At 43.5% G+C, this 230686-nt stretch carries 205 protein-coding genes, 13 tRNA genes, 1 other RNA gene and 10 pseudogenes (2 of these 229 cut by a window edge); 114 read left to right on the forward strand and 115 right to left on the reverse strand.

The features are described 5' to 3' along the window. From F891_RS10560 to F891_RS17480, 3 genes and pseudogenes are all read right to left on the reverse strand, one after another. Positions 1-96: the 5' end (the start) of a carotenoid oxygenase family protein gene (locus F891_RS10560; protein WP_004731707.1), read on the reverse strand. It extends 1368 nt beyond the left edge of the window; 96 of the gene's 1464 nt are visible here — the first part of the coding sequence; the start codon lies at positions 94-96; the stop codon falls past the left edge of the window. 132 nt (positions 97-228) lie between these two features. Then, positions 229-546 carry a YqfO family protein gene (locus tag F891_RS10565; RefSeq protein WP_004731710.1) on the reverse strand — a complete coding sequence of 106 codons (318 nt, stop codon included), beginning with the start codon at positions 544-546 and terminating at the stop codon, positions 229-231. A 17-nt stretch (positions 547-563) separates the two neighbouring features. Next, positions 564-1445 (reverse strand): annotated as a pseudogene (locus tag F891_RS17480) (LysR family transcriptional regulator). A 170-nt stretch (positions 1446-1615) separates the two neighbouring features. Here F891_RS17480 and F891_RS10580 point away from each other — a divergent pair. Continuing rightward, positions 1616-3358, forward strand: a complete 1743-nt coding sequence (locus tag F891_RS10580; protein ID WP_004731715.1) for an FAD-dependent oxidoreductase — start codon at positions 1616-1618, stop codon at positions 3356-3358. A gap of 649 nt (positions 3359-4007) precedes the next feature. After that, on the forward strand, positions 4008-4481 hold the full coding sequence (locus F891_RS10585) for a hemerythrin domain-containing protein (RefSeq protein ID WP_004731716.1): 474 nt from the start codon (positions 4008-4010) through the stop codon (positions 4479-4481). 48 nt (positions 4482-4529) lie between these two features. On the opposite strand, the gene F891_RS10590 is transcribed toward F891_RS10585, so the two are convergent. The 4 genes from F891_RS10590 to purL all read right to left on the reverse strand — a co-directional run bounded on the left by F891_RS10590 (position 4530) and on the right by purL (position 10886). Then, positions 4530-5681 carry an IS4-like element ISAbe18 family transposase gene (locus F891_RS10590; protein WP_005261588.1) on the reverse strand — a complete coding sequence of 384 codons (1152 nt, stop codon included), beginning with the start codon at positions 5679-5681 and terminating at the stop codon, positions 4530-4532. Between the two features lie 114 nt (positions 5682-5795). Continuing rightward, positions 5796-6242, reverse strand: a complete 447-nt coding sequence (locus F891_RS18320) for an abortive infection family protein (RefSeq protein WP_004731718.1) — start codon at positions 6240-6242, stop codon at positions 5796-5798. A 372-nt stretch (positions 6243-6614) separates the two neighbouring features. Next, positions 6615-6740, reverse strand: a complete 126-nt coding sequence (locus tag F891_RS18430; RefSeq protein ID WP_004731719.1) for a KGW motif small protein — start codon at positions 6738-6740, stop codon at positions 6615-6617. A gap of 312 nt (positions 6741-7052) precedes the next feature. Next, entirely contained in the window at positions 7053-10886 is a 3834-nt protein-coding gene (gene purL, locus F891_RS10600) for a phosphoribosylformylglycinamidine synthase (RefSeq protein WP_004731721.1), read from the reverse strand. A 1302-nt stretch (positions 10887-12188) separates the two neighbouring features. On the opposite strand from purL, the gene F891_RS10605 reads away from it, so the two are divergent. From F891_RS10605 to pal, 12 genes and pseudogenes are all read left to right on the forward strand, one after another. After that, positions 12189-13826 (forward strand): sodium:solute symporter family transporter, encoded by a 1638-nt coding sequence (locus F891_RS10605; RefSeq protein ID WP_004731722.1) that lies wholly within the window; start codon positions 12189-12191, stop codon positions 13824-13826. An 11-nt stretch (positions 13827-13837) separates the two neighbouring features. After that, entirely contained in the window at positions 13838-13969 is a 132-nt protein-coding gene (locus F891_RS18170; RefSeq protein ID WP_004645659.1) for a putative transporter small subunit, read from the forward strand. A gap of 196 nt (positions 13970-14165) precedes the next feature. Continuing rightward, a complete protein-coding gene (locus F891_RS10610; protein ID WP_004731723.1) occupies positions 14166-15506 on the forward strand; it encodes a deoxyguanosinetriphosphate triphosphohydrolase in 1341 nt (446 codons plus the stop codon). Between the two features lie 117 nt (positions 15507-15623). After that, positions 15624-16226, forward strand: coding sequence for a Holliday junction branch migration protein RuvA (gene ruvA / locus F891_RS10615; protein ID WP_004731726.1), 603 nt, complete (start codon positions 15624-15626; stop codon positions 16224-16226). A gap of 235 nt (positions 16227-16461) precedes the next feature. Continuing rightward, positions 16462-17469 carry a Holliday junction branch migration DNA helicase RuvB gene (gene ruvB / locus F891_RS10620; protein ID WP_004731729.1) on the forward strand — a complete coding sequence of 336 codons (1008 nt, stop codon included), beginning with the start codon at positions 16462-16464 and terminating at the stop codon, positions 17467-17469. A 92-nt stretch (positions 17470-17561) separates the two neighbouring features. After that, positions 17562-18185, forward strand: a pseudogene (locus tag F891_RS10625) (M20/M25/M40 family metallo-hydrolase); the annotation flags it as partial. Positions 18186-18451: 266 nt separating this feature from the next. Then, complete coding sequence (ybgC, locus tag F891_RS10630; RefSeq protein WP_004731733.1) at positions 18452-18859, forward strand: tol-pal system-associated acyl-CoA thioesterase; 408 nt, start codon at positions 18452-18454, stop codon at positions 18857-18859. 26 nt (positions 18860-18885) lie between these two features. Continuing rightward, complete coding sequence (gene tolQ / locus F891_RS10635) at positions 18886-19584, forward strand: protein TolQ (RefSeq protein ID WP_004279111.1); 699 nt, start codon at positions 18886-18888, stop codon at positions 19582-19584. Beyond that, the gene (gene tolR / locus F891_RS10640; RefSeq protein WP_004731735.1) at positions 19584-20033 is read left to right on the forward strand and encodes a protein TolR; all 450 of its coding nucleotides are present in this window, start codon (positions 19584-19586) and stop codon (positions 20031-20033) included. Before tolQ ends, tolR begins: the two co-directional genes overlap by 1 nt. A gap of 3 nt (positions 20034-20036) precedes the next feature. Continuing rightward, positions 20037-21314 carry a cell envelope integrity protein TolA gene (gene tolA / locus F891_RS10645; protein ID WP_004731736.1) on the forward strand — a complete coding sequence of 426 codons (1278 nt, stop codon included), beginning with the start codon at positions 20037-20039 and terminating at the stop codon, positions 21312-21314. Between the two features lie 204 nt (positions 21315-21518). After that, entirely contained in the window at positions 21519-22802 is a 1284-nt protein-coding gene (gene tolB / locus F891_RS10650) for a Tol-Pal system beta propeller repeat protein TolB (protein WP_171064287.1), read from the forward strand. A 54-nt stretch (positions 22803-22856) separates the two neighbouring features. Continuing rightward, positions 22857-23429 carry a peptidoglycan-associated lipoprotein Pal gene (gene pal, locus F891_RS10655; protein WP_004279115.1) on the forward strand — a complete coding sequence of 191 codons (573 nt, stop codon included), beginning with the start codon at positions 22857-22859 and terminating at the stop codon, positions 23427-23429. Positions 23430-23508: 79 nt separating this feature from the next. Here pal and F891_RS10660 read toward each other — a convergent pair whose 3' ends face one another. Further along, positions 23509-23694: an NF038105 family protein gene (locus F891_RS10660; protein WP_004645674.1), complete on the reverse strand. Its 186-nt coding sequence runs from the start codon at positions 23692-23694 to the stop codon at positions 23509-23511. Positions 23695-23874: 180 nt separating this feature from the next. Here F891_RS10660 and F891_RS10665 point away from each other — a divergent pair, with 180 nt between their 5' ends. From F891_RS10665 to F891_RS10690, 6 genes are all read left to right on the forward strand, one after another. Continuing rightward, positions 23875-24849, forward strand: a complete 975-nt coding sequence (locus F891_RS10665; RefSeq protein ID WP_004731742.1) for a class 1 fructose-bisphosphatase — start codon at positions 23875-23877, stop codon at positions 24847-24849. Between the two features lie 51 nt (positions 24850-24900). Continuing rightward, a complete protein-coding gene (locus F891_RS10670) occupies positions 24901-25677 on the forward strand; it encodes a TrmH family RNA methyltransferase (protein ID WP_004279118.1) in 777 nt (258 codons plus the stop codon). 167 nt (positions 25678-25844) lie between these two features. After that, positions 25845-26459, forward strand: a complete 615-nt coding sequence (locus F891_RS10675) for an RNA polymerase sigma factor (protein WP_004645678.1) — start codon at positions 25845-25847, stop codon at positions 26457-26459. Continuing rightward, on the forward strand, positions 26456-26773 hold the full coding sequence (locus F891_RS10680) for a hypothetical protein (protein ID WP_004645680.1): 318 nt from the start codon (positions 26456-26458) through the stop codon (positions 26771-26773). The genes F891_RS10675 and F891_RS10680 overlap by 4 nt, the downstream gene beginning before the upstream one ends. Then, complete coding sequence (locus tag F891_RS10685) at positions 26763-27173, forward strand: DUF3106 domain-containing protein (RefSeq protein WP_004731745.1); 411 nt, start codon at positions 26763-26765, stop codon at positions 27171-27173. The genes F891_RS10680 and F891_RS10685 overlap by 11 nt, the downstream gene beginning before the upstream one ends. Before the next feature lie 104 nt (positions 27174-27277). Then, the gene (locus F891_RS10690; protein ID WP_005104965.1) at positions 27278-28582 is read left to right on the forward strand and encodes an IS4 family transposase; all 1305 of its coding nucleotides are present in this window, start codon (positions 27278-27280) and stop codon (positions 28580-28582) included. Positions 28583-28632: 50 nt separating this feature from the next. On the opposite strand, the pseudogene F891_RS10695 reads toward F891_RS10690, so the two are convergent. Continuing rightward, positions 28633-29727, reverse strand: a pseudogene (locus F891_RS10695) (CSLREA domain-containing protein); the annotation flags it as partial. 59 nt (positions 29728-29786) lie between these two features. On the opposite strand from F891_RS10695, the gene F891_RS10700 reads away from it, so the two are divergent. Together F891_RS10700 and F891_RS10705 are read left to right on the forward strand one after the other, a co-directional pair. Continuing rightward, positions 29787-30242 (forward strand): helix-turn-helix domain-containing protein, encoded by a 456-nt coding sequence (locus tag F891_RS10700; RefSeq protein ID WP_004647755.1) that lies wholly within the window; start codon positions 29787-29789, stop codon positions 30240-30242. A 16-nt stretch (positions 30243-30258) separates the two neighbouring features. Continuing rightward, positions 30259-30798, forward strand: coding sequence for an IS630 family transposase (locus F891_RS10705; RefSeq protein ID WP_225554437.1), 540 nt, complete (start codon positions 30259-30261; stop codon positions 30796-30798). Between the two features lie 9 nt (positions 30799-30807). Here F891_RS10705 and F891_RS10710 read toward each other — a convergent pair. The 4 genes and pseudogenes from F891_RS10710 to cxpE all read right to left on the reverse strand — a co-directional run. Next, positions 30808-32124 (reverse strand): annotated as a pseudogene (locus F891_RS10710) (CSLREA domain-containing protein); the annotation flags it as partial. A 9-nt stretch (positions 32125-32133) separates the two neighbouring features. Further along, on the reverse strand, positions 32134-33933 hold the full coding sequence (gene rbtA / locus F891_RS10715; RefSeq protein WP_005263486.1) for a rhombotarget A: 1800 nt from the start codon (positions 33931-33933) through the stop codon (positions 32134-32136). 120 nt (positions 33934-34053) lie between these two features. Then, the gene (gene hda, locus F891_RS10720) at positions 34054-34758 is read right to left on the reverse strand and encodes a DnaA regulatory inactivator Hda (RefSeq protein ID WP_005103862.1); all 705 of its coding nucleotides are present in this window, start codon (positions 34756-34758) and stop codon (positions 34054-34056) included. A gap of 14 nt (positions 34759-34772) precedes the next feature. Next, positions 34773-35993 carry a chloramphenicol efflux transporter CxpE gene (gene cxpE, locus F891_RS10725; protein ID WP_005263489.1) on the reverse strand — a complete coding sequence of 407 codons (1221 nt, stop codon included), beginning with the start codon at positions 35991-35993 and terminating at the stop codon, positions 34773-34775. A 135-nt stretch (positions 35994-36128) separates the two neighbouring features. Between cxpE and purM the strand changes: the two genes are divergently transcribed. Next, entirely contained in the window at positions 36129-37199 is a 1071-nt protein-coding gene (gene purM / locus F891_RS10730) for a phosphoribosylformylglycinamidine cyclo-ligase (protein WP_005263492.1), read from the forward strand. A 6-nt stretch (positions 37200-37205) separates the two neighbouring features. Next, complete coding sequence (gene purN, locus F891_RS10735; RefSeq protein ID WP_004279130.1) at positions 37206-37835, forward strand: phosphoribosylglycinamide formyltransferase; 630 nt, start codon at positions 37206-37208, stop codon at positions 37833-37835. A gap of 65 nt (positions 37836-37900) precedes the next feature. On the opposite strand, the gene F891_RS10740 is transcribed toward purN, so the two are convergent. Both F891_RS10740 and sppA read right to left on the reverse strand, forming a co-directional pair. Then, positions 37901-38704, reverse strand: coding sequence for an alpha/beta fold hydrolase (locus tag F891_RS10740; protein ID WP_005263494.1), 804 nt, complete (start codon positions 38702-38704; stop codon positions 37901-37903). After that, on the reverse strand, positions 38701-39723 hold the full coding sequence (sppA, locus tag F891_RS10745; RefSeq protein WP_005263496.1) for a signal peptide peptidase SppA: 1023 nt from the start codon (positions 39721-39723) through the stop codon (positions 38701-38703). Before sppA ends, F891_RS10740 begins: the two co-directional genes overlap by 4 nt. Before the next feature lie 125 nt (positions 39724-39848). On the opposite strand from sppA, the gene F891_RS10750 reads away from it, so the two are divergent. Then, positions 39849-40823 (forward strand): lysophospholipid acyltransferase family protein, encoded by a 975-nt coding sequence (locus tag F891_RS10750; protein WP_005263498.1) that lies wholly within the window; start codon positions 39849-39851, stop codon positions 40821-40823. On the opposite strand, the gene F891_RS10755 is transcribed toward F891_RS10750, so the two are convergent. The 3 genes from F891_RS10755 to F891_RS10765 all read right to left on the reverse strand — a co-directional run bounded on the left by F891_RS10755 (position 40812) and on the right by F891_RS10765 (position 45272). Beyond that, positions 40812-43274 carry a DNA internalization-related competence protein ComEC/Rec2 gene (locus F891_RS10755; RefSeq protein WP_004731763.1) on the reverse strand — a complete coding sequence of 821 codons (2463 nt, stop codon included), beginning with the start codon at positions 43272-43274 and terminating at the stop codon, positions 40812-40814. The genes F891_RS10750 and F891_RS10755 overlap by 12 nt on opposite strands. A gap of 86 nt (positions 43275-43360) precedes the next feature. Beyond that, positions 43361-44044 carry a lipoprotein-releasing ABC transporter ATP-binding protein LolD gene (lolD, locus tag F891_RS10760; protein WP_004731766.1) on the reverse strand — a complete coding sequence of 228 codons (684 nt, stop codon included), beginning with the start codon at positions 44042-44044 and terminating at the stop codon, positions 43361-43363. After that, positions 44037-45272, reverse strand: coding sequence for a lipoprotein-releasing ABC transporter permease subunit (locus F891_RS10765; RefSeq protein WP_004731768.1), 1236 nt, complete (start codon positions 45270-45272; stop codon positions 44037-44039). Before F891_RS10765 ends, lolD begins: the two co-directional genes overlap by 8 nt. 26 nt (positions 45273-45298) lie before the next feature. Here F891_RS10765 and F891_RS10770 point away from each other — a divergent pair, with 26 nt between their 5' ends. Beyond that, positions 45299-45862, forward strand: a complete 564-nt coding sequence (locus F891_RS10770; protein ID WP_004731770.1) for a PilZ domain-containing protein — start codon at positions 45299-45301, stop codon at positions 45860-45862. A gap of 9 nt (positions 45863-45871) precedes the next feature. Here the strand turns inward: F891_RS10770 and F891_RS10775 are convergent, their stop codons facing one another. Beyond that, the gene (locus F891_RS10775) at positions 45872-46786 is read right to left on the reverse strand and encodes a DMT family transporter (RefSeq protein ID WP_004731772.1); all 915 of its coding nucleotides are present in this window, start codon (positions 46784-46786) and stop codon (positions 45872-45874) included. Between the two features lie 21 nt (positions 46787-46807). After that, positions 46808-47293 carry a YaiI/YqxD family protein gene (locus F891_RS10780; protein ID WP_171054293.1) on the reverse strand — a complete coding sequence of 162 codons (486 nt, stop codon included), beginning with the start codon at positions 47291-47293 and terminating at the stop codon, positions 46808-46810. A gap of 249 nt (positions 47294-47542) precedes the next feature. Here F891_RS10780 and F891_RS10785 point away from each other — a divergent pair, with 249 nt between their 5' ends. Beyond that, positions 47543-48475, forward strand: a complete 933-nt coding sequence (locus F891_RS10785) for a hypothetical protein (RefSeq protein ID WP_004731774.1) — start codon at positions 47543-47545, stop codon at positions 48473-48475. 143 nt (positions 48476-48618) lie between these two features. Continuing rightward, entirely contained in the window at positions 48619-49365 is a 747-nt protein-coding gene (locus tag F891_RS10790) for an IS5-like element ISAba31 family transposase (RefSeq protein WP_004731777.1), read from the forward strand. A 380-nt stretch (positions 49366-49745) separates the two neighbouring features. Here F891_RS10790 and F891_RS18435 read toward each other — a convergent pair whose 3' ends face one another. Next, positions 49746-49877 (reverse strand): hypothetical protein, encoded by a 132-nt coding sequence (locus F891_RS18435; RefSeq protein WP_017397656.1) that lies wholly within the window; start codon positions 49875-49877, stop codon positions 49746-49748. 41 nt (positions 49878-49918) lie between these two features. Continuing rightward, on the reverse strand, positions 49919-50998 hold the full coding sequence (gene serC, locus F891_RS10795) for a 3-phosphoserine/phosphohydroxythreonine transaminase (protein ID WP_004731779.1): 1080 nt from the start codon (positions 50996-50998) through the stop codon (positions 49919-49921). 360 nt (positions 50999-51358) lie between these two features. Between serC and F891_RS10800 the strand changes: the two genes are divergently transcribed. From F891_RS10800 to F891_RS10815, 4 genes are read left to right on the forward strand one after another with little or no spacing between them, the layout of a single operon-like run. After that, positions 51359-52819 carry a TolC family protein gene (locus F891_RS10800; protein WP_005263500.1) on the forward strand — a complete coding sequence of 487 codons (1461 nt, stop codon included), beginning with the start codon at positions 51359-51361 and terminating at the stop codon, positions 52817-52819. An 11-nt stretch (positions 52820-52830) separates the two neighbouring features. Further along, a complete protein-coding gene (locus F891_RS10805) occupies positions 52831-53961 on the forward strand; it encodes an HlyD family secretion protein (protein WP_005263501.1) in 1131 nt (376 codons plus the stop codon). Further along, entirely contained in the window at positions 53961-55091 is a 1131-nt protein-coding gene (locus F891_RS10810; protein WP_005100756.1) for an ABC transporter permease, read from the forward strand. The genes F891_RS10805 and F891_RS10810 overlap by 1 nt, the downstream gene beginning before the upstream one ends. Next, positions 55088-56188: an ABC transporter permease gene (locus F891_RS10815; protein WP_005263502.1), complete on the forward strand. Its 1101-nt coding sequence runs from the start codon at positions 55088-55090 to the stop codon at positions 56186-56188. Before F891_RS10810 ends, F891_RS10815 begins: the two co-directional genes overlap by 4 nt. Before the next feature lie 27 nt (positions 56189-56215). Here F891_RS10815 and F891_RS10820 read toward each other — a convergent pair whose 3' ends face one another. From F891_RS10820 to F891_RS17850, 3 genes and pseudogenes are all read right to left on the reverse strand, one after another. Next, positions 56216-56641: a hypothetical protein gene (locus tag F891_RS10820; protein ID WP_004731792.1), complete on the reverse strand. Its 426-nt coding sequence runs from the start codon at positions 56639-56641 to the stop codon at positions 56216-56218. A gap of 68 nt (positions 56642-56709) precedes the next feature. After that, complete coding sequence (gene gyrA, locus F891_RS10825; RefSeq protein ID WP_004731794.1) at positions 56710-59691, reverse strand: DNA gyrase subunit A; 2982 nt, start codon at positions 59689-59691, stop codon at positions 56710-56712. Between the two features lie 320 nt (positions 59692-60011). Next, a pseudogene (locus tag F891_RS17850) lies at positions 60012-60233 on the reverse strand (hypothetical protein); the annotation flags it as partial. A gap of 72 nt (positions 60234-60305) precedes the next feature. Here F891_RS17850 and F891_RS17490 point away from each other — a divergent pair. After that, positions 60306-61396 (forward strand): IS4-like element ISAba1 family transposase gene (locus F891_RS17490; RefSeq protein ID WP_085940413.1). Its coding sequence is split into 2 segments (ribosomal slippage): positions 60306-60846 and positions 60846-61396, totalling 1092 coding nucleotides; the frame shifts between segments, so codons are not numbered across the junction. A gap of 17 nt (positions 61397-61413) precedes the next feature. Here F891_RS17490 and F891_RS10840 read toward each other — a convergent pair. The 4 genes and pseudogenes from F891_RS10840 to F891_RS10855 form a co-directional block, all read right to left on the reverse strand. Then, positions 61414-61860: pseudogene (locus F891_RS10840) on the reverse strand (hypothetical protein); the annotation flags it as partial. Between the two features lie 176 nt (positions 61861-62036). After that, positions 62037-62969, reverse strand: coding sequence for an FAD-binding protein (locus F891_RS10845; protein WP_005263505.1), 933 nt, complete (start codon positions 62967-62969; stop codon positions 62037-62039). Positions 62970-62987: 18 nt separating this feature from the next. Beyond that, positions 62988-63740, reverse strand: a complete 753-nt coding sequence (locus tag F891_RS10850) for an electron transfer flavoprotein subunit beta/FixA family protein (protein ID WP_004731799.1) — start codon at positions 63738-63740, stop codon at positions 62988-62990. A 523-nt stretch (positions 63741-64263) separates the two neighbouring features. Then, a complete protein-coding gene (locus F891_RS10855; RefSeq protein WP_004731800.1) occupies positions 64264-64869 on the reverse strand; it encodes a LysE family translocator in 606 nt (201 codons plus the stop codon). Between the two features lie 112 nt (positions 64870-64981). On the opposite strand from F891_RS10855, the gene F891_RS10860 reads away from it, so the two are divergent. Then, positions 64982-65476, forward strand: coding sequence for an Lrp/AsnC family transcriptional regulator (locus F891_RS10860; protein ID WP_034439461.1), 495 nt, complete (start codon positions 64982-64984; stop codon positions 65474-65476). Positions 65477-65684: 208 nt separating this feature from the next. On the opposite strand, the gene F891_RS10865 is transcribed toward F891_RS10860, so the two are convergent. The 7 genes from F891_RS10865 to F891_RS17495 form a co-directional block, all read right to left on the reverse strand. After that, positions 65685-66068, reverse strand: coding sequence for a hypothetical protein (locus tag F891_RS10865; protein WP_004731804.1), 384 nt, complete (start codon positions 66066-66068; stop codon positions 65685-65687). Positions 66069-66298: 230 nt separating this feature from the next. After that, positions 66299-67234, reverse strand: coding sequence for a site-specific tyrosine recombinase/integron integrase (gene xerA / locus F891_RS10870; protein ID WP_004731806.1), 936 nt, complete (start codon positions 67232-67234; stop codon positions 66299-66301). A gap of 163 nt (positions 67235-67397) precedes the next feature. Continuing rightward, positions 67398-68243, reverse strand: a complete 846-nt coding sequence (dapF, locus tag F891_RS10875; protein ID WP_004731808.1) for a diaminopimelate epimerase — start codon at positions 68241-68243, stop codon at positions 67398-67400. 12 nt (positions 68244-68255) lie between these two features. Next, a complete protein-coding gene (gene lysA, locus F891_RS10880) occupies positions 68256-69500 on the reverse strand; it encodes a diaminopimelate decarboxylase (protein WP_004731810.1) in 1245 nt (414 codons plus the stop codon). A gap of 24 nt (positions 69501-69524) precedes the next feature. Continuing rightward, a complete protein-coding gene (gene lptM, locus F891_RS10885) occupies positions 69525-69758 on the reverse strand; it encodes an LPS translocon maturation chaperone LptM (protein WP_004731812.1) in 234 nt (77 codons plus the stop codon). A 132-nt stretch (positions 69759-69890) separates the two neighbouring features. Next, entirely contained in the window at positions 69891-71294 is a 1404-nt protein-coding gene (locus F891_RS10890; protein ID WP_004731814.1) for an amino acid permease, read from the reverse strand. A 348-nt stretch (positions 71295-71642) separates the two neighbouring features. Continuing rightward, positions 71643-72733, reverse strand: a protein-coding gene (locus F891_RS17495; RefSeq protein WP_085940413.1) for an IS4-like element ISAba1 family transposase whose coding sequence is annotated in 2 segments (ribosomal slippage) — positions 71643-72193 and positions 72193-72733 — 1092 coding nt in all. Because the reading frame shifts where the segments join, the coding sequence is not laid out codon by codon here. A gap of 90 nt (positions 72734-72823) precedes the next feature. Between F891_RS17495 and F891_RS10905 the strand changes: the two genes are divergently transcribed. Continuing rightward, entirely contained in the window at positions 72824-74149 is a 1326-nt protein-coding gene (locus tag F891_RS10905) for an alanine/glycine:cation symporter family protein (protein WP_005263511.1), read from the forward strand. A 98-nt stretch (positions 74150-74247) separates the two neighbouring features. Here F891_RS10905 and F891_RS10910 read toward each other — a convergent pair whose 3' ends face one another. After that, positions 74248-74652 (reverse strand): hypothetical protein, encoded by a 405-nt coding sequence (locus F891_RS10910; protein ID WP_004645721.1) that lies wholly within the window; start codon positions 74650-74652, stop codon positions 74248-74250. Positions 74653-74826: 174 nt separating this feature from the next. Here F891_RS10910 and radA point away from each other — a divergent pair, with 174 nt between their 5' ends. From radA to F891_RS10975, 13 genes are all read left to right on the forward strand, one after another. Next, positions 74827-76218 (forward strand): DNA repair protein RadA, encoded by a 1392-nt coding sequence (radA, locus tag F891_RS10915; protein ID WP_004731817.1) that lies wholly within the window; start codon positions 74827-74829, stop codon positions 76216-76218. Positions 76219-76336: 118 nt separating this feature from the next. Continuing rightward, a complete protein-coding gene (locus F891_RS10920) occupies positions 76337-77341 on the forward strand; it encodes a Tim44 domain-containing protein (protein ID WP_005263514.1) in 1005 nt (334 codons plus the stop codon). 223 nt (positions 77342-77564) lie between these two features. Then, on the forward strand, positions 77565-77921 hold the full coding sequence (locus F891_RS10925) for a hypothetical protein (RefSeq protein WP_034439465.1): 357 nt from the start codon (positions 77565-77567) through the stop codon (positions 77919-77921). A 1-nt stretch (position 77922) separates the two neighbouring features. Beyond that, on the forward strand, positions 77923-79656 hold the full coding sequence (locus tag F891_RS10930; protein WP_004731824.1) for a PepSY-associated TM helix domain-containing protein: 1734 nt from the start codon (positions 77923-77925) through the stop codon (positions 79654-79656). Further along, positions 79653-79991, forward strand: coding sequence for a DUF3325 domain-containing protein (locus tag F891_RS10935; RefSeq protein ID WP_004731826.1), 339 nt, complete (start codon positions 79653-79655; stop codon positions 79989-79991). Before F891_RS10930 ends, F891_RS10935 begins: the two co-directional genes overlap by 4 nt. A gap of 98 nt (positions 79992-80089) precedes the next feature. Continuing rightward, complete coding sequence (locus tag F891_RS10940) at positions 80090-80614, forward strand: tetratricopeptide repeat protein (protein WP_004731828.1); 525 nt, start codon at positions 80090-80092, stop codon at positions 80612-80614. A gap of 92 nt (positions 80615-80706) precedes the next feature. Next, positions 80707-82011 (forward strand): IS4 family transposase, encoded by a 1305-nt coding sequence (locus tag F891_RS10945; protein ID WP_004282307.1) that lies wholly within the window; start codon positions 80707-80709, stop codon positions 82009-82011. A 381-nt stretch (positions 82012-82392) separates the two neighbouring features. Next, positions 82393-83775 carry an adenosylhomocysteinase gene (gene ahcY / locus F891_RS10950; RefSeq protein ID WP_004731830.1) on the forward strand — a complete coding sequence of 461 codons (1383 nt, stop codon included), beginning with the start codon at positions 82393-82395 and terminating at the stop codon, positions 83773-83775. Between the two features lie 182 nt (positions 83776-83957). Beyond that, positions 83958-84794 carry a methylenetetrahydrofolate reductase [NAD(P)H] gene (gene metF, locus F891_RS10955; protein WP_004731833.1) on the forward strand — a complete coding sequence of 279 codons (837 nt, stop codon included), beginning with the start codon at positions 83958-83960 and terminating at the stop codon, positions 84792-84794. Positions 84795-84831: 37 nt separating this feature from the next. Then, entirely contained in the window at positions 84832-85542 is a 711-nt protein-coding gene (locus F891_RS10960) for a 16S rRNA (uracil(1498)-N(3))-methyltransferase (protein WP_004731835.1), read from the forward strand. Positions 85543-85719: 177 nt separating this feature from the next. Next, positions 85720-88596 (forward strand): putative bifunctional diguanylate cyclase/phosphodiesterase, encoded by a 2877-nt coding sequence (locus tag F891_RS10965; protein WP_004731837.1) that lies wholly within the window; start codon positions 85720-85722, stop codon positions 88594-88596. Between the two features lie 140 nt (positions 88597-88736). Continuing rightward, complete coding sequence (locus tag F891_RS10970; RefSeq protein ID WP_004280528.1) at positions 88737-91016, forward strand: NADP-dependent malic enzyme; 2280 nt, start codon at positions 88737-88739, stop codon at positions 91014-91016. 94 nt (positions 91017-91110) lie between these two features. Next, entirely contained in the window at positions 91111-92346 is a 1236-nt protein-coding gene (locus F891_RS10975) for a multifunctional CCA addition/repair protein (RefSeq protein WP_004280529.1), read from the forward strand. 83 nt (positions 92347-92429) lie between these two features. On the opposite strand, the gene epmA is transcribed toward F891_RS10975, so the two are convergent. From epmA to greB, 4 genes are all read right to left on the reverse strand, one after another. Further along, positions 92430-93404, reverse strand: coding sequence for an EF-P lysine aminoacylase EpmA (epmA, locus tag F891_RS10980; RefSeq protein ID WP_004731841.1), 975 nt, complete (start codon positions 93402-93404; stop codon positions 92430-92432). Then, positions 93401-94468, reverse strand: coding sequence for a 4-phosphoerythronate dehydrogenase (locus tag F891_RS10985; protein ID WP_004731842.1), 1068 nt, complete (start codon positions 94466-94468; stop codon positions 93401-93403). The genes epmA and F891_RS10985 overlap by 4 nt, the downstream gene beginning before the upstream one ends. Positions 94469-94648: 180 nt before the next feature. Beyond that, positions 94649-94738 (reverse strand) — tRNA-Ser (locus F891_RS10990). Between the two features lie 88 nt (positions 94739-94826). Beyond that, entirely contained in the window at positions 94827-95321 is a 495-nt protein-coding gene (greB, locus tag F891_RS10995; protein ID WP_004280533.1) for a transcription elongation factor GreB, read from the reverse strand. Positions 95322-95683: 362 nt separating this feature from the next. On the opposite strand from greB, the gene F891_RS11000 reads away from it, so the two are divergent. Next, positions 95684-96799: an MltF family protein gene (locus tag F891_RS11000; RefSeq protein WP_004280534.1), complete on the forward strand. Its 1116-nt coding sequence runs from the start codon at positions 95684-95686 to the stop codon at positions 96797-96799. A gap of 93 nt (positions 96800-96892) precedes the next feature. Here F891_RS11000 and F891_RS11005 read toward each other — a convergent pair whose 3' ends face one another. Together F891_RS11005 and ttcA are read right to left on the reverse strand one after the other, a co-directional pair. Next, positions 96893-97279 carry an SCP2 sterol-binding domain-containing protein gene (locus tag F891_RS11005; protein WP_004280536.1) on the reverse strand — a complete coding sequence of 129 codons (387 nt, stop codon included), beginning with the start codon at positions 97277-97279 and terminating at the stop codon, positions 96893-96895. Between the two features lie 206 nt (positions 97280-97485). Further along, entirely contained in the window at positions 97486-98412 is a 927-nt protein-coding gene (ttcA, locus tag F891_RS11010) for a tRNA 2-thiocytidine(32) synthetase TtcA (protein ID WP_004280538.1), read from the reverse strand. A gap of 499 nt (positions 98413-98911) precedes the next feature. Between ttcA and F891_RS11015 the strand changes: the two genes are divergently transcribed. Then, positions 98912-99784 carry a lytic transglycosylase domain-containing protein gene (locus F891_RS11015; protein WP_005263523.1) on the forward strand — a complete coding sequence of 291 codons (873 nt, stop codon included), beginning with the start codon at positions 98912-98914 and terminating at the stop codon, positions 99782-99784. A 176-nt stretch (positions 99785-99960) separates the two neighbouring features. After that, positions 99961-100866: a protease HtpX gene (htpX, locus tag F891_RS11020; protein WP_005263532.1), complete on the forward strand. Its 906-nt coding sequence runs from the start codon at positions 99961-99963 to the stop codon at positions 100864-100866. 80 nt (positions 100867-100946) lie between these two features. On the opposite strand, the gene F891_RS11025 is transcribed toward htpX, so the two are convergent. From F891_RS11025 to F891_RS11045, 5 genes and pseudogenes are all read right to left on the reverse strand, one after another. After that, the gene (locus F891_RS11025; RefSeq protein ID WP_004280542.1) at positions 100947-101528 is read right to left on the reverse strand and encodes a DUF4112 domain-containing protein; all 582 of its coding nucleotides are present in this window, start codon (positions 101526-101528) and stop codon (positions 100947-100949) included. 74 nt (positions 101529-101602) lie between these two features. Then, a complete protein-coding gene (gene mgtE / locus F891_RS11030; RefSeq protein ID WP_004280544.1) occupies positions 101603-102943 on the reverse strand; it encodes a magnesium transporter in 1341 nt (446 codons plus the stop codon). A 162-nt stretch (positions 102944-103105) separates the two neighbouring features. After that, positions 103106-106234: pseudogene (locus F891_RS11035) on the reverse strand (efflux RND transporter permease subunit). A gap of 172 nt (positions 106235-106406) precedes the next feature. Then, complete coding sequence (locus F891_RS11040; RefSeq protein WP_005263537.1) at positions 106407-109502, reverse strand: multidrug efflux RND transporter permease subunit; 3096 nt, start codon at positions 109500-109502, stop codon at positions 106407-106409. A gap of 257 nt (positions 109503-109759) precedes the next feature. Next, on the reverse strand, positions 109760-111361 hold the full coding sequence (locus F891_RS11045) for an isocitrate lyase (protein WP_004280550.1): 1602 nt from the start codon (positions 111359-111361) through the stop codon (positions 109760-109762). A gap of 661 nt (positions 111362-112022) precedes the next feature. Between F891_RS11045 and F891_RS11050 the strand changes: the two genes are divergently transcribed. From F891_RS11050 to F891_RS11060, 3 genes are all read left to right on the forward strand, one after another. After that, positions 112023-113012 (forward strand): LysR family transcriptional regulator, encoded by a 990-nt coding sequence (locus F891_RS11050; RefSeq protein ID WP_004280551.1) that lies wholly within the window; start codon positions 112023-112025, stop codon positions 113010-113012. Positions 113013-113139: 127 nt separating this feature from the next. Then, a complete protein-coding gene (locus F891_RS11055; protein ID WP_004280552.1) occupies positions 113140-114462 on the forward strand; it encodes a polyamine export protein PaeA in 1323 nt (440 codons plus the stop codon). A 62-nt stretch (positions 114463-114524) separates the two neighbouring features. Next, complete coding sequence (locus tag F891_RS11060; RefSeq protein ID WP_004731860.1) at positions 114525-114803, forward strand: hypothetical protein; 279 nt, start codon at positions 114525-114527, stop codon at positions 114801-114803. A 41-nt stretch (positions 114804-114844) separates the two neighbouring features. Here F891_RS11060 and F891_RS11065 read toward each other — a convergent pair whose 3' ends face one another. Further along, positions 114845-115351, reverse strand: coding sequence for a hypothetical protein (locus F891_RS11065; RefSeq protein ID WP_004280554.1), 507 nt, complete (start codon positions 115349-115351; stop codon positions 114845-114847). A 174-nt stretch (positions 115352-115525) separates the two neighbouring features. Here F891_RS11065 and F891_RS11070 point away from each other — a divergent pair, with 174 nt between their 5' ends. The 3 genes from F891_RS11070 to F891_RS11080 all read left to right on the forward strand — a co-directional run bounded on the left by F891_RS11070 (position 115526) and on the right by F891_RS11080 (position 117288). Then, a complete protein-coding gene (locus F891_RS11070; protein ID WP_004645749.1) occupies positions 115526-116254 on the forward strand; it encodes a hypothetical protein in 729 nt (242 codons plus the stop codon). Positions 116255-116424: 170 nt separating this feature from the next. After that, a tRNA-Leu gene (locus F891_RS11075) sits at positions 116425-116510 on the forward strand. 91 nt (positions 116511-116601) lie between these two features. Then, positions 116602-117288: a hypothetical protein gene (locus F891_RS11080; protein WP_004280558.1), complete on the forward strand. Its 687-nt coding sequence runs from the start codon at positions 116602-116604 to the stop codon at positions 117286-117288. Positions 117289-117318: 30 nt separating this feature from the next. Here the strand turns inward: F891_RS11080 and F891_RS11085 are convergent, their stop codons facing one another. The 5 genes from F891_RS11085 to rlmE all read right to left on the reverse strand — a co-directional run bounded on the left by F891_RS11085 (position 117319) and on the right by rlmE (position 122065). Continuing rightward, the gene (locus F891_RS11085; RefSeq protein WP_004280560.1) at positions 117319-117633 is read right to left on the reverse strand and encodes a DUF5713 family protein; all 315 of its coding nucleotides are present in this window, start codon (positions 117631-117633) and stop codon (positions 117319-117321) included. Positions 117634-117741: 108 nt separating this feature from the next. After that, positions 117742-118593 (reverse strand): dihydropteroate synthase, encoded by an 852-nt coding sequence (folP, locus tag F891_RS11090; protein WP_004280562.1) that lies wholly within the window; start codon positions 118591-118593, stop codon positions 117742-117744. Positions 118594-118671: 78 nt separating this feature from the next. Further along, positions 118672-119286, reverse strand: a complete 615-nt coding sequence (locus F891_RS11095) for a GNAT family N-acetyltransferase (RefSeq protein ID WP_004280563.1) — start codon at positions 119284-119286, stop codon at positions 118672-118674. Between the two features lie 106 nt (positions 119287-119392). After that, positions 119393-121282, reverse strand: a complete 1890-nt coding sequence (gene ftsH / locus F891_RS11100) for an ATP-dependent zinc metalloprotease FtsH (protein ID WP_004280565.1) — start codon at positions 121280-121282, stop codon at positions 119393-119395. A gap of 132 nt (positions 121283-121414) precedes the next feature. Then, the gene (gene rlmE / locus F891_RS11105; protein WP_004280568.1) at positions 121415-122065 is read right to left on the reverse strand and encodes a 23S rRNA (uridine(2552)-2'-O)-methyltransferase RlmE; all 651 of its coding nucleotides are present in this window, start codon (positions 122063-122065) and stop codon (positions 121415-121417) included. Between the two features lie 195 nt (positions 122066-122260). On the opposite strand from rlmE, the gene yhbY reads away from it, so the two are divergent. Then, positions 122261-122584 carry a ribosome assembly RNA-binding protein YhbY gene (gene yhbY, locus F891_RS11110; RefSeq protein WP_004280569.1) on the forward strand — a complete coding sequence of 108 codons (324 nt, stop codon included), beginning with the start codon at positions 122261-122263 and terminating at the stop codon, positions 122582-122584. Between the two features lie 11 nt (positions 122585-122595). Then, a complete protein-coding gene (locus tag F891_RS11115; RefSeq protein WP_004280571.1) occupies positions 122596-123135 on the forward strand; it encodes a DOMON-like domain-containing protein in 540 nt (179 codons plus the stop codon). A 148-nt stretch (positions 123136-123283) separates the two neighbouring features. Here the strand turns inward: F891_RS11115 and F891_RS11120 are convergent, their stop codons facing one another. Continuing rightward, the gene (locus tag F891_RS11120) at positions 123284-123505 is read right to left on the reverse strand and encodes a hypothetical protein (RefSeq protein WP_004280572.1); all 222 of its coding nucleotides are present in this window, start codon (positions 123503-123505) and stop codon (positions 123284-123286) included. Between the two features lie 101 nt (positions 123506-123606). After that, positions 123607-124095, reverse strand: coding sequence for a hypothetical protein (locus F891_RS11125; protein WP_004280573.1), 489 nt, complete (start codon positions 124093-124095; stop codon positions 123607-123609). A gap of 308 nt (positions 124096-124403) precedes the next feature. On the opposite strand from F891_RS11125, the gene carA reads away from it, so the two are divergent. The 3 genes from carA (at position 124404) to greA (ending at position 129355) form a co-directional block, all read left to right on the forward strand. After that, positions 124404-125543 carry a glutamine-hydrolyzing carbamoyl-phosphate synthase small subunit gene (carA, locus tag F891_RS11130; RefSeq protein ID WP_004280574.1) on the forward strand — a complete coding sequence of 380 codons (1140 nt, stop codon included), beginning with the start codon at positions 124404-124406 and terminating at the stop codon, positions 125541-125543. 13 nt (positions 125544-125556) lie between these two features. Further along, positions 125557-128787: a carbamoyl-phosphate synthase large subunit gene (gene carB, locus F891_RS11135; RefSeq protein WP_004280576.1), complete on the forward strand. Its 3231-nt coding sequence runs from the start codon at positions 125557-125559 to the stop codon at positions 128785-128787. A 91-nt stretch (positions 128788-128878) separates the two neighbouring features. Next, a complete protein-coding gene (gene greA, locus F891_RS11140) occupies positions 128879-129355 on the forward strand; it encodes a transcription elongation factor GreA (RefSeq protein ID WP_004280577.1) in 477 nt (158 codons plus the stop codon). Positions 129356-129427: 72 nt separating this feature from the next. Here greA and F891_RS11145 read toward each other — a convergent pair whose 3' ends face one another. Next, complete coding sequence (locus F891_RS11145) at positions 129428-130021, reverse strand: TetR/AcrR family transcriptional regulator (protein ID WP_004280578.1); 594 nt, start codon at positions 130019-130021, stop codon at positions 129428-129430. Positions 130022-130157: 136 nt separating this feature from the next. On the opposite strand from F891_RS11145, the gene F891_RS11150 reads away from it, so the two are divergent. The 3 genes and pseudogenes from F891_RS11150 (at position 130158) to F891_RS11160 (ending at position 132199) form a co-directional block, all read left to right on the forward strand. Then, the gene (locus F891_RS11150) at positions 130158-130562 is read left to right on the forward strand and encodes a RidA family protein (RefSeq protein ID WP_004280579.1); all 405 of its coding nucleotides are present in this window, start codon (positions 130158-130160) and stop codon (positions 130560-130562) included. A gap of 101 nt (positions 130563-130663) precedes the next feature. Further along, a pseudogene (locus F891_RS11155) lies at positions 130664-131289 on the forward strand (CatB-related O-acetyltransferase). Between the two features lie 37 nt (positions 131290-131326). Beyond that, a complete protein-coding gene (locus F891_RS11160; RefSeq protein WP_004280583.1) occupies positions 131327-132199 on the forward strand; it encodes a hypothetical protein in 873 nt (290 codons plus the stop codon). A gap of 37 nt (positions 132200-132236) precedes the next feature. Here F891_RS11160 and F891_RS11165 read toward each other — a convergent pair. The 4 genes from F891_RS11165 to coaD all read right to left on the reverse strand — a co-directional run bounded on the left by F891_RS11165 (position 132237) and on the right by coaD (position 133546). Continuing rightward, positions 132237-132313: transfer RNA gene (locus tag F891_RS11165), tRNA-Met, on the reverse strand. 72 nt (positions 132314-132385) lie between these two features. Beyond that, positions 132386-132763: RNase P RNA component class A (rnpB, locus tag F891_RS17095), an RNA gene on the reverse strand. A gap of 26 nt (positions 132764-132789) precedes the next feature. Then, positions 132790-133053 (reverse strand): YfhL family 4Fe-4S dicluster ferredoxin, encoded by a 264-nt coding sequence (locus tag F891_RS11170; protein WP_004280584.1) that lies wholly within the window; start codon positions 133051-133053, stop codon positions 132790-132792. 1 nt (position 133054) lies between these two features. Beyond that, complete coding sequence (coaD, locus tag F891_RS11175) at positions 133055-133546, reverse strand: pantetheine-phosphate adenylyltransferase (protein ID WP_004280585.1); 492 nt, start codon at positions 133544-133546, stop codon at positions 133055-133057. A gap of 139 nt (positions 133547-133685) precedes the next feature. Here coaD and smpB point away from each other — a divergent pair, with 139 nt between their 5' ends. Then, on the forward strand, positions 133686-134165 hold the full coding sequence (gene smpB / locus F891_RS11180; protein ID WP_004280586.1) for an SsrA-binding protein SmpB: 480 nt from the start codon (positions 133686-133688) through the stop codon (positions 134163-134165). 55 nt (positions 134166-134220) lie between these two features. On the opposite strand, the gene F891_RS11185 is transcribed toward smpB, so the two are convergent. Genes F891_RS11185 through rluD form a run of 3 tightly spaced genes read right to left on the reverse strand, consistent with a single transcriptional unit; the run spans position 134221 to position 136652 of the window. After that, positions 134221-134781 (reverse strand): flavodoxin family protein, encoded by a 561-nt coding sequence (locus F891_RS11185; RefSeq protein WP_004280587.1) that lies wholly within the window; start codon positions 134779-134781, stop codon positions 134221-134223. A gap of 40 nt (positions 134782-134821) precedes the next feature. Then, the gene (pgeF, locus tag F891_RS11190) at positions 134822-135562 is read right to left on the reverse strand and encodes a peptidoglycan editing factor PgeF (RefSeq protein ID WP_004280589.1); all 741 of its coding nucleotides are present in this window, start codon (positions 135560-135562) and stop codon (positions 134822-134824) included. A 37-nt stretch (positions 135563-135599) separates the two neighbouring features. Next, positions 135600-136652 (reverse strand): 23S rRNA pseudouridine(1911/1915/1917) synthase RluD, encoded by a 1053-nt coding sequence (gene rluD / locus F891_RS11195; RefSeq protein ID WP_004280590.1) that lies wholly within the window; start codon positions 136650-136652, stop codon positions 135600-135602. A 71-nt stretch (positions 136653-136723) separates the two neighbouring features. On the opposite strand from rluD, the gene F891_RS11200 reads away from it, so the two are divergent. Further along, positions 136724-137689, forward strand: a complete 966-nt coding sequence (locus tag F891_RS11200) for an outer membrane protein assembly factor BamD (RefSeq protein ID WP_004280592.1) — start codon at positions 136724-136726, stop codon at positions 137687-137689. A gap of 225 nt (positions 137690-137914) precedes the next feature. Continuing rightward, positions 137915-139837 carry a DNA primase gene (locus F891_RS11205; protein WP_004280593.1) on the forward strand — a complete coding sequence of 641 codons (1923 nt, stop codon included), beginning with the start codon at positions 137915-137917 and terminating at the stop codon, positions 139835-139837. Positions 139838-139976: 139 nt separating this feature from the next. Here F891_RS11205 and hemA read toward each other — a convergent pair whose 3' ends face one another. Next, a complete protein-coding gene (gene hemA / locus F891_RS11210; protein WP_004731878.1) occupies positions 139977-141266 on the reverse strand; it encodes a glutamyl-tRNA reductase in 1290 nt (429 codons plus the stop codon). 79 nt (positions 141267-141345) lie between these two features. On the opposite strand from hemA, the gene F891_RS11215 reads away from it, so the two are divergent. The 11 genes from F891_RS11215 to panD all read left to right on the forward strand — a co-directional run bounded on the left by F891_RS11215 (position 141346) and on the right by panD (position 147441). Next, positions 141346-143058, forward strand: coding sequence for a tetratricopeptide repeat protein (locus F891_RS11215; protein ID WP_004280596.1), 1713 nt, complete (start codon positions 141346-141348; stop codon positions 143056-143058). A gap of 7 nt (positions 143059-143065) precedes the next feature. Then, on the forward strand, positions 143066-143644 hold the full coding sequence (gene lolB, locus F891_RS11220) for a lipoprotein insertase outer membrane protein LolB (protein WP_004280598.1): 579 nt from the start codon (positions 143066-143068) through the stop codon (positions 143642-143644). 21 nt (positions 143645-143665) lie between these two features. Further along, the gene (gene ispE / locus F891_RS11225; protein ID WP_034439600.1) at positions 143666-144493 is read left to right on the forward strand and encodes a 4-(cytidine 5'-diphospho)-2-C-methyl-D-erythritol kinase; all 828 of its coding nucleotides are present in this window, start codon (positions 143666-143668) and stop codon (positions 144491-144493) included. A 2-nt stretch (positions 144494-144495) separates the two neighbouring features. Beyond that, positions 144496-144570: transfer RNA gene (locus tag F891_RS11230), tRNA-Gln, on the forward strand. A gap of 26 nt (positions 144571-144596) precedes the next feature. Further along, positions 144597-144671 (forward strand) — tRNA-Gln (locus tag F891_RS11235). Between the two features lie 18 nt (positions 144672-144689). After that, positions 144690-144764, forward strand: a tRNA-Gln gene (locus F891_RS11240). 92 nt (positions 144765-144856) lie between these two features. After that, a tRNA-Gln gene (locus F891_RS11245) sits at positions 144857-144931 on the forward strand. Between the two features lie 36 nt (positions 144932-144967). Continuing rightward, on the forward strand, positions 144968-145921 hold the full coding sequence (locus F891_RS11250) for a ribose-phosphate pyrophosphokinase (protein ID WP_004280601.1): 954 nt from the start codon (positions 144968-144970) through the stop codon (positions 145919-145921). A gap of 98 nt (positions 145922-146019) precedes the next feature. Next, positions 146020-146316 (forward strand): 50S ribosomal protein L25, encoded by a 297-nt coding sequence (rplY, locus tag F891_RS11255; RefSeq protein ID WP_004645781.1) that lies wholly within the window; start codon positions 146020-146022, stop codon positions 146314-146316. 18 nt (positions 146317-146334) lie between these two features. Continuing rightward, positions 146335-146916 (forward strand): aminoacyl-tRNA hydrolase, encoded by a 582-nt coding sequence (gene pth, locus F891_RS11260; protein WP_004645783.1) that lies wholly within the window; start codon positions 146335-146337, stop codon positions 146914-146916. 144 nt (positions 146917-147060) lie between these two features. Next, positions 147061-147441, forward strand: a complete 381-nt coding sequence (gene panD / locus F891_RS11265) for an aspartate 1-decarboxylase (protein ID WP_004280606.1) — start codon at positions 147061-147063, stop codon at positions 147439-147441. 68 nt (positions 147442-147509) lie between these two features. Here panD and F891_RS11270 read toward each other — a convergent pair whose 3' ends face one another. From F891_RS11270 to F891_RS11285, 4 genes are all read right to left on the reverse strand, one after another. Further along, positions 147510-148076 (reverse strand): GDYXXLXY domain-containing protein, encoded by a 567-nt coding sequence (locus tag F891_RS11270; RefSeq protein ID WP_034439601.1) that lies wholly within the window; start codon positions 148074-148076, stop codon positions 147510-147512. Continuing rightward, positions 148076-149881: a DUF2157 domain-containing protein gene (locus F891_RS11275; RefSeq protein WP_004731888.1), complete on the reverse strand. Its 1806-nt coding sequence runs from the start codon at positions 149879-149881 to the stop codon at positions 148076-148078. The genes F891_RS11270 and F891_RS11275 overlap by 1 nt, the downstream gene beginning before the upstream one ends. Positions 149882-149971: 90 nt before the next feature. Next, positions 149972-150583 carry a LysE family translocator gene (locus tag F891_RS11280; RefSeq protein ID WP_004280611.1) on the reverse strand — a complete coding sequence of 204 codons (612 nt, stop codon included), beginning with the start codon at positions 150581-150583 and terminating at the stop codon, positions 149972-149974. 45 nt (positions 150584-150628) lie between these two features. Beyond that, the gene (locus F891_RS11285) at positions 150629-151114 is read right to left on the reverse strand and encodes a DUF1289 domain-containing protein (RefSeq protein WP_005252584.1); all 486 of its coding nucleotides are present in this window, start codon (positions 151112-151114) and stop codon (positions 150629-150631) included. Between the two features lie 189 nt (positions 151115-151303). Between F891_RS11285 and F891_RS11290 the strand changes: the two genes are divergently transcribed. The 4 genes from F891_RS11290 to F891_RS11305 all read left to right on the forward strand — a co-directional run bounded on the left by F891_RS11290 (position 151304) and on the right by F891_RS11305 (position 153880). Continuing rightward, complete coding sequence (locus F891_RS11290) at positions 151304-152236, forward strand: oxygen-dependent tRNA uridine(34) hydroxylase TrhO (protein ID WP_004645789.1); 933 nt, start codon at positions 151304-151306, stop codon at positions 152234-152236. A gap of 206 nt (positions 152237-152442) precedes the next feature. Further along, complete coding sequence (locus F891_RS11295) at positions 152443-152721, forward strand: hypothetical protein (RefSeq protein ID WP_004280617.1); 279 nt, start codon at positions 152443-152445, stop codon at positions 152719-152721. An 87-nt stretch (positions 152722-152808) separates the two neighbouring features. After that, positions 152809-153426, forward strand: a complete 618-nt coding sequence (locus tag F891_RS11300) for a DedA family protein (RefSeq protein ID WP_004731893.1) — start codon at positions 152809-152811, stop codon at positions 153424-153426. Positions 153427-153454: 28 nt separating this feature from the next. Continuing rightward, the gene (locus tag F891_RS11305) at positions 153455-153880 is read left to right on the forward strand and encodes an ABZJ_00895 family protein (RefSeq protein WP_004731895.1); all 426 of its coding nucleotides are present in this window, start codon (positions 153455-153457) and stop codon (positions 153878-153880) included. A gap of 71 nt (positions 153881-153951) precedes the next feature. Here F891_RS11305 and F891_RS11310 read toward each other — a convergent pair whose 3' ends face one another. Both F891_RS11310 and F891_RS11315 read right to left on the reverse strand, forming a co-directional pair. Next, entirely contained in the window at positions 153952-154476 is a 525-nt protein-coding gene (locus F891_RS11310) for a YecA/YgfB family protein (RefSeq protein WP_004280621.1), read from the reverse strand. Positions 154477-154547: 71 nt separating this feature from the next. Then, complete coding sequence (locus F891_RS11315) at positions 154548-154754, reverse strand: PA3496 family putative envelope integrity protein (protein ID WP_004280622.1); 207 nt, start codon at positions 154752-154754, stop codon at positions 154548-154550. Between the two features lie 351 nt (positions 154755-155105). On the opposite strand from F891_RS11315, the gene rpoD reads away from it, so the two are divergent. The 6 genes from rpoD (at position 155106) to F891_RS11345 (ending at position 161703) form a co-directional block, all read left to right on the forward strand. Next, positions 155106-157040 (forward strand): RNA polymerase sigma factor RpoD, encoded by a 1935-nt coding sequence (gene rpoD / locus F891_RS11320; protein ID WP_224215688.1) that lies wholly within the window; start codon positions 155106-155108, stop codon positions 157038-157040. A gap of 113 nt (positions 157041-157153) precedes the next feature. Continuing rightward, positions 157154-157441 (forward strand): YbeD family protein, encoded by a 288-nt coding sequence (locus F891_RS11325; RefSeq protein WP_004280625.1) that lies wholly within the window; start codon positions 157154-157156, stop codon positions 157439-157441. Between the two features lie 150 nt (positions 157442-157591). Further along, positions 157592-158251, forward strand: a complete 660-nt coding sequence (gene lipB, locus F891_RS11330) for a lipoyl(octanoyl) transferase LipB (RefSeq protein ID WP_004731898.1) — start codon at positions 157592-157594, stop codon at positions 158249-158251. Positions 158252-158325: 74 nt separating this feature from the next. Continuing rightward, the gene (locus tag F891_RS11335) at positions 158326-158859 is read left to right on the forward strand and encodes a hypothetical protein (RefSeq protein WP_004280628.1); all 534 of its coding nucleotides are present in this window, start codon (positions 158326-158328) and stop codon (positions 158857-158859) included. Between the two features lies 1 nt (position 158860). Further along, a complete protein-coding gene (locus F891_RS11340; protein ID WP_004280629.1) occupies positions 158861-160045 on the forward strand; it encodes an iron-containing alcohol dehydrogenase in 1185 nt (394 codons plus the stop codon). A gap of 266 nt (positions 160046-160311) precedes the next feature. Then, the gene (locus tag F891_RS11345; RefSeq protein ID WP_004731900.1) at positions 160312-161703 is read left to right on the forward strand and encodes an APC family permease; all 1392 of its coding nucleotides are present in this window, start codon (positions 160312-160314) and stop codon (positions 161701-161703) included. A 68-nt stretch (positions 161704-161771) separates the two neighbouring features. Here F891_RS11345 and F891_RS11350 read toward each other — a convergent pair whose 3' ends face one another. The 8 genes from F891_RS11350 to rplU form a co-directional block, all read right to left on the reverse strand. Further along, on the reverse strand, positions 161772-162254 hold the full coding sequence (locus tag F891_RS11350; protein WP_004731902.1) for a hypothetical protein: 483 nt from the start codon (positions 162252-162254) through the stop codon (positions 161772-161774). Between the two features lie 89 nt (positions 162255-162343). Then, on the reverse strand, positions 162344-162820 hold the full coding sequence (locus F891_RS11355; RefSeq protein WP_004731903.1) for a tRNA (cytidine(34)-2'-O)-methyltransferase: 477 nt from the start codon (positions 162818-162820) through the stop codon (positions 162344-162346). A gap of 70 nt (positions 162821-162890) precedes the next feature. Beyond that, positions 162891-164273 carry a siroheme synthase CysG gene (gene cysG, locus F891_RS11360; protein ID WP_004731906.1) on the reverse strand — a complete coding sequence of 461 codons (1383 nt, stop codon included), beginning with the start codon at positions 164271-164273 and terminating at the stop codon, positions 162891-162893. A gap of 73 nt (positions 164274-164346) precedes the next feature. Beyond that, positions 164347-165618, reverse strand: coding sequence for a serine--tRNA ligase (gene serS, locus F891_RS11365; RefSeq protein WP_004731908.1), 1272 nt, complete (start codon positions 165616-165618; stop codon positions 164347-164349). A gap of 112 nt (positions 165619-165730) precedes the next feature. Further along, positions 165731-166480 carry an RsiV family protein gene (locus F891_RS11370; protein WP_004731910.1) on the reverse strand — a complete coding sequence of 250 codons (750 nt, stop codon included), beginning with the start codon at positions 166478-166480 and terminating at the stop codon, positions 165731-165733. A 169-nt stretch (positions 166481-166649) separates the two neighbouring features. Further along, a complete protein-coding gene (gene lolA / locus F891_RS11375) occupies positions 166650-167345 on the reverse strand; it encodes an outer membrane lipoprotein periplasmic chaperone LolA (protein WP_004280638.1) in 696 nt (231 codons plus the stop codon). Positions 167346-167591: 246 nt separating this feature from the next. After that, positions 167592-167846, reverse strand: coding sequence for a 50S ribosomal protein L27 (gene rpmA, locus F891_RS11380; RefSeq protein WP_004280639.1), 255 nt, complete (start codon positions 167844-167846; stop codon positions 167592-167594). Positions 167847-167865: 19 nt separating this feature from the next. Continuing rightward, positions 167866-168177: a 50S ribosomal protein L21 gene (gene rplU, locus F891_RS11385; protein WP_004280640.1), complete on the reverse strand. Its 312-nt coding sequence runs from the start codon at positions 168175-168177 to the stop codon at positions 167866-167868. A gap of 445 nt (positions 168178-168622) precedes the next feature. On the opposite strand from rplU, the gene sdsA reads away from it, so the two are divergent. The 9 genes from sdsA to F891_RS11430 all read left to right on the forward strand — a co-directional run bounded on the left by sdsA (position 168623) and on the right by F891_RS11430 (position 180164). Beyond that, positions 168623-169600 (forward strand): All-trans-nonaprenyl-diphosphate synthase, encoded by a 978-nt coding sequence (sdsA, locus tag F891_RS11390; protein ID WP_004280641.1) that lies wholly within the window; start codon positions 168623-168625, stop codon positions 169598-169600. A 15-nt stretch (positions 169601-169615) separates the two neighbouring features. After that, positions 169616-171664 carry a site-specific recombinase gene (locus F891_RS11395; protein WP_034439474.1) on the forward strand — a complete coding sequence of 683 codons (2049 nt, stop codon included), beginning with the start codon at positions 169616-169618 and terminating at the stop codon, positions 171662-171664. A 151-nt stretch (positions 171665-171815) separates the two neighbouring features. After that, the gene (locus F891_RS11400; protein ID WP_004731914.1) at positions 171816-172418 is read left to right on the forward strand and encodes a phosphatase PAP2 family protein; all 603 of its coding nucleotides are present in this window, start codon (positions 171816-171818) and stop codon (positions 172416-172418) included. A gap of 36 nt (positions 172419-172454) precedes the next feature. Continuing rightward, complete coding sequence (locus F891_RS11405; RefSeq protein ID WP_004731916.1) at positions 172455-173717, forward strand: efflux RND transporter periplasmic adaptor subunit; 1263 nt, start codon at positions 172455-172457, stop codon at positions 173715-173717. A gap of 13 nt (positions 173718-173730) precedes the next feature. Next, a complete protein-coding gene (locus tag F891_RS11410) occupies positions 173731-176907 on the forward strand; it encodes an efflux RND transporter permease subunit (RefSeq protein WP_005263559.1) in 3177 nt (1058 codons plus the stop codon). Further along, positions 176907-178373, forward strand: a complete 1467-nt coding sequence (adeK, locus tag F891_RS11415) for a multidrug efflux RND transporter AdeIJK outer membrane channel subunit AdeK (protein ID WP_005252608.1) — start codon at positions 176907-176909, stop codon at positions 178371-178373. Before F891_RS11410 ends, adeK begins: the two co-directional genes overlap by 1 nt. 108 nt (positions 178374-178481) lie before the next feature. After that, a complete protein-coding gene (locus tag F891_RS11420; protein ID WP_005104015.1) occupies positions 178482-178838 on the forward strand; it encodes a YbjQ family protein in 357 nt (118 codons plus the stop codon). A 3-nt stretch (positions 178839-178841) separates the two neighbouring features. Then, positions 178842-179291 (forward strand): YbjQ family protein, encoded by a 450-nt coding sequence (locus F891_RS11425; RefSeq protein ID WP_004731922.1) that lies wholly within the window; start codon positions 178842-178844, stop codon positions 179289-179291. 198 nt (positions 179292-179489) lie between these two features. After that, entirely contained in the window at positions 179490-180164 is a 675-nt protein-coding gene (locus F891_RS11430) for a DUF1345 domain-containing protein (protein WP_005252612.1), read from the forward strand. Between the two features lie 121 nt (positions 180165-180285). On the opposite strand, the gene F891_RS11435 is transcribed toward F891_RS11430, so the two are convergent. The 3 genes from F891_RS11435 to F891_RS11445 form a co-directional block, all read right to left on the reverse strand. Next, the gene (locus tag F891_RS11435) at positions 180286-180783 is read right to left on the reverse strand and encodes a DUF2505 family protein (protein WP_004280652.1); all 498 of its coding nucleotides are present in this window, start codon (positions 180781-180783) and stop codon (positions 180286-180288) included. A gap of 149 nt (positions 180784-180932) precedes the next feature. After that, a complete protein-coding gene (locus F891_RS11440; RefSeq protein ID WP_005252614.1) occupies positions 180933-181208 on the reverse strand; it encodes a hypothetical protein in 276 nt (91 codons plus the stop codon). A 259-nt stretch (positions 181209-181467) separates the two neighbouring features. Then, positions 181468-181953, reverse strand: coding sequence for a hypothetical protein (locus F891_RS11445; RefSeq protein WP_004645804.1), 486 nt, complete (start codon positions 181951-181953; stop codon positions 181468-181470). A 371-nt stretch (positions 181954-182324) separates the two neighbouring features. Here F891_RS11445 and F891_RS11450 point away from each other — a divergent pair, with 371 nt between their 5' ends. Continuing rightward, positions 182325-182792 carry a GNAT family N-acetyltransferase gene (locus tag F891_RS11450; RefSeq protein ID WP_005263560.1) on the forward strand — a complete coding sequence of 156 codons (468 nt, stop codon included), beginning with the start codon at positions 182325-182327 and terminating at the stop codon, positions 182790-182792. Here F891_RS11450 and F891_RS11455 read toward each other — a convergent pair. Further along, entirely contained in the window at positions 182789-184450 is a 1662-nt protein-coding gene (locus F891_RS11455) for a sensor domain-containing diguanylate cyclase (protein ID WP_228129161.1), read from the reverse strand. The genes F891_RS11450 and F891_RS11455 overlap by 4 nt on opposite strands. A gap of 88 nt (positions 184451-184538) precedes the next feature. Between F891_RS11455 and F891_RS11460 the strand changes: the two genes are divergently transcribed. Further along, positions 184539-184934, forward strand: a complete 396-nt coding sequence (locus F891_RS11460) for a RepB family plasmid replication initiator protein (RefSeq protein WP_004782596.1) — start codon at positions 184539-184541, stop codon at positions 184932-184934. 366 nt (positions 184935-185300) lie between these two features. Here the strand turns inward: F891_RS11460 and F891_RS11465 are convergent, their stop codons facing one another. The 7 genes and pseudogenes from F891_RS11465 to F891_RS11490 form a co-directional block, all read right to left on the reverse strand. Beyond that, the gene (locus F891_RS11465; RefSeq protein ID WP_224213984.1) at positions 185301-186101 is read right to left on the reverse strand and encodes an acetoacetate decarboxylase family protein; all 801 of its coding nucleotides are present in this window, start codon (positions 186099-186101) and stop codon (positions 185301-185303) included. A gap of 168 nt (positions 186102-186269) precedes the next feature. Further along, positions 186270-187022: an IS5 family transposase gene (locus tag F891_RS11470; protein ID WP_004782589.1), complete on the reverse strand. Its 753-nt coding sequence runs from the start codon at positions 187020-187022 to the stop codon at positions 186270-186272. A 92-nt stretch (positions 187023-187114) separates the two neighbouring features. Beyond that, positions 187115-187306 (reverse strand): annotated as a pseudogene (locus F891_RS18175) (histidine kinase); the annotation flags it as partial. Positions 187307-187547: 241 nt separating this feature from the next. Beyond that, a complete protein-coding gene (locus F891_RS11475; RefSeq protein ID WP_004280661.1) occupies positions 187548-187886 on the reverse strand; it encodes an FKBP-type peptidyl-prolyl cis-trans isomerase in 339 nt (112 codons plus the stop codon). Between the two features lie 86 nt (positions 187887-187972). After that, on the reverse strand, positions 187973-188596 hold the full coding sequence (locus F891_RS11480) for an MgtC/SapB family protein (RefSeq protein WP_005106283.1): 624 nt from the start codon (positions 188594-188596) through the stop codon (positions 187973-187975). A gap of 85 nt (positions 188597-188681) precedes the next feature. After that, positions 188682-189212, reverse strand: a complete 531-nt coding sequence (locus tag F891_RS11485) for a YaeQ family protein (protein WP_026055736.1) — start codon at positions 189210-189212, stop codon at positions 188682-188684. Between the two features lie 101 nt (positions 189213-189313). Next, positions 189314-190321, reverse strand: a complete 1008-nt coding sequence (locus F891_RS11490) for a CobW family GTP-binding protein (protein ID WP_005104027.1) — start codon at positions 190319-190321, stop codon at positions 189314-189316. A gap of 391 nt (positions 190322-190712) precedes the next feature. Between F891_RS11490 and F891_RS11495 the strand changes: the two genes are divergently transcribed. Beyond that, positions 190713-190946, forward strand: a complete 234-nt coding sequence (locus tag F891_RS11495; protein ID WP_005104028.1) for a hypothetical protein — start codon at positions 190713-190715, stop codon at positions 190944-190946. Between the two features lie 352 nt (positions 190947-191298). Then, a complete protein-coding gene (locus tag F891_RS11500; RefSeq protein WP_005104029.1) occupies positions 191299-192903 on the forward strand; it encodes a bifunctional 3-(3-hydroxy-phenyl)propionate/3-hydroxycinnamic acid hydroxylase in 1605 nt (534 codons plus the stop codon). 81 nt (positions 192904-192984) lie between these two features. Here the strand turns inward: F891_RS11500 and F891_RS11505 are convergent, their stop codons facing one another. From F891_RS11505 to F891_RS11530, 7 genes are all read right to left on the reverse strand, one after another. Then, positions 192985-193599, reverse strand: a complete 615-nt coding sequence (locus F891_RS11505) for a glutathione S-transferase family protein (RefSeq protein ID WP_005104031.1) — start codon at positions 193597-193599, stop codon at positions 192985-192987. A 131-nt stretch (positions 193600-193730) separates the two neighbouring features. Continuing rightward, positions 193731-194624: a LysR substrate-binding domain-containing protein gene (locus tag F891_RS11510; protein ID WP_005104032.1), complete on the reverse strand. Its 894-nt coding sequence runs from the start codon at positions 194622-194624 to the stop codon at positions 193731-193733. A gap of 1 nt (position 194625) precedes the next feature. Further along, positions 194626-195825, reverse strand: a complete 1200-nt coding sequence (locus F891_RS11515) for an MFS transporter (protein WP_005263562.1) — start codon at positions 195823-195825, stop codon at positions 194626-194628. A gap of 40 nt (positions 195826-195865) precedes the next feature. Then, positions 195866-196429: a TetR/AcrR family transcriptional regulator gene (locus F891_RS11520; RefSeq protein WP_005106275.1), complete on the reverse strand. Its 564-nt coding sequence runs from the start codon at positions 196427-196429 to the stop codon at positions 195866-195868. 150 nt (positions 196430-196579) lie between these two features. Beyond that, positions 196580-197101, reverse strand: a complete 522-nt coding sequence (locus F891_RS11525; protein ID WP_004280680.1) for an acyl-CoA thioesterase — start codon at positions 197099-197101, stop codon at positions 196580-196582. A gap of 287 nt (positions 197102-197388) precedes the next feature. Continuing rightward, the gene (locus F891_RS18105) at positions 197389-197565 is read right to left on the reverse strand and encodes a hypothetical protein (RefSeq protein ID WP_005263564.1); all 177 of its coding nucleotides are present in this window, start codon (positions 197563-197565) and stop codon (positions 197389-197391) included. 339 nt (positions 197566-197904) lie between these two features. Next, positions 197905-198909 (reverse strand): patatin-like phospholipase family protein, encoded by a 1005-nt coding sequence (locus F891_RS11530; protein WP_004645821.1) that lies wholly within the window; start codon positions 198907-198909, stop codon positions 197905-197907. Positions 198910-199033: 124 nt separating this feature from the next. On the opposite strand from F891_RS11530, the gene chrA reads away from it, so the two are divergent. Further along, positions 199034-200239 (forward strand): chromate efflux transporter, encoded by a 1206-nt coding sequence (gene chrA / locus F891_RS11535; protein WP_005252631.1) that lies wholly within the window; start codon positions 199034-199036, stop codon positions 200237-200239. 55 nt (positions 200240-200294) lie between these two features. On the opposite strand, the gene F891_RS11540 is transcribed toward chrA, so the two are convergent. Beyond that, positions 200295-201770 (reverse strand): alanine/glycine:cation symporter family protein, encoded by a 1476-nt coding sequence (locus F891_RS11540; protein ID WP_005252633.1) that lies wholly within the window; start codon positions 201768-201770, stop codon positions 200295-200297. Between the two features lie 45 nt (positions 201771-201815). Further along, positions 201816-203054, reverse strand: coding sequence for a sodium/glutamate symporter (gltS, locus tag F891_RS11545; RefSeq protein WP_005104038.1), 1239 nt, complete (start codon positions 203052-203054; stop codon positions 201816-201818). 902 nt (positions 203055-203956) lie between these two features. Between gltS and F891_RS11550 the strand changes: the two genes are divergently transcribed. Next, positions 203957-204664: a nitroreductase gene (locus F891_RS11550; RefSeq protein ID WP_005104039.1), complete on the forward strand. Its 708-nt coding sequence runs from the start codon at positions 203957-203959 to the stop codon at positions 204662-204664. 76 nt (positions 204665-204740) lie between these two features. Here F891_RS11550 and F891_RS11555 read toward each other — a convergent pair whose 3' ends face one another. Further along, positions 204741-205958 (reverse strand): multidrug effflux MFS transporter, encoded by a 1218-nt coding sequence (locus F891_RS11555; RefSeq protein ID WP_005104040.1) that lies wholly within the window; start codon positions 205956-205958, stop codon positions 204741-204743. A gap of 138 nt (positions 205959-206096) precedes the next feature. Here F891_RS11555 and yccS point away from each other — a divergent pair, with 138 nt between their 5' ends. The 4 genes from yccS (at position 206097) to F891_RS11575 (ending at position 212562) form a co-directional block, all read left to right on the forward strand. Continuing rightward, on the forward strand, positions 206097-208271 hold the full coding sequence (gene yccS / locus F891_RS11560; protein WP_005104042.1) for a YccS family putative transporter: 2175 nt from the start codon (positions 206097-206099) through the stop codon (positions 208269-208271). A gap of 85 nt (positions 208272-208356) precedes the next feature. Beyond that, positions 208357-208917 carry a YcxB family protein gene (locus tag F891_RS11565; protein WP_004280696.1) on the forward strand — a complete coding sequence of 187 codons (561 nt, stop codon included), beginning with the start codon at positions 208357-208359 and terminating at the stop codon, positions 208915-208917. Between the two features lie 169 nt (positions 208918-209086). Further along, positions 209087-211669: a PepSY domain-containing protein gene (locus tag F891_RS11570; protein WP_004280698.1), complete on the forward strand. Its 2583-nt coding sequence runs from the start codon at positions 209087-209089 to the stop codon at positions 211667-211669. Positions 211670-211767: 98 nt separating this feature from the next. Beyond that, a complete protein-coding gene (locus F891_RS11575) occupies positions 211768-212562 on the forward strand; it encodes a YdcF family protein (RefSeq protein ID WP_005104046.1) in 795 nt (264 codons plus the stop codon). A 25-nt stretch (positions 212563-212587) separates the two neighbouring features. Here F891_RS11575 and F891_RS11580 read toward each other — a convergent pair whose 3' ends face one another. The 9 genes and pseudogenes from F891_RS11580 to F891_RS11620 form a co-directional block, all read right to left on the reverse strand. Next, a complete protein-coding gene (locus tag F891_RS11580; RefSeq protein ID WP_005104048.1) occupies positions 212588-213049 on the reverse strand; it encodes a DUF2750 domain-containing protein in 462 nt (153 codons plus the stop codon). A gap of 72 nt (positions 213050-213121) precedes the next feature. Then, positions 213122-213197: transfer RNA gene (locus tag F891_RS11585), tRNA-Val, on the reverse strand. A gap of 69 nt (positions 213198-213266) precedes the next feature. Beyond that, positions 213267-213343: transfer RNA gene (locus F891_RS11590), tRNA-Asp, on the reverse strand. A gap of 12 nt (positions 213344-213355) precedes the next feature. Then, positions 213356-213431 (reverse strand) — tRNA-Val (locus tag F891_RS11595). 21 nt (positions 213432-213452) lie between these two features. Continuing rightward, a tRNA-Asp gene (locus F891_RS11600) sits at positions 213453-213529 on the reverse strand. A gap of 48 nt (positions 213530-213577) precedes the next feature. Then, positions 213578-213654 (reverse strand) — tRNA-Asp (locus F891_RS11605). Between the two features lie 28 nt (positions 213655-213682). Then, positions 213683-213758 (reverse strand) — tRNA-Val (locus tag F891_RS11610). Between the two features lie 499 nt (positions 213759-214257). Next, a complete protein-coding gene (gene elsL, locus F891_RS11615) occupies positions 214258-214791 on the reverse strand; it encodes a cell wall-recycling L,D-carboxypeptidase ElsL (protein WP_004280701.1) in 534 nt (177 codons plus the stop codon). A gap of 125 nt (positions 214792-214916) precedes the next feature. Next, positions 214917-215270: pseudogene (locus tag F891_RS11620) on the reverse strand (YbaN family protein); the annotation flags it as partial. 87 nt (positions 215271-215357) lie between these two features. On the opposite strand from F891_RS11620, the gene F891_RS11625 reads away from it, so the two are divergent. From F891_RS11625 to dapE, 3 genes are all read left to right on the forward strand, one after another. Further along, on the forward strand, positions 215358-216233 hold the full coding sequence (locus F891_RS11625; protein ID WP_004280703.1) for a DUF1853 family protein: 876 nt from the start codon (positions 215358-215360) through the stop codon (positions 216231-216233). 112 nt (positions 216234-216345) lie between these two features. Next, a complete protein-coding gene (locus F891_RS11630; protein WP_004280704.1) occupies positions 216346-216498 on the forward strand; it encodes an entericidin A/B family lipoprotein in 153 nt (50 codons plus the stop codon). Between the two features lie 121 nt (positions 216499-216619). Beyond that, on the forward strand, positions 216620-217756 hold the full coding sequence (gene dapE / locus F891_RS11635; RefSeq protein ID WP_004280705.1) for a succinyl-diaminopimelate desuccinylase: 1137 nt from the start codon (positions 216620-216622) through the stop codon (positions 217754-217756). Positions 217757-217821: 65 nt separating this feature from the next. Here dapE and F891_RS11640 read toward each other — a convergent pair whose 3' ends face one another. The 6 genes from F891_RS11640 to pilG form a co-directional block, all read right to left on the reverse strand. Then, positions 217822-218280 carry a hypothetical protein gene (locus F891_RS11640; RefSeq protein WP_004280706.1) on the reverse strand — a complete coding sequence of 153 codons (459 nt, stop codon included), beginning with the start codon at positions 218278-218280 and terminating at the stop codon, positions 217822-217824. A 3-nt stretch (positions 218281-218283) separates the two neighbouring features. Further along, positions 218284-222726 (reverse strand): hybrid sensor histidine kinase/response regulator, encoded by a 4443-nt coding sequence (locus F891_RS11645; protein ID WP_005104052.1) that lies wholly within the window; start codon positions 222724-222726, stop codon positions 218284-218286. A 167-nt stretch (positions 222727-222893) separates the two neighbouring features. Beyond that, a complete protein-coding gene (locus F891_RS11650) occupies positions 222894-224966 on the reverse strand; it encodes a methyl-accepting chemotaxis protein (RefSeq protein ID WP_004645841.1) in 2073 nt (690 codons plus the stop codon). A gap of 46 nt (positions 224967-225012) precedes the next feature. Then, positions 225013-225549, reverse strand: a complete 537-nt coding sequence (locus F891_RS11655) for a chemotaxis protein CheW (protein WP_004280709.1) — start codon at positions 225547-225549, stop codon at positions 225013-225015. A 5-nt stretch (positions 225550-225554) separates the two neighbouring features. Next, on the reverse strand, positions 225555-225923 hold the full coding sequence (locus F891_RS11660; protein ID WP_004280710.1) for a response regulator: 369 nt from the start codon (positions 225921-225923) through the stop codon (positions 225555-225557). Between the two features lie 25 nt (positions 225924-225948). Then, positions 225949-226332, reverse strand: a complete 384-nt coding sequence (gene pilG, locus F891_RS11665) for a twitching motility response regulator PilG (protein WP_004280711.1) — start codon at positions 226330-226332, stop codon at positions 225949-225951. 286 nt (positions 226333-226618) lie between these two features. Between pilG and F891_RS11670 the strand changes: the two genes are divergently transcribed. The 3 genes in view from F891_RS11670 to F891_RS11680 are tightly spaced (at most 51 nt apart) and all read left to right on the forward strand, a layout consistent with a single transcriptional unit that may run on beyond the window. Then, on the forward strand, positions 226619-227266 hold the full coding sequence (locus tag F891_RS11670; protein ID WP_005106249.1) for a hypothetical protein: 648 nt from the start codon (positions 226619-226621) through the stop codon (positions 227264-227266). A gap of 51 nt (positions 227267-227317) precedes the next feature. Further along, the gene (locus tag F891_RS11675) at positions 227318-228445 is read left to right on the forward strand and encodes an efflux RND transporter periplasmic adaptor subunit (RefSeq protein WP_005263565.1); all 1128 of its coding nucleotides are present in this window, start codon (positions 227318-227320) and stop codon (positions 228443-228445) included. A gap of 24 nt (positions 228446-228469) precedes the next feature. Further along, positions 228470-230686 carry the 5' portion of an efflux RND transporter permease subunit gene (locus F891_RS11680; protein ID WP_005263566.1) on the forward strand. It continues 891 nt past the right edge of the window, so the window shows 2217 of its 3108 coding nt (coding positions 1-2217); it begins with the start codon at positions 228470-228472; its stop codon lies off the right edge, out of view.

Consider the following 230686-nt stretch of genomic DNA (forward strand, 5'->3'; position numbering starts at 1 on the left):
ATATGGAATGCGCTGATGCAGGATTTCTGTACCGTACTGGATAGATTTACTGAGGGTATTCTTAAGCGCACTGCTCAGCGGTTTTGGCCACGGCATTGTTATTTTCCTTATTATATTTTTTCTTTGGATTATTCTGGAAGAAATGATAATAACAAAAGCAGGTCGGCTGGTTTCTGAATCTAGATTAACGGCGCGCTAAGTTAAACGCGCCGCAGCAGAGTATCAATTTTAGACTTTGATATCCAGAAGCTGAATAAATTCAAAGGCTGGCTCTTCATAAGGATGACTTTCTTTCAGCGCCTTGGCCACTTCGACTGCCTTTTCATCCGGCACCAGAATTTCTACCCGCCATTCTTGTACCTGTTCCAGTTTACCCACTTCACCAATATGAGGATCTGCACCTTCCTGCGGCTTAAACTGTCCGGTTCCTAAAACCTGCCAGGCACAATTCGTATACTCACCAATACCGCCCGCTCCTGCTGCAAATATCGCATTCTTAGTGTCTTCCAGATTTTCATCCGGCACGTAATAAATCAGCTTTAACATATATTCCTTCCTGAAATTCAGTTACTTGTCGTATTGTTAAGCGCTTGGGTAATCATCTTCAATGCAGGATTTTGGGAATTCTTGTTAAATGTTGCATACAAGCCCAGTTTTGGCAGTGCCTGATCAGTCTGGACAATTTTTACATGCTCATTCAAAAGACGCAGTAAATATTCGGGCGCAAAACTAAAGCCCATTCCCATATTGGTCAGATTGATGTGTTGCAAGACATTGGTCACCCACAACAGCTGTTCATGTTCGAGTTGATCAATGCAGAGCAGTTTATCCAGCTTCTCATAAAATACGGGCGAAGCATTCTGCTCGCACATAATCATATTGTGATTTTTCAGTTCCTGTAATTTCAGGATTCGATCTGTAGGATGTAAATGCTGAGCGGCAACCAGATAAATTTGCTCGGTTAATAAATGAATATTCTCAAAATCTGGATGGTCCAGATGAAAGCGGGTAATACATCAATCCAGTTCAGCATTTTTTAGCCGCTGAATCTGTTCCATACAGGTCAGGCTATGCAGATGGATTTTTAAGTCCGGCATGGTTTTTTTAAGCTGGGCCAGAATCTGTGGCATCACTTTGATTTCTGCAACATTCAGAAAGCCAATATGAATCTGGTTATTTTTCTGCTGTGCGACCTGGCGTGCTGCTGCCACTGCCAACTCGGCATTTTCCAGTGCTTTTTCGGCATAGATCTGAAAAGCTCGCCCTTCATCGGTGAGTTTGACCTTTCTGGATGAACGATCAAACAGCATGACGCCTACTTCCTGCTCCAGATCCTTAATTTGCTGGCTTAATGACGGCTGAGCGGTAAACAGTTTTTCGGCAGCCTTGGTAAAACTTTGTTGCTGCGCCACAGTAATAAAATAGCGTAAATGTCGAAGTTCCATAGCCTGCCCGGTTTCTGATCAGGTCAGCATCTTAAGATTATGACCCACGTATTGCAAATAAGAATAGGTCGATAGTTTATATGAATATCGCTATATCAACAGATCCTGTTTTACTAGACTGCCTGATTATATAGATAGCTTGTTCTTCACCTATACACATGGAGTCTTGTATGACACAACACTATGACACTGATGTTCTGATCATTGGTACTGGTCCTGCAGGTTCAACATTAGGTTTGGCTTTGGCGAATTATGGTATCAAGGTACAACTGTTTACCCAGTTTAGCTGGCTGGCCAATAGTCCACGTGCCCATATTACCAATCAGCGTGCCATGGAAGTATTACGTGATTTAGGTATTGAAGAACAGGTTAAAGAGATTGCAACACCATGGGAACAGATGGGTGAAAGCCTGATTACCACCAGTCTGGTCGGCGAAGAAATCGCCCGTTTAAGTGCATGGGGTACCGGTGATGAACGTCATGGTGACTATATCCAAGGCAGTCCATGTCCTTTAGTTGATTTGATCCAACCCAAAATGGAAGCTTTACTGGTGAAAAATGCCGGTGAACGTGGTGCAATTTATAACTTCAATACTGAATACCTGTCACATGTGCAGGACGAAGATGGCGTGACTGCTACTTTCCTGAACCGCATTACCAATACTGAATTTAGCTTAAGAGCAAAATATCTGGTGGGTATGGATGGTGCTAAATCTCATGTATTGGAACAGCTCGGCTTGCCACTGGAAGGCGTGATGGCACGTGCCGGTACCGTCTATGTGACCTTTAAAGCTGATCTTTCTCAATACGTTCAACATCGTCCTGCGATTCTGCAATGGATCGTGAATCCTGAAGCCAGCTTTGGCGATCTCGGTATGGGATTGTTACGTGCGATTACTCCTTGGAATGAATGGATTATGGGCTGGGGCTTTGACATTTCCAAAGGCGAGCCACAGGTGACTGAAGAACAGGTACATGCACGCCTGAATGCCTTTGTCGGTGCGAAAGTTGAAGAAGTCGAAATCCAGAAATTGTCGTACTGGTATGTGAACCAGACCTGGGCAACTGAATATTCTAAAGGTCGCGTATTCTGCGGTGGTGATGCGGTACACCGTCATCCACCATCGAGTGGCCTAGGTTCAAATACCTGCATGCAGGATGCCTTTAACCTAGGCTGGAAACTAGCATACGCGGTAAAAGGCTGGGCTGCACCTTCCCTGCTGGATTCCTATACGACTGAGCGTGCACCGGTCGGCAAGCAAATTGTGGCGCGAGCGAATCAATCACGTTTTGATTATAAATACCTGAAAGAAGTCTTTGGTTTTGACAATGGTGTGACTACACAAAAACAAATGCTGGAACGTATTTTTTCGGAAGATGAGCAAGGTGCTGAAATCCGCAAAAAGCTGTTTGAAGCTTTGGAAATTAAAAACTTCGAATTTAATGCACAAGGTGTAGAGCTGAACCAACGATATAGCTCCAATGCAGTGATTAGCGAATCTGAGCCTGAAAGATTTGAGCGAGATCAACAGCTTTATTTACAGGCAACGACTCGCCCGGGTGCTAAAGTTCCGCATACCTGGCTGATCAATACCAAAGGTCAAAAGCAGTCGACTTTAGATATTACCGGTAAAGGTCGTTTTACCCTGCTCACAGGTTTATCTGGCAAAGGCTGGAAACAGGCTGTTGAAGTACTGAACTTACCTTATCTAGATGTGATTCAGATCGGTTCTCGTGACTACCGTGATGTGTATGGCACTTGGAACAGCAAATCTGAAATCCATGAATCTGGCGCAGTGCTGGTTCGTCCGGATGGTTATGTGGCTTGGCGTTATCAGGACAGTACCAATGAGGCTTTTGATTATGAAAATACGCTAAAAGCAGTACTCAAACAGGTTCAGCTAGTTATTTAATGAATAAGTTTTGAAAAGACCACCTTCGGGTGGTTTTTTATGCTTTTAAAATAATGACATATACTGACTCTCAGCTTTTCTTGAAGCCACTTTGTTCTAAAATTTCTTTCCTAAACTCCCTGATTGATTAAAACTTATTTAATCGCAACGATTCCTTCCAATACCAATGCACATATACAATTGATTTTGTGATAAATTTCACATTAATACAGTGTAATTTACCTCATTCAGGTTCAGTCATACTGTTCTGCCTTGTATAGCTAGGACACATTCATTTTGCTGATCTGTGGTTCAAATTCTCCCGCACTCAGCCAGCAAGATAATGTTCGTTGTGAAGTAAGCACATGTCATGGCAAATCTCTCCCAGATATTCGACGGCTTTAGGAATGGTCGAAAACTTAACTTCAACTTTTGATCCTCTCATTGATACCGCGAATGCAATGCCAATGACATTCCGGCCTGAAACACTTAAACGCAAAAATTTTATGTTTTCAAATCAAAAGAATGGATGATCTTGATTTGAAAATAAAATCTAAATTCAGGATTTCCCCCAATGTTATTTAATTGGTTAAAATAGTTATTTTCATCACTTTTCAATGGATTTAACCCATCCAAAGCGGACAATCCACAAAATGAAACGGCGCTAGATTTGGGTAATCGTCACTCGATTGATACCACCTCTAAACATGATGATGTGGGTATTCCTTTTTATCCGAATCTGATTAAACATTTGGAACTAGATCACCAACAAATTCTGAGTCTGTACGGCAACATTGGCAATTCTTTATATCTACAGGAATATAATTTACTGTCTGATCAATTAGCTCAATTTAAACAAGATTTTAAAGCGCATTTAGATGCTGAAAATATCAAGTTTTATGGTTACTTGGAACAAGGCTTAAAAGAACAAAGCCAGGCATTTTTATCTCTACGTCAGTTTAGAAAGGAAATGCGTGTCATTGAGCGGACTGTGATTAAGTTTATAGATCACTGGATGGATTTTGGGGTAAACCGTGCATCTGCTGCTGAATTTAAAGAAGAATATGAAGCGATTGGTTCTGCATTGGTGCAACGTATTGAGCGTGAAGAAAAAGAGCTCTGTACCATGTATAGCCGTGTTTAAGTAAATATAAAAAAGGCTATCCTAGGGTCATTGCTGTCCCACAATTTTTCACAAGAGGAAGCTCATTTGAGCTTCCTCTTGTTTTATGGGTATTTTATCGGGTGAAAATAAAGCTTTTAAAGTTCTTCTTTCAAACAAATTCACTTGAATTATTCTGAGTAAACGTTGAACTGTCCAACCTGTTTTTCCTAAATGTTGAGCGAAACTCACCAATAAATAGGCGATCATCGCAATCCAGATTTGTGTCTGAATTGCGTTCCTGCTGCGGCCTAGAAACGCTTTTAATTTGAGATTCTGCTTAATCGCCTTAAAGAACAGCTCAACTTTCCAACGATCTTTATAAATCGCCGCAATGGTGGAGGCGGCTAAATGAAAGTTATTGCTGAGAAAGCTAAAGTGCTTGCCACTTTGCTGATCTCTATATTCAATTCTTCTTAACACTGGGGCTTTTCTTTTTAGGGCATGTGCGCTATTCAGCTGAATGGTTTCATCTTTTAGAATACCTTTGGATTCAAGCACTGGATGTTGCTGGATCACCTGATACACAGATTTAGGCCTAAAACGTGTGACAAATCCAATGTTTTGAGCAGTCAGATTTGCATACCATTGGTAATCGACATAGCCTTTATCAAAAACTACAATGCTGCCAGCAGGAAACTGGAATTTACGGCCTTGTACCATGTCATTTTCTTTGCCATTTTCAACTGCAACAAACTCAGGAATATCATTGCTGTGATTCAATCCTATGCTGAGTTTCATGCTGGCTTTTGAGTTGTGAACTTTGGCCCATTCACATAAGGAAAGCGACAGGTCAATATGACTGGCATCCAAGGAATACAAGGGATTCTTAAAGCGAAATTTATGAGCTACTTTTGAGTGTTCATAGTATTTAAGCAACTTGTAAAATAGCTGTTGATACAAGGCAGCAGGCTGCTGCTCATTGATTCGTGCCAGCGTGCTTCGGGGAATAGACTTTGCTCCGAGATGACTTAGCTTTTCCTGTTGGCACTCCAAATTGGATTGAATATCTCTCAGACTTTGCCTACAAGAGAATTGAGACATCAATATGGCAATAAACTGATCCCACCGGGAAGCCGCTCTAAATTTCTGTCCAACATGGTGTACTTTAGCAAGTTGTTCAAAATCCTGTCGCACAACAGGTTTAATTAGCTCATGAAATACGGTATTCTGATGTGACAAAACCTGAATCCTAGTCGTTAAAGTGTTTGTTTGCACTCATATTTTAACTGTTAGGACTCAGGTTTTTTTATTTAAAGCAAACTATGGGACAGCAGTGATCCTAGGGTAGTCTTTTTATATCTTTTCTTTTTTTATTTCCCAAGTAGAAAATAAAAATCCTGCCATGGTTCCTGCTAAATTCACAGCCAATTCAGCATGTCTTGAAGCAGGTTTAAAATTAACCTTACCTTGTCCATGAGCATCACCGACTTTATTTCTCAATGCGCCGATACCTTCAACAATCGCACTACAACCACCTAGAATTTGTTTGAAAACTTGTTCTGTATGCTGTGATTGTGACAAACTTAATTCTTTACTAACTACCCTATATAATTGATTAATGTCTAGATTATTTCCATAATCAATTTCTAACTCATCAAGAATATGTTTACACGTTGACTCTAAAAGAGTTCGAGCAAGTGTGATTGCACCTTGTGGATCATCTATTCTACGTTCAAGTGCTTTATCCCACGTTGTCTGAATATAATTAGAGTCTAATTTTAGAATAGTATCCTTAATCACCTTATCCAAAGGTGCAATATTTGATTTTTCAAAAAACTCAAATGAGGCTGAAACTCCGTATATATAAAAGTTCTTCTATCACTGTAATTATCAGATTTCAACTTTATAAATTGCCAAAATTGATCAAGATTTCTAGAGGTTTTTACCATAGAAGGTAAATAGTTTTGGCTTGTTGAATTAAGCATATCATTTCTTAATTGCTGATATTGTTTATCATCACTTTCTTGATGCTTATGTGTTGCTCTTGCAAGCAAAATATTTTGGATTAATTCTAATTTTTCAACTTAATCCATGGCTTTTATAAAGTTGTCATCATTCTTTTTATTGTATGGATAAAAACCACCTTAACGGTGGTTTTTTAAAATCTGATGATCAAGAACCCTGCAGCAAATAACTACCGACCAAAAACAGCATCTGTAAACCAACCACAAAACCAAATAACCACCAACCTTTCTGACGCATTGCTGCCTTATCCATGATTCTTAGTATCTTAGCCATGTCATCACCTCATCTTTGAGAATTGATACTGAACCGATCTATTCCATCTTTCTTTTATAGTGCAATAAAGTTGTGCATAAAATATACCATAGCACTTTATATACAATATGAAAGCAAAATCTAAACCAAGTCCGTAAGGAGAAGGAAAATTAAAAAATCAAAATCCTTAAAAAACAAAAAGCCACCCAAAGGTGGCAATTGATGAAGATAGTCTAAACAAAAGCTGAAGGATTTTCCAGTTTTGCAGCTATTCCAGTAATTTCTGCAATAAAAAAGGGCTGCTTGCGCAACCCTTTTTCAAGCTAAAGTGAATTAACCAATAAATTTACGTGCATTACGGAACATACGTAACCAAGCACCATCCTGATCCCAGTCTTCTGGTTTCCATGAATGCTGGATCGCGCGGAAGTTACGTTCAGGGTGCGGCATCATAATCGTTGCACGGCCATCCTGAGACGTTACACCGGTAATACCTTCTGGTGAACCGTTCGGGTTCAATGGATATTGTTCAGTTGCATTGCCATGGCTATCTACATAACGTAGAACAACCTGATTCGATGCATTCAATGCAGCAAAGTTTTCCGCCGTTGCAACTGCACGACCTTCACCATGCGCCACAGCGATTGGCAGAATCGAACCTTGCATGTCTTGTAACAATACTGAATTCGATTTTTCTACACGAACGTTCACTGCGCGCGCTTCAAATACTTCAGACGTATTGCGATGGAAACGTGGCCAAGCATCCGCACCCGGAATTAATGGGGCCAATTGAGACAACATTTGACAGCCGTTACAGATACCCAGCGAGAAGGTTTCTTGACGGTTAAAGAATTTCTCAAACTGGTCACGTAATTTAGCATTGAACAATACGGATTTCGCCCAGCCGCCGCCAGCGCCCATCACGTCACCATACGAGAAGCCACCACACGTCACCAGACCTTCAAAATCATCCAGGCTGATACGACCTGCCAGCAAGTCACTCATATGTACGTCAACGGTATTAAAGCCCACTTTGTCAAATGCTGCCGCCATTTCGATATGACCATTGACACCCTGCTCACGTAGAATTGCCATATTTGGACGACGCAAGTTAATGAATGGTACTTCAATCGCTTCATTCAAGTCGAATGTTGGTTGGGCGATAATACCTTTGTGCGCTTTATCGGTAATTAAAGCAAATTCCTGATCCGCAGTTTGTACGTTGTCACGCAGGCGCTGGATTTGATGAGAAACTTCAGTCCATGCCACTTGCAGATCAGCACGTTCAAGTACCAGACCATTTACAGACAATTGGTCAGAATTATTTACAGTACCCACCACTGCAATTGCATCTTTAAGCGTAGATGCTGCAACTTCAGCTTGTAGATCTTCCCAGTCTGCTTTGGCAATTTGCAGAACTGCACCGATTTCTTCAGCGAACAATGAAGCAACAGATTGATCTTCAAGTGCGACACCAAGACGTGAAGCGAACATCATTTCTGCAACAGTTGCCAATAAACCACCATCACCGATGTCATGATACGCTTTGATTAAGCCACGGTTGTTCCAGTCTTGAACCAATGCGAAAAATGCTTTGAAGTCATCGAAACTGTCGACATCAGGCGTCACTGAACCGATTGCTTTATACACCTGCGCCAGAATCGAACCACCTAGACGGAACTGACCTTTAGACAGATCAATACGAACCAGTACAGATTCAAGATCTTTTAATTCAGGAGTCAATGTTTGACGTACATCAGTCACTGGTGCAAATGCAGTGATCACACCTGACATTGGAGAAGTCACAGACTTGTCTTCACCTTCGTCATTCCAGGTGGTACGCATAGACAATGAGTCTTTACCGACCGGAATCGCGATACCGAGTGCAGGACACATTTCCATACCGATAGCTTTCACGCCTTCGAACAATGCCTGGTCTTCGCCAGGTTGACCCGCAGCAGCCATCCAGTTTGCAGACAATTTGATGTCGCTGATTTTTTCAATCTTCGCAGACATGATGTTAGAGATCGATTCAGCCACAGATAAACGTGCTGATGCAGCAGGATTCAACAACGCTACTGGAGGACGTTCACCCATTGCCATTGCTTCACCGGTGTAACCGACAAGACTTGTAGTTGTTACTGCAGCATCCGCGACAGGAACCTGCCAGCGACCCACCATCTGGTCACGCGCGACCATACCGGTAATCGAACGGTCACCAATACTGATCAGGAATGATTTAGAAGCCACTGTCGGGTTTTTCAGAACGCGATAAATCGCATCTTTTAAATCCGTAACTTTAGCCGCGTCAAAATCATCGCCTTTACGTTCAATCGTTTCATAGGAACGGCTCATACGCGGAGTACCGCCAAGCATCACCTGCATTGGCATATCCACCGGTTTGTTGCCGAACAATGGATCTTCAACGGTTAAGTGACGTGCTTCAGTCGCCTCACCCAGTACTGCAAACGGACAACGTTCACGCGCACAGATTGACTCAAATAATTCTAAAGAAGATGGACGAATCGCCAATACATAACGTTCTTGCGCTTCGTTTGACCAGATCTCCATTGGCGACATGCCAGGTTCTAAAGATGGAATCTTACGAAGATCTAGCACCGCACCCAATTCGTGATCATTCACCAGTTCAGGCATGGCATTTGATACACCACCCGCACCGACATCATGTACCGACACGATTGGGTTGTGGTCTTCCATGCGCCAGCAAGTATCGATCACTTCTTGGCAACGGCGTTCCATTTCCGGGTTTTCACGTTGTACTGAGGCAAAATCAAGGTTCTCGCCCAATTTGCCGCTATCTACAGAAGATGCAGCACCCCCGCCAAGACCGATCAGCATGGCTGGACCACCGAGCACGATCAATAAGTCACCCGGTAAGATCGGATCTTTTTCAACGTGATCTGGACGGATATTTCCGTAACCACCAGCGATCATGATTGGCTTATGGAAACCTTTAACATCGCCATTGACGTTTTGTTCAAAAGTACGGAAGTAACCATTTAAAGCTGGACGACCAAATTCGTTATTGAACGCAGCACCACCCAATGGGCCTTCAATCATGATTTGTAACGGCGATGCCATACGCGATGGTTTGCCGTAGTTTTCTTCCCAAGGCTGTTCAAAGCCCGGAATATTCAGGTTAGATACGGTGAAGCCGGTTAAACCTGCTTTAGGCTTACCACCACGACCGGTCGCACCTTCGTCACGGATTTCACCGCCTGAACCTGTCGCTGCACCGGCAAATGGTGCAATCGCAGTTGGATGGTTGTGGGTTTCCACTTTCATCAGGATATGCGCGGCCTGGCTCTTGTATTTATAAACTTGATGACCATTGTCTTCTTGGGTTGGATAAAAACGCTGGGTATCCGAACCAACAATCACCGAAGCGTTGTCTTTATAAGCCGACAATACGTCTGTTGGTGATTCTTTATAGGTGTTCTTGATCATCTGGAACAATGACAATGGCTGAACTTCACCATCAATCGTCCATTCTGAACCGAAGATTTTATGACGACAATGCTCAGAGTTGGCTTGAGCAAACATCATCAGTTCGATGTCATTTGGATTACGGCCTAGCTTGATGAAAGCTTCAGTCAGGTAATCAATTTCATCCATTGATAATGCAAAACCAAACTCGTTGTTGGCTTTTACAAGTGCTTCTTTACCTTCACCCAGAATATCAATCGAGTTCAGTGGTTTTGGCGCAGTTTCCACAAATAATACCGCAGCATCTTCAATCGCATTGAATACGCTTTCGGTCATACGGTCGTGAAGTACTTGCAATGCTTCTTTAGAAAGCTCTTTTACGCCCTTCAAAGTAAATAAAACGCCGCGTTCAAGTCGATGAACCGGCGTATTACAGTTTTTGAAAATGTCCGTCGCTTTAGAGGACCAAGGAGAGATGGTTCCGACGCGCGGTGTGACTAAAATCTGGATTTCATCACTTGCAGCCTGGTGCAATTCAAAAGATTGACCATCGTTGAGAAGCTGTAAAGCTGATTGCTGTTGTTGCTCGCTGAGCGCTTGGTCAAAGAGGTAGACCCATTGACTTTCAATTGATTGAACAGAACTAATTGACGTCAAACGCGATAATAGTTGAGTTTTCTTAAAAGAAGAATGTGCGGGTGCACCGGCAACGATAAACATGCTGATTTTGGCTCCACGGGATGGTCTGAACAACCATGCCACAATGTGACTTGAGAGAGCGCATATTCTACTGTGAAATAAGGAAATCGGCTAGATGCCAAATCAGAAAACTACGTCTGAAATATCCTGGACTTTTAAAATATTTCGTTTATTTTCAGTCAGGAAAATTGAATGTAGTCGCACAGGTTATCACATTTTTTTAAAGAAAAATCAAAACCGCTTCAGAATAATTTTATATGTAAAAATTGTATTATTTTTCAACAACAATCAGTGCAAACTCAAATTCAGGTTTTATTGTCATGACCTGCCAAAACTCCGATTTAGGCCAAAATGAAATACTTGATTACAAGATTTCATGAAGTCGTATTTTTTGAGACTGTTTTTAATTCTTTTGAGTGACTCCTAACTTTGACTTCTAAGATTAGAAAACTGGTTAAAAGTCTTCTGCCGTTCTGCAATACAAGGAACAGTTCTCCGCTCATCTCCTCCATTACAGCACCAGAGGCAAATTACTCTGCCATATAAATGAGTAATTAATAATGAGTGGCATTTTAATTTGACATAGTCTTCAGAATAAAAACCGGACATCTATTCTCATCTTCCAAAAGAATAAAAATAAAATTCCTTATTTTGATCCTTTTATTTTTTCATATTTGATGTTTATCTTCTCAGATCATAATTAAGCGGAATTTACTCATCTAAAAGACCAAAAATCATATCCATAAAATTACTCCACCATATCTAATATTTTGAAATTTCATCACTTATTCATTAGTTCTATTATGCGTAAAAAGCACAATATAAATAGCAAAACACCACTCGTATTTATAAGAAAATTCACCAGGAATTATGAGGCTCATATAAAAAAATAATGAAGAAATGATTAATAATAAAATTTTGTTACTTTTTTATTTAATCCTTATTACCATGTTTTATTTAACTTGAAAATTTAAAATAAATATTTGTAATTAATAGAAAAATATCAAAAATTTTCTTTTTTATTCAACTAACAGAGCTACAGACTCACATATCTATATCAGCTAAAAATCTTACCAAATAGACACTTCATCAGTAAATTTGATGATTTTATGTTAAGCTCTAACCGAATTGCTGAGGAAATGTCCAAATTCTGAACCTAGCAATGGTTTTTCCTTTCTGCTGTAGAGATGAATATAAATTCTATATTCGGACACTAACTTTTTGATGTTCTATAGCTTCACTGCTCTGTCTATTTTAGAGCCTTAATCTGTCACCAATGATTTAATTTTCAAAAACAAAAGGTGACCCGCTTAAGGAGTATGTATGTTTCAATTCACTAGTACAGCAACTGTACTATTGATGGTGCTTTTCTATGGCATCACCTTTCTACTATCGTTACGTATTAAACAGAAAAATGAGAATGTTGATGGCTACATGGTCTCGAATGGCTCCATCGGATTTGGAATGTCTGCGGCCAGTATGACCGCCACCTGGATCTGGGCCGCCTCGTTTTATGCAGCAGCTTCATCCGGATATACATACGGCGTTTCCGGTGCCCTCCACTATGGTTTGTGGGGTGCGCTGATGATTTTATTTATCTATCCCTTTGGCAAGCGCTTTCGTGAACTGGCGCCTAATGCCCACACCTTGGCAGAAATTATGCATGCCCGGCATGGCAACCAAAGCCAGATGATTCTGGCAGGTTCCAATATTGTGGGCAGCGTGATCAGCCTGATGGTGAACTTTACCGCCGCTGGGGCACTGGTTGAGATTTTATCTCCTTTAAGCTTTATCCATGGCGTGCTGATTACCGGTATCGGTGTGCTGTCCTATACCCTCTGGTCGGGCTTCCGTTCTTCGGTGTTTACCGATTTTGGTCAACTGGTGGCGATGATTGTCGCGGCTGTGATCATTATTCCAACCTTGTTCTTCACCTTAGGTGGACCTTCCCTGTTTCAAAGCGGGATTCATAACCTGCAACCAGAACAGCTGGATTTTTTCTCTAAAACAGCCTTTCTGGAACAAGGTGCACCGTTTTTTGTTGCCGTATTGGCCTACGCGATTGGTAATCAGACCATTGCCCAGCGCCTGTTTGCAGTCCGTGAAGATCTGATTAAGCCAAGCTTTATTACTGCAACGATTGGTTATGCTGCAATTGTTATTGGTCTAGGCATGCTTGGATTATTGGCGTTATTTGCAGGTATTCAGCCCATTGATGGCAACCTGAATAACCTGATTCCGCAAATGGCAGCGACTTATCTTTCTCCATTTATGGTCGCGCTTTTATTCATCATGGTGATTGGAGCCCTGTCTTCTACCGCTGACTCGGATCTGTCTGCCCTGTCTGCGATTGTCATGACGGACATTTATGGCAAACAGATTGCGAAAAACAGCCCTGATCCAAAGAAAATGCTATTCATTGGCCGTATGACCATGATCGTTGCCACCATGCTTGGAATTGTGATTGCCACCTTAAAGTTTGACATTTTGTCGATGCTGATTTTTGTGGGTGCGCTTTGGGGCTCTATTGTATTCCCGGTGATTGTTAGTCTGTATTGGGACAAGGTGAATGCCCGGGCCTTTAACTGGTCAGTGGGCCTCGCATTTTTCAGCTTTCTGATAGTACGTTTTGAATGGCTTCCGATTCAGGGATTGATCGCACTTGGCTTTGAACTCGTTGCGACCCTGGGGATTGGTGTGGTGCTGGGTCTGATGACCTTTGGTTTCTTTGGCAAGAAAGTGGGTCTGGTCGTTGGCATATTGGCCAGTATTGGCTTCATGCCATGGACCATCGGCTTCTTGCGTGAATACGGCACCTTGTTAAGCTCACTGACAGCGTATGGCAGTAGTGCGCTGGTATGTACTGTGTTGACGCTACTCTACAGCAAAGAAAAATTTGATTTTAAGCAAATCAACAAGATGGTGATTGAATTTCACCAGCTATCTGAGAAAAGTAAATAAGGAGATTTCAGATGACAAGTCAATTATTGACCCTATATGTACTTTTTTGGCCATTGGTGGCAAGCCTGGTCTTGTTCACGATTTGCCTGAATGTCTATAAAGACACACAACAAGCCAAAAAAAATGGCGAAGAGCTAATCTGATTCTTCGCCTTAAACAAAAAGCAGGCCATTGAGTCTGCTTTTTTATTGTTCATTTGATGATTTCGATTTTTAATTCTTAGTTTTTTCCAGCTGACTGAAATAACAATATGCAGCAAGACAATTCATGTCGCACTGCCCTAGTCCCCGAACCAGTTTTTTGGCATGATGCAAATAGTGGATCACTGAATAATGATAAATGACTCAAATGCGTTGGTTAGAACTGCTTTCGACAGTTCGGATTGGTAGTAAAAAGCAGAGCACTGAACTGGCACGCAGCCCGTTTCATAAAGATTATGACCGTATTATTTTTTCGCAAAGCTTCCGGCAGTTAAACCGCAAAACCCAGGTCCATCCACTGACCCAGCACGATGGCATTCATACCCGTTTGACCCATTCGCTGGAAGTCTCCTGTATTGGCCGTTCACTGGGTATGCTGGCTGCCGAGAAAATCAAAGATAATTTACCTGCCTGGATTTCTCCGGCTGATGTTGGTGCCATCATTCAGGCTGCCTGTCTGGCGCATGATATTGGCAACCCGCCTTTTGGTCATGCCGGTGAATACGCCATTCGGGAATGGTTTGACGATGCATCACATACCGACTTTTTAAAAGATTTGAGTCCTGAACAGGAAGCCGATGTACGCCAGTTTGAAGGCAATGCCCAAGGCCTGCGCCTGCTGACCAAGATTGATTACCATCCTTATGATGGCGGCATGCGCCTGACTTATGCCACGCTTGGTGCCTATCTTAAATATCCGTGGCTCTCTGAGGCCATTGACCCCACTGGTAACACCCCCGCCAGCCGGCGTCCAAAATTTGGTTGTTACCAGTCTGAAAAAGAGATTTTGCAGGAAATTTCTGAACAGCTAGGATTAATCCGGCTTGGTGAATATCATTATTGTCGTCATCCGCTGACCTATCTCTTAGAAGCTGCGGATGATATCTGTTATGCCCTGATTGATCTGGAAGATGGTATTAGCCTGAATATGCTCAGTTATGCCGAAGTCGAGCCAGTTTTCCTGAACTTGCTGGGTGAATATGGCACGCCTGAAGAAATCAATCTGCCTAATACCACCTGGCAACAAAAAATTGCCGCCTTACGTGGCCGGGTCATGAAACGTCTGGTAGATGAAGTCACCACAGCCTTTGCCCGACATCAGCAGGAAATTCTAATGGGCCAACTGCAAGGCTCATTGCTGGGTTATTGCAGTGCCGACATTGAGATTGGCATTAACCGGGCCAAAGAACTGGCGCGAGACAAGATCTTCGAACATCCGCAAAAAGCCGGTCTGGAAATTATCGCGCATCAAAGTTTACAAACGATTCTGGATGCCTTTATTCCACTGACCACGCCGCACAAAACTTTAAGCTTTAAAGAACAGCGTTTAATGGCCATTTTAAAACGTTCGGGTGCGCAGTTTAGTGCTGATCATTATGACAACATTATGCAGGTGCTGGATATTGTCTCCAAGTTTTCTGATCATCAGGCCTATAATCTGGCGCAGGAACTGCATGGCAATAAAGCCGGGTTACTCTAATGCGAACGAACGCTTGATGATAATCTCAGCAAAATCACTGGATTTGAATGATAGAGTTTTGCCTTTATCGAAAATGCTGACTACTATGCCTGTATTAAATTTGAGTATGTATAAAAAATGATTGGATGCCTGATTGGGGAAGTGCTGGCGCTGGAAGCACCGACTGTTTTATTAAATGTGAACGGCGTAGGTTATGAGATTGATACCCCTTTAACCACTTTCTGCCAGTTGCAAAAAGGTCAGAAAATTACTCTGTGGACCCATCTGGCTGTTCGTGAAGATGCCCAGTTACTTTATGGCTTTATCAATGCGCAGGAAAAAACCATTTTCCGTACCTTATTAAAGGTGAACGGCGTTGGTCCGAAAATGGCGCTTGGTATTCTTTCCACTTTAAGTGTGGAAATGCTGATCCACACCGTTGAACATGAAGATATCAACACTCTGGTCAAAGTTCCGGGGGTAGGTAAAAAGACTGCTGAACGCCTGATGATTGAATTACGTGACCGCTTTAAAGCCATGGCTTCAGGTGCTGCACCAAGCAATTCAACTGCACCACAAATTCAGTTTATGGGTAATTCAGCCGTGGCTGAAGCGGAAGCTGCATTACAGTCCTTGGGCTATAAACCTGCTGAGGCACAAAAACTGGTGAATGCTGCCAAAGGTGAATTTACCGAAGCCAGTGATATCATCCGCGCTGCATTAAAGTCGATGAATAAATAATAGCAATCAGATATTGAATATAAAATTTATGCCAGTATCAGAATCTACCTGGCGACATGGATGTCGCCTGTTAAACTGTGCTATCAGGACGTAGCATCAGTTTAACAAATGGGTTTTGTTACTTTTGCCCAGTCAAAAGTAAGAGCATGCCGACTCAATGGCATAGAAATTCCAAGAGCATTTTGAGGCTATGACTTTATTCACCTCAAATAAACCATAGAGATTAACTCAAAAGATGCAAGACCGTCTCATCAGTGGTTCTGAAAAACCCGAAGATCATTTCGATCGTGCCATCCGCCCGACTTCCCTCGATGACTACATCGGTCAACCAGTGGTCCGCGAGCAAATGGAAATTTTCATTGGCGCAGCACGTGGCCGTGAAGAAGCCCTCGATCACACCCTGATTTTTGGCCCGCCAGGTCTGGGTAAAACGACATTGGCCAATATTATTGCCCGAGAAATGGGTGGTAATCTCAAGTCAACTTCTGGCCCGGTACTGGAACGTGCCGGCGACTTAGCCGCGATGCTAACGAATCTGGAAGAAGGCGATGTCCTGTTTATTGACGAAATTCACCGCCTTTCCCCCGTGATTGAAGAAATCCTGTATCCAGCGATGGAAGACTATCAGCTCGACATCATGATTGGTGAAGGCCCTGCTGCCCGTTCGATTAAACTGGATTTACCACCATTTACCTTGGTAGCTGCAACTACACGTGCAGGTCTACTCACCTCTCCGCTGCGTGACCGTTTCGGAATCGTGCAACGTCTAGAGTTTTATTCGGTTGAAGATTTAACCCACATTGTCAAACGTTCAGCCAATCTGATGGATGTACCTATGACGGGAGATGGCGCAAAAGAAATTGCCCGTCGCTCACGAGGTACGCCACGTATTGCCAACCGTTTATTGCGTCGTGTTCGTGATTACGCTCAGGTCAAAGGTACGGGTGAAATCAATCAGGATATGGCTCAACGTGCTTTGGACATGCTCAAAGTCGATAAAGATGGTTTAGACACACTCGATCGCCGTTATTTATCTATGCTTCTTGAGCGTTTTGATGGTGGTCCTGCCGGTGTTGAAGCTTTGGCTGCTGCCATGGCGGAAGATTCAGGCACTTTAGAAGATGTGATTGAACCTTACCTGATTCAGCAAGGTTATGTGATGCGTACTGCGCGTGGTCGTATTGCAACCAATATGGCGTATTTGCAGTTTGGGATGATGCCGCCTGAGCCAAAGGATAAATGATTAAAAGCAGCTTAAGCTGCTTTTTTATTTTGAAATATTATGTTTTTCATTAAAATTTAAGCTTTTTTTATAACGGTTTCAAGCTCTAAACATGGGCAGATAAAGATCTGATTTATGCCTCTGCCCAGATAGTGACCAACTTACAAATTCTGATCAGCCCTAAAGCTGATCTGACCAAAGGTATGGGCGCAGTCAATATTGGTAGCATCCAGAGCGGCTCCATCGGTAACGTCATTCCAGATCAGGTCAATATGATTGGAACCATCCGTTCCAATAGTGAAAATGTAGGTCAGAGCATTTTAAAAGACTTGCCGAAAATGCTGGAACACAATGCCACAGCCAATGAGGTTAAGGTGAAAGTCGAAATTGCACCTTATGCACCAGTAACCACCAATGATAAAACCTTGACTGAATTGATGCGTCCAACCTTGGCGAACGTGCATGGTGAAGATAAATTGCATGTTTTAGACAACAATGCCAGCGCCAGTGAAGACTTTGCTTATTATGGCCAGCTCATGCCATCGCTCTTCGTGTTTGTCGGTGCCACACCAGCAGATCAGGATCCGGCAAAAGCCGCACCGAACCACAACCCGAATTTCATTGTCGATGATGCGACCTTGAAAACCGGGGTCGAAAGCCATGTCCGTTTTATTCTGGACTATCCAAAAGTGGCCGAGCAGGTTCAGGCCAACTGGAAACAGAAAAATAAAGGCTAATCTTCTATTACTAAAATGCGCAGCTCAATAGACTCGCGCATTTTAGTATCTGCTGCTGTTTTATAAATGAGCTGTTAAGCGCTCAGTACTTCATCTTAGTGACTTCTCTCCAGATTTGACACCTTGTGCCATTGGTCTCAAGACTCACAATGCTAAACTTTGAACCGCTAAATTGCTTGACTGTTGGCAGGAATCCGGCAAACTCTAATCCCTTTCCTGCATCTAAAAACAAGCAAAAATTTCGAAAATCTGCATGGAACAAAACTATGGCGAATCATTTTGAATTCAATATCCGCGTATATATTGAAGATACTGATCTAGGTGGTATTGTCTACCATGCTAACCACATTCGCTATATGGAACGTACCCGTACCGAATGGCTGCGTGCTGCCGGAGTCAGTCATTACTGGCAACAGGCAGAATATAATTTTGTGGTACACAAAATTAATGTCAAATATATGCGCCCCATCCTGATGGATGATTTAATTACTGTTACTGCACGTGTGATTTCATGTAAAGCTTCATCATTTGTATTGCAACAAAATATTTATCGTGGTGAAATCATGCTTGCATCGGGTGAGGTTGAGTTGGCATGTATCAGTGCAGAGATGCGACCACGTCGACTCCCGGATGAAATACGCGAACTAATTCAAAAAGAATTGGAACAAGACTAAAAAATTTATTGGCACACGTAACAACTATGGCGACTCAGTTAGAATCATCTCTTCAAGTTTCAGATCTTATTTTACAAGCAAGCCCTGTCGTACAACTGGTGATGCTTTCTCTTCTGTTAGCCTCAATATATAGCTGGTATCTGATTGCCAGACTCTATATGAGTTATAAAAAAGCCCAGGCCGATGATGAACATTTCCAGAAAATCTTCTGGTCTGGCGCTGAACTGAATACCCTGTATAACAATGCCCAGCTCAATTCTAAACGCACTGGCCTTGAAGATATTTTCTATCAGGGTCTGGGTGAGTTCCTGAAACTGAAAAAACGCCATGCACCGACTGCCCAGTCCATTGAAGGAACAGAGCGTATTCTGCGTGTCGGCCTGAGCCGTGATCAAGGTCATCTGGAGCAAGGACTCGGTGCTTTGGCCAGTATTGGTTCGGTTGCACCTTATGTTGGTCTGTTCGGTACCGTCTGGGGCATCATGAACGCTTTTATTGGCCTGGCAGATGTCGATCAGGTGACGCTGGCGACGGTTGCACCTGGTATTGCTGAAGCCCTGATTGCAACTGCCATTGGCCTGTTCGCAGCTATTCCAGCGGTGTTGGCCTTTAACCATTTCACGGCCAAAGGTGAAACCGTTTACTCTGATCGTGCCCTGTTTGCCGAAGAAATGGTGGCACTGCTACAACGTCAGTCCGTGGGCATAACTCAGGACAAAGACTAATGGCGATTCAAGGTTCAGGACGCTTTCAGCGTATTAAAAAGCCACTGAAAAGTGACATGAATGTCGTACCTTATATTGATGTGATGCTGGTGCTTCTGGTGATCTTTATGGTCACCGCTCCGATGATTACCAGTGGTATCAAGGTTGACTTGCCTCAGGCCAACGGATTACCGATCGAATCCAAGGATGCCCCGACCATTGTCACACTGAAAGAAGATGGTTCATATTATCTAGAATATAAAAATCAGGCGACTGGTCCGGTCACACTGGAAGAATTGACGCGTACTCTGGTTGATGCCCAAACCCAGGCACAAAATGAAAACAAGGTGCTCAATGTCGTGATCAATGGCCATAATACCCGTCCATATGGCGATGTCATGGCCTTGATGTCCAGCCTGCAGGATGCTGGCCTTTCTCAAGTCGGTTTACTGACCAAACCCCTAGAATAAAGTATGAAAAATTATCAGAAACCGCCCTTTCAAAAAAAAGCAATTGCGATTGGATTTACGCTCGGCATCCATGCAGTGGCTTTGGTGAGCTTACTTTATCTGGGCATGAGTAATCCCCCTAAACCGCCAAAACAGATCAAAACCGTTCTGATCAAGCCAGAAGACCTTAAACCGGTGACTCGCGAAGAAACCGAATTTGAGGAAACTGCACATGAAAATGTCGCAGAAGAAATTACCCAGACTGCTGAACCCAGTATAGAACCTGCTCCAGTGGTTCCAACGACGGCGCCTGCCACACCTCCTGCTCCACCTACACCTAAAGTCGATACACAAAAAGCCCAGCAGGAACTGAAAGCGGCAGAGGCAGCACAAGCCAAGGCTGCGCAGCAAGCAGCGGAAGCAGCAAAACGTGCCCAAGCCGCTGAACAGGCCAAACAAGCAGCAGCCAAAGCCAAAGCGGATGCAGCGCAAAAATCAAAGGCGGAAGCCGAAGCTGCACGTCAAGCTGAACTAAATGCACAGCGCAAAGCCGATGCTGCTCAAAAAGCCAAACTGGAAGCACAGAAAAAAGCTGACTTAGCTGCCAAGCAAAAAGCGGATGCTGCCACAAAAGCCAAAGCAGAGGCTGATGCCAAACGTAAGGCTGAAGCTGCTGCTAAAGCAAAGGCAGATGCGGCAGCAAAAGCCAATAATGATGCAGCGGCGAAACGTAAAGCAGACGCTGATGCGAAAGCTAAAGCAGACGCGGCAGCCAAGGCTAAAAATGATGCAGAGGCGAAACGCAAAGCGGACGCTGATGCGAAAGCTAAAGCCGATGCAGCGGCTAAAGCAAAAGCCGACGCTGATGCCAAACGCAAGGCAGATGCCGATGCTAAGGCCAAATCTGATGCAGATGCCAAGCGCAAAGCAGATGCCGAAGCAAAAGCCAGAGCTGATGCAGATGCAGATACCAAAGCTTCAGCCGCGAAACAGGCTGCTGAAGAAGCTGCACAGAAAAAAGCGGAATCAAAACGGATTGCATCCACTGCGAAGCGCGATTTTGAAAACAAAATCAAACGCGCCTGGGATACACCAGTCGGATCATCAGGCCAGCGTGCCACTGCACGTGTAACCCTGAATGATAATGGCGGTGTGGTCTCGGTCATTGTGAATTCAAGTGATTCAGACATGAAAGCCAGTGTAGAAGCTGCAGTCCGTGCTGCAGCACCTTATCCAATGCCATCCGATCCAGATGCACGCCGTGAAGCACGAAGCTTTACTTCAACCTTTACTGCGCAATAAAAACGGAGCCATCACATAAATAATGTTGTGATGGCTTTTATTTTTTAAGCTAAACTTCACTTTAAATTGATTAAATAATATTCACTTTTCACAGTGTCATAACAGTTTGGTCATAAATTCATGGTTTTATTCTATTAAATCCATGCGATGATGTAGCCCAAGCACCTATACAATAAATCCGTTGATTTGAGTAAATAACGAATGATGGAAAAGACTCGCAAACATCTACTCTGCCTCGCAATCATTAGCGCTTTAAGCCCTGTATTGGCAACCCAGTCCTATGCCCAATTGCATCTGGAAATTACCAAGGCACCTGAGGCAGCACCTAAAATTGCCGTTGTACCTTTCAGTCAGGATCAGAGCATTTATCCTATTGTGGAAAATGACCTGAATCGTTCTGGCCGCTTTACCAGTGCTTCAAAAAACCTGCCTGCAACAGCAACATTGAATAATCCGAATGCAGAAGCTTGGGCATCAGCTGGTGTTCCCTATGTGGTCACCGGTTCATCCAAGGCCACAGCCGATGGTTCTTTCGAAATCCAGTATCAGCTCTATGATGTCGAAAAAAAACAATATCTATTAAATGAATTGCTAACTGTTCCAGCCTCACGCACCCGTCAGGCAGCGCATATGATCAGTGATGCCATCTATCAGGCATTGACCGGCATTCCAGGTGACTTTAGCGGACGTATTGCCTATGTACTGCGTAATCCTGCTACCCCAGAACAACGCTATACCTTGCAGATTGCCGACACCGATGGCGAACAGCCAAAGACTATTTTGACCTCACGTGATCCAATTCTTTCTCCAGCATGGACACCAGACGCCAAAAAAATCGCTTATGTGTCCTTTGAAACTAAACGCCCGGCGATTTATGTACAGGATCTGGCGACCGGACAACGTGAAAAACTGGCCAGCTTCCGCGGTTTGAATGGCGCGCCGAGCTTCTCTCCAGATGGCAAGAGCATGCTGTTTACTGCTTCTATGCACGGTAATCCGGAAATCTACCAGATGAATCTGGAAACGCGTCAGCTACAACGTATGACCAATGACAGTGCCATTGATACTGAAGCACGTTATTCGCCAGATGGAAAATCTTTTATTTTCACTTCTGACCGTGGTGGTTCTCCACAAATTTATCGCCATGATCTTGAATCAAGTAGCAATAAACGCCTGACCTTCCGTGGTGCATTCAATGCGCGTGGTACGCTAAGCGCAGATGGTAAAAAACTTGCATTAGTTCATCGCCCAAGCGGCAGTAACTATCGAGTTGCGGTTCAGGACATGACCTCTGGTGTGAACAACATTTTGACACCAACAACGCTGGACGAATCGCCAAGCTTCTCGCCAAATGGCCAGATGGTGGTCTATGCCACCCGTGAAGGTGCACGCGGACTCTTGTCGATCATGTCGCTGGATGGCCGCTTCCGTATGAATTTGCCAAGTGAAACGGGCGAAGTCCGTGAACCGGCTTGGGCACCAAAATAAGATTTTTATATTGATAAACCCTTTACCCCATAATCAAACTTCATGGAGATGAAGATGAACAAAGTAAAATTATTTGCCTTGCCACTTTTAGCAGCAGCTGTTGTCATGACAGGTTGTGCGAGCCGTAAGCCTGCCGCTGAAGTTCAAACGGGCGGTTTAGATACGACCGGTACAACAACTGTGAATACTCAAGGCTTGAGTGAAGATGCAGCACTGAATGCACAAAACATGGCAGGCGCTTCTGCAAAAGGCGTTACTGCAGAAAATAAAGCATTCTTGGCAAAACGCGTGGTGCATTTTGACTATGACAGTACTGAACTCAGCAATGAAGATCTAAATACGCTGCAAGCCCATGCGCAATTCCTGATGGCCAATGCCAATTCACGTGTAGCACTCACCGGCCATACCGATGAACGCGGTACCCGTGAATACAACATGGCACTTGGCGAGCGTCGTGCCAAAGCAGTAGAAAGCTTCTTGGTGACGACTGGTGTTAATCCTGGTCAACTAGAAGCAGTTAGCTATGGCAAGGAAATGCCAATCAATGCGGGCCATGACGAAAATGCCTGGAAAGAAAACCGCCGTGTAGAAATTAATTATGAAGCGGTACCACCATTGTTGAAATAACTTTCATTCATGATGGTTTCATCAAATAAAAAGCACTCAATCATGAGTGCTTTTTATTTGCTTCAATGAAAGAATCGGTCTACTTGGGAAGCTGATCTTGTTCAGCCGGATGCATCGATTCGATCAGGTCATGTTTATTGAATTGTTTGTACTCTGGTTTTGCTTCATAATCCCGCCAGGCTTCTTTCATCTTGTCTTCAGAGATATCATCTAAAGTAATGCCTTCGCTTGGCGTTGGAGTCGCATCAAACTTCAATGTTGTCATATCTGTGCTCCTATTCTCAATTTTCCTTTGTCTTCAACATAGCACTTTCCGCAGGAGTTGCAAGGGCAAAATCGATACAAATAATCCAGTTTAATTTTTCTTTTAGTACGTTCTCATCTAAAATATAGCCGCATATCGTTTTGATCATTTTTTCCCGATTTAAGTTTTGGAGTTTCCCCTATGTCATACCGCACTTTATCCCAGTTTTTACAACAACAAAGCGGGAATCTCACACCTGAACTTGCACAAGTTATTGAAACGATTGCAAACACTTGCAAAGACATTGATCAATTACTGCAAAAAGGTGCTTTAGCGGGTGTATTGGGAAGTGCACAGCATGAAAACGTTCAAGGCGAAGAGCAAAAGAAGCTGGATGTCATTTCTAATGACTATTTGATTGATGCCTTGCAGCAACATCCAAATGTGGGTGGTTTGGCCTCAGAAGAACTGGATGAATTCACCCCTGCACAAGAAAATGGTCAATTTCTGGTATTGTTCGATCCATTAGACGGTTCAAGCAATATCGACATCAATATGTGTGTTGGTACCATTTTTTCGATTCTTCCTGCAAAAAATGCCGTGACTCAGGCAGAAGACTTTATGCAAGCCGGTGTTCATCAGGTAGCTGCAGGTTATGTGCTTTATGGTCCATCGACCATGTTGGCATTGACCGTCGGCGCAGGCGTAGTGTTCTTTACCTATGACCCTGAGACTCAAGAATTCCTACTGACTTCTGAAGCAATTCAGGTAGCTGCAGATACTAAAGAATATGCGATCAATGCGTCGAATCAACGTCATTGGGAAGCACCAGTACAGCGTTATATCGATGAATTGTTAGCAGGCAAAACCGGTCCTCGTGAAAAAGACTTCAATATGCGTTGGGTTGCTTGTATGGTGGGCGACATTCACCGTATTCTTTGCCGTAGCGGTATCTTCATGTATCCATATGACCTTAAAGATCCGGCTAAAGCTGGCCGTCTGCGTTTAATGTATGAAGCTAACCCAATGAGCATGCTCATGGAACAGGCTGACGGTGCATCAACTACAGGTCGTGTGCGTATTCTTGAGATCGAACCGACAGATCTACATCAACGTGTGCCAGTGATCATTGGTTCTAAAAACGAAGTTGATCTTGTGACCAGCTACCACAACTAATTTTTATAGCGGTAGTCGATATTGAATCGGCTGCCGTGGATTATATCTCCCATGCCAACTTTTTTTCTTGATTCAAAAGACAATCCAAAGATTAAACACTTACGTGGTTTAATCGAACAAAATACTTATCGTAAAAAACAAGGTCAAACGGTTTTAGAAGGCACGCATCTGTCTCTTGCCTGGCTACATGAAAACCGTAAAATTGATTCGATTTTCACCACTGAACATGCACTTTCACATCCTGATTTCGAGAAAATTCTTGCAAAATACACAGGTATGGTCTTTGTTCTGAGCGAGTCTTTATACAAAGATTTAAGCACCTTAGGAACATCTTTAGCCTGTTTAGCTGTGGTCACTCTACCGACAGCAAATTATGCATTGGATTTTAAAGCAGACACTTTGATTTTGGAAAATGTACAGGATCCGGGTAATGTAGGCACCCTGCTTCGCTCTGCTGCTGCTGCCGGTATTGAACAGATTGTATGTACCAAAGGGTCTGCATCGCTCTGGTCTCCACGCGTATTACGTGCCGGTATGGGTGCACATTTCACGCTGCAAACCTTTGAAAATATTGCGCTTGAACAAATTCTTGAGCAATTTCAAATCCCTGTCTATGTAACCAGCTCACACCGTGCTGAAAGCCTGTATTCAAAAGACTTACGTAAACCTTGCGTGTGGATTCTGGGTAATGAAGGCCAAGGCGTGTCTGATTATGCGATGCAACATGCTGAAGCCGTTAGCATTCCGCAACCTGGAGGTCAGGAATCACTGAATGTCGCAATTGCCGGTTCGATCTGTTTCTTTGAAATGGTACGTCAACGTATCTAATTAGGGATTTAGGTTACAGTGTTTTAATACGGCCCTGCCCGTGTATAAAATAGATTAAACTACAAAAATAATAAACTTAATTGTCAACCAAACCAGGATTCCCAACGTTATGTGATTATGAACTTGGGAATAATGGTGGGTGTCCAATGACAGGATTTTCCATCTCTATGGATTTAGCACCAAAACAGTTGCAAACACACGATGTAAGTATTCTGAAGAGTACGGCTGAAGCACGTCTGAAGAATTTTATGCAGGATGTGACTGGGCGTGCCTTGGTGATGATGGAAAGTGCGACTCAAGGTCATCATGGTATTGCTATGGATCTGGTTCAGGAAGCTTTCATTTCCTTACACAAATCCTATGCAGAAAAAAGCACTGAAGAATGGTATCCCCTGTTTTATACCATTCTCAACAACAAGTTACAGGACTGGCGTCGTAAAGAGTCACGGCGTGGTCAAATGTTTTCATTTTTCAAAAAAGTCAGTCTCGATGATGACGAAATTGAATTTGATGATGTCGTCGATGAATCAACACCAACGCCTCTGGACTTTCTCGATCAGGCAGTCACTGCTGAAGAAATCCAGGAAGCGATTGCAAAATTGCCTGTGCGTCAGCAGCAGGCATTTATGCTCAGAGCCTGGGAAGGATTTGATACGCATACCACCGCACAAATTATGAACTGCACAGAAGGCAGTGTAAAAACCCATTATCACCGTGCTATCCAAGGCTTACGTGCCTCTTTAGCACATTTAAATCCATATCTGGGAGGGTCATCCGAATGAATCAAGATGATTTCTTAAAACAAGTAACTTCCAAACTTGATGGACTGGCACAACAACATAAAGACAAACCTGTTGTTATGCACCATGTTCTTGAAGAAATTCAGGATTCAAAACACTCACGCTTTGCATTTCTAAAAATGTCAGGTTTTGCTTTGGCAGCTGCGATTGCAGGCGTTGTGGTATTACCGAATCTTTCGGACCATAACGAACCGCAAACTCAAATGGTGTCAGTCCCAAAACTGTCTCCGCAAATGCTTGAAGATTTAGAAATGTTAATGGTTTTAGGTGAGGACAAAGTTCCACATGGCAGCTAAAAAATTGGTGATTGCTTTTTGTGCATTCAGTTTTCTGCAAACCAGCTTTGCAGGATTTGAACGTTTTTGGCTATTTTCCAAAGATGCGAATACCCAAGTAACTGATACTTGGGATAGTCTTTCTGATTCTGAACAATTGGCACTGATTAAACGTTACCAATCTCTAAAAGAAATCCCCGAACAACAACGTGTTAGCTTACAGCAGCGTATGGACTGGTTTACTCAACTCCCTAATGCGGAAAAACAAAGAATGCGTGAGACTTGGCAAATGATGAGCAGTCAGGAACGCAAAGAACTGGGCACACGTATGCAAAAAGCGTCTCCTGAGCAACGCCTTGCCATTCGCGAAGAATACATTCTCAAATATCAGCAAGTGACTCAGCAGCCTAACTCGCATTAAAAACTTAATATAAAAAAGCCTCCATATGGATAATGCCAGTCAGTTAAGCAGACATTAGAAAAATGTAGTAAAAATGAGTGTATGCCAATACGCTCATTTTTTTTATGACTTTATCTGAAAATTTAGATTGCACCCTTCAACATTCTTTGCCTTCACTCAGCCATTTCAGTGAACTCATTGATTTAAACTGGATTAAAGAAAGCCTACATCAAACAGGTAAGGCTTCTATCAGGAGAAGAAAATTACCTGCCGAACATGTGGTATGGCTGGTAATTGGGCTTGCCCTATTTCGAGATCAACCGATCGGGTATGTCGTAGAGCAACTAAAACTTGTGTTTGGTACAACAGAATATTGTGTCCCCAGTGCAGCAGTGCAAGCACGACAACGTTTAGGACGAGAGCCCTTGAATACCTTGTTTTCTCTACTCAGCCAAGCCTGGTTTGAAGAATCCCAACAGCAATACTCAAACTTTCATGGCCTTAGTGTATGTGCTGTTGACGGGGTGGTTTGGTCTATGCCTTATACAGACGAGAATTTTGAACACTTTGGCTCATCTAAGGGTAAAACCGCTGCAGCCCCTTATCCACAAGTGAGAGCAACCTGCCTGGTAAATACCAGCACCCATGAAATCATTGATGCCCAAATAGGTAGCATGGATCAGGGTGAACTTACACTGGCAAATCGATTATGTCCTCCATCGCATAGTATTACCTTGTTTGATCGAGCCTATTTCTCTGCTGATTTCTTGATTGACTGGCAAACACGAGTAGAAGCCAGTCATTGGTTAATGAGAGCAAAAGATAATTTACGCTATGAGATCATTAAACGTAATTCCCCGCATGACTTTCAAATCAAAATGCCTCTTTCAGCTAGAGCCAGGAAGCTAAATCCATCATTAGGAGAATATTGGGAAGCGCGTTTGATTGAAGTTGAGCAGGCAGGGAAAATTAGACGTTATATCACTTCATTAATGGATTCAAAGGCATATCCACTGATAGGCTTGGCGAAGCTTTATGCCCAGCGCTGGGAAATAGAAATGTGTTACCGAGAAATCAAAAGTGATTTACAGGAAGGTAAGCATTTGAGGAGCAAGCAACCTGATTTAATTTATCAAGAATTATGGGGGGTCTTCATTGCCTATAATATTCTAAGAAGACAAATGAAACATATGGCTCAACGTGCAAAAGTCAGTCCTTTGAGAATCAGCTTTCATATTGCCTCTATCAGCATCCTGAATATATTAAGATTTGATTCTTTAGACTCCGCAGGGAATTTACCTAAACATCTAGAAAGTTTACTGGAGAAATCGAGGAGGTATGTTTTGCCTGAGAGAAGGGTTAGAAGTTGCCCACGAGTTGTGAAAGGAAAACCGCAGAAATACCCAAGAAAATGCCAGTCAATTTCTTAACTGACTGGCATTACTCCATATGGAGGCTTTTTTGATGTTTCAATCATATTTTATTTTCTTAAGCGTCGATAACCTGCAAGCCCTAATAATCCTAGTAGCCCCCACATTCCAATTGCCCCACCACCACTTGAGGACGTATTCGTATTTTTAACTGTATTACGTAACAAGATTGTCGCTTTTTCTGACATTTTTTCATCAGCATCAAAAATCGCATAATCCATGCTGTAATTTGCCTGGCTTAAATTATTTTTTACACTAAATGTCAGCTGTCCACCATAACAGGTCTGATTTTGGTAGGTATCAGGACAGGCCCCTTGTCGCTCTGCCTTCAGTGAAACTCCCGCAGGCAGCTTAACAATATGAATCGGGATCTCTTTTCCATCTTTATCTTGATAAAAAGCCGACTTTCCTGATGGTAGAGGCCCATCCCCATCATCACTATCATTTTCAAGCGGATTTACCATCACTGTAAGATTATTCTCTGGACTAAGCCGATATTCATCATCTTTTGCAATTGGTGCAATGTTGTTAAAAGCTGCTCTTAAGAGGCCAGCACTGCTTACACCTGTAGCCTGGTCTTTAAGTGTATAACTACAGAACTCCATATCAACCGAACTGGTCTGCTTACCATCAGTGCGATACATCATGATCCGGTTTAAATCAGGTTTCCACTCACATTTAAGATTTGGATCATTGGGATTTCCTTCCACAGTGGTCGAATTACCAGTACCAATTAACTTACCAACACCTAAAGTTTTTACACTGACCTCATAATTTTCTGAATTTAAGGCTTTAATTTGAATCTTATCATTGGTTAGAGTTTCTTGAGGCATAGCCAAGATAAAAGGATTAATATAGATTGCACGATATTTCTGATATTGCTTGGTATATTTAAGCAAATCCTGATAACTTTTCAATTCTTCCTTTAAACCAGGAAGCTCATTTTCTGGAGTATTTTTATCAGCAATGATTTCTTCGAGATCATCTATATTCTCCTGATAAAAGTCATTGAGTTCTACCAAACTCTTATTTTGCAAGTCCGTAATATCGGCTGCAGTCAAACGTCGGATTTCAACTGAGCCGATCTCGCAAGTATTTTTTGCACTTGGATCAAATGTTAATGTGGATCCAATCACACGATCAATAAGTTGACAAAAATAACTAATGATGCGAAAAGGTTTTTTTAGTTAACAGATGTTCACACATGCCTAGAATTGTTTCTGTACCACTTAGTTTAGAACAGCGAGAACGACTCATTTTTCTGGTCAAGCATGCAAAACATTGGCGTGAAAGGCAACGTGCCCAAACTATTCTCTGGCTTTCCGAAGGTAAAAGTGTTGCGGAAGTTGCCACTCTACAAGAACGTATCCCAGAAACCATAAGGCTACAACGCCGACGTTGGGAATTGTATGAGTTTGAATCGATTAAAGAAGGTCATCGCTCAGGTCGACCCAATACATTGATCTCAGACTATCAGGCGAAAATCCTAGATTGGGTCAATACAAGTCCACTCAATGCAGAACAAATCCGAGTCAAACTACATGAAGAATACGAAGTGTCCGTGTCTGTTGAAACCATTCGTAAGTTTTTACGGGATTCAGGTATGGTCTTCAAGCGTACCCGTCATAGCTTGAAAAAAAAGAGATCCGATTGCATTTGAACAAGCAACACAGCAGATTGAAGAATTACGAGAGCAAGCGGCACGTGGTGAAATTATATTAGGTTATGTTGATGAAACAGGATTTTCATCTACACCTGATAACCGCTATGCGTGGACAAAGATAGGTGATGTTCATGCGGTTGATGCAATAAGATTAAAACGAGTTAATGTCATGGGGTGTTTGCTTTCAACGGGGAAACTGGTGACTAGTTGTTTACAAGAGTCAGTGACAAGCACTTGGTTTTATGCCTATTTAACTGGAATAGCTCAACAAGTAAAACAGACGTATAACCTTCCATTGGTTCTTATTGTTGATAATGCCTCGATTCATAGAAGTAAAAAGATGGCTGATTACAGAGAGCTACTTAAAACTAACTTTTCGACGAATCTGTATTTTATTCCAGCTTATAGCCCTGAGTTAAATCGAATCGAGATGGTATGGAAGCAGATGAAATATTATTGGCGAGATTTTCAAGTCATGACAGCTGACAAAATAGAGCAATGGGTGGAGAAAGTATCAAACCAATTCGGAAAAGAATACATGTTTACTTTTTAATGACAACTTACCACGCTGGTCTTGTTCAATACAGCCACTCACTCCGATATCTACCAAATCCGTTGCGGTCTGATTATCACGCGGGTAATATAACCCTAAATAGCGATTATCAATAGCAGGCTCAATATAATTTGTTAATAAACTGCTGATTATATTGTTAGAGACATCAAGATTATTTGAAGTAGTATCTTCGTCTAATTCTGGCAATACGCAACGTGATGGCCCAGTCGTTTGAATTGCATTTCGAATTGTAGAAAATTCAACACGTTGTGCCTTGGTCGGATTCCCCTGATTTAAGGCATATTCACAAGACAGGCCTTGGTTAAAGGCTAAAATATTGAAATTAAAATACCTAAACCCGGTATTGTCATAAAATAAAGTAGATTGGGCTGTATTTTCAACAATAGTATTACTTAATGCAGTTAAACTGGAGAATTTACTGAGCGGACGATTAACTTCATTCGTCATACGCACAATATGTCCTGTGGTACTGGCAGTATTCTTCGCAATAGTAGAGTTAACAATTTCTACTGTGGCATAGCCACAAAAATCAATAATACTGTTAGCAGTGTCTGAACCATTTTTAACAATACTACTGGAATTAATTTTCACATTGGTTTGAGTTGTACCTAAATTTCCCTGACAATCCATCGCCAGAACACTACCATATGAACTCGCCTGATTTTTTTGAATCAAAGAATCCTGAATGACAATATTCCTTTCCGTATTCATTGCTACACTATAAATCGCACCACCTTCTGCAGCTGCTCGGGAATTTACTATTTCACTGGTATTAATACTTAAAGGCCCTGCTACATAAAAAGTACCGCCATTACCTTTATCCAAGGTATTTATTGCTGCATAGCCATCCTTTAAGATCAGATGATGAATTTCCAGACTGGATTGACTGGCCATACTATTAAATAATCTGGTTTTCCCCTGGCCCGAAATAGTACTTTTTAAAGCCTCCCGGGTTGGATATAACAGCGTAATCGGACTACGACTAGCATAATTAAGCGGAGTTTTCCCATAAATTTTGAGCGCTGACTCTACGATCAGCTCTTTATCTAATTTGTACTCGCCTGCTTCAAGCTGAATCACATCTGCAGCTGAACCATCCAATCGAAGCGTACGTCCTACATTACATCCGCCATAAGATTTATCCAGTTTTGCAGTTTTAATGGCTTCTCGCAAAGAACAGGCATTATTATTCTCGCCATCTTCATCAGCAAAAGTAGTCACATATATCGTTTTATCTTCGGCTGCCATCAAACTCATGGCAGATAAAATCATGGCCGCAAGCAGTCCTTTTTTATAATTTTTCATGATTTTTCCTTAATCTTTTAATCCACGGCGTAAACCTATTAATCCGAGTAAAATCAGTAATCCACCACACCCCCATGAGCCGCCTGAAGTTTTGACTGCTTTGTCTTCCATTTCATTTTTTGGCTCCTGAACAATTTGAGTAGTAATAGTCAAATAAGGTTTACTTTTATTAAATCGTGTAGATGAGGTCACCACTTGTAGTTCGAAAATATCTGCTCCATGCCAGGTAGAATCGGGGGTATAAACGACATTGCCATGAATATCGATGATTGTTTTACCCTTGGAAGCTGTTTTGGTTTGTACCACTTTCAAACAGCCATCTTGCCAAGGCTCACCCGTCGGATTATGACCAACAATGGCATTACACTGTTCTTTTGGAATTAAATCACTATCTCCCAGATAAGATTCAATTGAAAACTTGGCAATTTCACCCTTTAACAGATCTTGTCCCACTAGACTGCCTGAAATTGGTATTGTGATTTCAACAGCACCTCGATCACAAAACAGATTATCCATCAAACGGTTGATCCCACGCTGATCTGCCGCCTCACATGCTACTGTTGGATTTGCTAAACTCAATCCTGTGCCTCTATTCACAATCGGTGATTCACTCACAAGGATATAGTTCAACAAAATTCGTGGGCGCATATAACCGAGAAATTGTCCTTTAGGAACGCTATATGGACAAAGTATGGCATTATTATTTTCTTGTAGGGTCTGACAAATACCTTCACTTTTATCTGAGGATTCAGCAAAAAGTCGTGTACCATTCCAGAACTGGTTCGGCGCGACGGCATCCCCTACACCACACGAGGCTGTCAGCAGATTATTTTGAGACACAGACTTATCACCAGTGATAATTTGGCAATCCTGTGTACCATTTCTTAAAATAATACTATTCGCTACATAAGCTCTTCCATACGGTGCATGGATATTTAAAGCAGTATTTTCATTGTCAACTATGGTGAGATTATTCAATCCCATCCCGTCCAGGACATTAATAAATACACCCTTATTTTTTAGTATCGTACTACTTAATACCTCCCCACTAATACCTTGATCTTTACTGGAGTCAGCAAACTGTCCCGCGCTATAAATATTGGTCGCGGAATTATCCAGTGTCTGATTATTTTTAAGTACACTTTGATAAATGAGGAAAGCAGGTAGCTCGCTATACAGGATCCCGCCTCGTTGGGCTTTATTATTTTCGATCAGACTATTTTTAATTTGTGCACGGCTTGTTAAGTTCTGACCAAACTTGCCAGCATTATAAATTGCCCCACCCAAGTTGGCAGCAGCATTAAATAGACGGTTATATTCTAGAATTAGCTGACCTTTATTATAAATTAGGCCACCTTGTTCAGCACAACTGGTTTTACCACAGCCTTCAAGATCCAGTTCTTTCAAATTTAACTGAACCAATGTATCTGTACTGTTGATCCGGAAAAGGTTATCAGTACCTTTCATTTGAATATGAGCATTATGCAAGCCTAATGCTTTTTCATCCGTACTGAATTCGCCATCACTTTCTGCGACCGCACGGATGGTAAGAGATTTTTTAATCGCGATATGCTGGTTCAACACATAGGTATTTTTTTCTTTTAAAATAATGGTACTGGATGAGTTCTCCCCACCACACCCCATAAAACCTGATTTAGCTAAGCCACGGTTAACATACTCAACAGCTTCTCGAAGTGAACATTCCTTGTCATCTTTTTCAATATCTTCTGTAGTGGTTACAATAATATCTGCACTATACGACTGCCCCGCTATACATAGCAAAGCTATGCCTATGCTCTTCTTGAGCATAACCTTCTCCTTAATTTTTATTTCTTTCTTTTTCTTCTAAAGTTGCAGAATCCTTGCAACAGCGAATTATTTTGCCTTACTGTGTCATAGACTGAGTAATTACTCAAGAATTTTTATATTTTACCGATATTCGTCAATCAAGGCATATATCTGCCGCAGATTAGCATTGCTGACTTTCAATTTTTCCCCTTTAAGCAATTGAATAATCTGCTCTAATCTTTGAAGCAGCACTGAAGTTTGATGTGGCCCATGGCTTAGTAAATAGTCAAAGATTTGAGGGTCTAAATGGATCCCACGACGATCGAGTACCGAGGAAACCAGCGCATAGCGATCAGCATACAAACTGCCACTCGGAACACGGGTACTGACCGCCTGCGTGAGACGGGATTGTAAATCTGGCAATTCGAGTTTGAGTTCGATAGGTGCAAAACGTGACGAAAACACCAACTGCCCACCACCTTCATTATTATAATTAATCAAGTGAAATACTGCGCGTTGCCAATGGGGTACGCCACTAATCGCTTCGATATCATCAAGTGCTACCAGATCAAAACGATCTAGAGAAGTAATCGCCTCAGTCGGTGCATCTAAAAGCTCAAGCAAAGATACCTGAATTGCAGATTTACCTACTTCCAGATAAGAGTCACAGATGGCAGACAACAAATGACTTTTACCTGTACCGGCTCCCCCATAGACATAAAAGCGGTTGATCAGGCCTGCATGTAATTGACGGACAGCATCAATGACATGCCCCCAACCCGGCCCTGAAAAATCACTGATTCGGGCATCGAGCTGAGGTTCTATATCTAACTGCAATTGACGCATACGATTTTTTGGCCTTATGAGTCTTTACGATGTGGATCGTGAATTTTACTTGAGTTCTCCTCTGCTTGCAGCGGTTTTTTCTGTGGCTTTTTCATTTCAATATCAACATCTAAGTCTGCTGTTTCAATATTGATTGAACCGGTAGATGCATCTTGTATGATAACAGCCCGATCACCATAAAATGGCGTATGTTCATAATACTCACGGATATGCCGCAGTAGTACCACAATCACGGCTGCCACCGGCAAAGCAATCAGCATGCCCAAGAATCCGGCCAGTTGCGCACCTGCCAGAACTGCAAATACTACAGCTACAGGGGAAAGACCGATTTTATCACCCAACAGGAATGGTTGTAGAATATAGCCTTCGACTGCCTGCCCGACCATAAAGACAATCCCGACCAATACCAGTTGCCACCAGTCGATTCCAAACTGGAAGAAGGTTGCAATGACTGCAGCGATAATTCCAACCGCAAAACCAAGATACGGAATGATACTGCACAATCCGGCAACCATCCCGATAATCAAGCCAATCTCTAGGCCAATGAGTTGCAGTCCCACTGCATAAACCACGCCCAGCAGAACCATGACCAGGAACTGACCTTTGACAAAGGCACCTAAGACACTATGACATTCACTCACAATAGTTAAGGTTGTTTTTTCATAAGGACGGGGAATTAGACGGCGTAAGCTATCCAACATACGATCCCAATCCAGCAAGAAATAAAAGGCAATAATCGGAATCAGGACAATCGTGCCGCCAATCTGGATAAAGTTTAGGCCAGACTGTGCCAGTTTTAGCAGCATTGCCTGAATACTGTCAGCACTATAATTGGTCTGGACATAGTCCATTACGACTGAGGAAATCTGATCGGTATCGATTTCCATCGGGACCAGATTAAAGCTATCGGAAAGCCAAGGTAAGAACGTGTAATTGATCCAGTGAATCCCGGCCGGAATGCTATCACGCGCATACATCAGCTGCTGCCAGACCAGTGGCACTAGATACCACATCACCAAGGTGACCACGACCCCAATCCCGATAAATACAATACTGATCGAGAGCCATCGAGCCAGCCCAATGCGGTGCAAAACATCGACCAAGGGGCTAAATAAATAAGCAATTAGAAAAGCTGCCACAAAAGGAACCACAACTGGTTTAAGCAGATATAAAACCCAAAGCATCAATGCTATACCAGCAAGTATAAGAATGCGCCGTAAGGTACGATCGACCATAGAATCTTGCCTTTTCTCTATTAATCATTCTAAAAATTAAAATATTTTAATAAAGATAGCATTTTAGGCCACAAATACCATAAGAGTTTTACATATTCAGGTTATAATCGCACCCGCGAATGCGGAGACTTCATTATGAGCAACTCAACTTCTACCCCAAACACTGGTTTAAGCTACAAAGATGCAGGTGTCGACATTGAGGCGGGCGACGCGTTAGTCGATCGTATCAAATCTGTCGCTAAGCGTACTTCACGTCCTGAAGTCATGGGCGGTCTAGGTGGCTTTGGTGCACTTTGTAAAATTCCTAAAGGTTATGAAGAACCTGTTCTCGTATCTGGCACAGATGGTGTTGGTACAAAATTACGTCTGGCACTGAATTTGAACCGTCATGACACAATTGGTCAAGACCTGGTTGCAATGTGTGTGAATGACCTTCTTGTTTGTGGTGCTGAACCACTGTTCTTCCTCGACTACTACGCAACTGGTCACTTAAATGTTGATGTTGCTGCAAATGTAGTCACAGGTATTGGCGCTGGTTGTGAACTTGCTGGCTGTGCATTAGTTGGCGGTGAAACTGCCGAAATGCCAGGCATGTATGAAGGCGAAGATTACGATCTTGCAGGTTTCTGTGTCGGTGTTGTTGAGCAAAGCAAAATTATTGATGGCTCTAAAGTCAAAGCGGGTGACGTTTTAATTGGTGTAGCTTCTTCAGGTGCACACTCAAACGGCTACTCACTGCTTCGTAAAATCTTAGACGTGAAAAACGTTGATCTGAATCAAATCGTCGATGGCCGCCCACTTGCAGATGTTGCAATGGAACCAACACGCATTTATGTAAAACCAATTCTTGAACTGTTAAAACACGTTGATGTCCATGCGATGGCACACATCACCGGTGGTGGTTTACCAGGTAACTTACCTCGCGTACTTCCAAACGGTGCTCAAGCGTTGGTAAATGAATCTTCTTGGGAATGGCCTGAGCTATTCAAACTTCTACAACGTGAAGGCGGCGTAGAACAATTTGAAATGTATCGTACTTTCAACTGTGGAGTCGGCATGGTGCTGGTTGTTGATGCAGCTGATGCAGACAAAACTGTTGAATTACTCAACCAGCTTGGCGAAAAAGCATGGGCGATGGGTCAGATTCAAGACAATACTGAATCAGTTGCAGATGCAGACGAAAAAATTCGTGTGATCTTTGCGTAATTTCGCATGATTAAAATTGCTGTACTTGTTTCAGGTAGTGGATCAAATCTGCAAGCCTTGATTGATGCCAATCTTTCAGGGCAAATTGTGGGCGTGATTTCCAACAAACCTGAAGCCTTTGCTTTAACGCGTGCACAACAGGCAGGCATTCAGACTGCAGTTATTGAACACAAGCAATATCCAAACCGTGAAGCTTTTGATGATGTCATGCATCAACAGCTTTTGGACTGGGATGTGGATCTGGTGGTACTTGCCGGCTTTATGCGAATTTTAAGTGAAAAATTTGTGAAAGCCTGGGAAGGAAAAATGTTAAATATTCACCCTTCCCTGTTGCCTTATTATAAAGGCATGCATACGCATCAGCGTGTACTCAATACCGGTGATGTTCTGCACGGTTGTACGGTGCATTATGTTACGGCTGAACTGGATGCAGGCCAAGCGCTTGCCCAAGGTGTTCTCAAGGTTTCTCATCATGATACGGTAGAAAGTTTGGCAACACGTGTGCATAGCCTCGAGCATGTGATCTATCCACAAGTCGTAGAATGGATTTGTAGCGGAACGATTCAACATACTAAAGATGGTGTGTTATATCGAAATGAGAAAATGCAAGCGCCTGTTCAATTCTGCAAGTTCTAAAAAAATTTAGATATAAAAAAACGCATCCTCGGATGCGTTTTTTTATTTCCAATATATTCAATAATTCAAGCAGACTGTTGCTGAATCAGCTGTTTGACCAAGCCAGCTACTTGATCAGGTTGTTCCAATGGGAACATATGTCCACCATCCACCACGGTAAAAGGAATACCAAATTTCTTTTGCACTTGCTGCGGGAACTTGCGGGCCAGAAATGGACCTTTCTTAGCCACAACTAAATGCACAGGAATTTTGGGTTTTGCCTGAGGCAACCACCATAGTGACGGATTGGTTCTAAAGACTGCGACCTCATCCATTTTAGGAATAGTGAGTTCTACCCCACCCCGGATGGGATCATCCTGCAAGGCATGGTCAATATAAGCTTGGAAGCAATCTGCATCAAAATCCTGATAAAAACCTTTAGGGCGCAGCAATTCAGCGGCTTGTTCACGTGAATCCCAATGGTCACGACGGCGTTTCGACAAACCTGCCGGAGACATTTTATCCAATGCTTTTAAACGAAAAGTCTTGGCGATATGCAAGGCAAAGGCTTCTTTGCCCATAATCATTGGCGGGTCCAGCATAATTATTTGTGAAAACAGTTCCGGGCGCTGTAAAGCGGCCTGAAACGTTAATACAGAGCCCAACGAATGTCCCAAACCAATCACGGGTCGGCCTTGAGATTGGCGTACAATACTGTCGATCACTTGCCGGGTCAGGCTTTTCCAATGGTTATCAACCGGATAACGCTTATTCGGCCCTAAAAGCGGCACATAGATAATATCGTAATCATCTTGCAATTCATCAAACAGCTTTTGATAGACTTTAGATGGCACGCCATTGGCGTGCGCGAAATGAATCAGTGGTTTCATTGCAGTGTCGTGCTATTTTCTGACTGAAGCTTCTGTGCAACTGAAGAAGCAATTCCATCCCCAATCGATGAACCCATACGACCCAAGACTGATTCAAATGGACTATATTCAATGGTGTAATTCAACACTTTTTCAGTTTTCAGTTCGCGTTTCAAGGTATTTAAGCTACCGATACGATCCGCAATACCTAATTTCACCGCCTGATCACCGGTCCAGAACAAGCCAGAGAAAATAGCAGGATCATTGGATTTCAATTTATTGCCACGTCCTTGTTTAACTGCATTAATAAAGTGACCATGCACATTATCCAGCACACCCTGTACGTGGGCTTTTTGCGCAGGATCAACCGGCTGAGTCATAGACAGCAAAGCTTTATTTTCACCTGAAGTCATGGTGCGATCTTCAACGCCTAACTTTTGCAATAGATTAGTCACACCATAATTCGGCATGATTACCCCAATTGAACCAACCAGACTCGATGGATTGACAATAATTTCATCCGCGGCTGAAGCAATATAATAAGCACCTGAAGCCCCCGTATCGCCAATCACGGCATACAGTTTTTTCCCAGGATGCTGTTTTTTCAGATACTGAATTTCCTGCCAGATCTCATCCGACTGTACCGGTGAACCGCCAGGTGAGTTGATATTTAGTACCACTGCTTTGCTTTGTTTATTTTCAAAGGCTTTTTTCAATGATTTGATGGTATTGCTACTGTTGACACTCTGCTTGTCGGCTGCAATCGTACCCACAATATCCACGACTGCAATATGAGAACCCGCACCAGCGCTGGCATCTGACGAGACTGAACTACAGCTCTTGCCCAATGCCAGAATAACCACAAGCAGATAAGCAAAAGTCAGGAATTTAAAGAAAATTCCCCAACGGCGCGCACGGCGCTGTTCTTCTACCGAAGCTAAAACTGCTTTTTCAAGCAATTTCCATTCCGGACCAGTCGGTTGAACTGGCTGTTGCGTATTTTGTATTTGATTTTCAGGTTTTGGTGGCCAATCGGACATAAATAATCCAATAAATTGATTTATATTGAATCCATTATATACACTGAATCGGGTAATTCTGTCTAAACAAAACGTTTTCGCCTATAATAAATTTTGTTCTCTTTTTTTGTACTTAGACGAAATCAATGACGAAACAGGGCTCACGGAATTCAGCTTACGGATTACTCAAATACATTAGCCGCCAACCGCTTCCGGTTTCTCGCTGGATGGCCCGTATTCTGGCCTTTATTGTGAACAGTTTTAAAGTCACTAAAACTTCGGAAGTCATTCGTCTCAACCTTGAAATCAGTCTTTCAGAACTGTCTAATCAGGAACGTGAACAGATTAACCGTGCTGCGGTTCGCAATGAATTAATGTCATATTTCGAGTTCTTTACTATTTGGGGCTCAAGCAATCAGAAAAATCTTAAACGCGTTCATCGCGTTATTGGCGAAGATCTACTTCATGATGCCATTGCACAAAATAAAGGCCTCGTGTTAATCGTGCCGCATTTTGGTACCTGGGAAATTATGAATGCCTATATTGCCCAGTTCACTTCAATGACCATTATGTATAAACCTGTGAAAAATCAGGCTGCAGATCAATTTGTACGGGCTGCCCGTAGCCGGGAACAGGCGCATCTGGTACCGACCGATGAATCTGGCGTTCGTCAGATTTTTAAGGCCTTAAAACAAGGCGGCACTACGGTCATCCTGCCGGATCATACCCCGAATATCGGTGGTGAATATATTCCCTATTTCGGCGTGCCTTTGGCCACGAGTAATTTGAGTGCTAAACTGATTCAAAAGACCAAAGCGCGTGCCCTGTTTTTATATGCCTTGCGTAATACTGATGATGGATTCGATATCTTTATCGAAACGGTTGATGAAAAAATTTATAGTGGCAATGCCAATCAAGGCACGCAAGTCATTATCAATAGTATTGAAAATTTAATTCGTCGCCATCCGGAACATTATCACTGGAGTTATAAACGTTTTAATGCGCATCAAGACTTAGGAAATCTCTATAAACTTGAACATGAACAAGCCCTGAACAAAGTAAATGCGTTGAGAACACAAGAACTACATGAAGTTTCGCCCATATTGGAATCAGTCACTTAAAGGCTGACGATACAACCACTGCCATCCATGTCGTTCGGCAGAAAGCACCAGTTTTGAGCCTTGTTGCTGGAAGTGCACACTCCCCTGTTCTGCCGTGGTCAATAATGGAATATTAAGAGCTTTTAACCGTTGCTGCGTCAGTTGGCTCGGGTGGCCATAACGGTTAAATTTCCCAGCCGAGGCAATCGTCAATTTAGGCCGCAAAACTTCTAAAAATTGATAGGCTGAACTGTGCTGACTGCCATGATGCCCGAGTATCAGCACATCGACCTGAAGTTCGGGATAGTCTTGGAGCAGCTGATATTCAGTTTCCCAACCCGCATCCCCCATCAGTAAAAAGTTTTGATACGGTCCGGCATTTTTAACTTGCAGATATATCACACAAGAGCGGTCGTTTTTATTGAAGTTTGGCGTATTTAACTGCTGCTGCCGAGGTGCCAGAATTTTAAAGTTAATCGTCTCAGACCATTGCCATTGCTGTCCTGCATAACAAAACTGAAAACTTGAAGAAGCAGCTGTTTCAGGCATCTGATTGGATGACACTTGCTTGATGTTTAATTGATCTTTAATGCTGAAATAAGCACCGCTATGATCCTGATCCAGATGAGTCAAAATTAGTCGATCCAGTTCTCCAACACCTTGCACAGATAGAAACGGCATAATCACTTGCCGGCCAATACTGAATTTTTCTTCATTATAATAACCACCCATGTCAATCATCATGCTGTGTTGCCCGTCACGAATGAAGATGGCCTGTCCCTGCCCGACATCCAGAACAGACAGCTGAAATGCATGCTGATTAAGTTGAGGAATGCACAGCGGTACACAGGCAATTGCTGTCCAGCTTTTGGGCACTAAGCCACGCGGCAAAAAGACAATTAACAAGCCCAAAATACATAGAGCAATCATCCAGACATTCATGGCTACCGGAATCAGTTGTGGCGCAAACAGCCGATCAAGCAGATTCAGAAATGCCAGCAGCATATGAATAAAAATATCATTGAGCTGAAACAGCAGACTCGAAAGTGGTTCAGAGATGAAAAATAATAAAGCCGCCAGAATATCTACGGGAACTATCAGCAGGCCAATCCACGGGATAGCCACCAGGTTACTTAGCGGCGTAATCCAGGCGATCTGCTTAAAGAACAGCATCATTAAGGGAAACAGGGCCAGAAAAATTTTCCACTGCGACTCCACTAAAACTTTCATTGCAAAATACAGCCATTGTAATGCTGTTTGTATTGTTTGATGCGGTTGCTGCTGAATGGTTTGATAGATTCGCAGCAAGACAAAACAGGCTCCATAAGACAGCCAGAATGCGGCCGATAAAATACTAAAAGAATCAAATAACAACAATAAGGCAGCACTTAAAATCAACAGTTTTAATGGCTGCACACTTTGCCTGAGCAACAGCGTAAAAGTCACAATCACACAAATCAGTAAAGTGCGTAACGCCGGAATTTCAAAACCGACGAAGGCACAATACAGCAGTACACATAATAAAAAAGGCAGACTCAAAAAATACTGCCTTGGCCATTTCAGATAAATCTGCGGTGTGTACCTTGAAATCAGATATTGCAACGTACCACAGACAATAAAGGCAAAGATCAGGACATGCGGTCCGGAAATCGCCAGTAAATGACTCATGCCAAAACGCTGGAATTTCTGCTCAGTTGCTTGATCCAAAAAACTTTCATCACCGCTTAATAAAGCCAGTAACAAGCCTTTCTGCTGTACCGGCTGTCTGGCCACAAACTCTCTTAAAGCCAGTCGCTGTTGCTCTACCCAAAGCAAAAATCGCTGATCCAACTTTTGTTGCTGGCGTAGATATTTGCCATGACCTAGTGCATAGAGTTGTTGCGGTTGCAACTCCTGAATGCTTTTGATCCGGAAACCGGCCATAACATTTTGCTGCAATGCCCACTTTTCTGCATCAAAAGCACCCGGTGTCGCATAACTATGGTTAGGTCGAATCTGGCCTTGTAATAAATAATAGTGTTCCAGTTCAAGAGTCTGCTGTTTGGTTTCATCATTTACTAAACTGGATGTGACAGGATCTGAAACTGGCAGAAAACCCATCCATTTGACTGTAGTGCCATCAGGGTTAAGCACATGCAGGGCTTGCTGGATATTCTGATCGCCCAGTTTATTCAGCTCTTTGATATAGACCACGATTTCTTTTTCAGAGACCGCGTGCTCTCGTTTGGATAAACGTTCAGCCAATTGCAGATTGGCATAAGCATGACCTAAAAATAGTCCCAAAAGCAGGCTTGATCCAGTGATCAACAAGCTTCGCAGTGGTGTATTCAAGATGAGCTTTAATTTATGGCAACACAGATACCACAACAGCGCAACGATCAAAACTGCCGTTCCGCTCAGTTGAACAGACAGGAAACTTTTCCCCATACACGCAAGGCCTAAAATCCAGCCAATACATAGCCACTGCAACATTGAATCTTATTCTGTCTTGTTATTATTTTGCCCAATAATAAAGCCCACCGGAGTGAGCTTCAATCAAATGCGAATATTCTCGTTATTTATGGTTCAATCCAGAGACCATCCTGCATATGTAAAATCCGATCTGCTGCATGGGCTAGCTGTTCATCATGCGTCACAATCAGCATCGCCATATTGAACTCACGTTGCAATTCGGTCAGCAGTTCAAAAATCTTTGCTGCAGTCTTGCGGTCTAGATTTCCGGTCGGTTCATCGGCCATCATCAGTTTAGGTTTACCGACCACTGCACGCGCCAAAGCTACACGCTGACGCTCACCTCCGGATAATTCACCCGGCTTGTGAGTCAGACGATGCGAAAGCCCAACACGTTCCAGCAAATATTCGGCCTGCTGTTTGGCTTCCTTAAACTTCATGTTGTCGCGTAACATCAGCGGCATGGCCACATTTTCCAGTGCCGTAAATTCTGGCAACAGGTGATGAAACTGATAAACAAAGCCCAAATGCTCATTCCGCACATAACCGCGTTCTGCTTCAGACAAGGTATCAAAACGGCGGCCATTCACCATGACCTGACCTGACGTCGGGCGATCCAATCCACCCAAAACATGTAATAAGGTACTTTTGCCTGAACCACTTGAACCTACAATCGAAACAAACTCACCTGCTTTTACCTGTAGCGACAAGCCGCGAATCACATCGACAGTGGATTTACCATCGGTAAAGGACTTGTGAATATTTTGGGCATCTAAAATCAGATTACTCATAACGCAATGCCTCTGCCGGTTGAATTTTTGCTGCACGTAAAGCCGGATAAATCGTCGCGACAAAACTAAGTGCCAGTGACAAGCCTACAATCACCAGAACATCTTGCCAGCGCAGATACGAAGGTAAGTAGTTAATAAAATAGGCATCAAACATATTCAGACCTAAAGTATTGTTCAGCCACCCAATAAAGCTACTGATACTGGTTGCCGCAATAATTCCGAGGATAGCTCCTGCGCAAGTTCCAATGACCCCAATCACGGTGCCTTGTACCATAAAAATTTTGGTAATGGTGGCAGGTGAAGCACCCAAAGTTCGTAAAATAGCAATGTCCGATTTTTTATCCGTCACCACCATCACCAGTGAAGACACAATATTAAATGCCGCGACTAGAACGATCAGGAATAAAAGCAGGCTGACCATGGCTTTTTCCATCTGAATCGCGCTGAACAGATTACCATGGGTATACGTCCAGTCCGAAGCATAGAAATTCGCCGGTAAATCACGCACAATTTCCTGAGACACTTGTGGTGCCAGGAAAATATCATCCAGTTTCATCCGCACACCCTGCGCACCATCCGGTAGACGCAGTAAAGTTGACGCATCATTTAAAGCGATATAACCCATCATTGAGTCGACTTCAGCACCAATACTGAAAATTCCCACGACTTTAAAACGCTTAAAACGTGGGACGACACCGGCGGGTGAAGGGGTGGCTTCTGGCAGAACCAGGGTAATATTGTCGTTTAAACCTACACCCATGGCATCGGTCATTTGCTTGCCCAAAACAATACCGAATTCACCTTTTTTAAGGCTGTCGATACTGCCCTCAACCATATGGTTTTGTATGATCGAAACTTTTTTCTCATACTCGGGTTCAATCCCGCTGACCATGATGCCAGCGACCTGACCCTGTGCGGTCAGCATACCTTGTAATTGAGTAAAAGGTGCAACCCCCTGGACATGTTCATGCTGCTCAATCTGCTTTGCAAGTTCAGGCCAATTTGTTAAAATTTGCGTCGAGGAAACAGTCGCTTGAGGTATCATTCCCAAGACACGATTTTTCAACTCTCGGTCAAAACCATTCATCACAGACAAGACTGTAATGAGGACTGCCACACCGAGTGTAAGGCCGATCATTGAGACCAACGCGATAAAAGAAATGAAGTGGTTACTACGCCGTGCGCGAGTATATTTCAACCCTATATACAGCGAGATTGGTTTGAACATAACCATCTAGTCCGAGGTAATAAATTATGGAAAATGTACAGCATCCAAACGGATTTGCGGAAAGACGCGTCATGTCTCGAATCGATGCTGCCTTACGAATTAATTATCAGATTATTTCCGATGATGTTGCCTTGAATGATCCTTACGATCCTAACTTCGTGTTGCCCCGCTATTTTCTACTACTTGCAGAACTAGATCAATTTGATCATGCGGTTAACTACGAATTAGAACAATTATCTGAAAAAGATCAACAAATTGCTCGAATCTTATCCTTATTCAACCAAAAATTAAACCTTATTACCGGTTCTTTGTATGACGCAATTGTACAAAGCATGTTACCTGTACCGGAACAGGTGAACTTTTCAGAAACCGGTTTTAGCTTCTTTAATGAGCGTCCTATCGCTGAAGGCACTTATCTGCACGTGACTTTGAGTCATCCGGAAAATTTCTTCCATATTGCAGCAACCGCTCAGGTGGCCTACAGTCGCGAAGAAGAAAATGGTAAATATCGGACAGGTGCGTATTTTATTACCATGCATCCACAAGATCGTGTCAAACTGGGTGAATGTGTCAAAGCCGACTTTGCTTAAATCGCTGACTTAGTGGTGCTGGTTTGTTGATGGCAGGCGGGCAGCATAGCTGGCTTTAATTTCTCTGGAAAAATATAACAATAAACCCGCCAGCAAAATGCCGACACTAACAACTGCTGCACCGGATAGTTTTTCATCATTGAGAAGTACGCCGACAAATAAGGCCAGCATCGGTGTCAGCACTGTGGTCAAAGACAAGGTCGTCGCCTTGATTTTCTGCACCAGTTTAAAATAACAGAACATGGCAATCAGTGAAGCCATCACCACAGCATATCCCAGTCCGATCAGTGATTTCGCCTGTGGCATCTGGGTAGGCGCAAATTGCCAGATAAAAGGCAGCATGGCACAGGCCATGAGGGCTGAAACCGCGATCGAACCAGCCGCTTGTGCCATGGGCTGCAAAGGTGCATTGACCTTTTTCACCCAGAACATTGACACACAATAAATAAACACGCTGAGTAACATCAGGCCGATGCCCACGGGCTGAATATGCTGATCTTTGCCACCCACACAAATAATCCCCAGTCCCAGCAGTGCAATTGCCATGCCGCACCACTGTGAAGGATAGAGTTTGAGTTGAAAAACGAAACGGCCAATCAGGCCGGTAATAATCGGGGCCAGTCCGAACATCAGGGCAATAATGCCTGAACTCAGATAATCCGTGGCCAGATAAGTGAAAATCTGTGAGCCGATAAAACTACATGCACCTGCCAGGTAACTGTGCATGGATAATTTATCTAAGGGAAAACGGGTTTTAAACAGCCACAACAAGGTAAATGCAAAAGGTAAAGCCAAAAAGAAACGCAATGCCAAAGCCCAGAGCGGATGCAAATCCGTCACACTCCAGACAATAGCTAGCGGTGTCGTTGCCCAGATAAAAACCAATAAAAGATAGGTGGCAATCATATTGGTTTGTGTGGGCATGCGAGTCACTCTGAATAAGGCTTAAAGCGCGGAAGTTTTACGTTTTTGTTTTTGGATGGTCTGATCGAGTGCGCTGGAAAATTCGCGTTTATCCCGTTCTGAAATCGGGGGTGGCCCACCCGTTTGCACGCCAGCTCCGCGTAAGCTGTCCATAAAATCGCGCAGGTGTAAGCGCGCTTTGACATTGGCCGTAGTATAAATTTCACCACGGGGATGAATCGCAATTCCGCCTTTTTCAATCACTTCCGCAGCCAAGGGAATATCTTGGGTCATGACAATATCATGCTCTTTCATACGCAGAATAATTTCTTTATCTGCAGCATCCGCCCCACTCATCACCTGAATTGAATTAATTCTGACCGAAGGTGTAATACCTACCGGCTGATTGGCAACAAAAGTGACTTCCAGCTGATAGCGATCCGAAGCACGAATAATCACATCTCGCAGCATACGGGGCAATGCATCGGCATCGACCCAAAGTTTGAATGGCAACACAGGGCTTCCCATTAAGGTATAAATCATGGTTATTCTAGCAAATTGCAGTGATCAGGTTGATGATTAAATCGCTCCATTTTCATTGCATCCGCTTTCTGTATTTTAAAAAGTATGTGCCCGGTAAAACTGGCGTGATTCACACGAGAAAAAAATTGACTTCATTTGACTGGCATTTTAATTTTAAAATTCATTCGATTGACTTGAAAAATCGCAATGACCCTCGATTAACTATAAATACATCATCCAAGATCAATTGTGCATATGAAAAATCAGAATAGCCCAGAGATCATCACCATTGATGATCAAAATTTCGGTAGTCATGTCGAACACTGGACCTTGCTCACCGACAATCCGGGCACAGATGTACCACAGTGGTTAGGCAAAGCTCTTGATGAACCAATCATGCCGATGGGCCTTTGTACACAAGAATGTGATATGGATGCAGAGACTTGGCTGATTCAGGGACCGAGTAAAGCTGCGGTACAGTTGAGTCAGGTGATTGCCGTCGAAAACAACAAACCTCAAGCGGTAAAAACTGCATTTCCGTGCTTTGACAGTCCTTATCAGGTGAAAGCCACGATTGACCGGATTATTAGCTGTAAATCCAATACTCAGGCTGTATTGCGCCTGAATCTGGGTGCTAACAATATTATTTACGCTTTCGATAGCCTGTATAGCGTCAATCATCCGCATTATGAAAAAGACCAGTCCTATGTGGTGAATCTGAATGGCTGGGCCTATGAACTTGAAGCGGTCGCAGATCATGAGCATCTGGTGGTTGATGATCCGGCTTCGATCAAGCACCACCGTGCCTTGAATGATATTCTGGCTGCCAATAATGGTGTAGCACCGGATAATTTGCAGGAACAGATTGATGCCTGGCAGCCGCAGTGCGAAGAAGATAAAGAACCTGTAACCGTAGATTTTTCTAAAATGGTAGCTTATCTATACGGCGAAACCATGGGTCAGGAAGATGAAGCCTGGTTCCAGGGCAATATTGTCGGTAAAACGACTATGCAGTTTATGGGTCAGGACTATACCCTTTATGATGTCACCCTCATTCATGATGAAGGCCAGCCTGCGACCTTGATCCGGATTGCAACGCGGAATGACCAGTACAGAGACTTCCAGATTGGCCAGTATATTCGTGGCAACTTGTGGATTCAGGCCAATATTTATAGAAAAGCGGCCTAAGTTCAAACAGAAAAAGAAGATATTCATTTTGATGGGTATCTTCTTTTAATCCATTTATATCCTTAGGGTGTGTTGACACTTTTAGCTTAAAAAAATAGCGAAGTAGTAAAATCAAATCGCCAAACCCAATTTTACTATTCGCTATGCCTCGTACCATGCTGACAGATCAACACTGGCAAAAGTTGAAAGTTATTCTGCGTAATTTATCCATTCACCACAACTCAAATTTACGCAATTTTATTGAAGCTATTCTCTATAGAATTAGAACAGGCTGTCCGTGGCGAGATATTCCTTGTTGTTTTGGTCATTCAAACTCTATTTTCAAACGTTTTAATCGTTGGTCAAGCAGCGGTAAGTTACTTAGATTATTCAAATTACTAGCCTCATGCCCCGATATGGAGTGGATTTTTATTGATGGCTCTCATGTACGTGCTCATCAACATTCTGCCGGTATAGCGAATCAATCTATTTCTAAAAGTGTAGGAGGAAACTCCTCAAAAATACATTTGATTGTTGATGCACATGGCAATCCTATTGATTTCATGATTACCGATGGAACCACACATGATGTTAAAGTTGCACCTGATTTAATATCAACATTAGATTTAAAAGAGACAAAAGTGGTATGTGCAGATAAAGGCTATGATTCAGAACCACTGCGTGAACAGATCAGGAAAACAGGGACTAAAGCGAATATACCAAAGAAAACAAATAGCCAATCGAACAATGACCATATGGACTGTTATTTATATAAAATCAGGCATTTAGTTGAAAATATGTTTTGTAGATTAAAGCAATTTAGAGGAATAGCTACTCGATATGACAAGCTCAAAAGAAATTATCAAAGTTCTGTTGCTTTAGCCTGTATATTTTTATGGCTACCTTTATAGGGTTAATTATGAACAGTAAATGTCAACAGACCCTATTTGTCATTTTAATTTTTGATTATTTTTTATACATATTTTCTGGCTTAATAATCTATTTAAATTCATTAAAAACCGAGTTATCCACATTTTTAAATTCAAATAAATTCATTTTAAATATTTAAAATAACCCTAAAAACCTTGTAAAAATAAGCGATTGATTTCTCATATAAATAATCTGTTGTCATACAAATCTAATATTTAAATAAAAATGAAATTTATGCTCTTTAATTAAAAATGTACTTTATTTAATCAATTTTTTATGATAAAAATACTCACAACAAATTAGTATTAACGATAAATAGATCGGACAATAAATATCTATGAAAATCGTGCAAGAAGAAACATTACAACAGGTCGAGCATCATCTTAGCTCCCGCTATAATATTGATATGATGTCCTGCCTTTTTTTCATGTTGGGGATGCTGATCTGCGGATTCATCCTGCATACTTTTATTTTCTAAAATTATTGTACTCATAAAAAAAACCCAGCCTGTGCTGGGTTTTTTCGTTTCAGGAATTAACCATTGCGTTTGGCAAAGTCATCCATAAAGTTCACCAATGCCTGCACGCCTTCTAAAGGCACAGCATTATAAATACTTGCGCGCATACCACCCACTGAACGGTGACCGGCAAGATTCAATAAATGTTGTGCTTCTGCTTCTTTCAGGAACTGTTTCTCAAGATCTGCATTAGCCAAGGTAAATGGGACGTTCATGATTGAACGGTTTGCTTTTGAAATCGGATTCGCATAAAAATCGCTTTGATCGATATAACCATAAAGCAAGTTAGCTTTCTCAAGGTTCACTTTGTGCATGGCATCTACACCGCCATTTTCTAGCAACCACTCAAACACCAGACCAGACAAGTACCATGCATAAGTTGATGGTGTGTTAACCATTGAGCCATTTTTCGCTTGATCTGAATATTTCAAGATGCTTGGAATTTCAGGTTTAGCTTGATCAAGTAAATCTTCACGAATGATCACCAGCGTTAAACCAGCAGGCCCGATATTCTTTTGCGCACCCGCATAGATCAAACCAAATTTAGAGACATCTACTGGCGCAGATAAAATACTAGATGAATAATCACAAACTAATGGCTTGTTTGTTTCAGGAATTGAAGCAAATTGCAGACCGCCAATGGTTTCATTATCGGCATAATGCACATAAGCTGCATCATCAGAAAGATTCCATTCGCTTTGTGCACTGATCGCATATTTGCCATCAATTTGGATACCTGCTTTTACAACATTGATATCGCCATAACGCTGCGCTTCTTTCAAGGCTTTTTCAGACCAGATACCGGTATCGATATAGTCTGCTTTGTTGTTTTTGCCAAGCAGGTTCAATGGAATTGCCGAGAACTGTAATGATGCCCCACCCTGCAAGAACAATACTTTGTAGTTCTCAGGAATATTCATGAGTTTACGTAAGTCTGCTTCCGCTTTTTCAGCCATGGCAACATAGTCGGCACTACGGTGGCTCATTTCCATGATCGAAAGACCTTTGCCGTGCCAGTCAAGCATTTCAGCTTGAGCTTTTTCAAGTACGGCAGTCGGTAATGCAGCAGGACCAGCACAGAAGTTGTACGCGCGCATGATTTTTCCTTTCAGAGTGAAACACAATAAAATGATGGCATTTAACCATATCTGGCAGGGTCTTGCACAAAATTATTTCAATCTATGAGTCAAGATAGAGTCAAAAAATCAATGTAGATTCACAAGATAAATTGACCAGTATTTTAGCCTGCTGTTTTTATCATCTTTGAACTAACAATTGAAAATATTCAAGATTAAGCCATTTTTTGATTCTAGATATTCCATTAAAAACAGCCGATAAGTATTTGAAATACAGATGTAAAAGAAACAATACTATAACTTTACACTAGTTCTATCTACGAACCTTTGATTTATACTAGCGGGATAACATTACCGGCTTTAAATCAGTTTAGCGACTTTATGAACTTAAAGAAAAATAAAAGACAGCTTGTCTGGGGTTTAAATCTGCTTGCATCGATGATGTATGGCAGCTTTACTCATGCGCAGAGCATCAGCTTTCAGGACGCTGAACGTCAGTTGTTGCAAAATTCTTATAGCAGCCAAGCCTATCAAAGTCTGGAGCAGGCCTCAAAACTTGAAGCTGAAGCAGTGAAAGGTATAGGTCTGCCACGAGTCGACCTGAATGTTCGTGCGTATGCCTTTCATAATGAACTCGATCTGCCTTTGGGTGCATTAAAAAATAATTTAGAGCAATCCTTAACGGATGGTGTCAATAATAGAATTGATGAACTGAACTTAGGGGGTCTGGCTGACCCACTAAAAAATAGCTTAAGACAACCTATTCAAAATGGAGTTGGCTTAATTCCTGATAGTTCGAATGTCGTACTGGATGATCAGGTGATTCGCCCGACGGTTTCAATCATGATGCCGCTTTATACTGGTGGACTGACAAGCAGCGCCAAAGAAATCGCCAATATTCAGGTCGGTCGTAGTCAGCTCAGCAACAAACAGCAGCAAGACACGCAGCGTTTTGAACTGATTCAAAGTTATTTCAATTTGCAGCTTCAAAAGCAACTGCATGCAGCTGCGCTGTTTAACCTGAATGCCATGCAGCAGCATTATCGCAATGCCTTAAAGATGGAACAGCAAGGTTTTATCAGTAAAGGCCAGCGCATGCAGTTTGAAGTGGCACGCAATAATGCCGAGCGCAGTCAGCAAAATACGCAGGCCAATTTGAATGCTGCCCTGTTCCAGCTGAATAATCTGCTTCAAGAAAGTAGCATCACCGAACTTTCGACGCCTTTATTTGTCAATAAAACCGAGCCACAGGCCTTAAATCATCTGCTAAAAACTTTTAGTCAAAACTCTGCGTTGATTCAAAAAATGCAGCTGGATACTCAATTGGCTCAAGCCAATGTCAAAGCCCAGCAAGCAGCGAAAAAACCGAATGTTTTTGCTTTTGGTGAATATAGTCTGGATCAAAATGAAAACTGGATTGTCGGAGTTGCCGCACGCTATAACCTGTTTTCCGGGATCGATAAAAACAAAAATATTCAGGCTGCCGAACTCAAACGCTCTGCCACAGAATTTCTCACTGCACGCACCCAGCAGGAAATTGAAAATCTGATTTATAAATCTTATAGCGAAGCACTCAGTGCACAGCAAAGTGATGCGCTTCTGGCACAAAACTTGAAAGCCGCACAGGAAAATTTACGCATCCAAGAATTGTCCTTTAAAGAAGATATGGGCACCGCCATACAGGTCATCGATGCACAAAATATGCTGAGCGGACTACGAGCCGAAACTGCCTTGAATGCTTACAAATATGTGATGTCACTGGCCACACTATTACAAAGCCATGGCTCGATTGCAGAATTTCCGAACTACATCCAACATACCAATACTCACTATATTCGCTAATGGAGCCGAACATGAACGAAGATCAAAAATCCAATGATCCTGTGAATGAAGCGGCTTCATCCAGCGATACAGAAAAATCTCCTGTGCAACAGGTAGAAACTAAAACTGAAATAGAAAACAACGCGACGACTTCGACCGAGCAACAACAAGCTCCTGAAATCGCTAAAAAGAAAAAATATTTATTGCTCGCCCTGATTCCAGTTCTGCTGGCAGTCATCGCTTTTGGATTGTGGAAAAGCTACCAACCGGCTCCGCTTGAATTGCAGGGTCGTGTAGAAGCTGAAACAGTTCAGGTGGCGACCAAAGTGCCAAGCCGTATTGAAGAAATTTATGTAGAAGAAGGTCAGCGGGTCAAAAAAGGCGATGTGCTGGTGCGCTTAAACAGCCCGGAAATTCAGGCCAAAAAACAGCAAGCCGCAGCGGCTTTACAATCTGCGCTGGCCTTACAATCGACTGCTGAACGTGGCTCGCAAGAAGAAAATATCGCCAGCCTGTATGCCAACTGGCAATCGCTGAAAGCACAGCAAAATTTAGCCAAAGTTTCTTATGAGCGTGGTGCAAATTTATTTAAGGAAGGTGTGATTTCACGCCAGCGCCGTGATGAATTGTATGCAGCCAGTCAATCAGCGGCACAAATGACAGAAGCAGCGTATCAGCAATACGCACGTGCCAAACGTGGCAGCACCTCGCAGCAAAAGAGTTCTGCCGATGCACAAGTAGATATTGCCCAGGCTGCGCTGGATGAAGCCAATGCATTAGAGGCAGAAACCCAATTAGTAGCACCTGTAAACGGAACGGTGTCTAAAACCTATGGCAAAGTCTCGGAGCTGGTAGCCACCGCAGTCCCTGTGGTCAGTCTGATTGAAGATCAAATGTGGGTGAGCCTGAATATTCGTGAAGATCAATATGCCCCATTTCAAAAAATGAGCAGTATTGAAGGTTATATTCCTGCCCTAGATAAAACCGCCACTTTTAAAATCAAGCAGATCAGTGCTGAAGGTGAATTTGCCACCATTAAAACCACACGCCAAACCGGCGGCTATGATGTGCGAAGTTTTAAGCTGCATCTTGTGCCCACACCAGCGATTCCTGAACTGAAAGTTGGGATGAGCGTGTTATTTAAACTGAAAGAGACCCGATAATGTGGACGGGTATATGGCGCGAACTGCGCTATCTGCTCCGAGAAAAATGGGATCTGTGTCTAGTCACGCTCGCACCTGCACTGGTGATTATTTTATTCAGCAGCATGTTTGCTCAAGGGAAACCGGATCATTTACCGATTGCGATTATTGATCAAGACCAGAGTGCGCTGAGTCAAAGCATTTATCAGCATGTGGCGCTGAATCATACTCTTAAAATTGCTACAGTGTCGGAACAAACAGCTGAGATTGAGCGCCTACTGAATCAAAATAAAATTTGGGGTTATATCCATATTCCAAGCGGTGCCGAGCAACGTCTGGTTCGTGCCCGGGATGCTGACATCAGTATTGCCTTTAACCAGAGTTATTTCAGTATCGGAAATACCATCTCCTCTGCCATGCTGGTTAGTACCCTACAAGCACTGGCTGAATTTGGCGGACAGCAATATCTGGGCAACCGACTGCCTTCTCTCGAAGCACCGTCACCGCATATCAAAATATCGCCGCTGTATAATCCACAACTGAATTATGAATTCTATCTGGAACCCTATGTCATTCCGGCAATTCTGCATTTACTGCTGTGTTGTTGTGTGGCATTTTCCGTCGGTCAGGAACTGAAGCGACAGACCTTAACAAGCTGGCTCAGCAACTCATCCATCTGGATGGCATTGCTGTCTAAGAACCTGGTCTATGTGGCTATTTTTAGTGTGTGGACCTGGGTCTGGATGTTCTGGCTGATTGAAATTCGCGGCTGGTTTGTTGCCGGCTCGCTCGCCCTGATTCTATCGGCACAATTTCTGCTATATAGCGCCTATGCATTTTTAAGCAGTGCAGTGGTTCTGGCGACCAAAGATTTAAGTAAATCTTTCGGCCTCATTGCGGTCTATGGGGGTTCATCTTTGAGCTTTGCCGGTGTGACCCTACCTTTAAATAATGCGCCCCTGTTCACCCAGTTTTGGGCCAATATTATTCCGTTTACGCCCTATGCCAAATTACAAACTGAACAATGGGTGATTGGTAGTCCATTGCATATTTCACTGCAAGCTGGATTAATGCTGCTGGTCTATGCTTTGGTTTATGCTCTGCTGGCTTATCTGTTTCTTAAAAAAATAGCCAAAGGAGCAGTCCAATGAAATCCCTTTGGTTTTACTATCTACAAAGCTTCAAAGATATTGTCAGTCACGGTACGATCTTTACCACGCTGATTCTATCTGTCTTGTTTTACAGCTTTTTTTATCCAACTGCTTATCAGGCGCAGCAGGCTGAAGCCTTACCGATTATCATTGTCGATGAAGAACAAAGTAGCTTAAGCACCCGCATTATTGGTCAGGTGGCACAAAGCCCCAATGTCGAAATTCAGGCGATTACCGGAAATTTTGCCGAAGCCAAACAATGGATGGAATCTCAAAAAGCCGATGGAATTTTACTGCTGCCGGACAATTTATCGCAAAGCTTAAGGCATGGTGAAACAGGCGGAATTGGACTGTATTTAAGCACGGCCAACTTTTTAGTGACCAAACAAATTGGTCTGGGCTTAGCCACATCGGTTGAGCAAACGTTGGCAGACTATACTGAACGCTTTGGCAAGGTCTCGGATTTTTCACCGGCCCTTTCTGTGCATCAAATTCCTTTATTTAATCCGCTGTCCGGCTATGGCAGTTATGTCTTTCCTGCGGTTGCACCTTTAATTATTCACCAAACCATTCTTTTGGGTTTGAGTATGCTGATTTTAGTATATCGGGAAAGAAAAGTAGAATTAAACGCAAATGCATTGATTGGGATGTGTTTAGCGGTCTTTACTATTGGCTGTCTGGGATGTTTCTATTTATTCGGTTTTAGCTTCTGGCTATTTGATTATCCACGCGGTGGCAACCTTCTCGGGATGCTACTGGCTGTTCCAGTTTTTATCTACACGATAATGGGCATGACCTGCCTATTTGCCAGTTTTCTGGATCTGCCGGAACGTGCGGGGCATGTCATTGTATTCACTTCTATTCCGCTGTTCTTTTTATCTGGTGCGGCCTGGCCGCATGCCGCCATGCCCATCTGGATGCAAGTCGTTGGCGAAATCCTGCCTTCCACCCAAATTGTGCAGATGTTTATTCAACTCAATCAAATGGGTGTGCCTACAGAGCTAGTCTTGCCTAAACTGCTCTATCTTGGAATGATCGGTAGCTTGTGCTTTTTCCTGGCTTATCGACGTTTAATTTCTGGTCATCAAAGCAGATAGAGCATTATAGCAATGCTCCTATTCCACTTATTTACTCGATTCGCCAAAGACTTGAATATTGAAATTACGAATCTTGTTGCTACCATTCGGCGTGTCAAAACTCACATCATACTGAACCAGATTCTCCGGATAGGCAATTTCATAGCTGACCTTATATTGCCCAAGCTGATTGGTTGCTTCTTCAATCTCTTTGGTCATTAAAGTCTTAGACTTGTATTCACCTTGAGGAATTGAACGTGAAAAGCGTTTCATCAGCTTTTCATTATCCTTAAACTGGGTTTGCAACTGCGGTTCTAACTGATCCAGAAATTCCTCATATTTCCCGTCACGCAAATCCTCATAGGCTAGCTGTGCCGCCTTTTCCTGTTCAGGACTCGGATCCGGAATATTGTCCATTGAATTACAGCCACTCAATGCAACCGCTGCTGCCAACAACATTAATTTGGTTTTCATCGCTTACCCTTATGCAGTCAAGGTTTATAAAAAAGGACGCCGAAGCGCCCTTTTTATCAGTAAAAAACTTATTCTTCTACTGAATTTTCACCGTCTTTTTCCACTTGCTCAGTTTCAGCAACTGCATCCGTTTCAGCCACTAAAGATTCTGCACCTTCAATCGCTTCAACAAACTCGTCTTCTTCAACAGCTTCAATTGAAACCACGCCGACCAGCAATTCGTCATTACCTAGGCGGATCAGACGAACACCCTGTGCGTTACGACCGGTTTGCGCCACTTCAGATGCACGGGTACGAACCAGTGTACCGCCATCAGAGATTAGCATCAGTTCTTTAGAAGCATCGATGGCAACAGCGCCCACCAATTGACCGTTACGTTCAGAGGTCTTGATCGCAATCACGCCCTTACCGCCACGTTTCTTGGTCGGGAAGTCGTCTACTGGAGTACGTTTACCATAACCGTTTTCAGATGCACACAGTACTTCGCCAGTTTCAGGTACAACCACCAGTGATACGATTCGGCTAATCAATGCTGAATCTGAACCATCTTCGTCATCAGACTCGATCTCAGTTTCGTCATTTTCTTCTAGCTGTGCAGCTGCACCAATGGTCACGCGCATACCACGTACACCTTTGGCAGAACGGCCCATTGAACGTACATCAGTCTCTGCGAAGCGAATGGCTTTACCTTCGTTCGAGAACAACATGATTTGCTGTTCGCCATCAGTAATCGCTACACCAATCAAGGTATCATCGCCATTCAGCTCAATCGCACGTAAACCGTTTGAACGAACATTTGAGAACTGTTCAAGCTCTACACGTTTAATCGTACCGTATTCGGTTGCCATAAACACATAGAAGTTTTTACGTACCGCTTCAGCCTGCTGAGCAAAGTCATTGATGATGTCATCATCAAGGTCTGTTGCAGAAAGCTCCAAGCCCAACTGTTTCAATTGAATACGCAATGCATCAGAAATATCATCCGCACCATCTTCAGATTCTGTCAGCGCTGCTTCAAGCTCGGCAAAATGAGCATTGATCACTTCATTGGCTTGCAACTGCGCTGCATTGGCTTTGACAAATGCCTTGAAGTCAGCCAGACGTTCTTTGAATTTCTTCGGCGCGTCAATCACAGGCAAAATCGCAGTAATGGTCTCGTTTTCATCCAGTGGCAACAAATTCACCATTGGGCGACCTTTGGCACCACGTGAGGCTTGCGGCACTTCATAGACTTTCAGACGATAGACCTTACCAACGTTGGTAAAGCAAAGTACCGTCGCATGACTTGACGTTACAATCAGATGTTGAATGTAATCATCTTCTTTCATGCTGGTCGCAGACTTACCACGGCCACCACGACGCTGTGCAGCGTAGTCAGACAATGGTTGAGTTTTCGCATAACCTGATTTCGATACCGTCAGCACCATTTGCTCTTCAGGAATCAGATCTTCACGAGAGAAATCGATACGTGACTCGACAATCGACGTTTTACGTGCATCGCCATACTGCTGAAGAATTAATGCCAGCTCTTCACGAATGACATTCATCAACAGATTAAAGTCATTCAAAATTGCAGTCAGTTCAGCAATTTGTGACAGGATTTCACTATATTCAGCATGTAACTTGTCTTGTTCCAGACCAGTTAAACGATGCAAGCGAAGTTCCATAATTGCATTCACCTGGGTTGGTGACAAACGATAAATCTCGCCATCCAAACCAAATGGGCGACTTGGGTCTTCACCTTCAATCTCATCCGGACGCACAGAAACTGAACCGGCTTTTTCCAACAAGGCCAAAACACCGCCACCTGCCCACTCACCTGCCTGCAAACGCTCACGCGCTTCAGCCGGATTTGCAGAACTCTTGATGGTTTCGATGATGGCATCAATATTTGCCAGAGCAACGGTTAAACCTTCCAAGATATGACCACGTTCACGCGCTTTGCGTAATTCGAACATGGTACGACGCGTGACTACTTCCTGACGGTGACGGATAAACGCGGCAATGATGTCTTTCAGGTTCATCAATTTTGGTTGGCCATTGTCCAGGCAAACCATATTGATGCTGAAAGAGTTTTCAAGTTGCGTGTTCTGGAACAGGTTGTTCACGATCACTTCAGCGTTTTCACCGCGCTTCAGGTCAATCGCGATACGCATACCGTCTTTGTCAGACTCGTCACGAAGCTCTGAAATGCCTTCCAGTTTTTTCTCTTTGACCAGTTCAGCAATACGCTCAATGGTTTTTGCTTTATTGACCTGATATGGAATTTCAGTGAAGACAATCGTGGTACGGCCATTCTTCGGATCTTCTTCGAAATGGTACTTACCACGGATATGCAAACGGCCCTTACCGGTACGGTATGCATCGACGATGCCTGATTTACCGTAAATGATACCGCCTGTCGGGAAATCCGGACCAGAAATATGTTCCATCAACCCTTCGATACTGATCTGAGGATCATTAGCATAGGCCAGACACGCATTCACCACTTCAGTCATGTTATGCGGCGCCATATTGGTCGCCATACCGACTGCAATACCGGTAACACCATTAATCAATAAGTTCGGTACACGGGTTGGCATGACTTGAGGAATACGCTCAGAGCCATCGTAGTTGTCTTCCCACTCGACGGTATCTTTTTCAAGATCCGCTAACAGTTCGTGGGTCAGTTTACGCATACGTACTTCGGTATAACGCATGGCTGCTGCGCTATCGCCATCGACCGAACCGAAGTTACCTTGACCATCAACCAATTGGTAACGCAAGCTGAAATCTTGCGCCATACGTACAATGGTTTCGTATACGGCAGAATCACCATGCGGGTGATATTTACCGATCACGTCACCGACTACACGTGCAGACTTTTTATAAGCTTTGTTATAGTCATTGCCTAATTCGTGCATTGCGAAAAGCACACGACGATGAACAGGTTTTAAACCATCTCGTACATCGGGCAATGCACGTGACACAATCACGCTCATCGCATAATCGAGATATGAGCTTTTAAGTTCATCCTCAATGGCAATCGGTCTAATTTCCGATACGCTCATGCATACTCCTTATTCTACAAGCCAATTTTGGCTTGTATTTATATGTCGTAAAACTAGCAAAATCATTAACTCAAACGACTGAGTTAAAAACTAAAATACAGCCCTAAATTATAGCATAAACACTTGTATTTTTGTGTCGAAATATTCAGCTTAACCTTGTTAATTATCTTCATTTTAGTGATCATTTTCTTGTTATTTCAAAACCGAAAATCAGCGCATCCAGACAGGATTTTTCAATACCCAAAATTTTGAGAAATACAGGAGTACAAAAACAAAATGCGCCAATCAACTGGCGCATCTTCATCGTTTTTTCTATATTTTTATTGTGCCTGGTTCAGTACTTTACGATAGCTCAGCACGGCCACAATCAATAAAACTGGCAATAACATTTCTACCCCTTCCTCAATGGTCATAATCATGATTTGAGTATGTGGCACCAACTGGATGCCGAATTCTTCTTTCAGGGTTGAAGTCGTGCGATCGAGCACTTTGCTCAGTCCGCCACAGGCAATGGTGAGAAAGATAAAAAAATGTGCAATATTCCTCTGTACACGACAAAAATAGATAACTCATTGAAATAATGTCATAATAATTGTTTTCTAACGACGAATACTATGACACATCTCAATGAGTTATATCTTATCTTAAACAAATATCTAAAATGGAACAAGTCACATTTAAAGTGCTTTGCGCTCATCATGCTTGTGATTATTTTAAAGCAAACATGTAATCTTTCTTCTGCATCTAAAGCCTTGCCCATCAAGTGCTTACCACAATCATTTTATCGACGTATGCAGCGCTTCTTTGCAGGTCAGTATTTTGATTATCGTCAAATTTCTCAGTTGATTTTCAATATGTTTTCATTCGACCAAGTGCAACTGACTTTAGATAGAACCAATTGGAAATGGGGAAAACGAAATATTAATATCCTGATGCTCGCAATCGTTTATCGTGGAATAGCGATACCTATCCTTTGGACATTGCTTAATAAACGTGGAAATTCAGATACGAAAGAGCGTATTGCTTTGATTCAACGCTTTATAGCCATTTTTGGTAAAGACCGTATTGTGAATGTGTTCGCAGACAGAGAGTTTATCGGTGAGCAGTGGTTTACATGGTTAATTGAACAAGACATCAACTTCTGCATTCGTGTTAAAAAAACTTCATTGTCACCAATCATTTAGGAAAGAATCATAAAATTAGTGATTTATTTCGCCATCTTAAAGTTGGTCAAATTGAATGTCGTAAACGACGGATTTTGGTTGGTCGGGTGAAACTATATATAAGTGCACTACAGTTAGAAAATGGAGAGCTTTTACTCGTCGTTTCTCCTCAGTTTAATGCCAATGCTATTCAGGATTATGCATTACGCTGGGAAATTGAAACCTTATTCAGTTGTCTCAAAGGACGCGGGTTTAATCTTGAAAATACGCGCTTGACAGACCCTAGACGAGTGAAAAAATTGATTGCGGTGTTAGCTATAAGCTTCTGTTGGTGTTACTTAACGGGTGAATGGCAACATGATCAAAAAAAAGCGATAAAAATAAAGAAGCATGGACGACTCTCAATGAGTTTATTTCGCTATGGTTTAGACTATGTTCAAATGGCGATTCAGCGTTTAATTGGTTTTGGGAAAAAAGAAGAGTTTAAGGAAATTTTGGCAATTTTAAGAAGGCAGAACCCTGATAGGATAAGGGTTCTGTGAAATTTGTCGTGTACAGAGGCAATATTCAAAGAATTCTTCATGCTTCGTATGGTTTGAACCAGCTTTTTCGCCAGTACCAGAAAGACAAAAATAATGCCGAGCAATAAAATAAATCCGAGCAGCTTATCCATGAGCGGAATTTCAGCACTGCGATAGAAATTAGTTTTGATAAAACTCATTTCAAACACCTGCTTATGGAAATCCATTTCCCGTAATCCCAACAATGTCGCTGCTATAGCCGTAAACACTCGGGTATTAGGTTTGATTTCAACATTAAGCAAACACAGCACTGCCAGCAAGTACCATAACCATGGACTCATGACTTCAAAAGCGCCTGATTCACTAAATAAATACTGAGTTACCGAAGCTGGTGCATTCAGGGCAGTATGAATACAAATACCCAGATAAAGCGCAATCAGCAAAAAACTAATAAACAGGATATGGGCGGCTTTGGAAAAGGACATGATTAAAAACAGGAGAAAAAGCAAACCGGGATTTTATCACTTTTCATGCAAATGAAATACTCTAGTTTCGACTGCCGAGTATTTTTAAAATTTTTGCATAAAAAAACGCCCCTGAGCAAAGCAGCAAGTATTCACTTACTGCCTGCGCAAGAGCGTTTTTGAACCCGATTCAGGAATTAGATTTTAGAAACCAATTCTGGAATTACAGTGTTCAAATCACCAACTAACCAGTAGTCAGCAACTGCATTGATTGGCGCTTCTTCGTCTTTGTTGATCGCAACGATCACTTTAGATTCTTTCATACCCGCCAAATGCTGAATCGCACCAGAGATACCTACCGCGATGTACAGGTCAGGTGCAACGATTTTACCAGTTTGACCCACTTGCATATCGTTTGGTACGAAGCCAGCATCTACCGCAGCACGTGATGCACCTTGAGCAGCACCAAGCTTGTCGGCCAATGGATCAAGGATCTTGTGATAGTTCTCACCAGAACCTACACCACGACCACCAGAAACCACAATACGTGCAGCTGTCAGTTCAGGACGTTCAGATTTTACGATTTCTTCGTTGATAAACTTAGAAATACCCACATCACCCGTAGACGCAGCAGCTTCAACAGCAGCAGAACCGCCCTCAGCAGCTACAGCATCAAATGCCGTACCACGAACAGTCGCCAATACGATGTTTTCGCCTGATTCTACAGTCGCAATTGCGTTACCTGCATAGATCGGACGTTTGAAACTCTTAGGACCATCTACCGCGATAATGTCAGTAATCATGCTTACGTCAAGAAGCGCAGCTGCACGTGGTAAAATGTTTTTACCAGTTGTTGTAGAAGCAGCAAGGATATGTGTATAGCCTTTACCTAATTCAGCAACAAGTTTAGCCACGTTTTCAGCCAATTGGTTTGCATAAGCAGCGTCATCAGCAAGTAATACTTTGCTTACGCCCGCAACTTTAGCCGCCTGGTCAGCAACTGCCTGAGCGCCAGAACCAGCAACCAATACAGTGATATCACCACCGATTTTTTGCGCCGCAGCAACAACGTTTAAAGTAGCAGCGTTTAATGCTTTGTTGTCGTGCTCAGCGATAACTAAAATACTCATGATTTTTATCCTTCTGTATTAGATCACTTTCGCTTCGTTTTTCAATTTTTCTACAAGCTCGTCTACAGACTTCACTTGTACGCCAGCTTTACGCTCTGCAGGTGATTCAACTTTCACTGTCTTCAGTTTAGTTGCAGGGTTTACACCGAAATCTGCAGGTGACTTGGTATCAAGCGGTTTTTTACGCGCTTTCATGATGTTTGGAAGTGCCGCATAACGAGGCTCGTTCAAACGCAAGTCAGTGGTAATGATTGCTGGAAGTGTCAGTTCAACAGTTTGTAAACCACCGTCTACTTCACGTGTTACTTGTACTTTATCGCCATCTACTTTCACTTCAGAAGCGAATGTACCTTGACCTGCACCCATTAGAGCGCCAAGCATCTGACCGACCTGATTCGAGTCATCATCAATTGCTTGCTTACCCAGAAGGATCAATTGTGGTTGTTCAGCGTCAACAACGCCTTTCAGAATTTTAGCGATTTCCAGCGCACCCAGTTGGCTGTCATCAGCTTCAACCAGGATACCGCGGTCAGCACCAAGCGCCATTGCAGAACGGATCTGTTCTTGGGCTTCTTTAGGACCAATAGAAACAACAATGATTTCTGAAACAGTTCCTTTTTCTTTTAAACGAACCGCTTCTTCCACTGCGATTTCACAGAATGGATTAATTGACATTTTAACGTTAGTTAAGTCAACACCACTGTTGTCCGGTTTAACACGAACTTTAACGTTGGCATCAACCACACGTTTTACAGCAACAAGAGCCTTCATGTAATCCTCGGCTGTTTTAGCAAATGTAAATGTTGAGAAAAGTTAGTGTAACTCTTCACTTAAATTTTTTTAGGTGCCCTATCTTGCAATGTGTACGGCATTTCGGTCAAGTCACAATTCAACAAAGAGCTGTAAAAATGCGTAATTTTCCCTGAACGATGCGTTCACAATTAATTGTTATCGTTTTATTACAATGAAATCTATCAATATTTACTTAAAATTTAACCATTGATTTATATTATTTTTTTATCTGATTAATCACATCAGAAGTTTTGATTGATCACATTTAATTTAAATTGATTTAAAGCAGCTTGCAGCAAAACAGCCGGAATATACGTATGTCAGCTTTTGTCATTTTGGACAGAACTTTTTTTGAGAGCGAATTAAACCTAATATAAAGACAAATTGACCAAATAATAAACCAGCGCATTGAATTCTACGCCGACAAAGTGAATATTTAATTTCAAATCTTCACAATTATAAAAAAAGCATACTGCGAACAGTATGCTTCTTTGCAATCCGATTAATTAATGATTAACCAGCTTGCGGCAAGTGCCAGTAAACCACCAGAAGTTCCATCTACCCATTTTTGTTTACGTTCATCCATTTGGGTTTTTTGGCTGATTTTGCTGAACAAAATACTTAAGCTACAATACACTACAAAAATCAGACTGATAAAAATAAAGGACAGGATCAAACCTTGGCTGACAGTATTGGCTGATTTATCAATAAACTGCGGCAAAATCGCAAAATAAATCAACATGCCTTTCGGATTTAACAGCGCAGTAAAAAAACCTTTTTTAATCGGATTGGCTGAGGTCTTTTTCTCAATGTTCAGCGCATTTTTACTGAATACCGATTTGAGCAAACCAAAGGCCAAATACAGCAGATAAGCAATTCCAAGCCAGCGAATCGTTTCAAACAGCACCGGAAAAGAGACAATAATAGCCGCAATCCCGAGTGCTACCAGAATAGAATGCACCAGATAACCGCAACACACCCCTAAGGTTGCCATCATGCCTGCTTTTGCATCTTTACCCATCACTTGAGACAGGATAAATAACATATCGGGTCCAGGCGTAAAAATCAGGGGAAGCACGGTCAGTGCAAAGAGTACAAATACAGACATTTCCTTTTCCTTTCAAACTCCAGAAAGTGAAATAAGTATCTGCGATTTTTTACAAAATTGGCTTTCAATTTATTTTATAATAAGTATTATTTTTCGAATATTATTCTAATTTATGAAAATATCCACCAATTCTATGCGGGTAAAACTTGATCGAATTGATAAAAATATCATTCGACATTTACAGGCCAATGGCCGTATTCAGAATAATGATCTGGCACGTGAAATCGGACTTTCACCTTCGTCCTGTTTACGCCGGGTGAAATTACTGGAAGATGCAGGCGTCATTCAGAATTACACGACTATTGTCGATCAACAAAAAATTGGTTTTCAGTTGATTTTATTTTCACGCATCTGGCTGGTCGGTCAGGATGCCGAAACTATTGATACCTTTATTGAGGCAATGAAAGAACTGCCTCAGGTGATGGAGTGCTACATTATTTTGGGGGAAAGTGATGCGATGCTGAAAGTCGTGGTACCTGATCTGGAAAGTTACCGTAAATTTCAGTCCACACATCTAACCAAAAAAAATGGTATTACCAGTGTCAAAACAGATTTACCCAGCCAGATTATTAAACAGAGTTTCCAGCTACCTTTAGAAGATTTATAGACAAACTGATTTTAGATAACGAAGCTATGTTCTTAATTTGCGGTTTAAATAATCGTAGCTTGCTGAAACTATAACCTGTGCTGCAAGCGCATAGATTACAAGTTCTACTATAAGAAAAGGTTGCCTATAGAAGACAACTTTTTCCTCTTGAGCAAAGCCAAACCACAGGACTGAATCTTATTTTTATGCTGTGTGGATACTTCAGAATTTACTCAGTTTCTTGTGCTAAAAAATCACGATGTACATGGCTCAAATCCACCAGTTCATAGTCTGCCAATTCAAAAATTTGCCAAATCGCAATCGCATCTTCTTTTAAATCCACTGCCTGGGTCGCACGATTCGACAATTGCCATTGCAGGTCAGAAATCCATAAATAGTATTGCCCAGTAGCCGCATTAAAGGCCTGAACTTTCCCATCGGCATTGATCCCTTGAATGATGGCGCCTTCAGGTAAAGTCGCTTCAAGATTGGGTAAGCTAATGTCCACAAAATGCTTGATTTGTCGCAGACCATAACCTGCAAACATTTCTTTTTGAGCTTCACTTAACTGTGCATATTTTTGCTCTATATCTGCAATTACCAGTGTGTCCATGTCACCTCCCATCGGTCCAATACTGAGATGTTACTCAGCAATATTCATTTTAAATATTAAATACTATTTATTGTTATACCTGAAATGGCGCATTTAACGAATAAGACAATAGTGAAATGCTTACCCGAACGCCAGTGTTCAGTTTAATTCCATTTTAAGATTTATATATGAAAGTTTTGTGCCAAAAATACAATTTTCATGATTTTTATTCTTTAAAACTGGGCACATGATCAATCTTCTTTATGCTGCGCACGCGGATGGGCCTGATCATAAATCTGGGCCAGATGGTCAAAATCAACATGGGTATAAATTTGCGTGGTGGTTAAATTACTGTGTCCCAGCATTTCCTGCACGGCTCGTAAGTCCCGGCTATTCGATAACATGTGACTCGCAAAACAATGTCTTAACAAATGCGGATGTAAATCTACATTCACGCCTGCGCGCTGCGCCTGAAACTTGACCCGATTTTCAATTTGTCGTGCACCGAGCGGATTGCCTTTCTGGGTAATAAATACATTCGCCTCCGGTACAAAATCGCCATTCCATAAGGGATAGACTTGCAACCAAGCCATCACGCTGTCTTTGGCCTTGGAACCGAAAGGCACTATCCGGGTTTTATTGCCTTTACCAGTAATGCGTAATAACTGCCGGTTGAAATCAATATCTTTAATTCTCAGGCTTTGCAGTTCTGCCAGACGCAGCCCACTGGAATAAAGCAATTCTAACATCGCTTTGTCCCGGAGCCACATTTGCTGTTGTATTTCATTTTCAGGCGCAGGCTGATCAATAATTTGGTTGACGGTTTCAATATCCACCATGCCCGGCAAAGGACGCGATTGACGTTTTAACTGAAAATCATCCGCAGGATTAAAAACCATATGCTGTGCCTGCTCAGCCCATTTCATAAACTGGCGAATGGCCGAGAGCATACGTTGCAGACTGCTGGGACTCAGCTGATGCTGTTCGACTTTTTCAGCCAGAAACTGGCGTAAATCGGTGGCTTCTACATCGTTTAAATTGAGCTGTTCACGCTGGCAAAACTCTAAAAAATCCGAAACATCACGCTCATAGGCCTGCAAGGTATGTTTGGACTGGTTCTGGATTTCCCGTTCTTTCAGCCACATGTTGAGCAAGAGTTGAGGTGGCACAATCACGGCTTGCTCCATTTAGAATTGCTCCAGATAATCTTGAATCAGCATTGCAACCTGATCTGCATGAGTGTGAAAAGAAATACTTTTTACCTATGACGATTAAATTCTATAGTTTTCCCATCCTAGCATAAAAAAAGCACCATCGAAGACAGTGCTTTTTTCTCAAGCGGAACCAAGCTTAACCCTGGAAATAACGTAAATCCAGACGTCCTTCATACACGGTCGCCGTTGGTCCGGTCATCCAGACCACATCACCTTCTTTCCATTCAATTTGCAGCTTGCCGCCTGCCAGTTCAACTTCGACTTTACTCGACAGCAGACCACGACGCATACCTGAAATTGCGGCAGCACAGGCACCTGTACCACAAGCTAAGGTCTCGCCTACACCACGCTCGTACACACGTAAACGTGCATGTTTTTCATCAATAATCTGCATAAAGCCAGCATTGACTCGTGCCGGGAAGCGCGCATGTGATTCAACTTGTGGACCAATACGTGCGACATCGGCAGCAATCGCATCCGGCACGATTGTCACCGCATGTGGATTCCCCATATTGACCACATCAATGGTCAGCTTTTCACCGCCAGCAAGATCGATGTCATACAGGCTCTCCGGCGCATCAGCTACAAATGGAATTTCCTGAGGCAAAAATTTTGGATAACCCATATTGACCCGTACCCAACCATTCGCACCCAATTCCGGCTCTACAATACCAGATTTGGTTTGTACCTTGATTTTGGTTTTGGTCGTGAGCTGACGATCATGTACAAATTTGGCAAAACAGCGCACGCCATTGCCACATTGTTCCACTTCTGAACCATCGGCATTAAAAATCCGATATTTAAAGTCTGCACTTGGGACATCGGGTGGCTCAACCACCAAGAGTTGATCAAAACCAATGCCGAAGTTACGATTGGCCAAACGCTGAATGGTCAAAGTGTCTAAATAAGCACGCTGGCTGATCAGGTCAACCACCATAAAGTCATTGCCCAGACCATGCATCTTGGTAAATTCTAATAACATCCTGATTTATCCTTAAGGCAATAAACGCTCACGTTCCCAGAGTGATTCAATCGTTTCACGTTCACGAATCAAATGCGCCTGATCAGCATCGACCATTACTTCAGCAGCACGGCCACGGCTGTTATAATTTGAACTCATCACAAAACCGTATGCACCTGCGCCCAGCACAGCCAGCACATCATTTTCCTTGATCGCAAGCTCACGCTCTTTACCCAGAAAATCACCAGTTTCACAAATTGCACCCACCACATCCCATTCTTTCATTTCGACATCGGTACGAGGTGTAACAGATTGAATATCCATCCATGCTTCATATAACGCAGGGCGAATCAGGTCATTCATCGCTGCATCAATGATCGCGAAATTACGGTGATTGGTTGGCTTGAGCAGATCCACTTTAGTCAGCAGCACACCTGCATTGGCAGAAATACTACGTCCCGGTTCCATATACACTTTCAAGCCCAATTTTTCTAAAGCTGGACGCAGCGCATTGGCATATTCTTCAACCGACGGCGGGGATTCATCTTTATACGTCACACCCAGACCACCACCGATATCGATGTGTTTGAGGTGAATGCCCAGCTCTTTTAACTGGTCAATCATCACAATGACACGATCCAGTGCATCCACAAATGGCTGGGTTTCAGTCAGCTGTGAACCGATATGGCAGTCAATCCCGACCACATCCAGATTTGGCAATGACGCTGCATATTGATAAGTTTCAAACACGCTATCCGATGGAATACCGAATTTATTTTCTTTTAAGCCGGTTGAAATATAAGGATGGGTTTTGGCATCGACATCCGGATTCACGCGCAATGAAATCGGTGCTTTGACATTTAATTCAGCTGCAACTTTCTGGATACGATCCAGCTCGGCATAAGATTCCACGTTGAAACAGGCAATGCCGACTTCCAACGCTTTTTTGATATCCGCTTCAGATTTGCCCAGGCCCGAAAATACGATTTTCGAAGGCTCACCACCGGCTTTCAGCACACGGGCCAATTCACCACCGGTCACAATATCAAAACCGGCACCCTGTTTGGCCAATACATTCAATACCGCAAGATTAGAGTTGGACTTTACCGCAAAACAGATTTGATGATCGATGAAGTTAAAAGCACGGTCCATATCTAAAAAATGTTTTTCCAAAGTAGCTTTAGAATAAACATAGAGTGGTGTGCCAAATTGCTCCGCGAGCTGTTGTAATGAACATTGCTCAGCGTGCAATACCCCATTAATGCGGGTGAAACTCATGAAGGTATCCTTTCTGTGAAAGCGTTATGGTGTGGTTTTAACGTCTGAATCGGTAGGTGCAGCAAACTGTTGTTGCACAGGTGCCTCGCGTTCTTCATCGGACGCTTTAGGCTCAGTTTCAGTATTTTTGTATAACAGATACTTGGTACGCTTGTCGTAATTCGGATCATTTGGCAAGTGCAAAGCACCTGACTGTCCACAACCTGCAAGAGCAAGACCTGTAGCTAAGATACTGATGTAGCAAATGACTTGGCGCATCTGACCACCTAATGTAATAGTTTCGATGAAGTATAACGCGATCATTCGGCATGACCCAAGCGTTAAACGCTAGAGAGTAGCTTTAGACAAAAAAAAACGCCAGCAGATCGCTGACGTTTTTATTGATAAGATTTATTTATGTTTCTGTTTATAGAAACCAAAATAGCCAATGATTAGCAGGATAAACCAGATCGGACTGATCATCAGTGCCTGGCGAGTATCCTCTTCCAGCGCCAAGACCACGATCATGCTCAGGAAGAAGATAATCACGATCCAACAGGTCACCAATCCACCTGGCAGCTTAAAGGTTGATTTGGCATGCAGCTCTGGACGTGTTTTGTAATACACGATATAGCTCCAGATAATGATAATCCAGACACAAATAAACAGAATCGTGGATAAAGTCGTGGCCAAGGTAAAGGCCCGAACAGTATCAGGAACAAAATACTGAAGTGCTGCACCCAGCAACAAACACACGGCAGAAAAATACAGGGCATTTGCAGGCACTGCGCGACGGTTCAAGCGACCAAAGGCAACCGGTGCCTGCTCTTCACGCGACAGGCCAAACAGCATACGGCTGGTCGAAAATACGCCACTGTTCATCGATGACATCACCGAGGACAACACCACCAGGTTCATGATGATCGCAGCCGCTGCAATGCCAGCCTGACTGAACAGGTTTACAAACGGCGATACATTCGGGTCAATCTGGTTCCACGGTGTCACTGACATCACAATTAGCAGTGCCAATACATAGAAAATAATGATACGGATCGGAATAGAGTTCACCGCTTTTGGCAGGTTCTTTTCCGGATCTTTGGTTTCAGCCGCGGTAGTACCCACCAGCTCTACCCCGACAAAGGCAAAGATTGCAATCTGGAAACCGGCCAGGAAGCCCATGGCACCCGTCGGGAACAAACCGCCATGCTCCCAGATATGACTAAAGGATGCGACCGTACCGACATCATTGGTAAAGCCGGTAAATACCATCCACAGACCAACGGCAATCAGCACCACAATGGCGATAATTTTGACCAGGGCAAACCAGAATTCCATTTCACCAAACAGTTTTACCGTGACCAGATTCAAGCCCATGATAAACACAATCGCGGCAACACTGATCATGACGCCTTCTTCAGGGCTAAAGGGCAAGCCATTATTGAAGAATTGCAGATAGTAAATAATGGCTGACAGATCCGCGATCCCGATGGTAATCCAGCACAACCAGTAGGTCCAGCCAACAAAGTATCCGGCCCAAGGCCCGATCAAATCCGTGGCAAAATCAATAAAAGATTTATATTGCAAGTTGGAGAGTAACAGTTCACCCAATGCACGCATCACCAGAAAGACCATAAAACCGATGATCATATAGATCACCAGAATCGAAGGACCTGCGAGACTGATGGTTTTACCCGACCCCATAAACAGGCCAGTTCCGATGGCGCCCCCAATGGCAATTAACTGTAGGTGCCGATTGGACAAACTCCGCTTTAATTCACCGTGCTCTGCCGACGAATTGTTATATTTTTCTGACATTATTAATTACAACTTTGAGTTTTACTCGCGACAAATTAACGTAAAAAATGCTGAATACAAAAATAAAATTTGCATCATTTGTATTTCCTGATTAATTGAAGAAGTTAATTTATTTTTCTTATATCGCTCTAAAGTTACATTTCTGCTTTATTTTTGACCTGCGATATTCCAGTAATTTCTTGTCAAATTTTTAAAACTGTGTAAAAAATAGAACACTATTCAGCCAATTTATGTATTCAGGATGAATGCATCTGGCATAGCAATTGCTTTTTAATCAATACCTCGAACTACACAGACATGGATCAATAAGAAGAATTTTATGCAAAATTTCTCTGTACACGACAAATTTCACAGAACCCTTATCCTATCAGGGTTCTGCCTTCTTAAAATTGCCAAAATTTCCTTAAACTCTTCTTTTTTCCCAAAACCAATTAAACGCTGAATCGCCATTTGAACATAGTCTAAACCATAGCGAAATAAACTCATTGAGAGTCGTCCATGCTTCTTTATTTTTATCGCTTTTTTTTGATCATGTTGCCATTCACCCGTTAAGTAACACCAACAGAAGCTTATAGCTAACACCGCAATCAATTTTTTCACTCGTCTAGGGTCTGTCAAGCGCGTATTTTCAAGATTAAACCCGCGTCCTTTGAGACAACTGAATAAGGTTTCAATTTCCCAGCGTAATGCATAATCCTGAATAGCATTGGCATTAAACTGAGGAGAAACGACGAGTAAAAGCTCTCCATTTTCTAACTGTAGTGCACTTATATATAGTTTCACCCGACCAACCAAAATCCGTCGTTTACGACATTCAATTTGACCAACTTTAAGATGGCGAAATAAATCACTAATTTTATGATTCTTTCCTAAATGATTGGTGACAATGAAGTTTTTTTAACACGAATGCAGAAGTTGATGTCTTGTTCAATTAACCATGTAAACCACTGCTCACCGATAAACTCTCTGTCTGCGAACACATTCACAATACGGTCTTTACCAAAAATGGCTATAAAGCGTTGAATCAAAGCAATACGCTCTTTCGTATCTGAATTTCCACGTTTATTAAGCAATGTCCAAAGGATAGGTATCGCTATTCCACGATAAACGATTGCGAGCATCAGGATATTAATATTTCGTTTTCCCCATTTCCAATTGGTTCTATCTAAAGTCAGTTGCACTTGGTCGAATGAAAACATATTGAAAATCAACTGAGAAATTTGACGATAATCAAAATACTGACCTGCAAAGAAGCGCTGCATACGTCGATAAAATGATTGTGGTAAGCACTTGATGGGCAAGGCTTTAGATGCAGAAGAAAGATTACATGTTTGCTTTAAAATAATCACAAGCATGATGAGCGCAAAGCACTTTAAATGTGACTTGTTCCATTTTAGATATTTGTTTAAGATAAGATATAACTCATTGAGATGTGTCATAGTATTCGTCGTTAGAAAACAATTATTATGACATTATTTCAATGAGTTATCTATTTTTGTCGTGTACAGAGGCAAAATTTACAAAGTTTAATGGAAACTTTAAGCGGCTGGGTCTGGGGCCCTTATATGCTGGTACTGATTGTCGGTACCGGGATCTTCCTCACCTTCCGTTTATTGTTCTGGCAGTTCCGCATGTTGCCCCTAGCCTTCAAACAGGTCTTTGGCAAGCACCCTGACCATTCAGGGGACATTTCCCAATTCGCTTCACTCATGACCGCACTCTCTGCCACGATTGGTACCGGTAACATTGCCGGCGTAGCCACTGCCTGTGTCCTCGGTGGTCCGGGCGCCGTGTTCTGGATGTGGATGACTGCCCTGTTTGGTATGGCGACCAAATATGGCGAAGGTGTTCTGGCAGTCAAATACCGAGTCAAAAATGAGAAAGGTGAAATGTCCGGTGGTCCGATGTACTACATCGAGCGGGGTCTGAAATGGAAATGGCTGGCGCTGATTTTTGCCTTGTTCGGAACTCTGGCTTCTTTTGGGATCGGCAGCTCCGTACAGTCCAATACCGTAGCATTGGCAGTGCAAAACAGCTTGGGCATCGAAACCTGGATGACCGGTATTATTATTACTGCCTTTTCGGCACTGGTGATTTTGGGCGGGATTAAATCGATTTCCAGAGCAGCGTCACTGATTGTTCCTATTATGGCTATAGGCTATGTGGCAGGGGGATTAATTATCATTTTTAATAATCTTGAACTGGTCGTTCCTGCGCTTAAAATCATCTTCACCTATGCCTTTACTGGAGAAGCCGCAGTGGGCGGTGCAATTGGTGCGGCGATTCGTTATGGTGTGGCACGTGGTGTATTCTCCAACGAAGCCGGCATGGGTTCTGCGCCGATTGCTGCTGCAGCGGCAAAAACCGATCATCCAGCCCGTCAAGGTCTGGTGTCTATGACCGGTACCTTCATTGATACCATTATTGTCTGTTCAATTACCGGTATTGTTCTGGTGATGGGTTATATCATGACCGGTAATTCATTCGGAGATCAAACCGGTGCGGTACTGACTATCGGTGTATTCGACAAGCTGCTACCTGGTATTGGCGGCTGGGTGGTGACTTTCGGGATCATTTTCTTCGCTTATTCCACCATTTTGGGCTGGAGCTACTATGGCGAAAAATGTACCAGCTATTTACTTGGCGAAAAATTCGTTTTGCCCTATCGCATTATTTATATTGCCTCAGTGTTTATCGGCTGCATTGCAACACTGGATCTGGTCTGGCTATTCGCCGATACCTTTAACGGCCTGATGGCGGTGCCGAACTTAATCGCATTATTATTACTGTCTGGTGTCATTGCCAAAGAATCGAAAGACTTCATTGCAAGACGTAAATCTGGTGAACTTTATTAATTGATAAGTTATTATTTAACTACTCAATTCAAATAGTAAAAAGCCACGTTAATCGTGGCTTTTTATGCTTCATCTTTTCCATTCTTCATCATGAAAATTTAGCAACGTAAACCACTACAAGCCAGCTTGTCCCACTCAGATTCAAGCTCCAACGCTAGTCCTAAAGATAAAACAAAAAACTGAATGCCTTTAATTTTCATATTGCCCTGTTCATCTTCCAGATATCCACTCAATTTTTGATAGGTTTTATGATGCAGATCAAAAGGTACATCCAGATAAAGACCACCCAGGTAGATTTCACTATGGACGGTTTGATCCACACCTAAACACGGCATATAGACAATGCCCTGTTGCTCTAGCCAGCCGATCAACATTTGGCGAACCGAGTTTGCGTCCCGATCTGGATGTACATAATGATCAAAATGCACAAACAGCACATCACGGTTTTTTTCACGTGCGATCGCATCAATATGTTTCAGCAATTGTGACAAGATCTGTTCCATTCCAGCATAACAAGATGGGCATTATAGACGGCGTTGACGCATAGCATTCAAATCAGCATAAATAAAAACGACAAGCCTTGTCGTAAAAACCATGATTTTTCAGGTGAAAGGCTTGGTTTTCTATAGCATTCACCGCTATGCTGTCACTCAATTTCAATCGCTACATCTTCAAATATGGCTAAAGCAAAAAGTGTGTATCGTTGTGAACAGTGTGGTGCCGATCATCCAAAATGGTCGGGGCAGTGTTCTGAATGCGGGGAATGGAACAGCCTGGTTGAGGTGACCATTGCACCGGCAGTGACGCATCGCGCCCAGCCAAAAATCGGTGGTGGATATGCAGGCCAGGCGTCCAGCATCACGACTTTAAATCAGGTCTCAGTCTCTCATGAAACCCGTCTACCAACGGGTATCAGCGAATTTGACCGGGTCTTGGGTGGCGGACTGGTAACCGGGTCGGTGGTCCTGATCGGCGGTGATCCCGGGATTGGTAAATCTACCATCTTGCTACAAACAGCCACACACATGGCATCTGCCAAAAATCCGGCCCTGTATGTGACCGGTGAGGAATCCTTGTCTCAGGTGGCTTTACGTGCTCAGCGTCTGGATCTGCCGACCGACCAGCTCAAAGTCATGGCAGAAACCTGCGTCGAACGTATTTGTGAAGTACTGGCCCAACAACGCCCTGCGGTGGCTATTCTAGACTCTATTCAAACCTTGTATACCGAGACCTTACAATCTGCTCCGGGTGGTGTATCGCAAATTCGTGAATCCGCGGCCCTGTTGACGCGTTTTGCCAAAAATAGTGGCACGTCTTTGTTTCTGGTCGGTCATGTAACCAAAGAAGGCGCACTGGCCGGCCCACGTGTACTGGAACATATGGTGGACTGTGTGCTGTATTTTGAAGGCCAGTCGGATTCACGTTACCGGATGATCCGAGCGGTCAAAAACCGTTTTGGTGCGGTCAATGAGCTCGGTGTGTTCGGCATGACCGATAAAGGTCTGCGCGAAGTGTCCAATCCTTCAGCCATCTTTTTAAGCCGTTATGATGAAGCCATTCCCGGCTCGATTGTAATGATCAGCCGCGAAGGTACGCGCCCGCTACTGGTTGAGGTTCAGGCACTGGTCGATGATGCACATGGCCAACCAAGACGCGTAGCGCTTGGTTTGGATCAGAACCGTCTAAATATGCTCCTTGCAGTCATGCATCGGCATGGTGGTGTGCAAACCTCCGGCCAGGATGTTTATGTCAATATTGTCGGTGGATTGAAAATTACCGAAACAGGTTCGGATCTGGCGGTACTTCTCGCCTGCGCTTCCAGCATTCGTGGCAAAGCCTTACCGCAACAGCTGGCGGTTTTTGGGGAAGTCGGACTGTCTGGAGAGATTCGCCCTGTGCCGAACGGTCAGGAACGGCTGAAAGAAGCGATTAAACATGGTTTTAAATACATTATTGTCCCTCGCGGCAATGCACCGCAAAAATCCATCGAGGGCGTGCAAATTATTGCAGTCGCGCGTTTACATGAAGCCTTGAGCGAGGCAATGGCGCTGAGTGATGAACTCAATTAACTGTAAACCGGCTCATTTCGTACAAAGAGCAAAAAAATACAGATTTTTGATTGAAATTCCACACAAAGCCTATATAAATAGACTGTACAAACAGGTTTTATTCTCATAGGAAAAATGAATGGAAGTTCGACAGCGCGGTTTGATCACAGGTATCTTGACAGCAGTTTTATTGGTTGCGCCTTTTGCAGCTGAAGCAAAACGTGCCGGTGGCGGTAAAAGTCACGGCATGCAACGTTCTACACAACCTACTCAATCTTATCAACAACCTCGTCAAGCTGCGCCTGCTCAACAAGCGCCAGTTGCCGGTGCTGCAACCCAGCAAAAATCCGGTCCGGGTGTCGGCGGCATGGTTGCCGCGGGTATAGCCGGTGCTGCGATTGGTGCAGTTGCTGCCAATGCCTTGGCCGATGATCAAAGTGTAGCAGCATCTGAAGCTCAGGCTGCTCAAGCCGAAGAGGAAAAAGGTGGTATTCCAGGCTGGATCTGGATCCTTCTTGCTGCTGCTGTTGCCTTCTTCATTTTCCGTAAGATGGGCGCAAAAAAAAAAGTAGCTTCTAACCCATACGCACCAAATAGCGGTGCTGGTAATACAGCACCTTTTGGTCAGGCACCGACTGCACCTCGCGGTGGTGACAGTACCAATATTTTTGGTCAGAATGTGGGTGGTCAAACGTCAAGCAACAATGCTCCGTTCGGTTCTGCTCCGGTAAATAACGCGCCTTTTGGTGCAGCTTATACCCAAAGTGGCAGCCAGTTACCGGATGGTACTGAACCTGCAGCATTCTTGCGTGTAGCGCGTCAGCGTTTTAACCATATTCAGTCCATGAATACAGCAAGCAACATTTCTGAAATTCAGCGTTATCTGACTCCTGAACTTTATCAGTCAATGTATAACGACATCATGAGCAATCAGGATCAGGATGTTGCCGAGTTTTCAAATCTGAATGCGATGGTCGTCGACTCATCGACTGACAATGGCCAGTATATTGTCAGCGTACGCTTTACAGGTACGGTAAGCGAAGACTTAAACAGCTTGCCGCAACCGTTCGCAGAAATCTGGCATTTCACCAAACCAGCAGGTTCAAATCAGGACTGGGTGGTTGCAGGTATTCAGCAAGACTAATCGTGAATAAATGAAGTTTAGACAGCGGCCTTCGAGCCGCTGTTTTTATTTTCAAGCCTTACATTTTGATCTTTTTTAATTCCCTTCCCCCTCTCTTTTTTAACCTAACTTCCAGTTTTACTTATTTTTCATATAAATAGTTCAACAACCCATATTTAAGATCTAAACAATAATTGTTATCATTATCATTAATTACTTCATAAGTTTGTAAATAGAATTTTCGATGATGAATAGTCCGAATATGCAAGCCATAGCGACTGGAACAGTTACTGCACCGAAACCATCAAGCAAAAATAAAGTCAAAGCAAGTATGCTGGCTTATCGTGGGATGATTTTATATCGCTTTATTCTGGCGGGTGCTGGCGGTTATCTACTGGCTACACTGGCAACGATCGTGATTGCCCAGCTTTTTATCGACAGTGGAAGCAGTGCAGCCATGTCCGCCACCCTGATTGGCTTTAGCTTGAATGCTACTGCATTTATCTGGGTATTTATGGTGAATAAGACGCTCAAAGCTACGCTCGGGATCGCGATTCCCGGTGTTTTACTCTATATCGCCTATAAGCTTTTAGGAAATTGAGATGAGAGTAGATGCAAAACCCGAAGGTCCACGCCAGTCGATGTCGTGGTTGCATACCTGGGCCAGTCTGATTTTAGGCTGGCTTTTATATGCGATTTTCTTGACCGGAACCTTAAGCTTTTTCCAAAACGAAATTACCGTCTGGATGAAACCGGAATTTCATCAATCAGTTCCACCAAAGACTCAAATCGAACAAACCCGTGTGGCACTGGCTTATCTGCAACAGCACCATCCGGATGCTGGCAGCTGGGCAATCCAGCTTCCTAACTCACGCCAAAATACTACCACCCTGACTATTCGTAGTGCCGGCGAAGATCCGCGTGCCCGTCGTGGCGGTACTCGCGTGACGATTGACAGCGCCACCGGCGAAGTTTTGCAAGCGCGTGAAACACGCGGTGGTTCATTCTTATACCGTTTCCACTTTGAATTGTATGGTTTGCCAAGAATCTGGGCGCGCTGGATGGTCGGCGTTGCGACCCTGCTCATGCTGGTGGCAATCATCAGCGGTGTCATTACCCATAAGAAAATTTTCAAGGATTTTTTTACTTTCCGTCCCGGCAAAGGTCAGCGTTCATGGTTGGATGCACACAATGCTACTGCGGTATTTGCCCTGCCCTTTCACATCATGATTACCTTCAGTGGCTTATTATTATTGCTTTTTACCCTCATGCCCTGGGGCGTAAACCAGATTTATGAAAATCGTGGTGCTTTCCTTCAGGATCAACGTAAGAGTTTGGTTCAAGACAACAGTATTCAGGCTGAATCCCGTGAAAGCCATAGTGAGAGCAAAGAACGTCGACCGCAAGCTGAGAGAGAAAATCGTGGCGAGCGCGGTGAAATGTCTGCACGCAGTGAAGGTCGCCGCTCTCGTGATGAAATGCAAGCTGCACCTCCTGCACCGTTAACCGATCTAGCTCCGATCTTGGCAACAGCCGAAAAAGAATGGAAAAATAATCCGGTGGGTATGATAACTATTATCCAGCCAAATACCGTAAAAGCAGAAATTGAGCTTCGTGCCTTAAACGGAGTCAGCGTAGCTTATCGCAATGTTTATCCGAGCCTTGCTTTTAATGGCGTAACAGGTGAATTAAAGCCAGATCAAACCACACTGAAAATGCCTTCAATCGCAAATGGTATTTATAATGTATTCACCACATTGCATGAAGCACGTGGCGTGAATCTGGCTTTACGCTGGTTATTGTTCATGTCGGGCGTGGTCGGCACCTTGATGATTGCCACCGGCTTGATTCTGTGGTGTGTCAAACGTGCACCACAGCAACAGAAACAAGGCTATAAATCGTTTGGTTATCGTCTTGTGGAAGTCACCAATATCGCTGCCATTATTGGTTTACCTGTTGCCTGTGCTGCCTATTTCTATGCCAACCGTTTTATTCCGGCAGACATGGACATGCGTCTGAACTGGGAAATACGTAGCTTCTTTATTGTATGGTTGCTGACATTGCTGTATGCCATGATTCGCAGTCATCGTCAGGCCTGGCTGGAACTATTACTGCTTGCCACTGCTGCATTCGCATTGTTGCCAATCGTGAATTTCATGACCGGTGGTCAAGCGATCTGGAATAGCATCATGCATGGTCAATGGGTCATTGCTTCTTTTGATCTGGCGATGTGGGTGCTTGCGATCTTGTTCTGGTTTTCATTTAAAAAAGTGAAAAACCATCAAGGCTTGCCCTCTAAAAAAGCCAAGGCTGCTCTCAAGGAGAATCAGGCATGATGTTCTTCTTATTGATTTGGGCTTTAACTTCACTGGGTTTCTTTGCACTTGCAATGTCGATGTCCAAACATCAAAAACAGATTTTTGACACAGAACTCAACCCTAAAAAAACACAACTTGCGACTATTCTGGGTTGGGTATTGCTCATAATTGCCCTGATTCTGTGTCTGTTAACAGGATTTGCCAGCAACATGATCAGTTATTGGCTCGGCAGTTTGACTTTTGCGGCCCTGGTCGTAGCTTTAAGCCTGAGTTATCTGGAAAGTAAAATTAAACTGATTACCTCAATCTGTGCGGTGATTGCCGTCATTTCAGGCATCATTTGTTTAATCTAAAGTTCTAATTTACCCATCCTCATTTGAAAAGCTGATCTTCGGATTGGCTTTTTTAGTTTAAAGCATTAGTCTACGCATAATATTTTTGAGATGTTGATATGACCCAGCGTGTTTCTCCCTCTGCTGCCCTGACCAATCTTGCCTTAGCTGGCAATGCTAAAGCGCAATTTGAATTGGCTGAACTGTATATGCAAAGCGAGCATGATGATGACATCATTCTGGCTGAAGAATGGGCATTAAAAGCAGCCAACGGCGGGTTGGTTGATGCGATGTACTGGTTAGGTGAAGGTTATACCGTTTACGCTAAAGAATTAGCGGAAGAAGATCCGGAAGAATCTAAAGCTCACTTTGAGTTAGCCTATTACTGGTTAAGCAAGGCCAATATCGAGAAGCACCCTGCTGCGACTTTAGAGCTGGCTGGTTTTTACCGTCGTGGTGACGTAATTGAAAAAGATGTAGAGAAATCGATTTCTTTAGTCAAACAGGCTGCGGAATGGGGTGAAGTTCAGGCCATGCGCGATCTTGCTTTTATTTATGGGAACGGTTTAGGTGTTGTCGCTGATGACATACAGGCAGATTACTGGACACAAAAAGCAGATAAGATTGAACAGGAAATAGAATAAATAAAAAGCCCGTCAGATGATTAATGCCAGTCAGTTAAGCAAAAAAAGTTAAAATGCTGTAAAAAGAGCGTATGTAAATACGCTCTTTTTTTATGAATTTATCTCAGAATCTAGATTTAACATTAAAACAAACCCTACCTTCACTTTCACAATTCAGTGAATTGATTGATTTAAACTGGATTGAAGATTGCTTAGACCAAACAGGTAAAGCATCAATTCGAAAAAGAAAACTGCCTGCTGAACATGTTGTTTGGCTGGTAATCGGACTTGCTCTATTTCGAAATCAGCCGATTTGGTATGTGGTTCAACAATTGCAACTTGTTTTCGGTACGGCAGAATACTGTGTACCGAGTGCATCCGTACAAGCAAGACAGCGCTTAGGCTTAGAACCCATGAGTGCTTTATTTTCGACATTAAGTCAGGCATGGTTTAAAGACTCACAACAACAATATAGCAACTTTCACGGTCTATGCGTTTGTGCTGTAGATGGTGTGGTTTGGTCTATGCCTCATACAGAAGAAAACTTTAAGCACTTTGGTTCATCCAAAGGCAAAACAGCAGCTGCACCTTACCCACAAGTTAGAGCGACTTGCCTGGTGAATACCAATACCCATGAAATGATTGATGCCCAAATGGGCAGTATGGATCAAGGTGAATTAACCTTAGCCAGTCAATTAAAAGCACCAGTTCGCAGTATTACCCTATTTGATCGTGCTTACTTCTCTGCTGATTTTTTAGTGAGCTGGCAATCTCAGGCAGAAGAGAGTCATTGGTTGATGCGAGCAAAGGACAACCTGCGTTATGAAGTGATTCATCATAATGCGGCCCATGACTTTCAGATCAAAATGCCTGTTTCAGCAAGAGCAAAAAAGATAAATCCGTCATTGGGTGACTATTGGGAAGCACGTTTAATTGAAGTTGAATATGCAGGAAAAATAAGACGTTACATTACATCATTAACAGATTCTAAAGTTTATCCATTCAAAGACCTTGCAATGCTTTATATCCAGCGTTGGGAAATAGAAATGTGTTATCGGGAAATTAAAAGTGATTTACAGGATGCAAGGATTTTAAGAAGCAAACAACCTGATTTGGTCTATCAAGAATTGTGGGGGGTATTTATTGCATATAATATCTTAAGAAGACAGATGAGGTTTATCGCTGAACATGCAAAGGTGAGTCCTTTAAGGATCAGTTTCCATATTGCATCTATGAGTATTATCAATATCTTAAGGCACACACCTTTAGAATCAGCAGGAAACCTACCCAAACATTTAGCGCAATTATTTGAACAATCTAAAATATTTGTATTACCTGAAAAAAGGCAAAGGCAATGTCCGCGAGTAGTGAAAATTAAAGCACAAAAATATCCAAGAAAATGCCAGTCAATTTCTTAACTGACTGGCATTACGTCAGATGATGGGCTTTTTTAAACGCATAATCATGACGATAAAATTAAATATCGTGCTTATTCCCCTGTGAGGCGGGAGAATCAAAAAAAGAATAAATAGAAAATATTCGATTTTAATGCCTACAGGCTGACAGGCTTTTGATCAACTAAAAACTCAAAACTTAGAAAACAATTAATATTATCTTTTTTCAACTTGGCTCATTCATAGAATCCAAGTACAATACTGCGCTAGTCGAGGGATGCTGCGACGTTTTACAGGCACTAAATGTAAAATCGCTAGGCTCGACCATCGGTCAGACATTCGTTCTGATCAACAACGGCATCCGCGAACAGAACGATCCAATCTATTTTTTCCTAGGAGATCCTGATGAACGCGGTTACTGCTTCATTTACAGATTATAAAGTTGCTGATATTTCACTTGCTGATTACGGCCGTAAAGAAATCAAACTTGCTGAAGCTGAAATGCCAGCCCTAATGGGTCTGCGTAAACGCTACTCAGCAGCAAAACCGCTTGCAGGCGCGAAAATTCTCGGCTGTATCCACATGACCATTCAAACTGCCGTTTTAATTGAAACGCTGGTTGAATTGGGTGCAGAAGTTCGCTGGACTTCATGTAACATCTTCTCAACTCAAGACCATGCTGCTGCTGCAATCGCTGCTGCGGGCATTCCTGTATTTGCTTGGAAAGGCGAAACTGAAGAAGAATACATGTGGTGTCTTGAACAACAAATCAATGTAAATGGCACGCCTTGGGATGCCAACATGATTCTTGACGATGGCGGTGACTTAACGCTACTTGTTCATGAAAAATATCCAGAAGTGATTGCAAAAATTCACGGTGTAACTGAAGAAACAACGACAGGTGTTCAACGTCTGTACGAAATGCTTCGTGATGGCACTTTAAAAGTTCCTGCAATCAACGTAAACGATTCAGTAACCAAGTCTAAAAACGACAACAAATACGGTTGCCGTCACTCACTGAACGATGCAATCAAACGTGGTACAGATATGCTTTTATCTGGCCGTCGTGCGCTTGTAATCGGTTACGGTGACGTAGGTAAAGGTTCTGCACAATCACTTCGTCAAGAAGGCATGATTGTACGCGTAACTGAAGTTGACCCAATCTGTGCAATGCAAGCATGCATGGACGGTTATGAAGTTGTATCTCCATACAAAAATGGCGTGCAAACTGGCAAGAAAGAAGACATCAATGTTGACCTTCTTCAAAACACTGACCTTATCGTAACTACAACAGGTAACTACCACGTATGTGACGCTGCAATGCTTGATTCATTAAAAGCTGGCGCAGTTGTTTGTAACATCGGTCACTTTGATACTGAAATTGATACAGCTTACCTACGTGGCTACAAGTGGGTTGAAGTTAAACCTCAAGTACACCAGGTGTATCGTTCAGAAAATGAAAATGATTACCTGATCCTTCTTTCTGAAGGCCGTTTGGTGAACCTTGGTAATGCGACTGGTCACCCATCACGTATTATGGATGGTTCATTTGCCAACCAGGTATTGGGTCAAATGCATTTATTCGCTGAGAAATTTGCTGATCTTCCAGAATCTGAAAAAGCTGCACAAATTCGTGTAGAACTTCTTCCTAAGAAATTAGATGAAGAAGTTGCTGCTGCGATGGTTGCTGGTTTCGGTGGTGTCTTGACTCAATTGACTCAAGAACAAGCGGATTACTTAGGCATTCAAGTTGAAGGTCCATTCAAGTCTGATGCTTATAAATACTAATTAAACTCCACCCTCTCCCTAACCCTCTCCCATAGGGAGAGGGAACATTCATTACCAAATGTATGTCATCGAGGGTAAATCCTCTCCTGAGCGTGCTTAAAGCACTGCTTTGAAGCTCAGCGCAAGAGAGGATTTAGGAGAGGTAAAACTAATTAAAAAGTATTTATAAAAAGGATTTGAACATGTCTAAACAGATTCCAATTTCATTTGAATTCTTCCCGACCAAAACTGATTTAGGTGCGGAAAAACTCAAAGTTGTGCATCAAGAGCTACAACTCTTAAATCCAGAGTTCTTCTCTGTGACCTATGGTGCTGGTGGTTCCACTCGTGAACGCACCCTGTCTACTATCAATGACTTTAATGGCAAAGGCGCACCTGTTGCCCCTCACTTGTCTTGTATTGGCGATGACAAAGCACGTATTGCTGAACTTCTAGACCTGTACAAATCTCAAGGCATTAACCGTATTGTTGCCCTGCGTGGTGACTTGCCTTCAGGCCAAGTAGGTTTGGGCGAATTACCTTATGCAGCTGATCTGGTTCGCTTTATCCGCGAACATTCAGGCGATCATTTTAAGATTGAAGTCGCAGCTTATCCGGAAATGCATCCTCAGGCTGAAAGCTTTGACAAAGACATTCAGCACTTTGTTGATAAAGTCAATACAGGTGCCAATGCTGCTTTAACTCAGTTCTTCTTCAATCCAGATGCTTATTTCTATTTTGTAGATCGTATCCAGAAAGCAGGAATCGATATTCCAGTTGCGCCAGGCATCATGCCAATTACCAATGCCAGCAACCTGATTCGCTTTGCTGATGGTACCGGCGCTGAGATTCCACGCTGGATTCGCAAGCAACTGGCAACCTATGGTGACGATACTGCTAGCATTAAAGCCTTTGGCCATGAAGTTGTGGTTAAATTCTGTGAGCGTCTGCTTGCAGGTGGTGCACCAAGTTTGCATTTTTACACCATGAATACTACTGACCCGACCCGTCAGCTGGTCACCGATCTTGGTTTAGCTTAAGCCCTTTATTTCACCGATTTTTTGAGTAGAACGATCAATGCCACGTTTTTATATAGATGCTGATTTAACTGTTGATGTCAGCCTTGAGCTTACGGAAACTGTATTTCATCATTGGGTAAAGGTTTTACGCGCGCAAGTCGGTGAAAGCGCGACCCTGTTCAATGGACAGGGTGGCGAATATGACGTGACTTTAACCGAGGTTGCTAAAAAATCAGCCACCGTCTCGGTCAATGCATTTAATCCTGCCAATCGCACACCAAAGTTCCAGGCTTTGCTCGGTCAGGTGATGAGTAAAGGCGACCGTATGGATTATGCGATTCAGAAAGCAGTCGAACTGGGCGTTTCCGAAATTCAGCTGCTGACTTCGGATCGTTGTGAAATGCGTTTAAAGTATGATCGCGACCAGAAAAAGCTGGATCACTGGCAAAGCATTGCTATTGCGGCTTGTGAACAATGTGGTCTAAACATTGTGCCTGAAATTTTAGCGCCCATGTCACTTGAAAAATGGCTGGATACTGAACTTCCGAACACCAAACTGGTTTTAGCACCCAATAAAGATGAAACAGATGTACTGGCAGATGCGACTTTAGATCTTGCCCTGCTGATTGGCCCCGAAGGTGGCTTGAGTGAGGCAGAAATTAGTGCCGCAAACCAGAAAGGTTTTCTCAACTGGTGTATCGGCGAGCGTGTCCTGCGTACCGAAACTGCTCCTGTTGTTGCCCTGTCAATTTTGAATTATGTGCTTTAGTTCATCGGATGGGTAAAAATTTGTCTTTAATTTTGTTGATTTTTACTTTTAAGACATCTAATCTCGACTAAAGAATAATAAATACTTATTAATTGATTTCACACATTTCCTGGGGTTTTTATAACAACAATGCACAAGGACGAAAACCGTTTAGGATGAATACAGGCATTGAATCACATGGTTGATAATCAGGACGACTATATTCAGCAGCATTTGCATGATGCTCAAATTGCGAATACGCTTCGCCATAGTCGCTATTTTTTGCTCAGTATCATGTTGATTTGCCTCTATATTTTTTGTATTTATCACATTCAATATAGTCCTTCTAATACGTATTTTAATACCTGGTTTATTCTGACAGAACTTCTGGTCAGCATGTGCTGGCTGGTGAATACGCTGTATTTCAAACCCGAACAATATAATCAGAAAAGCGCGCACCGCTGGTTACAGATGCAGAGCCTTGCAGTCGGAAGCTGTATCGCGGCCGGTATTTATACAATTTATTACTATTTGCCGCAGGCCAATCCTGTATTTGAAGATATTGAAGCACTGACCTTGTCTGCCTTGTTGCTGATTGTAAGCCAAGCATTTGGCCTGACCTACCTGACCCAGAAACTGAGCTATTTTTGTCTGGTCTTTTTGCCGTCCTTATTCCCTTTTTTACTGTCGCAGCTTGACCATGTCGGTCATTCCAATCCCTTTTTTGGTCTGGCCTTAAACTTTGCGCTCATAGTGATTCTGCTGTGCGCGACAAGTAGTTATCGAATTCACAGCCGCACCTCACGTCTGTATGCAGAAAATGATATTTTGGTGAAAAATGCAGAACAGCAAGTGCATTGGACTGATGAACTGTGCCAGCAACTCAAAACTGAAGTCAATAAATCCAAAGATATTGAACAGCAATTACAGCTCAGTAACCAATTGCTGGAGCAAAAAGTACGGGAACGTACCTATGATATTGAACAGATCAATCATGACCTGAAGAATCAGCAGCAGAATCTAAAACTTGCACATGAAATTGCCGGTATTCGGCCATGGGACTGGAATATTCAAGAGCGCAGCATCACCTTAACCAATCATAAAGACGAAAAGATTCTGCGCGATTCCAAAGATCATCATCTGCAATTACAGTATCTGATTCACCCTGAAGATCTGGCCTATTTTAAGCGCAATATGAAGCAGCATCTGCGTGGCCAGATTGAACGCTATGATGCCACTTACCGGATCAAGCTCAGTGAAGGTGGCTGGAGTTGGGTACATGATATTGGCCGGGTGATCAGTCGTGATCCTAAAAATAAAAAACCCTTGCGTATGGTGGGCATCCGTCGTGATATCCAGCAGGAACGTCTGTCTCAAGAACGTTTAAAGCTGGTGGCCAGTGTACTGGAACAGGCTGCGGAAGGGATTTTCATTCTGAATCCTGAATTAGATTATATCGATGTCAATCCTCACTACGAATACTTGAGCGGTTTTGAGCGTGACGAGATTATCGGTAAATCCTTATTTGATATTGCAGTGCAAAATAAATCCCAGCAACGTACTTTTCAGGCCAATATTGTCAAACAGATTCAAAAGATTGGCTCTTATGATGGAGAGGTTTATGCAAAATTTCTGTCTGGTAAAGAGTCGACCTTATGGCTGCATATTAATGCCGTGACTGATGATGAAGGCAGGATTACTCATTATATTGGTATCGTATCAGATCTGACTGAACGTAAATTACAGGAACAGCGCCTGTCCTATCTGGAAAATTATGACACGCTGACTGACTTACCGAACCGCTTTTATTATAATTATCAGCTGCATCAATATCTAGTTTCGCAAAAAGACTCGATTAAAGAGATGGCTGTGATTCGGCTTAACATCGACCGTTTCCGGCCATTAAATGAATACCTGTCCAATAACGGCGGTGATGAACTTTTACGCCAGGTGGCGCAGCGGCTGCGGATGACCAATGCAGAAGCGCTATTTGTGGCACATCTAAATGGTGATGATTTTGCGATTCTCTATGAAATCTCACATATTCGCCCTTCAGTTCAACACCATTGTGAACGCATCGCTCAGGCCTTTAGCAGACCATTCAATATTTACGGTCAGGATCATGTGATTACCCTGTCCATGGGCGTGGCATTCTATCCTGATCATGGCCGTCAGCTGGATTATTTAAATAATTGCGCCGAACAGGCATTGAACGAAGCCAAAAATCTTGGCGGCAATACTATTCACTTTTATTCCAGTGAAAATCATTCATTACAGAACAAAGGGGTTTTTCTGGAACGGGATCTGCGTAAAGCGATCCAGAATAATGAACTGGTGGTGTATTATCAGCCAAAAATCAATTTCAGCGATCAAAGCATTTATGGCTTTGAAGCGCTGATTCGCTGGAACCATCCAGAAAAAGGTATTATTGCACCAGGGCTGTTTATCCCCTTAGCGGAACAGACCAGCCTGATTTCAGACATTGGCCGCCTAGTGATCCAGCAGGCCGCTAAACAGATTCGCCAATGGAATGATCTGGGCTTTAATCATATTTGTGTATCAGTCAATATCGTGGCGCAGCAATTGCGTCGTGGTCAATTACTTGATGATCTGGACCAAGCCATTGCAGACAACCAGATTTCTGGCGCCAGCCTGGAGCTGGAAATTACCGAATCTTCTTTAATTGAAAATTCGGAAGCGGTCAAAAACCTGCTGAATGAAATTAAACAGCGACATATTCATATTGCCCTAGATGATTTCGGTACAGGTTATTCTTCTCTCTCCTATCTTGCTGATTTTCCGATTGATACCTTAAAAATTGATCGCAGTTTTGTTTGCAAGATTGGGGAAAATAAGCAGGCAGCCATTGTCAGTGCCATGGTGGCCATGGGTAAAGCCATGGGCATGACCGTGGTCGCGGAAGGCATCGAGACTGAAGAGCAGCTAGAATATCTACGTGATTTAGACTGTGATATTGCCCAAGGTTACTTATTTTCCAAACCGCTTCCTGAGCAGGATGCAACCGCTTATTTAGTGCGAGACAAGACACATCAGACTTATATATCTCAAGTCTAAGTCCATACCCGACCACAATAAGTTTGTTGGAAAAACGGCCGTCTTTGTCTGTCCGAACTGGCTAACAAATGGTATATTCAGGAACATAAATAAATTCTTTGCCCGCTGACCGGGTAATCTTTACAACGATCGAGAGACTGATGGACGAACAATCTTTAAAGCAACAGGCCCTTTATTATCACGAGTTTCCTACCCCGGGGAAAATCAGCGTTACACCAAGCAAACAATTGGTCAACCAACGTGACTTGGCCCTTGCTTACTCGCCTGGCGTAGCTGCACCATGTCTTGAGATTGAACGCGACCCTTCAACTGCTGCATTGTATACGGCTCGTGGTAACCTGGTTGCTGTCGTGACCAATGGTACTGCCGTGCTTGGCCTGGGTAATATTGGTCCTTTGGCTTCTAAACCTGTTATGGAAGGTAAAGGCGTATTATTCAAAAAATTTGCTGGCGTTGATGTATTCGATATCGAAATTGCTGAAAATGATCCAGACAAAATTGTGGATATTGTCGCTGCATTAGAACCGACTTTCGGCGGGATTAACCTTGAAGATATCAAGGCGCCAGAGTGTTTCTATATCGAGCAAAAATTGCGTGAACGCATGAATATTCCGGTATTCCATGATGATCAGCACGGTACTTCGATCATTGTCGGTTCTGCGCTCCTCAACGCATTGCAAATCAACGGCAAAAAAATTGAAGACATCAAGATTGTGGCTTCAGGCGCGGGTGCTGCTGCACTGTCTTGTTTGAATCTGCTTTGCGCTCTGGGTGCTAAAAAAGAGAACATCATCGTTGCCGATTCACGCGGTCTGCTGACTACGCATCGTGAAGGCCTGGATGAATCCAAGAAAGCCTATGTACAAGACATCGAAGCTACTCAGCTTGGTGACGTGATTGCGGGTGCAGACATGTTCCTCGGTCTTTCTGCTGCGGGCATTCTGACCAAAGAAATGGTCAAGGTCATGGCTGAAGATCCGATCATCTTTGCCTTGGCAAACCCGGATCCAGAAATTCTGCCTGAACATGCACATGAAGTCCGTGATGACGTGATTATGGCAACCGGCCGTTCTGACTATCCGAACCAGGTGAATAACGCACTGTGCTTCCCGTACATCTTCCGTGGTGCGCTGGACGTTGGTGCAACCACCATTAACGAAGAAATGAAAATTGCCTGTGTCCACGCGATTGCACGTATGGCACACGTTGAAGCTGATGCGGCAACCTATGGTGAAAAATCGGCATCATTTGGCCGTGAATACCTGATTCCGGGCCCACTGGATCAACGTTTGATTCTAGAAATCGCACCTGCTGTTGCACAAGCAGCAATGGATTCTGGCGTGGCAACACGTCCAATCACGGATTTCTCGCATTATCGTCAACGTTTGTCTGAGTTTGTCTACAACTCTGCATTCATGATGAAACCAATCTTTGAACAGGCTAAATCTGATCCTAAACGTATTGCTTATGCAGAAGGTGAAGACCTGCGTGTACTTCGCGCAGTTCAAATCGCGGTAGATGACGGTTTGGCAATTCCGATTCTGGTAGGCCGTCCAGCTGTCATTGAAGCCAACATTAAAAAATTGGGTCTGCGTCTTGAAGATGGTGTGAATATCACGATTGTTGATCAGGAAAAGAACCCGAACTATGAAATGTTTGCAGATGATTACTACAACATCATGCAGCGCAAGGGTGTAACGCCTGAATATGCACAGCGTGAAGCACGTCGTCGCTCGACCCTGATCGCAGCGATGCTTGTGAAACATGGTATGGCAGATGGTATGCTGTGTGGTACGTATTCAAGCTACGACATTCACCTGGACTTCGTCAGCAACATCATTGGCAAGAAAGATGGTCATAACACTTTCTTTACCTTGAATGCCTTGATGCTTGAAGACCGTAACCTGTTCATTGCCGATACGTATGTCAATACTAATCCAACGGCTGAACAGCTGGCTGAAATGACCATTCTGGCTGCTGAAGAAGTTCGCCGTTTTGGTATGACACCACGTATTGCCCTGCTTTCTCATTCAAGCTTTGGTTCAGACCAGCATGATGCCAGCGCGCAAAAAATGCGTAAGGTGTATGACATCCTGTCTGAAATCGCGCCTGAGCTGGAAGTTGAAGGTGAAATGCACGGTGATGCTGCACTGGATGAGAACATTCGTCAGTTTGCATTCCCTAATTCACGTTTCAAAGGCTCTGCAAACTTGCTGATCATGCCGAATCTGGATGCTGCCAATATCTCGTTTAACCTGTTAAAGGCAACTTCAGGCAACAACGTAACGATTGGTCCAATTCTGTTGGGTGCTGCGAAACCTGTGCACATTTTGACGCCGACTGCGACTACGCGTCGTGTAATCAACATGACCGCACTCACTGTTGCAGAAATCCAGCAAGCGGAACAAGATGCACTTTAAGCCAATGACAAGATAACGACGCATCAGCCTCGTTTCTTAACTTGAGAAAACCTCTATTCTGTAGCATGATGCTTGTAAGAATAGAGGTTTTTTCATGCAAGTTTATTTAGTAGGGGGCGCAGTTCGAGATCATTTGCTCGGACACCCCTATCACGAAAAAGATTATGTGGTTGTTGGTGCAACTCCCGCGCAAATGCTTGACTTAGGCTATCAGCCCGTAGGCAAAGATTTTCCTGTTTTTCTACATCCCCAAACAAAAGAAGAATATGCACTGGCGCGTACCGAACGTAAATCTGGCGCCGGTTATCATGGTTTTGAGTTTCATACCGATGTCAGCGTTACACTGGAGCAAGATTTGATTCGTCGCGATCTGACCATTAATGCCATGGCCATGGATGATGCCGGCCAGGTTTATGATCCTTATGGTGGTCAACAGGATCTGGAAAACCGGATTCTACGTCATGTTTCCGATGCATTTGTCGAAGATCCATTACGCGTGCTACGCATTGCCCGTTTTGCTGCCCGTTATACCAGTGCAGGTTTTGTGATTGCCGATGAAACTTTGGCGTTAATGCAGCGCTTGACTGAATCGGGTGAATTAAATGCATTGACACCGGAACGTGTATGGAAAGAAACTTCGCGTGCATTATCTGAACGCCATGCTGATGTGTATTTTGAAGTATTACGTCAATGTGGTGCTTTAAAGGTGCTATTCCCTGAGATTGACGCCTTATATGGCATTCCACAACGCCCTGAATATCATCCAGAAATTGACTGTGGCATTCACACGATGATGTCCTTGCAGCAGGCGTGTCGTCAAAATTATAGTCTGGATGTACGTTTTGCCGTTTTAGTGCATGATTTAGGCAAGGCTTTGACGCCGGTTGAAGAATTACCGCGACATATCATGCATGAAGAACGTGGCATCAAGCCAGTGAATGAACTGTGTGATCGCTTAAAAGTACCGACCTATACCAAGCAACTGGCGTTGGCAGTATGTAAAGAGCATCTGAAATGTCATCAGGCATTTAATCTCAAACCCGGTACTTTATGGCGATTATTGCAGCGTCTGGACGTTTTACGTCGTCCCGAGCGTGTCGAAGCTTTTGTACAGGCCTGTGAATGTGATTCACGTGGCCGTTTAGGACTGGAAGATCGTGCCTATCCACAAGCACAATATGTACTTGATGCCATGCAGATAGTACGTGCCATTAAAGCACAAGACCTGCCTGCCGATATTCAGGGAGCGGACATTGGCGAAATGCTGATTGAACGGCGGATTCAAGCACTTGGTGAACTCAAAACACAACAGACCGTAGCGATTGAATAATAAAAAAGCACCCTCGGGTGCTTTTTTAATAACTTAATTTCTCTTTATCAAAAAAGGAATTAAGAAATATTGGATCAGTACCATCAGGAAATATCTGCCGGAAAGCTGATTACTTGCTCCAGTTTCATTTGATTGGTCGCAATCATCAGCAAACGGTCAATTCCAAGGGCAATTCCTGAACATTCCGGCATATTCGGTAAAGCCGCCAGTAAATATTCATCGATAGGCATGACATGCAAGCCAAGTTTGGCTCGTTCAGCATTATCTGCCTCAAAGCGCGAACGCAATACGTCAGCATCAATCAGCTCATCATAAGCATTGGCCAATTCCAAACCTTCGATATATAGCTCAAAACGTGCGGCAACCAGTTCACCATCTTCATCAATTCGGGTTTTGGCCAAAGAAGCCATTTCAGGGGGGAAATCAGTCAGGAATACTGCGGTATCAAACCCTAGACTCGGTTCAACCATATGTGAAAATAACAGGTCGATATAGCCAAGACGGTCATTTCCCAGATCCAGACTTAAACCGACGCGGCGGCAGCAGTCTTTCAGTTCCTGCAAAGTTGCCTGAAGCGGATTGAGATCCAGACGATCCATAAAAGCGTGTTTATAACTCAGAATAGTCGGACGGATTTCACCAAAACGTGCTTTCAAAGTCACATTCAGCAAATCCGATACTTCAAACATCAGATCTTTTAAGCTAAATCCCGGGCGATACCATTCCAGCATGGTGAATTCGCTATTGTGCTTGCGTCCATGCTCATCATTGCGGAAGACCTTACAGATTTGGTAAATGGGTCCACTACCACTGGCCAATAAGCGCTTCATAGCAAATTCGGGTGAGGTCTGCAAATAATGCGTATTCAGTTTACCCAGCACATGGCGCTGTGCCTGTACCGAGGCTAAATGCACATCGGTCACACCGGCTTGAGACAAAATCGGTGTTTCCACCTCTAATACATCCCGCTCAGCGAAAAATTGACGGATTTGACGATATAAGGTCGCCCGTGCACGCATGGCTTGAAGGTCACAAGTGGGTTGATACGTCATCGTCATGCCTTCGGCCCACCATGTGCTGCCCACTCACGACGCAGCGGATAGGTTTTACGTAAATGATCAAATGCCTGCTGATCGATTTTGCCTTCTTTGAGACAGGCACGTAGATTGGCATCATCACGAGCAATGTCATAAATTTGGGATAAATGCTGTTGCAATGCCATTTTTAAATCCTGCCCCTGAAAAAACTGCTCACAGATAGGCAGCTGGGATTCAAACTGTTTATTGGCTGCAAAACCGAAAGTTTGACAAAAAGCTTCGTAAATCATCTGGGTACCACGTGCCTTGCCTTCCAGGCTATAGCCGGCAATATGCGGAGTCACCAAAGTCACCAGATTCAGAAGTTCTGCTGAAATCAGCGGTTCGTGTTCAAAAACATCCAAAATTACGGGGCGTTGTGTCGCTTTAATATCTTGAATTAAGGCAGTTTCTTCAATCACTGGCCCACGCGCTGAGTTAATCAGGATCGCGTCAGGCTGCATTTTTGCCAACGCAGTAGCATTAAATAAATGATAGGTTGGATATATGCCTGTTTTGGTTAAAGGGACATGAATTGAAACGGCGTCCGCCTGCTGCAGCAGTTCATGAAATTCGACTTGATCAACCTGCTCTCTTTGCACAAAAGGATCGCAACCGATCACACGCCAGCCCAAAAGTTTCGCCATATAAGCCAGACGGGTTCCGACATTACCCAAACCGACAATACCCAAGGTAAATGTCGCATTGGCATCGAGTAATTCAAGACGTACCTGCAATAATGCGGTAATGACATATTCAGCCACCGCTTGCGCATTACAGCCGGCCGCATTACTCCATTGAATCCCATGCTGTTCTAATGCAGCAATATCCAAATGATCTGTGCCAATGGTGGCACTACCCACAAATTTAATCGAACTATTCTGTAGCAGTACTTCATTGACCTGAGTCACTGAACGTACCAACAGGCTATCGGCATCTTTGACATCATCTGCGCTTAAGGTTCGCCCTGCACGATGTTGAATATCACCAAATTCGGAAAAGAAATAATCGGTAAATGCCAGATTTTCATCTGCGACAATTTTCATAATGAGATCCATATGATGCTTGGACGTATGATAGCGCGTTGACGCCTCTGACTCTATATTTGGCCGATACGTCCATTTTTCAAGATTTTATGAATTAAGTTCAGGACTGAAGAATTTAATATTCAAGATCTGCAGCCTAAAAAGAAAAACCCCAATCTTTCGACTGGGGTTTTTAAAATTTGGCGGAAGCGGTGAGATTCGAACTCACGGAGGACTCACACCCTCGTCGGTTTTCAAGACCGGTGCATTAAACCGCTCTGCCACGCTTCCATGGCCGACATGATATAAACAAAAATCACGCTTGGCAAATATTTTTATACTTTCACTGCATCAACTGCACAAAATAAAATCAATTCCATTAATCTGCTGAATTTTCTGACTTTTCATAACGAATTGAATTGATGAACCAGAGTTTTTTGCCGGAGGGGGTCAATACCTCGGCCTCATCATCGACCTGCTTGCCCAATAACGCGCGTGCCATCGGTGAACTGATCGATATATGCTGCGGATGATGATCATAAATTTCATCTACACCAACAATGCGTAAAGTTTTTTGTTCGCCTTCTTCGTTTTCAATTTCTACCCAAGCACCAAAATAAACCTTACCCTCCTGCTCCGGGGAAAAATCGATGATTTTCAGTTCTTCGAGGCGCTTGCCGAGATACCTGACCCGTCGATCAATTTTACGCAAAATTTGCTTGTTATATTGGTAGTCTGCGTTTTCAGAACGGTCGCCGAGACTGGCTGCCCAGTTCACTTTTTTGGTAATTTCAGGACGCTCTTCATGCCAGAGATTCTTAAGTTCTGCCACCAATTTATCGTGTCCAGCACGGGTGATTAAGTTGGATTTCATACGTCTTGCTGATCATATTTTCAGTGTTTTAACTTACAAACAGCTTATTTTATTTACCATTTTAACACAATGGCAAAATTCCAAAAAAATTAACTTTATATTTCAGTATCTTAAAATTATTTTTAAAAATAATTTGTGTACAAAATTTGACAATCGTTTTTTAGATCATTAATATGCCAGCAACTTCCGGAAATGCTTACTTTTTAATCTATGTAGTTTTTCTACATAATTATCTTTAAATCTCTTGTCATTTTGAATGACGTCATGACTGCCCAACCCTTATTGAATTTATCAAACTGTTAAAATTTCTGGCTTTATTGGCTGTGATTTTTAGGGCATAAATTACTTGTAGCGGAGACAACATGCACAGTAGTTCATCCACTGGGTCGAGGCTTTGCCTAAGATCTGTAATTTCTTCTCTCCCTTTGAAAGCACTTGTACTGAGCACTGCATTTATTCCCCTACACAGTATCAATGCAAGTAAGACCACACTTCAGTTTGATCATGTGGTCAATAGCAATAAGTTGACCGTGGTTGCGGTTGAAAATCCGACTACCGTATTCCAGGATGGACAACATCTGCATGGCTTCGGTTATGATCTGGTTCGTAACTATGCTAACAATCTGAATGTAAAACTCGATTTTAAAATCGTTCCTGATAATCAGACTGCCCTACAGTGGGTTGCTCAGGGTAAAGCCAATCTGGCTATGACGACTACTGATATACGCACCATTGAAAACAAGCGTTTGACGTCGTTCTCGGCCACTTGTGGCGATGAATCAATTCTGTCGAGTAATGGCTTGAATACCAATTTAAATCTGGTGTTTAAATCTGCTACAGATCCTTTGAGCCAGACGGCCAGTGCTTTTGTCTGCAAAGGCAAACAAAGTGGTGCCATTAAGCAGCTTGCTTCATTTTATAATCAGAATGTCGTGAAAGAGGAATCTTGGACCACCATTCAACGTGATTTGAACAACCGTCTGCCGATCTATGAAGCGAGTTTTAAACAGACAGCGCAGCAGTATGATCTGGATTGGCATTTACTGGCGGCCATTGGTTATCAGGAATCTTATCTGAAACCGAATTCAGTTTCTCCGACGGGTGTGCGTGGTTTGATGATGCTGACCAACAGTACAGCCAAAGCAATGGGCGTGAGTAACCGTACTGATCCGGCTCAAAGCATTCAGGGTGGTGCCAAGTATTATGATCAAATGCTTAGTCGCTATGATCATATTCCTTTTCCAGATCGAAACTGGTTTGCACTGGTGGCTTATAATATGGGCCCAGGTGCAGTGAATCAGTTGCAAAAGCGCATTCAGTCGCAAGGCAAGAACCCGAATAACTGGGTGAATTTATATGCCTATCTGGATCAAAATAAAGCCAATAATGGTCGCTACCGTCAAGCGGTACAATATGTGACCCGTATTCGTGCTTATCTGGAGCATATCAAGACCACACCACAATTGGTGAATATCTAAGCTGAAACCTTAGCGTTAATCAAAATGCCATAAAAAAAGCTTACCTCAGGGTAAGCTTTTTTGGTCTTCATTCAGGCTAATGTCTTAGCAGAATTAAGCCGTAGTATTTTCAAGCACTTTCTTGAACAAATCTTTTTGTTCCTGACTTGGCTTTGCAGTTTGAAGTGCCATCAATTGTGACATATCACCCTGTACTTTGATTTTGCCGGTCATGAAGGCCTGCATCGCAGCAGCCATATCAAATTCCAGGAAAACTTTACGTAGAGTTTCGCCATCCATATTCAGCGTGGTTTTGGCATTTGAAGACAAACCTTTCTTGATTGCCCCACCATCTAAAGATAGTTCAGTATTACCTGTAGTGTCCGCTACAACCAAATTAATCGCAAGGTTCGCCAAAGCTGGTGGCAAATTCAAATCGCCAGCTTGCGCAGTTAGAGTTTCTACAGTTGAAAACCAATCATCAGTTAAAAAAGCAGGCATGATCTTTCCTCAAATTATTTGTTCATTTGTGTCGACTATCCAGACGACATCATGTTGAAGCTATTATGCTTGTGCTTTGTTATATCATGATCATTAGCGCAAAGGCTAAAGAATTTTGTACGCGCCGTTCAATTTTTGTAGTTCTATTTTTATTTATGTTTATAAGCAGACATCAACCCGCAGGCTGATGTCTACACGTTCTAAAATTAGTCTGCAGCAAAGCCCAGATTGACCATATTGATCCGACGGTTCTCGCCTTCCACAGCTTCTTCAGTTGAATCACCGCCTTTGAAGTCGAATTCACGCTGACTGTCCAGCACTTCAAAATCAAATAATTCACGATCGACCAGCTGCGATGGCGAAACATTTTGCAATGCGCCAAAAATGCTGTGCAGACGTTTTGGATGTGCTTTATCCCAATCACGTAACATGTCATTGATAATTGCGCGCTGCAGGTTGTCCTGAGAGCCACATAAATTACATGGAATAATTGGAAATTGACGCATTTCTGCATATTTGATGATGTCTTTTTCTTCCACATAGGCCAGTGGGCGAATCAGAATGTTCTTTTTGTCTGAAGACAACAGTTTTGGTGGCATAGCTTTCAAGCTGCCGCCATGGAACAGGTTCAGGAAGAAAGTCGCCAGGATATCATCACGATGATGGCCTAAAGCAACTTTGGTCGCGCCAATTTCCTGCGCAAAACCGTATAAAGAACCACGACGCAAACGCGAACAGACTGCACAATAGGTTTTGCCTTCTGGCGTCAGTTTTTTGGTAATGCTGTAGGTGTCTTTTTCCAGAATGTAATACGGAATGTTATTTTCTTCTAAATAACGCGGTAGAACATCTTCAGGGAAGCCTGGCTGTTTCTGATCCAGATTCACAGCCACTACATCGAAATTGATCGGTGCGATGCGCTTGAACTGTAGCAGGATATCCAACAGGGTATAACTGTCTTTACCACCAGAAATACACACCATGACCTTATCGCCTTCTTCAATCATCTTGAAGTCACGAATGGCATGTCCGACCTGGCGGCGAAGCTTCTTCAACAAACGGTAGTAGGCTGAGCTTGTTGGCAGTTCAGGTTTGAAATTAAATCCTTGTTCGGACTCAACTGGCGAGTACATAGACGAGATTAACCCATAAAAAAAATACCGCGCAATTTTAGCCGATTCGGACCGCTATCGCATCAAAAGAATTTATTTTCATGAAAATGTCTTATTAGTTTCATTTTCATGTTTTATTTAGATTGATATATTGAACGATTGCGTTCATTTTTTAGTCAAGATGCTTATCTTTTGGACTTTTCCACAGTTGTCCACAAAAGCTGTGGATAACTTTGTGGATTGAAACAGACTTGACAACTTGTCCGGCTCAAAAGATAAGGCTTTTCTTTGAATTGATCATTTTTTGATCAATTTAATTATTAATAAAAATCAAATAGTTAACCCTGTCAAGCCTAAGGTTTTAAATTAAATCATATTTTTTTTTCTATCGCTAAAATGTAAAAAATGACTTGCATTTACAAACTCGTTTATAAATGCAGCGCACAAGTCTTTTCATTCCGTAATTTTTTGTTAAACTCTTTATTAAATTTTTCTCGCTTGTGTTTACTTAATATAAACAATGAAAATAAATGTGTATGTTTTGGGGGGTTATGGGATCAGTGGTTTGCTATTAGCAAGCTGTTGTCATTTTGCTTATGCTGGTCAAACGATCTATCAATTACGCGACAGTAATGGTAGTACTTTATTGACCAATAAGAAAAGTCGCTATAATCACCTGCAGGTAGAAAAGAAAACTTATTATCCCGACAGCAATATTCATAGTTATAGTAACTGGGGCTCGAGTGAAGCTTCCGTGTTACCTAGCTATAGTAAAAATAAAAATGCCTATGACTCGATCATCCGTCAGGCAGCACAAACCTATGGCGTGTCTGAAGGCTTGATTAAAGCTGTGATGCATACCGAATCCGGTTTTAATGTACAGGCACGCTCTCCAGTCGGTGCACAGGGCTTAATGCAACTCATGCCGGCGACTGCCCGTCGTTTTAATGTCAGCAACGCTTATGACCCGCAGCAGAATATTATGGCAGGTGCCAAATATCTGGCCTGGTTATTGAAACGCTTTAATGGCAATACCACTTTGGCACTGGCAGGCTATAATGCCGGTGAAGGTAATGTTGCCAAATATAAGGGCGTGCCACCGTTTCGTGAAACTCAGGACTATGTCCGTCGTGTCAGCAGCCGTTATCAGAACTTATATGCCCAAGGAATTGGCAATGCTAGTGCTGCCTATACAGCATCTTCTGGTACTGGCCGTGTGATTGCCAGTTCTGACAATTATTCGACTGAAACCACCACAGCTTCCTATATTCAGGCTGCTAAGTATCAGCGTCAGATCATTGCTCAAGCGGATGGCAGTTTCACCGATGCACCGGCAGGCTCTTATGCCACCGCGAATGCGTCAGCATCTGCAAAAATATATTTGAGTGAATAATTCCTAAACAGCTTTGTTTTTAAAGACCTATGTTTTAATTCGTACAAAAAATATCCTGTGTTTTTTGTAGCCAAATGCTATTTTTTCCTTGAATTCTTCTCGATTTCACCGCATATTGATTTCAATGATTTACATTTAATAATCAGATTATTTTTCTGTAATAAGAGGATTTCTCAATGATGCGGATTGGTTTGTTCTTGCTAACCAACCTCGCGGTACTGGTTGTAGCTGGCATTATCTTGTCACTCTTCGGTGTCGGTAGTTACCATGGCGTAGGTGGCTTGAATCTAGGCAACCTGTTGGTCATCTGTTTTGTGTTCGGTATGGTCGGCTCAATGATTTCCCTGTTCATGTCTAAATGGATGGCGAAAAAGACCACGGGTACTGAACTGATTGACCCGAATGCACCTCGTAACCAAGCTGAAGCCTGGTTGCTCCAAGAAGTTGCACAACTTTCTCAGCGTGCAGGCATTAAAATGCCGGAAGTGGGTATTTTCCCCTCTTACCAGTCGAATGCCTTTGCCACCGGCTGGAACAAAAATGATGCTCTCGTTGCGGTATCAACTGGCTTGCTTGAGCGTATGAACAAAGATGAACTTCGTGCAGTATTAGCGCATGAGATTGGTCATGTCGCCAATGGTGACATGGTCACTCTGGCACTAATCCAAGGTGTTGTGAACGCCTTCGTGATGTTCTTCGCACGTGTCGCAGGTGATTTTATTGACCGCAATGTCTTTGGTCGTGAAGAAGGTGAAGCCCCGGGTATTGCCTATTTCGTGATTACTATTGTGCTGGATATCGTGTTCGGTATCTTGGCATCGTCGATTGTGATGTGGTTCTCTCGTCACCGTGAATACCGTGCTGATGAAGCAGGTGCACGTCTGGCAGGTAAACAAGCCATGATTTCAGCATTACTGCGCTTACAGGCAGAATCTGAAATGCCAGATGCCATGCCGAAAGAAATGAAAGCATTTGCGATTTCTGCGGGTAAAGAAGAAGGCTTTAGCCTTGCTGCATTGTTCCAGACGCATCCAAGCATCGAACAACGTGTCGCTGCATTGCAACAACTTGATTGTGCTTAAGTAAAACTTTATTTTTGATTCAAAAAAAGCCTGCAATTGCAGGCTTTTTTATTGGATTCAATTATTCTTTAGCTGACCTATCATTGGCTGAACCATTGATACAGCGCCATAGCACCCCACCCGATCGCGAAGACAAATACAATCAGGAATAAAGTACCTAAAATATCGGGGATATGAATCCAGATCCAGGCCACCACGGGATTGCGCCAGAATGCTGATTGCTGTTGTTTGCGTTCCAGACTTTCATGCAAAAATGGATGCACCACATGTCGATCGCTATTAATCTGATATTCCTCGCGAATATGCAGGTGCACGACATCGAGCGCTTTGCGACTGGGCCGAATAAAAATATCAAAGACCGTGCCTGCCACCGGAATAAATCCTACTACCGCATCGATCGCCGCCATTTTCATCACTGGATTGAGTTTGGCACTCGGCACCCCAATCTGTTTGGCCTTATGAATGGCATAACAGGTCAGTACAAAACCGGCAATATCTCCAGCAACCGGAATCGTACTCAAAGCCGCGTCTGCCCCCACCCCTTGCTTGGTAAATGGAATACGCACCACGGAGTCCATCATATTGGCAAACTTGGCCAGATCACGTTCCAGACGTATCACCTCTTGTTGGCTTAGTTTTGGTTTTTGTCCAGACTCAGGCATAAGTTATTCCAGAAATAATGCTGATTTTCTTGAGCATAAAGTATTTTTTATACGCTGATGTATCAATCTGTGAATTAAAACAATAATTTGGAAGCCACAAATAAATACAGAATCACACCAGTAGCATCGCAGATAGAAGTCACCAACGGCGCCGAAGCACTGGCAGGATCAAGTTTGAGTTTATTTAAAATAAAAGGCAGACTCATACCGATCAGGCAGCCCATCAACACAATCCCGAGCATACTGATGGCCAACACCACTGCCACCATGATATCACCCCGAATATAACCCAGAATGGATACCGCAATCGCCATAGTGCCGCCTAAGCATAGCGCCACCAGAGATTCACGACTGAGCAGGTTAAACCAGTCCTTAAACTCGACATCGCCTGTGGCCAAGGCACGTACCATCAAGGTGGCTGATTGCGAACCGGCATTCCCGCCACTGCCCACCAAAAGCGGTAAGAAAAATACCAGCACGATATGTGCGGCAATGATCTCTTCAAAGTGTGCAATGCCGATTCCAGACAGTAGACTCCCAAAAACCAGTATCACTAGCCAAAAGACCCGCTTCTGATACAGGGTCAAAATCGGGGCAGTTTTCAGACTCAGCTCAGTCAACGGCGTCACTGCACCCGACTTTAAAATATCTTCGGTGGTTTCGGCTTCGACAATGTCCATAGCATCGTCATAAGTAACAATTCCTAAGAGTTTTTGCTGTGCATCAACCACAGGCAGAGCAATAAAATCATAGTAGGCCAAGGCTCGAGCTACAATTTCCTGATCATCTGTTACCTGGGCAGAAATCACTTCGCGTTGCATCACCTCGGCAATGCTCAGCTCAGGTAAGGCCTGAATGATCTGCCTTAGGGAAATCACACCGATCAGCCGTTCTTCTGCATCGACAATATAAATCAGATATAGGGTTTCCTGCCCGGCGGCCACCACACGTAAAGCCTGTATTGCTTCATCCATGGTTAAATCGGGTGAGAGCGTCACAAAACTTGAGCTCATCATGGCCCCAGCCGTGCCTTCCGGATAGATGGCCAGATCTGTGAGTGTCTGCTGGGATTCTTCAGACAAGGCGCTCATCAATTGCAGCTGTAGCGGCGGCGAAAACTGCTTATAAATATCGACAAAATCATCAGAAGGCATTGCGTCCAGAATGGGAACAAGTTCTGAAATAGATAGGTGCTTGGTCACGTTTAACTGCTGCCCTAGGGGCATAAAAGCATAGACCAAGCTTGATTCATTCAGTTCCCTTAAAATTTGGGCCTGTTGCCGAGCATCTAAACGACTTAAAATGCGCGCCTGATCGGCGACATTCAGCTGACTAAGTAAGCCTACAGCGATGTCGTGATTTTCAGAATGTAATTGTTGTTGGATATGCTGGATTTTTTCTGAAATTGTCGGCATAAGCAGCTCATTATAAAAGTCTGGCATTCAAGAGAGGTTTGTCCTGATCCCTATGTATCCTAATTTTTCATGTGAATAATTTTAATGATCATGCTGCAATATGACGATATTTTTTGTATAAATCAATTCCTCGATATTTAGCTAGAAAAAAGCCTGACTGAGTCAGGCTTGTTCACTTTCTAAAGATGGATGATCTATCACCACTGATTGAGAAACTGTTTTTTTAATCATCAGACCACGGATCAATACATACATAAAGGGAATAAACAGCAGTACCAGGACAGTGGCAAATAGCACCCCACCAAAAACACTACTGCCAATCTCCTGCCGGCTGATTGCACTGACGCCGGTGGCAAACATCAAAGGCAGTACGCCCGCTGCAAATGCAATGGAGGTCATGAGAATAGGACGCAAGCGTAAGCCCGCGGCCAGTATCGCGGCCTGAACCGGAGTATGACCTGCCCGCTCTGCTTGTGCGGCAAACTCTACAATCAAAATTGCATTTTTACAGGACAGACCGATGGTCGTCAGCAGGGCGATATGGAAGTAAATATCGTTTGCAAAACCGAACCAGGCACAGAACAGAATACTCCCTCCTACGCCCAGAGGAATCGCGGTCAACACCACAGCAGGAATCGTCCAGCTTTCATAAAGTGCCGTTAAACATAAGAAAATAAAGGCAATCGAAATTAGATACAAGAAAATAGCTTGCCCACTGCTGCGTTTTTCTTCTAGTGCAGCTCCACTCCAGGCCAAATTTACTCCGTCTTGTTCATCGACTAAAGCTTCGACATCTTGCATGGTTTGACTCGAAAATTGATCTTTGGGAATACCTGCATATACAGGCACGGCGTTATAGCCCATATAACGATTGATACTATTCGGTCCACCTTGCCAATTCAGCGTAGTGAATTGATTAAACGATAACATTTCGCCTGTGCTATTGCGGACATGCCAATGTGCCAAATCTTCAGGTTTAGAACGGAACTCCGCTTCGCCTTGCATGATGACCCGTTTGATTTGTCCACGATCAATAAAGTCATTGATATAGGTACCACTCCAAGCCGCAGCCAACGTACTGTTAAAACTTTGCTGAGGTACGGCATATTTGAGTAAACGTTCTATATCCAGTTTAATATTCAGCTCGGCACTTTCTTTGGGTACATCAAGTTGTAAATATTCAATCGATGATTTTGCTTTGGCACGGGTTTCAATCTCAGAGAAGGATTGCTGTAAAAACTCGCTACCCCTTGAATCTAGATCTTGTAACCAGAAGTCGACCACACGTCCATTACTTGACATAGAAGGCGCCATAAAGAAAATCTGGGCATTGGCATGATTGGCAAAGTGCTTTTGTGCACGATCTACAATGGCAAAGACGGTATCTTCAGGATTTTTACGCGCTGCCCAGTCCTTTAATACGACAAAAAGCTGACCACGATAAGGCCCAACTCCAACATTGTTTCCACTATACCAAATCCCAATGCTCTGGATGCGCTCAGATTCATGCTGCATTAAATAGTCTTGGACTTAACGCCCGACTTTTTCTATCTCAGAACGTGGTGCATTACCCGGCATCACAATTTGACCCATGACAAAGCCCATATCTTCCGTTGGCATCAAGCCTTCGGGCAAGGTTTTATAAAGCCAGCCAAAGCCTAAAACACATATACTAAATACAGCCAACATCGTCATTTTAAACTGCATGCTACGTGCAGAAAGCTTTTGGTAACGCATGGTGAGCTTATCCATGCCACGATTAAAACGCTTTGCCCATTTTGGTTGATGTGGTTGACGCTTTAGCAGTTGCGCTGCAAATGTAGGGGTGATGATAAGTGCTACCAATAAAGAAAGTAGCATTGCCACGACCAACGTGATGGAAAACTGACAATAGATGACCCCTGTCATACTGCCAAAAAATGCCATGGGAATAAATACAGCAGTTAAGACCAAAGTAATCCCGATCAATGCACCGCTAATTTCCTTCATTGACTTTAAAGCTGCAGCCTGAGCATCCAAATGTTCTTCATGCATCAAACGTTCAATGTTTTCCACTACTACAATGGCATCATCGACCAACAGACCAATCGCCAAAATCAGGGCAAACAAGGTAAAACTGTTTAAGCTCATTCCCAGTACATACAGCACCGCAAATGTGGCTAAAACTACAATCGGAATGGTGACTGCAGGAATAATAGTGGCGCGCCAGTTTTGCAGGAAGATAAACATTACCAAAACCACCAGTACCATCGCTTCAACCAGAGTTTTCGCGACTTGTTCAATTGAACTGGTAATGAATGGGGTTCTGTCCATGGTCATACGCAATTGATAATGTGCAGGCAAATTGGCTTGGGCATTTTTCAACACCGTTTGCATCTGCTCTGAAACCGCAATCGCATTACTCCGTGGCGCCAATTGAATCGATAATGCAGCGGATAAATGACCGTTGGTATAATTTAAATGGTTATAACTTTCTGCCCCTAACTCAACACGTGCAACATCTTTCAAGTACAGTACTGAACCTGAATCTGTTGTCTTCACAATGATTTCTTCAAATTCATCAATGCTACTTAAACGTGATCCCGCACTGACCTTGGCATTCATGTATTGATCTTGTGTTGTGGGTAATCCACCAATAGAACCAGACACAAGTGGTGCATTTTGTGTCTCGACTGCATTGCGAATATCACTCGGCATCAAATTAAATTGGCGTAGTTTATGTGGATTGAGCCAAATGCGCATCGCATAGCCTGCGCCATAAAGCTCCACTTCACCCATCCCGTCAATACGGGAAAAACGCGGTTCGACATGCACCATTAAATAGTCAGCAAGCTCTGTAGGTGTCGCCTTCCCTGATTCATCATATAAACTCAGTAATGCAAATTGATCATAACCTTGTTTATAAACAGCCACTCCATTTTGCTGGGTTTCTTCAGGCAATCGACTTAGCACACCATTGACCGCATTTTGCACTTGCAACAATGCCTGATCGAGATCCACGCCTTGCTCAAACGACAGGGCCAGATTTGCACGCCCCACGCTACTGTTGGACTGAAAGCTTTCCAAACCTTCAATGCCTTTTATCGCTTGTTCTAAAATTTGCGTGACCGATTGCTCAACGGTTTCCGCAGATGCACCACGATACCCCGCAGAAACACCTAACGCAGGTGCATCCATATTCGGCATATGCTCAATCGGAATTTTTTGCAGTGCAAAAATTCCTAATACCATCATGATAATGGCAATCACGGTTGCAAATTTAGGTCGATAAATAAAAAAGCGTGACAACATGAATAAAAATCCCCATCAGATGCATTCTCACGACACATTCTTGTATGAATAGATGATTTTTATAGCAATTTTCACACCATGCTGAAAACGCAACCAGTCATTGGACGAGTTTTGGCGATAAAAAAATCCCCGTATAAACGGGGATTTTTCAGCTCTAGAGTTTTCCTTTATTTTAAGCACGCGATTTTTTGATGATGAGTCGACGAATTAAAACATACATAAATGGAATAAAAATCAGCACCAGCAATGTTCCAAAAATGACACCACTAAATACACTCACGCCAATTTCCTGACGACTCACCGCACCAGCGCCTGTAGCAAAGACCAGCGGTAAAATCCCTGCGCCAAAAGCCAGAGAGGTCATCAAAATTGGACGTAGACGTAAAGACGCACCTTCTAGTGCGGCTTCTACTACCGATTTACCTTGTTGCTGCGCTAATGAAGCAAATTCCACAATCAGAATGGCATTCTTACAGGACAGACCAATGGTAGTCAGCAAGGCAATCTGGAAATAGATATCATTCGGGAAACCAGCCAGATAACTGAAAATAATATTGCCGCCAATCCCGAGTGGAATAGCTGACATCACGGCGGTTGGAATGCTCCAGCTTTCATATAAAGCCGCCAGACAGAGAAAAATAAAACCAATTGAAATCAGATACAGCCAGATCGCCTGATTATTGGACTGTTTTTCCTCGAAAGAAAGACCGCTCCAGACTACATCGACTCCCTCCTGCTCGGCAATCAAAGCTTCCACATCCTGCATGGCCTGGCCAGAACTGCTATCCTTAGCCCGATCCGCTTCCATTTGCAATGCGGTATAACCCATAAAACGGTTGACCACTTCAGGGCCACCACTCCAGCCCACTTGCGAGAAGTTGCTAAAAGGCACCATCTGATTCTGGTCATTGCGCACATGCCACTGCGCCAGATCTTCCGGCTTGGAACGGAATTCAGCATCACCCTGCATGATCACCCGTTTAATCCGGCCGCGATCAATAAAGTCATTGATATAACTGCCCCCCCAGGCACTGGATAAGGTACTGTTGATTGCCGATTGAGTCAGGCCGTTGGCCATGGCCTGTTTCTGATCAATATTAACGCGTAGCTCTGCTTTGTCAGGATTAGAACGTTTGCCCAGATTTTCAAAGCTCGTATAGTTGCCCGCCCGAGCTTCCAGCGCTCTAAATTGCTGTTCCAGATATTGTCGGCCATTGCCATTGATGTCTCGAATCCAGAAATCCAGACCATCGGTTTGTCCCAGGCCATTGACTGAAGCTGGCATGGACACGTTAATTTGTGCATTGCGATTGCCTTGAAAATGCTTCAAGGCCCGTTCACGAATCGCTTGTGCAGTATTGTCCTGACCGGAACGCTCATCCCAATGTTTCAACGCCACGAAACCGGTCGCGAGGTTCTGACCAGTTCCAGAGAAATTTCGCCCATAACGGATCATCACCAGATTGACATTGGCTTGTTCCTGATCCAGAAAATACTTACGGACTTCTTCACCGATCTGAATGGTATTTTTCATCGGGGCGCCTTCCTGCAATTTAATCTGCAGGCTTAAAATCCCCTGATCCTCACTTGGCAAGAAACTGGTCGGCAAGGCACGATAGAACAGCGCAAACACACCGATCAATCCGGCAAACAGCAGCAAACAGATCGCCTGACGCTGAATCGTGAGTTTAGACAAATTCAGATATCGATATTTTAAATGCTCCAGTTTCTGGTTAAACCAGGACGCCCATTTTGCCGGTTTAGGATTCGGTTTTAGAATAAGCGCGCACAATGCTGGGGTTAGAATCAATGCCACCATTAAAGACAGCGACATGGCCGCAACCAAAGTGATAGAAAACTGGCGATAGATCACGCCAGTCGATCCACCAAAAAAAGCCATTGGAATAAAGACTGCGGTTAAGACCAAAGTAATCCCGATCAGTGCCCCACTAATTTCCTGCATGGATTCCAGGGCAGCGTCTTTGGCGGACAGTTGCTTTTCATGCATCAATCGTTCAACGTTTTCCACCACAACAATCGCATCATCCACCAACAGACCGATCGCCAGAACCAGCGCAAATAAGGTTAAGGTGTTGATACTCATACCCAGTGCATACAGCACCGCCATGGTACCCAAAATCACTACCGGAACAGTCACGGTAGGAATCAAGGTGGCACGCCAGTTCTGCAAGAAAATGAACATCACAATGATGACCAAAATCACGGCTTCGATCAGGGTTTTGACCACTTCTTTAATTGATTCTTGTACAAAAGGCGTATTATCACGTGGATAGGCAATTTTATAGCCTTCAGGCAATTGCTGGGAAATACGGGCAATTTCAGCTTTAATCAGATTAGAGGTGGCAATGGCATTGGCACCTGACGCCAGCGAAATACCCAGACCTGCCGATGGATAACCATTATTGGTACTATAAGACTGATAATTTTCAGCACCCAGTTCTACCCGCGCAATATCTTTCAAATAAATAAAGCTGCCGGCACGATCCGATTTGACAATAATATTCTGGAATTCTTCCACGGTTTTTAGCCGTGAACCCGAAGTAACTTTGGCATTCAGGTATTGCTCGTCTATGGCGGGAAGATCACCAATCGCACCAGCAGCGACCTGAGTATTCTGGGCTTCAATCGCAGCACGCACATCGCTTGGCATCAGGTTATATTGTTTTAATTTTACCGGATTCAGCCAGATCCGCATCGCATATTGTGAACCAAAAACATCAACCTCACCAATGCCTTCAATCCGGGAAATGTCCTGTTCCAGATGGGTCATCAGATAGTCGGAAAGTTCAATATTGTTGCTGCGCCCCGACTCATCATACAGGCTGATCACCATATGGGTATCGCCGAGCGATTTAAAGACGTTGACACCTTGTCGTTGCACATCTTCTGGCAAGCGGTTCAGAACGCCATTAATCGCATTTTGTACCTGCACCTGTGCAGTATCCGGATCGGTGCCATTTTCAAAGCTAATACTGACCCGGCTGCGCCCTGAAGAATCACTACTCGAGCTGAAATACAGCAGATGATCAATGCCTTTGATTTGCTGTTCCAGCACTTGAGTCACGCTTTCTTCCACAGTTTCCGCAGAAGCACCGCTATAAGTTGCTGCCACCGTTATCCTTGGCGGGGCAATGTCCGGATAACGTTCCACTGGCAGGTTCATCCCTGCGAACAAGCCGATTGCCATGACAACAATCGCCAGCACCCCAGCAAAGATCGGGCGGTGGATAAAAAATTTAGACAGCATAAGTCCGGGTCACTTTTAATTAAATAGGGGTAAATTGATGCAGAACATAAGCATGCTATATCCAAATATTCAGTGACATAGCACTAGAATGCAAGAATTAAACACATAAAAGCTGCGATAAAAACCAATCATGGAGAAATTATGGATAATCCCTCTTGAGCACGTTATTGAGATTGCTCTTCCCTATTTATTAATAGCATTTTTCCAAACAAAAAACCCTGCAGATGCAGGGTTTTTTGGTGAATCAATTGAGCGGATTAAGCGCTGAACTGGTTCATTGTGTTTTTAGAATCATCACCAGCTTTCAACGCATTGTCACCAGCGAAGATTTCTTTGTGGTCATCACCGATGTCAGAACCAGCCATTGCTTGGTGTTTAACACATGCGATACCGCCGCGGATTTCTTTACGTTGTACGCCAGCAACATAAGCCAACATACCTTCAGTACCGAAGTAACCTTGAGCAAGCTCATGAGTAGAAAGCGCAGCTGTGTGGTAAGTCGGAAGTGTGATCAAGTGATGGAACACACCCGCTTCACGAGCAGCGTCAGCTTGGAATGTACGAACTTTTTCGTCAGCTTCAGCAGCCAGTTCAGTTGCATCGTACTCAGCGCTCATTAACTTAGCACGGTCGTAAGCAGAAACGTCTTTACCTTCAGCAACCCAACGGTCATATGCTTGTTGACGGAAGTTTAAAGTCCAGTTGAACGAAGGCGAGTTGTTATAAACAAGTTTCGCATTTGGAACTGTTTCACGTACACGGTTAACCATGTGAGCGATTTCAGCAACGTTAGGCGTCGCAGTTTCGATCCAAAGAAGGTCAGCACCGTTCTGTAAGCTAGTTACACAGTCAAGTACAACGCGGTCAATTTGAGTGCCTTCACGGAACTGGTATAGACCAGAAGCAAGACGTTTAGGACGGTGAAGTTTACCATCACGCTTGATCAGGATTTCGTCTTCTTGCGCTTCTGAAATGTCGATTTCAGTTGTGTCTAAGTAGCTGATGTATTGAGAAGCGATGTCGCCTGGCTCTTTAACCACTGGGATTTTTTGAGTCAAGTCAGCGCCTTCAGAGTCAGTACGTGCAACGATGATACCGTCATCAAGACCCATTTCTAGGAATGCATAGCGAAGAGCGTGGATTTTCGCGATGAAGTCTTCGTGTGGAACTGTTACTTTACCAGCTTGGTGACCACATTGTTTCGCATCAGAAACCTGGTTTTCGATTTGTAGTGCACAAGCACCCGCTTCGATCATTTTCTTAGCAAGTAAGTAAGTCGCTTCTTCGTTACCGAAACCAGCGTCGATGTCCGCAATAATTGGCACAACGTGAGTTTGGAAGTTGTCGATTTGTGAAGTGATTTCAGCTGCTTTAGCAGTGTCGCCCGCTTCTTGTGCTTTTTTAAGTGCACGGAACAAGTCGTTTAATTCTTTCGCGTCAGCTTGACGTAAGAATGTGTAGATTTCTTCGATCAATGCAGGAACAGACGTTTTTTCGTGCATAGATTGGTCAGGAAGTGGACCGAATTCTGAACGAAGCGCTGCAACCATCCAACCAGAAAGGTAGATGTAGCGACGTTCAGTTGTACCGAAGTATTTTTTGTTCGCAATCATTTTTTGTTGCGCGATGAAACCGTGCCAGCAACCTAGTGATTGAGTGTATTTGCTAGAGTCTGCATCATAAGCAGCCATATCACGACGCATAATTGCCGCTGTATATTTCGCAATGTCTAAACCAGTTTTGAAACGGTTTTGAAGTTGCATACGCGCAGCATCTTCAGGACTGATGTCTGCCCAAGTGTTACCGAATTTCGCTTTTAATTCGCGGATTGCATCAATCGCTGTTTGGTATGTAGTCATGATATATTCCTGTAATAATATTAGGATTTTTCTGCAACGAACCGCTCAAATCACACCCTCAATGACTTGTTCAGATTTTCGACGATCCGTTGGGATAGCTAAAGATTAGTGGGCTTATGAAAATTAATCCAATAGTCTGCAAGAATCTTCAGTATTTATTTAAAAAATGAGTAGATCAAAGTCTTATTACAATCTTGATAGATTAAATTAAGATTATGTTTTATATATATTTATTTAAAAATAAAAATGGATAAAATTTCCACATGTTGCTTAAAAATAATTCATTAGACTTAAGTCTGGATATGGGGTTTATGCCCTTTTATCTTTAAAAAATACTGATCTTTGATGATTTATTCAACTTGATGAATTCTCGATTTAGTGTACTTTTCACTCAAATACTGAACGTAAGAACAGCCTTTCTCATGTTCTTTTAAAGCGAAAAGATGGTTTTCATTTCCCTCTATAAAAAGGCTAAATGATATTCTATTTAACGTGCATCTTTTCTCTTATGTACACTTTGAATAATGGAGCTTAAGCCTGTGTTAATTTTGTAAACTTTATCAGTGAGCACATGGCTTTTTTTCATCGACGCTTTACACAAGGCCCGGCAATTATGGCATAATCTTCATAATTTCTTGTATTTATTCTCGGTATTTCTTTTATGAATCTGGAGCGGGTCGATCTCAATCTATTAATTTATCTTGATGTACTTCTTCGCGAAAAAAATGTCACACGTGCAGCAGAACAACTGGGCGTTACCCAGCCTGCCATGAGTAACATCTTACGCCGATTACGCAATTTATTTAATGATCCCCTCCTGATTCGTTCTTCTGAAGGCATGACACCCACTGAACGTGCCTTAGAATTGCAGCCCCGCATTCGAGATGCGCTCGCTGATCTGTCGATGATCCTGGAACCACGTACCGAGTTCCGTCCATATACCTCAAATCGTGTCTTCCGGATCATGACCTCGGATTATGCAGAAGCCACGCTGGTTCCACGTCTGGTTAAAGCCCTACGTTCAGAAGCACCGAACGTGGTATTAGACTTCCTGACGCCAAGTGACGTGTCATATCGTGACATGGAACAAGGCAAGGTCGATCTGGCAATCAACCGTTTTAATGAAATCCCGCAAAGTTTTCATCAGGTTTTGGTCTGGCGTGACAGCTTTTCTTGCCTTTTAAATAACAAGCATCCTGCCGCAAGCAACTTAAACCTTAAAAGTTACCTGGATGCACAGCATATCTGGGTTTCCAAAACCGGTATGGGTGTTGGCTTCGGGGTAAATCCTGAAAAACAGGCCGGTTTAGGCTGGATCGATCAGGCTTTAGAACGTATTGGCCAGAAACGTAAAATCTCAGTCTTTACCCGTCACTACCAGATGCCGGGGTTATTGGCTGCCAATGTCGATCTGGTCGCAACACTGCCTTCACGCATTGCACGTTTGCAAGCCAAGAATCACAATTTAATTCTCAAAGATCCGCCGTTTTATATTCCTGAATTTGAATTGAAAATGGCATGGTGTCCTTTATTGCATCATCATCCGGCGCATCGCTGGTTACGTCAGCTGATTTTATATGTCGCCCGCCAGATGATTGAAGAAGAAAACCGTGAATTCCTGAGCAATAATTCTCAATTTTCACATTATTAAACTCAAAATCTTCTAAATTCTTATTTTTTAAGATTATACTTCGAAGACTTGAGATGTCATTGTTACACCTCAAGTCTTTTTTTGTGTTAAAAATATCCCAAGATACTATTCATCCACAGGTGGATTTGTGAGCCTCTTACAAAATATCGTGATTATCTTAATACTCATCACGGGGGCCGGTTTTTTATCTTTAACTGAAATCGCCCTCGCTGGTGCCCGTAAAGTCAAACTCAAAATTCTGGCTGAGTCGGGTGATCATCGCGCTCAAAAAGTTTTAGATCTACAAGAAAATTCTGCAGACTTCTTTGCAGCCTCCCAAATTGGTTTAAATGCAGTTGCCATTCTTGGTGGTATTTTAGGTGAAGGTGCCTTCCGTCCTTATATTTATAATTTTGTTTCCCGCTTTTACCAAGGACCTTGGGCTGACAATATCAGCTTTGCGCTTTCCTTTACGGTCGTCACTTCATTATTTATTTTATTTGCAGACCTGATGCCGAAACGTCTGGCCATGATTGCGCCAGAAAAGATCGCAGTCTCAGTCATCGAGCCAATTCAGATTTTCATTAAAGTCTGCAAACCTTTGGCTTGGTTTATCAATGCGATTGCCAACATGCTGTTCCGTCTGTTTAAAGTAAATACTATTCGTGATGACAATATTACTTTTGATGATATTTCTGCAGTGATGGATGCCGGTGCACAGGCAGGCGTGCTCCAGAAACAGGAACACCATTTCATTGAAAACGTATTCGAGCTGGAAGAACGTAACGTGCCTTCGAGTATGACCACACGTGAAAATGTGGTGTTCTTCACCTTGAATGAACCGGAAGAAAGTATTCGGCAAAAGCTGGCAGAATATCCCTACTCCAAGTTTCTGGTATGTAGCAATGACATTGACAGTGTGATTGGCTATGTCGATGCCAAAGACATTCTGGTGCGTATTCTGAACAACCAGTCGCTGCTGCAGCTCAATGAAAATACCATCCGTAATGTGTTGACCATTCCTGACACTTTGACCTTATCGGAAGTTCTGGACCGTTTCCGCTCTACCAAGGAAAAGTTTGCCGTCGTCATTAATGAATATGCGCTGGTAGTCGGAGTGATTACCCTATCCGATATTATGATTACCGTGATGGGTGACTGGGTGACGCCTATTGAAGCCGATCAGCAAATTATTAAACGTGACAATAATTCCTGGTTGATTGAAGGCAGTACACCGATTGAAGATATTAAGCATGCGCTTGAAATTGATGAAATGCCTGATGATGAAAATTATGAAACCATCGCTGGCTTCATGATGTATAAATTACGCAAGATTCCACGTCCTGCAGATGCCGTGATATTTGGTGCTTATAAGTTTGAAGTGGTTGACGTCGATCATTTTAAAATTGACCAGTTACTGGTGACCCGCTTGATCGAAACCAATTCAGTTATTCAAGAAGAATCAGATTAGTCTGGTTCTTCCTTCTAAGAAATAGTAAAAATTATTCTAATAAAAAAATCATAAGGTGAGTGATGAATATTTCTGCATTATTGGCATGTCTGTTTTTTTATTCAGCCTTGTATTTGTTTTACTTCTTCTTTGCCAAACAACAGAATCCCCTGCTTTTACTCGCAGCCATCATTCTGATGGCTTTAACTGTTTTCATTATTCCCTACCCACATGAACGTCGCCGTCAAGGATTCGACTCCACCTTGAGATTTGGAGAGTATTTTTATTGGCCCTTGATTACCTGGTGGCGTTTATTTATTTTGCCCATCAGTTGGCTGATTGCACTGATGTATCGTGATTAAAAAAGCACCCGAAGATGCTTTTGTTTATATCTAGTTACAGCTTAGATTTTTGCTAATAAAGCCTCAAGAACGGCTTGATAGTGAATCTGGATATCATCTTCTAAAATTTTGTAGGCATTATCGAATTGCACCATAGGCCAGCCTTCTTTCCAGAATGGGAAAATATTATGCAGGTCATGGGTGACAATTGCATCTTCACGCACAATTGCTTGGGCAATTTGTGACAGTACCTGTGCAGTTTCAGCACCATCAATTGCCATATAATCAATACCGCGCGCTTTTAAAATACGGATTCGGTCTTTTTTATAACGGATTTTTTTGATTTGTGCTGCATTCAGACCCAAAGCCAAAGATACGGCTTCGACAAACTTGTCTTCAAATGACTGATTCAATGCTACTAAGGCTGCTTTATGCGCTTCCTGACGACCAGCTTTACCACCCTGACGAATTGCTGCTTGCGCCTCAGTATTTAGCTCATCCTTTTTCATACTTTGCAGGATGTCTAAAATTTCGATGTCGCTTAACGCCTGAGGAGATTGATCAGTCATAAACTGTCCTTAAAAAAATAAATCTTGAATCGGCTATTTTCGCATAATTCGTCGCTAAAAAACTAAAATCTTCATGATTAAAACAGTGCTACGTTCTGAAACTGCATTTCTTCTGCGATTTTGCGCAAAATCGACTATAGTGCTTCATCTATATATTAAATTAATCTCTGGATGATGCCCACTACGCAAGTGACTTTGTTGCTACAGCAACTTAAGCGCCAATATCCGACTGCATTTAAAGGAAATTACCTGTTTTACAGTCAGATTAAAATCCGTGGAATCTGGGGTAAAGCCAAGCTTTTAATTCCTTGGGCCTTGGCCGCCATGATTTTTGTTCCCATCAGTTTGATGTTAGGAGATTTCGTACAGCAATCTTTTGTGCAAATCAGCGAATTTCAGGCGCAGAGTTATGCCATGTTGGCCATTCTACTGTTCCTGATGTTGAGTCTCACCTTGATTCTGTACCAGATTCAGCATTCTTCTTATTCGCTGTATCAATTATTACGGCATACCCCGATCAAGATGGCTATTGTGATTCTGATGCAAGCCTTAAATCTGGTCTTTATACAAAGCAGTTTGCTGATGTGGAGCTTATTCTTCTTTGGCGTGAGCTTTGGTTTTGTGCGCTTTTATCGAGAAAATTTATTCAAGGAAAATAGTAAAAATACTGAGCACTATCAGCTACAACAATTACGTAAAATCTGTTTTTGGGCTTATAAACAAACCTGCCTGATCCGACTAAAATTACGTTTTTATTCAAGCCATGATCCTCGGTATGCCGAACTAAAACAGCAATTAAATCACTATGCCGGGTTATATACGCGGCTGCTGAAATATGAGCATCAATATTGTAAAACGATCAAGCATCTAGATGTCGACAGCTATCTGGATGAAAATTCATAGTTCTCTCTATCCTTTTTCATTGGCCATCTTAAAGATCTGCAAATATTGAATTTTAAAAAACGTTGATTTGCTGATTTTTAGAATAGAAGCCACGGAATTGCTTGAAAAGAAAGCAATCATTTCGGAATTTGCTTGCCAAGCTTTATTTCGTCCTCTATTATTGCGCACATGCCCGAGTGGTGAAATCGGTAGACACAGGGGATTTAAAATCCCCCGCCCACAAAGCGTGCCAGTTCGAGTCTGGCCTCGGGCACCATTTTAATATTTATTAAAATGGTGCAATAAAAAATCCAGCATTAGGCTGGTTTTTTTGTGCCTGAATTTTATTCTTTTAGCGCGAAATCCCCATGTCAGAATTAAAACACTTTGATCTCGCTACATTACAATTACGTCATCCAGACGCTTTTTTCCTTAAGCTGCGTTATAGCCGCTTTAAATTTAATGCCTTGCAAAATATCCAGTTTGTTATCGCGATTAATTTACTGTCCCTTCTGGTCTGTGTAGCCTGTAGTCTCAGCTCCGTATTTCTGGAATATTATTTTTTCAAGAATGCCACGATTGCCTTTAATGTCACCTTAATTGTGCTGATGGCACTGCTTTATCCTTATATCTGGCATGCACAATATCAGGCGCAATTTAGTTCCAAAGCCTATAGTCAGCGTTTGCAAAACTGTCTCTATCTGCAAATTCCAATTTTTCTGAGCTTATTGCTCAACCTTTATCTGATTCATTCGGATGTACTGGTCATCATTAGTATGATCATTTTAGCGATTTCTTCCTTTGGGGTGGTCATCCTGGAACCTTTATTTAAAAGTTCCTGTAGTGCGATTGACCAGATCAGGTTGCAGAAACTCCGACAACTGGCTTTTTGGGCTTATCAACAATCCAAATCAAAAACACCACAACAGATTCAAGGTCAATCGAATCTGCAGGCTTATTACCAAAACCTTTATCAGCAATGCATGAATGAAGAGCAACAATTACTCGGCTCAATTCGCTTTAATAGCTTTAAAGATTATTTGAACAGACAATAAAAAACCCTGCATCTGCAGGGTTTTCTTAAATCACCATTCACGATTGGTAATCAGTTCTTCCATTTCAATCTCGAACAGGCCGTGCTCTTGCACCACCATCATCATGGCTTCGGCAATATAATCCGCGGCAGTATCATCCAGAGACGAATCCAGATCTTCGAACTGAGGTTTCATGATATTGATATCAGCCACAGTCAGATTGGCAAGCTGGTAAATTTCTTGATCTGACAAACCTGATTTAGCGACTTTTTGGGCAAAACGTTCGATGTGCTGCTTGATTTCAGCAACCAGAATATCGGGATAATACTCATCATCGAACATGGGGAGAAGTAAATCTGCAAACATTACAGGCACTCTAAAGGATGACTATCTAATCTAAGCGTGCCTATATAGCATATTGTTGCTTAAAAGCCAAACAACATTGCCAATGTAGGGATTTCCCAGCCTCGCTTTCTAAGCCATTTGCATGGCTTGCCAGACTTTAATCGCATCGGCTGTAGCCTTAACATCATGTGCCCGTACCATACATGCACCCTGCTGAATACTCAACAAATGCGCTGTTGCTGAACCCACTGCACGCTCTTGTGGTTCTGCCCCATCCAAAACTGCTCCGATAAAGCGTTTACGTGATAAAGCAGACAAAATCGGATAGCCCATTTCTGTCAATTTATAAAACTCTTGCAACAGCTTTAAATTTTGCTGGGCATTTTTAGCGAAACCAAAACCTGGATCAATCATGATATTTTCCGCTTTTACTCCAACATCTAAAGCATCCTGAACACGTTGGGATAACTCGCGTATCACATCTTTAGTGACATCCTCATATTGATCCAGATTGTTCATGGTGGTCGGCTCACCGCGCATATGCATGATGATCACTGGAATATTGAGTTCTGCTGCGGTCTGCAATGCATTCGGCCGAGTCAAAGCACGGACATCATTCCAGATATGTGCTCCGGCCCGAACCGCTGCGCGTATGACTTCAGGTTGCGACGTATCAATCGAGAGAATGACCTTATGTTTAGCCAGTTCTTCCACCACAGGCACTACGCGGCGAATTTCTTCTTCCACTTCTACCACTGCGGCACCTGGACGGGTCGATTCACCGCCAATATCAATCACGGTCGCGCCTTCAGCGATCATTTCAAGCGCACGTGCGACTGCATCTTCTTTGTGATTATGCCGACCACCATCACTAAAAGAGTCTGGGGTGACATTGAGAATCCCCATCACATGCGGCTGGGATAAGTCCAATTTTAAATCACCAAATGTCCATACATGTGGTAACAAAGGCATCAGCTGCATGATTCAATACTCACTCAAAATAACCCCAATATTGTCTTATGGATAATTAAATAAAGCAAAGCTGAATAAGAATAATCGCTAGATTTCGAAGTAATTGTTTCGGGAATATTGCATCAGTTTAGATTGTAATAATGCTTTCACATCTACCCATTCACTTTCTAAAATACTATAGATGTAGCTATCTCGAATAGTCTGTCCATCTTTACGTAGCATATGACACCTGATAATGCCATCTCGTTTGGCACCTATTGCTTCAATCGCTTTTTGGCTGGGAAGATTCAAGTGATCAGTCCGAAAGCCGACCACCTGAGCATTTAAATTTTCAAAAGCATGTCTTAACAAAAGATATTTACAGACGCGATTTACATAGGTTCTGTGATAGCGCTTGGCATACCAGGTATAACCAATTTCAAAACTTGGAATTTCCGCCTTAATATCATGATAACTGGTGGTTCCAATTGCTTGGCCGGAGTTTAAATCGATTACAGCAAAAGCCATCCTTTCACCTTGAGCTTGCTGTTCAAAGGTCTGCGAAAAATATTTTTTTAAGTTATGCAGATAAGGCACTGAGTTATATAAAATCTCGCCTAAATTTTCTTCAGCGCATGCGATGGCTAAATCAGAAAAATGTTCCCAGCTCAACGGTTCAAGACGAAGCTGGTAAACACTGGATTCCAGAACAGGCATATTCATTTTGGTTTTTCTTATTCATTTTTAATCGCTCAATATAACACTCAAAAAGATATGACAAAAATGACAAGCATAAAAAAACCACCCGAAGGTGGTTTTTTTATTGAGCTTAGTTCGCTGGCAATGGCGGAGGAGTCAACGGACCATCATCTGGCGTTACATCAATCACAGGATTATCTGCAACATAGACCTTTGGTGGCTGAGGCTCACGACCTTCCATGATGTCACGGATTTGATCACGATCAATGGTTTCCCATTCCATCAAGGCTTTCACCATCGCATGGGCAATATCTTTTTTGCTTTCCAGGATATCGCGTGCGATTTTATATTGCTCATCCAGAATTCGACGAATTTCACGATCGACTTCTAGTTGTGTAGTTTCCGAAATACTGCGGCTACCAATACTGCCCATGAAAGATTGCTGTGCATCTTCTTCATAGACCATGACACCGAGTTTGTCAGACATACCATATTTGGTCACCATCGCACGTGCCATTTTAGTTGCACGCTCAAAGTCATTTGAAGCGCCAGTCGACATCTGGTTAATGAAGACTTCTTCAGCAATACGGCCACCAAACAAAATCGAAAGTTCATTCAACATTTTGTCTTTATAATGGCTAGTCTGGTCAAATTCAGGCAGCTGCCAGGTGACACCTAAAGCCCAGCCACGCGGCATGATCGTCACTTTATGCACAGGATCTGTACCTGGCAAGCTTTCAGCAACAATTGCATGACCTGCTTCATGATAAGCTGTCGCGCGACGCTCTTCATCACGAAGTACCATCGATTTACGCTCAGGACCCATATACAGCTTGTCTTTTGCATCTTCGAAGTCATGCATATCGACGGTGTTCTTGTTACGGCGTGCAGCAAACAGAGCAGCTTCATTCACTAGGTTTGCCAATTGCGCACCCGAGAAGCCAGGTGTACCACGTGCAAGAACCTTAACATCCACACCTGTCACTGAAGGTAATTTTTTCAAATGTACATTCAGGATTTGTTCACGACCTTTGATGTCTGGCAAACCAACTACAACTTGACGGTCAAAACGGCCTGGACGAAGAAGTGCTTTATCCAGTACATCTGCACGGTTGGTTGCAGCAATCACGATAATGCCTTCATTACCTTCAAAGCCGTCCATTTCAACTAGCATCTGGTTCAGTGTCTGTTCACGTTCATCGTGACCACCACCGGTACCTGAACCACGGTGACGACCGACTGCATCAATCTCATCAATAAAGATGATACATGGTGCATGACGTTTCGCCTGTTCGAACATGTCACGAACACGGGATGCACCAACACCGACAAACATCTCAACGAAGTCAGAACCTGAAATACTAAAGAATGGAACTTTCGCTTCACCGGCAATGGCTTTGGCAAGTAAGGTTTTACCCGTACCTGGAGGACCGACCATTAACACACCGCGTGGAATACTCGCACCCAGACGTTTAAATTTGGTTGGATCTTTCAGGAAATCTACGATTTCAACGACTTCTTGCTTGGCTTCGTCACAACCAGCAACATCAGTGAAAGTGACTTTAATCTGGTCTTCAGACAGCATTTTGGCTTTAGATTTACCAAAACTCATTGGGCCGTTTTTACCACCTGCACCGCCACCCATGTTGCGCATAAAGAACATGAATAACAAAATGATTAAAAGTACAGGGAAACTTGCAATAAGCAACTGCATGAGCAAGCCTTGACGTTGTGGTGCTTCACCTTCAACCACAACATTATTTTTAATCAGGCTTGGCATCAGTTCAGGATCCTGAACTGCCGGACGGATACTTTCAAACTCTGAACCGTTCGATTTTTCGCCACGGATTCTTTCGCCGTCAATCACAACTTGTTTAATTTGGCCAGCATTGACCGCGGCAACAAACTCTGAGTAGTTCATTGTAGTCGGTTGATTGCGGTCACTGACGTTGCTGAAGATTAACACCAGCACACCCAGTATCACGAGCCACAATACGGCATTCTTAAAAAGATCGCTCAAAGCTTTATTCCCATTTCAATCTAATTTGATCATGCCCTGTTCAGGGTGACCTTAATACTTAAGCTGTAAATCAACTTACAATTATCTAAAAACGTACAAAATGCACAATTTTTAACGACTTGGCAAGTAGACTTATTTTAAAGCCTTCTTACGTCCCTGCCCGATCAGGAAAACCTCCTTGGAGCGAGCACGTGATGCCAAAGGTTTAGATGTTTTCAGAACATCAAAACTATCAACCACTTGCTTACGGAATTCGTCAAAACCTGAACCTTGGAAAACTTTTACCACAAATTGACCTTTAGGGCCTAGCACCTTGTTGGCAAAATCCAGTGCAAGTTCACACAAGTAAATCTGACGCGGTTGATCTACAGCCTTATTACCTGATGTATTGGGGGCCATATCTGAAATTACAACGTCTACAATACGACCATCTAAAATTTCTAACAATTGCTGGAAGACTTCTTCTTCGCGAAAGTCACCTTGCAAGAAAGTCACATCAGGTAATGCATCCATTGGTAAAATGTCAGATGCAATCAATAAACCTTTGTCGCCGACCAACTTACCGGCGATTTGTGACCAACTCCCGGGAGCTGCACCCAAGTCGACCACGGTCATGCCGGGTTTGATGATCTTGTACTTTTCTTGCATTTCTAAGAGCTTATATGCTGCACGCGCACGATAGCCGTCCTTTTGTGCCTTTTTCACATAAGGATCGTCTAAATGCTCTCTCATCCAATCACGACTACTTTTAGATAACTTTTGGTTGGTAATGCGTGTAGCCATAACTCTCTAAATAAAAAAACGTCTAATTATTAATTGTACGTGAAAAAGACATATTTTGCAGTATACATGTGTATCTAAATCGAGGAGTTTTGCTCGTTATGAAGAGATATTGGAAATGATTATTTCCTGAGAATTTAAAGCGTTTGTTTTTTGCTTTTGCTATACTAAGCCGTTTTAAAATTCAGGTTATCTCTCATGGCGTCTTTATCTATTCAGGAACGTAAGCGTTTACGTCAAATCGGACATGCTTTAAACCCGGTCGTTATGCTGGGTGACAAAGGCCTGACTGAAAATGTCATCGAAGAATTGGCGCGTGCTTTAAATGATCACGAACTGATTAAAGTAAAAATCGTAGCTGAAGATCGTGAAGCGCGTGCAGCATTGATTGCTGAAATTTCAGAAGCGACTGGTGCCGAAGTAGTTCAAACTATTGGTAAAATTGCGCTGCTTTACAAGAAAGCTGCGAAACAAAACCAAAAATTGTCTAACCTTGTCCGTTTCGCTCATCTGTCTAACTAAGTACAGGACTTATGGCAAGTTACGAACTTAGCGCATTTGATCGCCGTTTTCAGGCCATCTCTCTGGTTGCCGCCATTGAACAGCAAGGCCCATGCAATTTAAATGTGGGCTTCTGGATCCGTGATCCCAATCAGTACATCTTGTGGCCCGACATGGTGACGGCACATCCCCGTCAGGATTTCCTGTGGGAACAGACCTGCTTTGAAATTTTTATTGGGGTTCAGGGCGAAGATTTTTATCGTGAGATTAATCTTTCCCCTTCTCAGGCCTGGCAGGCTTATCAATTCGAAGAATACCGTTATCCTGAAGATATGCCACCGCAAGCTGCGGATGATATTGAGTTGAATCAGCTCAAACGCACGCATTATGGTCTTAATGTCAGTGTGGATCTGACTGATTTTATGGCAACACATAAACTGAAATGGGAAAACTTGTTCCTGGGTTTATCTGCTGTTTTAAAAACCTCGCAAGGTGATCAATACTATGCCATGCAGCATAGTAGTCCTCAGGCAGATTTTCATAATAAACGTGACTGGTTGCATGTGTTTTAAATAGATTGACGCTGTGCATCAGCTATTTAAAGTGTAACAGGCGAATAAAACGTGAGACTTAAAGTCTCACGTTTTTGTTTATCGCTTAACAATGATTGATCCTCTATGTAATTATTTTAGATTTTTTATTGTTTTCAACGTTCATATTTTAGTGATGCAGATGATGCTGCTCCTGAATAGATTTCACAGCAGCATAAAGAATAAAAGCAAAAGTAATGATCATCAAAAGAATGGTCCCAAACACCAGTCCCAGTACTCCCAGACATAATACGATTACACCCAGATAAAGTATGCGCCCCAATCCGCTTTCCAGATTCAGTAGCATGATCAATATCAGTAAAATAAGTACACCTACAAAATGCTGTTGCATCGTGACCCCCTTTAATTGTTATTGTGAGTCCGTTTTGCTGCATAAAGACAAAGGAGAACATTGATTGTTCTCCTTTTTAAATAGCGGCCTTTCAGCGCAGCCTAACTTTTCAGCTCAGGACTTTTGTCTGAGCTCTCTGTTTTCACCACGGGTTTGACTTTTTTCAGTACTTCAATGGTACTGTCCTTAGAACGTTTAAAAGTATCGGTCAGATGTTCCTTATGCTTGGTCGAAATCTGACTGACATCTTCTTTCAGTTCTTTACCCAGATTAGATAAGTCTTCGATGACCGCGTTGAATTCTGTCTTGATAAAGCTTTTCAATTCGGTTAATTCTTTCTGCGAACCGAAAATCTGCTCCTTCAAAGTATCAATACGCTGTAACACCTCCTGCTTAAATTGACGCAATTGTTCCTGCACAGTATCGTTTAACTGTTTGGCTTCAACTTCAAGCTTTTCCTTACTTTCCTCGATGGTTTCAATTGCCTGATCTTTAGCCTCGACTGCTACTTTTTCAAGCTTCTCGGCAGTTTCAGTGACCACGCTCGGAGTGATTTTTTTAGATGTAGTAGATTTAGGTGCTGTAGCCATTTGTCTTGTTCCTATTGTTATATCGACTAAGCTATATTAGTAGATTTGATAAAAATTAAGATTTGATTTGTCTGACAATTATTAATTGCTTACATTTTTTCACATTGCTTACAAAACAGACTTCCATGCAAAAAGCAAGCCATTTATCTCATACTTTCGCTGCAAAGCCGTTGGACTTTAGGGGTCATTCTGCGTATAATGCCGTGTTAAGTTCAAGCGAGCAGACATAGGAGGGTAGGTTTAAAAAATAGCCTTCCTTTTTTTTCGTCTTCTCGCTTTTTTACAGCCTAAATTTCAGGAGCTTTGGTTTGAGCACCCCAGCAATTTTAGCCCTTGCCGACGGAACTATCTTTAAAGGTACTTCGATTGGCGCATCGGGTAGTACGACTGGTGAAGTCGTTTTCAACACTGCCATGACTGGCTATCAAGAAATTTTGACTGACCCGAGTTATGCACAGCAACTTGTGACACTGACTTACCCACATATCGGTAACACAGGCTGTAATGAAGAAGACGCTGAATCAGGTCGTATTCATAAGGTTTGGGCGAACGGATTGATCATTCGTGACCTGCCTTTACTGCACAGTAACTTCCGTTCAACCCAATCATTAGCTGAATATTTGGTACAACACAATGTTGTGGCAATTGCGGATATCGACACGCGTAAATTGACACGTATCTTACGTGACAAAGGTGCGCAAAATGGCTGTATCCTTGCTGGCGAAAATATCACTGAAGCTGAAGCGCTTGAAAAAGCACGTGCATTTGGTGGTTTAAACGGTTTAGACCTGGCAAAAGAATGTTGCGACCCTGAAGGTTTTGAATGGACTGAAGGCTCTTGGACATTAGGCAAAGGTTTCTCTCAACCAGAAGCTAAATTCCATGTTGTTGCATACGATTACGGTGTCAAAACCAACATCTTACGTATGCTCGCAGACCGCGGTTGTAAACTGACTGTTGTGCCGGCGCAAACTCCTGCTGCTGATGTACTTGCACTGAATCCAGATGGCGTGTTCCTTTCGAACGGTCCTGGTGATCCGGCTGCATGTGACTACGCAATTGAAGCTGTAAAAACAATTGTAGAAACCACTGAAATTCCAGTATTTGGTATCTGCCTGGGTCACCAGATCCTTGCGCTTGCAAGTGGTGCTAAAACCTTAAAAATGCCTCACGGCCACCACGGTGCGAACCATCCTGTACAAAATCTTGATAACGGTACAGTGATGATTACTTCTCAAAACCATGGCTTCGCAGTCGATGAAAGCAATCTGCCTGATGTGTTGCGTGTAACGCATCGCTCACTGTTTGATGGCACCAACCAAGGTATCCATCGTACAGACAAACCTGCGTTCAGCTTCCAGGGTCACCCTGAAGCAAGCCCGGGTCCACATGACTGCGCACCATTGTTCGATCATTTCATCGAACTTATCGAAGCATCTAAGAAGTAATTAAGGAAGCATCATGGCTAAACGTACTGACATTAAAAGCATCTTGATTATTGGTGCTGGTCCGATTGTCATCGGTCAAGCATGTGAGTTTGACTACTCAGGTGCTCAAGCATGTAAAGCCCTTCGTGAAGAAGGCTACCGCGTTATTTTGGTCAACTCGAACCCAGCGACCATCATGACCGACCCAACCATGGCAGATGCAACTTATATTGAGCCAATTACTTGGCAAACTGTTGCAGCAATTATTGAGAAAGAACGCCCAGACGCTGTTCTTCCGACCATGGGTGGTCAAACTGCATTGAACTGTGCCCTTGCCCTCGATGAGCACGGCATTTTAGAAAAATTCAATGTTGAATTAATCGGTGCAACCAAAGAAGCGATTGAAAAAGCTGAAGACCGCAAACTGTTTGACCAGGCAATGCGTAAAATTGGTCTTGAATGTCCAAAAGCTGACGTTGCTGAGTCAATGGAACATGCTTTAGAAATTCAAGCACGTTTCGGCTTCCCAGTGATTATCCGTCCATCATTCACCATGGGTGGTTCTGGTGGCGGTATCGCTTACAACAAAGAAGAATTCATCGAAATTTGTGAACGCGGTTTCGATCTTTCTCCGACTAAACAATTATTGATCGATGAATCTTTAATTGGTTGGAAAGAGTACGAGATGGAAGTTGTTCGTGACAAAAACGACAACTGTATCATCGTATGTACGATTGAAAACTTTGACCCAATGGGCGTACACACTGGTGACTCAATCACTGTTGCTCCTGCGCAAACATTGACAGACAAAGAATTCCAACTTCTACGTAACGCATCTTTAGCTGTACTACGTGAAATTGGCGTAGAAACAGGTGGTTCTAACGTACAGTTCGGTATTTGTCCAAATACTGGTCGTATGGTTGTGATCGAGATGAACCCACGTGTATCACGTTCATCTGCCCTTGCCTCTAAAGCAACTGGTTTCCCAATTGCAAAAATCGCTGCGAAATTAGCGGTTGGTTACACGCTTGATGAGTTGAAAAACGACATCACCGGCGGTACAACACCTGCATCGTTTGAACCTGCAATCGACTACGTTGTTACCAAGATTCCTCGTTTTAACTTCGAGAAATTTCCACAAGCGGACGCGACTTTAACCACACAGATGAAATCTGTCGGTGAAGTGATGGCGATTGGCCGTAACTTCCAGGAATCTGTACAAAAAGCCCTTCGTGGTCTTGAAGTTGGCGCTTCTGGTTTTGACGAAAAAATTGAAGTGGGTGCTGAAGGCGCGCGCGACAAGATCTTGCAAGAGCTTAAAGTTCCAGGTCCAGAGCGTATTTGGTACGTGGGCGACGCATTCCGTCACGGCTTTACTTTAGACGAAGTATTCGCTGCAACGAACATTGACCGCTGGTTCTTGATTCAAATCGAAGACATCATCAAAACTGAAAACCAAATCAAAACTTTAGGTTTTGGTGATTTGAATGCGGACAACATCCGTGGGTTCAAACGTAAAGGTTTATCAGATCTTCGCATTGCCGACTTGATGGGCATTTCACAAAAACAATTCCGTAAACACCGTTGGAACCTGGGCGTAACGCCAGTTTACAAACGTGTAGATACATGTGCTGCAGAATTCGAATCTGATACAGCTTACATGTACTCAACTTACGATGAAGAGTGTGAAGCTAATCCGTCTGCGAAAGACAAGATCATGGTGATTGGTGGTGGTCCTAACCGTATTGGTCAAGGGATCGAATTCGATTACTGCTGTGTACACGCTGCCCTTGCGATGCGTGAAGACGGTTACGAAACCATTATGGTGAACTGTAACCCTGAAACAGTTTCAACGGATTACGACACATCAGATCGTTTGTACTTCGAACCAATCACTTTAGAAGACGTTTTAGAAATCGTACGTATCGAGAAGCCTAAAGGCATTATCGTTCAGTACGGTGGTCAAACACCTTTGAAATTGGCTCGTGCTCTAGAAGAAGCCGGTGCGCCAATCATTGGTACATCACCTGACGCGATTGACCGTGCAGAAGACCGTGAACGTTTCCAGCAAATGATTCAACGTCTGCAACTTCGTCAACCAAACAACAGCATTGTAAAATCTGCTGAAGAAGGTATGGCTGAAGCGTCTAAAGTAGGCTATCCATTAGTGGTACGTCCTTCTTACGTGCTTGGTGGTCGTGCGATGGAAATCGTGTACAACGATGAAGAACTCAAACGCTACTTACGTGATGCGGTTCAAGCATCAAACGAAGCACCTGTTCTGCTTGACCGTTTCTTAGATGATGCGATCGAAGTTGACGTAGACTGCGTATCTGATGGTAAAGACGTTGTAATCGGCGGCATCATGCAGCACATCGAACAAGCGGGTATTCATTCAGGTGACTCGGCATGTTCAATTCCTCCTTACTCTCTATCTAAAGAGATTCAGGACGAAATGCGTCGTCAAACTGTGGCGATGGCAAAAGAGCTTGGCGTAATCGGTTTGATGAACGTTCAGTTTGCTGTCAAAGGTGAAGATGTTTACATCTTGGAAGTGAACCCACGTGCGTCTCGTACTGTGCCATTCGTTTCTAAGTGTATCGGCGAATCTTTAGCGAAAGTTGCTGCACGTTGCATGGCTGGTCAATCTCTTGAGTCGCAAGGCTTCACAACTGAGATTATTCCTGAGCACTTCTCTGTCAAAGAAGCAGTGTTCCCGTTCAACAAATTCCCTGGTGTTGACCCGATCCTTGGCCCTGAGATGAAATCGACTGGCGAAGTGATGGGCGTTGGTAAAACATTTGGTGAAGCGTTCTATAAAGCTGTTTTAGGTGCAAATGAGCGTTTACCAGGTCTTCCAACTGAAGGCGAAGTGAAACACGCATTTATCTCTGTACGTGATTCTGATAAACCACGTGCGGCTGGTATCGCAAAACAATTGATTGACCTAGGCTTCAAGATTCTTGCAACTGATGGTACATTTAAAGTGATTAGCGATGCTGGTCTTGAATGTGAACGTGTCAATAAAGTAACTGAAGGTCGTCCTAACATTGTGGACCGTATTAAAAACGGCGAAATCCACCTTGTGATTAACACGACTGAAGGCAAAAAGGCACAAGAAGACTCATTCTCGATCCGTCGTTCAGCACTTCAAGGTAAAGTGTATAACACAACTACATTGAATGGTGCGGATGCAGTATGCCAAGCTTTAGCAATTAAATTGCCGATGGATGTATATCGTTTGCAAGACCTAACTAAAGGTTAATTCACTTCCAAGAAGTCCCGCCACCTTCTTGGTGGCGGGCTTTTTTTTATTTATAGATTTTATATCTTTCAACTGACTTTTGAGGGACAACATGCAACGTTATCCTATGACACCTGAAGGCAAAATTGCCTTAGAGAAAGAATTACACCAACTGAAAACAGTGGATCGTCCACGTATCACAGCTTCAATTGCAGAAGCGCGTGAACACGGCGACTTAAAAGAAAATGCAGAATACCATGCAGCACGTGAACAGCAAGGCTTCTGTGAAGGTCGTATTCAGGACATCGAAGGCAAACTGGGTGCAGCTCAGGTGATCGACGTAAAAGAACTTGAACACAATGGTCGTGTGGTTTTTGGTGTAACGGTCACGATTGAAAATCTGGATACTGAAGAACAGAAAACCTATAAAATTGTAGGTGATGACGAAGCAGACTTTAAGATTAACAAGATCTCTGTGAACTCGCCAATTGCACGTGGTCTTTTAGGTAAAAACGAAGGCGACGATGTGAAAATCAATACACCAAACGGTGAAGTTGAATACGAAATTGTAAAAGTTGAATATCTTTAAAATTTAAAGCTGTTTAATTTAAAGCCCCTCGATTGAGGGGTTTTTTACCTTTATCTGCTTCCTACAAACGAATTAGCTCTGGGCTTCTTTTAAAAACCCCGATGCAAATAAATTAAATGCATGTAAAGCCTCAGGGAGTACCTGCTCAGGATGTTCGCTAGAAGCCACCCAGAGGGCTGCATTCATTGCAGCACCATTTAAAAATACCGCAGCAGCTTCCGGATCAACTGTTTTAATTCGATCTGCTACCAATAATTGCTCAACACATTCACGCGTGGACTGCAAACATCTGTTTTGACTTGGCCAGTGTGCAGGATCACCCAATACCGCAGGCCCATCGCGCAATACAATGCGCTGGAATTCAGAGTTTAAGGCATTTTGAATATAGGTCCGCCCTTCCAGCATCAATCCTTCCCACAGATCATCAGGCTGCTCCAGATGTTGCTGCGCAGATGAAGCCATTTCCGAATCGATCTGGTCGACCACTGCAGCAAACAAGCCTTTTTTATCACCAAAATGGTGATACAACGCTCCACGAGTCAGCCCCGCTTCTGCCGTGAGTTTATCCATTGAAGTGCTAGCATAACCATATTCCGCAAACGCACGACGTGCCACTTCAATTAATTTCTTGCGGGTTTCCGCCATTTTTTGTTCACGAACAGACATGAATTACTTTACCTCATCATCATAAAAATTTTAATTGACATACGCTCCGTATGTCAATTATGTTTACATACGATGCGTATGTGAAAGTTAAGTTGCTTTCACTCACTTATAAATTAGATATTGAATGAGAATAGACATGACTAGAACTGCGATATTTCCCCAAGACCGCCATGCCCTCTATGAACAGCATGGTTATTCTGCTGCGATCAAATCGGAAGACTTACTTTTTGTTTCTGGTCAGGTCGGTAGCCGTGAAGATGGTTCTCCTGAACCAGATTTCGAGAAACAGGTAGAACAGGCTTTTAAAAACTTAGCTGCAACTTTGGCAGCGGCTGGTTGTACTTTCGATGATATTGTTGATGTCACCACCTTTCACACTGATCCAGAACAGCAGTTCGAAAGCATCATGAAAGTTAAAAATCAGGTGTTTACGCAAAAGCCTTATCCTAATTGGACAGCTGTAGGTGTCACGTGGTTAGCAGGTTTTGATTTTGAAATTAAGGTGATTGCTCGTATTCCTCCAGCATCGACCACAGCTTAATCATTGTTTTATGCGTGCGCGAATGTCTTTTAGATATTATTCAGCAAGTTTAAACCCCGATTAGGTATAATTTCTTATTCACTATTTTTTGTATCTCCCTTATGTCTGAAAAGTTAATTAATTCTCCTGTAAAGCATTGGTGTGAGTTCGAGTTTATTTCGAAAACGGTGAAAAATCCGAATATTCACATTAAAGGGAATTACTCATACTACTCAGCTTATTGGGATCAGGTTTTGAGCGTTGTGTGGTGCGTTATTTACATGATAAGCCATCTACGCCTGAGAAGCCGATTGACCAGCTCTATATCGGCAATTTTGTCTGTTTTGGTGCTGAATGCGTAATTATGATGGGAGGTAACCAGTTACACCGTACCGATTGGATTTCAGCGTTTCCGTTCGATACACGCAGTTTTGTGCCTGCTGGTGATACAGTGATTGGTGATGGTTGCTGGATTGGTTCTCGTGCCATGATTATGCAAGGTGTAAAGCTGGGTGAAGGTGCTGTGGTGGCAACAGGTGCAGTAGTCGCTAAAGACGTACCGCCTTATGCTGTAGTTGGTGGTGTACCTGCAAAAATTATTAAATACCGTTTTCCACAAGAAGATATAGAAAAAGTACTCTCTCTAAAAATCTATGATATAGATGAAAAGCAGTTTTTAAAAATGCGTGAGCAATTGCAAACGGATGATGTGAAATCACTGCTTAATTATGTACAAAGTTTGATCTAAACATTATATTTAATTCAAACCATTATTTTGAATAAATATGCATCTATCAACTAAGACACTTGAAAAACTTCGTGACTTAATCAATGAAATCACCGAATACCGATCAGGGCCAAAAATTATCGATTTTTTTGGTATGTTCGATTATCAAGATGTATATGGGCAAGGTTTTCCATCTAGATGGATGTACACAGATCTACGACTTTCTCAAATAAATGGCACACCAAAATTAGATATATGTATTAAAAACTTATTTAATCCTATAAATTATATTGAAGACTTAAATCGACTAGATAATTTAATTAAAGAGTTCAATAAATATCTACAATTCGACAAATATCAAATTACTAGAACCAACACTGAAATTAACCTTACACCTATTACAAAAATCAATCTTGATGAACAATTCCAATCAGATAATGAAAATATTGAAAATAACTTTATAAAACATGAATTTAAGTTTGATTGCTCTCAGTTGAATCTCATCCCAACCTTAATGCCTGTAATCAAAAGTAGAATAATAGAAATTGAAAAAGCTTTTAAAGCTGAAGCATACCTTTCCGTTGTGTTATTAGCTGGTAGTACATTAGAGGGAATATTCTTAAATATTGCTTCTTTAAATCCAAGAGTTTTTAATACTTCAAACTGTAGCCCTAAAAAAGATGGCAAAGTAAAAAACTTCGATCAATGGACACTTCATAATTTCATTGAAGTATCTCATTCAATTAATTTAATTGAAAAAGATACATATCGATTTAGCAAAGAATTAAGAGATTTTAGAAATTACATACATCCTTTTCAGCAAATGACTGAAAAATTCTCACCTAGAGAACAAACAGCTAAAATTTGCCTACAAGTTTTGAAATCCGCTATCTCTGATATTCAAACCAATCAAAATAAAATTGGGGCATAAAAAAACCCACTCAATCGGAGTGGGTTTTTTCAGAATATGGTGGCTATGACGAGACTTGAACTTGTGACCCCCGCATTATGAGTGCGGTGCTCTAACCAACTGAGCTACATAGCCTTAAACTGTGCGCGCATTATGGGATTTTCTGTAAATCACGTCAACCCCATATTGTGCTGTTTGATCAAAATTTGTTGAAGTGAGCCGATAAGCCGGGTTCTGTCGTGAACGATCATTCCTCTAGGCGCACAATCACTCATGCGCTCAAGCGACCTACCCGAATCCAGCATGGGCCATGCCTAATGGATTCCTATTTGGTCTTGCTTCCGGTGGGGTTTACCTCGCCATGAACTGTTACCAGCCATGCGGTGCGCTCTTACCGCACCCTTTCACCCTTACCTCCGATTCCGATTGCTCGAAACCATAATGAAGGCGGTCTTCTCTCTGCTGCACTTGCCGTCGGTTTACACCGCCCAGGCGTTACCTGGCACCTTGCCCTATGAAGCCCGGACTTTCCTCCCCTGCTTCAATCACGGAGATCTCCACAGCAGCGATCGTCTGGCTCACTTCGAGCGGCATAGTATCAAATATCGAGACTAATTGCTTGATGTTTTTTGAGCAGTCAGTTTTTCATACTTGGCTTGCAGCTGTTCCTGCGTTTCGACATGATTCGGATCCAGTGGAATACAATCCACCGGACAGAACAACTGGCACTGCGGTTGATCATGATGTCCGACGCACTCTGTACATAAATCTGGATGAATCTCATAAATGAGTTCACCCATATAGATGGCCTCATTCGGGCATACAGGTTCACAGACATCACAGTTAATGCATTCATCGGTGATATATAAAGACACGCTACCAACCTTGTTGAAGTTTACGCTCGAAGGCCGCAACCACGTTTGGTGGTACAAACTTGGTTACATCACCTCTTAGTCGAGCAATTTCACGCACCAAAGTGGATGAAATAAAAGAATATTGCTCTGAAGGGGTTAAAAACACCGCTTCAAAATGGGAGTCCAGCTGACGGTTCATATTTGCCAGCTGAAATTCGTACTCAAAATCAGACACTGCACGCAAACCACGCAATACAGCAGTCGCCTTTTGCTCACGGAAAAAATTGACCAGCAAACCGTCAAAACCTACAAATTCAACATTGTCCAAATGACTCAATGACTCTTTTGCCAATGCGACACGCTCTTCCAGACTAAATACCGGATTTTTATGATGACCGATGGCAATCGCTACCACAACTTCATCAAACATTCGCGCTGCGCGGGTTACCAAATCAATATGTCCATTGGTAATTGGATCAAAAGTCCCCGGATAAATCACACGAGTTTTAGACATCCATTTGTACTCTGTTTGTTATGTAGAATCTTATTTTAGCAAAAACTTGTTTTTTTGGTGAATAATCCTCATTAATTTAAAAAACTTCACCTTATTTCTAGTTGCGGTACAATAGCAGCACGTTTGGAAGTATCAGATTATGGCGAAAGCATCTATTGTAGTAAAAAAAAATAATGGCGGTACCATTGCACTGAATAAACGTGCCCGCCACGATTATTTTATTGAAGAGAAATTTGAAGCGGGGCTTTCATTAAAAGGCTGGGAAGTCAAATCAATGCGTGCTGGTCGCATGACCATCGTAGAAAGTTATATTACCTTTAAAAATGGTGAAGCGTTCTTGTTTGGTGCACAGGTTCAGCCCTTGTTAAGTGCTTCGACCCATGTGGTGCCTGAAGCAACCCGTACCCGCAAACTGTTGCTGAATCGCCGTGAAATTGAAAAGTTGATGGGTGCGATTAACCAGAAAGGTTATTCCTGCGTTCCACTGGCCTGCTACTGGAAAGGTCCACATGCCAAGCTGGAAATTGCTCTGGTGAAAGGTAAGCAGCTTCATGACAAACGTGCCACCGAAAAAGACCGTGACTGGCAACGTGATAAGGCGCGAATTTTCCATAAATAATGGATTAAAAGTTGAATATAAAAAAACCTCCGCATTTGGAGGTTTTATTATAACTTTAAGCTTTACCGCCCAGTCTTGCCAGAGTCAGGGCAATATATTCCCCAAACCAGAACGCGGTTTTTAAATCGCCTTCAGGTGGAGTCACTTCTACCGGTGCGTTATCTGACTGGGTCATTAAACCCAAAAAGCTCGACATCCGGTTTAGATCAGTCACGGCACGACCTGTCGGCATTAATGGTAAGCCACTCCATAGCATACCGTGCTGCATGGCGAACAGATTGATCTGCTGTAACACTGCCAGCTTATCGCCACTAAGTCCGCCACCATTGGTAAAAGCCGCTGCCAGTTTTCCCTGCCAGGTACGTGCCAACCAGCGCTTGGAAGACTGTTCCATAAATAGCTTCATGGCAGAGGTCAGGCTACCCATATAGGTCGGACAGCCAAATATAATTGCATCGGCGGCATCCAGTACATCCCAGTCTATATGTTCGACATTCATCATATGCACCTGAACACCGGTTTCCCGTGCACCATCGGCAATAAAATTTGCCACTTTAGCCGTGTGTCCATAAGGACTGTGATAAACAATCGCAACAGATTTGGAAGATAGGGACATAACGCTCAAAAGCCAAAAAATTCAGTTAAGTTTAACATTTTCATGTCATAAACACGAATGTCGCCATACGCCCTGTTTTTGGCTCACGGCGATAAGAAAAATATTCATGTGCTTGACGATAAGAACACTGATCCCCACCCAATACGGTATTTATGCCGTGTTGCTGCAAGATATAACGCGCAATCGCATACAGGTCGGCATAATATTTACCTGCCTGTTCACCGGCCTGAAATGCACTGTCCAGTTCAGGATATTTACTACAAAAAGCCGCTTTTACTTCAGTGCCAATTTCAAAACAAGGCTGGCTAATTGCTGCCCCGAGCCAGGCCCAAGTCGGCGGAGTTTGCATGGCGGCAATGGTATTTTCAACAATTCCACCCGCCAGACCACGCCAACCAGCATGCAAATTGGCAACTTCCGTACCTTTCGCATTCCCCATTACTACAGGTAAACAGTCTGCAGTCATCATCATCAAGGCATGCACCTTGCGCTGCGTCACCAGACCATCTCCGACCAGTGCGGTAAATGGCATCTGCTCATTAATGCTATGACAAATGGTGCTATGCGTCTGGGTCATCCAGGTAATCTTATCTACGCCAAAGGCAGCGAAATCCTGCAATAAAGCCATACGATGCTGTTGTACCCGTAGCGCATTATCCTGCACATGCAAGGCCAAGTTAAAACCTGCAAGCTCAGGCTGTGCGGATGGCTGTACTTTCGCATGGTGAACGCGAGTCTGGCCGACATACACACCTTGTGGAAGTCCTGGTACAAATTGCATCTCGATTCCTTGCTTTGACGCGAGCTAAATAAAAAGATTAATAGGCTTTGTTTTCGGTACGCAGCACTTCAACCAGATTGGCAAAGTCTTCCGGCCACGGTGCTTCAAAGGTCATTTCTTCTTTGGTACGCGGATGGGTCAGACCGAGTTGTACAGCATGCAAAGCCTGACGCTTGAAGCCACGCAAAGTATCATCTAATAATTGCGATGCACCTGCAGGCATACGGACACGTGGCATATACACCTGATCGCCCACCAAGCCAAAGCCGATATAGCTAAAATGCACACGGATCTGATGGGTACGTCCAGTTTCCAGACGGGCTTGAACACGGGTAAAATGCTGGAAACGCTCTTTGACATTGTAATGCGTCACCGCGTCTTTACCACCTGGAAGTACGGTCATTTTCACACGATCCACCGGATGGCGTTTGATTGGTTCATCAATGGTACCGCCAGCAATAATATTGCCGTAAACCACCAAGTCATACAGGCGATATACTGATTTTTTCTCAAGCTGTTTGCTAAGAGAAAACTGTGCTTCCAGATTTTTGGCAACGACTAACAGACCGCTGGTGTCTTTATCGATACGATGTACCAGACCTGCACGCGCCAGTTCAGCCGATTTCGGATAGTGATGCAATAAAGCATTGACCAAGGTGCCAGAACTATTGCCAGCACCCGGATGCACCACCATACCGACTGGTTTGTTGATGACAATAATATCGTCATCTTCATAGATGATATCTAGTGGAATGTCTTCCGGCAGACTGCGCGTTTGCGCTTCAAGCTCAACATTTAAAGTCAGGGTTTCAAAACCATCACTTTTAAATTTCGGCTTAACCGGTTGACCATTCACCAATAAATTGCCATCTTTAATCCATTGCTTTAATTTTTCTCGAGAAAAATCGTTCCAGACCATTGCGGCAATCTGGTCGATCCGTTGCCCGATATAAGTTTCATCCAGTTGAAATTGCAACGATAAACGTGTTGCAGTTGCTTCTGAAGTATGGTTATCTGCATCCTCAGAATCTTCAAGTAAATTGAAATCAGTATCAGGGATATTAGAATTGGAAGATTGTGCTTGACTCATTTGCTCATTCAGACAAAAGTGGTTTAATAGTGCAATTGTAGCTCATTGCCCGTATTAACAGAGGAATTTTTATGTCGCTACCACATTATAAAATGACAATGCTTGCTGTGACATTAGGCATTGCATCGGCAATGGTAGGCTGTAGCAGTAATCCAAAAAAAGAAGTCGTGGATAAAGGTCCAGAATCTAGCGAACAGGTTTATATTCAAAAAGCACAGAAAGCGCTAGATCGTAATCAATATACCGATGCAGCAAAACAGTTAGAAGCGCTGGAAACTTATTTCCCGACCAGTCAGTATGCTCCGCAAGCGCAGCTTGAACTGTTGTATGTGAAATTCCAGCAAAAAGATTATGAAGGCGCGGTTGCACTGGCAGAGCGTTTTATCCGTCTGAACCCGCAACATCCGAATGTCGACTATGCCTACTATGTACGCGGTGTCTCAAATATGGAACAGAACTATAACGGTCTGCTGCGTTATACCTCACTGAAACAGTCGCATCGTGATGTCAGCTACCTGAAAGTGGCTTACCAGAATTTTGTTGATTTCATTCGCCGCTATCCATCAAGTACTTATGCAGTCGATGCCGCACAGCGTATGCAGTTTATCGGTCAGGAACTGGCTGAGCATGAAATGAACGCAGCACGTTTTAACATCAAACGTAAGGCGTATCTGGCAGCAGTTGAACGTGGCTTGTGGGTGATTGAGCATTATCCACAAACTCCGCAGATTCCAGAAGCACTGGCAACGGTTGCTTATGGCTATGCTCAGCTAGGTGATAAAGCGACTTCTCAGCAATATGTGGATGTGTTAAAGCTGAATTATCCGAATCTGGTGAAATCAGATGGTACGGTGAATCTGCGTGCAGCGCGTAGCGAAAGCAGTTTCTTTAACCGCGCGACACTGGGTATTTTTGGTAAAGAAGCCAAGACTGTAACCGACACCGATGCACAGTCAGATGCGCCAGAAACTGAAAAGCGCAGCATCACCAACCGTATTTCATTTGGTTTGCTTGATCGTCCTAAAACGGCTGAATAAAGCTGAATAAGTCCGGCAGCATCAGCAAATAAGACAGCGCTTTACAGGTGCATTTTCCTCAAGGGCAAGGTATCATACTTGCCCTTTTGCGTTGTCCGGCCAAGGCTTGAACAAAACGTGCAAAAGGTATACAAAGGAACTTGAAATATTCAATGTTCAGCCAGACTATTTTCATTTTTTCAGTGATTTAGACCTTAAATACCAGCGCGAGAAGCTCAACAGACCATGGCCATTCCTCAACATACGATTGATCAGATTCTCGATCGCACCGATATTGTCGATGTGATTGGTCAATTCGTAAAACTGAAAAAAACGGGCCGTACCTATTCAGGCTGCTGCCCTTTTCATCAGGAAAAATCACCGTCTTTCCACGTCTATCGTGATAAACAGTATTTTCACTGTTTTGGCTGTCAGGCCAACGGTAATGCCATCCGTTTTTTAATGGACATTGGCAGCCGTAATTTTGTCGAAGTGATGAAAGATCTGTCCAGTCAGACCGGCATCGAACTGCCTAAAGACAATACCGATTCCAATAAATTAAAATATAAACGTGAAGCAGCCAAACCTAAAATTGCGCCTGCTCAAGCGGCACCACAAGCTCAGCCGCAACAAAATAACGCCCCAACAGAAAATAATAGTGCTGCCTCTACGGCGAGTTTCGATCCATTTGCAGAGTTTCAGGCAGTCGAACAGGATTTTTATGGTGACCCTTTTGCTTCTTTTGAACACCTGCCCATGGCAGAAGTTCAGCAAGACGGTAATCTCTATGATCTGCTGGAAAATATCGCGCAGTTCTATGAGCGCCAGTTACCCAACAGCCCGAGCGCTCAGCAATACTTTAAACAGCGTGGTCTGACTACAGAAACCATTGCCTATTGGCGCTTAGGCTATGCGCCCGAAGACTGGCAACATCTGGAAAAAGCCTTTCCTCAGGATATTGAAGGCTTAAAACTTTTAGGTCTGATTCGTACCAGCGACAGTGGCCGTGATTTTGATCTGCTGCGTGAACGGGTGATTTTCCCGATCCGTGATACCAAGGGGCGTGTGGTCGGCTTTGGTGGTCGCGCACTCAATGACGAGATTAAACCTAAATATATCAACTCGCCAGATTCTGAGGTCTTCCATAAAAACCAGTTGCTGTATGGTCTGTATGAAGGGCGCAAGCAGAAAGCCCAAGAATGGCTGATGGTCGAAGGCTATATGGATGTAATTGCGCTCCAGCAATATGGCATTCATGGCGCAGTGGCGACTTTAGGCACAGCGAGTAATACCGACCACCTGAATATTCTGTTCAAGCAGAGTAACCGGCTGACCATTGCCTTTGATGGGGACGCTGCCGGTCAAAAAGCAGCGCGCCGTACCTTGGACATTGCCCTACCCCTGCTGAATGATGGCCGCGAGCTGAAGTTTTTTGTCTTGCCCGCTGACCATGACCCCGATTCATTGATCCGCCGTGAAGGGATAGAGAACTTCAGACGCCTATTAGAACAGGCGCCGTTGATGTCGGACTTCGTGTTCGCCCATCTGACCCAAAATCAGGATATCACTACCCCTGAAGGCAAAAGTCAGGTCATGGGTGAACTAAAAAATCTGACTGAATTACTGCCCAAACACGGCTCCTTCCGTTATCTGCTGCAGCAATTTTTCCGTGAAAAACTGGGCTTTAACCGTAAATGGCAACCAAAAGTCAATACGGATGCATCCTTAAGCTTTAGTACCAAAATTGATGCTGAAGAATATGTGATTGCGATCTTGATGAATCATCCTTATCTATATATTCATTTTGAGCCGCTGCGCGCGCTGGTAGCGGAAGATCAGCTGCTGTTTAAAATTTTGAATATTCTGAATGTGATTTTTGATGACTTGCCAGATGATCCCGAACTGTCGATCTACTATGTGCTCGGTGCCTGCGCAGCCCATCATCATGAACTGCAGCATATTTTGCAGCATGCCAATGTCAGTGATTACACCTCATCGCCAGAACAGGCCGACAAACTCGCGGCTGATTTTTCGACCAAGCTGCAATATCAGTGTTTAAAAAACAAGATTAAATCCAAGAAATTTAGCAGCATTGCTGAAATGAAAAATCTGAAAATGCAGATTTATGAAATTGACCGAAAACGCTCAATGACCCTATTAGAAGACTGATTTTTCAAATTATTGATTCTTTTGAATCAAATGAAGTCAGTGCTAGCTCACAGTATTATTTATCATTTTCTCAAACAATCAGGTTGGGTTTTATGTTGAAGTACAAATCAACAAAGAACCAAGCCTCTCATCATACTGATTAAAATGAATGCCTGGATTTACGACGTTTCGCAACCACATTGCCCAGTTCTTCCTGCAACAGCTCAAAATAGGCAGGATCTTCCGCTTTGGCCGCCTCACGCAGCACAATAGAGGTTGGATGTAACAGTTTTTGGGTCAAACGATGTGAAAACTCGGCCAGTACAGTATCTGCCTTTTCGCCTTTGGCAATACGCTGGATTGCCAGTGTCAATTCTTCCTGACGTAAAGTTTCACCATGATCACGATAGGCATGAATGGTCGCCCCGGCCTGTTTGACCTTTTGCTGGGTCATCAGTTCTGTAGCCAGCTGATTGACCATGATTTCGGCCTCAACAGCCGCCTGACGGCGCTGTGCCAGATTTTCCTCAATCACGCTTTGCAGATCATCAACGCCATACAGATAAACCCCGTCCAGGCTTTCTACTTTGGCATCAATATCGCGCGGTACGGCCAGATCGACCAGCAGCATCTGCTGGTAACGGCGTTTTTTCAGTGCAGCCTTTACATCGGTAAAATGGATCACTTGATGCAAACTGCCGGTACAACTGGAAATGACATCGGCACGATGCAGATTTTCTGCAAGCTGATCAAAACCTATAATTTCGACCTCAACCCGATGTGCAATTTCCTGTGCCAGGATATCCGCACGCTCGCGGGTACGGTTACAGATAATGATCTTGCCCACCCCCATCTCTGCAAGGTGTTTGGCCACCAGACTGTTCATCTCCCCGGCTGCCACTATCATAATGGTCAGCTTGTCCGGATGACTAAATACTTGCAAGGCCAGTTGCGCCACCGCATAGCCCATTGAGACCGCATGACTGCCGACAGCCGTTTCTGAGCGCACGCGTTTAGCGGCATAAAAGGCATATTCAAAAATTCGGTTGAGATTGCGCGACACCGTATGGGAGTCTTTGGCCAGAGAAAGTGCGGTTTTGACCTGCCCCAGAATTTGTGGTTCGCCCAGCATCAGTGAATCCAGACCACTGGCGACACGCATCAGATGCGTCACCGCTTGAGCATTTTCATAACGATAGACATGATGTTGCAGTTGTTTGACATCTACCCCATTTTTCTGGGCGAGCCAGTTTAGCACCATGTCAGCATTGTCAGACATGGCGTAAACTTCGGTCCGGTTACATGTAGACACCACCACCATGTCGTTCAGTTCAGGGTGTTGGCTTTGCTCGGCAAGAATGGCACTTAACTTTTCAGGGTTAAACGCCACTTGTTCGCGCAGTTCTACAGAGGCAGTTTGATGGTTGACACCCAATGCAAAGAAAGACATATCAGGTCATCATTTCACTAAATTTATGCTATTGTGCAACATCGGTGTCATAAAAAGCATTACTTGGATCAATAAAAAATTGCGTCAAACAATTAGCCGTATCAACGGCCCTACAATTAAGCAATATTCTACCACATTCCTACTGGTGGGTAGCATGGCTTCGACTGCGCATCTTTATGCAGCGGAAGCAGTTTACCATGCAAATCAAAATTATGATGCGATAAAACAAAGTATGATGGCTGAGTTTGCCATCGCTGCACATGACATTCCGACTGCTTTGCACAACTATACGGTGCTGGCGATCAAAAGCAATTCCACTTCAGTCAAGCAGCGTGCACTGAATGTCGCGCTGGAACATGACGATCTTCAGGCCGCACTGGATATCTCTACGCACTGGGTGGTACAAGAGCCGCAAGATGTCCCCGCTTTATTTTATTTATCACATATTGCCCTGAAAGCACATGAATATGAGCTAGCCGCTGAGACCTTGGAAAAAATCCTGCAAATTGATGATAGTGCCGATCTGGAAGAAATTCTGGCCGGAATTTCACCAGAAGGTACAGAGGACCGTAGTTATCTGATTCAGGCTTTGAGCACCACCAAAGCCAAGGACAATCCGTCTATTCTGGTGCTGGTGGCCGGCCTGGAAGCACAAAATGGTCAGCTCGAACAGGCCTTAAATACGGTTAACCGCGCCTTAAAAAAACGGCCGAATGCAACCGGCTATATCCTGATGAAAGCCAATCTGCTCAATGCGCTTGGCGATACTCAGGCCACGCTACAATGGTATGAAAAATCCAGCCGTAAAAACCGCAATAATCTGGATGTGCGTCTGGCCGAAGTCAAATATCTGGTCAAGCTGAACGAAGCGACTTTGGCGCTGAAAAAACTGCAAGACATTCTAAAAAAGTGGCCGACTGCCGAAGAAGCCCTGTTTATTGCCGGACTAACCAGTATCGACCTGGAAGAATACGAGAAGGCCGAAAAATATCTGGTCGAACTGCGTTATTCTGCGCAATATCAAAACGAAGCCTATTATTATCTGGCGGTAAATGCAGAACGCAAACAGCATTATGAAACCGCCAAAGCCTATTATCGGCTGGTAGATGGCAGTCTTTACACGGTTTCGCGTCGCAACATGATTTCGATTTTCGCCCAGCAAGATAAGCTGCATGATGCGCTGCGTTTCTTAACACAGGAAAGGGTGAATTATCCGCAACATGCCAGCTTCCTTTATCTGGCTCAGGCGGATATTTTAACTCGTATGCAGAATAAAAAAGCTGCGATTCGCCTGCTGGAAGAAGCCAGCAAAAACCTGCCGGATGACCCTGAACTGGTCTATTCGCAAGTCCTGTTGCTGGATCCCCATCAGGATCGCGTCAAGCTGGATGAACTACTTAGCACTTTACTTAAAATTGAACCGAACAGTCCGACCTATCTGAATGCCTATGCCTACACCCTGGCGATGCAGAACCGCCGTCTCGAAGAAGCACGCCGCTATGTAGAGCAAGCACTGGAATATGCACCGGAACAGGCGTCCATTCTGGATACCTATGGTTATATCTGTTATTTACAGAATGACTTCGCTACAGCTGCGGACGTATTATACAAAGCCTATCAATTGAATCCGAATGTGAAGATTGGGGTGCGTTATGCCCGGTCGTTGTACATGAAAGGTGATCTACAACACTTCCACCAAGTGTTACAACAATTACAACAAAACCATCCAAATGACCCAGAATTGAAACAACTTAATTCGCTATTGTTAGCACCACAAACCAAAACGAGTTAATTAGTTTATGCGCAATTTAAGCCAATTGGGCTGCTGTGCCTTTGCAGCCACTGCTTTATTTTTAACTGGCTGTCAGCAGATGATCAAGCCACAAACGCCTGCCACTCCGTCTGTACAAGCGGAGAATCAATTCCAACTGCAAGGTAAAATTGGCGTTCGCACCCCTCAACAGACTGGCAGCGCATTCTTTACCTGGGTACAACAGCAGGAAGAATTTGATATTGAGCTCAGTGGTATCTTAGGTGTCGGTAAAACCCAGATTTCTGGCACACCGGGACAAGTGACTTTAAACAGCGCAAAAACCGGTGTGATTCAGGCAGCCAGTGCCGAGGAATTACTGCAACGCGCAACAGGCTGGCAAGCGCCGATCAGTTATTTAGTCGATTGGGTACAAGCCCGCCCTGCCACCACGGCTGCCAAATTACAAAAAGACGATGCGCAGCGGATTAACCAGATTATCGAACAGGGCTGGACAGTCGATCTCAATTATAATGCGCAGGCCAAAATGCCAAACCGCTTAAGTTTAAAGCAGTCACTTGGAAATGGTGCGGAAAACCGTATTACAATGATCATTGAAAACCGTTAATTGACCTGATTCCAGCCCATGATGATTCGTGTTCCCTCGCCTGCTAAACTGAATTTGTTTTTACATATCACCGGTCGCCGTGAAAATGGCTATCATGAACTGCAAAGTATTTTTCAGCTGATTGACCTGTATGACTGGCTGGAGTTTGAACCAAGCGCTGATGATGCGATTCAGATAGAAGGTTTGGCCTCAGTCGATCTGCAACAGAATTTAATCTATCGGGCGATACAATTATTGAAGCCCTATGCCAAAACGCCGTGCGGACTAAAAATTCGTCTGGAAAAAAATATCCCGATGGGTGCAGGTCTGGGTGGAGGGTCTTCCAATGCAGCGACGACCTTGATTGTGATAAACCAGCTCTGGCAGTGCGATTTAAATATTGAGCAACTGGCAGATCTCGGGGTTAAACTGGGTGCAGATGTGCCGATATTTGTGCATGGTAAAAATGCTTGGGCTGAAGGCATTGGTGAACACTTAACATTCATAGACTTAGATCAAAAAAAATTCATTGTGTTAAAACCTGATTGTTTTATCAGCACTCAAATGCTTTTTTCGCAAAAAGCATTGACAAGAGACACGAAGAGCACTAAATTTTGCGCCTATCAGGAAACGCCATCTGATTTTGGAAATAACTTTGAGCCACTGGCAAGAAGCTTATATCCTGAAGTCGATGAAGCAATGCAATATCTCGACCAGTTCGGTAGAGCAAAGCTTACAGGTACAGGTGCTTGTGTGTTTATTGAAGTCACTGAAAATCTGAACATCGAAGATATTCTTGCAAATGCACCATGTAAAGCTTACCTGGTCAACAGTTTACAAGAATCACCTTTAGTTCAGTTTAAAGTGTAGATAGGGGTATCGCCAAGTGGTAAGGCACCGGGTTTTGATCTCGGCATCCGTTGGTTCGAATCCAGCTACCCCTGCCATTTTCCACCTGTAGATGTACTGTATTAGGGGTATCGCCAAGTGGTAAGGCACCGGGTTTTGATCTCGGCATCCGTTGGTTCGAATCCAGCTACCCCTGCCATCTTACAGTCATCAAATTAGGGGCGTCGCCAAGTGGTAAGGCACCGGGTTTTGATCTCGGCATCCGTTGGTTCGAATCCAGCCGCCCCTGCCATTTTCTCGAAAAAAGACAGAACACTCATTTGCTGTAAGACTGTTAATTTACCTTGACACTTTACCGCAAAAATATTAAAGTTCTGCCGCATTAGGGGTATCGCCAAGTGGTAAGGCACCGGGTTTTGATCTCGGCATCCGTTGGTTCGAATCCAGCTACCCCTGCCATCTATTCCCATATATCCCAACCGCCAAGGGTGCTTCATGCCCAATCTTGTCGTTTTTAGTGGATCTGCGCATCCACAATTCGCTCAAAAAGTCGTAAGTCACTTACATATTCCTCTAGGCGCTGCCTCTGTAGGTCAGTTCTCTGATGGTGAAATTGCTGTCGAGATTACTGAAAACGTTCGTGGTAAAGACGTATTTATCGTACAACCTACTTGTGCCCCAACTAACGATAACCTGATGGAAATCTTGGTGATGGCTGATGCTTTGCGTCGTGCAAGTGCGGGTCGTATTACTGCCGTGATTCCTTATTTTGGTTATGCTCGTCAAGACCGTCGTCCACGTTCAGCACGTGTTCCAATTACTGCAAAAGTTGTAGCAGACATGCTCACTACTGTAGGCGTTGACCGTGTTGTGATGATCGACTTGCACGCTGACCAGATCCAAGGCTTCTTCGATATCCCTGTAGACAACATCTACGGTACACCAGCGCTACTTGCTGACTTGCGTCAACAATCGCATCATAACCTGATGGTGGTTTCACCTGACGTTGGCGGTGTAGTACGTGCACGTGCTGTTGCAAAACAAATGGGCGATATCGATCTTGCAATCATCGATAAGCGTCGTCAAAAAGCGAATGAATCACAAGTGATGCATTTGATTGGCGATGTAAAAGATCGTGATTGTGTCATCGTTGATGACATGGTAGATACTGCTGGTACGTTATGCAAAGCTGCTGATGCATTGAAAACTTTCGGTGCTCGCAAGGTTGTTGCGTATGCAACGCATCCAGTACTTTCTGGTAAAGCGATTGAAAACTTAAAGAATTCTGTGATTGATGAACTGGTTGTGACTGATACCATTCCTCTTTCTGATGAAGCTTTAGCTCTGGGCAAGATTCGCCAGGTTTCAGTAGCCAGCATGGTTGCCGAAACGATTCGTCGTATTAACAACGAAGAATCTATTAGCGCAATGTTCGATTCTTATCTATAATAGAGCGCTGAATTTTCAAAGCCCTGCCATTTGGTAGGGCTTTTACTCACTAGACTGGTCGCAAGTCTGGTTCATTTAACTTAAATAGGATGTCTATCATGGCAAACTTCGTATTAAACGCAGCAGCACGTGAAGAAGCAGTTCAAGGGAAAGGTGCGAGCCGCCGCCTTCGTCTTCAAGCTAAAGTTCCTGCAATCATCTACGGTGGTGAAGCTGCTCCTGTAGCAATTACTGTTGAGCTTCGTCAGCTTGTTAAATTCTTAGAAAACAATTCATTCTTTGAAGAAGTTATCGAAATTGATGTAGACGGTAAAGTTGAAAGCGTTAAAATCCAAGCGTTACAACGTCACCCAGCTAAAAACACACCAATGCACGCTGACTTCAAACGCGCATAAGTGTTAATGGTGTAATTAGTGTCAAATATTTCACTGATTGTTGGTTTGGGTAACCCAGGTTCTGAGTATGCCCAAACCCGCCATAATGCAGGCTTCTGGTTCGTAGAACGCCTTGCAGACCAATATGGCATTACCCTCAAAAAAGACCCGAAATTCAACGGATTTAGCGGTCGTGGCAATATAGAAGGTCAAGACGTCCGTCTTCTTCTACCGACAACCTTTATGAACCTTTCCGGCAAAAGTGTTGTTCCTTTCGCCAAATTCTACAATATCGCACCTGAATCGATCCTGATTGCCCATGATGAACTGGACATGAATCCCGGTGTCATTCGCCTGAAAACTGGCGGTGGTCACGGTGGTCATAATGGTCTACGCGATATCGTGCCGCATATTGGTTCAAACTTCCATCGCCTGCGTATTGGAATTGGCCATCCTGGTGCCAAAGACCGTGTTTCCGGTCATGTGCTCAGTAAAGCACCTAGCAGCGAACAGAATTTAATGGATGATGCAATTTCCCATGCGCTCGCCCGCACAAAAATGCTGGTGAATGGTGAAGTACAGCAAGCCATGAATCAAATCAACGCATATAAGCCGAACTAAACATTCAAAAATTGCTGGACAATTCCGCTTGCCAGAAAGTTTATTTAAGCGCAAAATGCGTTTGCTCGATTGTTCACCATACAGCAAGCAAGATTGATTTAACCAAATGATCAAACTCTTAGGTCAACTCAGGGGACGCTAGCCATGCTATCTCGTTTATTAAAATGCAAAATTCACCGCGCTCACGTTACACATGCAGAACTACACTATGAAGGTTCATGTGCAATTGATGGCGTTTTGATGGATTTGGCTGGCATTCGTGAATACGAAGAAATTCATGTGTGGAACGTGACCAATGGTAAACGTTTTGCAACTTATGCAATTCGTGGCGAAGACAATTCAGGCATCATTTCAGTCAATGGTGGCGCTGCGCATCAAGCCGATGTAGGCGATATCGTGATTATTGCAACCTTTGGCGATTTCACTGAAGCTGAAGCGAATGCCCATCAGCCTCGCTTGGTTTATGCTAACCCAAATAATACAGTCAGCCACACCGCCAACTGTATTCCGGTACAAGTCGCATAATCTGATCAGACCAGATACCCAAAAGCTCGCACATTGCGGGCTTTTTTAATACCCGAATATTGACCTATTTAACTGCCCTCTCGCCAGCTTTTAGAGCTTTCACAGTTTAAGGGTTTTAATTGTTGATCCAGCAAATCAAATAACAAGGCCTTGCCATTTTCCTTCACTTTCAGCTCTGCAAATTTGGCGTTACGATAACAAGGCTCCAGACCCTCGGGGAACATGAAACTGTTAGCAGCAGGATACAAAGCCTCAAAAGTATTGCGTGGGTTTTTCAGCATTAATCGGGCCACACGTTCCGATTGATTGAGTGCACTTCGATCAAAACTGGTTTTAATAACTCTGCGCTGCTGCTCCAGCTGCACATAACTCATTACATGTGATTGATTTTTAAAATCTTCAATCTTTATGTCAGAAACAGGCTGTTCGGAACCATTCCCCGCTGCCACTGCGCTAAAATGCAGATCATAGTTCAGTACCATATAATCCCCTTGCAGGATCGAACGCGGATCGACTGGTGCCAACTCGACAAAGATACTGTCGCTTTTGGCCAGATGCCATTCATGCTGGACAATTAAACCTACGAATAAAGCAATACTAAAAATACTAAGATGCAGTGCCATAAACTTTTTCATCATGAGACCACTCCTGCTTTCAGCTGGAACTTCGGTGAACTCAACACATAAGCCAAAAGCAACACCAGCACACCTGAGGCAAAAATACTGACACTTTTAAATAAAAAACTTAGTCCCAGATTGTAATACAGCAGCCATAACCAGAAGATCAGTAGCAAAATGGTCAAGGCTTGCATCAATCGTTGTTGATTCACCATGGCCCAAGCCATAAACACTAAAATGATAAAAATTTCAAAGTAACCCAATGCAATCAGCAGAATTCCCGCAGCAGGAATGAGCCAGAGTTGAATTCGTGAAAATTGCTTGAGATGAATCCCGACAAAACTCAATAGCCAGAAAGCTGGCAAAATATAGAAAATCATGGCTTCATCTATACCATGTGGCTGCAATTGCTGAGCCACACCAAATTGCAGTAAACATTGAAAAATAGCCGTCACCACCAAAATACTAATCATCCATAAATTCATGCTTTTGGCATAAGCTGAAGCGAGCCAGTATCTCGCAGTAAGCAAAGCTCCTGTCAGAATGCTGTAATTCAGCAGCATGATCCACGTCAGCAGGCGCTGATCCTGAAAAAATGCATGTTGGTCGACCAGAACTGCAATTCCCAGTATATGTGCAAGTAACAACTGCAACAGCACCACCAGCCAATGCATACGACTCATGATAGTCAGCAGCGTAATGCCAACTTGTATCAGCCAAATCAGTAATAGGCTCTCTGTGAGTAATTGGGTATGAATCAATACCGCGGCCTGACCGCACACCCACAAACAATAAGCCAATTGCCGCAGAAAAACTGAGGGCTTGCTACGAATCAACCACCAGGCGACTGCGATAAAAATGACTCCCATCAGAATCGAAAAATTTCCCCAATAGGTCAGCAACAGCATGGCCAAGATCACACCAGCAATCCATGCGCCCAAGGCCAATGGAATGACCGAAAACCGGCTCTTGGGCAACAGCTTGATCAGCAAACCTGTAATAGCTGCAAACCAACTGAATATCAACAAAGCCAATACCAATAAGCCGGCGGCTGAATCCTGTAAATATTGCTCAGTGAGATCAAAAATCAGAATACTAAAACTCAGTGCCAGTCCTGCAATCAGTAAGCTGGTTTCAAGCTGTTGCTTTCGGGTATAGAAATAAGCACTGAATAAAATAGGCAGAACCAGCACCGAAGCCAAATACCAGATCGAATCCGAGTCGACAAACCGGAACATACTCACTACCGAAATGAGTACCACGATGGCGATAAACAGATAGCGCAAAACCGGATAATAACGTAAGGCATAGATCATACTTAGCCCGGTCAAAAGATTCAGACTGAGCAGATAAAGAGTTTCAGCACGCACCAACCAAAAGCTTTGTTTAAAATAAAAATACAGCGCCAGCTGACTGACCACACAAAATAATGCAAAGATCCCAATATTCGGCCGATACAGCCACGGCAGTAGCAGTAAAGCCCAAAGCAGAAATAACTGATAACTGTCAGCACCGGTCTGATAAATCTGTCCAATCACGGCCAGACTTAAGCCGAGCATTAGACCCGATACAGTATCCAGACTTTGTCTTAACTTTTCCCGTGCCGCGAAACGCACACTCAACAATGCCGAACCCAGCAATAAAATTTGAGGAATAAACAGCTGGACAAACTTGGGCAACATCCACCAGTTTGCTGCCAGCAGATACACGATACTGACAGCGATCAGCGCCAGCCCAATGATTTGAAGAATTTGAATCACAGCAGGTTGAATAAATAACAGCGGGGAAAATGGACGATCTGGCGATGGTACTGTTCTGGACATGCTAATCTGTTCAATTTTTATTTGATTTCACCTTAGCATGATTTTTGCAGGATATGCCAGGCAGGAACAGTCCAAGTATGCTGTACATTTTTAAATCAGGATTTGATAAATTCCGTACCCTGCAATCATGAGCAGAATCATGCCGCACAATGCCAGCAAATGTGGATAGAGTCGAGAATGGGATAAGTGGTTGAAACCCAAATACACCACAGACAAAGTCAGAAAATCCAGGAGAATCCAGCTCAAAGTCAAAATAATTAAACTTAAATCAAGATCAGGAGTAATCCCGATAAACTGCGGGAAAAAAGCCGCAAAGAAAATAATGTCCTTCGGATTAGAAATACCAACCAAAAAACCTTGTCGAAAACCACCATGCACAGGAACTAGATTCTCCTGAGCTTGCTCCTGCTGCTTAAAAATAACTTCACGGAAAATCTGCCAGCCCAGATAGCCAATATATAAACAGCCCAGCAGCTTGATCGCATCCAGCCATTGCGCATTAATGACCAACAAACCTTTTAGACTCAATACCGATAAGGCAATTAACACCAGAGAGGCGAAATTGGTACCAAAAATGGTTCTTAAAGCCGCCGCATAACCACCTTTTAAACCGGCACTGGCCACCAGCAACATCACTGGGCCAGGTGTAGCGATCATCACCACAACAGCCAGACAATATAAAAAATATTCACTAATATTCATGCCACCCCTCAGCTATTGTTATTTTTATGCATAAAAAAAGAGGACTTAGTCCTCCTCTTGTATATGAATCAGATGCTGACTGATACCGTCTGCCCGCAGAAAAGCCAGATCATAACTGGCAGTAGCCAAGGCCAAGATCCGGCGCTCAAACTCGTCCCAGAGCGGACGCACCTGCTTATAATGGATGCCCAAACCACTATCGTCGGTAAAATGCCGATTTTTTTCACAGAGCTTTAAAGCATGATACAGCTTGCGCCCTTTGGAAGCATCATCACGCAAGCGCACCCGTTTCGACAGCACAAAGGCCTGCACTTTGACAAGATCGGCATGCGGTAACAATGGCACCAGAATCTGATCCAGCTGTGCATCCAGTCGCTGCCACACAGCTCGATGCTGCTCAGCACTATACGTATTCCAGTGAATCACTTCATGATTAAAACGGCGACAACCACGACATACCGCATCACCAAATACGGTCGAGCAACGCCCTGCACATGGGGTTAAAGACGCAATACGACGATCTGAACTCAAAACACACTCCAAAGATACTGCAACTTTCAGTATCTGCATCACTGCACAAAATCCTGGGCCGGGCATGACTATACACGCTCTCTCCCATGAATTGAAGCCTGTTAAAAGACTTGCGTTTTACTCGCTTATTCACTCGAATCAAGCTAAAATATGCGCCTTTCAAATTATCATGCTACGTTGGAGTATTCCATGAACGCTACTGTAGAACAGCTTGCACCTGTAGAACAGCAAGCGACGACTGGTTGGGTTGTTGCCGCACTTTATCAATTCAAAGAAGTTCAAGATCCTGCTGATCTTCAGCAACGTCTTTTGGACCTGGTAAAATCCATCAACCTTTGCGGTACTCTAATTGTGGCAGGTGAAGGCATTAACGGTACGGTTGCAGGCGACCGTGCATCGATTGATCAAATTCACCAGTTCCTTCTAAATGAAGGTTTTAACGAAATGGAATACAAAGAATCTGACAGTTCTGAAAAGCCATTCCGTAAGATGAAAATTAAATTAAAAAAAGAAATCGTGACTTTAGGCGTGGAAGTAAAACCGCGTGATTTAGTCGGTCACTATCTTGATCCAAAAGAATGGAACGAACTGATTGCACGTGATGACGTGATTCTGGTCGATACACGTAACGATTACGAATACAAAGCCGGCACTTTCAAAGGCGCAATTGACCCGAAAACTGAAAGCTTCCGCGAATTCCCTGAATACGTGAAAAATAATCTGGAACAGCACAAAGACAAGAAGATTGCGATGTTCTGTACAGGTGGTATTCGTTGTGAAAAATCAACCTCTTTACTTCTTCAAGAAGGCTTCACTGAAGTTTATCACCTGAAAGGCGGTATTTTGAAATACCTGGAAGAAACCCCGGCTGAAGAAAGCATGTGGGAAGGTGAATGCTTCGTGTTTGATGGTCGTACTGCCGTAACGCACGGTGTTGAAGAAGGCCAAAACACCAAGTGTCATGCGTGTGGCTGGCCTTTACTTCCAGAAGAAGTTGCCCTCCCAAGTTATGAACATGGTGTCTCTTGTGTGTACTGTATTGACAAAACCTCGGAGAAACAAAAAGAAGGTTTCCGTATGCGTCAATCACAAATTTTAGCAGCAAAACGCAAACGCCTCTAATTTGGCCTTTTGTAATGAAATATATAAAAACCCTCTTCGGAGGGTTTTTTGTTTACATAAAAATCACAACAGTAATAAAACTCTTACCAATTCCTTACCAAGAACCTCATTTTTTTCCAAACAAGATTGTTAGTCTAATGATACGGTGATTTACAAGCTAAGTCTTTCATTATTAACTGAAATTTTTACTTGAAAAGGAATATAAAATGGCAGGCTCACTTGCTCGAGATTCAGACAATCTGGTTCAATTTCAACCAAAAGAAAATATAAAGCTGCAACGACTTCATCAAATTTCTGAAGAGCTTGAACAGCAGTCACATCTGTTCGTCGTTATCTTGGGAACCGTTATTGGCGCAATCTTGGCGCTGTTCATTGGTTACCATATCAATACCAGCATCATGCATTTTATCCTGCTGAGTATTCTGCCGATCTGTTTGGCCTATTTCTTACGTAAAGTTTATATTTATACCCTGACGCATAGCTAATTCTGCCTGATCATTTATATTCCAAGACTTTACCGCACAAAAAATACTGCTTAGGATACAGGCAGTATTTTTTATTTTGCCAATCATATGAATCTGACCGAATGGATTATTTCCGTTATGGAGCAACTGGGCTACTGGGGCATTGCTCTGCTCATGTTCCTGGATAATGTCTTCCCGCCAATCCCTTCCGAAATTATTATGCCTTCCGCGGGCTATTCAGCCTCTCAGGGCGAGTTAATACTCGTCGGGGTAATCATGTCCGGCTGTATCGGCTCCCTGCTGGCAGCCGCCTTGCTGTACTGGATTGGCTATAAATTTAACCATGATTCTATTTTTAAATTTGTCGATCGTTATGGCAAATATTTATTTATTAAATCAGAAGATGTAAAAAAATCATTGAGTTGGTTTGAGCATTATGGTCACCGGATTGTGTTCTTTGGCCGCATGATTCCTGCGGTTCGCTCGCTGATCAGCATTCCTGCTGGCATGAGTCATATGCCCTTCTGGAAATTTATGTTTTATAGCGCACTTGGAACCATCATCTGGACCACATTTTTGGCGTGTGTCGGATTTTATTTTGGCGAAAACCAGCATTTGATGCAGCAAATTTTCAGTAAAGTCAGTTATGTGATTATTGCCATTGTTGTGGTAATTATTATCTGGATTTTTTACCGTAGACAGCAGCGTAAAAATCGTCCATCCTGAGGGAAGATGCCTTAAGGAGATTAAAACGATGTCGCATTATCTAAAATATTTTGCCACCGTTTATCTGACCTTGGTTCTATTGGTAGGCATACTCATCTATGTATTCAATCTGGGCGCCATTCTGCTGATTCCTGCCCTGATTGCTTCTGCCTTTCTCAGTGCCCGATACTTTGTTAAGAAAGAACTTCGTTTGCCGACTCAGCAAGAGAAAAGCAAACTGGTCTGGGGCTCTACTATCATTGCTATGACATTCGGGTTTATCTTTTTAGTAGTGGTCATCTGGATGAACCCGCAGACAGATGAGATTTATAGAACCATCACCTATATAGGAAGAGGAACAAATTCATTCCTGGTGGCTGCAAGTATTGCCTTACATGCCTTACTGTTCCATATCGCCTACAATGCTTATGCACGCTATAGTTTGGCCAAGCGTACAGGCTTGGAAAGAAAATAGGATCGGGCAGCTCTCAAAGATGCAAAAAGGCCAAAGCTAAAAAAAGCACCCTGCGGTGCTTTTTTTATGAATTATTCTGGAGTGTGATACATCAGATACAATTCATTTAAGTTTTCTGGAATTTCTTCTGCAAGCTCGTCCATTAACTGGCCATTGCGACGGAAAGTTTCCATTTGTGGATCTTCATCATCAATGCCGCTGAAGACCATGATTGGCAGGGTTAAATCCACCAGTTGTTCTTCAAATTCTTCAGTAAACCAAGCGTCTTCGTTTAGGAACATGGCGTCTACAAAGCCCACACTCCAGTCACCCAAGCTTGATTCAGTATCTGCTTCTTCAATTTCAAACGGGAACGTAATCCCTTCTTCATTGGCTAAGCTTTGACGAATAGACTCTAACCATGCTTGCACCTGAGTGATGATTTCTGCAGGCACTTTCTTTTGATTACTATCAAAAAGTTCGTCTAACCATTTGTCGAATTTTGGGCCTACTGCAATAGCACATAAGAAACCATGGGTTGCCGCGAAATCTAGACCATGTTCATTTTGGTCACCATCTAGATATTCACTCAACAGGTCTAAATCTAAAGCACTCATCTAACATCCAAACTTAGAAAACCGAAAGGTTTAGCATAGCATTTATTCAGGCTATGCTAAATCCGAATTCGTTAATCTTCGTCGTCAAAATCGTCATCATCGTCGAAGTCATAGTCAAAATCTTTGAGTTCGCGCTCTAAACGACGTTGGGTCAGCAGATCATCGATCAGACGACGTTTTTCCAACGACTCTTTAGCACTGAGCTTGCTAGAAGCCTCATCGAAATTAACATCATCTTCACCGAAGTTATCATCTAGTTCAAAATCTGTAGAAGACACTAAAACTTCCTCATGAGTGAAAAATGTAAAAGGATTTAAGCGCTATTTATCGTGCCTAAAATAACAAGTCAAGTTTTATTTGGATTTTCGTATTTTTAATTTGTAATTAGGGGTTTTTTCTGTCTCAATTGTGTGCCATGATATAATCCACCCTGCGTCCTTATGTTTTTTGATTCTCCTTTTTTGAGTCATAAACAGACACGCATGGGATGAACTTGAAAACAACAAATTCACCCCCATCTTAAATTACTGAATTTCATTTTAAATATTTTATCAGACAGCTTTAATGCTGAATTCACTGATGAAATATGTAGGCTATTCACTAAATTTAACGAGCTTAAATCGTGCAGCATTGTACGGTTTTTTACTGCCACAGATTCAACGAAGAGTAAGCAAAAGATGAGCGATATGACTTCCCCTACTTCTCAAGTAGCGGCTCTGATTAGCCGAGGCAAAGAACAAGGTTATTTAACCTTCGCTGAGGTTAACGATCATCTGCCGGACTCCATCACAGAAAGCGAGCAGATTGAAGACATCATTCAGATGCTGAATGACGTTGGTATTCCGGTACATGATCGCGCGCCTGAATCTGATGATACGATGTTCGAAGATACTGCAGAAGCGGCGGATGAAGTTGCAGAAGAAGAAGCTGCAGCCGTACTTGCCTCGGTAGAAAACGAGCCAGGTCGTACCACTGACCCTGTACGTATGTATATGCGTGAGATGGGTACAGTAGAACTTCTGACTCGTGAAGGCGAAATCAGCATCGCAAAACGCATCGAAGAAGGTATTCGTGATGTTTTGCACTCGATTGCTTACTGGCCGAATGCGGTAGAAGTGGTACTGCAAGAATACAAAGATTATGAAGCGGGTGAACGCCGTCTTGCTGACCTTTTATCAGGTTATTTAGATCCTGAATCAGATGAAGAAATTCCTGAAGTTCTAGAAGAAGAAGCGGTTCTTGCTGAAGATGAGACTGACTCGAAAAAATCGACCAAAGATGTAAAACTGGACGATGATGAAGAGGAAGAAGAAGCAGATTCTGATGATGAATCAGAAGCAGATTCTGGTCCAGATCCTGAAATTGCTAAAGCGCGTTTCACTGAACTGGAAAATGCGTGGCTGAATACCAAAGCAACCATTGAAAAACATGGTCGTGACAGCAAACAGGCTGAAGAAGCTCTTCAGGCACTTGCAACTGTATTCATGATGTTCAAATTTACCCCGCGTCTATTCGATATCATTTCTGAAATGATTCGTGGTACCCATGACCAGATTCGTGGTGCAGAACGTGAAGTGATGCGCTATGCAGTACGTCGTGGCCGTATGGATCGTACCCAGTTCCGTACCAGCTTCCCGGGTCAGGAATCGAATCCAGCCTGGTTAGATGAGCAGATTGCGAAAACACCTGCAGACCAGAAAGCTTATCTGGAAAAAGTACGTCCAGACGTATTGGCCTTCCAGCAAAAAATTGCCGATATCGAGAAAGAGCTTGGTCTTGATGTAAAAGGTATTAAAGACATTGCCAAACGTATGGCTGTCGGTGAAGCCAAAGCACGTCGTGCCAAGAAAGAAATGGTTGAAGCGAACTTACGTCTGGTCATTTCGATTGCGAAGAAATATACCAACCGTGGCTTGCAATTCCTGGATCTGATTCAGGAAGGTAACATCGGTCTAATGAAAGCCGTAGACAAGTTTGAATACCGTCGTGGTTATAAATTCTCGACTTATGCCACTTGGTGGATTCGTCAGGCGATTACCCGTTCGATTGCGGATCAGGCACGTACCATTCGTATTCCGGTACACATGATTGAAACGATCAATAAGATCAATCGTGTATCTCGTCAGCTTCTACAGGAAATGGGACGTGAACCGACGCCTGAAGAACTGGGTGAACGTCTGGAAATGGACGAAGTTAAAGTACGTAAAGTACTGAAAATCGCCAAAGAACCGATTTCGATGGAAACACCAATCGGTGATGATGAAGATTCGCATCTGGGTGACTTCATTGAAGACAGCAACATCACGTCACCAATTGATGCTGCAACGTCTGAAGGCCTGAAAGAAGCAACACGTGAAGTTCTGGAAAACCTGACTGAACGTGAAGCCAAAGTCCTGAAAATGCGTTTTGGTATCGACATGCCGACTGACCATACTCTGGAAGAAGTGGGCAAACAGTTTGACGTGACCCGTGAACGTATCCGTCAGATTGAAGCGAAAGCACTGCGTAAACTTCGCCATCCATCGCGTTCAGAACACTTACGTTCATTCCTTGAGAATGATTAAGATTTGATGCTTGATGTGGGGACTTGAAATTTGATCATCAGTCTCCATTTAAGTAGCCAAGACAGACCCAAACGCCTGCATGATCGCAGGCGTTTCAAATCAGGGGGACTACCATGTTAGACCGTACACCATCTCGTGAACTTCAAGAACATCTTTGGGTTTTCCCTATGGATTATCCGATTAAACTGATTGGCCTTGCGGGCGATGAATTGCGTCACGCTGTCATCGACATTTTTCTAAAACATTTTCCAGATTTTGAAGGTGATAGCGTAAGTATTACACCATCACGTACTGGCAAATATCACTCCATTACCGCACAACTGCGCTTTCTGGAGCTGGAACAGGTGCATGCAGTGTATGCAGATTTGGCCGCCTGCCCGCTGATTAAAACTGCATTGTAATCGAAAATACAAAAGACACGCTTCCGGGCGTGTTTTTTTATGCCTGTACAATGACTGAGCTAGCGCTTAAATATTGCAGATCTCGCCCCTATTTCATGCCGAAGCCATTATAATTATGATCAGTTTTTATAATTACTAAGGACACTCCCTGTGACTGATGTGCTGCAAAAGCCCGAGCTGATCATTCGTCAATATCACGACCTCACACCTTATGAAGATCGTTTTCTGGAAATGAAAACATTTACGGAAACCCGTGATGAACATAGCCCGGATCAATTGTGGATTTTGCAACATCAGGATGTACTGACTCAAGGTCAGGCAGGCAAACCGGAACATATTTTAATACCAAGCAATATCCCGGTGATTCAGACCGATCGTGGTGGTCAGGTGACCTGGCATGGTCCCGGTCAATTGGTGGCTTACTTCATGTTTGACCTGAATCGTCTGGGCTGGAATGTGCGCACGCTGGTGTCTTATGCTGAAAACCTGATGATTGACTTGCTGAAAAAATATGGCATTGATGCCTATGCCAAACCGGATGCACCCGGGGTATATGTGTCTGAGCGAAAAATTGGCTCACTCGGTTTTAAAATTCGTAAAGGCCGTAGCTACCATGGTCTGTCCTTAAACCTGGATTGTGACCTGAGCGGATTCAACACCATCAATCCTTGTGGCTATGCAGGACTGGAAATGGTACGCATGAGTGACCTGCTCGAACAACCACCCCAGTTTAGCCAGTTGTGCACTGAAATTATTGAAACTTTGCGCCACAGCGGGTACTTTAAGCAAATAACTGTCGAGCAAAGATAAAGCCTTTGCATTTCAACCCCAAATAAATTAGAGTATTTACTCTAAACTAATAATATTGAGATAGGGATCATCACGTGATTGCGACTAAATCCGTAAAACCCGCTTTGCAGCTTGCCTATGTCAAACTCATGATGGATGTGATTGGCCGAGGTCTGGTCATGGCAAGTCAGGTGGATAAAGAAATCAAACAGGAAGTGGCCCATTTTCCAGAAAATTTTACTCTTTCCATGAAAGTCTTTCCGCATGGCCCGGCCTTTGTAGCGCGAGTCACTGAGGACAAACAACTGGAACTGGTTAAAAATCTGGAAAAAGCACCTGATTTGATCATTACCTTTAAACATCTGCACCATGCCTTTTTGGTGTTTTCTTTTCAGGAAAGTACCTCACAGGCTTTTGCCCATGACCGTATGATTGCTGATGGCGATATTTCCAATGCCATTCGCCTCGTTCGCTGCCTGAATAAAATGGAAGCACTGATTTTGCCGAAAATGGTGGCACAACTGGCAGTGAAAGAATATCCAAGCAATCTAAGCCTAAAAGAAAAACTAAGCGAAGCGAGCAGTATTTATCTGAAAATCGCTCAATCCTATTTGAAACGGAGTGTATAACATGGCTAAACCTTATTATGAATTTTTCTGTCCGGTCAAAGTGATTGCCGGTCATGCCGCGTTAGAACATATTCCGTTTGAACTTGCGACTTTAGGGGCCAAACGTCCGCTCATCATTACCGACAAAGGCGTCCGTGCCAACAATTTGTTGGCACCAATTGAAGCTGCATTTGAAATGGCAGATGCTGCAATTGTAGCGATTTTTGATGATGTACCACCCGACTCTAGCTTGGGTACAGTGCGCAGTGCGGCAAAGCTGTATCGCGAAAATCATTGCGACGCGATCATTGCTGTGGGTGGTGGTTCAGTCATTGATACCTCTAAGGCAACCAATATTCTGGTATCGGAAGGCGGTGATGACCTGCTGAAATATTCGGGTGCACATAACTTGCCTAAACCGCTGAAACCGTTCTTTGTGATTCCAACCACATCTGGTACAGGTTCAGAAGTGACCATGGTCGCTGTCGTGTCGGACACTGAAAAGAACGTCAAAATGCCGTTCGCCTCTTATTATCTGATGCCGCATGCTGCGATTCTGGATCCCCGCATGACCCAGACCTTGCCGCCACATTTAACTGCCATGACCGCAATGGATGCTATGACCCATGCGGTCGAAGCTTATACCTGCATGGCAGCCAATCCGATTTCGGATGCTTATGCCACCGCCGCAGTCAAAAAGATCAGTACCCACCTATTTAATGTGCTGGATAACCCTTCCGATGCACAAGGCCGTCTGGAGCTGGCACAGGCATCGACCATGGCGGGAATTGCATTTTCCAACTCGATGGTTGGCATTGTGCATTCACTGGGGCACTCATTGGGTGCAGTGGTACACCTGCCGCATGGTTTATGTATGAACTTATTCCTGCCTTATGTGCTGGAATACAACAAAGAGGTCAATGGCGATAAAATTGCAGATCTGCTCCTGCCTTTGGCGGGTGCCGATATTTATGCACAAACGCCAGCGCATCTACGTGCTGACAAAACCATTGCGACGATTCTGACCATGCGTGACCGGATTTACAGTCTGACCAAATTACCACGCACATTACGTGAAACCGGTAAGATTTCTGAAGCCCAGCTCGATGAAGTGGCAGAGAAAGCCCTGAATGATGGTTCCATCATTTATAACCCGAAAGAAGCCACCCTAGAAGATTTAAAATCTATCTTAAAAAAGGCTTGGTAATTACTGAAAAATAAGCCAATATAGCCGAAATTCCAGCCTGATGTTTTTTTAAACATCAGGCTTTTATCTTGCATAAGAAAAAATTCGATTTCTTTTTTGAATGGCACATTTTATGCAGGACAAAAGTCAAAAAAATAGCTAGCAAAAGCCGTTCTTTTCAAGTAGATTGGCGGACTTTTATAGAAAACTGTAGGGGGGATCGTTCGTCTCAAACGATCCTTATAAATATGACTGATCCTTGATCAACGATTAAGAGGATAACGCCGTTGACTAATATCTCTGGGACTCAATCGGCAGCTAAACTGCAAAAAACGCTGGGACTCTGGCACATCATTATTATTGGTTTAGCTTATATTCAACCCATGACCTTGTTCGATACATTTGGTCTGGTATCTGAAGAAAGTAACTTCCACGTTCCTACCTCTTACATTTTTGCACTGATTGCAATTTTGTTAACCTCCTTGAGCTATGGTCATATGATTCGTCGCTACCCTTCTTCGGGTTCGGCCTATACCTATGCGCAAAAATCCATCCACCCGAACGTAGGTTTCATGGTGGGTTGGTCATCCTTGCTGGATTACCTGTTATCGCCAATGGTCAATATCATTCTGGCTGTGATTTATCTGGAAGCACTTTTCCCGGATATGAACCATTGGGTTTGGGTCATTGGTTTAACCGCCTTTATGACTGCAATTAACCTTCGTGGTGCGAGATTTGTTGCCAACTTCAACAGTATGATTGTATTCGTACAATTGGGCGTCATTGCATACTTCACCTGGATGGTTTACCAACTTCTGGAAGGTGGTGTAAATGCAGACGGCACACTGGTCAATGCAAAGTATCAATTGTGGAGTTTAGAGCCATTCTGGAATGAGTTTACGTCTGTTGCTGCCCTGATTACCGGTGCAACCTTACTGTGTTTCTCATTCACAGGCTTTGACTCTTTAAGTTCTCTTGCTGAAGAAACCAAAGATACTGAGAAAACCTTACCTAAAGCGATTTTCTTGACTGCATTATTGGCAGGTATCATCTTCATCATCAGTACTTACTTTATGCAGATCTTCTTCCCGAATGATCCAAAAACTTACTTTGAAGATATCGCTGCAACACAGCCGGATATTTTACAAGCTGTAGGTGGCGTGGCGTTTAAGACAGTCGTACTTTACTTCGCAATTGTGACAGTCATGGCTTCTGGTATTTCAGCACATGCGGGTGTATCACGTCTGATGTACGTGATGGGTCGTGATGGCGTGATCAACAAGAAGATCTTCGGTCATATTAGCCCGAAAAACTACACACCTTCCTACAACATCCTAATCGCTGGTGCAGTGGCTTTAACTGCTGGCTTTATGGATCTTGACTTTGTGGTGTCTTTGATCAGCTTTGGTGCCTTAACTGCATTCAGTTTCGTCAACTTGTCAGTGATTTCACGTTATGCATTACGTGATGGTCGTACCAAGAGTGCTAAAGAGATCATGAACTTTGTCGTTGTTCCTTTACTTGGCTTCATTTCAGTATTTGCATTGTGGCTAGAAGTCGATGAAGCTTCGCTTAAATACGGTCTGATCTGGGCATTTGGCGGTATCTTGTACTTGGGCTATAAAACTAAAGGCTTCAAGCACCCAGCTCCTCAGCACAATGAATTTGACGATAAATAATATCGTTTCAATTCAAATAAAAAAGGCGCTTCATGCGCCTTTTTTATGTCTGTCATGTTTTGATTTTACTAATGTAAATAACAATCAAAACCCATCTGGGTATTGACCCGATTATTTTCATAACCCAGTTTCTCAATAAACAGACTGCGATTAGACAATAACTTTTGCTCTTCCGGACCTAAACGGGCTTTATTCTTGATAGCCAGTTGATACATTTCATCCACGACATCCTGAAAAATATCACAGACTTCCTCACGCTTGGCGGGCTTTAATTTACGCCCTCGCCAGGTCCATTGAAAATCATCTGCATCCAAGCTCTGCCCCCATTTTTCAATACGCGTATCTAAGCGTTTTTGCATGTTGAGCAAACCCTGCTGTATTTCCGCTTGAGTAATGGGTTGAACTTCCTTTGTTGCCGATGTGGCAGCACTGCCCTCTTCCGCATTCACGGAAGCCGCAACAGTTCCAAGACAACATACGATGACAAGTTTTACTAGAGGCTTCAAAGCTGCACCTTTTGTTATATTTGATAAAGTTATAAATTCAAGCATACAACGAAGTGAAAAGCAGTTTATCTATTTGTTACACAAAATAAAAAAGCCACCCAAAGGCAGCTTTTAGAATCATCACAAATTTCAGCTTAAAGCGTTTTAAAACCTTGCTGACGCCAAGCTTCGTAGACAATTACTGCAGTGGCATTCGACAAGTTCAAACTTCGGGAGTTTTCTGCCATCGGTAAACGAATCCAGTGCTTTTGCGGAAACATCATACGAACATGTTCAGGCAGACCACGAGTTTCCGGACCCATTAACAAGGCCACAGGACAGTTTAAATCCGAAGTATGCGGTGTTTCAGAACCTTTGGTGGTCAATGGATAGATTGCATCCAGCCCAATGCCTTTGCTTGCCAAATCGGCCAGACAGTCTTCGATGTTTTCCCAAATCTGCATATTGGCATATTCGTGATAATCCAGACCGGCACGTTTCAGCTTTTTGTCATCCAGCTCAAAACCCAGCGGCTTGACCAGATGCAACTGTGCTCCGGTATTCGCACATAGACGAATGATATTGCCTGTATTTGCAGGAATTTCAGGCTCATATAAAACAACGTGGATCACAGCTTACTCACTCAATATATTTAATTCAGACAGGACATTCGTCTTGCGCTCGGGCAAAGCAGTGCTTTGCTTATCCTCGCTCATGCCATTGCAATTGTTCACGTAAGCGTACAACTTCACCAATAATGGTCAAAGTTGGGGCTTGAATCTGATGTTCGGACACTTTGGATGCAATATCGGCAAGCGTTCCTACTACAACTTTCTGTTCAGGCGTCGTACCTTTAGAAACCAAGGCCACTGGCATGTCGGCTCGCTGACCATGAGCGATTAATTCTGCACAGATTTTCTCCAGTCCCACCAGCCCCATATAAAGCACCAAGGTCTGGTTTTCATAGACCAACTCACTCCAAGGCAATTCTGGCGAACCTTCTTTTAAGTGACCGGTCAGAAAACGCACACTTTGCGCATAATCACGATGGGTTAATGGAATACCGGCATAGGCTGAACATCCTGAAGCTGCGGTAATCCCTGGAACCACCTGGAAAGTAATTCCAGCAGCAAATAGCTCTTCAATCTCTTCACCGCCACGCCCGAAGATAAATGGATCACCGCCTTTCAGACGACAAACCCGCTTTCCTTCACTGGCATATTTCACCAACAAGGCATTAATTCCATCTTGCGGAACCGCATGATTGGAACGTGCCTTACCCACATAGATCTTTTCCGCATCACGGCGGCACAGCTCCATAATTGGCGCTGAAACCAGTCGGTCGTAAATCACCACATCCGCTTGCTGCATCAAACGTAAGGCTTTTAAGGTCAACAGCTCTGGATCACCCGGACCCGCACCGACCAAGTAGACTTCACCTTTCGGCTTTTGCCATTCTTGTAAGGCTTGCTCGATCAGGCGATCTGCTTCCGCGATATTGTCGTTAAACACCTGCTCTTTTAGCGGACTGGCATATAAATCTTCCCAGAAAATACGGCGTTCATCCGGATTGACAATTTTAGCCTTAACCGCACTGCGCCATTTTCCTGAAAATTCAGCCAACTTGCCCATTCCATGCGGAATAGCGGCTTCTAACTGAGTACGGATCTGTCGCGATAATACCGGCGACGTACCATTTGATGCGACCGAAATGACCAATGGCGAACGGTCAATAATCGCTGGCACCATAAAGCGGCAATGCGGCGGATCATCAACGCTATTGACCAGAACATTTTCCGCTTCACACAATTCAAAGACCTGACGATTGGTCTCTGCATCATCAGTCGCCGCAATCACCAGTCGATATGAACGTAACGCAACTTCAGGATGAAAAGCCGCCTGCACATATTGTCCTTGGCTATTTTGCACAATTCTCAACAGACTCTCTTCAATTTCAGGCGCAATCACATGAATGATCGCACCTGCTTTTTGAAGTAAAAGTGCTTTACGGTATGCAATATGTCCACCACCGACAATCAGACAAGGTTGCTGTTGCAACTTTAACGAGATTGGAAAAATATCCACGAACTACCTCAAAATTTTAAATCTGACTGTCTATGCAATTTTCATGCACATTTAGGGATGCTGAGATCGACAATTAGTCGATATAAGTCGCACCACACATATATGGACGTAATACTTCAGGAATCTCAATGGAGCCATCGGCACGTTGATAGTTTTCCATCACTGCAAGTAAAGTACGACCCACGGCCAGACCTGAACCATTCAAGGTATGCACAAATTCAGTTTTCTTCTGATCAGCACGGTAACGCGCTTTCATACGACGCGCCTGGAAATCACCCATGTTTGAGCATGAAGAAATTTCACGGTAGGTATTTTGGCTTGGTACCCAGACTTCCAAGTCATAAGTCTTGGTCGCACCAAAGCCCATGTCACCACCACAAAGTAAAATTTTACGATATGGAAGTCCGAGTGCTTGCAAAATGCCTTCAGCATGGCCAGTCAATTCTTCAAGCACTTGCATCGAAGTTTCAGGTTTTACAATCTGAACCATTTCGACTTTGTCGAATTGGTGCTGACGGATCAAACCGCGGGTATCACGACCATAAGAACCTGCTTCGCTACGGAAACATGGCGTGTGCGCTGCATATTTCAGTGGCAGACGGTCTGCATCAATAATTTCATCACGTACGAAATTCGTCACTGGCACTTCAGCAGTTGGAATCAGATAAAACTCTTTTTCGCCCTGCAGCTTAAACAGATCTTCTTCAAATTTAGGCAGCTGACCAGTCCCACGCAATGAATCTGCATTGACCAGATAAGGCACATAGGCTTCGGTATAACCATTTTGATCAGTATGCGTATTTAGCATGAACTGGGTAATGGCACGTTGTAAACGCGCCAATGGACCTTTCAATACACTGAAGCGTGAACCAGTTAATTTGGTCGCGGTTTCAAATTCAAGACCGCCCATCATTTCGCCCAGATCCGTATGGTCTTTGATTTCGAAATCAAATTCACGCGGTGTACCCCATTTCAGGATTTCCACATTATCGCTTTCGTCTTTACCTTCAGGCACAGCTTCATCTGGCAAGTTTGGAATAGATAATAATTTTTCTTCAAGCTCAGCTTGCAGTTCAGCCAGTGCTGCTTCAGCTGCTTTGATTTCATCACCAATCGCAGACATGCGTGTCATGATTTCAGATGCGTCGCCACCTGCTTTTTTAATTTGACCGACTTGTTTGGCACCGGCATTACGTTCAGCTTGCAGTGTTTCTGTCTTGGACTGAATCTCTTTACGGCGTGCTTCTAGGGATGCCCACTCTTCAACATTGAGTTGAACACCACGTTTTGCCAAGGCTACATTTACAGCCTCAATATTATTTCTGAGTAATTTCGGGTCGATCATAATCAATCTTTGCAGAAGAAAAAAACTGGCTATAGTGTAAGCTCTTAACGTCAAAAAATACAGTGACCATGACCCTGGCTGCGTCCTATTAGCACAATATTTAGGAAGCTTCTTACTGCAAAATGGCTAAATATTCAGACTGAATCACTTCCTTTAAATCCACATAGGACACTTTTAATTCAGGCATTCCTGTTGCTGCGGGAGCTAATTCGCCTGCTGGATACACCATCACCAGACCTGTTGTATCAAAATAATAGTTATCACTCAATTTTAACTGCTGTGGTTGAATGCCCTGCGTATTCAGCCATTGAGTATTGGCCTGATACATTGCATTCAGCAGTTTCTGCTCACCGCCATTTAATAATAGTTGGGAGAGGGCCAAACGTTTTCTCTGCTTTAGATCAAAATTGATATATTCCACATGTTTCAGAGAAGCATTTTTGCTCCTCGCCAGATTGGAACTTTTTAAGGCAAAAGTCGCCAGATAAGCGTGCTGACCAATAAATTCTACCTTGATAAAGCGCTGATCCAGATAATGCGGCTCATCAGCTTTTTTAGGATTTTTCTGGGTGATTTTGGTGAATGCAACAGGTTCGGTATGCTGTATCCGCTCAATAAAATATTGATTAATCCAGTCAATATTGCTGTCCACCGTTTGTAGATCGAAGCGCACACAACCTTCTATTTCACATACCACTTTGGCTGCCCCTTTAATTGGAACGGTTTTGGCTTCAATTTGCACAACCCGATCTGTTTGCGCGAGCGTTGCCACTGAGCTGGATTGAGGCTGACAACCCAACACACCCACAGTGAGTAATAAAACAGCGTAAATTTCAGCAATTTTAAATAGATTAATCTTCATTTTGAGCTCCCAAAATTTTGTAATTTCATTGACTCGACTTTTATTTATTCTAAGATGCTCTCGTGTTTAGATATAGCTGAACCTTGTAGCCTGTCCAAAACAATCCTGATGATCGGCAATAAAAAAGCAACCTCGAAAGGTTGCTTTTTTAGTTGGTTCATATTGATGCTTATTGATCAATGATGTCCGTACCTTTTGGTGGAGTAAAGTTAAAGGTGGAGGCTGGAATACTGCTATTTACTTTTACATTACTAAATTTGATATTAGTGGTTTGTCCCAATGAATCCTGCAAGATCATCAAGCTTGGTGCTTTGTTCGCGCCAAAGCTAATGGTCAGGCTTTCAAACACACCATCGGTATTTTTAGGATACAGCGTATAATAGGTTTTGCCTTTATTTGGCTGAGTCACCCGGTAAGACTGCATAATCTGGCTGGTGTTTCCTGACAGCAATAACGCCGGCGTATTGGCAACCTGCTCATCTAAGCTTTGACGAACGGCTTGCTGCAAGTCCGGATCATAAATCCATACGGTTTTACCCGTGGTTGCAATGACTTGCTTCGACGGTGCGGTCGTTTCCCAATAGAATTTACCCGGACGCGCGACTTTCATCACCCCTTTAAAGGTTTGATTCATATGTTGTGCAGTCAAACCTTTTTTCTGGGTCGCTCTCGGATTGGTGACCTTAGTGCTTTGTTCGAAATTTGCCGTCATGCTACGCACATGATTGAGCTGCTTGACCAGACTGGCTGTTGCCTGTTGCTCCGAAGCTGCCACAGGTGCAGCAAACACGGTTGTACTCATCACCGGTGCTAAAGTCACTGCACCCAGAGCCATAGCACAGACGGTTTTACGAAGCATATTCATAATTTCACCTTTATATTTTGCGTGATCGCAATTTATTTGATAGCTCATCTTAAACGAAAATTAAAAGCTAAAATGATAGAAAATAAGAACTTTTGTATTGTTATTAATTCGAAACCGGTTTTTTTGTTCATCATTATGAAGATTTCAGGACAATTTTTACATTATGGAATGTCGCTTAATCTGCCTATTAATTTTCAGGCATAAAAAAACCCACAATAACTGTGGGCTTTTTTCTATCTCAGCGAATTACGCGTCAACAGATACGTAGCGACGGCCGAATTGACCTTTCACTTCGAATTTTACTACGCCATCAGCAGTAGCAAATAATGTATGGTCACGACCCATACCAACGTTTTGACCAGCGTGGAATTCAGTACCACGTTGACGAACGATGATGTTACCTGCAGTTACAGTTTGACCACCGTAAACTTTAACACCTAACATCTTAGGATTCGAATCACGACCGTTCTTAGTCGAACCACCGGCTTTTTTAGTTGCCATGTCTATTTACTCCTCGTAATTAGCCTGAAATAGCTGTAATTTTCAACTCAGTGAACCATTGACGGTGACCTTGTTGTTTACGGTAGTGTTTACGACGACGCATTTTGATGATGCGGATTTTGTCGTGACGACCATGGCTAACTACTTCAGCAGTTACAGTAGCACCAGCAACAACTGGAGCACCGATTTGAATGCTTTCACCGTTAACAAGCATCAATACGTCATCAAACGTAATAGTCGCGCCAGTTTCAGCTTTCAATAATTCTACTTTAAGGGTTTCACCCTCAACTACACGGTGCTGTTTACCACCGCTTTGGATTACTGCGTACATAATGTACTCCAAACAAGCCCGTGTCGTCGTGCCGATAAAGGAATATATCGAACTTAAGACGTACGCCACTGGGGGATATCTAAGGGCGAGGATTTTAAGGGATATTCAAAAAAACAACAAGCCATTTTACTGAAATAATAATGAGCAGGATGCGCTAATTATTTAACTATTAAATAATTTCTATCAAATCAAATACTCAAGATATATTCAGCAACAAAATAATACAGCAGAAATCCGGCCATTTTGATTAATATACTCAGCCTGATGAATAGGGCGACTCCCCTGAGCTTTCCTGATTTTTTATGGCTCGAAATATGGATCGAATCTACATAAGATCTATAAAAAGCTGATTTTTAGTGGAGTTTATGCATTTCTTAGGTTTCACTCATGTTATAAATTGTTAAACTACGCCCAGCGATTTACCAGACTAGAGGTTTTCTTTCACATGACCATCGACTTTAAGCAAGACATTCTCGCTCCTGTTGCTAACGACTTTGCTGCGATGGACACATTCATTAATGAAGGAATTACCTCAAAAGTTGCATTAGTGATGGCCGTCAGTAAACACGTGGTGGAAGCGGGTGGCAAACGTATGCGCCCGATTATGTGCCTTCTGGCCGCCAAGGCGTGTGGTGCTGAAAATTTAGAGCCGCACCGTAAACTGGCTGCAATCATTGAAATGCTGCATACCGCAACACTGGTGCATGATGATGTGGTAGATGAATCCGGTCTGCGTCGCGGCCGCCCGACGGCCAATGCCACCTGGAATAACCAGACTGCGGTTTTGGTCGGTGACTTTCTGATTTCACGTGCTTTTGATTTGCTGGTCGACCTGAATAACATGGTATTGCTCAAAGATTTTTCGACCGGCACCTGTGAAATTGCTGAAGGTGAAGTGCTGCAACTACAATCCCAGCATCAACCGGAAACCACTGAAGCGACTTATTTGAATATTATTCATGGCAAAACTTCGCGCCTGTTTGAACTGGCCACCGAAGGTGCTGCCATTTTGTCGGATAAAGATGAATTCCGTCAGCCTTTAAAAACCTTTGCCGGACATTTCGGCAATGCTTTCCAGATTATTGATGACATTTTAGATTACACCTCCGATGCGGACACGCTCGGCAAAAATATTGGTGATGATCTCATGGAAGGTAAACCGACCCTGCCATTGATTGCGGCACTGAAAAACACCACCGGTGAGCAACATGAAATCATCCGTCGCAGTATTGCGACTGGCGGTACGGAACATCTGGAACAGGTCATTCAGATTGTCAATGAATCTGGTGCGCTGGATTATTGCCGTCAACGTGCTACAGAAGAAACTGAAATTGCAATTGATGCCTTACAGGCATTACCTGACTCCGAATATCGTCAGGCCCTGATTAATCTGGCCAAACTGGCCCTACACCGAATTCAGTAACTTTTAAACTCGCCTATGCATATTAATTTTCTAGATCTTTTTCAAAACATGCAACACCAGCTTGAACAACCTCGGGCGGTGCTGGATGAAAATCTTCTGATTGAACTGGTTGAAAGAATCAGACCTGAAGACAGCAGAAATACCGAAGAGATCGAAGCGAAATTCAATGCATTTATCCGGGCTTTATTACTCACCCCGAATGCGGTTGCCACGCTTCAAACCTTTACCCTGCGGATCATTAACCGCTATAAACAGACCGGTCTGTTTTCCGATACCGGCATTTTGTCTCTAGATGGATTCTGGAACCAGCTAAACCAGCGCCTTGGTGCACATGTCTTGCCGCTGATTCCCGACCATCAGCAACTCCAAGAATTATTCCGCAAGATTTTTTATCACCGTACCGATAAATACTGGCTGGATTATTTTGATGAAGACGACTGGCAACGTTTATTTGCAGTTCTCAATCAAGGACATTCCAATCAGCCTGAAAAAACCCGGATTAAAGATCAGCTGATCAAGGCACTGACCATTTTATCTTACCGGATCAGTGGTATTGGTCTGCACCCTGAATTTATTAATGCCCAGCCTGAACTGATGGAATATGAATCTCCTTTTCTGGTACAGAATCGTGAGATTAACGAGTTTATTCAGGAATATAAAAAACGTTACAACACAGTTACCCTAGTCGATTCGATTACTCCACCTGATGCGTCACAAGCGCTGGTGATGCTGGAACAATGTCATGATGTCGTGGCTAAGATTCGCCGTTCTACCAAGCGGACTGGCGTCAGTGTTAGCCTGACCTATATGCTGGCACTGCTGGAACAATGTCTGGAACGGGTCGAGATTCTGCTGAATATGGTGATGGATGACGATGATCTGCGTTATCAATCCATTGGCCTGTTTATGGCGGACATTACTGAAGCAATTTATAGCGAACGCAGTGTGCGGGCCCTGCTGGCCACCAATAGTGAACTTTTGGCTTTGCAAGTGACTGAAAATGCCAGCAAGACCGGTGAACATTATGTAAGTACCGACAAGCAAGGCTTTCTGGCCATGTATAAATCGGCTGCAGGTGCTGGTGCCATCATCGCGACAATGGCCACCTTAAAAGTTCTGATGACACGCCTCACCATGGCTCCGTTAATGCAGGCTTTTAGCTACAGCATGAACTATTCGCTGGGCTTTATGCTGATTCATGTGCTGCATTTTACCGTAGCGACCAAACAACCGGCGATGACTGCTGCCGCACTGGCGGCTACTGTACAGCAGCGTAAAGGCTCGAAAATGGCTCAAATTGCCGAGCTGGCCGCGCTGATTGTAAATATCATCCGCACCCAGTTTGTCGCCATTTTGGGCAATATTTCGATTGCGATTCCTGTAGCAGCATTGATTACCCTGCTGTGGGATTTTGCGCTGCATGAACCTTTAATGAATCATGCCAAGGCTGCCAAAACCCTGCATGACCTGAATCCGTTTACTTCGTTGGCAATTCCACATGCAGCGATTGCCGGAGTATGTTTGTTCCTGTCCGGATTATTGGCCGGTTATTTTGACAATATGGCCGTTTATCGCAAAGTCGGCCCGCGACTGAAAGCCCATGTGCGTTTATCGCAGCTGATGGGGCAAGAGCGTCTTTACCGTTTTGCTGACTATATTGAACGTAATCTGGGTGCACTGGCGGGTAATTTTATTTTCGGGATCATGCTCGGCAGTATGGGCACCATTGGTTTTATTCTCGGTCTGCCACTGGATATTCGCCATATCGCCTTTGCCTCTGCCAACTTTATTCAGGGTCTAATTACGATCAATGGTCCCGATATCGGCTTGATCGTAGTGTCTTTTCTGGGTGTGTTACTCATTGGCCTGACCAACTTGTTTGTCAGTTTCACTCTGACGATTATTGTAGCCTTACGCGCACGCCGGGTGCGTTTTGAACAGTGGAAACCTTTGGCAAAACTGGTCATGACGCACTTCCTGACCCGACCTAGTGATTTCTTCTGGCCACCCAAGCAAAGCATTGAAATTGACGAAAATCATACATCGACAAAAACTCAAAACTGAGATAATTACACTATATTTAGCAACAAATTCCTTACGAAAAAAATGGAATTCGCATAAAATACGCACACTTGAAAAAAAGTGTACTGACAAGTACACTTTGGTCAGACAATTGACCGATCTGCGAACGGTTAAAAGGACAAGGATTTTTGGCATGCATTACTTGTTACTTTTTGTCGGTATTTTATTTTTAATTTTCAGTGTGTTCATCCTGAATATTCCCGCTTTAAGCAAGCTCGACTTGCAGGCTGTGGAATGGATGAGTCTGTATCGCACCGAGTTTTGGAATCAAATTACTCAGTCCTTATCCCTAATAGGTGGCATGCCATTTGTATTATTTTTATCCACACTATGGTGTATTGCATTGCTGTGGTATAAAAAGTGTACAAATGTAATTTTTATATGTATCGGAATTATCGGAGGAATTCTCCTAGCTTGGCTGTTGAAATTTACGATTGCCCGACCCCGACCACCAGAATCCTTGCATCTGGTTGAAAGCTTTGGAAGTTCCTTTCCAAGTGCCCATAGTCTATATGCGGCCTGTCTGGCTTGTCTGGCAATTTACATCCATCGGCAACATTCCCGTTATACCCTCATCGTAATAGGTGCAGTGGTATGGATGCTGATGATGGGGATCTCAAGAGTTTATCTGGGCGTACATTTTCCTTCAGATGTCATATCCGGCTGGAGTATCAGTTTTATTTGGATTTCGTTGTGGTATATGGTCTGGATCAGATATTGCGCGGCTCACAAATAAGAAAATTTAGATATAAATCTAATTAGAGGTGGAATAATGATGTCTGCAAAGCTTTGGGCACCTGCCCTGACTGCTTGCGCATTGGCAACAAGTCTTGCACTTGTTGGTTGTAGCAAAGATCCTAAAGAGGGCCAGCAAGCTGGTGCTCAACAACAAATGCCACCGACTGAAGTCGGTGTTCTTGTTGCACAACCGCAAAGTGTAGAGCAGTCTGTAGAGCTCTCAGGTCGTACAACAGCATTTGAAATTTCAGACGTACGTCCACAAGCCAGTGGCGTGGTGCTTAAACGCTTGTTCACGGAAGGCAGCTATGTACGTGAAGGTCAGGCCTTGTATGAAATCGATTCAAGCACCAACCGCACTACAGTAGACAATGCCCGTGCAGCGATTGCCCGTGCTGAAGCCAATCTGGGCGTATTGCGTGTGAAGGAAGGCCGTTACCGTCAACTGGTCGGTACCAATGCCATTTCCAAACAGGAATATGATGACATCGCGGCACAGGTCAAACTGGCTGAAGCTGATTTGAATGCCAATCGCGCAACTTTGCGTAATGCAGAAATCAACTTGGGCTATTCGACTGTACGCGCGCCGATTTCAGGCCAGACCAACCGTTCGTCTGTGACGGCGGGTGCTTTGGTAACAGCGAATCAGCCAGAGCCATTGGTAACGATCCAGCGTCTAGATCCCATCTATGTAGATATCAACCAGTCAAGTGCCGAGCTTTTACGTTTACGTCAACAGCTTAATCAAGGCAGCTTGAACAGCTCGAACAACACCAAAGTCAAGTTAAAGCTTGAAGATGGCAGTATCTATCCGGTTGAAGGCCGTCTTGCATTCTCTGATGCCAGCGTGAACCCTGAAACAGGTACTGTGACTTTACGTGCAGTATTCCCGAACAAAAATCACCTGCTTCTACCAGGTATGTTTGCCACTGCACAAATCGTACAGGGTGAAGTACCGAATGCTTTCCTGATTCCGCAAGCAGCTTTGACCCGTACTCCAACAGGTCAGGCGATGGCGATGCTGGTCGGTGCTGACAATAAAGTAACGCCACGTCCAGTGACCACCGTTGGTTCTCAAGGCAGCAACTGGATTGTGACCGAAGGTCTGAATCCAGGCGATAAAGTGATTGTAGATGGTATTGCGAAAGTAAAACCTGAACAGCAAGTTGTACCAAAACCTTATCAACCTCAAGCTGCTGCGCCACAAGGTGCTGCACCGCAACAGCCTGCAGCGAGCGAGAAAAAGGCAGATGATGCTAAAGAGAAACCTGAACAAAAACCTGCTGCAAATGCATAAGGAGTAATGGTTCATGGCTCAATTCTTTATTCATCGCCCGATTTTCGCTTGGGTGATTGCATTGGTCATTATGCTGGCGGGTATTTTAACCATCAGCAAAATGCCGATTGCACAATATCCAACCATCGCACCACCGACCGTCACCATTTCTGCGACTTATCCGGGTGCATCTGCTGAAACTGTTGAAAATACAGTGACCCAGATCATCGAGCAGCAAATGAACGGTATGGATGGCTTGCGCTATATCTCGTCTAACAGTGCGGGTAATGGTTCTTCGTCTATTTCCTTAAACTTTGACCAGGGTGTCGATCCTGATATCGCACAGGTTCAGGTTCAAAACAAATTACAGTCTGCGACTGCCCTGCTGCCTGAAGATGTACAGCGTCAGGGTGTGCGGGTGACCAAATCGGGTGCCAGCTTCCTGCAAGTTTTGGCATTCTATTCGCCTGATAGCAGCCTGACCGCAGATGACATCAAAGACTATGTTAACTCGAATATTGCTGAGCCTTTAAGCCGTGTGGCCGGGGTCGGTGAAGTTCAGGTCTTTGGTGGTTCTTATGCGATGCGTATCTGGCTGGATCCAGCCAAGATGGCCAGCCTGCAAGTAACGCCAAGTGATATTGCTACTGCAATCCGTACCCAGAATGCACAGGTTGCGGTAGGTCAGTTGGGTGGTGCGCCTGCAGTTCAAGGACAAGTGTTAAATGCGACGGTAACGGCTCAAAGTCTGTTACAAACGCCGGAACAGTTCAGCAATATCTTCCTGAAAAATGCCACTTCTGGTGCACAGGTTCGCTTAGGTGATGTTGCACGAGTTGAACTTGGTGCAGATAACTATCAGTTCGATTCTAAATTTAATGGCAAACCGGCTGGTGGTGTAGCTATTAAGCTCGCGACTGGCGCCAATGCCCTGGATACCGCACAAGCAGTTGAAGAGCGTTTAAAACAGTTACGTCCGAACTATCCACAAGGCATGGTCGACCAACTGGCGTTTGACACCACACCATTTATTGAACTGTCGATTAAGAGTGTAGTTAAAACCCTGATCGAAGCGATTATTCTGGTGTTCCTGGTGATGTTCCTGTTCCTGCAGAACTGGCGTGCCACCATCATTCCAACCATGGCGGTTCCAGTCGTCGTATTGGGTACTTTTGCCGTCATTAACATCTTTGGCTTCTCGATTAATACCCTGACCATGTTTGCCATGGTATTGGCGATTGGTCTTCTGGTCGATGACGCGATTGTTGTGGTCGAGAACGTCGAACGGGTCATGGTGGAAGAACATCTCGATCCGGTGGCTGCAACTGAAAAATCGATGAAACAGATTTCTGGCGCATTGATTGGTATTACCTCGGTGCTGTCGGCAGTATTCGTTCCAATGGCTTTCTTCGGTGGAACCACCGGGGTCATTTATCGCCAGTTCTCGATTACGCTGGTCACAGCGATGGTCTTGTCACTGGTGGTTGCCTTAACCTTTACCCCTGCCCTGTGTGCGACTCTGCTGAAACAGCATGATCCGAACAAGCCGGAAAGTAATGGTATTTTTGCACGTTTCTTCCGCTGGTTTAATAGCAGTTTTGACAAGGTTTCTGTGAAATATCAGGGCGGCGTCAACCGCATGACTCACAGCAAGATTTTCTCAGGCGTGGTGTATGCCGTGGTACTGGGTATTATTGTGCTGTTGTTCCAGAAACTGCCTTCTTCGTTCCTACCGGATGAAGACCAGGGCGTGGTCATGACGCTGGTTCAGTTACCGCCAAATGCAACCTTGGAACGTACCGACAAAGTGGTCAGCACCATGACCAACTATTTCTTGGAAAACGAGAAAGAGCATGTAGAATCCGTCTTTAGTGTGGCAGGTTTCTCCTTCACGGGTGTGGGACAAAATGCAGGTCTGGCTTTCATTAAGTTGAAAGACTGGTCAGAGCGTCACAGTCCGGAATCTCAAGTCGGTGCCATTATTCAACGTGGTATGGCGCTAAACATGATTGTCAAAGATGCGTCTTACATCATGCCGCTACAATTACCTGCAATGCCTGAACTGGGTGTGTCGGCTGGCTTTAACTTACAGCTCAAAGCTGCAAGTGGTCAAAGTCATGACCAGCTCCTGGCAGCACGTAATACGATCCTCGGTCTAGCAGCACAAGACTCGCGTCTGGCTGGTGTGCGTCCGAATGGTCAGGAAGATACTCCACAGTACCGTGTCATTGTCGATCATGCACAAGCCGGTGCATTGGGCGTGAGTGTTGCTGAAATTAACAGCACCATGGGTATTGCTTGGGGCGGTTCGTATATCAATGATTTCATTGATCGCGGTCGTGTCAAGAAAGTCTATGTTCAGGGTGAAGCTGGCTCGCGGATGATGCCGGAAGATCTGGACCAATGGTATGTGCGTAATAACCGCGGTGAAATGGTGCCATTCTCGGCGTTTGCCACAGGCGAATGGACCTACGGTTCACCACGTCTTGAGCGTTATAACGGCGTATCGTCCATGAACATTCAGGGTACACCTGCTCCGGGTATCAGCTCGGGCGATGCAATGGTGGCCATGGAAGAAATCGTGGCGAAATTACCAGAAATGGGCTTGCAAGGTTTCGACTATGAATGGACTGGTCTGTCTCTGGAAGAACGTGAGTCTGGCGCACAAGCACCATTCTTGTACGCGCTTTCACTGTTGATCGTGTTCCTGTGTCTGGCAGCCCTGTATGAAAGCTGGTCGATTCCGTTCTCGGTTCTACTGGTGGTGCCATTGGGTATTGTGGGTGCATTATTACTCACCTTTGGTGGAATGGTGCTGCTGCAAAACCCGAACCTGTCGAATAACATTTACTTCCAGGTGGCGATTATTGCCGTAATTGGTCTTTCTGCGAAAAACGCGATCTTGATTGTCGAGTTTGCGAAAGAATTGCAGGAACAAGGTGAAGAGTTATTTGAAGCGACCTTGCATGCGGCAAAAATGCGTTTACGTCCAATTATCATGACCACATTGGCCTTTGGTTTTGGTGTATTACCGCTTGCTCTGGCTTCAGGTGCGGGTGCAGGTAGCCAGCACTCAGTCGGTTATGGTGTACTTGGCGGCGTGATCAGCTCGACCTTGTTAGGTATCTTCTTTATCCCGGTATTCTACGTGTGGATTCGAAGTGTCTTTAAATACAAACCAAAACAACAAAATCAGGAGTATAAGTCGTAATGCAAAATGTATGGTCTATTACAGGTCGTAGCATTGCGGTATCTGCCCTTGCGCTTGCTTTGACGGCCTGTCAAAGCATGCGTAGTCCAGAGCCGGTTGCGCAGGCAGATATCCCGAGCAGCTATACCAATGCGTCTGGTACTTCTGTAGCAGAACAAGGTTATAAAAACTTTTTTGCTGATCAGCGCCTGTTACAAGTGCTGGATCTGGCATTAAACAATAACCGTGATTTGCGTATTGCTGCCCTCAATATTCAACGAGCTCAGCAACAGTATCAAATTACTGAAAACAACCAGTTACCGACGATTGGTGCCAGTGGTAGCGTATTGCGCCAGGACACCATGAATTCGCAGAATCGTGGTGCAGTGACAACTTATAATGTCGGACTGGGTGTAACTGCGTATGAACTGGATTTTTGGGGACGTGTCCGCAGCTTGCGTGACAATGCGCTAGATAACTTCCTGGCAACCCAAAGTGCGCGAGATGCGACGCAAATTGCCTTGATTGGTCAGGTATCTCAGGCTTGGCTCAGCTACTCGTTTGCCAATGCTAATCTGGCTTTGGCTGAACAAACGCTGAAAGCCCAGCTTGAATCGTTCAATCTGAACAAGAAACGTTTTGATGTCGGGATTGATAGCGAGCTTCCAGTGCGTCAGGCGCAAATCTCGGTTGAAACAGCACGTAATGATGTTGCGAATTACCGAACTCAGGTGGCACAGGCACAAAACCTGTTAAACCTGCTGGTCGGTCAGCAAGTGCCTGCGAATTTATTACCAGCACAACGCGTGACCCGCATCACTTCAAATACTGCATTGGGTTCAGGCTTGCCAAGTGATCTGCTGATTAACCGTCCAGATGTTCGTGCAGCAGAATACCGTCTGTCTGCGGCAGGTGCCAATATTGCGGCAGCACGTGCACGCCTGTTCCCGACGATTAGTTTGACCGGTTCAGCAGGTTATGCCTCTACGGATTTAGGCGACCTGTTTAAGTCGGGCAGTTTTGCCTGGTCATTTGGTCCGAGTCTGGATATTCCAATTTTTGATTGGGGTACCCGTCAGGCCAATATCCGTATTTCTGAAACCGATCAGCAAATTGCCTTGTCAGATTACGAAAAGTCGATTCAGACTGCTTTCCGTGAAGTGAATGATGCTTTGGCGGTACGTCAGAATATTGGTGATCGTCTTGCAGCTCAGCGCCGCCTGGTCGAAGCAACCAACACCACCTATCGCTTGTCTCAGGCACGTTTCCGCGCCGGAATTGACAGCTATCTGACGGTACTGGATGCACAGCGTGCGTCTTATGCAGCAGAACAAGGTTTGTTATTGCTTGAACAGGCCAATCTGAACAATCAGGTTGAAGTCTACAAAACCCTGGGGGGCGGCTTGAAAGTCAATACGACGGATACCTTGCCGAATACACCGTCTGTATCTGAACAGCGCCGTGCGGCAGAACAACCAGCGCAATAAATTCCAGACAGATCAGGAAAAGCTCACTTCGGTGGGCTTTTTTTTATTGCATTTTCGAGGCAGTTTTCCTATTGTCATAGACTAGCGATTTATTTAGAAAACATGCACATGTTACTTAGCAATCTGGAATCTGTACCGGGACATACCATTCGCCAGCAAATTGATGTGGTGTACGGCAGTACCGTACGCAGCAAACATGTCGGACGTGACTTATTGGCCGGCCTGAAAAATATTGTCGGTGGTGAGCTTACCGCCTATACCGAACTGCTGGAAGAATCCCGTCAGGAAGCCATGAACCGCATGATTGAAAAAGCCCGTAGTATGGGTGCCAATGCGATTGTCGGCATTCGTTTCTCGACCTCTAATATCGCCCAAGGTGCTTCTGAACTCTTTGTTTATGGGACAGCCGTAGTCGTTGATCCGATCATGCCGAAATTGCCCGACCCTTTTCCGCAGGCAGATTAAAGCATGGATGGTTTAATTCTCCAGATCATCATTTTTGCCATTCTGTTTAGTGTTGGTTTCGGTTTTGGACGTTATAACGAAGGTAAACATTTTCGTTATCTGGATGAACAGGAACAACGTCTGGCCTATATCCGGGTGAACAATAGCCGCTTCGTTGTGTCTGAATATTCCGGACAGATGATCAGCAGCAATGTGGTCATTTCCCATGATTATTTTAAATATGCGATTGCCAATGTACAGAATATGCTGGGTGGCCGTCTGACCAGCTATGAAAGTGTAGTAGAACGCGCACGACGTGAAGCGATTGTACGTTTAAAACTGGAAGCCGAAAAAATTGGTGCGACTCAGATTATGGGCATTCGGCTCAGCACGACTGAACTCGGTATGCAAGGTGGCATGGTGGAAGTCTTTGCTTATGGCACTGCAATCCAACAACCCGCTCAATCCGTTTAAACATCAGTTCAGAAAAAATCTATTGAGATAATCACGCCTGCTACGCGATCCGCGCAGTCAAATGACTCAACTCGAATCAGTTCGACACCTTTAGGATGAAATGTTGTAGAGGAAATAACTCAGACCGTTGCAATCTTCTTTATTGCAAACGGTTCTGTGCTAGGATCTTGAGAAGTCAGCAAAACAAATATAAATGGCATGATGCAGCTTCTTCAATCTATAAAAACGGCACTTCAATCCCGTCTGTATTTCTTTATTATTTTCCCAGCCATTATTGGATTTTATCTGATTTTACAGACAGTCACCCCTTTGAGCTGGTCAAGCTGCCTGTTAATCAGCTGGAATATCGCGATTTACGCTTATTTATTATTGACCATAAAAAAACTCTGGCGTATTGATCATGCTCATATTCTGCAACGCGCCATGCAACAGGATGCCAGTAAATGGATCATTCTGTTTCTGGTGATCATCACCCTGATCATGTGTTTTATTGCGATTATTATTGAAATTAATCATTTACCCCAAGATACCACCATCCGAACCGGTCATTTAATCTTGTCAGTTCTGACCATTATTTCAGCTTGGTTCTTGATGCATACGATTTTTGCAATTCATTATGCGCATGACTTTTATTTGGCGCTCGATAAACAGCAACAAGGCGGACTAGATTTCCCCAATACCACCAGACCGACTTATCCGGACTTTCTATATTTTAGTTATATCATCGGGACTTCTGCGCAAACTGCAGATGTATCCATTACTTGCCAATCCATGCGGGTTCTCAATACCCTACATTTGCTTTTGGCCTACGGATTCAATACCACCATTCTGGCCATCAGCATTAACGTGACGGCAAACTTTATCAGTACTTAAAAAAGTTTTTTGGATAGTGGCAGTACCCTGAAAATAGCGATCTACTGCCCAATCAGCTACCACTATCCTGCGTCTAACCTGAGCAGTTTTTAAATTAAGTCAATCACACTTTTTGATTGCTTCAAGCGGTGAGACCTTTACGCAATTCATCTTCGACGATGCTGAGTTCAATTTCACTAAATTTACGAATCTCACCTTCAGCATGCTTTTCTAGCATGCCACCCAGCAAAGGCACTTTGACTTTGACTGTCCAGTTTAGCTGGAACTGGATCTGGTCTTCATCTCCGGTAACTGCACGCTGACAAATGGCCTCGATCGGCAAGTTCGCACCGAGTTGTACCGTCGAAGTCATTTCATTCAGATCGCTAACATCGGTACGCTGCAAACGGAATGCATCTTTGAGTAATTTTTTTGCGATATCAGGAATATTAACATCCAGATTATAAGCGCGTTTCAGGGTATACATATGCCCCTGCTTTTCCGAAACCAGGATTTCCAAGTTTTGCGCAGGAATTCGATGGCAAACTGCCTCATGCAAACGAATATCATTGGCCAAACGCTTAAATTCATCAATAGACACGCCATTGATAATTGCTTTCACGGTGAACTGATGTGCCATGCTATTTTTTCCTTATTTTTATTACGATATTCGCCTATGCCACTCTCGGCTGATGCGAATAAAAATCAGATACAGAGATGACTCTGCAATTTATATCAACTTTATAGCGGATGTCATTATTCTTTTATCGGGAAATACCGGCAATCCGGTCAATGTTTGCAACATAGTTTTACTGAAAGCTGTGCTTGTCCACAGCTGATCTGTAGCTGTGCTTCACCATAATAAATCACGGCATGAAACTCATCGGCACCATCGTCCAGACCGGAAATATAGTATTCTGTACCAACCGGAAAATCCTGCAACCAGTCAGTCTTATAAAAATCCGAGACCGAATCAAACTGCAAATACAGTTCAGGCTCAGCTTCGATCTTCATCGCGAGTGCAATAAACTTCTGTAATTGTGCTTGATGAAAACCAATGATCATAGCGCTCCTGCCTTTTTAGTCCGGATCATTGTTCGCCAGACTTCGTACATTTTAAATGACTATTTCAAGAATAGGATTCACGAGTCTTGAGGTTTTTCTAGCGCAAGATTATGGCTTGAAGGAGATAAATTATATGGGCTATTTCCGCCAAGCGGCAGAAAAAATCTGAGCTAAGGCATGAGATACCTTTTCTGAATTGCAATGGCTTAAGTACGTAGTCTGAGATCTTCAATCGTAGAAAATGACTGAAAGTGGTGTTCTAAGCACAGTCAGAATGCAAAAGTTCCCTACGAATTTCATGCCGGTGCTCTTCTCCAAAACGGTCGACATGTGCATAGAATACGCCATAGCGACCGACATAATATTCCAGTGACTGATCATAAAAATTCCAGAAAATAGACCATTCGCCTAAATCCATCTGACGAATCTGGGTACCACTGTGCATCGGCATTTTTTGTAATAGTTCTTGCTGTAACTGTTCGGCCTGTGCCCGATTCTCAATATGCACCTGCCGTTGAAAGAATAGCTGTGCCACATCGTCAAACAGTTCCAGTTCATAAGCATCCACCAGATGTACTTGCTGCTCTTGCTCGATGACCTCTTGCTCTGTCATGCTAGAAATCTGTGCCGGTTTTTCTGGACGCTGACACACCAGATGGCGCTGAGCTTTATAGATCTTTCTGCCGACGATCCAGGCAGCATTCAACATGAATAAAACACATAACAACAGCAGTAATTTCAGCATGGTGGATGATCTCATGTGACTAATTTTATTTTTATGGTTATAGGATCAAGATTCATTTGAATAGTCCCTTTTGACTCAGCATACGTCTATTTTTTATACAGTGCAAACTTGAGGCTTATTTTTACTATTTATCTTCTCTGCTTGCTCATTTGTGCCCAGATTCGAACTTCGATTTATTTAAAAATGGATTTACTTTGATTTTTTATTTTTAACGCTGTAATGAGATTTAAGAACTTAAGATAAACAAACAGGACAAATCAGCAACAGAACCAATCTTCACATTGATAAATCACAGCAAAGATGCTCAAAAAACTACAATATTGTTCTGTTTTTTACCCTCTTCTTTTTTATCAAATAAACCTTCCCTATAAATGTTCGAGAAAATGAATAATATTATGATTCGTGAAGGGAGGGTCGAAGATATACCTCAAATTATTCAGGTCATTCATGACAGCATTCAGTCCTGTGTACTGGATCATCAGCGTGAAGAAAGCAAAATTCAAACCTGGCTAGAAAAGTTTGATCATGCCAGCCTGATTGTCGATATGCTGTATAACGATTGCTGGGTTTATCTCATCTATGACAAGGTCGTCGGGTTCTTATTGGTCAGTGATGCTGGAGAAATCCGGATGCATTATGTGGCCCAACACTGCCAAAGGCTGGGGTTTGGCACCGAGTTATTTCATCAAATGCATCACGCTTTATTAAAGAAAAAAATTCATCAGATTGAAATACAGTCTACTCAAACTGCCTTAAGTTATTATCAACACTGCGGCTTTCATCCACATTCTGCCGAGTCAGAAGATGAATCGCGTTATCTGTATAAATATGTTTTTTAATCGGCCTCTTTTTCAATTTTCAACTGATCACGTCCTGCCTGTTTGGCGGCGTAGAGCTGCACATCTGCCGCTTTCATCAATTCATGAATATCTGCATAGCCATGTTTTTGTTCAACCCAGGCCGCGCCCATACTAACCGTAACATAATCTTTTGCATCTGGCCGATTCAGATGTTGCATACGCTGTTCCCGAATCTGGTTTAACACATTTTCCAGATTTTTAAGGGCAGTTTGAACCGGCATTCCAGTGAGCAGAATCGCAAACTCTTCACCACCATAACGTGCCAGATAGCCAGACGGTGGCAAAGTGCCTTGAATAATCCTGACCAGATTTTTCAGGATTTCATCGCCTTTTAAGTGGCCATAGTAGTCATTATAATTTTTAAAAAAATCGACATCGAGCATGGCAAAAATTAAGGTATGTTGCGGCTGTTGTTGGGTCTGTATAAACTGCTGCTGGATTTCATGATTTAAGGCACGCCGGTTAAAAGCTCCGGTCAGTGCATCAATATTCATCTGCTGTTCCAGTTTGGCATTCACTTCACGCAGCTGCTGGGTACGCTCTTTGACTTTTTGATCGAGCGAATTATTGAGTGCGATCAGGTTCAGGTTTAGCTGTTCAGTCTCATAAGTTTGATGTGCATAATGTCTGGACTGCTGAAACATGATTAATAAGGCATAGATACTGGTTGAGATAAAGAACAGATGCGTGGTTTTAATTACATTGATCAGCAACAGATAATCATTCAAAAAAGTGACACAGAGGAAAATAATCGCAATCAGATTTAGACGTGAATAATGCTCTTTATAACGTAAGGTCTGATAAAAGCCGTAAATAAAATTACCGATGATGACCAGGGCGAAAATCGCACTAAATAGGGCCAGTCGTTCAAATATCTCAGGAGGTGAAAATAGGGTAAAAATAATGTTAAAGACCAGTAAGGCCACCGCGATATAATAAATCACCGGATTTAAATAGCGCCGATTAAACAGATGCATATAACTGAGAAAAAAGAAGGCAGCAACAAAAGTAAACAGATACTCTAAGCGGGTTCCCCACAGCCAGTTAATATTGGTAAATACCGAATAGGCATAGGGTGCAGAAAACAGGTTATGCAGGGCCAAAAAGACAATAAACCAGCCAAAAACAAAGATACTTTTACTGTTACGTTCTCGTGATCCTCTGAAGACCGAAAACAGAATAGTAAACATCCCCACCCCAAGTACCGCGCCGCACACCATGGCAATACTCATCATGAGCTGCTGGAATTGGCGATTGATGGTACCTGCAACGCCGATCTGCATCGGTCGTTCGAGACCACCATGCAAGTGGGTATAATTGGAAGCCTGAATGCTTAAAGTAATATATTCAGTTTCTGGAACAAAATAGCCAATACGCGGTGCTTTTTCAGTCACCTGCTTTTCAGGTGTAGTACTGATTTCCCCGAGCCGAACAATAAACTGTCCATTGACATATACCCGATAGGCACCGTATTGGGTCGGAATCCGAATCGCGATGCGTCGCCCGATAAATTCTTTCGGAATTTTAAAATAGCCAATAAAGGTGCCGTAGCCAGAATTTGAACCCGCCAGAGTTTTAAAAGAGGCTGGTAATTTAGAGCCTGTTGAACATTCATAATTTGAGCCAGATATAAGCACAAGCAAGAGCGACCGTATTTTCATAACTCTGCTTGAGCTTAACAAGTTCAGAGACCAGTTAGGTATAGAAGATCATGAATACAAGCGTATGGGTAACTTTAAACTAAGAGTATTAGACCTTGCTGTTAAAGAAATTAATGAAAAATCAGATATTAAAGTCAGTTATACGCAGGTGAAAAAAGGTAGGACAATTACAGGCTTTAAGTTTGTAGTTCATGAGAAACTGAAAACTAAAACAGAAAAAACAAGTAAGTTGCGTGATGTTGATACTGCTGATATGTTCACAGTTGAGGGTTTAAATGATAAACAGCTAGGACGTATCGTTCGCAATCCTGCTTTTATGGCAGAATACAATCATTTAGTAAGTCCGACTAGCCCAGCTGGACAGTCGCAGCAAGGATGGGAGTTTGAGATGGTTAATCGCCTTAAAAAAGACGCTTCTCAATTTAAGAAACGTCCAATCAGGGATTATTTAGAGTATTAAGGCTAGCAGTTTATTATAAGTGGTTCTCTTATATTGGTCTGTTTTAGGTAGCCTATTAATAGGCCTAAGAGGCTTTTTAAGTGGTTCCTTTGGGGTATACCGTCTGTTAAAAAGTAATTGACTTCTCACTACCGGCTCAAAGAGTGGTATGCAACTTAATTCTATTAGATAAGGGTCTGATACTTGGGATGATTACCGTTCTAATTGAAGTCATTTGTCATAACGCCCGTTATGCGAACAATAGATATTATGAGTCTGATTGTTTAAGTAAGCATGTTAGCATTAAAGTAGAAGGAGTTAATTGATTATTGAATTGCTCCTTAAAAAAATTTACTGTAAGCAGATTTTTGAAGTTCAAATCATCAATCAAAAAATTACGCCTTCATTTAAACGCAATTGCAAGCTATCAGTAAAGGTGACTGAAAAAGGCGTCGCACCATTTAACTCAAGACTATTGAGCCTTTGTGCCATTGGGTGACTGTTCGTTGTATCAACACTTAGCTTAAGATCACCTTTAGTGGCAATTTTAGCGCCATTTAATGTACGTGTATCTGCGGTTGCCCGTATTAACGCATCATTTAACATTGAATATAAAACTAAGTCTGCCCAAGGTGCGGTAACTGATGCGCCGATCGTACCTGATAATGACAAGATTGATGTTTGAGGATTCTCTGGATGTTTGACAGAACTACTAAAATCCTTATTGTCTAAATTAAAATCAATATCGGTGACGAATTTCGGGTAGCCCCATAATTCTTTACCTGCACGACACGCAACTTCGGTGGTTACCGGTAAATCACAAACCCACATGCCGGTATTGCGTCGATCTGGTGGTAATGTCATTTCCACCAATGGATGAGTCGGTGTGTCTTGGTCTGCAGGATAGACAAGCATACTTGATGCAACTTCGTGATAAGGCTCGCCATCAGTTAATTCACGATAATCATAGAAAGCTAGACTAAATAACGCTTTATTGCCTATAAGCTTAGCAACCTTTAACTTTGGATTGTCCAATACACTGACTGCTTTGTCATAATCGACCATAAAAAAAGCAATCAGGCTTGACGCATCAAAGTACTTAATAGGCAGCTGAGCCTCACCTTGTGACATCTGTCTTGTGTGGGTGGCTTGTTGAAAAAATGGGTCAGCATGCCATTTATTATTCACGTTTTTATTCATTATCATAGGTTAAGTACCTTTGTTATTATCAGATTATTTTTAATCAGTTTTATTTGAACATGACAATAGAAAAGTATAAAGCGTTATTGTGTAAGGCAGTGCGTTCTACTCAATTAATTTAAAGTTTGGAAGTTATAACTAGAGCCTGTTGAACATTCATAATTTGAGCCAGATATAAGCACAAGCAAGAGCGACCGTATTTTCATAACTCTGCTTGAGCTTATCAAATCTGGTGGCAACCGCCCTATACTGTTTTAGCTTAGCGAAAGCATTTTCTACTAGATGCCTGGCTTTATACAAGTCCCAGTCCATATGGTCGTTAGAAGACTGAGTGTTTCGTTTTCGAGGGATGTTATTATGCGTCCCTGCTTGTTCAATATGGGCTCGTAGTGCATCAGAATCATAGCCTTTATCGGCACATAAAACCTCTGTATCGCTCAAATTAACCTTATCTATTAAATCAGGTGCGACTTTGACATCGTGGGTTGTGCCATCTGATAAAAGAAAGATAATCGGATTGCCATGAGCATCAACTGCTAAGTGAATCTTGGTCGCGCGGCCTGCCACACTTTTGCTAATGGATTGTAGGTTCTCGTTGCCTCCATTGCTGTGCTGATGCGCTTTAATATGAGTGCCATCGATAAAGACCCACTCAAGGTCTGCGTCTTTGATCAGTAACGTAAATAATGCAATCAGCTTATTACTGCGAAACCAGCGCTGGTAAGCTTTATAGATGGTATTAGGCTTGCCAAAATACTCGGGTAAGTCGCGCCAAGGACAGCCAACACGCATGCGATAAAGCACGCCTTCAACCGTTTGTCTAAGATTTCCTTTGTCATAGATATTAAGTTCTAGTAATATAGGTTTCAGTCTTGTCCAGTGTTCATCTTTGAGCATGGTGCGAGGCATAGCGAACGATATCTTTTTTGTGTGAGAACTTAAAGATTAACCGTTCGCTATTTTTTTTGCCATTAATTTATACCCAATGTTCAACACGCCCTAACTGTTTTTGACTGCAGTACAGGACTGGGCTGAATAATAAACTGGCTCGGATAAAACAGCCATTTTCCCTGCAAAGGACTCGTACTATGTTCGGTAAAATGGACTTCAGCAATATGGTCGTGAGATTGCTGCTGAAATGACGGCGACGGGAGTTCATCCTGAGCGATTGCTGAACTTGTGATGCAAGTCATCCAGCTAAAGGCACAGACAAATACGAAAAAACAGACATTCCTTATCAAGTTATGCAAATACGTTCTATCTCAAGATAATTCTTTATTATTCTTATAATTTACAAGGAATATTTTTGATTTCAAATCTTTTTAGATGTTTTTTGTAGCTTCTCCGGCACAGCCTATTTTGAAGCGACTGCACCGGAATCACCGTACATATTTTAATAAAAAATATAACTTATATTCAGAAAGTTAAATCATTTTAATCACGTGTTTTTACATCAAACAGTTCAATTTCAAAAATCAGGTTAGAATTGGCTGGAATGACTTTACCCATTTTACGTTCGCCATAGGCCAAATGTGCAGGCACCATCAGTTTACGCTTACCGCCAACTTTCATTCCCAGAATCCCCTGATCCCAGCCTTTGATTACACGACCTGTGCCAATGACGGTTTCAAAATAATTACCACGGTCAATAGAAGAATCAAACTTGGTTCCATCTTCCAGCCAGCCAGTATAGTGCGTGGTAATTAAGGCACCTTTCACCGCTTCTTTACCTTCACCTACTTTTAAATCAATAATTTCAAGTTCGTTGATCATGGTTATTTACCTGAGAGGAGCATAAAATTTCAAAGCTCAGTATAAACCGGATTGCTCTGTTTTTTTAAGTCTGGGTCATTGATGGGTTAAAAGCTGAGTTCCTGAATATTCTTATCATTGAGTAAATACTGGGTTAATTCTTGATGATTCTTGGCCGATCCCATCAGGATCCAGCGTCCGACAATCTGTTGATCGACTTTTTTTTGTGAGGAATGCACCACTTTTAGCTTGTAACGCTTAAATAGCATTTCGTAGTGATTGGAATCATTTTCATCAAATGGACAGACAATTTCATAATTGCGTTCCTGATTCAGAGATTCGATGCCGCGCTGTACATACATCAATAGAACCAGCACCACCATGACAATAAAAGTAGCCCAAATACTTAAGAGTTCATAGCCTGCACCGACCGCCATGCCGAGTGCGGCTGTCATCCAGATGGTGGTCGCGGTGGTAATTCCAGAAATACGGTTATCATCTTTCAGGATAACACCAGCACCTAGAAAACCTAGTCCAGTCAAGACATTGGCGGCCAGCCGGTCAGGATTGGCCACGCCTATTTTCAGGGAAATAATGGTAAATAAACAGGAACTCAGACTGACCATAATCATGGTACGCAGTCCGGCAGATTTACTGTGATACTCACGCTCTGCACCAATAATTGCGCCGATCGCGACAGCTAGCAGTAAATCATAAAGTTCATGGTACATGGTGCAACCCTGCGTATTCTTATTCCTCAGATATACGCAATTTGAGCTACAGGATACAAGTCCAGACTTGCATCCTTATTTGGCCTTATTGTAACTGTTCCCACTCCACCAGCACCTGGCCCTGATCGCCAATCAAGGTCCATTCACCATCCATCACATTGAGCTGTAACTGCATGGTGCGTTCGCATAACTGTGGCAATGCGTCGGTGGTTGCGGTAGATAACTTCCACACTTCCACATTTTTTAAGATTTTTAATTTGCTGCTGCGCTTATACCATTCATCCACCGCAGAACCATAGGTGACGACTGCGACCTGCTTGCAACGCGCACTGGCCTTTTTGACTTTATCTTCGTCCGGGCTACCGACTTCAATCCATTTGACCAGTTGCCCGGTCAGATCCTTTTCCCAGAGTGCCGGTTCATCGGTTTCAAACAGATCCTTGGTAAATTCCAGTGCTTCATCGGCATAGCGTGCATAGGCCAGAATACGCACCATCAAGCGTTCAATGGTTTCTGAAGGATGCAGCGCCATCGTCAGCTGATAATCCTCATAACGATGCGTATCCATATCCGCAATATTCAAATCAACCTTATAAATCGTCGCTTTTAACGCCATCACATAATCCTCAAATTTGGCGCCTAGCATATAAGATTTAGCGCTATTTTGCTGAACAGATTTAGGCCAATAATTCATTCAGCGCACTAGAAACAGTACCATTATTTCTCTGGATCCATACGACATTGCATCAGGGCAGTTTCAAAGGCCAGCCAATCCCGTGACTGTTGATAAATCACTTCTACCCGGTTATCAATGCCTTCATCTGCCGACTGATAATTAAACTGCTCAGGATTAAAATTAAAGCTTTTCCAGCCTTGATCCGTATTAAAAATTCCCTTGATTCTGAGCCAGTCTTTTTGTTCACAGAGCAGATCCAGCAGATCATAAAAATTGAATTGCCAGCGTTTTGGCAATTTCCAGCCCGCAACCTGATAACCCTGCGCGCTTTCTACATAATGATAAGGCATTTGCTGAATCACTAAGGGCGTATCTGCTGAACGGGTGGTCTGTTGCTGTTTTAACAAAGGCTGAATCTGACGGGCGGAACCCCGATAGTCCTGCTTGATCAGTTCGATATCGAGTTGTCCATGCTCGGTGAACAACCACTGTTGGGCATAAGGTTGATATTCTGTCTGAAGTTGCGTGAGTGCTGCGTGGTCTGCGGTTGTCATCAAGTCAGTATGTGAAATCACCACAATATGCGCTGCCTTGAGTTGGTCTGCGTACAGGTTTTGCTGAGTCCAGTCTCGATCATGCAAACGTGAACCATCTACCACTGTGACCAATGCCTGCATGTTTAAATGACTCTGCCAGTGCGGTTCGGTCAGCTGTTCCAGTAATTGGCCAGGATGCCCCAGTCCGGTAGGTTCGATAAACAGACGATCCGGTTTCACTTCTGACAGCAGGCGTGACAAGGCAATCTGCATCGGTAACTGGCTACTGCAACATAGACAACCACCCAACAGCTCTTTGACCGCATAACCCTGATCTTGCGGCAATAACTGCTGGTCTACCCCAATCTGGCCGAATTCATTCATTAGCACAGCCCAGATTTCCTGTTCCGGTTTTTGCTGTAATAAATGTTTGAGTAGTGTGGTTTTACCTGCACCCAAAAATCCGGAAATGATATGGACAGGAATAGCCTGCGACGCTGACAGAATTTTCAAAATCGACTCTCAAGAGATTGAATAGAAATAGCAATACTCTGCATTATAAAGCACAGTGTGACTTTAAAATGCGTGTTCTTCGCAAACACGATGTGAAAATCACAGAGATAAAAATTAATGGAATGATCCAAAATTATCAATTTTCTATGTTAACTTTTATTTCAAATTTGATTTTTGAAATATTCATACACACTTTCATTAAATAAAACTCTGCATAATTAACAGAAATAAAATAACTTTCTCAGTTTTGTATCTGCTCAGTTATTCCCTGCGTGTCGCTTTTGTTAATTGATTTGCTCAGTAAAATTCCTGTGCTTAGGATGGGCATCTGTCGAATTGATGTGATGGTCAGTTCAGCAGATTACATGACATGAATAAAAGGATGCCAAAAATGAAATATGCACAAATCTTACTTGCCACTACGCTTACTGCTGCTGCAGCCACCAGTTTTGCTGACAGCAAAACCACAGATGCGAAAACCACCACTGCAGAAGAAAAAGTGATTGTGACTACTCAGGAATTACCTGAATCAAATGCTCCAGTTGCAGGCGCATCTGCAGAGCAGCCTGCTGCCTCTGAAGCTGCTGCGGAAAGCACGCCCCCTGCAAAACCTGCTGTACGTTAAGTGATTGAACGACTCGTTTAATCCTTCAATGAAGATATCAGGGACAGTAATTCTCCAGTAGGCTTTGTCCTATACTGCCCCGATCTTATTCGATGCTGAATCATGCTTGATGCTGGTTCAGCATTTTTATTGCGCAAAATCCATTTATCACCATAGTCAAAACTGATCATAGAATTAATACTGGCTATTAAGCTTTTATTATTTTTATATTTAAAATCAATTTCTTATTTAAAAAACACCCATTTCAATCCAATATTATCCATATACTTCAGCTACTATCGCCTAACTTGTTTCTGGCTTCTCACTGTCCCTTAATAGCATCAAATGCAAGTCGATTGAATGGACATTCGCTATGAGCAATACTAATTACACTACTGAAGTGGCAATTCTCGGCGCCGGCCCTGTCGGCTTAACCATTGCCAACTATCTGAGCAAGCAAGGCGTAGCTGTCACGATTGTCGAGCAACTGGATAGTTTGATTGATTATCCACGTGCGATTGGAATCGATGATGAATCCTTGCGTACCATTCAATCTTTGGGTTTAGTCGATCAAGTCTTACCGCATACCACCCCGAATCATGCGATGCGCTTCTTAACGCCTAAAGGTCGCTGTTTTGCTGATATTCAACCTTTAACACGTGAGTTTGGTTTCTCGCGCCGTAATGCCTTTATTCAGCCACAAGTCGATAACGTTCTGCTGCAAGGCTTAAAGCAATATAAAAACACCCAAGTGCTGTTTTCTCGTCAATTGACCCAGTTTAGTCAAGATGCTGACGGCGTAACACTTAACCTGCAAAATAAAGAGGGCGATGCAGAAACCATCCGCGCTCAATACCTGATTGCTTGTGATGGCGGTAATTCTTATGTGCGCCGCAACCTGGGCATTGCCTTTGAAGGTGAAACCGCACCGAATCAATGGATCGTGATCGACCTTGAGAATGACCCGCTGGCTACACCGCATATTTACTTATGTTGTGATCCTGTACGTCCTTATGTATCAGCCGCATTGCCACATGGTATTCGCCGGTTTGAATTTATGGTTATGCCGGGTGAAACGCAGGAAGAACTGAGCAAACCGGAAAATATTGCCAAACTTCTGTCCAAGGTGTTACCAAGCACGGATGGTATTGAAGTGATCCGTCAGCGTGTCTATACTCATAATGCCCGTATTGCGGACAAGTTCCGTGTCGACCGTATTTTGCTTGCCGGTGATGCTGCGCACATTATGCCGGTATGGCAAGGTCAGGGCTATAACAGCGGTATGCGTGATGCCTTTAACTTGGCCTGGAAAATGGCGCTGGTTGTTCAAGGCAAAGCTGGCCCAGCACTTTTAGATTCGTATCAGATCGAACGTAAAGACCATGCCAAGGCGATGATTGACCTGTCGGTGATGGCAGGTCACGTACTGGCACCACCGAAAAAATGGCAAGGTTTTGTTCGTGATGGTATTGCCTATGCCCTGAACTACATCAAGCCGATCAAACAGTACCTGCTGGAAATGCGTTTCAAGCCAATGCCAAAATATCATGACGGCGCACTTTTGAGTAACGGAGCCAAGAACTCTCCAGTCGGTAAGATGTTTATCCAGCCTCAAGTTCAACTGGCTTCGGGTGAAACCGTATTACTGGATGAAGTGATCGGCAATGATTTTGCGATTATTGCCTGGGGTGTTGATCCGAAATGGGGTCTTAGTCCGGAGACGTTGCAACAGTGGAAATCGCTCGGCGTGAAATTCATCCAGGTAATTCCTGCGGTGCAATTGCAAAATAACCAGCGCAAAGAGTATGAAGATGTCATCACTATTGGTGATATCGGCACAGATATCCGCTCGTGGTTTGGCAACACGTCTGAATCCGTTGTGATCTTACGTCCTGACCGTTTCGTGGCTGCCCTGGCCATTCCTCAATCGATGGAAAGCACCAGCCAGCAACTGTTTAAAAAGCTTTACCTGAAATAATATTAGGGTCACCTTTCACCACGCTTCGGCGTGGTTTTTTTATTGTTTTTAGATATCCCGGACAATATATAGACCGAGGAATTAGACTCGGTATTCCTGAAACCACGGAATATCTTTCAGGGAATCACGGCGAGCCATCTGCTGCAGGAAGGGCCTGAACTCGTCAAATGGCGGTAAAATTTTCGCAGATATGGCGAAGATCAAACAGTAAGCCACATAGAGATCCGCCGCCGAGACTTTTTCACCCAACAGATAAGGACTAGCCTGCCCGATGCCCTGTTGCAGAAAATCAAATACGGCTACTTCATTCCCAAAACTTAAACTTCTCCGGTTCTTTTCAATATTTTCTGGCGACACCTGCAAATTTTTTATATCGATATATTCGGTGAAGGGTCCATGACAGAAAAACATCCATTTTAAATACGCCCCACGCTTCGGATCATCCAAAGCAGGTGCCAATCCTTTGTCACGATATTTATCTGCCAGATAGATAAAAATGGCGGCCATTTCTGAAATAATGACGCCTTGATCCACCAGACAGGGAACTTTTCCCATCGGATTGATCCGTGTATACGCCTGCTGATGCATATGCTCATAGGCAACTTCCACCTGCTCAATCTGATCTTCAATCTGCAATTCTTTCAGCAAAGGCAACAAGGTCAAGCCACGTGATTGTGGGTTGTTATAGAGCTTCATCATCCTGCTTCAACCGGTTTTTATTGTTAGAGGTTCAGTATAAAGTGATTTGCAGTCCCGATTTAAAAGGATGTGCTACAGATCATTTCTGTCGCACGGCTTTTTAGATGGGCAGATTGAAGGTTTAAATATTAAAAAAGATCCACACAAAACTTTTCTTTTAATACTTTCAAAATCAGATCAATCACCACATGTTTTTGATCCTTGCGATAATTGGCATACAGTCCAATCATCGGTAACGGTTCTAGGGTCTTTTTCACCACAATATTATCGCCGAGCAATGGAATCACATAGGCTGGCACCAGACTCCAGCCCACGCCCATTCCCACCAGATTGACATTGAGCAGAATATTGGTGGAATACTGCACCACATTCACTTTTAATTTGGACTGTTTAAAAAAATCCTGAATCAGCTTATGCAGTTGCGGTGAGGACTGCTCACCACTAATCACAAAGTCCTGATTTTCAAAACTCTTGATACTGACATAGGACAAGGCCGCAGCCGGGGAATCTTTCGGCACGATCAGGGTTAGAGGCTCATCAAAAATGCGGATCGAATCAAACTCACTCAACTGCCCTGGATATCGGGTAAAGGCAATGTCAATCTGTCCATTTCTTAAAGCACTAAACTGTTCTGCATCGGTCAGACTGTGAAACTGTGCTTTCAGTTCAGGAAAATGCGCGCGGATATTCGGCATGATATAAGGAAAGACTTTCATTTCCGCGACCGGGACAAAACCGATATTCAGCTGGTCCTGCTGCGCATTGGCGATCTGTCTGGCAGTCTGAATGGCGCGCTCTGCATGCTCAAGACTCAGTAAAGCTTCTTTTAAAAACGCCTGTCCAGCTTCAGTTAGCCCGACCTTACGGTTATTCCGCTCTAGCAACTGTACGCCAACCTCACGTTCCAGATCCTTGATTTGCTGGCTCAATGAAGGCTGTACCGTATTTAATTTTTCCGCGGCACGGGTAAAGTTCAGTTCCTGCGCCACCGTAACGAAATAACGTAAATGCCTTAATTCCATTTTATAACTCCAAACTTGCCGGGCGCTTATTTTGCTTTTTGGCAACATACTGACGATAAACCAATATCGTCACAATGACGAGTGCGGCACTCAAAACATAAGTAGTTTCAAAGCCCCAATAGGCAATCAATACTCCCATTGCCACGGAACCGATCGCTAAACCCAGATCAAACAGGGTAAAGAAGGTTGAAATCGCATGTCCCATACGCTGTTTGTCGACCGACTGAATGGCCAAGGTCTGCAAACATGGGAATAGTGAACCATAACCGATGCCAATAAACACTGCCGACAACCATAATATCCATTGATTGGAAATCAGACTGACAATCACCAGACCAATGGCAAAGAAAATAAATGAAGGATAAATCACCGCACTGGGTCCCTTACGGTCATAAATCTTTCCAACCCAAGGTCTGACCAGCAACATGGATGCTGCAAATACAATAAAGAATACGCTGGTATAGCCCAAAAGCTGCTTGGTTTCACTAAATGCAGTAATAAAACTCATGATGCCCGAGTAGGCAAAAGCGGTTAGTAAAGCCACAAAACTTACCGCCAGAACTTTGACTTCCAGAATATCCTGCAAGCTCAAGCTGGTTTTTTCTGTGCTTATAGCTTCAGGTTTTGGTAACTCTGTGATTTTGAGCATCCAACAGAAAATGAGCCCCAAAGAAATGATAACGGCAAGAATGCCAAATAAGACTTTGAAGCTGGTGAACTGAATTACGGTCAATGCCAGCAAGGGCCCAAAAACCACACCCAGATTGGTCGACATGACGAAATAGCCCATGCCCTCACCTTTGCGCTGTTCAGGAATAAATTCATTAGCGACGGGTACTGCCACCGTGGTCAGAATACTGAACCAGATACCATGTAAAAAACGCACCAGCAACAGCGACCACATGCTATCTACCAGCAAATAACTAAAGGAAAATAAGGCAAAAATCACGCCTGCACCGCGCATCGAGATTTTCTTGCCGAGCTTTTCGAGGATCATGCCGGAAAATGGCCGAACCGCAATCGAAGAGGCCAAAAATAGCGTCAGCGCCAGACCCGCTTCTTTTACCGAACCGCCCAGATCTTTCATGATGTAAATCGGCAAGATGGTCAGTAAGGCAAAATAATAAACGAACAGGAAAAAATTATTGAATAAGCACAAGATAAATGAGCGATTCCATAACCGCTCAGCGCTAACTGACATAATCACCAACTCTTAAAATTTGTAGGGAAATAGCACAAACTCAGGCTTGAACAGTGACCGGATGCAAGGCCAACTCGACCAGATTCTGGATATAGTGTTCATCTGGAATCCGGTTGAAAAAAATGATCTGGTAATGAATCGGGCCGTATAAGGTATCCAGCATCAAATCAAAAGGATAATCAGCGCGGATTTCTCCCCGTTCAATCGCTTGCTGAATCAGTTGATGGGTCTGTTGCCGACGTGGCAAGAGATATTGCTGAAAGAACTCACCTGCCAGTTCGCGGTGATTGGCAATCACTACCAGCAAAGCCCGACCGACCGGATGATTCAGCGCTTGAGATAAAGAACCGAGTTGTTGAATGAGATTGCTTTTCAGGCTTTTAGAGGTATCCAGCTCAAATACCGAAGCTGTATGCTGTTTGAAAGTGTCCAGCACCAGTTCCGATTTATGTTTCCACCATCGATAAATCGTAGACTTGCCAACACCGGCACGTGCCGCTACATCTTCAATCGTCAGCTGATGATATTCACATTCTGCCAGCGCATCTGCGACCGCCTGTAAAATGCACTGCTGTCGTCGGGAACTTTTTTCGTCACTGCTCATATTTTTCTACTTAACTTTTAAGATCTAAAAATCGAAACGATACGTATCGTTTTATATTAGGGTAAAAAATAACAAAGCTCCAGTGAAAAACTGAAATTGATGCAAAAAAAAGACCTTCATATGAAGGTCTTTTCTCAATCACGATTTAACTTAACTCTGTGCAGTCTTTTTATAAATGCTGCATGAAGGATGATGATTTTCTTGCAAACGCGCGACTTTACGCTGTTCTGCTGCTTCAAAACGGCAACGTTTCCAGTCATTGTCCAGGTTCAAAGCTGGAATCTGTTTTGGTTTACCATTTTCATCCACCGCAACCATGGTGAAATAACAGCTATTGGTATGACGTACCGTTCTCTTTTGAATATTCTGGGCTTCTACACGAATCCCGATTTCCATTGAAGTACGGCCAACATGATTCACACTGGCCAGAAAGGTAACCAGCTCACCAACGTGAATCGGCTCTTTAAAATTCACCTTGTCTACAGATAAGGTCACGACATAACTACCCGAATAGCGACTTGCACACGCATACGCCACCTGATCCAATAATTTCAGAATGGTTCCACCATGAACATTTCCTGAAAAATTTGCCATATCTGGCGTCATGAGAACTGACATCGTTAACTCTGACTGGTCATCCGACACTGCTGCAATTTGATCTAAAGGGGCCATCGTTTTCTTTGAACTCTTTGAATGACAAGGTTATCGTTTATTATTATAGCGTTTTTAACATGAATAAAATGTTCAATTCGGCAAATGAAGCATCACAATTATTGATATAGAAAATGTATTCATACAGAAAAAAATATATTTAATTGCTTAAAATCTCAGTTACAAAGTTAAGTGCCAATAAATCAACACTTATTTATCTGGGGTTGATCACACAGCAACTGAGAATTTTTCACTGTTTTAAGCGCTGAACAAAAATAATTCAGGAAAATAAAAAGGCTCTGCGTGATTTAAAGCATCACTGGCCTGAGCATTTCCTGCGCCAGGTTCTGATAACTTAAAATTTGTTGACCATCCAAGGTCGTTTCAACGGTAAAAGAACCATCCTGATGGGTCGCGGTCACTGTAAAAATATAGTGTTCGAATTGTGCCAGTTTGACCTGCTGTCCAATTTTAATATGCATCATGATGTCTACATCTGTGTAGTGATCTTTTCAAACTGCATTCTGGCATGAACATCGATGCTTTTGAATATTTGATCAACTTAAGTATACGAATAATAATATTAAAATTTTAATTTAAGACGAATAAGGCTTATTATTTAAAACAATATACTTATAATTCAATTTGTTATATTTAAAATTAATTTTATCTTTTGCGATAATTCCGACTGACTGATACACATAGGCAATCATCTTATCTTTTATAACAATCAGTTAAGCGTTACAGCCGATGATCCGTTATCCTTTTGAGTGAATATCCCTATACTGCGATATAGGGATAAACAGAAATTTCAAAAAAAAGATTTATTGAGCTTGATGTTCATGTACCACAAACTGTGGAATGCGATGTCCTTGAGCATAATCATGTTTTTGGTAGGCTTGTGAAATTTCCATCAACTTTAACTGGGTCGCCTCGGCACCAGCCTGCATGGTGAGTTCCCTGCCACGGACATCAAAGATATGGCCTTTTTCGCGTAAATCCGGCTGAATCACCACATCTGCATGCTTTAATTCTTCATGCGCCAGATGTTGCTGCATAATATTGATGTTCTGGTTAAACAGTCCCCAGACATTGCTGGTTTCCGTGTGAATGGGTTGTGCCAGAATATCTACCGCAATCACAATGTCGGCTCCCAACTCACGTGCCACATCGACCGGCACCGGACTGACTAGACCACCATCTACATATTCTTTACCTTGAATGATGGTCGGAATGAACATACTCGGAATCGAGACTGAAGCACGTACCGCCTGTCCGGTATTGCCATAGTTAAAGACGACTTTCTTGCCTTCTTTCAGCGCGGTTGCTACCACAAACATCGGGATTTTCATGGCTTCAAGCGGGGTTTGATCGACCTGCAAATTGACATAGTCCTCAACTTTTTTGCCATCAAAAAAGCCTTTTCTGGCCAGTTTGATATCACGGACATCATTCGGTCGCATGCTGAGAGCAATATTGCGCAGTTCAATCGCCGGTTTGCCACTTGCATAAATGGAGCCCACAATACTGCCCGCACTAGTTCCAACAATAAAATCTGGTTGAATACCCGCCTGTTCCAGTACTTCCAGCGCACCAATATGCGCATAACCACGCGCACCGCCACTGCCTAGGACTAAAGCAACTACCGGACGCTGTTGGGTTTGCTTGATCTTTTGAAAATCAATTTGATTTGGACGTGCCTGAGCTTCTCCGCGTTGTGCAGCAGGTTGTAGATGACTGGTCGCCGCTTGCGCTGTCATTGGGGTCGTTTGGCAAGCACTTAGGCCAAATGTACCCAGTATCACCATACTCAACACATATTTCTGCATGCAGAGAATGTCCTCATTAATCTAAAGCAGCATAGTGTATAAACACATGCATAAATAGTCTGTAGAATTTCGTAAAACTGTCATACAGTTCAGCTACTTTACCTTCATTTTTCCCCATAACTGTATGTCTTCAATCTCACTGTATCGGATTTTCCTGATTTTCCTGCAACTGGGCTGCATTTCATTTGGTGGTCCAGCGGCGCATCTGGTGTTTTTTCACCGAAAATTTGTGACCCAACTGCAATGGTTGAATGACACCCAGTACAGTCAACTGGTCGCTTTGGCGCAACTTTTACCCGGGCCGAGCAGCAGTCAGGTGGGACTGTCGATCGGTTATCTGCAACGGGGCTATACTGGTGCCGTGATCGCATGGTTGGGTTTTACCCTGCCCTCAATGATTCTGATGACCTTGGTGGCGCTCTTGGGTCAAAGCTATTTTCATATTTTAAACTCAAACAGCTTTCATACCATCCAGTTAATTGTATTTTCTGTAATCGCCTGGGCATTCTGGCAAATGCTGAGAAGCTTCTGTAAAACGGTTTGGCAATACGCTGTCTTAATCCTCTCTGTCGCATTACTGATAGTCGTTTCAGTAAGTTTTAACCAGATTCTGGTCATTATACTGGGCGCAATCTGTGGACTCTTGGCTGGATATTTTTCCCAATCAGATTCGAAACCCAAAGAAATTAACAAAACGGCAATCAGCTCGCCATATATTCGATCTGCCGCTGCACCCTATTGGCTGCTAGCATTTATCTTGCCATTTTTGCTGCTGCCCTTAGCAGGCAAATTATGGGGTGAATCGGAGCTGCAATTTTTTTCCAATTTCTATCAGACTGGCTCGCTGGTGTTTGGTGGCGGTCATGTGATTCTGCCTTTGTTACATCAGGACTTTGTCACAACCGGTTTGGTGAGTGCGCAATCTTTTGATCTTGGCTATGCCTTTACCCAACTGATGCCGGGACCTTTATTCAGTTTTGCCAGTTATATCGGTGCTTTACTGCCTTGGACGCCTTATGTCTGGCTGAATGCAGTGCTAGCGACCTGCACAATATTTTTACCTTCATTTTTTCTGATTTTTGCCACCTTGCCTTACTGGTCATGGTTGATGCAGCAGCGCCATATTCATCAGGCGGTGATGGGCATCAATGCTGCGGTAGTGGGACTGTTACTGTATTTATTGCTGGATCTTTCACAACGTTATTTTAGTTATGGCTCCGACCTGGTCTTTGTCGCGGTGATGATTGCTCTGCTACGCTCAAAACTACCGGTCTGGTTCAGCCTGATTTTAGGCTTTGTGCTTTATCAAAGTTATTTAAATTTCTTTTAAATAAAACTTTGGCACAAAAAAAGCCCCGAATGATCGGGGCTTTTTGCTTCAAGTCTTACCAGATATCTGATTTGACCTTGTCTTTAAATTTAGGATGGTTATCCAGTTTAAATTCAGGCTCTTTCACACCACGCTTCAACTGACCAGTATAGTCGCGAAGTAGCATCAGCAAGAATGGCATCAGCAACAGGATTGCGATCAGGTTGATGCTTGCCATGACACCCATGAACAGATCTGCCATATTCCAGATCAATGGCACACTGGCGATAGAACCGAAATACACCATGACCAATACAAATAAGCGGAAAATCAACATCACCCGGCTATTGTTATTGATGAACTGAACGTTTCCTTCGGCATAGGCATAGTTACCGATAATCGAGGAATAGGCAAACAGGAACAGAATCAAAGCCAGGAAGTCATCACCCCAAGCACCAATCTGGCTTTCAAGCGCCATCTGGGTCAAGGTCACGCCTTCAAAGCCTGCATTTTCATACAGACCCGAAACCAGAATAATAATCGCGGTACATGAACACACCACAAAGGTATCTACAAATACTCCGAGCATCTGTACCAGACCCTGGTTGACCGGATGTTTGACATCGGAAGCTGCAGCAGCATTCGGTGCCGAACCCATCCCTGCCTCGTTAGAGAACAGACCACGCTTGATGCCCATCATCATCGCCATAGATACCATGGCGCCAAAGAATCCACCAGCGGCGGCTTCAAATTCAAAGGCTTTACTGAAAATGAGCTGGAAGATGGATGGGAGCAAATCGTAATTGATGACCGCAATATACAAAGCCACAGCCAGATAAAGCACAGCCATAAACGGCACAAAGCTTTCCGCAACTTTCGCAATCCGTTTAATCCCGCCAAAAATGATCACCGCAGTCATCAAGACCAGAAACAATCCGACCCAGGAAATTTCCAGATTCAGGCCGCCTAATGGCAGAATCAGGTTCGCCTGATCCCAGCCCCAGGCATGAGAGGTTGCTCCGGTAATGGCATTGGCCTGAACTGCATTGAAGACAAAACCATAAGTCGTGATCAATGCAATCGCAAAGACAATCCCGAGCCATTTCTGTTTCAGGCCTTGAGTAATGTAATAAGCTGGACCACCACGGAATTGCTGGTTTTTGTTATCTCGCACCTTAAACAACTGTGCCAAAGAGGATTCAACAAAAGCAGAACTCATGCCCAAAAAGGCAGTAAACCACATCCAGAACACGGCACCGGGGCCACCAATCGCAATCGCAATGGCGACACCCGCGACATTGCCCACACCGACCCGGCTTGCCAGTCCAGTGACAAAGGCCTGAAACGGGGTAATGCCGTGCGTATCCTGAACCTTGCCACGGCTATTTTTCATGACTTTCATGCTGTGCCAGAACAAACGAATTTGTACTGCACCGGTCATGATCGTGTAGAAAATACCGACTGCGACCAGAAACACCACCAGAAAATCCCATAAAGGACCATTCAGGGCATTAATCCAGCCGAGTAAGGTTTCATTTAACTGATCATTCATGTCACATCCTTATGAGCCTATGACTCATCGTATCAGGCATAAAAATTATGCAAAAAACTTCAAAATCATCTGAATAACAGTAGCATTGATTAAGTCAACAAAGAACGCACCACATAATGGAACAATCAGGAAGGCCTTATGCGATGCACCATACATATTGGTAATCGCCTGCATATTGGCAACCGCTGTTGGCGTTGCACCCATACCGAAACCACAATGACCTGCTGCAAGTACTGCAGCATCATAGTTTTTGCCCATGAGGCGGAAAGTGACGAAAGCTGCATACAAAGCCATGGTGATGGTTTGCGCACCCAGAATTACCATCAGGGGTCCTGCAAGGTCAGCCAATTGCCATAATTTCAATGATAACAATGCCATCGCCAAGTACAGCGACAATGAAGCATTACCGAACACATCAATCGCACGATCGAAAATCTGAACCTTGAAAACACCTTCCAGTACATTACGCAGAATGACACCACCCGCCAATGCCCAGACAAATGTTGGCAGTTCAAACGCAGTACCTTTACTGAAACCGGTCATAAACTCTGCAAAAGCCAAACAGCCTGCGAACAGGCCCAAGGTCGTGATTGCATTATCAGCGGTAATTAAACGCACCTGATGCGGATATTCAAACGGTACATATTCGTTGGTCGTGCTATCCATTGGTGTATTGTCACGCTTTTCGATCTGCTGATCGGTACGTGCAGTAGCCAGGTTATGACGATTGATCAGTAATTTGGCCAAAGGTCCACCAATGATCCCGCCGATGATCAGACCGAAAGTCGCACTGGCCATACCCAGTGCCAAAGCACCCTGAATGCCATGTTCAACTTCAAAAATCTCCCCCCATGCACCCGCAGTACCATGACCGCCGGTTAAGGTAACTGAACCTGCAATCAGGCCAATCAGTGGGTCAATACCAAGCAGTGTTGCCAGACTCATACCGACTGCATTTTGCAAAACAATAAAAATCGATATAGCAAACAGGAAAATTACCAGACCGACACCGCCTTCACGCAACTTGGAAAAGTTGGCACTCAGACCGATCGAGGCAAAGAAGATCAGCATAAAACTGGTTTGTAGCTCTGAACTGGTGGTGATGCTGTATCCCCACAGTGAATGCACCAGTAATGAGATAATCGCAGCAACCAAACCGCCTGCAACCGGCTCAGGAATATTGTAGCGCTTTAAAAAATCGATTTTATTAACCAGGAATCGGCCGAGTAACAAAACAATGACTGCGGCAATCAAGGTATAAAATGCGTTAAAAGTAAAATCCATAATTTTTTGCCCAAGATGATTTTGAATTTTTTATTTTTCTAAAAGTTATGGAGTGCGCTAGATTTCTAGCTCGCTCATTAGATGTTCATCTGGAAATATCCTGATTTGATCTATCACCTTTAGAAAAACAAACCGATTTATCATCTCTTTCAAACTTATGAATATCATCATCACGATCATATTCAACAAATGAGAGATTTATAAAAGCAACACCTTTTCTATTCCGATACTCAGTCTGTTGTAAAATTGCAGACAATTTTCAAACAGATGCGCATGCTGGTAAAAAAACTGTGTTTTAAGCTCAAAAAAAACATTCAGTGCTTGATGAGTGCTTTCAACCTAAAGACTTCATTCAAGCCATCTGGAATCGCGTTATTTAAAACAGATCTTAATCACGAAATGCATGAATTAAGATGAAAAGTCGTACATTATGCTGTTTCTTCGTATCAGGTTTTATTTCTTTTTATTAGCAATAGTTAATTTACCTATAAAAAATAATTATAAATTCTCATTTTTATATGAAGATTAATCTATATTTTAATTCAAAAAAAATATTAATCTTTTACTCGACACAAAATGAAACAGGGATCTTGAAATTAAATTATCTTGATTTTCAGTCAAAATAAACCAGTTCTCTGTGTGAAATTGTTATTGTTGAATGGTTCAAGCACTTGGGTTTTAAGCCATTTTTTAAATCAAAGACCAACTTTATGACTAAATCCATTGCTATCACTGAGGCGATTTATGCTCAGCTAAAAGCATGCGAAATTTCATTATTCAAGTCATTTTGCTGATAAATTGTTTTTTCAGCTGGCGAAGAATTAAATTTTCCTATCCCCCGTTCTGTTTGTTTAGTTTATAGTCATTGCAAACTCAATAAGGATATTCGACTGGACCCCATAATGGATCAAAATCTTGTTCATGCTGTAGATCACACCATCACTTCTCGCCATTCAGTGCGTGCTTTTTTAAATACCCCCGTTAGTACAGACACCTTAAAAGAGATTCTGGCGGTGGCCAGCCGCGCACCTTCAGGAACCAATACCCAACCCTGGAAGGTGTATGTGGTAACAGGTAAAAAGCGTGATGAACTCGTGCAACGTGTCTGTCAGGCACAAATGCAAATCTATGCAAATCCTGCATTGTCACAGCAGTATCAGGAAACTTTCGCCTACTATCCTGAACAATGGATCTCGCCATTTATTGAACGTCGTCGTGAAAATGGCTGGGGTTTATATGGCTTGCTGAATATTCAAAAAGGCGAAAAGGAAAAAATGGCGCGTCAGCAGCTGCGTAATTTTGAATTATTTGATGCCCCTGTCGGCTTATTTTTTACTGTACATCGGTCTTTGGCGATTGGGTCCAAAATGGATGTTTCCATGATGATCCAGAATGTTATGCTGGCAGCAAAAGCCCGCGGTCTGGACACTTGCCCGCAGGCAGCCTGGAATCACTTTCACCCGATCGTGCTTGATCTGGTCGGCGCACCCGATGATGAAGAGCTGGTCTGCGGTATGGCACTGGGTTATGCCGACCCAGAGCAAATTATTAACAGCTTTATTACCCCGCGCGTTCCCGTAGAAGAATTTGCCGTGTTTATCGATGAGTGATGCAAGCAGGGCTAAGCCAACTTGCTTAGCCCTCTGTCCAGACCAGTATTTTTATTATCTGAGAGGCAGCCAGCATCTATGCATTTTTTAGGCTGGGCATGTTGATTTTAAAAATCGCCCAAGCAGAAATACCGACAAAAACCAGCATGATCAATGCCATATTCAGTAAAGCATGCCAGATCAGAAAATTCAGTAATACACCGCCCAATAAACCACAGACAAATTGCATACTGCCCATAATGGCACTTGCAGTTCCTGCCCGCTCGCCCTGTTTAGCCATTGCTAAAGCCATGGCATTCGGACCAGTAAACCCAAGGGCTGCCACCACAATAAACATGCCTAACAACACCCAGAGCACAGAATCGACATCCAGACAGCCGAGCAAGATTAACCCTAATACACCGGCAAACTGCAGACAGGTGCCAATTTTCAGACGCTGCAATATCGAGAAACGCCCAGCCAGACGTTTATTCAAGGTCGAAAACAGCATGATCCCGAAGGCATTGGCACCAAAGGCATACGCAAACTGCTGCTCGGTCAGTTGATAACGATCCATCAGAATGGCCGAAGAAGCGCTGATATAACAGAACATCACCGCACCGGAAAAACAGCCGGCATAGAGCGGACGTCGAAAGCTTGGATCCTGAAAAATGCACCGGTACAAACTTATAACCTGTTGAAAGTTCAGCTTGAGACGGCGTTCTAGCTCCAGGGTTTCTTTAAAAAGAAAGTGTAAACAGGCCAGACTCAACAGACCGCAGCCCATCAACACCAAGAAGATCACGTTCCATTCATAAAACATCAATACCCAAGCCCCCAAGCTTGGAGCAATGATTGGCGCAATTGCGGTCACAATCATCATGCTGGCAAAGGCCTGAGCTGCTGAATGCATATCCAGACGATCACGAATTGCAGCGCGTGCCATGACCACCCCGACACAGCCACCGAGAGCTTGCAGAATCCGTGCAGCGATCAGGCTCCATTCATCCTGCGCAAAAACACACAGCAAACTTGCCACAATGTATAAGCATAGCCCAAAATATAGTGGCGGTTTACGCCCAATCCGGTCACTGATCGGACCATAAATCAGTTGTCCGATCGCCAGACCGAAGAAATAAGCTGGCAGGCTATTGGAAACCATTTGGGTACTGACACCAAAATCTGCTGCCATGGCCGGTAAGGCCGAAAGATACATATCAATGGACAAAGGCCCGAGTGCACTTAAGGTCGCCAGCAACACAATCCAGGACATGGCATAAGGTTGTTGTACTATTTTATTTGTTGTCATAAGCATGAAGATTTAAAGCGCTAATATGCAGACAAATTAACACAGTGCATAGTATGATTTAGCCTGAAATGAAGATTTATAAATATACTATTTTCATTAGCCTATTCAGATTCAGCTCTAAGACTGCAGTATAAAGGATGACCTTTGAAATCTTGGCTCACTCGTCTCAAGCAAACCACCTATAATACGACTTTGATGTATAACCTGCGCATGATGACGGCATTTGCAGGTACCGCCTTTGTTCCCTATTTTATGGGACAACAATTGATGACGATTCCACTGACTTTAGGTGTGGTCGCAGCCGGTTTAAGCGATATTGATGACCGCTTTTCGGTGCGGATTTTAAATCTGCTCTACACCTACATTGGCTTCTTTATTACGGCAGTAGGCGTATATCTGCTTTTTCCTTATCCCCTGCTGTTTGCCTTGGCCTTAATTGTGTCCTGTATTGCCCTGATTTTGCTGGGTTCACTAGGGCGACGCTATGCCACGATTTCTTACGGCTGTCTGGTGATTTCCGTTTATTCCATGCTCGGGGTAGAGCTGTTTGATGAATGGTATAAACAGGCTGGTTTATTGGTCATCGGCGCGATGTGGTACGGTCTGCTGTCGACCCTCAGTTTCCTGATCTTCCCTGCCCGGTTGGCGCAAGACAAGCTTGCCATTTCCTATTCTGCGCTCGGTGACTTTTTATATGCCAAGTCCAATCTGTTTGATGTGGACATGACCCCGAAAAGCTATCAACAAAGCATGATTGAACTCTCGCTGGAAAATGGCAAACTGATTGCGATTTTTAATGAAATGAAAACTGCCCTTTTGACTCGCCTGAAAGGCGACCGTGGGCAAAAAGATACCCGTCGCAGCCTGCAATATTATTTTGTGGCGCAGGATATTCATGAACGTGCCGATTCAGCGCATATTGATTATCAGAAACTGGCCAAGATTTTCCAGCATAGCGATATCCTGTTCCGCTTCCAGCGCATTATGTCAATTCAGGGCAAAGCCTGTAAGGACCTGAGTGAAAGTTTGCTAATGCGCAAACCCTATGTGCATAACCAGCGCTTTAAGCATACCTTTGACAACCTGAGACAGTCTCTGGATAAGTTACGTCAGGAGCAGCAGTATGATCAGGTCTGGATTAGCGCCCTGTTTGCGTTGTTTCAAAACCTGAAATCGATTGATGCCCAGTTACGCAACCTGGAAACCGAGCAAAGTATCAAATCCGAGCGTTTCAAACATATCGAAAACCAGCTCAGAGATGATGACCTGAAAGGCTGGGATGATATCAAGATTCGGATTAAGCAGCATTTGACACCCGAGTCGGTACTGTTCCGGCATGCCATTCGCCTGTCGATTGTGCTGCTGATCAGCTATATCTTCGTACAGGTCAGCAATATTGAATATGGTTACTGGATTTTATTAACGGCACTCTTTGTCAGCCAGCCGAACTTTAACGCCACCAAACGGCGTTTACGTCTGCGTATTGTCGGTACGTTGGTCGGTATTATTCTCGGTTATGCCATTCTGTATTTTGTGCCTTCCATCGAAGGACAATTATTACTTCTGGTATTGAGCGGGATTCTATTCTTTGAATTACGCAGTAAACAGTATGCACAGGCCACAGCCTTTATTACGATTTTAGCGCTGATCAACTTCAATCTGGATGGTATGGGCTATGCCGCGGCCATCCCGCGTATGATCGACACCTTGATTGGCTGTGCGATTGCCTGGTTCGGCGTCAGCTTTATTTTCCCGGACTGGAAGTTCCGGCGTTTGCCTCGAAGTATCAAACGCAGCTTGCAAGCAGAAGCGGATTATTTGAGCGAAGTGATCGAGCAGTATAAGTCAGGACGTAATAACGGCCTGAAATATCGGATTGTGCGCCGTGCTGCTCATAATACCGATGCCGAGGTAGCCTCACTGATTTCGACATTGGCCACTGAACCGGATATTGATCCGGTACAAAAATCGCTAGCCTTTGAGTTCCTTTGTCTGAACCATACTTTTATCAGTTATATTGCTGCACTGGGCGCACACCGGGAAAAAATTGAAGATCAGGACATTCTGAATTTACTGGACAAAGCTCTCGAGAACATTCGTGGTGCATTGTTACGAGATGAAATGCCCGATTTAAGTGCGCAAAATATGATTCCCCATATTCGACAGCGCTTGGCTCAAGATCAGGAGCAAGATCAGAAATCCCTGATCATTTTGCAGCAGCTGTCTTTAATGTTCAGCATTTTAAAGCAGTTGAGTCAACTGAAACAAAGTTTGAGTCATGAGCGTGATGAACAGGCAACTGAATTAGGTTCATTATAATTTGGCTGATTTTGGAACAATATACTCACTGAATTGGTACAATTAGTGCTAAACTTTTTACAGTTTAAAATCTGCTAATTTCACTATGACCGCGAAAAATTTATACGCTTATACCCTCCAGCCTGTGAACTATGAAATTTCAGAAGCCGAGCAGCGTCATGCTCAGCTGGTGATCTGGCGTAGTACCAATAAAATTGGCATGAAAGCATGGCTGATCATGGGTGCTGTTGTTGCACTTTCTATTCTGGGCATTCTGCTCCTGAAGAACTATTCTACCGTGTTCTGCTGGGTGGCCATTGTCTGTGTGGTGTTGTATTACCTGATACGTACCTTTGGTCTGGAATGGTATGTTAAACGCAAGATGAATGAATTTCCGGTACAGGAAATCAAAGGTGTTCGCCTGGGCGTACAACCACATGGCATCGTGATGCGTCAGAAAATGGGCATGCAAGAAGGTGTTGGGGCGATTAGCTGGAAAGACATCTATGAATGGTACAACACACCAGAATTCATGTTGGTCAATTTCAAGGTAAAAGGCCAGCAAGGTGCATATATCCTGCCGAAACGTCTGGACAGCAAAAACTTCTCTTTCGCCACGATTCGCAAGCATCTGGAAGCAGAAGTCGGCGCAGCAAAACAAATCTAAACTGTTCTTTCTTCAGTGAAAAACCTCCTGTCCCGGCATGGAGGTTTTTTTAATCTCAAAACAATAAATGATAATGAGAATAAATATTATCCTCAACACCTATAATTCGAGCTTAAACTTCAGTTATAATTTTGCCACTTTTATAGATCTCACCCTTAATCTGACGACCATGTTTAAAAAGACATTTTTCCAAATCCACTGGTTTCTGGGGATTACAGCAGGTTTAATCCTCTCGATAATGGGGGTCACTGGCGCAATCTATTCCTATGAACAACAAATATTAAAATGGATGAATAGCGACAGTTATACGGTTCAGGTTCAGCAACGTGACAAACTCACGCCTGCCGAGCTGTATCAGCACTTTAACCGTACTGCGCCTGACATGAAGATCAACAGTATTACCGTGGCACAAGATCCAAGTGCTTCGAGTACCGTGAATGTCGCTAAAGAAGGCGCACGGCGTGGTCAGAACATCATGATCAACCCGTATACTGCGGAAGTCTTACCAGAGATTAAGGGTCGGGAGTTTTTCCAGTTTATTCAGCAACTGCATCGTAATTTGACGGTTGGTCCAGTAGGTAAACAGATTACCGGTGCCTGTACCCTGATGCTGATCTTTTTTGTCTTGTCAGGTCTATACCTGCGCTGGCCGAAACGTCATTCGATCAAGCAATGGTTCTTTGTAAAACCTCAGCTGAAAGGCCGTAATTTTATCTGGGATCTGCACGCTGTTGTGGGAACCTGGGTGGTGATTTTTTACCTGATTTTAGCCTGTACCGGCCTGTACTGGTCTTATGACTGGTGGCGCAATGGCATGTTTAAGGTACTGGGTGTAGAGCGTCCGCAACCGGAAATGCAGGCCAATGCCGGCAATAACCGTGGTGAAGGACATCCAGGCGGCGAACGTGGCCCACGTGCTGAAGGTGAAGCACGCGAAGGTCTCAGCCCTGAAACTACTGTCCGTGCACTAGACCAGAGCTGGATTGGCTTTAACACTGAATTTTCAGATAAGTATTCTACCGTAACGTTTAACCTTCCAAAAAAACCGGATGGCGAAATGCAGCTGAGCTTTGTGGATCCGATCGCTCAACATGAGCGTGCACGAAACAGTGCTACTTATAATTACCAGACAGCTGAATTTACCGAAGTCGAGCTGTATGAAGATAAAAAGCTCAATGAAAAGATCATGAGCAGCATGTTACCGGTGCATCGTGGCAGCTTCTTCGGCCCGATCTATCAGTTCCTTGTCATGGTCGCAGCCTTGTTGATGCCATTGTTCTTTGTGACAGGTTGGATGCTCTATCTGAAACGTCGCAAACAAAAACGCTTAACGCTGGAAGCACGTCAGGGTGCGACTGCAGTGAACGTCGATGAAAATGCCAAACCGTGGCTCATTGCTTATGCCTCACAAACAGGGGTTTCTGAGCAACTGGCTTGGCGTACAGCAACTGCCCTACAGGAAGCACGCCAACCGGTAACCGTCAAGCCGGTACAGCAACTGACGCTTGCCGATTTACAGCAAACCGAACAGGTATTATTTGTTGCCAGTACTTATGGCACAGGTGAAGCGCCGGATCTGGCTTCTTCTTTTGAGAAAAAAATCCTGTCTGCTCAAGCTGATCTCAGTCATTTAAGTTATGCTGTATTGGCCTTAGGTTCTCAGGAATATCCAGACAGCTATTGCAGTTTTGGTCACCGTATTGATCAGTGGTTAAAACAGAATGGTGCCCAGCAGCTATTCAATACAATTGAAGTCGACAATGCCAACAACGAGCATATCCAGCAATGGAATACTGCACTGGCACAAGTCACTCGACTTGAGCTACAAGCGATGAGTATCGATAAGACCTTTGATCACTGGAACCTGAGTAAACGTGAAGTCCTCAATCCAGGTAGTCTGGGTGCGCCTGCCTTCAATATCGAACTGACCCCTGAACATGAAGCCATCTGGCAAGCAGGTGATATTGCCGAGGTTCAACCAGGGAATAGCCAAGAACGTATTCATGCATTTATGCAAAAGCACCAGATTGCAGCGGGTACAGAGGTCCCATCTCTGCATCAAAGCATTGAACAGGCACTCTGGGATCGTGATCTGACTCAAGCTGAACCTTTTGATTCTCTGGATCAGCTCCTCACGCAATTACCGGCTTTGGCAACACGTGAATACTCGATTGCCAGCATTCCAAGCCAGCAGGTTTTGCGTCTGGTGGTACGTCAGCAAACCGACACGAATGGTAATCTCGGTCTGGGTTCCGGCTGGTTGACTCAACATTCAGCGCTTAATGCACCCATTGCACTGCGTATTCGCAGCAATGAGTCTTTCCACCTGATTGATGACAACCGCCCGATTATCTGTATTGGTAATGGTACCGGGATTGCGGGATTATTAAGTCTGCTCAGTGCGCGTAACCGTCAGGACTATAGCCAGAACTGGCTAATCTTTGGTGAACGTCAGCGTGAACATGACTTCTTCTTTGAAGAAACCATTCAGGCCTGGCTGCAAATGGGAACCCTGAAACGTCTCGATCTTGCATTCTCGCGCGACCAGCAGGAAAAAGTCTATGTACACCATAAACTGCGTGAACAGGCTGAAGAACTAAAAGCCTGGATTGCACAAGGTGCGGTGATTTATGTTTGTGGTAGCATCAATGGTATGGCCAGCGATGTGGATCAGGCCCTGACCGAGATTCTCGGTGAAACAATGCTAGATCAATTACGTCTGGATGGACGTTATCGCCGTGATGTATATTAAGATAACCTGATATGCTAAAAACCGGGCTCAATGGCCCGGTTTTTATTGAAGATACAAAAGCAATAATAAGAATATGAATAAGAAAAAAGGAACTCTGGATGCTCAATCAACTTAAACGAAGTCTTAGCCTGATCTTTGGCTTGATTCTATGTCTCAATAGCGTCTGGTTACTGAGCCAAGGTCAGAGGCATTTTGCTATTGCCTTGTCTACCTTCATTGGGGTGGCATTCATCCTGTATGCCTTGTTTTTTTCATCTATTCAGCGCTGGAAACAGAATTCCCGATTCAGAACCTTGTTCTGGAACAGTCTCTGGGGCGGATTTCTATTCTGGATCATCAGTGTCGCTGCTTTCTTCGCTTATATCCAGATGTCAATCAACCCGACTGTTCCGGCACGACCTGCTGCAGCGATTTTAGTATTAGGTAGTGGTATTAATCAGGGTCAGCCCTCACCCATCTTAAAAAATCGTCTGGATACCGCAGCAAAATATGCAGAACGATATCCGAAGACTTTAATCATTATGACCGGTGGACGAAATTTCTGGGAGAGACAGAGCGAAGCTGAAGTCATGCAAAGTTATATCCATACGAACTATCCGCAGCTCAACAACCCCATTAGCCTAGAAGATCAAAGCAGGAGTACCCAACAGAACCTGCAATATTCTCAGGCAATATTAAAACAGCAACATATTGATCGAAATGAGCCAATTGCGATTGTCACCAGCGATTTTCACAGCCCTCGTGCTCGCGCCATTGCCAGACATCAGGGTTATCAACAAGTCATCAGCCTGAGTGCCAGCACACCCCAGAATGTTCGCTATAATTCCTGGTTACGCGAATATTTTGCTTTGATTAGTGGCTGGCTACTGAATGAATATTCATTGTTCCAATAAACAAGCTGTTTTAAAAACAATAAATTTAATTTAAACGGATCTGCCTAGGCAAAGGCATATCCGGATTTTTAAACAGTTCAGGTTTTTGCACATAAATCTGATACAGATAATTTTTAATATCGAGTAATAATTTTTCCGGTGCCACCAGAATATTCTGTCCTTCCGGGGTCAGATCAAGCGAAACAATGGTACTTTCCTGACGTAAAAAGGGAATGACTTTCTCTACAAAATCCTTAAGACCAATTTCCTGAATCTCGTAATTTGCCCAATTGTCTTTAATCAGCAGTCGAGCCAGACCTTTACTTTGCCAGCAGGCAAATGCGCGTTGTCCGGTAGGCGTGGCACATAAGGCCCAGCCATCTTGGTAGAGTGCAAAAATGCCAGCATTGGCAACAATGGCTTCAATATATTGCTTATAAAGCTGTTGAGGATCGAAAGCAGTTTTTTGGGATTTGGTCGCGGCTTTGCGCTGATAGGGATTTCTCATAATCGTGAAATCTTAATATTATTATAATAGAATCAGATTCTAAGGAATAAATCGAGTTGAAGCAAGAAGATATGGTGGGCGCTGACGGGATCGAACCGCCGACATTCTGCTTGTAAGGCAGACGCTCTACCAACTGAGCTAAGCGCCCTGATAAAGAGTGTCAATCTTTAGTTTATTAAATTCAGGCTCAGGGACCTCAATTTAATTTCTTTTGAAATGGCGCAGCGGACGGGGCTCGAACCCGCGACCCCCGGCGTGACAGGCCGGTATTCTAACCAACTGAACTACCGCTGCATCGTAAGAATCTGGTGGGCGCTGACGGGATCGAACCGCCGACATTCTGCTTGTAAGGCAGACGCTCTACCAACTGAGCTAAGCGCCCTCAAAAGGTCTATCGTATAAATGGCGCAGCGGACGGGGCTCGAACCCGCGACCCTCGGCGTGACAGGCCGATATTCTAACCAACTGAACTACCGCTGCATTTACACAATGTCGCTATTGTGGCAAACGAAAATCAAGATCTTAAAGTGGCGCAGCGGACGGGGCTCGAACCCGCGACCCCCGGCGTGACAGGCCGGTATTCTAACCAACTGAACTACCGCTGCAACTATAAGGTCTCAACATGAAAGAGCTTGGTGGGCGCTGACGGGATCGAACCGCCGACATTCTGCTTGTAAGGCAGACGCTCTACCAACTGAGCTAAGCGCCCTTTCTAAACGTCTATCATCGTTTGATGGGTGCATTATAGAGAATCTGCACAGCCTGTCAAACGCTTTTCGGAATGTTTTCCACTTTTTAGGTGTGAGTGATTAAAAAATAGGTTGTTTGTTAAAAAAAACAACACTTTTTGTTTATTTTTTAAGTCTCTACCGAAATTTTTTAATTTTCAAAATGAAAATTGAAGCGAAATTTTGTGTTTTACCCTGCGAAGTTTCAGTCTAACCACACGACATATTGCAATTCTGATTAAGGATTATACAAAGCTTTAAAATACTCGACGTTGTGTTCATGTAATCTTGCAACTGTCATTTATTTTTAAGTGGGAAATAGCGATAAATTTAAGCTTTAGAGGATGATTCAACCTGTTCTATGCCATGAAAATAGGATCTGGATCAGATTAATCAATCTTTTCTCCTGTCTCCATCAAGATCAAGCAGATTCAGCCCATAAAAACAAAATCATTTTCACATGATCTTAAAATCTAACTTTTATTCGCTTTTCGAAACATTTAGTTTTTCCAGATCTAATGTCTGTTCTGAGATATAAACCAGTGCATCTTCACTGATCAGGTCAAATAATTCAGCGACCTCCGGATTACGCATACGAATACAGCCGTGCGACAGCGGCTCTCCCATCTTTTCGGTTTCTGGGGTGCCATGAATATAGATATAACGCTGATAGGTATCGCAGCCCTCCCCTTGATTAAAACCTGCCTCAAGGCCACTCAGCCATAAAATGCGCGTCAGGATCCAGTCACGCTGCGGAAATTCTGCTGCCAATTGGGGATTATAAATTTCACCCGTCACCTGACGTGCGACAAATACACTATTTAAGGGAGCATTCTGACCAAACTTTTCAGCGACTTTGTGCCATCCACGAGGAGTCTGGCCACTATTTTCAGTTTCGCCAATGCCATTTTTGCCACTGGAAATCAGATATTGCTTGTTTAGACGGGGCAGATACAGTTTTTGTTGGGCAAGATCAATCAGGATATCGGCTTGATCCAGATGCAAGGTACTCATGACTTGTTATTCTCAGACTCTATTTTGTTTGGTTTTATAGGGTTTAATTTACTATCTACAGATTGCGGAGTTTGTAGATCTGTCTTTTCTGGATCGACTGTATTTTGCTGAATAATGATCTGATTCGGTTCAGGGCGTCGCCATAACCAGATCGCGACGATCAGCATCGTAATATTGGTAAAGGCTTTTACGGCCAAGGGTGCCGTGGTAAACAGCATGATGATCCCGCTGATCAGCATCATGATACTGGCCAGCCATTTGGCCTTACGCGGTACAGTACCATGTACGCGCCAATCTCTTAAGGTCGGGCCATATTTGGGATGATTCAATAACCAGTCATCCATTTGCGGCCAGCCCTTGGATGCCGCCCAGGCCGCCAGAATCAAAAAGACCGTTGTTGGCATACCCGGCAGGATTGCACCGATAAAGCCCAGGATCACAAACAGCACCACCAGACTTCGCCAAAACAACACTTTCATATATCAACCCTAGCCGCAGAATTCAGGTAGTATAAAGCGTTTTCCGATACTGTCCGTTGTATTTCTGCACTTTTCACAGGTTGTACTATGCCCTTTTCCAGTTTAAACCAAAATCTTGTAGAAGCATGGCAACGTTATCAACATCCTTTGGTGCGGCAACTGGCATTTGCTATTGGCAGTCCGAATATCCTGTCCCATGTTCCAGATGAACTTGAGCTCATACATCGTTTTGAGTTGCATTACAGCCAGACCTGGCAGCAACATCTTGACCATTATCATCCACGCTTGGAGTTTCTCGATCAGCATCCAGAAGAATTAATCAAATTTGTGCAGCAACTGAAAAGCACACGTTTGGGGCTGCGCTTTGAAATGCTGGTCTGGTTCTGGTTGCTCGATGATGTTTACCATCCCTATCGGTTGCTTGGTCATAGTCTGCAAAAAATTGAGGGTGCCAAGACCTTGGGTGAGCTGGATTTTCTGTTATTAAATACCGATACAGGACAGATTGAACATTGGGAAGTAGCACTGAAATATTATCTGGCCGAAGCCGATTTTAGCCTGCCGCATTGGTATGGCCTGAACCGCACCGATACTTTAATCAGAAAAATGAAGCATTTCACGCAAAAACAATTCCAGTTTGATGAGGCTTTGCAGCATCCCATTCAAAAACGTTTTTGCGTCCTCAAGGGACAGCTGTATTTGCCTACACATCATGCCGATCAGCCAATTCCCTCATGGATTAATATAGAACGGCGTCTGGGTTTATGGGGACAGTATATTCCTGCTGCACAGCACGGTTTTTATCGTCTGCAACGACATGAATGGATTTATCCGCAAGCCCGGCCGAGCAGTTCAGCTGCGATCTGGTGGACGGATGGACTTTATAAAAAACTCGATAGCAATGACTTTTATATGTATCGCAATCCGGTGCTGATCCAGCATCCATCGCATAAGCCCCTATAAAGCATTACATTTATTAACCGAAGCACTATGAAAACCACATATTTTTTAGGGCGTATATTTTCTACTCTAAGTCCCACATCATAATAATTTTATTATTGATTATACGGAGATGATGATGAAAAAAATTCTTGCTGCTTCATTAATGATGGCTTTTGTATTGACTGGCTGTAACACCGTAAAAGGCATGGGCAAAGATGTGTCTAAGGCTGGCGATGCGGTAACCAATACTGCTGAAAAAACCTCTGACGAAATCCGTCAAAACTAGTTTTTTCCTAAACGCTCACAGAACCCTATCTCAGATAGGGTTTTTTTATATCAGTCGTTCACATTCACGTCTATATTCGCCTATTATAGAACCGAAAAAATTATCGACTGTTGAATACCGTATGAGCTCTTCCGCTACCCTCGATTTAAGCCTGCAACTATTACGTCAGCCTTCTGTCACACCGATTGATCATGACTGCCAGAACATCATGGCTGAACGCTTAAAGAAGATTGGTTTCAACATTGAATCCATGCGCTTTGAAGATGTAGATAATATCTGGGCACGCAAAGGCACAGAAGGTCCGGTCTTCTGTTTCGCTGGCCATACCGATGTCGTGCCAACAGGGAATCTGGATGCCTGGAACTCAGATCCTTTTTTACCAGAAATCCGTGAAGGCAAACTTTATGGTCGTGGCAGTGCCGACATGAAGACGGCGTTGGCAGCCATGGTAGTCGCCACAGAACGTTTTATTGAAAAATATCCGAATCATAAAGGTTCGATTGCCTACCTGATTACTTCAGATGAAGAAGGTCCATCGATTAACGGCACGGTGAAAGTGATTGAAACACTGGAAGCGCGTAATGAGAAAATTACCTGGTGTCTGGTCGGTGAACCGTCAAGTACTAATAAACTGGGCGATATAGTCAAAAATGGCCGTCGTGGTTCATTAAATGCCAACCTTACAGTCAAAGGCAAACAGGGTCATGTGGCTTATCCGCATCTGGCCGTGAATCCGATTCATACCGCTTCTAAAGCCATTGCTGAACTGTGCGACACAGTCTGGGATCATGGCAACGAATATTTCCCGGCGACGACCTTCCAGATTTCCAATATCAATTCGGGTACAGGCGCAACCAATGTTGTTCCCGGCACCATGAACCTATTGTGCAACTGGCGTTATTCAACTGAAGTGACCGCCGAAGAACTCAAAGTACGTACTTTAGAAATTCTGGATCGTCATGGTGTGGACTATGATGTTTCCTGGACTTTGTCGGGCTTGCCTTTCCTGACCCCGATCGGTGAACTAGTGAATGCAGCTAAAACTGCAATTCTGAATGTAACAAGAACTGAAACCGAACTCTCGACTTCGGGCGGTACCTCAGATGGCCGCTTTATTGCCCCTACCGGCGCACAGGTACTCGAACTTGGTGTATTAAATGCTACGATCCACCAGATCAATGAACATGTCGATATTGACGACCTAGAGCCATTGACTGAAATCTATGAGCAGATTCTCGTGAATTTACTCGCCAATTAAGTAAATTCATAACGCAATAAAAAAGGAACTCCCTGGAGTTCCTTTTTTATATTTTATAGTTTGAATTACAGTCCGATTGCAGCCTGAATATTCGTCATATTCGGAATATGGAACAGCTGTTCGTTCATGCGCACATATTGAAAGATGGCAGGATCATTCACCGGCTGATCGACATCGACCACTTCGGAAATACGAATCCGGATGGTTTTCGGCATTTCATTGCACATCAAGGCAAAACGCTGAGTGATTTCATCACCCTCAATCACCAGTGCCACCCCATTTTGACGTGACGGATCATTTACTGCATAGACCGGCAACTGTGCTTCATGCCACTCCACTGTCTTAACCTGGGTATTGCTATCCAGTGCTGACAGGACAATGTTTTGTGGCAATAACATCGGATCTTTGCCATGACAGTCAATAATATAGGCATCAATAAATCCGGTCGATACCGTAATCAGATGCTGAAGTTCCTGCTGGCTAATCTGATCAGCCATTTTGCTGTTCGAATTGGTCTGACTCATGTATTACCCCTGTTTTTCAGCAATCAGTTGTTGGATATTGGCCAGCAATTCCGCTTCCTGGAACGGTTTACCCATATAGTGCGTTACGCCCAGGCTGAATGCACGTTCACGATGCTTCTCACCGGTACGTGAGGTAATCATGATAATCGGCAAGTCACGGTGAATATCATGGTGACGAACCAGATTGGTCACTTCGAAACCGTCCATGCGCGGCATTTCGATATCCAGCAACATCAGATCCGGTCTGACGTTTTCAAGCTGCTCGATCGCATCTACGCCATCTTTGGCAGTGACAATATCATAGCCTTGACGTTCAAGCAGACGCGACGTCACTTTACGTACAGTCACCGAGTCATCGACAATCATCACCAGACGACGTGCATTTGAATTACGCGAACCATCACGCTGATCATTCAGCTGTTTGACACGCTGTGTCGCCTGAATCTGGCGGGCAACATTCTGTCCATCGAGAATCAGACAGACCTGACCATCACCCAGAATCGTGGCACCGGCCACTACCCCGACGTTGGCAAACTGCTGTCCAATCGGTTTTACTACAATCTGCGCTCGTGAACCGACCAGCTGATCGACCAGTAAGGCAATGGTCTGACCACTATTTCCTTTAATCAACAGCACCGGCAATGAATGCCCAACATTATTCAGACGTGGAATCGGCTGGTTGCCCACAAACTCAGACAGATAGCGCAGCTTATAGTTTGCGCCATCGATCTTGAAATAGTCATCTTTACTGTTGAAATAGCTTTCCAATGTGGTCGGCGCAATACGCACGATTCGGTCAATCTGTGCCAGAGAAATCGCATATTGCTGATCGCCCACTTTCACCATCAAGGCATCGCTGACCGCTACGGTCGTCGGTACGCGAATCGTAAAGACCGTACCCTTGCCCAGTTCCGAGCTTACTGACACATGGCCGCCCAATGATTTGATCTCGCTTTGTACCACGTCCAGACCGACACCACGACCAGAAATCTGGGTCACTGCTTTCGCGGTACTGAAACCGGGATGGAAGATAAATTGCAGGATTTCTTCCTGATCAATGACTTGATCCGCTTTGATTAGATCCAGACTCAGCGCTTTTTCACGAATCTTCTCTGCATCAATCCCCTTACCATCATCACTAAAGGACACGATTACATCGGTTCCCTGGCGGCTGATGTTCAAGACAATAGAACCGACTTCCGGCTTGTTCAGTGCGATACGATCTGCAGTATCTTCCAGACCATGGTCAATCGCGTTACGCAGCATATGCTCAAATGGGGTGACCAGACGCTCGAGAATATTACGATCCAGTTCACCTTCGGTATTCTGTACGATCAGTTCTGCAGGACGGTTCAAGGTGGTCGAGGTTTGACGCACAATACGCTGTAAACGCGGCAACATCCGGTCAAATGGGACCAGACGGGTACGCATCAGGCTTTCCTGAATCTCGGCCTGAATACGGGATTGTTGCAATAACAGTCCTTCGGTTTCGCGAATCTTGTCGGCTAAGGTACTCTTGAAGTCGACCAAATCCGATGCAGATTCTGCCAGTGATTTGGACAGCTGGTTTAGAGAGGAATATTGGTCCATTTCCAGCGGGTCAAAGTCGGCATAGCGCGAGTTCTCTGAACCATGTTTGGCAATAATCTGTGATTCCAGCTCGCCTTCCATTCGACGTAACTGATCGGCAAGACGCTTGATTGCCAGTTCCATCTCGTTCAAGGTATTGCCCAGCTGACCCAGGTCCATCTCGATACGCGAACGGTTAATCGAGTTCTCACCGGACAGGTCAATCATCTTCTCGACCAGATCAGCAGAGATACGGATCATCTCGTTATTGCTATCGCTGCTACCACTATTCGCCCACTCACCCATCATCTGTGGCGGCTCAGTACCATCACCTTCAACAAAGCCGAAGTCGGTACTGACCACCAGATTATCTGTTTTCGCCAGACGCTCAGGCAATTGCGCAGTAACGTCCACATAAGCAATCTTTTTCAGACTGCTGTGCAGCTGCTCAAAACCGTTATAGTCACGCTGGAAAATCGCCTGTCTTAACCAGACCAGCGTTTTCTGCAATAAGCCATCATAGGCATTCGAGTTAAATTGATAGACCGCAAACTGTTCGAAAGTTGTTTCCAGCTCATAGGCAATACTGGCCACTTCTTCAACATCAATCATACGTGCGCCGCCCTTGATACTGTGGGCAGCACGCTGTAATTGCAGCAATAAACTACGGTCACTACGCTGATCAAACCATTGATTGAGGAGCTTCTCGGCATTCGCCAGAATCTCTTCGGATTCTTCAAGGAAAGATTCTTCAACAATCGATTTCAGTTCGTCTTCTTCAGAGCGTTCTACTGGTGTGTCTTCAGTGGCCTCAGGAGATTCCAAGATTTCCAGTAATTCTTCAGCTTCAGCCAGATCAGTTGCAGGCTGTTCAGTCGTTGCTGACTCTTCAAGTTGCGGTTTAGGAATTGATGTCGCTTCGACCTCTGCAACTTTAACTACAGCGTTCGCGCTCTCCGCAGCAGCAACAGCTTGTCCAGAAACCAGCGCCTGAATATTTTGCAGAATCGCAATCGCTTCTGGTGCAGGATAATCAATACCGTCTTCCCGAATCGATTGAATACGATCGGACACGTTGTCCTGAACCAGACGGATAATCTGGATTAAAGCAGGTGTCACGGCAATTTGCTGACGAATCACCCGCTCATAAATACTTTCCAGTTCATGCGCAATCAAACCGATATGCGAAGCTGCAATCATGTTTGCACCACCTTTTAAGGTATGCAAATGACGCATCAGATTGTTCAGCGAAGTTGTATCGTCCTGTTTTTTGCTCCAGGTATTCAGATCTTCATCAATGCCTGCCAGCAATTCATCTGCTTCTTCCAGGAAGATACTTAGTAATTCTTCATCAAAATCACGGTTAGTTTCAGCACTTTGCCACTGCTGACGATCCGCAGCGATGCGTTGACTCAAACTAGCAAAATCGACACTGCCAGTCTCGGCTACTTGTGTGGTTTCTGAGCTTAGCTCAACATTCTGATTGCTAGTATCTTCAGCAAATATCTCGAGATCCTGCTGCACAAATGCAGACAGTTCACTGAGTATTTTTTGAATCTCATCATTCAGAATGACGCGCTGTCCTGCGGCCAAGGTATCAAATAAATGAATAAATTCCTGATGCGCCTGTGCGAACAGTTCATAAGCATAATCGCTGTTTAGCAGCACTGGCTTTTCAAGCAGCGCATCATAAGCCAATTTCAGGTCGGCAGTGAATTCATGAATGCCTTGCGCTGCCCGGCTTTCTGTATGTGCCAGCAATTCTGCAGCCTGCTGGCTGAGTGCCTGAATATATTCCGGATAATCGACTTGGGCGCGTTTATCAAATTCAAACTCGGCATCCAATAACAGATCAATATCCAGCTCAACCAGTTTAGACACCAAACCTTGCGTCTGAATGCTATTGGTTTCAGTAACTGCAAAGCCATAATCATGCCAGACACGCTCAAAGGTGGCGTATACCGCATCCAGTTTTGCAGTATTGCCCTGACGTAGCAAATGCAGATAGTCACTGACAAACTCGGCATACTGAATCAGTAAAGCAGTTTCTTTTGAAGTGGAGACAATTTCATCTTGTAGCAAGGTTTTGAACAGATGCTCTACTTTAGAACTGGCTTCAAAAATCTGGTCAATCTGCGCCATGGATGAACTGCCGCGCAAGGTATGAATCGCACGAATCAACGCATTATAATCTTGTGATTTTTCATCTTCAGTACGAAGGAAGGTGGCTATCGTTTCCAGATGCTCTTCTGCTTCTTCAATAAAGATCGCCACAGTTTCTTCGATATCACTGCGAACCGGTAATTCTACTGGAGCTACTGTTAGCTCAACTTCACTTGGCTCATTGTCTGCAAGCTCAAGACCTGTCATCTGACCTTCAGCGGTCAAATGATCTGCCAATGCTAATAATTCTTCTAGCGCAGGTTCAGGCGAAATTTGTTGTTGTAATTGTTGTCCCAACAGCACCATTGGACGCAGATCGAGATCCAATTGCTGTACATGTTTGAATTTTGGATATAAAGCATATTGATAGACATTCAGTACCGCTTGGGCAAATTTCTGTACCGTCGGTGTTAGCTGAATCGAACCGGACAAAACCCGGTTTAAGGTATCTTCAACCGCCCAGGCCATTTCCCCTGCCGATTTTGCCCCGACCATGCGGCCTGAACCTTTCAGGGTGTGAAAATGGCGGCGAATGGTCTTCAGATTTTCTTGATGATCTGGATTGCTCAACCATTCTGGAAATAAAGCATTTAACTCAACGAAGATCTCTTCGATTTCCTCAACAAAAATTTCAAGAATTTCTGCATCTTGGTCAAGATAACTATCTTCAGGAAGCGTTGTCGTTTCAACTAAATTTTTTAATATTTCTTTCATAGCTCATGCTTCTTACGTTATGCCGCCAAGAAGGGCGCTCAAACTTAATTGTGACCGTCACGCGATACCTAACGTATGAAGTTAAGTACATCTTGTCGAGGCTTTATCTGTATTTTCTGAATGTGTCTCAACCGCGGTCAAGACACATTTCCCCATCATGTCTGACTTTATTCTGGTAGTTTAAAGTCAGATACAGATTCACGTAATGCATCGGCCATGTTTGCCAGTTCAGATACTGAACGTGCTGTATCGAAGGTTGCACTGGTGGTTTGCGAGGTAATTTCCTGTACGACATTCATCGTGGTCGCAATATGACCTGCAGATGCTGACTGCAGTTTCGCAGCATCAGAAATGTTCGCAATCAGTTTCGCAAGGTTGTTCGATACTGTTTGAATCTCATCTAGTGCCACACCGGCATCTTTAGACAAGTTCGCACCACGTACAACTTCTGATGTAGTTTGTTCCATCGAAATAACGGCTTCGTTCGTATCCGTTTGAATGGTTTTTACCAGGCCTTCAATCTGCTTGGTTGCAGAAGCTGAACGTTCCGCAAGACGCTGTACTTCATCGGCTACGACCGCGAAACCACGACCTGCTTCACCGGCCATCGACGCCTGAATCGCTGCGTTTAATGCCAGAATGTTCGTCTGGTCAGCAATATCGTTAATCAAGGCTACAATGTTACCAATTTCCTGAGAAGATTCACCCAAACGTTTAATACGTTTTGAAGTTTCCTGAATCTGTTCACGAATCGTGTCCATACCCTCAATCGATCGATGTACGACATCCGCACCGTTTGCAGCAATTTGTACTGAACGCTCTGCTACCACCGCTGATTCATCGGCGTTGGCAGATACCTGGTCAATCGACAGTGCCATTTCGTTAATCGCTGCAGAAGCACCAGCAATTTCTTGTGCCTGATGCTCAGATGCTTCAGCTAACTGGTTGGTAATGCTTTGTGTAGTTGCAGTATATTGCGCAACTTCTTGTGAAGTTTCAGTAATACGCGATACCAGGTCACGTAACTGGTCAATCGCAAAGTTAATCGAGTCGGCAATTGCACCAGTAAAGTCTTCAGATACTGTTGCATATGAACGCAAGTCACCGTCTGCAAGATCGGCGATCTCATCCAGTAAACGTAAAATCGCATTCTGGTTACGGTCATATTCTTCTTGTAAACGGCCTACACGCTGCTTATCCGACAAGCCACGCAGAGAAAGTAACTTGAATACACACAGCAAGAAACCGACTAATAATGCGATCAGAAGGACTGCCGGAACAACCGTTTTAAGACCTGAGTTACCCGATAATTTATTCAGGTTGTCCAAAAGCACATCAGATTGAGAAAAAATAGATGCGGCTGCCTGACGAACTTTTACGATCTGTGTAGAGTTTTTCAGAATAATCGCTGATGCAGACTCGAGTACGTCATCATATTCAGCCTTGATACCTTCCAGAGATTCACGCAGAGTTGGATCATCAATACGCTGTACACCCAGTTCAGCAGAACCATTTAACTGTGCATTCAGATAAGAACCAAAAGTTTCGGTATCGGCACTGAAGTCATCCGCAGATTCACGTGAACCATCATTACCGGTCAGTACCAAACTGATTGAACGTAAGATACGTTCTGCAATGAATACCTGGTTTTTGGCAATAACCACCTGGTTCGATGGCATATCTTGACGTGCCATCTGGTCGACCATCAAGTTATATTCCGCCTGAATCCCTGGAATCGCTTCACCAATCGCGATGTTGGTGTCGTATAACTGGTTAATAATTTTTTGTTGCGAGGTAATCAGATCAATACTGCTGGATACTTCTGTCCACTGTTTATCAACAGCTTGCAAAGCATCATTGTTAGAGTGAATACTTTTAACTGTCTCAAGGTTTTCAGCAAAAGCTTTTTGCGAATCAGTCAGGTTCTTCATGGCCTCAGGCGTACCCGAAGCTGTCGCTTCAGTCGCTTGGCGCGAAATCGTTTGCGAGAGGAGACGCAAATCACCCAGACTTTGAGTGAGTTCGTTGGTACGTGGAACACTATAAAAAAGATACAATAAAGTGATCAGTGCGGCTAAAAGACAGCCTGCTGCTCCATAGATCAGCGGTTTTGATTTTTCACTATCACCAAATACACGTGATAACTGATCTACTTGCGTTTGAATCTTAGCTAAAAAAGCATTACCGCCTTTGCGGCCAGTGCTCTCACCTGTATTTTTCTTTTTAAGTTTAAAGCCCATGCAGCCTCTCCCCGGTTGACGCCTTGCTTAGTTTCGAGCGCGACATTTAATTTATAAATTTTATAGATGCGTTCATAAATTTTGGATTTTGCAACAGACGACTGAATAAAAACACATGCCACTGCTGGTTGTGCTGATGGAAAAACCCCTGACAATATTCTTGTAAGTTTTTATCCAATTCAGATTTCTTCGAAAAGAAACTTTTCTTATTGAAATGTTGTATACCCAAAACTTGATCTACGACCAAACCCACATACTGGTCATTATGGTTGATGCATAATACTTTTTGAGTCGGTGAAAATTGACTGCTCTGCCCTGATACATACTGCGTCAGATCAGAAACCGATAACAGTCTTCCCCGGATATTCGCCAGACCCAACACCCATGCTTGTGTCTTGGGTACCGGCGTATATTCTGGGGGATAAATCACTTCTGATACCTCCCCCAGCGGGGCAACAAAATATTGCCCCATCATCTCAAAAGCAATGCCCGACCATCGGTTAACTTCATTGCCATTGGAAACGTAGTTTTTATTCCCCCGTTTCGCAATGCGAAGCAATTCGATAAATCCATTTGCTGCCATAGAGCTTATCCTGCATTGAGGTGCTGCTTAATTACATCTATTAATTGTTTTTCATCGACTGGTTTTGTTAGATAATCCGCTGCGCCTTGACGCTTGCCCCATACACGGTCAGTGGCCTGATCCTTGGTACTGACAATCACGATTGGAATATGTTTGGTCGTTGCACCACGTGCAATCTGACGGGTTGCCTGAAAACCATTCACACCCGGCATAACCACATCCATCAGAACTAGGTCCGGCAATTCTGCCTGTGCCATGGTGACGCCATCTGCGCCATTGGCTGCTTCAATCACCTCAAAGCCATGTTTAGAAAGAATCTCTCTAAAGCGAAAAGTTTCTGTCGGTGAGTCATCCACAATTAGGATACGTGCCATGCCAATTCCCCAAAAAAATCAAATATTAAGCACTAATATGGTTACGGATTGCATTGAGCAATTCATCTTTACTAAAAGGTTTGGTCAGGTATTCATCTGAACCCACGACACGACCTTTGGCCTGATCAAATAAGCCATCTTTACTCGATAGCATAATCACAGGAATATTCTGGTAATTCTGAGAGTTTTTGATTAAGGCGCAGGTTTGATAACCATCCAGGCGCGGCATCATAATATCTACAAAAACGATATCTGGATTTGCTTCGGCAATTTTTGACAAAGCTTCAAAACCGTCTACTGCAGTAATGACCTCATAACCTTCGCGTTGAAGAAGAGTTTCCGCAGTACGACGAATGGTCTTTGAGTCATCAATAACCATAATTTTTAGATTTTGGAATTTATCGTCCATTTGTTTAACCCTTCCCATTTTAGAAACTATATGCCATAAGGCTCATAGGATTATTTTATTACGATCGATAAACATTTTTAACATAAAGTCACTTGTATTATCAATGAACATTTTCTACACAAGTAGACAAAATCATTTATTTTTAATAACAGCTTCACATTTTCTTATTGTTATTGGTTTTTTTTTGACTAACGGTAGTTTTTTATTGATAAATTTAAGTCTAATATAACAAGATTATTACTTTAAAATAAGTAATTTAGTCAACTTTAAATTCGGGGAGCCAATGATGAGTCAGTTTTTAAGAAAACTTGCTGTCATTGATAAAAATAAAATGACTGGTCAATTCATTGTTGTGGTGCTGCTACTGTTACAGGTGAGCTTAACGTGCGCGAGTAGTAACCAACTCCCGCAAAAAGCCACCTGGTATCGTTATTATGACAGCAAGGGTGTGGCCAATATCAGTACTAATGTCACGCCAAATCATATCCGTTATGGCTATGAAGCACTTGACCAGAATATGCAGGTCATTAAGCGAGCGCGTCCTTATAATGCCGAAGCGGATATCAGGCAAGCGCCACAACGTGCTCAACAGGCGCAGCGGATTGCCGAAGACCATAAACTCAAGCGCGCTTATAATAATAGCCAGACCGCTTTACAGAAAAAGAACGACAGCCTGGTCCAGTTAAAAAAACAGATTGATTTCCAGCAAGAGCAAATGAAGCAACTGCAAAAAGATCGGGTCATGTTTGTACGTCAGGAACGTGAATATTTACGTAAAGGTAAAACCCCACCGGCACACCTGAAAACAACATTAGACAATAACCAGAAAAATCTTGTTTCCCAAAAAGAAAATATTCAATCTTTACAAAGTCGCTATCGAAATCTGGAAGCAGAATACGACAAAATTATCGCCCGCTTAAAAGCACTTGAATAAATGCAAATAGCTGGCCATGGTTTTGATCCACAGCACGCTAAAAGGACTCATATGCAAACTGCACCGCATTCTCATGATTTTAATATGCCTTCCCCGCGCTCTATCCTGATCATGAGTGCACTTTGCTTAAATATGTTTTTAGTGGCTTGTGATAAAAATGAACCCGTACAGCAAGCCGAAACACCCAAATCCATTGAAGTCATTCCTCAAGATCTAGTTGCAGTTCAATCTGGCAATTCAGTTCAAAAAACTGCATTTACCGGCACTATTCGTGCAGTCAATCAAAGCAGCATACAGGCACAGGTCTCTGCTACTGCCACCAGCGTAAACGCGCAGGTAGGTCAATCAGTTTCCAAGGGACAAGTACTGGTACGCCTGAATAATCAGGACAATGCAGCCCGTCTGGCACAGGCACGTGCGAATCTGGCCTCTACTCAAGCGCAAGCCAATCAGGCTCGCAACATGATGCAGCGGAAAAAGCGCCTGCTCGATCAGGGTTTTATTTCAAAAGTAGAATATGAACAAAGTCAGGTCGATTATCAGGCACAACTGGAAAATGTCCGTGCCCAGCAAGCCAATGTTGATATTGCTCAGAAAGCAGATCGTGATGGCACCATGACTAGCCCGATCAATGGCGTGATTACCCAGCGCCAGGTCGAACCGGGCCAAACCGTGGCAATTGGACAAACCCTGTTTGAAATCGTCGATCCGAAACGGCTAGAAATTCAGGCACGCGTACCCAGTGATCTGCAATCAGGTTTAAGACGGGGCAGTCAAGTCGAATACAGCATTCAAGGCAATCCAAATCGGCTCACTGCCGTAATTAGCCGGATTTCCCCGATCGCAGATCAGGCCAGTCGCCAGATCGAATTCTTTGCCACGCCAAATGAAACAATTCCTTCACTTAGCATAGGCTCCTTTGTCGAAGGCAACATTCTGAGTTCACAACAGATTTCTGGCCAGCTGATTCCATTAGATACTATTCAAGACATTCAGAATAAACCTTATGTCTGGATAATACGCCAGAATAAAATTATCAAAGTCAATGTTCAGGTACTAGAACAGCGTTATAGCGACAACATTGCCGTGGTTCAAGGACTGGAGAGCAGCGATCAGGTCAGCCGGGTTAAGTTTAGCGAAGCCGATCTGCAAAAAACTGTCACCCTTCGCGCCAACTAAAACCATTCATACAGGATCATTGACATGTGGTTTACCCGAATTAGTGTGAAGTATCCGGTTTTCACCATCATGATGATGTTCTGTTTGATGGTGCTGGGGCTGGCTTCATGGCAGCGGATGGGCGTTGAAGAATTTCCTGATGTCGATTTCCCTTTTGTGGTGATCTATACCAACTATCCGGGCGCTTCTCCGGAAACGGTTGAATCGGAAATCACCAAGAAACTCGAAGATCAGATCAATACCATTTCCGGTTTGAAACAGGTGATTTCCCAGTCCAGTGAAGGCCTGTCCATCATCACCACTGAATTTAATCTGGATGTGACATCTACCACAGCAGCTCAGGACGTGCGGGATAAAATCGCTTCTGTAACTGCTGAATTTCGTGATGAGATTCAGGAGCCGATTGTAGAACGTTATGACCCGACGGCGAATGCGGTAATGTCGATCGTATTTGAATCCGACAATATGGATGTGAAAGCACTCAGTTCCTATCTGGATCAGCGGATCGTGCCACAACTACGCACAGTCCCGGGAGTCGGAACGGTCAATCTGCTTGGTGATGCGCAGCGCCAGATCCGGATCCAGGTAGAGCCGCAAAAACTGCAAGCTTTTGGCATCGGTGTGGACAGTGTGATCAGCACCTTAAAGGCCGAGAATATTGAAGTCCCGGGGGGGGCGCTTAAATCGGGTAATTCGGAACTGGTCATTGAAATCAATTCCAAAGTGCTACATCCCCTCGCCTTCGGCGATCTGGTCATTGCCAATAAAAACGGCGTACCGATTTTCCTCAGACAAGTGGCCAATATTCAAGACAGTCAGGCAGAGCTGGAATCTGCAGCTTTTCTGAATGGCAAAACTGCAGTGGCGATTGATATTTTGCGTAGTTCAGATGCAAACGTCATCGAAGTAATAGACAAGAGCTACGCAGCTTTAGAAAGTATTGAGGCGCAGCTTCCACAAGGTACCACTTTACAAGTGGTGGTGGACTCCTCCAAAAGTATCCGCGGCACCATTGGTGATGTAGCCCGAACCATTATTGAAGGTGCGGTACTGGCTGTGCTGATTGTCCTACTGTTCCTGGGTTCTTTCCGCTCCACAGTAATCACCGGTTTAACCCTACCAATTGCTCTCTTGGGCACGCTGACCTTTATCTGGGCCTTTGGCTTTAGCATCAATATGATGACTTTACTGGCGCTGTCCTTGAGTATTGGTCTGTTGATCGATGATGCAATTGTGGTGCGTGAAAATATTGTCCGGCATACCGACATGGGCAAAGATCACGTGACTGCTGCACTCGATGGCACCAAAGAAATTGGTTTAGCTGTTCTGGCCACAACACTGACCATTGTTGCCGTATTTCTGCCTGTGGCCTTTATGGGCGGAATTATTGGTCGTTTCTTCTACCAGTTCGGGGTCACGGTGAGTATGGCCGTTCTGATCTCGATGTTTGTCAGCTTTACCCTGGACCCGATGCTTTCTGCGCACTGGGCAGAAAAGAAAAAAGATCCAAACAAAAAACCAGGTCGGGTGAAACGTTTCTTTAGCTGGATCTCTGGCAAGCTAGATAACTTAAGCCATGTCTATGAAAAATTATTAAAACTGGCATTGCGCTTCAGATTAATTACCTTAATGATTGCTGTGGCTTCATTATTTGGTGCTCTGGGTTTATCCAAACTGATCGGCACCGAATTTGTACCGGTTCCCGATAAAGGCGAAATCCGGATCAAGTTTGAAACACCGGTCGATTCATCGCTTGAATATTCTCAGGCCAAACTGCAACAGGTGGATCAGATTATTCGTCAGCATCCGGATGTCAAAGCCACCTATGCGGTGATTAATGGTGCAACCGACCGCGGTAAAAACCATGTCAGTTTACGGGTGACCGTGACGCCGCGTACTGAACGTGAAAAGACCCTGAATGAGCTAAATAATGAGTTCCGCCAGCGTCTGCAATCGGTTGCCGGAATCAGCATTACCTCGGTGGCATCCGCCGATGAAACCGTTTCAGGCGGTCAGAAGCCGATCATGATTTCGATCAAAGGTCCTGATCTGGATGAACTGCAAAAAATTTCTGATCGCTTTATGACGGAAATGGCGAAGATTAATGGCATTGTCGATCTGGAAACTTCATTAAAAGAACCTAAGCCGACTCTTGATGTACAGATCAATCGTGTCTTGGCCAGTGATTTAGGTTTATCGGTCAATCAGATTGCCAATGTAGTGCATCCGCTGATTGCCGGT

Origin of the sequence: Acinetobacter sp. CIP 101966, assembly GCF_000369725.1 — a bacterium.
Lineage (GTDB): Bacteria > Pseudomonadota > Gammaproteobacteria > Pseudomonadales > Moraxellaceae > Acinetobacter > Acinetobacter lwoffii_Q.

Bases quoted from the DNA above. Each gene is read 5' to 3' on its own strand.
- F891_RS11350 (WP_004731902.1), bottom strand. From the start codon at position 162,254: ATGCTTGAATTTATAACTTTATCAAATATAACAAAAGGTGCAGCTTTG.
- F891_RS10810 (WP_005100756.1), top strand. From the start codon at position 53,961: ATGTGGACGGGTATATGGCGCGAACTGCGCTATCTGCTCCGAGAAAAA.
- F891_RS10960 (WP_004731835.1), top strand. From the start codon at position 84,832: ATGCCACGTTTTTATATAGATGCTGATTTAACTGTTGATGTCAGCCTT.
- F891_RS11520 (WP_005106275.1), bottom strand. From the start codon at position 196,429: ATGAGCAGTGACGAAAAAAGTTCCCGACGACAGCAGTGCATTTTACAG.
- pal (WP_004279115.1), top strand. From the start codon at position 22,857: ATGAACAAAGTAAAATTATTTGCCTTGCCACTTTTAGCAGCAGCTGTT.
- F891_RS10740 (WP_005263494.1), bottom strand. From the start codon at position 38,704: ATGAAACCACTGATTCATTTCGCGCACGCCAATGGCGTGCCATCTAAA.
- F891_RS10940 (WP_004731828.1), top strand. From the start codon at position 80,090: ATGACCCAGCGTGTTTCTCCCTCTGCTGCCCTGACCAATCTTGCCTTA.
- F891_RS10930 (WP_004731824.1), top strand. From the start codon at position 77,923: ATGAGAGTAGATGCAAAACCCGAAGGTCCACGCCAGTCGATGTCGTGG.
- F891_RS18170 (WP_004645659.1), top strand. From the start codon at position 13,838: ATGACAAGTCAATTATTGACCCTATATGTACTTTTTTGGCCATTGGTG.
- hda (WP_005103862.1), bottom strand. From the start codon at position 34,758: ATGCGTCAATTGCAGTTAGATATAGAACCTCAGCTCGATGCCCGAATC.
- F891_RS10665 (WP_004731742.1), top strand. From the start codon at position 23,875: ATGTCATACCGCACTTTATCCCAGTTTTTACAACAACAAAGCGGGAAT.
- dapE (WP_004280705.1), top strand. From the start codon at position 216,620: ATGAGCTCTTCCGCTACCCTCGATTTAAGCCTGCAACTATTACGTCAG.
- lysA (WP_004731810.1), bottom strand. From the start codon at position 69,500: ATGAGTTTCACCCGCATTAATGGGGTATTGCACGCTGAGCAATGTTCA.
- ispE (WP_034439600.1), top strand. From the start codon at position 143,666: ATGATTCGTGTTCCCTCGCCTGCTAAACTGAATTTGTTTTTACATATC.
- F891_RS11300 (WP_004731893.1), top strand. From the start codon at position 152,809: ATGAATCTGACCGAATGGATTATTTCCGTTATGGAGCAACTGGGCTAC.
- tolQ (WP_004279111.1), top strand. From the start codon at position 18,886: ATGGCGACTCAGTTAGAATCATCTCTTCAAGTTTCAGATCTTATTTTA.
- F891_RS11120 (WP_004280572.1), bottom strand. From the start codon at position 123,505: ATGCAACAGCATTTTGTAGGTGTACTTATTTTACTGATATTGATCATG.
- F891_RS11530 (WP_004645821.1), bottom strand. From the start codon at position 198,909: ATGCAGAAATATGTGTTGAGTATGGTGATACTGGGTACATTTGGCCTA.
- F891_RS11025 (WP_004280542.1), bottom strand. From the start codon at position 101,528: ATGCCTGAGTCTGGACAAAAACCAAAACTAAGCCAACAAGAGGTGATA.
- F891_RS10660 (WP_004645674.1), bottom strand. From the start codon at position 23,694: ATGACAACATTGAAGTTTGATGCGACTCCAACGCCAAGCGAAGGCATT.
- F891_RS11425 (WP_004731922.1), top strand. From the start codon at position 178,842: ATGGATGGTTTAATTCTCCAGATCATCATTTTTGCCATTCTGTTTAGT.
- F891_RS11630 (WP_004280704.1), top strand. From the start codon at position 216,346: ATGATGAAAAAAATTCTTGCTGCTTCATTAATGATGGCTTTTGTATTG.
- ruvB (WP_004731729.1), top strand. From the start codon at position 16,462: ATGCAAGACCGTCTCATCAGTGGTTCTGAAAAACCCGAAGATCATTTC.
- folP (WP_004280562.1), bottom strand. From the start codon at position 118,593: ATGCAGCTGATGCCTTTGTTACCACATGTATGGACATTTGGTGATTTA.
- htpX (WP_005263532.1), top strand. From the start codon at position 99,961: ATGATGCGGATTGGTTTGTTCTTGCTAACCAACCTCGCGGTACTGGTT.
- F891_RS11050 (WP_004280551.1), top strand. From the start codon at position 112,023: ATGAATCTGGAGCGGGTCGATCTCAATCTATTAATTTATCTTGATGTA.
- ruvA (WP_004731726.1), top strand. From the start codon at position 15,624: ATGATTGGATGCCTGATTGGGGAAGTGCTGGCGCTGGAAGCACCGACT.
- greA (WP_004280577.1), top strand. From the start codon at position 128,879: ATGCAACGTTATCCTATGACACCTGAAGGCAAAATTGCCTTAGAGAAA.
- F891_RS11555 (WP_005104040.1), bottom strand. From the start codon at position 205,958: ATGCTTATGACAACAAATAAAATAGTACAACAACCTTATGCCATGTCC.
- F891_RS11540 (WP_005252633.1), bottom strand. From the start codon at position 201,770: ATGAATGATCAGTTAAATGAAACCTTACTCGGCTGGATTAATGCCCTG.
- rlmE (WP_004280568.1), bottom strand. From the start codon at position 122,065: ATGGCTACACGCATTACCAACCAAAAGTTATCTAAAAGTAGTCGTGAT.
- F891_RS11655 (WP_004280709.1), bottom strand. From the start codon at position 225,549: ATGGCAGCAAATGGATTTATCGAATTGCTTCGCATTGCGAAACGGGGG.
- gyrA (WP_004731794.1), bottom strand. From the start codon at position 59,691: ATGAGCGTATCGGAAATTAGACCGATTGCCATTGAGGATGAACTTAAA.
- F891_RS11040 (WP_005263537.1), bottom strand. From the start codon at position 109,502: ATGCTGTCTAAATTTTTTATCCACCGCCCGATCTTTGCTGGGGTGCTG.
- dapF (WP_004731808.1), bottom strand. From the start codon at position 68,243: ATGTTATTAGAATTTACCAAGATGCATGGTCTGGGCAATGACTTTATG.
- F891_RS11515 (WP_005263562.1), bottom strand. From the start codon at position 195,825: ATGTCAGTTAGCGCTGAGCGGTTATGGAATCGCTCATTTATCTTGTGC.
- F891_RS11575 (WP_005104046.1), top strand. From the start codon at position 211,768: ATGCTCAATCAACTTAAACGAAGTCTTAGCCTGATCTTTGGCTTGATT.
- lolD (WP_004731766.1), bottom strand. From the start codon at position 44,044: ATGAGTAATCTGATTTTAGATGCCCAAAATATTCACAAGTCCTTTACC.
- F891_RS10770 (WP_004731770.1), top strand. From the start codon at position 45,299: ATGGAAAATGTACAGCATCCAAACGGATTTGCGGAAAGACGCGTCATG.
- lptM (WP_004731812.1), bottom strand. From the start codon at position 69,758: ATGCGCCAAGTCATTTGCTACATCAGTATCTTAGCTACAGGTCTTGCT.
- F891_RS11475 (WP_004280661.1), bottom strand. From the start codon at position 187,886: ATGATCAACGAACTTGAAATTATTGATTTAAAAGTAGGTGAAGGTAAA.
- F891_RS10790 (WP_004731777.1), top strand. From the start codon at position 48,619: ATGCCTCGTACCATGCTGACAGATCAACACTGGCAAAAGTTGAAAGTT.
- F891_RS10920 (WP_005263514.1), top strand. From the start codon at position 76,337: ATGGAAGTTCGACAGCGCGGTTTGATCACAGGTATCTTGACAGCAGTT.
- F891_RS11525 (WP_004280680.1), bottom strand. From the start codon at position 197,101: ATGGCCCCTTTAGATCAAATTGCAGCAGTGTCGGATGACCAGTCAGAG.
- lolB (WP_004280598.1), top strand. From the start codon at position 143,066: ATGCGCAATTTAAGCCAATTGGGCTGCTGTGCCTTTGCAGCCACTGCT.
- pgeF (WP_004280589.1), bottom strand. From the start codon at position 135,562: ATGCAATTTGTACCAGGACTTCCACAAGGTGTGTATGTCGGCCAGACT.
- yhbY (WP_004280569.1), top strand. From the start codon at position 122,261: ATGGCGTCTTTATCTATTCAGGAACGTAAGCGTTTACGTCAAATCGGA.
- F891_RS11645 (WP_005104052.1), bottom strand. From the start codon at position 222,726: ATGAAAGAAATATTAAAAAATTTAGTTGAAACGACAACGCTTCCTGAA.
- F891_RS10985 (WP_004731842.1), bottom strand. From the start codon at position 94,468: ATGAAAATTGTCGCAGATGAAAATCTGGCATTTACCGATTATTTCTTT.
- F891_RS10975 (WP_004280529.1), top strand. From the start codon at position 91,111: ATGCAAGTTTATTTAGTAGGGGGCGCAGTTCGAGATCATTTGCTCGGA.
- pilG (WP_004280711.1), bottom strand. From the start codon at position 226,332: ATGGACGATAAATTCCAAAATCTAAAAATTATGGTTATTGATGACTCA.
- F891_RS11005 (WP_004280536.1), bottom strand. From the start codon at position 97,279: ATGCCTGCTTTTTTAACTGATGATTGGTTTTCAACTGTAGAAACTCTA.
- F891_RS11340 (WP_004280629.1), top strand. From the start codon at position 158,861: ATGGCTAAACCTTATTATGAATTTTTCTGTCCGGTCAAAGTGATTGCC.
- chrA (WP_005252631.1), top strand. From the start codon at position 199,034: ATGTCTTCAATCTCACTGTATCGGATTTTCCTGATTTTCCTGCAACTG.
- F891_RS11150 (WP_004280579.1), top strand. From the start codon at position 130,158: ATGACTAGAACTGCGATATTTCCCCAAGACCGCCATGCCCTCTATGAA.
- F891_RS10675 (WP_004645678.1), top strand. From the start codon at position 25,845: ATGGATTTAGCACCAAAACAGTTGCAAACACACGATGTAAGTATTCTG.
- F891_RS10805 (WP_005263501.1), top strand. From the start codon at position 52,831: ATGAACGAAGATCAAAAATCCAATGATCCTGTGAATGAAGCGGCTTCA.
- F891_RS11145 (WP_004280578.1), bottom strand. From the start codon at position 130,021: ATGTCTGTTCGTGAACAAAAAATGGCGGAAACCCGCAAGAAATTAATT.
- mgtE (WP_004280544.1), bottom strand. From the start codon at position 102,943: ATGCCGACAATTTCAGAAAAAATCCAGCATATCCAACAACAATTACAT.
- gltS (WP_005104038.1), bottom strand. From the start codon at position 203,054: ATGGATTTTACTTTTAACGCATTTTATACCTTGATTGCCGCAGTCATT.
- F891_RS10965 (WP_004731837.1), top strand. From the start codon at position 85,720: ATGGTTGATAATCAGGACGACTATATTCAGCAGCATTTGCATGATGCT.
- F891_RS11420 (WP_005104015.1), top strand. From the start codon at position 178,482: ATGTTACTTAGCAATCTGGAATCTGTACCGGGACATACCATTCGCCAG.
- F891_RS11430 (WP_005252612.1), top strand. From the start codon at position 179,490: ATGATGCAGCTTCTTCAATCTATAAAAACGGCACTTCAATCCCGTCTG.
- F891_RS11675 (WP_005263565.1), top strand. From the start codon at position 227,318: ATGCAAACTGCACCGCATTCTCATGATTTTAATATGCCTTCCCCGCGC.
- F891_RS11070 (WP_004645749.1), top strand. From the start codon at position 115,526: ATGCCCACTACGCAAGTGACTTTGTTGCTACAGCAACTTAAGCGCCAA.
- F891_RS11470 (WP_004782589.1), bottom strand. From the start codon at position 187,022: ATGCCTCGCACCATGCTCAAAGATGAACACTGGACAAGACTGAAACCT.
- F891_RS11185 (WP_004280587.1), bottom strand. From the start codon at position 134,781: ATGTCCCTATCTTCCAAATCTGTTGCGATTGTTTATCACAGTCCTTAT.
- F891_RS11460 (WP_004782596.1), top strand. From the start codon at position 184,539: ATGGGTAACTTTAAACTAAGAGTATTAGACCTTGCTGTTAAAGAAATT.
- F891_RS11580 (WP_005104048.1), bottom strand. From the start codon at position 213,049: ATGAGAAATCCCTATCAGCGCAAAGCCGCGACCAAATCCCAAAAAACT.
- F891_RS10565 (WP_004731710.1), bottom strand. From the start codon at position 546: ATGTTAAAGCTGATTTATTACGTGCCGGATGAAAATCTGGAAGACACT.
- F891_RS11325 (WP_004280625.1), top strand. From the start codon at position 157,154: ATGTTAGACCGTACACCATCTCGTGAACTTCAAGAACATCTTTGGGTT.
- F891_RS11200 (WP_004280592.1), top strand. From the start codon at position 136,724: ATGTCGCTACCACATTATAAAATGACAATGCTTGCTGTGACATTAGGC.
- F891_RS11480 (WP_005106283.1), bottom strand. From the start codon at position 188,596: ATGTACCATGAACTTTATGATTTACTGCTAGCTGTCGCGATCGGCGCA.
- F891_RS18430 (WP_004731719.1), bottom strand. From the start codon at position 6,740: ATGGCTAAGATACTAAGAATCATGGATAAGGCAGCAATGCGTCAGAAA.
- panD (WP_004280606.1), top strand. From the start codon at position 147,061: ATGCTATCTCGTTTATTAAAATGCAAAATTCACCGCGCTCACGTTACA.
- coaD (WP_004280585.1), bottom strand. From the start codon at position 133,546: ATGTCTAAAACTCGTGTGATTTATCCGGGGACTTTTGATCCAATTACC.
- rpmA (WP_004280639.1), bottom strand. From the start codon at position 167,846: ATGGCAACTAAAAAAGCCGGTGGTTCGACTAAGAACGGTCGTGATTCG.
- tolB (WP_171064287.1), top strand. From the start codon at position 21,519: ATGGAAAAGACTCGCAAACATCTACTCTGCCTCGCAATCATTAGCGCT.
- F891_RS11660 (WP_004280710.1), bottom strand. From the start codon at position 225,923: ATGGCACGTATCCTAATTGTGGATGACTCACCGACAGAAACTTTTCGC.
- F891_RS11550 (WP_005104039.1), top strand. From the start codon at position 203,957: ATGGATCAAAATCTTGTTCATGCTGTAGATCACACCATCACTTCTCGC.
- F891_RS10970 (WP_004280528.1), top strand. From the start codon at position 88,737: ATGGACGAACAATCTTTAAAGCAACAGGCCCTTTATTATCACGAGTTT.
- F891_RS10945 (WP_004282307.1), top strand. From the start codon at position 80,707: ATGAATTTATCTCAGAATCTAGATTTAACATTAAAACAAACCCTACCT.
- F891_RS11290 (WP_004645789.1), top strand. From the start codon at position 151,304: ATGAACGCTACTGTAGAACAGCTTGCACCTGTAGAACAGCAAGCGACG.
- F891_RS11445 (WP_004645804.1), bottom strand. From the start codon at position 181,953: ATGCTGAAATTACTGCTGTTGTTATGTGTTTTATTCATGTTGAATGCT.
- metF (WP_004731833.1), top strand. From the start codon at position 83,958: ATGTCTAAACAGATTCCAATTTCATTTGAATTCTTCCCGACCAAAACT.
- F891_RS11405 (WP_004731916.1), top strand. From the start codon at position 172,455: ATGATGTCTGCAAAGCTTTGGGCACCTGCCCTGACTGCTTGCGCATTG.
- cxpE (WP_005263489.1), bottom strand. From the start codon at position 35,993: ATGGTCGATCGTACCTTACGGCGCATTCTTATACTTGCTGGTATAGCA.
- elsL (WP_004280701.1), bottom strand. From the start codon at position 214,791: ATGAGTACCTTGCATCTGGATCAAGCCGATATCCTGATTGATCTTGCC.
- F891_RS10580 (WP_004731715.1), top strand. From the start codon at position 1,616: ATGACACAACACTATGACACTGATGTTCTGATCATTGGTACTGGTCCT.
- F891_RS10860 (WP_034439461.1), top strand. From the start codon at position 64,982: ATGAAAATATCCACCAATTCTATGCGGGTAAAACTTGATCGAATTGAT.
- rplY (WP_004645781.1), top strand. From the start codon at position 146,020: ATGGCAAACTTCGTATTAAACGCAGCAGCACGTGAAGAAGCAGTTCAA.
- F891_RS11060 (WP_004731860.1), top strand. From the start codon at position 114,525: ATGAATATTTCTGCATTATTGGCATGTCTGTTTTTTTATTCAGCCTTG.
- F891_RS10890 (WP_004731814.1), bottom strand. From the start codon at position 71,294: ATGTCAGAAAAATATAACAATTCGTCGGCAGAGCACGGTGAATTAAAG.
- rluD (WP_004280590.1), bottom strand. From the start codon at position 136,652: ATGAGTCAAGCACAATCTTCCAATTCTAATATCCCTGATACTGATTTC.
- F891_RS11570 (WP_004280698.1), top strand. From the start codon at position 209,087: ATGTTTAAAAAGACATTTTTCCAAATCCACTGGTTTCTGGGGATTACA.
- F891_RS11400 (WP_004731914.1), top strand. From the start codon at position 171,816: ATGCATTACTTGTTACTTTTTGTCGGTATTTTATTTTTAATTTTCAGT.
- purL (WP_004731721.1), bottom strand. From the start codon at position 10,886: ATGTTTATCGTTGCCGGTGCACCCGCACATTCTTCTTTTAAGAAAACT.
- F891_RS10610 (WP_004731723.1), top strand. From the start codon at position 14,166: ATGACTCAAATGCGTTGGTTAGAACTGCTTTCGACAGTTCGGATTGGT.
- hemA (WP_004731878.1), bottom strand. From the start codon at position 141,266: ATGTCTTTCTTTGCATTGGGTGTCAACCATCAAACTGCCTCTGTAGAA.
- F891_RS11625 (WP_004280703.1), top strand. From the start codon at position 215,358: ATGCCCTTTTCCAGTTTAAACCAAAATCTTGTAGAAGCATGGCAACGT.
- rplU (WP_004280640.1), bottom strand. From the start codon at position 168,177: ATGTACGCAGTAATCCAAAGCGGTGGTAAACAGCACCGTGTAGTTGAG.
- sppA (WP_005263496.1), bottom strand. From the start codon at position 39,723: ATGTCCGATTGGCCACCAAAACCTGAAAATCAAATACAAAATACGCAA.
- F891_RS10685 (WP_004731745.1), top strand. From the start codon at position 26,763: ATGGCAGCTAAAAAATTGGTGATTGCTTTTTGTGCATTCAGTTTTCTG.
- F891_RS10850 (WP_004731799.1), bottom strand. From the start codon at position 63,740: ATGAAGGCTCTTGTTGCTGTAAAACGTGTGGTTGATGCCAACGTTAAA.
- F891_RS10755 (WP_004731763.1), bottom strand. From the start codon at position 43,274: ATGTTGCAGTGGCTATGTATTGGCTGGATTTTAGGCCTTGCGTGTATG.
- xerA (WP_004731806.1), bottom strand. From the start codon at position 67,234: ATGGAGCAAGCCGTGATTGTGCCACCTCAACTCTTGCTCAACATGTGG.
- F891_RS11640 (WP_004280706.1), bottom strand. From the start codon at position 218,280: ATGAGTCAGACCAATTCGAACAGCAAAATGGCTGATCAGATTAGCCAG.
- F891_RS10680 (WP_004645680.1), top strand. From the start codon at position 26,456: ATGAATCAAGATGATTTCTTAAAACAAGTAACTTCCAAACTTGATGGA.
- F891_RS11080 (WP_004280558.1), top strand. From the start codon at position 116,602: ATGTCAGAATTAAAACACTTTGATCTCGCTACATTACAATTACGTCAT.
- F891_RS18105 (WP_005263564.1), bottom strand. From the start codon at position 197,565: ATGATGCATATTAAAATTGGACAGCAGGTCAAACTGGCACAATTCGAA.
- lolA (WP_004280638.1), bottom strand. From the start codon at position 167,345: ATGAATATGCTTCGTAAAACCGTCTGTGCTATGGCTCTGGGTGCAGTG.
- purM (WP_005263492.1), top strand. From the start codon at position 36,129: ATGAGCAACTCAACTTCTACCCCAAACACTGGTTTAAGCTACAAAGAT.
- F891_RS10935 (WP_004731826.1), top strand. From the start codon at position 79,653: ATGATGTTCTTCTTATTGATTTGGGCTTTAACTTCACTGGGTTTCTTT.
- F891_RS18435 (WP_017397656.1), bottom strand. From the start codon at position 49,877: ATGAGTACAATAATTTTAGAAAATAAAAGTATGCAGGATGAATCCGCA.
- F891_RS10775 (WP_004731772.1), bottom strand. From the start codon at position 46,786: ATGCCCACACAAACCAATATGATTGCCACCTATCTTTTATTGGTTTTT.
- F891_RS10815 (WP_005263502.1), top strand. From the start codon at position 55,088: ATGAAATCCCTTTGGTTTTACTATCTACAAAGCTTCAAAGATATTGTC.
- F891_RS11205 (WP_004280593.1), top strand. From the start codon at position 137,915: ATGGCCATTCCTCAACATACGATTGATCAGATTCTCGATCGCACCGAT.
- rbtA (WP_005263486.1), bottom strand. From the start codon at position 33,933: ATGCTCAAGAAGAGCATAGGCATAGCTTTGCTATGTATAGCGGGGCAG.
- F891_RS11000 (WP_004280534.1), top strand. From the start codon at position 95,684: ATGCACAGTAGTTCATCCACTGGGTCGAGGCTTTGCCTAAGATCTGTA.
- F891_RS10765 (WP_004731768.1), bottom strand. From the start codon at position 45,272: ATGTTCAAACCAATCTCGCTGTATATAGGGTTGAAATATACTCGCGCA.
- F891_RS11305 (WP_004731895.1), top strand. From the start codon at position 153,455: ATGTCGCATTATCTAAAATATTTTGCCACCGTTTATCTGACCTTGGTT.
- F891_RS11500 (WP_005104029.1), top strand. From the start codon at position 191,299: ATGAGCAATACTAATTACACTACTGAAGTGGCAATTCTCGGCGCCGGC.
- carB (WP_004280576.1), top strand. From the start codon at position 125,557: ATGGCTAAACGTACTGACATTAAAAGCATCTTGATTATTGGTGCTGGT.
- F891_RS10700 (WP_004647755.1), top strand. From the start codon at position 29,787: ATGCCTAGAATTGTTTCTGTACCACTTAGTTTAGAACAGCGAGAACGA.
- F891_RS10845 (WP_005263505.1), bottom strand. From the start codon at position 62,969: ATGAGTATTTTAGTTATCGCTGAGCACGACAACAAAGCATTAAACGCT.
- F891_RS11395 (WP_034439474.1), top strand. From the start codon at position 169,616: ATGCATATTAATTTTCTAGATCTTTTTCAAAACATGCAACACCAGCTT.
- F891_RS11270 (WP_034439601.1), bottom strand. From the start codon at position 148,076: ATGAAAAAGTTTATGGCACTGCATCTTAGTATTTTTAGTATTGCTTTA.
- radA (WP_004731817.1), top strand. From the start codon at position 74,827: ATGGCTAAAGCAAAAAGTGTGTATCGTTGTGAACAGTGTGGTGCCGAT.
- F891_RS11125 (WP_004280573.1), bottom strand. From the start codon at position 124,095: ATGGCTACAGCACCTAAATCTACTACATCTAAAAAAATCACTCCGAGC.
- F891_RS10690 (WP_005104965.1), top strand. From the start codon at position 27,278: ATGACTTTATCTGAAAATTTAGATTGCACCCTTCAACATTCTTTGCCT.
- tolA (WP_004731736.1), top strand. From the start codon at position 20,037: ATGAAAAATTATCAGAAACCGCCCTTTCAAAAAAAAGCAATTGCGATT.
- greB (WP_004280533.1), bottom strand. From the start codon at position 95,321: ATGAAATCCAACTTAATCACCCGTGCTGGACACGATAAATTGGTGGCA.
- epmA (WP_004731841.1), bottom strand. From the start codon at position 93,404: ATGACGATGACGTATCAACCCACTTGTGACCTTCAAGCCATGCGTGCA.
- F891_RS10905 (WP_005263511.1), top strand. From the start codon at position 72,824: ATGGAAACTTTAAGCGGCTGGGTCTGGGGCCCTTATATGCTGGTACTG.
- F891_RS11115 (WP_004280571.1), top strand. From the start codon at position 122,596: ATGGCAAGTTACGAACTTAGCGCATTTGATCGCCGTTTTCAGGCCATC.
- F891_RS11440 (WP_005252614.1), bottom strand. From the start codon at position 181,208: ATGATCATTGGTTTTCATCAAGCACAATTACAGAAGTTTATTGCACTC.
- F891_RS11280 (WP_004280611.1), bottom strand. From the start codon at position 150,583: ATGAATATTAGTGAATATTTTTTATATTGTCTGGCTGTTGTGGTGATG.
- ahcY (WP_004731830.1), top strand. From the start codon at position 82,393: ATGAACGCGGTTACTGCTTCATTTACAGATTATAAAGTTGCTGATATT.
- F891_RS11095 (WP_004280563.1), bottom strand. From the start codon at position 119,286: ATGAATATGCCTGTTCTGGAATCCAGTGTTTACCAGCTTCGTCTTGAA.
- smpB (WP_004280586.1), top strand. From the start codon at position 133,686: ATGGCGAAAGCATCTATTGTAGTAAAAAAAAATAATGGCGGTACCATT.
- ttcA (WP_004280538.1), bottom strand. From the start codon at position 98,412: ATGTACTCGCCAGTTGAGTCCGAACAAGGATTTAATTTCAAACCTGAA.
- serS (WP_004731908.1), bottom strand. From the start codon at position 165,618: ATGATCGACCCGAAATTACTCAGAAATAATATTGAGGCTGTAAATGTA.
- F891_RS11410 (WP_005263559.1), top strand. From the start codon at position 173,731: ATGGCTCAATTCTTTATTCATCGCCCGATTTTCGCTTGGGTGATTGCA.
- sdsA (WP_004280641.1), top strand. From the start codon at position 168,623: ATGACCATCGACTTTAAGCAAGACATTCTCGCTCCTGTTGCTAACGAC.
- ybgC (WP_004731733.1), top strand. From the start codon at position 18,452: ATGGCGAATCATTTTGAATTCAATATCCGCGTATATATTGAAGATACT.
- F891_RS10865 (WP_004731804.1), bottom strand. From the start codon at position 66,068: ATGGACACACTGGTAATTGCAGATATAGAGCAAAAATATGCACAGTTA.
- F891_RS11015 (WP_005263523.1), top strand. From the start codon at position 98,912: ATGAAAATAAATGTGTATGTTTTGGGGGGTTATGGGATCAGTGGTTTG.
- F891_RS11670 (WP_005106249.1), top strand. From the start codon at position 226,619: ATGAGTCAGTTTTTAAGAAAACTTGCTGTCATTGATAAAAATAAAATG.
- F891_RS10855 (WP_004731800.1), bottom strand. From the start codon at position 64,869: ATGTCTGTATTTGTACTCTTTGCACTGACCGTGCTTCCCCTGATTTTT.
- purN (WP_004279130.1), top strand. From the start codon at position 37,206: ATGATTAAAATTGCTGTACTTGTTTCAGGTAGTGGATCAAATCTGCAA.
- F891_RS11045 (WP_004280550.1), bottom strand. From the start codon at position 111,361: ATGACTACATACCAAACAGCGATTGATGCAATCCGCGAATTAAAAGCG.
- F891_RS11085 (WP_004280560.1), bottom strand. From the start codon at position 117,633: ATGTTTGCAGATTTACTTCTCCCCATGTTCGATGATGAGTATTATCCC.
- F891_RS11250 (WP_004280601.1), top strand. From the start codon at position 144,968: ATGCCCAATCTTGTCGTTTTTAGTGGATCTGCGCATCCACAATTCGCT.
- F891_RS11505 (WP_005104031.1), bottom strand. From the start codon at position 193,599: ATGAAGCTCTATAACAACCCACAATCACGTGGCTTGACCTTGTTGCCT.
- F891_RS11160 (WP_004280583.1), top strand. From the start codon at position 131,327: ATGCATCTATCAACTAAGACACTTGAAAAACTTCGTGACTTAATCAAT.
- tolR (WP_004731735.1), top strand. From the start codon at position 19,584: ATGGCGATTCAAGGTTCAGGACGCTTTCAGCGTATTAAAAAGCCACTG.
- F891_RS10800 (WP_005263500.1), top strand. From the start codon at position 51,359: ATGAACTTAAAGAAAAATAAAAGACAGCTTGTCTGGGGTTTAAATCTG.
- F891_RS11650 (WP_004645841.1), bottom strand. From the start codon at position 224,966: ATGGGCTTTAAACTTAAAAAGAAAAATACAGGTGAGAGCACTGGCCGC.
- F891_RS10670 (WP_004279118.1), top strand. From the start codon at position 24,901: ATGCCAACTTTTTTTCTTGATTCAAAAGACAATCCAAAGATTAAACAC.
- adeK (WP_005252608.1), top strand. From the start codon at position 176,907: ATGCAAAATGTATGGTCTATTACAGGTCGTAGCATTGCGGTATCTGCC.
- F891_RS11310 (WP_004280621.1), bottom strand. From the start codon at position 154,476: ATGAGTGCTTTAGATTTAGACCTGTTGAGTGAATATCTAGATGGTGAC.
- F891_RS11275 (WP_004731888.1), bottom strand. From the start codon at position 149,881: ATGTCCAGAACAGTACCATCGCCAGATCGTCCATTTTCCCCGCTGTTA.
- F891_RS11435 (WP_004280652.1), bottom strand. From the start codon at position 180,783: ATGGCACATCAGTTCACCGTGAAAGCAATTATCAATGGCGTGTCTATT.
- F891_RS10780 (WP_171054293.1), bottom strand. From the start codon at position 47,293: ATGGGAAGCCCTGTGTTGCCATTCAAACTTTGGGTCGATGCCGATGCA.
- F891_RS11510 (WP_005104032.1), bottom strand. From the start codon at position 194,624: ATGGAATTAAGGCATTTACGTTATTTCGTTACGGTGGCGCAGGAACTG.
- F891_RS11450 (WP_005263560.1), top strand. From the start codon at position 182,325: ATGTTCGAGAAAATGAATAATATTATGATTCGTGAAGGGAGGGTCGAA.
- F891_RS11065 (WP_004280554.1), bottom strand. From the start codon at position 115,351: ATGACTGATCAATCTCCTCAGGCGTTAAGCGACATCGAAATTTTAGAC.
- F891_RS10910 (WP_004645721.1), bottom strand. From the start codon at position 74,652: ATGGAACAGATCTTGTCACAATTGCTGAAACATATTGATGCGATCGCA.
- serC (WP_004731779.1), bottom strand. From the start codon at position 50,998: ATGCGCGCGTACAACTTCTGTGCTGGTCCTGCTGCATTACCGACTGCC.
- F891_RS11295 (WP_004280617.1), top strand. From the start codon at position 152,443: ATGGCAGGCTCACTTGCTCGAGATTCAGACAATCTGGTTCAATTTCAA.
- F891_RS10605 (WP_004731722.1), top strand. From the start codon at position 12,189: ATGTTTCAATTCACTAGTACAGCAACTGTACTATTGATGGTGCTTTTC.
- F891_RS10925 (WP_034439465.1), top strand. From the start codon at position 77,565: ATGATGAATAGTCCGAATATGCAAGCCATAGCGACTGGAACAGTTACT.
- F891_RS11565 (WP_004280696.1), top strand. From the start codon at position 208,357: ATGACCGCGAAAAATTTATACGCTTATACCCTCCAGCCTGTGAACTAT.
- F891_RS10750 (WP_005263498.1), top strand. From the start codon at position 39,849: ATGACGAAACAGGGCTCACGGAATTCAGCTTACGGATTACTCAAATAC.
- F891_RS11495 (WP_005104028.1), top strand. From the start codon at position 190,713: ATGAAATATGCACAAATCTTACTTGCCACTACGCTTACTGCTGCTGCA.
- F891_RS10785 (WP_004731774.1), top strand. From the start codon at position 47,543: ATGAAAAATCAGAATAGCCCAGAGATCATCACCATTGATGATCAAAAT.
- F891_RS11370 (WP_004731910.1), bottom strand. From the start codon at position 166,480: ATGAAGATTAATCTATTTAAAATTGCTGAAATTTACGCTGTTTTATTA.
- F891_RS11485 (WP_026055736.1), bottom strand. From the start codon at position 189,212: ATGGCGTTAAAAGCGACGATTTATAAGGTTGATTTGAATATTGCGGAT.
- F891_RS10820 (WP_004731792.1), bottom strand. From the start codon at position 56,641: ATGAAAACCAAATTAATGTTGTTGGCAGCAGCGGTTGCATTGAGTGGC.